Annotated in this window: 221 protein-coding genes, 2 tRNA genes and 4 rRNA genes (2 of these 227 cut by a window edge); 143 read left to right on the forward strand and 84 right to left on the reverse strand. The window is 40.2% G+C overall.

Annotation, left to right across the window (positions count from 1 at the left end; translation table 11 throughout):
* The 4 genes in view from RHO15_01250 to fucO are tightly spaced (at most 60 nt apart) and all read left to right on the forward strand, a layout consistent with a single transcriptional unit that may run on beyond the window.
* Window positions 1-261, forward strand: partial view of an MFS transporter gene (locus tag RHO15_01250; GenBank protein ID WVD64169.1) — the final stretch only. 1,041 nt of this gene lie to the left of the window's left edge; only the last 261 of its 1,302 coding nucleotides appear in the window; its start codon lies beyond the left edge, outside the window; it ends in the stop codon at window positions 259-261.
* Between the two features lie 60 nt (window positions 262-321).
* On the forward strand, window positions 322-1,923 hold the full coding sequence (locus RHO15_01255; protein WVD64170.1) for a UxaA family hydrolase: 1,602 nt from the start codon (window positions 322-324) through the stop codon (window positions 1,921-1,923).
* A 14-nt stretch (window positions 1,924-1,937) separates the two neighbouring features.
* Window positions 1,938-2,849 carry a dihydrodipicolinate synthase family protein gene (locus tag RHO15_01260; GenBank protein ID WVD64171.1) on the forward strand — a complete coding sequence of 304 codons (912 nt, stop codon included), beginning with the start codon at window positions 1,938-1,940 and terminating at the stop codon, window positions 2,847-2,849.
* A gap of 23 nt (window positions 2,850-2,872) precedes the next feature.
* The gene (gene fucO / locus RHO15_01265) at window positions 2,873-4,024 is read left to right on the forward strand and encodes a lactaldehyde reductase (GenBank protein ID WVD64172.1); all 1,152 of its coding nucleotides are present in this window, start codon (window positions 2,873-2,875) and stop codon (window positions 4,022-4,024) included.
* A 59-nt stretch (window positions 4,025-4,083) separates the two neighbouring features.
* On the opposite strand, the gene metA is transcribed toward fucO, so the two are convergent.
* From metA to RHO15_01280, 3 genes are all read right to left on the reverse strand, one after another.
* The gene (gene metA / locus RHO15_01270; protein ID WVD64173.1) at window positions 4,084-5,016 is read right to left on the reverse strand and encodes a homoserine O-succinyltransferase; all 933 of its coding nucleotides are present in this window, start codon (window positions 5,014-5,016) and stop codon (window positions 4,084-4,086) included.
* A gap of 327 nt (window positions 5,017-5,343) precedes the next feature.
* On the reverse strand, window positions 5,344-5,841 hold the full coding sequence (locus RHO15_01275) for an ankyrin repeat domain-containing protein (GenBank protein WVD64174.1): 498 nt from the start codon (window positions 5,839-5,841) through the stop codon (window positions 5,344-5,346).
* 24 nt (window positions 5,842-5,865) lie between these two features.
* Complete coding sequence (locus tag RHO15_01280) at window positions 5,866-6,087, reverse strand: hypothetical protein (protein WVD64175.1); 222 nt, start codon at window positions 6,085-6,087, stop codon at window positions 5,866-5,868.
* A gap of 689 nt (window positions 6,088-6,776) precedes the next feature.
* Between RHO15_01280 and RHO15_01285 the strand changes: the two genes are divergently transcribed.
* From RHO15_01285 to RHO15_01315, 7 genes are all read left to right on the forward strand, one after another.
* Window positions 6,777-8,314: ribosomal RNA gene (locus RHO15_01285) — 16S ribosomal RNA — on the forward strand.
* A gap of 58 nt (window positions 8,315-8,372) precedes the next feature.
* Window positions 8,373-8,448 (forward strand) — tRNA-Glu (locus RHO15_01290).
* A gap of 173 nt (window positions 8,449-8,621) precedes the next feature.
* Window positions 8,622-11,511, forward strand: a 23S ribosomal RNA gene (locus tag RHO15_01295).
* A gap of 79 nt (window positions 11,512-11,590) precedes the next feature.
* Window positions 11,591-11,706, forward strand: a 5S ribosomal RNA gene (rrf, locus tag RHO15_01300).
* 141 nt (window positions 11,707-11,847) lie between these two features.
* Window positions 11,848-11,963 (forward strand): 5S ribosomal RNA (rrf, locus tag RHO15_01305).
* Together the 16S, 23S and 5S rRNA genes with 1 tRNA gene alongside form the textbook arrangement of a ribosomal RNA operon.
* Before the next feature lie 626 nt (window positions 11,964-12,589).
* A complete protein-coding gene (locus tag RHO15_01310; GenBank protein ID WVD64176.1) occupies window positions 12,590-13,276 on the forward strand; it encodes a response regulator transcription factor in 687 nt (228 codons plus the stop codon).
* A gap of 44 nt (window positions 13,277-13,320) precedes the next feature.
* Window positions 13,321-14,613 (forward strand): ATP-binding protein, encoded by a 1,293-nt coding sequence (locus RHO15_01315; GenBank protein WVD64177.1) that lies wholly within the window; start codon window positions 13,321-13,323, stop codon window positions 14,611-14,613.
* 93 nt (window positions 14,614-14,706) lie between these two features.
* Here the strand turns inward: RHO15_01315 and RHO15_01320 are convergent, their stop codons facing one another.
* Window positions 14,707-15,402 (reverse strand): M15 family metallopeptidase, encoded by a 696-nt coding sequence (locus RHO15_01320; GenBank protein WVD64178.1) that lies wholly within the window; start codon window positions 15,400-15,402, stop codon window positions 14,707-14,709.
* Window positions 15,403-15,627: 225 nt separating this feature from the next.
* On the opposite strand from RHO15_01320, the gene RHO15_01325 reads away from it, so the two are divergent.
* The 3 genes from RHO15_01325 (at window position 15,628) to RHO15_01335 (ending at window position 18,055) form a co-directional block, all read left to right on the forward strand.
* Window positions 15,628-16,800 (forward strand): bifunctional tRNA (adenosine(37)-C2)-methyltransferase TrmG/ribosomal RNA large subunit methyltransferase RlmN, encoded by a 1,173-nt coding sequence (locus tag RHO15_01325; protein WVD64179.1) that lies wholly within the window; start codon window positions 15,628-15,630, stop codon window positions 16,798-16,800.
* A gap of 173 nt (window positions 16,801-16,973) precedes the next feature.
* The gene (locus RHO15_01330; GenBank protein ID WVD64180.1) at window positions 16,974-17,450 is read left to right on the forward strand and encodes a hypothetical protein; all 477 of its coding nucleotides are present in this window, start codon (window positions 16,974-16,976) and stop codon (window positions 17,448-17,450) included.
* 35 nt (window positions 17,451-17,485) lie between these two features.
* Window positions 17,486-18,055 carry a manganese efflux pump MntP family protein gene (locus RHO15_01335; GenBank protein WVD64181.1) on the forward strand — a complete coding sequence of 190 codons (570 nt, stop codon included), beginning with the start codon at window positions 17,486-17,488 and terminating at the stop codon, window positions 18,053-18,055.
* Between the two features lie 243 nt (window positions 18,056-18,298).
* Here RHO15_01335 and RHO15_01340 read toward each other — a convergent pair whose 3' ends face one another.
* Together RHO15_01340 and dprA are read right to left on the reverse strand one after the other, a co-directional pair.
* Window positions 18,299-18,859 (reverse strand): Sua5/YciO/YrdC/YwlC family protein, encoded by a 561-nt coding sequence (locus RHO15_01340; protein WVD64182.1) that lies wholly within the window; start codon window positions 18,857-18,859, stop codon window positions 18,299-18,301.
* A 43-nt stretch (window positions 18,860-18,902) separates the two neighbouring features.
* Window positions 18,903-20,027, reverse strand: coding sequence for a DNA-processing protein DprA (gene dprA / locus RHO15_01345; protein ID WVD64183.1), 1,125 nt, complete (start codon window positions 20,025-20,027; stop codon window positions 18,903-18,905).
* A 111-nt stretch (window positions 20,028-20,138) separates the two neighbouring features.
* Here dprA and def point away from each other — a divergent pair, with 111 nt between their 5' ends.
* The 7 genes from def (at window position 20,139) to ispC (ending at window position 26,847) form a co-directional block, all read left to right on the forward strand.
* Window positions 20,139-20,648 carry a peptide deformylase gene (def, locus tag RHO15_01350; protein ID WVD64184.1) on the forward strand — a complete coding sequence of 170 codons (510 nt, stop codon included), beginning with the start codon at window positions 20,139-20,141 and terminating at the stop codon, window positions 20,646-20,648.
* A gap of 231 nt (window positions 20,649-20,879) precedes the next feature.
* On the forward strand, window positions 20,880-21,971 hold the full coding sequence (locus RHO15_01355; protein ID WVD64185.1) for an NADH:flavin oxidoreductase/NADH oxidase: 1,092 nt from the start codon (window positions 20,880-20,882) through the stop codon (window positions 21,969-21,971).
* Between the two features lie 307 nt (window positions 21,972-22,278).
* Window positions 22,279-23,010 carry a 30S ribosomal protein S2 gene (gene rpsB, locus RHO15_01360; protein ID WVD64186.1) on the forward strand — a complete coding sequence of 244 codons (732 nt, stop codon included), beginning with the start codon at window positions 22,279-22,281 and terminating at the stop codon, window positions 23,008-23,010.
* 103 nt (window positions 23,011-23,113) lie between these two features.
* Window positions 23,114-23,971 carry a translation elongation factor Ts gene (gene tsf / locus RHO15_01365; protein WVD64187.1) on the forward strand — a complete coding sequence of 286 codons (858 nt, stop codon included), beginning with the start codon at window positions 23,114-23,116 and terminating at the stop codon, window positions 23,969-23,971.
* Between the two features lie 191 nt (window positions 23,972-24,162).
* Window positions 24,163-24,903: a UMP kinase gene (pyrH, locus tag RHO15_01370; protein ID WVD64188.1), complete on the forward strand. Its 741-nt coding sequence runs from the start codon at window positions 24,163-24,165 to the stop codon at window positions 24,901-24,903.
* A 17-nt stretch (window positions 24,904-24,920) separates the two neighbouring features.
* Complete coding sequence (gene frr, locus RHO15_01375) at window positions 24,921-25,478, forward strand: ribosome recycling factor (GenBank protein ID WVD64189.1); 558 nt, start codon at window positions 24,921-24,923, stop codon at window positions 25,476-25,478.
* Between the two features lie 172 nt (window positions 25,479-25,650).
* A complete protein-coding gene (gene ispC / locus RHO15_01380) occupies window positions 25,651-26,847 on the forward strand; it encodes a 1-deoxy-D-xylulose-5-phosphate reductoisomerase (GenBank protein ID WVD64190.1) in 1,197 nt (398 codons plus the stop codon).
* Between the two features lie 230 nt (window positions 26,848-27,077).
* On the opposite strand, the gene carB is transcribed toward ispC, so the two are convergent.
* Window positions 27,078-30,314 carry a carbamoyl-phosphate synthase large subunit gene (gene carB, locus RHO15_01385; protein WVD64191.1) on the reverse strand — a complete coding sequence of 1,079 codons (3,237 nt, stop codon included), beginning with the start codon at window positions 30,312-30,314 and terminating at the stop codon, window positions 27,078-27,080.
* A complete protein-coding gene (gene carA / locus RHO15_01390; GenBank protein ID WVD64192.1) occupies window positions 30,314-31,495 on the reverse strand; it encodes a glutamine-hydrolyzing carbamoyl-phosphate synthase small subunit in 1,182 nt (393 codons plus the stop codon). Before carA ends, carB begins: the two co-directional genes overlap by 1 nt.
* Before the next feature lie 251 nt (window positions 31,496-31,746).
* On the opposite strand from carA, the gene argF reads away from it, so the two are divergent.
* Window positions 31,747-32,754, forward strand: coding sequence for an ornithine carbamoyltransferase (argF, locus tag RHO15_01395; GenBank protein ID WVD64193.1), 1,008 nt, complete (start codon window positions 31,747-31,749; stop codon window positions 32,752-32,754).
* A 77-nt stretch (window positions 32,755-32,831) separates the two neighbouring features.
* Here argF and groL read toward each other — a convergent pair whose 3' ends face one another.
* From groL to RHO15_01410, 3 genes are all read right to left on the reverse strand, one after another.
* The gene (groL, locus tag RHO15_01400; GenBank protein WVD64194.1) at window positions 32,832-34,472 is read right to left on the reverse strand and encodes a chaperonin GroEL; all 1,641 of its coding nucleotides are present in this window, start codon (window positions 34,470-34,472) and stop codon (window positions 32,832-32,834) included.
* Between the two features lie 44 nt (window positions 34,473-34,516).
* Complete coding sequence (locus RHO15_01405) at window positions 34,517-34,810, reverse strand: co-chaperone GroES (protein ID WVD64195.1); 294 nt, start codon at window positions 34,808-34,810, stop codon at window positions 34,517-34,519.
* 159 nt (window positions 34,811-34,969) lie between these two features.
* Entirely contained in the window at window positions 34,970-35,419 is a 450-nt protein-coding gene (locus RHO15_01410; protein ID WVD64196.1) for an FxsA family protein, read from the reverse strand.
* Between the two features lie 333 nt (window positions 35,420-35,752).
* Between RHO15_01410 and RHO15_01415 the strand changes: the two genes are divergently transcribed.
* A tRNA-Phe gene (locus RHO15_01415) sits at window positions 35,753-35,828 on the forward strand.
* Window positions 35,829-36,204: 376 nt separating this feature from the next.
* A complete protein-coding gene (locus RHO15_01420; protein WVD64197.1) occupies window positions 36,205-36,909 on the forward strand; it encodes a hypothetical protein in 705 nt (234 codons plus the stop codon).
* A 259-nt stretch (window positions 36,910-37,168) separates the two neighbouring features.
* Here RHO15_01420 and RHO15_01425 read toward each other — a convergent pair whose 3' ends face one another.
* Complete coding sequence (locus RHO15_01425; protein ID WVD64955.1) at window positions 37,169-37,981, reverse strand: GH32 C-terminal domain-containing protein; 813 nt, start codon at window positions 37,979-37,981, stop codon at window positions 37,169-37,171.
* Window positions 37,982-38,216: 235 nt separating this feature from the next.
* On the opposite strand from RHO15_01425, the gene RHO15_01430 reads away from it, so the two are divergent.
* Genes RHO15_01430 through rfbD form a run of 5 tightly spaced genes read left to right on the forward strand, consistent with a single transcriptional unit; the run spans window position 38,217 to window position 42,634 of the window.
* Window positions 38,217-39,251, forward strand: coding sequence for a glycosyltransferase family 4 protein (locus tag RHO15_01430; GenBank protein WVD64198.1), 1,035 nt, complete (start codon window positions 38,217-38,219; stop codon window positions 39,249-39,251).
* Window positions 39,252-39,275: 24 nt separating this feature from the next.
* Window positions 39,276-40,340, forward strand: coding sequence for a dTDP-glucose 4,6-dehydratase (rfbB, locus tag RHO15_01435; protein WVD64199.1), 1,065 nt, complete (start codon window positions 39,276-39,278; stop codon window positions 40,338-40,340).
* Between the two features lie 19 nt (window positions 40,341-40,359).
* Window positions 40,360-41,229 (forward strand): glucose-1-phosphate thymidylyltransferase RfbA, encoded by an 870-nt coding sequence (rfbA, locus tag RHO15_01440; GenBank protein ID WVD64200.1) that lies wholly within the window; start codon window positions 40,360-40,362, stop codon window positions 41,227-41,229.
* A gap of 10 nt (window positions 41,230-41,239) precedes the next feature.
* Window positions 41,240-41,773, forward strand: coding sequence for a dTDP-4-dehydrorhamnose 3,5-epimerase (rfbC, locus tag RHO15_01445; protein ID WVD64201.1), 534 nt, complete (start codon window positions 41,240-41,242; stop codon window positions 41,771-41,773).
* Complete coding sequence (gene rfbD / locus RHO15_01450) at window positions 41,774-42,634, forward strand: dTDP-4-dehydrorhamnose reductase (GenBank protein ID WVD64202.1); 861 nt, start codon at window positions 41,774-41,776, stop codon at window positions 42,632-42,634.
* 82 nt (window positions 42,635-42,716) lie between these two features.
* On the opposite strand, the gene RHO15_01455 is transcribed toward rfbD, so the two are convergent.
* On the reverse strand, window positions 42,717-43,709 hold the full coding sequence (locus RHO15_01455; protein ID WVD64203.1) for a hypothetical protein: 993 nt from the start codon (window positions 43,707-43,709) through the stop codon (window positions 42,717-42,719).
* Window positions 43,710-44,012: 303 nt separating this feature from the next.
* Here RHO15_01455 and RHO15_01460 point away from each other — a divergent pair, with 303 nt between their 5' ends.
* From RHO15_01460 to RHO15_01480, 5 genes are all read left to right on the forward strand, one after another.
* On the forward strand, window positions 44,013-45,020 hold the full coding sequence (locus tag RHO15_01460) for a glycosyltransferase (GenBank protein WVD64204.1): 1,008 nt from the start codon (window positions 44,013-44,015) through the stop codon (window positions 45,018-45,020).
* Window positions 45,021-45,087: 67 nt separating this feature from the next.
* Window positions 45,088-46,170 (forward strand): DegT/DnrJ/EryC1/StrS family aminotransferase, encoded by a 1,083-nt coding sequence (locus RHO15_01465; protein ID WVD64205.1) that lies wholly within the window; start codon window positions 45,088-45,090, stop codon window positions 46,168-46,170.
* A gap of 41 nt (window positions 46,171-46,211) precedes the next feature.
* Window positions 46,212-47,219, forward strand: coding sequence for a glycosyltransferase (locus RHO15_01470; protein WVD64206.1), 1,008 nt, complete (start codon window positions 46,212-46,214; stop codon window positions 47,217-47,219).
* 32 nt (window positions 47,220-47,251) lie between these two features.
* Window positions 47,252-47,944 carry a WbqC family protein gene (locus RHO15_01475; protein WVD64207.1) on the forward strand — a complete coding sequence of 231 codons (693 nt, stop codon included), beginning with the start codon at window positions 47,252-47,254 and terminating at the stop codon, window positions 47,942-47,944.
* A complete protein-coding gene (locus RHO15_01480; GenBank protein WVD64208.1) occupies window positions 47,934-48,887 on the forward strand; it encodes an NAD(P)-dependent oxidoreductase in 954 nt (317 codons plus the stop codon). Before RHO15_01475 ends, RHO15_01480 begins: the two co-directional genes overlap by 11 nt.
* 307 nt (window positions 48,888-49,194) lie before the next feature.
* On the opposite strand, the gene RHO15_01485 is transcribed toward RHO15_01480, so the two are convergent.
* Window positions 49,195-49,830, reverse strand: a complete 636-nt coding sequence (locus RHO15_01485) for an NAD(P)-dependent oxidoreductase (GenBank protein WVD64209.1) — start codon at window positions 49,828-49,830, stop codon at window positions 49,195-49,197.
* A gap of 146 nt (window positions 49,831-49,976) precedes the next feature.
* Here RHO15_01485 and RHO15_01490 point away from each other — a divergent pair, with 146 nt between their 5' ends.
* The 4 genes from RHO15_01490 (at window position 49,977) to gss (ending at window position 55,741) form a co-directional block, all read left to right on the forward strand.
* Complete coding sequence (locus RHO15_01490; GenBank protein WVD64210.1) at window positions 49,977-50,309, forward strand: helix-turn-helix domain-containing protein; 333 nt, start codon at window positions 49,977-49,979, stop codon at window positions 50,307-50,309.
* 371 nt (window positions 50,310-50,680) lie between these two features.
* Entirely contained in the window at window positions 50,681-51,358 is a 678-nt protein-coding gene (locus RHO15_01495; protein ID WVD64211.1) for a porin family protein, read from the forward strand.
* Between the two features lie 570 nt (window positions 51,359-51,928).
* Complete coding sequence (gene gltS / locus RHO15_01500; GenBank protein WVD64212.1) at window positions 51,929-53,146, forward strand: sodium/glutamate symporter; 1,218 nt, start codon at window positions 51,929-51,931, stop codon at window positions 53,144-53,146.
* A 714-nt stretch (window positions 53,147-53,860) separates the two neighbouring features.
* Window positions 53,861-55,741, forward strand: coding sequence for a bifunctional glutathionylspermidine amidase/synthase (gss, locus tag RHO15_01505; GenBank protein WVD64213.1), 1,881 nt, complete (start codon window positions 53,861-53,863; stop codon window positions 55,739-55,741).
* A 73-nt stretch (window positions 55,742-55,814) separates the two neighbouring features.
* On the opposite strand, the gene cobB is transcribed toward gss, so the two are convergent.
* Together cobB and RHO15_01515 are read right to left on the reverse strand one after the other, a co-directional pair.
* Window positions 55,815-56,519, reverse strand: coding sequence for an NAD-dependent protein deacylase (cobB, locus tag RHO15_01510; protein ID WVD64214.1), 705 nt, complete (start codon window positions 56,517-56,519; stop codon window positions 55,815-55,817).
* A gap of 189 nt (window positions 56,520-56,708) precedes the next feature.
* Complete coding sequence (locus RHO15_01515) at window positions 56,709-57,623, reverse strand: LysR family transcriptional regulator ArgP (protein WVD64215.1); 915 nt, start codon at window positions 57,621-57,623, stop codon at window positions 56,709-56,711.
* Window positions 57,624-57,796: 173 nt separating this feature from the next.
* Between RHO15_01515 and rpiA the strand changes: the two genes are divergently transcribed.
* A complete protein-coding gene (gene rpiA / locus RHO15_01520) occupies window positions 57,797-58,459 on the forward strand; it encodes a ribose-5-phosphate isomerase RpiA (GenBank protein WVD64216.1) in 663 nt (220 codons plus the stop codon).
* A gap of 42 nt (window positions 58,460-58,501) precedes the next feature.
* On the forward strand, window positions 58,502-59,743 hold the full coding sequence (serA, locus tag RHO15_01525; GenBank protein ID WVD64217.1) for a phosphoglycerate dehydrogenase: 1,242 nt from the start codon (window positions 58,502-58,504) through the stop codon (window positions 59,741-59,743).
* A gap of 86 nt (window positions 59,744-59,829) precedes the next feature.
* Here the strand turns inward: serA and typA are convergent, their stop codons facing one another.
* The 3 genes from typA to satP all read right to left on the reverse strand — a co-directional run bounded on the left by typA (window position 59,830) and on the right by satP (window position 63,913).
* Window positions 59,830-61,656: a translational GTPase TypA gene (gene typA / locus RHO15_01530; GenBank protein WVD64218.1), complete on the reverse strand. Its 1,827-nt coding sequence runs from the start codon at window positions 61,654-61,656 to the stop codon at window positions 59,830-59,832.
* Between the two features lie 391 nt (window positions 61,657-62,047).
* Complete coding sequence (locus RHO15_01535; GenBank protein WVD64219.1) at window positions 62,048-63,097, reverse strand: asparaginase; 1,050 nt, start codon at window positions 63,095-63,097, stop codon at window positions 62,048-62,050.
* 237 nt (window positions 63,098-63,334) lie between these two features.
* Window positions 63,335-63,913: an acetate uptake transporter gene (satP, locus tag RHO15_01540; protein ID WVD64220.1), complete on the reverse strand. Its 579-nt coding sequence runs from the start codon at window positions 63,911-63,913 to the stop codon at window positions 63,335-63,337.
* 299 nt (window positions 63,914-64,212) lie between these two features.
* Here satP and dnaK point away from each other — a divergent pair, with 299 nt between their 5' ends.
* Window positions 64,213-66,123: a molecular chaperone DnaK gene (dnaK, locus tag RHO15_01545; protein ID WVD64221.1), complete on the forward strand. Its 1,911-nt coding sequence runs from the start codon at window positions 64,213-64,215 to the stop codon at window positions 66,121-66,123.
* 311 nt (window positions 66,124-66,434) lie between these two features.
* On the forward strand, window positions 66,435-67,559 hold the full coding sequence (gene dnaJ, locus RHO15_01550; protein ID WVD64222.1) for a molecular chaperone DnaJ: 1,125 nt from the start codon (window positions 66,435-66,437) through the stop codon (window positions 67,557-67,559).
* Window positions 67,560-67,803: 244 nt separating this feature from the next.
* Here the strand turns inward: dnaJ and grcA are convergent, their stop codons facing one another.
* Window positions 67,804-68,187 carry an autonomous glycyl radical cofactor GrcA gene (gene grcA, locus RHO15_01555; protein WVD64223.1) on the reverse strand — a complete coding sequence of 128 codons (384 nt, stop codon included), beginning with the start codon at window positions 68,185-68,187 and terminating at the stop codon, window positions 67,804-67,806.
* Between the two features lie 331 nt (window positions 68,188-68,518).
* On the opposite strand from grcA, the gene ung reads away from it, so the two are divergent.
* A complete protein-coding gene (gene ung, locus RHO15_01560; GenBank protein ID WVD64224.1) occupies window positions 68,519-69,196 on the forward strand; it encodes a uracil-DNA glycosylase in 678 nt (225 codons plus the stop codon).
* Between the two features lie 80 nt (window positions 69,197-69,276).
* Here ung and tusB read toward each other — a convergent pair whose 3' ends face one another.
* Complete coding sequence (tusB, locus tag RHO15_01565; protein ID WVD64225.1) at window positions 69,277-69,564, reverse strand: sulfurtransferase complex subunit TusB; 288 nt, start codon at window positions 69,562-69,564, stop codon at window positions 69,277-69,279.
* 307 nt (window positions 69,565-69,871) lie between these two features.
* Here tusB and tsaE point away from each other — a divergent pair, with 307 nt between their 5' ends.
* From tsaE to RHO15_01610, 9 genes are all read left to right on the forward strand, one after another.
* Window positions 69,872-70,354, forward strand: coding sequence for a tRNA (adenosine(37)-N6)-threonylcarbamoyltransferase complex ATPase subunit type 1 TsaE (gene tsaE, locus RHO15_01570; GenBank protein WVD64226.1), 483 nt, complete (start codon window positions 69,872-69,874; stop codon window positions 70,352-70,354).
* 24 nt (window positions 70,355-70,378) lie between these two features.
* Complete coding sequence (locus RHO15_01575) at window positions 70,379-71,173, forward strand: N-acetylmuramoyl-L-alanine amidase (GenBank protein WVD64227.1); 795 nt, start codon at window positions 70,379-70,381, stop codon at window positions 71,171-71,173.
* Window positions 71,173-73,104: a DNA mismatch repair endonuclease MutL gene (gene mutL, locus RHO15_01580; protein ID WVD64228.1), complete on the forward strand. Its 1,932-nt coding sequence runs from the start codon at window positions 71,173-71,175 to the stop codon at window positions 73,102-73,104. Before RHO15_01575 ends, mutL begins: the two co-directional genes overlap by 1 nt.
* Before the next feature lie 5 nt (window positions 73,105-73,109).
* Window positions 73,110-74,039 (forward strand): tRNA (adenosine(37)-N6)-dimethylallyltransferase MiaA, encoded by a 930-nt coding sequence (gene miaA, locus RHO15_01585; protein WVD64229.1) that lies wholly within the window; start codon window positions 73,110-73,112, stop codon window positions 74,037-74,039.
* A gap of 248 nt (window positions 74,040-74,287) precedes the next feature.
* A complete protein-coding gene (gene hfq, locus RHO15_01590) occupies window positions 74,288-74,563 on the forward strand; it encodes an RNA chaperone Hfq (protein WVD64230.1) in 276 nt (91 codons plus the stop codon).
* A 34-nt stretch (window positions 74,564-74,597) separates the two neighbouring features.
* Window positions 74,598-75,893 carry a ribosome rescue GTPase HflX gene (gene hflX / locus RHO15_01595; protein ID WVD64231.1) on the forward strand — a complete coding sequence of 432 codons (1,296 nt, stop codon included), beginning with the start codon at window positions 74,598-74,600 and terminating at the stop codon, window positions 75,891-75,893.
* Window positions 75,894-75,917: 24 nt separating this feature from the next.
* The gene (gene hflK / locus RHO15_01600) at window positions 75,918-77,120 is read left to right on the forward strand and encodes an FtsH protease activity modulator HflK (protein WVD64232.1); all 1,203 of its coding nucleotides are present in this window, start codon (window positions 75,918-75,920) and stop codon (window positions 77,118-77,120) included.
* A gap of 14 nt (window positions 77,121-77,134) precedes the next feature.
* Window positions 77,135-78,079 carry a protease modulator HflC gene (gene hflC / locus RHO15_01605; GenBank protein WVD64233.1) on the forward strand — a complete coding sequence of 315 codons (945 nt, stop codon included), beginning with the start codon at window positions 77,135-77,137 and terminating at the stop codon, window positions 78,077-78,079.
* Window positions 78,080-78,107: 28 nt separating this feature from the next.
* The gene (locus RHO15_01610; protein ID WVD64234.1) at window positions 78,108-79,406 is read left to right on the forward strand and encodes an adenylosuccinate synthase; all 1,299 of its coding nucleotides are present in this window, start codon (window positions 78,108-78,110) and stop codon (window positions 79,404-79,406) included.
* 86 nt (window positions 79,407-79,492) lie between these two features.
* On the opposite strand, the gene RHO15_01615 is transcribed toward RHO15_01610, so the two are convergent.
* Window positions 79,493-79,717, reverse strand: coding sequence for a YccJ family protein (locus RHO15_01615; protein ID WVD64235.1), 225 nt, complete (start codon window positions 79,715-79,717; stop codon window positions 79,493-79,495).
* Window positions 79,718-79,970: 253 nt separating this feature from the next.
* On the opposite strand from RHO15_01615, the gene RHO15_01620 reads away from it, so the two are divergent.
* Window positions 79,971-80,471, forward strand: coding sequence for an autoinducer binding domain-containing protein (locus RHO15_01620; protein ID WVD64236.1), 501 nt, complete (start codon window positions 79,971-79,973; stop codon window positions 80,469-80,471).
* 18 nt (window positions 80,472-80,489) lie between these two features.
* Here the strand turns inward: RHO15_01620 and RHO15_01625 are convergent, their stop codons facing one another.
* From RHO15_01625 to fabZ, 7 genes are all read right to left on the reverse strand, one after another.
* Window positions 80,490-81,206 (reverse strand): LuxR family transcriptional regulator, encoded by a 717-nt coding sequence (locus tag RHO15_01625; protein WVD64237.1) that lies wholly within the window; start codon window positions 81,204-81,206, stop codon window positions 80,490-80,492.
* Window positions 81,207-81,405: 199 nt separating this feature from the next.
* Window positions 81,406-82,026 (reverse strand): acyl-homoserine-lactone synthase, encoded by a 621-nt coding sequence (locus RHO15_01630; protein ID WVD64238.1) that lies wholly within the window; start codon window positions 82,024-82,026, stop codon window positions 81,406-81,408.
* Window positions 82,027-82,535: 509 nt separating this feature from the next.
* Window positions 82,536-82,802 carry an HPr family phosphocarrier protein gene (locus tag RHO15_01635; protein WVD64239.1) on the reverse strand — a complete coding sequence of 89 codons (267 nt, stop codon included), beginning with the start codon at window positions 82,800-82,802 and terminating at the stop codon, window positions 82,536-82,538.
* A 355-nt stretch (window positions 82,803-83,157) separates the two neighbouring features.
* A complete protein-coding gene (rnhB, locus tag RHO15_01640) occupies window positions 83,158-83,766 on the reverse strand; it encodes a ribonuclease HII (protein WVD64240.1) in 609 nt (202 codons plus the stop codon).
* A gap of 9 nt (window positions 83,767-83,775) precedes the next feature.
* On the reverse strand, window positions 83,776-84,924 hold the full coding sequence (gene lpxB, locus RHO15_01645; protein WVD64241.1) for a lipid-A-disaccharide synthase: 1,149 nt from the start codon (window positions 84,922-84,924) through the stop codon (window positions 83,776-83,778).
* A 12-nt stretch (window positions 84,925-84,936) separates the two neighbouring features.
* Window positions 84,937-85,728, reverse strand: a complete 792-nt coding sequence (lpxA, locus tag RHO15_01650; protein WVD64242.1) for an acyl-ACP--UDP-N-acetylglucosamine O-acyltransferase — start codon at window positions 85,726-85,728, stop codon at window positions 84,937-84,939.
* A 29-nt stretch (window positions 85,729-85,757) separates the two neighbouring features.
* Window positions 85,758-86,204 (reverse strand): 3-hydroxyacyl-ACP dehydratase FabZ, encoded by a 447-nt coding sequence (gene fabZ, locus RHO15_01655; protein ID WVD64243.1) that lies wholly within the window; start codon window positions 86,202-86,204, stop codon window positions 85,758-85,760.
* 327 nt (window positions 86,205-86,531) lie between these two features.
* Between fabZ and fkpA the strand changes: the two genes are divergently transcribed.
* Genes fkpA through tusC form a run of 3 tightly spaced genes read left to right on the forward strand, consistent with a single transcriptional unit; the run spans window position 86,532 to window position 88,114 of the window.
* Window positions 86,532-87,341: an FKBP-type peptidyl-prolyl cis-trans isomerase gene (fkpA, locus tag RHO15_01660; protein ID WVD64244.1), complete on the forward strand. Its 810-nt coding sequence runs from the start codon at window positions 86,532-86,534 to the stop codon at window positions 87,339-87,341.
* A 34-nt stretch (window positions 87,342-87,375) separates the two neighbouring features.
* Window positions 87,376-87,759 (forward strand): sulfurtransferase complex subunit TusD, encoded by a 384-nt coding sequence (gene tusD, locus RHO15_01665; protein ID WVD64245.1) that lies wholly within the window; start codon window positions 87,376-87,378, stop codon window positions 87,757-87,759.
* A gap of 4 nt (window positions 87,760-87,763) precedes the next feature.
* Window positions 87,764-88,114, forward strand: coding sequence for a sulfurtransferase complex subunit TusC (gene tusC / locus RHO15_01670; protein ID WVD64246.1), 351 nt, complete (start codon window positions 87,764-87,766; stop codon window positions 88,112-88,114).
* 305 nt (window positions 88,115-88,419) lie between these two features.
* On the opposite strand, the gene fdx is transcribed toward tusC, so the two are convergent.
* The 12 genes from fdx to RHO15_01730 form a co-directional block, all read right to left on the reverse strand.
* Window positions 88,420-88,752: an ISC system 2Fe-2S type ferredoxin gene (gene fdx, locus RHO15_01675; GenBank protein WVD64247.1), complete on the reverse strand. Its 333-nt coding sequence runs from the start codon at window positions 88,750-88,752 to the stop codon at window positions 88,420-88,422.
* A 28-nt stretch (window positions 88,753-88,780) separates the two neighbouring features.
* On the reverse strand, window positions 88,781-90,649 hold the full coding sequence (hscA, locus tag RHO15_01680) for a Fe-S protein assembly chaperone HscA (GenBank protein ID WVD64248.1): 1,869 nt from the start codon (window positions 90,647-90,649) through the stop codon (window positions 88,781-88,783).
* Window positions 90,650-90,688: 39 nt separating this feature from the next.
* The gene (hscB, locus tag RHO15_01685; protein WVD64249.1) at window positions 90,689-91,231 is read right to left on the reverse strand and encodes a Fe-S protein assembly co-chaperone HscB; all 543 of its coding nucleotides are present in this window, start codon (window positions 91,229-91,231) and stop codon (window positions 90,689-90,691) included.
* Window positions 91,232-91,283: 52 nt separating this feature from the next.
* Entirely contained in the window at window positions 91,284-91,607 is a 324-nt protein-coding gene (gene iscA / locus RHO15_01690) for an iron-sulfur cluster assembly protein IscA (protein ID WVD64250.1), read from the reverse strand.
* Window positions 91,608-91,624: 17 nt separating this feature from the next.
* A complete protein-coding gene (gene iscU, locus RHO15_01695; protein WVD64251.1) occupies window positions 91,625-92,011 on the reverse strand; it encodes a Fe-S cluster assembly scaffold IscU in 387 nt (128 codons plus the stop codon).
* A gap of 27 nt (window positions 92,012-92,038) precedes the next feature.
* A complete protein-coding gene (locus tag RHO15_01700) occupies window positions 92,039-93,253 on the reverse strand; it encodes an IscS subfamily cysteine desulfurase (GenBank protein WVD64252.1) in 1,215 nt (404 codons plus the stop codon).
* Between the two features lie 78 nt (window positions 93,254-93,331).
* Window positions 93,332-93,793, reverse strand: coding sequence for a Fe-S cluster assembly transcriptional regulator IscR (iscR, locus tag RHO15_01705; protein WVD64253.1), 462 nt, complete (start codon window positions 93,791-93,793; stop codon window positions 93,332-93,334).
* Window positions 93,794-94,153: 360 nt separating this feature from the next.
* A complete protein-coding gene (narI, locus tag RHO15_01710; protein WVD64254.1) occupies window positions 94,154-94,831 on the reverse strand; it encodes a respiratory nitrate reductase subunit gamma in 678 nt (225 codons plus the stop codon).
* Window positions 94,832-94,833: 2 nt separating this feature from the next.
* Entirely contained in the window at window positions 94,834-95,538 is a 705-nt protein-coding gene (narJ, locus tag RHO15_01715) for a nitrate reductase molybdenum cofactor assembly chaperone (GenBank protein ID WVD64255.1), read from the reverse strand.
* Window positions 95,535-97,073 (reverse strand): nitrate reductase subunit beta, encoded by a 1,539-nt coding sequence (gene narH / locus RHO15_01720; GenBank protein WVD64256.1) that lies wholly within the window; start codon window positions 97,071-97,073, stop codon window positions 95,535-95,537. Before narH ends, narJ begins: the two co-directional genes overlap by 4 nt.
* Complete coding sequence (locus RHO15_01725) at window positions 97,073-100,813, reverse strand: nitrate reductase subunit alpha (GenBank protein ID WVD64257.1); 3,741 nt, start codon at window positions 100,811-100,813, stop codon at window positions 97,073-97,075. Before RHO15_01725 ends, narH begins: the two co-directional genes overlap by 1 nt.
* A 59-nt stretch (window positions 100,814-100,872) precedes the next feature.
* Window positions 100,873-102,240: a NarK family nitrate/nitrite MFS transporter gene (locus RHO15_01730; protein ID WVD64258.1), complete on the reverse strand. Its 1,368-nt coding sequence runs from the start codon at window positions 102,238-102,240 to the stop codon at window positions 100,873-100,875.
* A gap of 584 nt (window positions 102,241-102,824) precedes the next feature.
* On the opposite strand from RHO15_01730, the gene RHO15_01735 reads away from it, so the two are divergent.
* From RHO15_01735 to rpoH, 5 genes are all read left to right on the forward strand, one after another.
* On the forward strand, window positions 102,825-103,394 hold the full coding sequence (locus RHO15_01735; GenBank protein WVD64259.1) for a pseudouridine synthase: 570 nt from the start codon (window positions 102,825-102,827) through the stop codon (window positions 103,392-103,394).
* Between the two features lie 110 nt (window positions 103,395-103,504).
* On the forward strand, window positions 103,505-104,458 hold the full coding sequence (ftsY, locus tag RHO15_01740; GenBank protein ID WVD64260.1) for a signal recognition particle-docking protein FtsY: 954 nt from the start codon (window positions 103,505-103,507) through the stop codon (window positions 104,456-104,458).
* A complete protein-coding gene (gene ftsE / locus RHO15_01745) occupies window positions 104,455-105,126 on the forward strand; it encodes a cell division ATP-binding protein FtsE (GenBank protein WVD64261.1) in 672 nt (223 codons plus the stop codon). The genes ftsY and ftsE overlap by 4 nt, the downstream gene beginning before the upstream one ends.
* The gene (gene ftsX, locus RHO15_01750) at window positions 105,116-106,063 is read left to right on the forward strand and encodes a permease-like cell division protein FtsX (protein WVD64262.1); all 948 of its coding nucleotides are present in this window, start codon (window positions 105,116-105,118) and stop codon (window positions 106,061-106,063) included. The genes ftsE and ftsX overlap by 11 nt, the downstream gene beginning before the upstream one ends.
* 151 nt (window positions 106,064-106,214) lie before the next feature.
* Window positions 106,215-107,075 (forward strand): RNA polymerase sigma factor RpoH, encoded by an 861-nt coding sequence (gene rpoH / locus RHO15_01755; protein WVD64263.1) that lies wholly within the window; start codon window positions 106,215-106,217, stop codon window positions 107,073-107,075.
* A gap of 56 nt (window positions 107,076-107,131) precedes the next feature.
* On the opposite strand, the gene RHO15_01760 is transcribed toward rpoH, so the two are convergent.
* The 3 genes from RHO15_01760 to metC all read right to left on the reverse strand — a co-directional run bounded on the left by RHO15_01760 (window position 107,132) and on the right by metC (window position 110,729).
* Window positions 107,132-107,953 (reverse strand): sugar phosphate isomerase/epimerase, encoded by an 822-nt coding sequence (locus RHO15_01760; GenBank protein WVD64264.1) that lies wholly within the window; start codon window positions 107,951-107,953, stop codon window positions 107,132-107,134.
* Between the two features lie 235 nt (window positions 107,954-108,188).
* Window positions 108,189-109,517 carry a tRNA lysidine(34) synthetase TilS gene (gene tilS / locus RHO15_01765; protein ID WVD64265.1) on the reverse strand — a complete coding sequence of 443 codons (1,329 nt, stop codon included), beginning with the start codon at window positions 109,515-109,517 and terminating at the stop codon, window positions 108,189-108,191.
* Window positions 109,518-109,541: 24 nt separating this feature from the next.
* Window positions 109,542-110,729, reverse strand: a complete 1,188-nt coding sequence (metC, locus tag RHO15_01770; protein ID WVD64266.1) for a cystathionine beta-lyase — start codon at window positions 110,727-110,729, stop codon at window positions 109,542-109,544.
* A gap of 309 nt (window positions 110,730-111,038) precedes the next feature.
* On the opposite strand from metC, the gene RHO15_01775 reads away from it, so the two are divergent.
* Complete coding sequence (locus tag RHO15_01775; protein ID WVD64267.1) at window positions 111,039-111,698, forward strand: 4'-phosphopantetheinyl transferase superfamily protein; 660 nt, start codon at window positions 111,039-111,041, stop codon at window positions 111,696-111,698.
* 8 nt (window positions 111,699-111,706) lie between these two features.
* On the opposite strand, the gene RHO15_01780 is transcribed toward RHO15_01775, so the two are convergent.
* Window positions 111,707-112,474: a tyrosine-protein phosphatase gene (locus tag RHO15_01780; protein ID WVD64268.1), complete on the reverse strand. Its 768-nt coding sequence runs from the start codon at window positions 112,472-112,474 to the stop codon at window positions 111,707-111,709.
* Between the two features lie 448 nt (window positions 112,475-112,922).
* Here RHO15_01780 and RHO15_01785 point away from each other — a divergent pair, with 448 nt between their 5' ends.
* The 24 genes from RHO15_01785 (at window position 112,923) to rlmB (ending at window position 140,870) form a co-directional block, all read left to right on the forward strand.
* Window positions 112,923-113,147, forward strand: a complete 225-nt coding sequence (locus RHO15_01785; protein ID WVD64269.1) for a YheU family protein — start codon at window positions 112,923-112,925, stop codon at window positions 113,145-113,147.
* Between the two features lie 74 nt (window positions 113,148-113,221).
* On the forward strand, window positions 113,222-113,854 hold the full coding sequence (crp, locus tag RHO15_01790) for a cAMP-activated global transcriptional regulator CRP (GenBank protein ID WVD64270.1): 633 nt from the start codon (window positions 113,222-113,224) through the stop codon (window positions 113,852-113,854).
* Between the two features lie 163 nt (window positions 113,855-114,017).
* Window positions 114,018-114,743, forward strand: a complete 726-nt coding sequence (uppS, locus tag RHO15_01795; protein ID WVD64271.1) for a polyprenyl diphosphate synthase — start codon at window positions 114,018-114,020, stop codon at window positions 114,741-114,743.
* Window positions 114,744-114,758: 15 nt separating this feature from the next.
* Window positions 114,759-115,595 carry a phosphatidate cytidylyltransferase gene (locus RHO15_01800; GenBank protein ID WVD64272.1) on the forward strand — a complete coding sequence of 279 codons (837 nt, stop codon included), beginning with the start codon at window positions 114,759-114,761 and terminating at the stop codon, window positions 115,593-115,595.
* Window positions 115,596-115,623: 28 nt separating this feature from the next.
* Entirely contained in the window at window positions 115,624-116,958 is a 1,335-nt protein-coding gene (gene rseP, locus RHO15_01805; protein WVD64273.1) for a sigma E protease regulator RseP, read from the forward strand.
* A gap of 43 nt (window positions 116,959-117,001) precedes the next feature.
* Window positions 117,002-119,413, forward strand: a complete 2,412-nt coding sequence (gene bamA / locus RHO15_01810) for an outer membrane protein assembly factor BamA (GenBank protein ID WVD64274.1) — start codon at window positions 117,002-117,004, stop codon at window positions 119,411-119,413.
* A 34-nt stretch (window positions 119,414-119,447) separates the two neighbouring features.
* On the forward strand, window positions 119,448-119,936 hold the full coding sequence (locus tag RHO15_01815; protein ID WVD64275.1) for an OmpH family outer membrane protein: 489 nt from the start codon (window positions 119,448-119,450) through the stop codon (window positions 119,934-119,936).
* Window positions 119,936-120,964: a UDP-3-O-(3-hydroxymyristoyl)glucosamine N-acyltransferase gene (lpxD, locus tag RHO15_01820; GenBank protein WVD64276.1), complete on the forward strand. Its 1,029-nt coding sequence runs from the start codon at window positions 119,936-119,938 to the stop codon at window positions 120,962-120,964. Before RHO15_01815 ends, lpxD begins: the two co-directional genes overlap by 1 nt.
* 132 nt (window positions 120,965-121,096) lie before the next feature.
* The gene (tig, locus tag RHO15_01825; protein WVD64277.1) at window positions 121,097-122,401 is read left to right on the forward strand and encodes a trigger factor; all 1,305 of its coding nucleotides are present in this window, start codon (window positions 121,097-121,099) and stop codon (window positions 122,399-122,401) included.
* Between the two features lie 83 nt (window positions 122,402-122,484).
* Window positions 122,485-123,102: an ATP-dependent Clp endopeptidase proteolytic subunit ClpP gene (clpP, locus tag RHO15_01830; GenBank protein WVD64278.1), complete on the forward strand. Its 618-nt coding sequence runs from the start codon at window positions 122,485-122,487 to the stop codon at window positions 123,100-123,102.
* Between the two features lie 141 nt (window positions 123,103-123,243).
* Window positions 123,244-124,629 carry an ATP-dependent protease ATP-binding subunit ClpX gene (gene clpX, locus RHO15_01835; protein WVD64279.1) on the forward strand — a complete coding sequence of 462 codons (1,386 nt, stop codon included), beginning with the start codon at window positions 123,244-123,246 and terminating at the stop codon, window positions 124,627-124,629.
* A gap of 237 nt (window positions 124,630-124,866) precedes the next feature.
* Window positions 124,867-127,296: an endopeptidase La gene (gene lon / locus RHO15_01840; protein WVD64280.1), complete on the forward strand. Its 2,430-nt coding sequence runs from the start codon at window positions 124,867-124,869 to the stop codon at window positions 127,294-127,296.
* A gap of 130 nt (window positions 127,297-127,426) precedes the next feature.
* Window positions 127,427-129,283, forward strand: a complete 1,857-nt coding sequence (locus RHO15_01845) for a SurA N-terminal domain-containing protein (GenBank protein ID WVD64281.1) — start codon at window positions 127,427-127,429, stop codon at window positions 129,281-129,283.
* Window positions 129,284-129,430: 147 nt separating this feature from the next.
* The gene (locus RHO15_01850; GenBank protein WVD64282.1) at window positions 129,431-129,739 is read left to right on the forward strand and encodes a ComEA family DNA-binding protein; all 309 of its coding nucleotides are present in this window, start codon (window positions 129,431-129,433) and stop codon (window positions 129,737-129,739) included.
* A 361-nt stretch (window positions 129,740-130,100) separates the two neighbouring features.
* Window positions 130,101-131,102, forward strand: a complete 1,002-nt coding sequence (locus tag RHO15_01855) for an aspartate-semialdehyde dehydrogenase (GenBank protein WVD64283.1) — start codon at window positions 130,101-130,103, stop codon at window positions 131,100-131,102.
* Window positions 131,103-131,104: 2 nt separating this feature from the next.
* Window positions 131,105-131,887 carry a tRNA pseudouridine(38-40) synthase TruA gene (truA, locus tag RHO15_01860; GenBank protein WVD64284.1) on the forward strand — a complete coding sequence of 261 codons (783 nt, stop codon included), beginning with the start codon at window positions 131,105-131,107 and terminating at the stop codon, window positions 131,885-131,887.
* A gap of 123 nt (window positions 131,888-132,010) precedes the next feature.
* On the forward strand, window positions 132,011-132,922 hold the full coding sequence (gene accD, locus RHO15_01865; GenBank protein WVD64285.1) for an acetyl-CoA carboxylase, carboxyltransferase subunit beta: 912 nt from the start codon (window positions 132,011-132,013) through the stop codon (window positions 132,920-132,922).
* A 5-nt stretch (window positions 132,923-132,927) separates the two neighbouring features.
* Complete coding sequence (folC, locus tag RHO15_01870; protein ID WVD64286.1) at window positions 132,928-134,211, forward strand: bifunctional tetrahydrofolate synthase/dihydrofolate synthase; 1,284 nt, start codon at window positions 132,928-132,930, stop codon at window positions 134,209-134,211.
* Window positions 134,204-134,773, forward strand: coding sequence for an SPOR domain-containing protein (locus RHO15_01875; protein ID WVD64287.1), 570 nt, complete (start codon window positions 134,204-134,206; stop codon window positions 134,771-134,773). The genes folC and RHO15_01875 overlap by 8 nt, the downstream gene beginning before the upstream one ends.
* A 21-nt stretch (window positions 134,774-134,794) precedes the next feature.
* The gene (locus RHO15_01880) at window positions 134,795-135,280 is read left to right on the forward strand and encodes a CvpA family protein (protein WVD64288.1); all 486 of its coding nucleotides are present in this window, start codon (window positions 134,795-134,797) and stop codon (window positions 135,278-135,280) included.
* Between the two features lie 47 nt (window positions 135,281-135,327).
* Window positions 135,328-136,848, forward strand: coding sequence for an amidophosphoribosyltransferase (purF, locus tag RHO15_01885; GenBank protein WVD64289.1), 1,521 nt, complete (start codon window positions 135,328-135,330; stop codon window positions 136,846-136,848).
* Between the two features lie 39 nt (window positions 136,849-136,887).
* Complete coding sequence (locus tag RHO15_01890; protein ID WVD64290.1) at window positions 136,888-137,460, forward strand: UbiX family flavin prenyltransferase; 573 nt, start codon at window positions 136,888-136,890, stop codon at window positions 137,458-137,460.
* Between the two features lie 317 nt (window positions 137,461-137,777).
* Complete coding sequence (rnr, locus tag RHO15_01895; protein ID WVD64291.1) at window positions 137,778-140,123, forward strand: ribonuclease R; 2,346 nt, start codon at window positions 137,778-137,780, stop codon at window positions 140,121-140,123.
* 12 nt (window positions 140,124-140,135) lie between these two features.
* The gene (gene rlmB, locus RHO15_01900; protein ID WVD64292.1) at window positions 140,136-140,870 is read left to right on the forward strand and encodes a 23S rRNA (guanosine(2251)-2'-O)-methyltransferase RlmB; all 735 of its coding nucleotides are present in this window, start codon (window positions 140,136-140,138) and stop codon (window positions 140,868-140,870) included.
* 143 nt (window positions 140,871-141,013) lie between these two features.
* Here the strand turns inward: rlmB and metF are convergent, their stop codons facing one another.
* Together metF and metB are read right to left on the reverse strand one after the other, a co-directional pair.
* A complete protein-coding gene (metF, locus tag RHO15_01905) occupies window positions 141,014-141,901 on the reverse strand; it encodes a methylenetetrahydrofolate reductase (GenBank protein ID WVD64293.1) in 888 nt (295 codons plus the stop codon).
* A gap of 21 nt (window positions 141,902-141,922) precedes the next feature.
* Entirely contained in the window at window positions 141,923-143,074 is a 1,152-nt protein-coding gene (gene metB, locus RHO15_01910; GenBank protein ID WVD64294.1) for a cystathionine gamma-synthase, read from the reverse strand.
* Window positions 143,075-143,255: 181 nt separating this feature from the next.
* On the opposite strand from metB, the gene metJ reads away from it, so the two are divergent.
* Window positions 143,256-143,573: a met regulon transcriptional regulator MetJ gene (gene metJ / locus RHO15_01915; GenBank protein WVD64295.1), complete on the forward strand. Its 318-nt coding sequence runs from the start codon at window positions 143,256-143,258 to the stop codon at window positions 143,571-143,573.
* A gap of 80 nt (window positions 143,574-143,653) precedes the next feature.
* On the opposite strand, the gene rpmE is transcribed toward metJ, so the two are convergent.
* The 5 genes from rpmE to RHO15_01940 all read right to left on the reverse strand — a co-directional run bounded on the left by rpmE (window position 143,654) and on the right by RHO15_01940 (window position 147,804).
* Window positions 143,654-143,869: a 50S ribosomal protein L31 gene (rpmE, locus tag RHO15_01920; protein WVD64296.1), complete on the reverse strand. Its 216-nt coding sequence runs from the start codon at window positions 143,867-143,869 to the stop codon at window positions 143,654-143,656.
* Between the two features lie 131 nt (window positions 143,870-144,000).
* Entirely contained in the window at window positions 144,001-145,050 is a 1,050-nt protein-coding gene (gene degS, locus RHO15_01925; GenBank protein ID WVD64297.1) for an outer membrane-stress sensor serine endopeptidase DegS, read from the reverse strand.
* 124 nt (window positions 145,051-145,174) lie between these two features.
* Window positions 145,175-146,557 (reverse strand): Do family serine endopeptidase, encoded by a 1,383-nt coding sequence (locus tag RHO15_01930; GenBank protein ID WVD64298.1) that lies wholly within the window; start codon window positions 146,555-146,557, stop codon window positions 145,175-145,177.
* Window positions 146,558-146,671: 114 nt separating this feature from the next.
* A complete protein-coding gene (locus RHO15_01935; GenBank protein WVD64299.1) occupies window positions 146,672-147,091 on the reverse strand; it encodes a DUF1043 family protein in 420 nt (139 codons plus the stop codon).
* Window positions 147,092-147,315: 224 nt separating this feature from the next.
* The gene (locus tag RHO15_01940; protein ID WVD64300.1) at window positions 147,316-147,804 is read right to left on the reverse strand and encodes a DciA family protein; all 489 of its coding nucleotides are present in this window, start codon (window positions 147,802-147,804) and stop codon (window positions 147,316-147,318) included.
* A 121-nt stretch (window positions 147,805-147,925) separates the two neighbouring features.
* Between RHO15_01940 and RHO15_01945 the strand changes: the two genes are divergently transcribed.
* The 3 genes from RHO15_01945 to mutT all read left to right on the forward strand — a co-directional run bounded on the left by RHO15_01945 (window position 147,926) and on the right by mutT (window position 151,583).
* A complete protein-coding gene (locus tag RHO15_01945) occupies window positions 147,926-148,276 on the forward strand; it encodes a hypothetical protein (GenBank protein WVD64301.1) in 351 nt (116 codons plus the stop codon).
* Window positions 148,277-148,411: 135 nt separating this feature from the next.
* Window positions 148,412-151,117 (forward strand): preprotein translocase subunit SecA, encoded by a 2,706-nt coding sequence (secA, locus tag RHO15_01950; GenBank protein WVD64302.1) that lies wholly within the window; start codon window positions 148,412-148,414, stop codon window positions 151,115-151,117.
* A gap of 55 nt (window positions 151,118-151,172) precedes the next feature.
* Complete coding sequence (gene mutT / locus RHO15_01955) at window positions 151,173-151,583, forward strand: 8-oxo-dGTP diphosphatase MutT (protein ID WVD64303.1); 411 nt, start codon at window positions 151,173-151,175, stop codon at window positions 151,581-151,583.
* Between the two features lie 80 nt (window positions 151,584-151,663).
* On the opposite strand, the gene RHO15_01960 is transcribed toward mutT, so the two are convergent.
* From RHO15_01960 to RHO15_01970, 3 genes are read right to left on the reverse strand one after another with little or no spacing between them, the layout of a single operon-like run.
* Window positions 151,664-153,022 carry an NCS2 family permease gene (locus tag RHO15_01960; protein ID WVD64304.1) on the reverse strand — a complete coding sequence of 453 codons (1,359 nt, stop codon included), beginning with the start codon at window positions 153,020-153,022 and terminating at the stop codon, window positions 151,664-151,666.
* Window positions 153,023-153,054: 32 nt separating this feature from the next.
* Window positions 153,055-153,546: a type 3 dihydrofolate reductase gene (gene folA / locus RHO15_01965; protein WVD64956.1), complete on the reverse strand. Its 492-nt coding sequence runs from the start codon at window positions 153,544-153,546 to the stop codon at window positions 153,055-153,057.
* Window positions 153,547-153,600: 54 nt separating this feature from the next.
* Entirely contained in the window at window positions 153,601-154,665 is a 1,065-nt protein-coding gene (locus tag RHO15_01970) for a glycosyltransferase family protein (GenBank protein ID WVD64305.1), read from the reverse strand.
* Window positions 154,666-155,061: 396 nt separating this feature from the next.
* Here RHO15_01970 and RHO15_01975 point away from each other — a divergent pair, with 396 nt between their 5' ends.
* Window positions 155,062-156,519 carry a sulfatase-like hydrolase/transferase gene (locus tag RHO15_01975; GenBank protein WVD64306.1) on the forward strand — a complete coding sequence of 486 codons (1,458 nt, stop codon included), beginning with the start codon at window positions 155,062-155,064 and terminating at the stop codon, window positions 156,517-156,519.
* Between the two features lie 22 nt (window positions 156,520-156,541).
* Window positions 156,542-157,174 carry a LysE family transporter gene (locus RHO15_01980; GenBank protein ID WVD64307.1) on the forward strand — a complete coding sequence of 211 codons (633 nt, stop codon included), beginning with the start codon at window positions 156,542-156,544 and terminating at the stop codon, window positions 157,172-157,174.
* A gap of 131 nt (window positions 157,175-157,305) precedes the next feature.
* Here RHO15_01980 and dacB read toward each other — a convergent pair whose 3' ends face one another.
* From dacB to RHO15_02005, 5 genes are all read right to left on the reverse strand, one after another.
* The gene (gene dacB, locus RHO15_01985) at window positions 157,306-158,787 is read right to left on the reverse strand and encodes a serine-type D-Ala-D-Ala carboxypeptidase (GenBank protein WVD64308.1); all 1,482 of its coding nucleotides are present in this window, start codon (window positions 158,785-158,787) and stop codon (window positions 157,306-157,308) included.
* A 330-nt stretch (window positions 158,788-159,117) separates the two neighbouring features.
* A complete protein-coding gene (locus RHO15_01990) occupies window positions 159,118-160,425 on the reverse strand; it encodes a Na+/H+ antiporter NhaC family protein (GenBank protein WVD64309.1) in 1,308 nt (435 codons plus the stop codon).
* Between the two features lie 66 nt (window positions 160,426-160,491).
* Window positions 160,492-161,769, reverse strand: coding sequence for a 16S rRNA (cytosine(967)-C(5))-methyltransferase RsmB (gene rsmB / locus RHO15_01995; GenBank protein ID WVD64310.1), 1,278 nt, complete (start codon window positions 161,767-161,769; stop codon window positions 160,492-160,494).
* A 19-nt stretch (window positions 161,770-161,788) separates the two neighbouring features.
* Window positions 161,789-162,751: a methionyl-tRNA formyltransferase gene (fmt, locus tag RHO15_02000; GenBank protein ID WVD64311.1), complete on the reverse strand. Its 963-nt coding sequence runs from the start codon at window positions 162,749-162,751 to the stop codon at window positions 161,789-161,791.
* Window positions 162,752-163,038: 287 nt separating this feature from the next.
* Window positions 163,039-164,949: an SLC13 family permease gene (locus RHO15_02005; protein ID WVD64312.1), complete on the reverse strand. Its 1,911-nt coding sequence runs from the start codon at window positions 164,947-164,949 to the stop codon at window positions 163,039-163,041.
* A 419-nt stretch (window positions 164,950-165,368) separates the two neighbouring features.
* On the opposite strand from RHO15_02005, the gene rpsJ reads away from it, so the two are divergent.
* From rpsJ to rplQ, 28 genes are all read left to right on the forward strand, one after another.
* Window positions 165,369-165,680, forward strand: a complete 312-nt coding sequence (gene rpsJ / locus RHO15_02010; protein ID WVD64313.1) for a 30S ribosomal protein S10 — start codon at window positions 165,369-165,371, stop codon at window positions 165,678-165,680.
* A gap of 32 nt (window positions 165,681-165,712) precedes the next feature.
* On the forward strand, window positions 165,713-166,339 hold the full coding sequence (gene rplC / locus RHO15_02015) for a 50S ribosomal protein L3 (GenBank protein ID WVD64314.1): 627 nt from the start codon (window positions 165,713-165,715) through the stop codon (window positions 166,337-166,339).
* A 16-nt stretch (window positions 166,340-166,355) separates the two neighbouring features.
* Window positions 166,356-166,958, forward strand: coding sequence for a 50S ribosomal protein L4 (rplD, locus tag RHO15_02020; protein ID WVD64315.1), 603 nt, complete (start codon window positions 166,356-166,358; stop codon window positions 166,956-166,958).
* The gene (rplW, locus tag RHO15_02025; protein ID WVD64316.1) at window positions 166,955-167,257 is read left to right on the forward strand and encodes a 50S ribosomal protein L23; all 303 of its coding nucleotides are present in this window, start codon (window positions 166,955-166,957) and stop codon (window positions 167,255-167,257) included. Before rplD ends, rplW begins: the two co-directional genes overlap by 4 nt.
* A 20-nt stretch (window positions 167,258-167,277) precedes the next feature.
* On the forward strand, window positions 167,278-168,102 hold the full coding sequence (gene rplB / locus RHO15_02030; GenBank protein ID WVD64317.1) for a 50S ribosomal protein L2: 825 nt from the start codon (window positions 167,278-167,280) through the stop codon (window positions 168,100-168,102).
* A gap of 17 nt (window positions 168,103-168,119) precedes the next feature.
* The gene (gene rpsS / locus RHO15_02035) at window positions 168,120-168,398 is read left to right on the forward strand and encodes a 30S ribosomal protein S19 (protein WVD64318.1); all 279 of its coding nucleotides are present in this window, start codon (window positions 168,120-168,122) and stop codon (window positions 168,396-168,398) included.
* Window positions 168,399-168,411: 13 nt separating this feature from the next.
* Window positions 168,412-168,744: a 50S ribosomal protein L22 gene (gene rplV, locus RHO15_02040; GenBank protein ID WVD64319.1), complete on the forward strand. Its 333-nt coding sequence runs from the start codon at window positions 168,412-168,414 to the stop codon at window positions 168,742-168,744.
* Between the two features lie 17 nt (window positions 168,745-168,761).
* Window positions 168,762-169,460 carry a 30S ribosomal protein S3 gene (gene rpsC / locus RHO15_02045; protein WVD64320.1) on the forward strand — a complete coding sequence of 233 codons (699 nt, stop codon included), beginning with the start codon at window positions 168,762-168,764 and terminating at the stop codon, window positions 169,458-169,460.
* 15 nt (window positions 169,461-169,475) lie between these two features.
* Window positions 169,476-169,886 carry a 50S ribosomal protein L16 gene (rplP, locus tag RHO15_02050; protein ID WVD64321.1) on the forward strand — a complete coding sequence of 137 codons (411 nt, stop codon included), beginning with the start codon at window positions 169,476-169,478 and terminating at the stop codon, window positions 169,884-169,886.
* Window positions 169,886-170,077, forward strand: a complete 192-nt coding sequence (gene rpmC, locus RHO15_02055; protein WVD64322.1) for a 50S ribosomal protein L29 — start codon at window positions 169,886-169,888, stop codon at window positions 170,075-170,077. The genes rplP and rpmC overlap by 1 nt, the downstream gene beginning before the upstream one ends.
* Window positions 170,077-170,331, forward strand: coding sequence for a 30S ribosomal protein S17 (rpsQ, locus tag RHO15_02060; protein ID WVD64323.1), 255 nt, complete (start codon window positions 170,077-170,079; stop codon window positions 170,329-170,331). Before rpmC ends, rpsQ begins: the two co-directional genes overlap by 1 nt.
* A 196-nt stretch (window positions 170,332-170,527) precedes the next feature.
* On the forward strand, window positions 170,528-170,899 hold the full coding sequence (gene rplN, locus RHO15_02065) for a 50S ribosomal protein L14 (protein WVD64324.1): 372 nt from the start codon (window positions 170,528-170,530) through the stop codon (window positions 170,897-170,899).
* 10 nt (window positions 170,900-170,909) lie between these two features.
* Window positions 170,910-171,221 (forward strand): 50S ribosomal protein L24, encoded by a 312-nt coding sequence (rplX, locus tag RHO15_02070; protein ID WVD64325.1) that lies wholly within the window; start codon window positions 170,910-170,912, stop codon window positions 171,219-171,221.
* Between the two features lie 17 nt (window positions 171,222-171,238).
* Complete coding sequence (rplE, locus tag RHO15_02075; protein WVD64326.1) at window positions 171,239-171,778, forward strand: 50S ribosomal protein L5; 540 nt, start codon at window positions 171,239-171,241, stop codon at window positions 171,776-171,778.
* A 9-nt stretch (window positions 171,779-171,787) separates the two neighbouring features.
* Window positions 171,788-172,093, forward strand: a complete 306-nt coding sequence (rpsN, locus tag RHO15_02080) for a 30S ribosomal protein S14 (GenBank protein WVD64327.1) — start codon at window positions 171,788-171,790, stop codon at window positions 172,091-172,093.
* An 18-nt stretch (window positions 172,094-172,111) separates the two neighbouring features.
* Window positions 172,112-172,504 carry a 30S ribosomal protein S8 gene (gene rpsH / locus RHO15_02085; protein WVD64328.1) on the forward strand — a complete coding sequence of 131 codons (393 nt, stop codon included), beginning with the start codon at window positions 172,112-172,114 and terminating at the stop codon, window positions 172,502-172,504.
* A gap of 11 nt (window positions 172,505-172,515) precedes the next feature.
* Window positions 172,516-173,049 (forward strand): 50S ribosomal protein L6, encoded by a 534-nt coding sequence (rplF, locus tag RHO15_02090; GenBank protein WVD64329.1) that lies wholly within the window; start codon window positions 172,516-172,518, stop codon window positions 173,047-173,049.
* 9 nt (window positions 173,050-173,058) lie between these two features.
* Entirely contained in the window at window positions 173,059-173,412 is a 354-nt protein-coding gene (gene rplR, locus RHO15_02095; GenBank protein ID WVD64330.1) for a 50S ribosomal protein L18, read from the forward strand.
* 14 nt (window positions 173,413-173,426) lie between these two features.
* Window positions 173,427-173,927, forward strand: coding sequence for a 30S ribosomal protein S5 (rpsE, locus tag RHO15_02100; GenBank protein ID WVD64331.1), 501 nt, complete (start codon window positions 173,427-173,429; stop codon window positions 173,925-173,927).
* A gap of 6 nt (window positions 173,928-173,933) precedes the next feature.
* Window positions 173,934-174,113, forward strand: coding sequence for a 50S ribosomal protein L30 (gene rpmD / locus RHO15_02105; protein WVD64332.1), 180 nt, complete (start codon window positions 173,934-173,936; stop codon window positions 174,111-174,113).
* A 4-nt stretch (window positions 174,114-174,117) separates the two neighbouring features.
* Window positions 174,118-174,552, forward strand: a complete 435-nt coding sequence (rplO, locus tag RHO15_02110; protein ID WVD64333.1) for a 50S ribosomal protein L15 — start codon at window positions 174,118-174,120, stop codon at window positions 174,550-174,552.
* A gap of 8 nt (window positions 174,553-174,560) precedes the next feature.
* On the forward strand, window positions 174,561-175,904 hold the full coding sequence (gene secY / locus RHO15_02115) for a preprotein translocase subunit SecY (GenBank protein ID WVD64334.1): 1,344 nt from the start codon (window positions 174,561-174,563) through the stop codon (window positions 175,902-175,904).
* Window positions 175,905-175,932: 28 nt separating this feature from the next.
* Window positions 175,933-176,046 carry a 50S ribosomal protein L36 gene (gene rpmJ / locus RHO15_02120; protein WVD64335.1) on the forward strand — a complete coding sequence of 38 codons (114 nt, stop codon included), beginning with the start codon at window positions 175,933-175,935 and terminating at the stop codon, window positions 176,044-176,046.
* A gap of 173 nt (window positions 176,047-176,219) precedes the next feature.
* Window positions 176,220-176,576, forward strand: coding sequence for a 30S ribosomal protein S13 (gene rpsM, locus RHO15_02125; GenBank protein ID WVD64336.1), 357 nt, complete (start codon window positions 176,220-176,222; stop codon window positions 176,574-176,576).
* A 15-nt stretch (window positions 176,577-176,591) separates the two neighbouring features.
* Window positions 176,592-176,984 carry a 30S ribosomal protein S11 gene (gene rpsK / locus RHO15_02130; protein ID WVD64337.1) on the forward strand — a complete coding sequence of 131 codons (393 nt, stop codon included), beginning with the start codon at window positions 176,592-176,594 and terminating at the stop codon, window positions 176,982-176,984.
* Window positions 176,985-177,015: 31 nt separating this feature from the next.
* The gene (rpsD, locus tag RHO15_02135; protein ID WVD64338.1) at window positions 177,016-177,636 is read left to right on the forward strand and encodes a 30S ribosomal protein S4; all 621 of its coding nucleotides are present in this window, start codon (window positions 177,016-177,018) and stop codon (window positions 177,634-177,636) included.
* A 25-nt stretch (window positions 177,637-177,661) separates the two neighbouring features.
* Entirely contained in the window at window positions 177,662-178,651 is a 990-nt protein-coding gene (rpoA, locus tag RHO15_02140) for a DNA-directed RNA polymerase subunit alpha (GenBank protein ID WVD64339.1), read from the forward strand.
* Window positions 178,652-178,682: 31 nt separating this feature from the next.
* Window positions 178,683-179,078, forward strand: a complete 396-nt coding sequence (rplQ, locus tag RHO15_02145) for a 50S ribosomal protein L17 (protein WVD64340.1) — start codon at window positions 178,683-178,685, stop codon at window positions 179,076-179,078.
* A gap of 324 nt (window positions 179,079-179,402) precedes the next feature.
* Here rplQ and speB read toward each other — a convergent pair whose 3' ends face one another.
* The 4 genes from speB to radC all read right to left on the reverse strand — a co-directional run bounded on the left by speB (window position 179,403) and on the right by radC (window position 183,410).
* Window positions 179,403-180,317: an agmatinase gene (speB, locus tag RHO15_02150; protein ID WVD64341.1), complete on the reverse strand. Its 915-nt coding sequence runs from the start codon at window positions 180,315-180,317 to the stop codon at window positions 179,403-179,405.
* 27 nt (window positions 180,318-180,344) lie between these two features.
* Window positions 180,345-182,246 carry a biosynthetic arginine decarboxylase gene (gene speA, locus RHO15_02155; GenBank protein ID WVD64342.1) on the reverse strand — a complete coding sequence of 634 codons (1,902 nt, stop codon included), beginning with the start codon at window positions 182,244-182,246 and terminating at the stop codon, window positions 180,345-180,347.
* Window positions 182,247-182,462: 216 nt separating this feature from the next.
* Window positions 182,463-182,687 (reverse strand): SlyX family protein, encoded by a 225-nt coding sequence (locus RHO15_02160; protein ID WVD64343.1) that lies wholly within the window; start codon window positions 182,685-182,687, stop codon window positions 182,463-182,465.
* A 51-nt stretch (window positions 182,688-182,738) separates the two neighbouring features.
* The gene (gene radC, locus RHO15_02165) at window positions 182,739-183,410 is read right to left on the reverse strand and encodes a DNA repair protein RadC (protein WVD64344.1); all 672 of its coding nucleotides are present in this window, start codon (window positions 183,408-183,410) and stop codon (window positions 182,739-182,741) included.
* A gap of 210 nt (window positions 183,411-183,620) precedes the next feature.
* Between radC and coaBC the strand changes: the two genes are divergently transcribed.
* From coaBC to RHO15_02185, 4 genes are read left to right on the forward strand one after another with little or no spacing between them, the layout of a single operon-like run.
* Window positions 183,621-184,838 carry a bifunctional phosphopantothenoylcysteine decarboxylase/phosphopantothenate--cysteine ligase CoaBC gene (coaBC, locus tag RHO15_02170; GenBank protein ID WVD64345.1) on the forward strand — a complete coding sequence of 406 codons (1,218 nt, stop codon included), beginning with the start codon at window positions 183,621-183,623 and terminating at the stop codon, window positions 184,836-184,838.
* Window positions 184,822-185,280, forward strand: coding sequence for a dUTP diphosphatase (gene dut, locus RHO15_02175; GenBank protein WVD64346.1), 459 nt, complete (start codon window positions 184,822-184,824; stop codon window positions 185,278-185,280). Before coaBC ends, dut begins: the two co-directional genes overlap by 17 nt.
* An 18-nt stretch (window positions 185,281-185,298) precedes the next feature.
* On the forward strand, window positions 185,299-185,892 hold the full coding sequence (gene slmA, locus RHO15_02180) for a nucleoid occlusion factor SlmA (GenBank protein ID WVD64347.1): 594 nt from the start codon (window positions 185,299-185,301) through the stop codon (window positions 185,890-185,892).
* Window positions 185,893-185,908: 16 nt separating this feature from the next.
* On the forward strand, window positions 185,909-186,784 hold the full coding sequence (locus RHO15_02185; GenBank protein WVD64348.1) for a mechanosensitive ion channel: 876 nt from the start codon (window positions 185,909-185,911) through the stop codon (window positions 186,782-186,784).
* Between the two features lie 129 nt (window positions 186,785-186,913).
* Here the strand turns inward: RHO15_02185 and cysE are convergent, their stop codons facing one another.
* From cysE to RHO15_02205, 4 genes are all read right to left on the reverse strand, one after another.
* The gene (gene cysE, locus RHO15_02190; protein ID WVD64349.1) at window positions 186,914-187,708 is read right to left on the reverse strand and encodes a serine O-acetyltransferase; all 795 of its coding nucleotides are present in this window, start codon (window positions 187,706-187,708) and stop codon (window positions 186,914-186,916) included.
* A 98-nt stretch (window positions 187,709-187,806) separates the two neighbouring features.
* Window positions 187,807-188,832, reverse strand: a complete 1,026-nt coding sequence (gene gpsA / locus RHO15_02195; GenBank protein ID WVD64350.1) for an NAD(P)H-dependent glycerol-3-phosphate dehydrogenase — start codon at window positions 188,830-188,832, stop codon at window positions 187,807-187,809.
* A gap of 1 nt (window position 188,833) precedes the next feature.
* Window positions 188,834-189,313, reverse strand: coding sequence for a protein-export chaperone SecB (gene secB, locus RHO15_02200; GenBank protein ID WVD64351.1), 480 nt, complete (start codon window positions 189,311-189,313; stop codon window positions 188,834-188,836).
* 19 nt (window positions 189,314-189,332) lie between these two features.
* The gene (locus RHO15_02205) at window positions 189,333-189,770 is read right to left on the reverse strand and encodes a rhodanese-like domain-containing protein (protein ID WVD64352.1); all 438 of its coding nucleotides are present in this window, start codon (window positions 189,768-189,770) and stop codon (window positions 189,333-189,335) included.
* 526 nt (window positions 189,771-190,296) lie between these two features.
* On the opposite strand from RHO15_02205, the gene glnA reads away from it, so the two are divergent.
* The 5 genes from glnA (at window position 190,297) to RHO15_02230 (ending at window position 195,799) form a co-directional block, all read left to right on the forward strand.
* On the forward strand, window positions 190,297-191,706 hold the full coding sequence (glnA, locus tag RHO15_02210) for a glutamate--ammonia ligase (GenBank protein WVD64353.1): 1,410 nt from the start codon (window positions 190,297-190,299) through the stop codon (window positions 191,704-191,706).
* A 69-nt stretch (window positions 191,707-191,775) separates the two neighbouring features.
* The gene (gene glnL, locus RHO15_02215) at window positions 191,776-192,828 is read left to right on the forward strand and encodes a nitrogen regulation protein NR(II) (protein WVD64354.1); all 1,053 of its coding nucleotides are present in this window, start codon (window positions 191,776-191,778) and stop codon (window positions 192,826-192,828) included.
* Between the two features lie 7 nt (window positions 192,829-192,835).
* On the forward strand, window positions 192,836-194,362 hold the full coding sequence (gene glnG, locus RHO15_02220) for a nitrogen regulation protein NR(I) (protein WVD64355.1): 1,527 nt from the start codon (window positions 192,836-192,838) through the stop codon (window positions 194,360-194,362).
* A gap of 238 nt (window positions 194,363-194,600) precedes the next feature.
* The gene (locus RHO15_02225) at window positions 194,601-195,170 is read left to right on the forward strand and encodes a DNA starvation/stationary phase protection protein (protein WVD64356.1); all 570 of its coding nucleotides are present in this window, start codon (window positions 194,601-194,603) and stop codon (window positions 195,168-195,170) included.
* 80 nt (window positions 195,171-195,250) lie between these two features.
* On the forward strand, window positions 195,251-195,799 hold the full coding sequence (locus RHO15_02230) for an NAD(P)H-dependent oxidoreductase (protein ID WVD64357.1): 549 nt from the start codon (window positions 195,251-195,253) through the stop codon (window positions 195,797-195,799).
* Between the two features lie 215 nt (window positions 195,800-196,014).
* Here the strand turns inward: RHO15_02230 and RHO15_02235 are convergent, their stop codons facing one another.
* Window positions 196,015-196,800 (reverse strand): TerC family protein, encoded by a 786-nt coding sequence (locus tag RHO15_02235; protein WVD64358.1) that lies wholly within the window; start codon window positions 196,798-196,800, stop codon window positions 196,015-196,017.
* Between the two features lie 119 nt (window positions 196,801-196,919).
* On the opposite strand from RHO15_02235, the gene mutH reads away from it, so the two are divergent.
* Window positions 196,920-197,591, forward strand: coding sequence for a DNA mismatch repair endonuclease MutH (gene mutH / locus RHO15_02240; GenBank protein ID WVD64359.1), 672 nt, complete (start codon window positions 196,920-196,922; stop codon window positions 197,589-197,591).
* Here mutH and argA read toward each other — a convergent pair.
* Window positions 197,588-198,922, reverse strand: a complete 1,335-nt coding sequence (argA, locus tag RHO15_02245; GenBank protein ID WVD64360.1) for an amino-acid N-acetyltransferase — start codon at window positions 198,920-198,922, stop codon at window positions 197,588-197,590. The genes mutH and argA overlap by 4 nt on opposite strands.
* A gap of 776 nt (window positions 198,923-199,698) precedes the next feature.
* Between argA and RHO15_02250 the strand changes: the two genes are divergently transcribed.
* A complete protein-coding gene (locus tag RHO15_02250; protein ID WVD64361.1) occupies window positions 199,699-200,049 on the forward strand; it encodes a hypothetical protein in 351 nt (116 codons plus the stop codon).
* 485 nt (window positions 200,050-200,534) lie between these two features.
* Window positions 200,535-201,632 carry an autotransporter outer membrane beta-barrel domain-containing protein gene (locus tag RHO15_02255; protein ID WVD64957.1) on the forward strand — a complete coding sequence of 366 codons (1,098 nt, stop codon included), beginning with the start codon at window positions 200,535-200,537 and terminating at the stop codon, window positions 201,630-201,632.
* Between the two features lie 335 nt (window positions 201,633-201,967).
* Here RHO15_02255 and glmS read toward each other — a convergent pair whose 3' ends face one another.
* On the reverse strand, window positions 201,968-203,797 hold the full coding sequence (gene glmS, locus RHO15_02260; GenBank protein ID WVD64362.1) for a glutamine--fructose-6-phosphate transaminase (isomerizing): 1,830 nt from the start codon (window positions 203,795-203,797) through the stop codon (window positions 201,968-201,970).
* A gap of 55 nt (window positions 203,798-203,852) precedes the next feature.
* A complete protein-coding gene (gene glmU / locus RHO15_02265; protein ID WVD64363.1) occupies window positions 203,853-205,217 on the reverse strand; it encodes a bifunctional UDP-N-acetylglucosamine diphosphorylase/glucosamine-1-phosphate N-acetyltransferase GlmU in 1,365 nt (454 codons plus the stop codon).
* A gap of 252 nt (window positions 205,218-205,469) precedes the next feature.
* Between glmU and hemE the strand changes: the two genes are divergently transcribed.
* The 3 genes from hemE (at window position 205,470) to RHO15_02280 (ending at window position 207,584) form a co-directional block, all read left to right on the forward strand.
* Window positions 205,470-206,558 (forward strand): uroporphyrinogen decarboxylase, encoded by a 1,089-nt coding sequence (gene hemE / locus RHO15_02270; GenBank protein ID WVD64364.1) that lies wholly within the window; start codon window positions 205,470-205,472, stop codon window positions 206,556-206,558.
* The gene (locus tag RHO15_02275; GenBank protein WVD64365.1) at window positions 206,555-207,154 is read left to right on the forward strand and encodes a DUF416 family protein; all 600 of its coding nucleotides are present in this window, start codon (window positions 206,555-206,557) and stop codon (window positions 207,152-207,154) included. Before hemE ends, RHO15_02275 begins: the two co-directional genes overlap by 4 nt.
* 157 nt (window positions 207,155-207,311) lie before the next feature.
* Window positions 207,312-207,584: an HU family DNA-binding protein gene (locus RHO15_02280; GenBank protein WVD64366.1), complete on the forward strand. Its 273-nt coding sequence runs from the start codon at window positions 207,312-207,314 to the stop codon at window positions 207,582-207,584.
* Between the two features lie 79 nt (window positions 207,585-207,663).
* Here the strand turns inward: RHO15_02280 and RHO15_02285 are convergent, their stop codons facing one another.
* Complete coding sequence (locus RHO15_02285; protein WVD64367.1) at window positions 207,664-208,080, reverse strand: RnfABCDGE type electron transport complex subunit B; 417 nt, start codon at window positions 208,078-208,080, stop codon at window positions 207,664-207,666.
* Window positions 208,080-209,789, reverse strand: a complete 1,710-nt coding sequence (locus tag RHO15_02290) for a formate--tetrahydrofolate ligase (protein ID WVD64368.1) — start codon at window positions 209,787-209,789, stop codon at window positions 208,080-208,082. Before RHO15_02290 ends, RHO15_02285 begins: the two co-directional genes overlap by 1 nt.
* A gap of 162 nt (window positions 209,790-209,951) precedes the next feature.
* Between RHO15_02290 and sohB the strand changes: the two genes are divergently transcribed.
* On the forward strand, window positions 209,952-211,031 hold the full coding sequence (gene sohB / locus RHO15_02295) for a protease SohB (GenBank protein WVD64369.1): 1,080 nt from the start codon (window positions 209,952-209,954) through the stop codon (window positions 211,029-211,031).
* Between the two features lie 30 nt (window positions 211,032-211,061).
* On the opposite strand, the gene trmL is transcribed toward sohB, so the two are convergent.
* On the reverse strand, window positions 211,062-211,565 hold the full coding sequence (trmL, locus tag RHO15_02300; GenBank protein ID WVD64370.1) for a tRNA (uridine(34)/cytosine(34)/5-carboxymethylaminomethyluridine(34)-2'-O)-methyltransferase TrmL: 504 nt from the start codon (window positions 211,563-211,565) through the stop codon (window positions 211,062-211,064).
* A 233-nt stretch (window positions 211,566-211,798) separates the two neighbouring features.
* Between trmL and RHO15_02305 the strand changes: the two genes are divergently transcribed.
* The 7 genes from RHO15_02305 to asnB all read left to right on the forward strand — a co-directional run bounded on the left by RHO15_02305 (window position 211,799) and on the right by asnB (window position 220,180).
* On the forward strand, window positions 211,799-212,734 hold the full coding sequence (locus tag RHO15_02305; GenBank protein ID WVD64371.1) for a cation diffusion facilitator family transporter: 936 nt from the start codon (window positions 211,799-211,801) through the stop codon (window positions 212,732-212,734).
* A 121-nt stretch (window positions 212,735-212,855) separates the two neighbouring features.
* Window positions 212,856-213,818 (forward strand): 6-phosphofructokinase, encoded by a 963-nt coding sequence (gene pfkA, locus RHO15_02310; GenBank protein ID WVD64372.1) that lies wholly within the window; start codon window positions 212,856-212,858, stop codon window positions 213,816-213,818.
* A 294-nt stretch (window positions 213,819-214,112) separates the two neighbouring features.
* Complete coding sequence (locus RHO15_02315) at window positions 214,113-214,397, forward strand: GNAT family N-acetyltransferase (GenBank protein WVD64373.1); 285 nt, start codon at window positions 214,113-214,115, stop codon at window positions 214,395-214,397.
* A 65-nt stretch (window positions 214,398-214,462) separates the two neighbouring features.
* Window positions 214,463-215,047: an aminodeoxychorismate/anthranilate synthase component II gene (locus RHO15_02320; protein WVD64374.1), complete on the forward strand. Its 585-nt coding sequence runs from the start codon at window positions 214,463-214,465 to the stop codon at window positions 215,045-215,047.
* A 7-nt stretch (window positions 215,048-215,054) separates the two neighbouring features.
* Window positions 215,055-216,761 carry an aminodeoxychorismate synthase component I gene (pabB, locus tag RHO15_02325; protein ID WVD64375.1) on the forward strand — a complete coding sequence of 569 codons (1,707 nt, stop codon included), beginning with the start codon at window positions 215,055-215,057 and terminating at the stop codon, window positions 216,759-216,761.
* Between the two features lie 174 nt (window positions 216,762-216,935).
* Window positions 216,936-218,366, forward strand: coding sequence for a glutamate--tRNA ligase (gene gltX / locus RHO15_02330; GenBank protein ID WVD64376.1), 1,431 nt, complete (start codon window positions 216,936-216,938; stop codon window positions 218,364-218,366).
* 137 nt (window positions 218,367-218,503) lie between these two features.
* A complete protein-coding gene (asnB, locus tag RHO15_02335) occupies window positions 218,504-220,180 on the forward strand; it encodes an asparagine synthase B (GenBank protein ID WVD64377.1) in 1,677 nt (558 codons plus the stop codon).
* 95 nt (window positions 220,181-220,275) lie between these two features.
* On the opposite strand, the gene RHO15_02340 is transcribed toward asnB, so the two are convergent.
* The 9 genes from RHO15_02340 to mrdA form a co-directional block, all read right to left on the reverse strand.
* Window positions 220,276-221,037: a histidine phosphatase family protein gene (locus tag RHO15_02340; GenBank protein ID WVD64378.1), complete on the reverse strand. Its 762-nt coding sequence runs from the start codon at window positions 221,035-221,037 to the stop codon at window positions 220,276-220,278.
* Window positions 221,038-221,057: 20 nt separating this feature from the next.
* Window positions 221,058-222,395, reverse strand: a complete 1,338-nt coding sequence (locus tag RHO15_02345; protein ID WVD64379.1) for an OprD family outer membrane porin — start codon at window positions 222,393-222,395, stop codon at window positions 221,058-221,060.
* Between the two features lie 203 nt (window positions 222,396-222,598).
* Entirely contained in the window at window positions 222,599-223,999 is a 1,401-nt protein-coding gene (ascB, locus tag RHO15_02350; GenBank protein ID WVD64380.1) for a 6-phospho-beta-glucosidase, read from the reverse strand.
* 20 nt (window positions 224,000-224,019) lie between these two features.
* A complete protein-coding gene (locus RHO15_02355) occupies window positions 224,020-225,942 on the reverse strand; it encodes a beta-glucoside-specific PTS transporter subunit IIABC (GenBank protein ID WVD64381.1) in 1,923 nt (640 codons plus the stop codon).
* Window positions 225,943-226,107: 165 nt separating this feature from the next.
* The gene (locus tag RHO15_02360) at window positions 226,108-226,953 is read right to left on the reverse strand and encodes a PRD domain-containing protein (protein WVD64382.1); all 846 of its coding nucleotides are present in this window, start codon (window positions 226,951-226,953) and stop codon (window positions 226,108-226,110) included.
* Window positions 226,954-227,306: 353 nt separating this feature from the next.
* On the reverse strand, window positions 227,307-227,570 hold the full coding sequence (gene ybeD, locus RHO15_02365) for a DUF493 family protein YbeD (GenBank protein WVD64383.1): 264 nt from the start codon (window positions 227,568-227,570) through the stop codon (window positions 227,307-227,309).
* A gap of 146 nt (window positions 227,571-227,716) precedes the next feature.
* Window positions 227,717-228,925: a serine hydrolase gene (locus RHO15_02370; protein ID WVD64384.1), complete on the reverse strand. Its 1,209-nt coding sequence runs from the start codon at window positions 228,923-228,925 to the stop codon at window positions 227,717-227,719.
* Between the two features lie 102 nt (window positions 228,926-229,027).
* Window positions 229,028-230,134 carry a peptidoglycan glycosyltransferase MrdB gene (mrdB, locus tag RHO15_02375; GenBank protein ID WVD64385.1) on the reverse strand — a complete coding sequence of 369 codons (1,107 nt, stop codon included), beginning with the start codon at window positions 230,132-230,134 and terminating at the stop codon, window positions 229,028-229,030.
* A gap of 2 nt (window positions 230,135-230,136) precedes the next feature.
* Window positions 230,137-230,686: the final stretch of a penicillin-binding protein 2 gene (gene mrdA, locus RHO15_02380; GenBank protein WVD64386.1), read on the reverse strand. It continues 1,319 nt past the right edge of the window; 550 of the gene's 1,869 nt are visible here — the last part of the coding sequence; the start codon falls outside the window, past its right edge; its stop codon occupies window positions 230,137-230,139.

The following is a 230,686-nucleotide window of genomic DNA, read 5'->3' on the forward strand; positions in this document are numbered from 1 at the left end:
GGTTTTTTGGCGGTGCAGCCTATCTTTTGGACCTTTCCTCCGCAACTATTATCTGGTTGTGGACTTGCTGCGGGTATCGGTTTTATTACCACTATTGGCGCTGTTTGCAGCTTCCTTGCGCCAAATATTCGGGTCTATGCCGATCAGTATTTAGGCCAAGCTATTGATGGTGCTGGTTTGGTTGTTTTATCTCTATTTACGATCATCTGCGCACTGCTGATTGCGATGCTGGGCAAAACATATAATCGATTATCAGAATAAGTATATTTTATCAATATCAGTATAGCGTTAACATTTAACGAGCAATTTTTGAGGCAATGTATGCAAAAAATATTATTAATTGATCAACAAGATAACTTGATGGTTGCACTTAAAGATCTTCATCAAGGTGAAACAGTGACTTATGAAGGGAGTTCCTATACGTTACAAACTGATGTACCGGCTAAGCATAAATTTACGATGTCAGCGATTCATCAAGGTGAGATCTTGTATCTGTATGGATTACCGGTTGCCAAAGCAACTCAATCGATCGCTAAAGGGGAAATTATTACCACGCAGAATGTTAAACATTATGCTGCCGAGGTTAATCTTGATGATCACGAATATGCGTGGACGCCGCCGGATGTATCAAAATGGAAAGATCGGACTTTTCAGGGCATTGTCAGGGAAGATGGTCGGGTTGCGACAGCTAACTATTGGTTAATTATTCCTTTAGTTTTTTGTCAAAACCGTAATGCTTTAAAACTGCAAGAAGCGCTGGCCAAGCCGCTCGGTTATAGCCAAACTAGTTACGATACCATTACACGTAATCTACTTGGCTGTCACTCAACCAACGTGAAAGATGAACAAGTGTCACGACCGTTTCCCCATCTTGATGGTATCCGAGCCTTAACGGTGAATAGTGGCTGTGGCGGCACGGCAAATGATGCTGAGTCATTATGTAAAATTTTGGCCGCTTATGCCGATCATCCTAATGTCGCCGGGATGACGGTATTTGCATTAGGTTGTGAAAAATCACAGGTGAATATTTTTGATGCAGAATTAAAACAACGTAATCCTCATTTTAATAAACCTTATTTATTTTTCCGGCAGCAAGAGTGGCAAAATGAAGAAGAGATGATGACTTTAGCGATTAAACAGACCTTTGAGAAGTTAACGATTGCCAATCAGGTCAAGCGTGAGCCGGTACCTTTATCTAAACTTAAACTCGGCGTTAAATGTGGCGGCTCTGATGGCTTTTCTGGTATTTCTGCTAATCCGACGATGGGGATTGTCTCTGATATTGTGGTCAGTTTAGGTGGCGCATCAGCTTTGGCTGAGTTTCCGGAACTTTGTGGAGCTGAGGGCGACATGGTGATGCGCTGCATTCAACCAAAAGATAAAACTCATTTTATTCAGTTGATGCAGCAATATGAAGCGCAAGCAAAACAATGTAATGCCTCGATTGCCGATAATCCCAGCCCTGGCAATATTAAAGATGGTCTAATCACTGATGCGATTAAATCTATTGGTGCGGCAAAAAAAGGCGGCCATGCACCCATTACGGCTGTTTGTGATTATGGTGAACCTATGGCGGAATCAGGTTTATCGCTAGTCTGTACGCCAGGTAATGATGTGGAAGCGGTGACTGGTCAAGTTGCTGCTGGCGCTAATATTGTTATCTTCTCAACCGGTTTAGGGACGCCAACAGGGAATCCGATTGTGCCGGTATTAAAAATTGCCACAAATACCGTTGTGGCTGAAAAACTCAGTAGCATGATTGATTTTGATTGTGGCGCAGTGATTGAAGGGGCTTCTTTAGCCTCGGTCGCTGATCAGTTATTAGAACAAGTCATTAAAACAGCTAGTCATGAATATATTGTAAAATCAGATAGACTTGAACAATTTGATTTTATTTTCTGGAAACGTGAAGTGTCTTTATAAATTAGGTATGGAATATGATGAAGAAAATGGATGAAAAAAGAACATGGCAAGGCGCGATTTGCCCAGCTATAACCCCTTTTACTAGCGCAAATAAGATCGATTTTAAAGGATTAGAGCAACATTATAAAAGACTGACGGAGGCTAAACTTGATGGCATTTTATTAATGGGTACCATTGGTGAATTTGCTAATTTAAATATTGATGAACGGTTAAGCTTAATCAAGCAAGCTAAGCAAATGACATCATTACCTATGATTGCACATGTCTCAAGTACCGTTGTCAGTGATATTTTAAAGCTGGCTGATCAAGCTTATACCGCTGGTTATGGTGCAGTGATGGTATTACCGCCTTATTACTATGGACAAACACCTGACCAATTAATTAGCTACTTTGAGTATTTAGATAGCCAATTTGCCGGTCAATGGTTTATCTATAATTTTCCAGCTCGAACCGGTTGTGATGTTGATGTGAATATTGTCAAACAGCTAGCCAAAAGTTGTCCAGGTTTCATTGGTATAAAGGATACTGTTGATTGTGCTTCTCATACTCGTCTTATTACGCTTGAAACACAAAAAATGCGTGCTGATTTTAGTGTCTTTGCTGGATTTGATGAGTATTTCGTCAATAACTTGATGAATGGGGGAGCGGGTGTGTTATCTGGTTTGACCAATATTGTCCCTGAGCTTTTTGTTAATATCCAAAAGGCTTTTAAAGCAAATGATTTACGTAAAATCAGTGAACTGCATAAGCAGATTTCGGCACTTTCTGAGATTTATTTAGTGGGTCAAGATTTTGTTTCAACCATTAAAACGGTGGTATCAAAACAGTTTGGTTATATGAAACCCGGCTCGCGTAATTTTAATGGCAAGCTGGATAGTAAACAACTTAAGCAAATAGAAACGATTCTATCATCTTATCGAACTTAATGAAGCTTTGAAGGAGGCACAAAATGAGTTATCGTATGGTATTAAATGAAACTTCCTATTTTGGTGCAGATGCAATAAACCATATTGTGGATGAAGTAAAAAAAAGAGGTTTTAAAAAAGCTCTACTTGTGACTGATAAGGATTTGATTAAATTTAACGTCGCGACCAAGGTGACCGCGTTACTGGATAAAGCGAACCTGAATTATCTAATTTATGATGAAGTCATTCCGAATCCAACAATTGGTATTGTACAAAAAGGCGTTGAACTCTTTAAAAAATCGGCTGCTGATTATTTAATTGCGATTGGTGGGGGATCACCACAAGATACGGCCAAAGCGATTGGGATTATTATCAATAATCCAGAGTTTGCTGATGTGCGTAGTTTAGAAGGGTTTGCCGCAACGAAAAAACCGTCGGTTCCAACGATTGCCATTCCAACAACAGCAGGTACCGCAGCTGAAGTGACAATTAACTATGTGATAACCGATGAGGAAAAACGACGTAAATTTGTCTGTATTGATCCGCATGATATTCCCGCTATTGCGATTATTGATCCTAATATGATGGCCAGCATGCCAGCTAGTTTAAAAGCCGCCACCGGTGTCGATGCGTTGACGCATGCGATTGAAGGTTATATTACCAAAGGGGCTTGGGAACTGAGTGATACCTTGCATTTAAAAGCGATTGAAATTATTGCCCGATCTTTGCGCAGCTCAGTTAAAGGTGATGCGACTGGCGGGGCTGATATGGCATTAGGTCAATATATTGCCGGTATGGGGTTTTCCAATGTCGGGCTTGGGCTGGTACATGGTATGGCACATCCTTTAGGGGCATTTTACAGTACCCCACACGGCGTAGCGAATGCCGTGTTATTACCACACGTAATGGCCTATAATGCCGACTATACCGGTGAAAAATATCGTGATATTGCCAAAGCAATGGGCGTGAAAGAGAGTGAAAAAATGAATCTTGAACAGGCTCGTCAGGCGGCGATTAATGCGGTAATGGCCTTAAATAAAGATGTTAATATTCCTGCTCGATTACGGGATATTGGTGTGATTGAATCTGATATTCCGGCATTAGCACAAGCGGCATTAGATGATGTGTGCACCAGTTGCAATCCTCGAGAAGCATCGCTACAGGATATTGAGGCGCTTTATCGCGCTATTTATTAATTGCCGATAGAATTAAAAAGGTAAGTATTAAGAGACTTACCTTTTTCTATCCATAAAGTTTAATCATCTACCGTGAGGTCACGTGTATTTAGATCAAAAGGTGTGAGTTGATAAACATAATAGTTCAGCCAGTTACTAAATAGAAGATAAGCGTGGCTTCGCCAAGTTGAACTCGCCGTTTTAGTTGAATCATTGGCTGGGAAATAGTTTTCAGGCATCTCTGTCTCAATTCCAGCATGAATATCCCGAAAATACTCATTCGCTAAGGTAAAGGAGTCATACTCTGGATGGCCGGTAACAAAAGCCATACGTCGGTCTGGCGTTGCCATTAAATAAGCACCAGTTGTTTGTGAACCGGCTAAAATAAGCAGATCGGTTTGCTGCTCAATAATGTCAATTGGAAAGTCAGCGTAACGTGAATGGGGCGCTAAAAACGTATCATCAAAACCACGGGTTAACAGTGCATTAGGATTATATCTATCATGTTGATAAACACCGGAAAGTTTTTTTCGCCGGGTTAATTTAGGTATATTATATAGAATATTGAGTGCCGCTTGTACCGCCCAGCAGACAAATAATGTTGACGTCACATGTTCTTTTGCCCACTCTATAACTTGTTTTAGCTCGGGCCAGTACAGCACATCTTCAAATGAAACCTTACCTAACGGTGCACCAGTAATAATTAAACCATCGAAGTTTTCCTGCTTAATCTCATTAAAATCACGATAAAAACTATTAAGGTGCTCTGTTGGGGTATTTTTTGATTCGCGTTGGTCAATACGTAATAGCTGAATATCAACCTGTAAGGGAGAATTAGATAATAGACGTAAAAATTGATTTTCTGTCTCTATTTTTTTCGGCATTAAGTTAAGTAGTAAGACTTTTAGCGGTCTTATTTCCTGTCGACTTGCTCGGCTGTTTGGCATAATGAAAATATTTTCATCACGCAGTACATTAGCTGCCGGTAGCGCATCAGGAATACGAATAGGCATAGTCAACTCCTTTATAATATTATTATAGGTATTTAGACGTCTAGATTTCTAAAATATAGCGAGTTTTATAGACGATGTCGAGCTTTTTTATCAAAGTAGATTGATGATTTAAATGTAGTTTCAGCGAACTGAATGTAATACCGATATAAAAGATCATAAAAACGCTAGACATAATAAAGCGGTTACCAGTAGAAAATGGGCGTTGATTTGCGTGTTAATCTTAATCGCCGACATCGTTTGAGTTTTGAATGATGGCCACGAAGATAAAGATTATCTTAATGGCCTTAAAAATCGAGAGAGGTTTATCAATCTCGATTATAGATATTGTTAATCACAAGCAGCCAAGCCTGTTCGATGATTTACTGCGCCATGATGAATAAGTAATTGTGCCATGTCAGTGAGATGACGTGAACAAGCAAAGGTTAAAGCATCTTGATCATAAGCGGGATTGCTTTTATCTTGCTCCGTCGTCACTAAATTTGGATTGGCACCTGATTGTAATAAATATTCGACAATATCACGGCGATCATTACTTGCTGCGACAATCATCAGTGTTTCTCCTTGTGTATCTGCTGTTTGATCATCCAGATTAACCTGATCTTTCATTAGTGAGTAGATTTTTTTAAAAACAGCGAGATTTTTACCAAGCGCGGCTGACTTTAAAACACTGGGCACATCAGCTCTGTCCGTTGCCCATAGATTTGCATGTTGCGATAGTAAGTAATCGACAATATCTTCATAACCGATAAAGGCTGCCCATCCTAAAGCCGTTTGGCCTAGACTATTTTGGTCTTTAGCTTCGATATCTTGTCCATTCGCTACCATTTCTTTAATGGTTTCTATATCTCCTTATTTCACAGCATCAAACCATTTAGCATCTGGACCCACTGAGAGAGCGTTATAAAAGATGCGATGGCTCAATCTATTTGGATTCGCAATTTCAATCATTTCCGCATAATCCATGCGAAAATCTTGATAATTTTTCGGATTATCTGGATTCAATATTTTTCCATAAGAGAATAGCGGTAATAAAAGACATAAGCTCAAGCTGAACAATCTAAATTTAAGCATAATAAAATCTTCCTTATTTTATATAAATGCGAATAAAAAGCGTAATGCATGATGTTTAATTATATATAAAAATCAATTTTACAAAGTAACTTATTGTTTTTAATGTTTATTTTGATGTGAGTATATCTGTTATGCTAAATAATGTATAGCAATACGAAAAGGTAGGCGGATGATCCATTTATATAAGAATATTATAAAATTTATCTTTATAATCGTTATTGTTGCGATTTAATTGCAATATTTTCAAATAAATTTATTTATAAGCATTCATTTAAACAGAGGTAAATTGCTTGTTTGGTAATCTTGTTTAGTTGTAATTCTACCGTTTTGTTTAAATAAAAAGCAAACCAACGGAATATTGAAAATAGTCCTTGCGAAAGAATTTAAAGGCCCTATAATGCGCATCCATTGAGAGACAACGAGACGCAAGTTAAGAAGTCTGGAAAAAAAGAAGTGAAGAAATTTGAAAAAAAGTTCTTGACTTTAAAAAAGGAAAGCGTAGAATACGCAGCCCTTGAGACAGTAAAACGAAACGCTGTCAGCTCTTTAAAAATTAGAACAGACAATCTGTGTGGGCACTTACAGGACGAAAGAAATTAAGTCGACAGACTTTAAAAAATTAAGTCTTGATAAGTGACACTGAAGATTCATTTGAATATGTCAGAAATCATTATTGAGCATCAAACTTTAAATTGAAGAGTTTGATCATGGCTCAGATTGAACGCTGGCGGCAGGCTTAACACATGCAAGTCGAACGGTAACAGGAGAGCTTGCTCTTGCTGACGAGTGGCGGACGGGTGAGTAATGTATGGGGATCTGCCGAATGGAAGGGGACAACAGTTGGAAACGACTGCTAATACCGTATAATGTCGTAAGACCAAAGCATGGGACCTTCGGGCCATGCGCCATTTGATGAACCCATATGGGATTAGCTAGTAGGTGGGGTAATGGCTCACCTAGGCGACGATCTCTAGCTGGTCTGAGAGGATGACCAGCCACACTGGAACTGAGACACGGTCCAGACTCCTACGGGAGGCAGCAGTGGGGAATATTGCACAATGGGGGAAACCCTGATGCAGCCATGCCGCGTGTATGAAGAAGGCCTTAGGGTTGTAAAGTACTTTCGGTAATGAGGAAGGGGTAATATCTAATAGGTATTACCATTGACGTTAATTACAGAAGAAGCACCGGCTAACTCCGTGCCAGCAGCCGCGGTAATACGGAGGGTGCGAGCGTTAATCGGAATGACTGGGCGTAAAGGGCATGTAGGCGGATGATTAAGTTAGGTGTGAAAGCCCCGGGCTCAACCTGGGAATTGCACTTAAAACTGGTCATCTAGAGTATTGTAGAGGAAGGTAGAATTCCACGTGTAGCGGTGAAATGCGTAGAGATGTGGAGGAATACCGGTGGCGAAGGCGGCCTTCTGGACAAATACTGACGCTGAGATGCGAAAGCGTGGGGAGCAAACAGGATTAGATACCCTGGTAGTCCACGCTGTAAACGATGTCGATTTGGAGTTTGGGGGCATGACCCCTGGGCTCCGGAGCTAACGCGTTAAATCGACCGCCTGGGGAGTACGGCCGCAAGGTTAAAACTCAAATGAATTGACGGGGGCCCGCACAAGCGGTGGAGCATGTGGTTTAATTCGATGCAACGCGAAGAACCTTACCTGGTCTTGACATCCATAGAATCCTGCAGAGATGCGGGAGTGCCTTCGGGAGCTATGAGACAGGTGCTGCATGGCTGTCGTCAGCTCGTGTTGTGAAATGTTGGGTTAAGTCCCGCAACGAGCGCAACCCTTATCCTTTGTTGCCAGCGGTTAGGCCGGGAACTCAAAGGAGACTGCCATTGATAAAGTGGAGGAAGGCAGGGACGACGTCAAGTCATCATGGCCCTTACGACCAGGGCTACACACGTGCTACAATGGCGTATACAAAGAGAAGCGAACTTGCGAGAGTAAGCGGACCTCATAAAGTACGTCTAAGTCCGGATTGGAGTCTGCAACTCGACTCCATGAAGTCGGAATCGCTAGTAATCGTAGATCAGAATGCTACGGTGAATACGTTCCCGGGCCTTGTACACACCGCCCGTCACACCATGGGAGTGGGTTGCACCAGAAGTAGATAGCTTAACCTTAGGGAGGGCGTTTACCACGGTGTGATTCATGACTGGGGTGAAGTCGTAACAAGGTAACCGTAGGGGAACCTGCGGTTGGATCACCTCCTTACTACGAAGAGCCTGTAAGTGTTCACATAGATTGTTTGTTTGAAAATAGAAATAGTTTAGTCCCCTTCGTCTAGAGGCCTAGGACATCGCCCTTTCACGGCGGTAACAGGGGTTCGAATCCCCTAGGGGACGCCATGACTAAACTATGAAAAAATATTGATAAGTGCATTAAGGTGTACTGATGAATATAGCTCTTTAAAAATTAGGAACAAGCTGAAAGAAACGAGTTCTCGGATCTGCGGCATGCTGTATGGCATAGCTAAGGGTTTGAGGAAAGCGAAAAAAACTGAGACAACTAAGAGTTGTAAGGTTAAGAAATTAAGCGTACACGGTGGATGCCTAGGCAATCAGAGGCGATGAAGGACGTGTTAATCTGCGAAAAGCGACGGTGAGCCGATAAAAGGCGTAATAGCCGTTGATGTCCGAATGGGGAAACCCAGTGCACTTGTGCACTATCATTAACTGAATAAATAGGTTAATGAGGCAAACCGGGAGAACTGAAACATCTAAGTACCCCGAGGAAAAGAAATCAACCGAGATTCCCAAAGTAGCGGCGAGCGAAATGGGAGGAGCCCAAAGCGGGTAGCGTAATGAGTTAGTGGAACGGTCTGGAAGGTCCGATCATAGAGGGTGATAATCCCGTACACGAAAGCCATTGCGTGGAAGCTTGAAGAGTAGGGCGGGACACGTGGTATCCTGTCTGAATATGGGGGGACCATCCTCCAAGGCTAAATACTCCTGATTGACCGATAGTGAACTAGTACCGTGAGGGAAAGGCGAAAAGAACCCCGGCGAGGGGAGTGAAATAGAACCTGAAACCGTGTACGTACAAGCAGTGGGAGCATGTACTAGTATGTGTGACTGCGTACCTTTTGTATAATGGGTCAGCGACTTATATTCTGTAGCAAGGTTAACCGAATAGGGGAGCCGAAGGGAAACCGAGTCTTAACTGGGCGTTAAGTTGCAGGGTATAGACCCGAAACCCGGTGATCTAGCCATGGGCAGGTTGAAGGTTGGGTAACACTAACTGGAGGACCGAACCGACTAATGTTGAAAAATTAGCGGATGACTTGTGGCTGGGGGTGAAAGGCCAATCAAACCGGGAGATAGCTGGTTCTCCCCGAAAGCTATTTAGGTAGCGCCTCACGTATTACCATTGGGGGTAGAGCACTGTTTCGGCTAGGGGGTCATCCCGACTTACCAACCCGATGCAAACTCCGAATACCGATGAGTAGAGCGTGGGAGACACACGGCGGGTGCTAACGTCCGTCGTGAAGAGGGAAACAACCCAGACCGCCAGCTAAGGTCCCAAAGTCATAGTTAAGTGGGAAACGAAGTGGGAAGGCTTAGACAGCTAGGATGTTGGCTTAGAAGCAGCCATCATTTAAAGAAAGCGTAATAGCTCACTAGTCGAGTCGGCCTGCGCGGAAGATGTAACGGGGCTAAACTATGCACCGAAGCTGCGGCAATGTGTGAATAACATATTGGGTAGGGGAGCGTTCTGTAAGCCGTAGAAGGTGGATTGAGAAGTCTGCTGGAGGTATCAGAAGTGCGAATGCTGACATAAGTAACGATAATGCGGGTGAAAAACCCGCACGCCGGAAGACCAAGGGTTCCTGTCCAACGTTAATCGGGGCAGGGTGAGTCGACCCCTAAGGCGAGGCCGAAAGGCGTAGTCGATGGGAAACGGGTTAATATTCCCGTACTATGTGTGACTGCGATGGGGGGACGGAGAAGGCTAGGTTTACCATCTATTGGATGATGGGTTAAGCATGTAGGCGTGTGATTAGGCAAATCCGGTCACTAAGACGCTGAGGTGTGATGACGAGCAACTAAGGTTGTGAAGTAACTGATGCCCTGCTTCCAGGAAAAGCCTCTAAGCTTCAGGTCATATGTAATCGTACCCCAAACCGACACAGGTGGTCAGGTAGAGAATACTCAGGCGCTTGAGAGAACTCGGGTGAAGGAACTAGGCAAAATGGTGCCGTAACTTCGGGAGAAGGCACGCTGATGGTAATTGAAATCCCACGCGGACGTAGGTGAAGTCAGTCGAAGATACCAGCTGGCTGCAACTGTTTAATAAAAACACAGCACTCTGCAAACACGAAAGTGGACGTATAGGGTGTGACGCCTGCCCGGTGCTGGAAGGTTAATTGATGGGGTTAGCGTAAGCGAAGCTCTTGATCGAAGCCCCAGTAAACGGCGGCCGTAACTATAACGGTCCTAAGGTAGCGAAATTCCTTGTCGGGTAAGTTCCGACCTGCACGAATGGCGTAATGATGGCCAGGCTGTCTCCACCCGAGACTCAGTGAAATTGAAATCGCCGTGAAGATGCGGTGTACCCGTGGCAAGACGGAAAGACCCCGTGAACCTTTACTATAGCTTGACAGTGAACATTGAGCCTTAATGTGTAGGATAGGTGGGAGGCAATGAAGCGTGGACGCCAGTTCGCGTGGAGCCGACCTTGAAATACCACCCTTTAATGTTTGATGTTCTAACGTAGGTCCCTAATCGGGATTGCGGACACTGTCTGGTGGGTAGTTTGACTGGGGCGGTCTCCTCCCAAAGAGTAACGGAGGAGCACGAAGGTTAGCTAATCCTGGTCGGACATCAGGAGGTTAGTGCAATGGCATAAGCTAGCTTGACTGCGAGAGCGACGGTTCGAGCAGGTACGAAAGTAGGTCATAGTGATCCGGTGGTTCTGAATGGAAGGGCCATCGCTCAACGGATAAAAGGTACTCCGGGGATAACAGGCTGATACCGCCCAAGAGTTCATATCGACGGCGGTGTTTGGCACCTCGATGTCGGCTCATCACATCCTGGGGCTGAAGTAGGTCCCAAGGGTACGGCTGTTCGCCGTTTAAAGTGGTACGCGAGCTGGGTTTAGAACGTCGTGAGACAGTTCGGTCCCTATCTGCCATGGGCGCAGGAGAATTGACGGGGTTTGCTTCTAGTACGAGAGGACCGAAGTGAACGCACCGCTGGTGTTCGGGTTGTCATGCCAATGGCATTGCCCGGTAGCTACGTGCGGAATAGATAAGCGCTGAAAGCATCTAAGTGCGAAACTAGCCCGGAGATGAGTTCTCCCATGATGAGAATCAGTAAGGTCCGTTCGAGACTAGGACGTAGATAGGTTGGGTGTGTAAGTGCAGTGATGCATTGAGCTAACCAATACTAATGAACCGAGGTCTTAACCTTACAACTCTGAGTTGTTTTATGATTCGTGAAAGTTTTGAAGTAAGCTTGTTTTTAATGATTGAAGAGCAAACAGAATATGTCTGGCGGTAATAGCGCGGTGGTCCCACCTGACCCCATGCCGAACTCAGAAGTGAAACGCCGTAGCGCCGATGGTAGTGTGGGGTTCCCCCATGTGAGAGTAGGACACCGCCAGACTTTAATTAAAGTGATAAAGCCCAGTGAGATACTGGGCTTTGTTATATGCAGAGAAAAGATAAGATTAAACCCAGTCCAAAATGGGTTATGCGCAAGTGCTAATGATATAGCGAATAGTTGACGCAGTGATGACAGAATATGTCTGGCGACAATAGCGCGGTGGTCCCACCTGATCCCATGCCGAACTCAGCAGTGAAACGCCGTAGCGCCGATGGTAGTGTGGGGTCCCCCCATGTGAGAGTAGGACACCGCCAGACTGATAAATATCCAAACAGAGCCCAGTAAGATACTGGGCTTTGTTGTATGTGGATAAAATAAAGTGGCAGGGCTGTATGGGGAGAGGTTTACTGCATCGATATATATAACCTGTTGATTTATAGAGTTTTACTGCGGTTATAAAATCTTCATCTAACTTAATCTTTTATTGATATTGTCGTATTTAGGATATATTAGATTAACTAAGATTTGGTATATTAGAACAATAAGTAAAGTAAACGGCTTTATTTTGTCATTTTTGTTGATATTAAATGTTAATACTATAGTATATTGAGGGAAAACCTGTTTTACAGCCTTAAATCAGTATTAATTTTAACCAAAATTGCTTAAATATATTTAGCCATTTGCGGACTATTTTTACGATATTTGCGCTGAATTAATTATATATTACAGTTGAATCACGATAAATAATTGGGGATTTTGTTTTAATTATTATTATTTAATAATATTAATTACTTACATTAAATTATAAAGATTTAGTATCAAAAGATTTTTGGAAATCATTCTCATTGCTTAGTCTTATGTAATATTTTGGTAAATAAAACTGACATCGGTTTATTTATTGAGAATAATGTTTAAAACTCTCTAACTAACAAAGTAGATAATTATGGTAAATATTCTTTTAATTGATGATGATATAGAACTAGCCCAAATGTTGAGTGAGTATCTAATTAATGAAAACTTTAACATTAAAGTTGTACATACAGGTACAGAAGGTGTAAAAGAAGCATTATCTGGAAAGTATAAAGCAGCCATTTTGGATGTTATGTTACCCGATCTTAACGGTATTGATGTATTAAAACAAATTCGTCAGTCAAGTCATTTGCCTATTATAATGTTAACGGCAAAAGGTGATAATATTGACCGAGTGCTTGGTTTAGAATTGGGCGCTGATGATTATATGCCAAAGCCTTGTTATCCAAGAGAATTATTAGCAAGATTGCGTGCAGTGCTTAGACGTTTAGACGAGAGCCAGCCTACAATTATAACCGATACTAAAAAGTTCACATACAATGGCTTAACGCTTGATGTACCACAACGCATCTGTTTGTGGGATGACAAGACGATTGATCTTACCTCTACCGAATTTAATCTGTTACTTTTATTGATTAAACATAATGATCGCGTTGTCACAAAAGAAGAGCTATCAGAAGAAGGTTTAGGGCGTCCAAGAGAACTTTATGATCGAAGTGTTGACGTTCATATAAGTAATATACGTCAGAAACTTTATGTAACAACTGATGATTCTATTTCTATTGAAACAATTAGAGCTGTTGGCTATCGTATACGATAGCCTTACAGTTCATAATATTTAAAAATTAATTTATGAATAGACGGTTGTTTTGGAAAATCCTGATTATTTTCTGGATTATCTTTGTTATTGCATTTCAGACAACTTGGATCGCTTTTTCGTTTTATGTCGAAAATAACCGGTCTGAGTTTTCTTTCGTTCATATTCCAACCAAAGTGAATATGATCGCACAACTATTACATGTTTTCGGTAAAGATGATGCTGAGAAATTTGTTCAAAGCTTACCTGAAGTAGAGCAATCTTTTTTCCAAATTGTTTCGTTGGATGAATTTGAATCTCTACTAGATGGTACTGATCAAATGGTTGAGGTTTCTGATAGCGACAATGTGGTGACTTATCGAGAAATAGCTGTCGGTCCAGATGGTGTCTCTTACTTAGTTTCATTCACTAATTTTGAACAACCAACCGAAAATACCTCGTTATTCCATATGCCTATTCCATTAGTGTTAATGGGACTATTTGGCGGGTTATTATTCAGTTTATTTTTAGCCTGGAACTTAACCAGACCAATGAAGTTATTACAGAAAGGATTCTTTAGAGTTTCTCAGGGTGATCTTTCTGTACGACTGTTTTCTAAATTGAAACGTCGTCATGATGAATTGAGTGATTTGGCACGTGATTTTGATGCGATGGTTGAAAAACTTAATATTTTGATTACGGGCCGTCAGCAATTGCTTCATGATGTCTCGCATGAATTAAGAACCCCTTTAGCACGTTTACAATTAGCGATTGGTCTGGCGCAACAGAATAAGAAAAATATTGACGATTCTTTACAGCGCATTGAATTAGAATCACAGCGTTTAGATCGCTTAATTGGTGAGATTTTATCTTTTTCTCGTACTGAAGGTAGTAATGCTTTAGATGAGTATTTTGATTTGAAAGATTTAATCAAAGTTGTTATCGATGATGCTAATTATGAAGCAGAGCCGATGGGGATTGTGGTTAAAGCGGTGCTTTCACCAGTATCGAATTCAATCATTAAAGGGAATGCTGAGCAGATCAGGCGGGCAATTGAAAATATTATTCGCAATTCAATTCGTTTTTCCAAACCTGGTCAAGAAGTTGAAGTCTCTTTGCGCGAACTTGATAAGTACTTACAAATCAGCGTGAAGGATCAAGGTCCAGGTGTTGAAGAACATAAGTTATCGAGTATTTTTGAACCTTTTGTTCGTATCCAATCACCTCAATTAGGTAAAGGATATGGCTTAGGATTAGCGATTGTTCGTAAAATTATCCATGCCCATAATGGTACAATTAATGCCTCAAATATTGAGAATGGCGGCTTAAATGTCACCATTAAACTCCCTTTCTGGAAATAAATAAGCATGAATATGCTCTAATTTGACAGCTAGAGCATATTCATTTTTTTATACTTCTCTCTTCTAAAAATATCTATAGCCCGAATAGAGTGACTAGTAACAGTCTTGATTAACCACAAAAACATATTGTGAAATCAGTGTTTTTAATGGGATCTTCTCATGACCAATAAAGTTCAGCTTATCCATAACTAACTCCGGTTGTTTATCCATATATTGTTTATATTCGGCAATATATTGTTTAGCGATGGGTTGATAGGACCAATGCCACTCTTCAGGTTGATATCCACCCTGACGCCCGATGTTAAAAGACTGACAAAATCCATACTTAGGCATATTTTCTAATAGCCATGCGTAGAGAATTTTACCTTTTGGATTTTGATGGAAATAGCTTGATTCTACGCTGGTAATATCGACATCTGTTCCCCAATGGTGCCGCGATGTGCCTGGCATTGATGAATAGCGTAAGATCTCATTAGCGGTCTTGCTACTATCTTTCAACTTCGGATACAGCGTTTGCCACTTGCGTTGCCAAATACTACTCTGATAATCATAGTTACGGGTTGCACTGACAATCAAAAAAGGAATATCTGGATGTTCACTTTTAAAGGCTTGATAGGCTTGAATCAATTTTGCGACGACTTCTTTTTGTAGATACATACCCGGTTTATTGACAGGCAATACTGTCGAATCTAAGCGGATGTAATTGGGATGTTGTTTTTCATTGAACTGGCCGATTAACTCATTTAAAGGAATATGAGACGGCGCAGCGCAGGCGTAATTAGTTATCATAAAGGTTATCGCAATAAAAAGGTAAGATAAGGCTCTCATCGATCTGTATCCATAACAGGTTGGTGATTTTATTATAGCGAAAAAGTTAATCTTGAGTGAAATTTTCGTCATCGCTCGAAAATCATGACATACCTTATTTAATAAGATTGGCTAGTATTTATAAAAGCAGTATAATCAGCGCTCTTTATTAATGGCGCTGCCGCAATGTGTAATAACGAGGCTTTCATGACACAAGATATGCAAATTATTCAGCCTAAAGAGGCTGAAACTAATACCTTAGAAAAGATTAATTTATTGAACTTTACGCGTCCAGCCATGCGTGAGTTTTTTGCGACTTTAGGCGAAAAGCCTTTTCGCGCAGATCAAATCATGAAATGGATTTATCATTTTGGTTGTGATAATTTCGATGAAATGACGGACATCAATAAAAAATTACGTGAACGTCTAAAAGAGATTGTCGAAATTAAAGCGCCAGAAATCTCTGTTGAGCAGCGTTCTAAAGATGGCACCATCAAATGGGCATTTACAGTTGATGGTAATCAACAAATCGAATCGGTTTATATTCCTGAACGTGATAGAGCAACCTTATGCGTCTCTTCTCAGGTCGGTTGTGCGTTAGCCTGTCGTTTTTGTTCTACTGCACAACAAGGCTTTAATCGAAATTTACGTGTTTCAGAGATTATCGGTCAAATTTGGCGCGCAGCTAAGGTTTTAGGTAATACTGGTGTAACCGGGCAAAGACCGATTACTAACGTTGTTATGATGGGGATGGGCGAGCCCTTATTAAATGTTTCTAATGTCGTGCCTGCGATGGAGATCATGCTGGATGATTTTGGTTATGGATTATCAAAACGCCGGGTTACTTTATCTACTTCTGGTGTTGTCCCTGCGCTCGATAAGCTGACAGGAATGATTGATGTGGCATTGGCTATCTCTTTACATGCACCAAACGATCAAATTCGTAATCAGATTATGCCGATTAATGAAAAATATAATATTAAGATGCTGCTTGATTCGGTTAATCGTTATTTGGCTACCTCGAATGCGAACCATGGTAAGGTAACCATCGAGTATGTCTTACTTAATCAAGTTAATGATGGTGTAGAGCAGGCTAAAGAGCTTGCCCAGTTATTAAAAAATACACCGTGCAAAATTAATTTAATTCCTTGGAATCCCTTCCCGGGCGCACCTTATGATCGTAGTTCAAATACCCGTATCGATCGTTTCATGAAAACGTTGATGGAATATGGTTATACAGTTATTGTACGTAAAACACGTGGTGATGATATTGATGCGGCTTGTGGTCAACTGGCTGGCGATGTGCTCGATCGTACCAAACGTACTCAGGTTAAATCTGTATTCTCATTAGACCATAATATTGCGGTGCAAAATATCTGAGCATTATCGACGGTTTTAAAAAGTTAAAAGGAAGTGATATGCGCTATGAAAAATGCTTATTTCTTTTAATTTGCGCTGTTTTTCTATACGGATGCACTTCCTCTGAGGAAAGCTTCAATAAAAACCGTGCTGCTCAGGCAAGATTAAAGTTAGGACTTGCTTACCTGAATCAAATGTCCGCTAACCCTCAGTACCGTTCGTTAGCTTATCAAAATTTATCTTTAGCCCAGCAATACTCATCCCATGATCCTGAGGTATTATTAGGGATGGCGCTATTCCATCAACAGGTTGGTGAATATACGCAAGCCAAGACGTTTTATGATGTGTTAATGGGCCAAAACAAGATATTAGGTTCGACATTAATCTATTATGGGCGTTTTTTATGTGATATCGGTCAATATCAAGATGCACAAGATTATTTTCACCAAGCCGCTAATTTGCATCAGTATCAATGGAAAATAGAGGCGATTGAGCAGAGTGCTTATTGTGCATTGAATCAAGGTGAGCAAGTACTCGCAATGCAGCAGTTTTCCTTACTGTTTTCGCTGGTACCGACAAAACGGTATAGTGCAGATAAGATGCGACAGTACTATCAAAGTCAAAATCAGGTAGAACAAGTCAGATTATTAAATACAATATTAACAGAATAAATAGTCTTAAAAATAAAAAAATCAGGAAGTGAGCAATGGAAGTCTTATCTATTATATTAATTGCCTTCGCGATGTCGACGGATGCATTTGCTGTGTCGATTTGTAAAGGTGTTTCCATGAAAAATCCGACGCTTTATGATGCGATAAAAGTGGGATTACTATTTGGTATTATTGAAGCCATTACCCCGGTATTAGGGTGGGCGATTGGTTATATTGCTGTCGATTATATTGCACAATGGGATCATTGGATTATTTTACTTATTATGCTCTTCCTGGGTTCCCGAATGATTCGTAACGGCTTGAAAAATGAAGCGTGTTGTGAGCATGTCGAGTTTGTCAAAAAAGACTCTCTTTTTATCCTCATACTGACGGCGATCTCAACTAGTATCGATGCTTTTGCGGTCGGCATCAGTTTGGCATTAGCTAATGTGAATATTATTTTTGCCGCTATTTTGATTGGTTCGGTAACCTGTATGATGGTTATTTTAGGGATCTTTTTAGGCAAGAGAATCGGTGGTTTTATTGGTAAGCGCGCTGAAATTATGGGGGGTATAGTTTTAATACTCATTGGCGTATGGACAGTCATCAACCATGTGGTTGTTTAATCGTTAACGATATGCTGTTATTAAACTTGGCTATGTTAGTGAGCAAGTAGTGACATCGTCGGTTGAGCGTGGCCTGTTTATCACCAAGATAGATTGATTGTGATGCATCGAGATATTTGTGAATCTCTGATGAGGGTTAATTGCCGAATGATAAAATAGACGATTGATTCACAATTCTAAGTAAGTAATTACTCACAAAATAAAGCGCTGTCATGCGATGCACTCTTTTGTGGAGCGCTGTTTTTAGCTACGAATAATATGACCGGTGCGACTATCTCTAATTTGTGATGGTTGGCTGCCGCCGCCAAGATTACCGTGTAATATTGGGAAATTATGACCGAACTGTTGCCAGATTTCGGCTTCGGTTTTACAAGGCTCATATCCCGATAAATTAGCGCTGGTTGAGACAATTGGTTTACCATACTGGTAACAGAGCGATTTTACTAAAGGATGGGCGGTGACACGAACTGCAATTGAATGAAACTGACCAGTTAAAAAATAGGGCGTTTGCTGATTCTTTGGCATAATCCAGGTCACAGGCCCTGGCCATGAAGCAAAAATTTGCTCTTTTTGCTTGCAATCTAATTGGCTATCATCGATATAAGGTAGTAGTTGCTCATAATGGTCGGCAATTAAAATCAATCCTTTTTCGACAGATCGCTGTTTAATCTTTAATAATGCAGTCACTGCCTGTTCACTATCGGGATCGCAGCCCAAACCAAAAATAGATTCTGTTGGATAAGCAATCACCTGTTCATCTTTCAGACAATCGATAGTATCTTCAATTGATAATAGTCCGATCATAGTCATTTTTTGTTAGTTCTTATATGAGTTTAATTTGATTCAATCAGAGTGCTGTGGTACAACGGATATACCCACCCCTTACCGATTTTATCGCGCCAGCTAATTCTAAATCTAGTAACTTTATTGTCACGTCGGTGACCGATAATGAGAGTGATTGAGCAATAACATCTATCGGCATCGGTTTTTGTTGAATCATAGCGAATATCTCTGGATGGGGATAGTTTTTTTTATTTTCTTTTACGCTTAATATGTCTGTATTATTTGTCTGCGATAAGCCAGATTGTTTATTGATTAATCGATATAAACTAGAGTGATGTAGATGTACCAGGATATCCTCTGGGGTGGTAACCAAGTAAGCACCTTGCTGAATAAGTTGATGTGCACCGTGATAGTTTTCATCGCTGATATCGCCAGGTAAAGCAAAAACATCTCGATTCTGTTCAAGGGCGTATTTGGCGGTAATCAGTGAACCACTTTTTATCGAGGCTTCAACCACAAAGGTGGCTAAACTCAAGCCGCTAATAATTCGATTGCGACGTGGAAAGTGCATGGGCTTGGCTACTTCATCCGGTAAAAACTCAGAAATAATGGCGCCATGGTGATAAAGAATATCTTGTGCCAAACCAAAATGTGTTCTGGGAATAATATGATTCAGGCCACTACCCAATACCGCAATCGTCTTGCCTTTTACATCTAAAGCCCCCAAATGACAAAGTGCATCAATCCCTAAAGCGAGTCCGCTGGTTATTGTTAGTCCTTGTGTCGCTAATTGACCAGCAAAATAACGGGACCATTGTGCGCCGTAGTGGCTACAGTGGCGGCTACCGACCATGGCAATTTGTGGATAAGTGAGTAATGTTTGATTTCCTTTCACAAAGAGTAATAGTGGCGCACTATTAATTTGTTTAAGTAAAGGTGGATATCGTTTATCAAGATAGGTAATCAGATGATGATCAGATTTATCTAGCCAGTGAAGTGCGGACTTGATTTTTTGTCGATCTGCCTGCCAGAAAGCATCCTGCTGCTGTTGACTAAAACCTAATTCATGCAGCATCTCTTTAACATTAGTCTCTGTTTGGTCGCAAGCGTTAGGTATTAACTGTTTTATTTTTGATAGTTTTCGACCATTAATCATTGAAAATCGAATAAATAATTCATATATATTCATAACATCACTACTATTCTTATAATAGTTTATTTGCGCTGTTCATCAGAATAATAAGTGTCTACAATATATCAAAATATAAGATTTTATTTTTAGAGGTAGTTTAAAAAAATTATGGCTATTTTACCTGTATTACGATTACCGGACGAGCGATTAAGGACTAAAGCAAAATTAGTCACGCAAATTACACCTGAAATTCAGCAAGTGATTGATGATATGATAGAGACGATGTATGCCGAAGAAGGGATTGGATTAGCGGCGACACAAGTCGATTTTCATCACCGTGTTGTGGTTATTGATGTATCCGAAACTCGTGATCAGGCTTTGGTTATTATCAATCCTGAAGTTATTGAAAAATCCGGTGAAACGGGTATTGATGAAGGATGCCTCTCCATACCTGATACCAGTGCATTTGTACCCCGTGCAGAAAAAATCAAAATTAAAGCACTTGATCGTGACGGTCAATCTTATGAGATTGATGCGGATGGCTTACTGGCAATTTGTATTCAACATGAGATGGATCATTTAGACGGTAAATTATTTATCGATTATCTCTCACCGCTTAAACGCCAGCGTATTATGCAAAAACTAGAGAAACAGGCTCGTCTGGAGACCAGACAATAGATTTAAGTGATCACTGCTGATGATTTATTTTACATATGTACGTGTAAGATTAGCATCAGCGGTTTTTCCTGTCCTGTCTATCCTTGGCCAAAATAGACATCTTCTAAATAAAGTGTAGTGATTATCATCGGTATAACCATTATGCTTATCTAAGTTCTAAAGAAAAAATGACTCTTTTTAGATAAATTGATATATTTAATTCTGTATCCAGAAAATCATTGAGGAGCATATATGAGTCAGCTTTTTACACCGATTAAAATTGGTCGTCAGAGTTTAGACAATCGTCTAGTGATTCCACCGATGTGTCAGTATTCAGCGAAAGATGGATTGCCGACTGACTGGCATCTTATGCATTATGGTTCGTTGTCTCATTCGGGCGCGGGTTTAATGATTATGGAGGCCACCGCCATTTGTCCAGCAGGTCGTTTATCACCCTTTGATTTAGGTTTATGGAGTGATGATCATCAACTAGCGATGAAAAAATTACTCGATTCAATCCGGCAATATTCGCCGATGCCGATTGCGGTGCAGTTGGTACATGCCGGTCGCAAAGCCTCAATGAGTCAACCGTGGCAGAATTTTCACTATGTAAAACCGGCTGATGGAGGCTGGCAAACTGTTGCGCCTTCGGCTATTCCGGTAAATGATAATTATGGTACGCCTGTCGCGTTATCTAAAAACGAAATCCAAGCGATCATTACTCAATTTGCGCAGTCTGCTATTTATGCCGATAAAGCGGGTTTTGATATGATTGAAATTCACGCTGCACATGGCTATTTACTTCATCAATTTTTATCGCCAATAGCGAATCAGCGTACTGATGAGTATGGGGATAGTTTAGAGAATCGAATACGTATTGTTATTGAAGTTTATCAGGCGATTAGAGCCGTATTGCCAACGCATAAAGCGGTAGGTATTCGTATTTCAGCGACAGATTGGATTGAGCATGGTTGGGATTTATCCCAATCTTTGGTGTTATGTCAAAAGTTGGCTGCACTCGGATGCAGCTATATTCACGTTTCCTCTGGTGGATTATCAGATGCGCAGCAGATACCGGTTGGTCCAAATTATCAAGTTAATTTTGCCCAAGCGATTAAATCTCATATTGATATTCCGGTGATAGCGGTCGGATTAATCACTGAAGCCATTCAGGCTGAAGCCATAGTGAGCACAGGTCAGGCTGATATGGTCGCGGTTGGACGAGGTATGCTTTATAATCCACATTGGGGCTGGCAAGCTGCCGAAACATTACAGGCACAAGTGATTGCCCCGCCACAATATCTGTGCAGTACTCCCCATGGCGTAAAAAACTTATTTAAATAAGGTTCTATTCAGCTTACGCCATCATAGCGTAAGCTTGTTTTGCATATTATGGGGTATGCGATCGCTTACTGTTTTTTATAACAACTATTTTCGTGATTAACGACTGGTAATTGATATCAATTTGTGGTATAAATGCGCACTGCTTATAGCTGCAAGTTTTGATTTGTACTATCGGCAATTTTATTTTTAATAAACAACGTTATAACACACACATACTATCACTCTTTGCCGGGGTGCCTTTTGTTTACAAATAGGTCGGTTGAAGCGAGTATGTGGAGGCATAACCCCAATTTTAAATGAGGAAATCATGAGTATTACTGTATCTATGCGCGATATGCTGCAAGCTGGTGTTCACTTCGGTCACCAAACTCGTTACTGGAACCCAAAAATGAAACCGTTTATTTTCGGTGCTCGTAACAAGGTTCATATCATCAACTTGGAAAAAACAGTGCCAATGTTTAATGATGCATTAGCTGAATTAAATAAAATTGCAGCACGCCGTGGCAAAATTCTTTTCGTTGGTACTAAACGTGCAGCAAGCGAAAATATCAAACAAGCAGCTGAAAGCTGTGATCAGTTTTATGTTAATCACCGTTGGTTAGGTGGTATGTTGACTAACTGGAAAACAGTTCGTCAATCAATCAAGCGTTTGAAAGATTTAGAAAATCAAACTCAAGATGGTACTTTTGAAAAACTGACCAAAAAAGAAGTTTTGATGCGTACGCGTGAAATGGCTAAATTAGAAAATAGCCTTGGCGGTATCAAAAATATGGGCGGTTTACCTGACGCTATTTTTGTTATTGGCGCTGATCACGAGCATATCGCTATCAAAGAAGCAAATAACCTAGGTATTCCTGTATTTGCAATCGTTGATACAAACTCTAGTCCAGATGGTATCGATTACGTCATTCCTGGTAATGATGATGCGATTCGTGCAATTCAATTATATGCAACTGCAGTAGCACAAGCTATTCGTGCAGGACGCGAGCAAAATACAGCACCAGTTTCTGAAGAAACTTTCGTAGAATCTGCTGAATAATATCGATTAAAGGGTCAGTTTTCTGACCCTTCCTGAACAGAATAATTCTTTACAGTTTGTATAATGGGGTAATTCGTATACCCCCTCTACAGAGGATGATAAAATGGCTGAAGTAACTGCTGCAATGGTGAAAGAACTGCGCGAAAGAACTGGCGCAGGTATGATGGAATGTAAAAAAGCATTAGTTGAAGCGAATGGCGATATAGAGCTAGCTATCGATAATATGCGTAAATCAGGTCAAGCGAAAGCGGCTAAAAAAGCGGGCCGTGTTGCGGCTGAAGGTGTGATTGTCACTAAAATTGCAGATGGTAACAAATTTGGTGTTATTTTAGAAATCAACTGTGAAACTGACTTTGTTGCTAAAGACGAAAGTTTTCTTGCTTTCAGTAACGAAGTTGCTCAAGCTGCGTTAGATGATCGCATTACTGATGTGACTGTATTACAAGCACGTTTTGAAGAAAAACGCGCTCAGTTAGTCGCTAAAATCGGTGAAAATATTGGTATTCGTCGTGTTGCTGAAGTGTCTGGCGATATGGTTGGCGCATATCAACACGGTGCACGTATCGGTGTATTAGTTGCCGCTTCTGGTGCTGATGCAGACACAATTAAGCATGTTGCAATGCACATTGCAGCAAGCAAACCAGAATTCGTTAACCCTGAAGATGTATCTGCTGATGTTGTTGCGCACGAGCGTGAAATTCAGATCGATATTGCGATTCAGTCAGGTAAACCACGTGAAATCGCAGAGAAGATGATCGAAGGTCGTATGCGTAAATTTACTGGTGAGATCTCGCTTACTGGTCAAGCTTTTGTTATGGATCCAAGTAAAACTGTTGGTGATATATTAAAAGAGCGCAAAGCAACTGTCGCAACCTTTATCCGTTATGAAGTGGGTGAAGGCGTTGAGAAAGTTGAAGTAGATTTTGCTGCCGAAGTCGCGGCGATGTCTAAACAATCTTAATCCTAAGATTAAAAACCGCCGCTTAGGCGGTTTTGTTTATGTAAGGTTAGCTTTTATTCTTTCCGCATGATGTTTTTAGTCTATATCGCCGCGGAGCTATATAGATACTAGGAATATCACTCATATCGCGTAATAATGAAAGCTAATATCATCAAATGATAATTGATAGAATTGCAAGCTAGGACTCTATTATGATTACAAATTCTAAACCAATATATAAGCGCATTTTACTCAAGCTCAGCGGTGAAGCTTTGCAGGGTGATGAAGGCTTTGGTATTGATGCTACAGTCCTTGATCGTATGGCGCTTGAGATTAAAGAACTCATCGAGATGGGTATTCAGGTTGGTGTTGTAATCGGCGGTGGTAATTTATTCCGCGGTGCCGGACTTGCAAAAGCAGGGATGAATCGTGTTGTGGGCGACCATATGGGGATGCTGGCAACAGTGATGAATGGTCTTGCGATGCGCGATGCATTACATCGTGCTTATGTGAATGCGCGATTAATGTCAGCCATTCCATTAAATGGTGTTTGTGATGATTATAGTTGGACTGAGGCGATCAGTTTACTGCGTCACGGTAAAGTGGTGATTTTCTCTGCTGGTACCGGTAATCCATTCTTTACAACGGATTCAGCGGCTTGCTTGCGTGGTATTGAAATTGAAGCTGATATTGTGCTGAAAGCGACAAAAGTGGAAGGCGTGTATACTGCAGATCCAGAGAAAGATCCAAATGCCACTCGTTATGAAACTTTAACTTATGATAAAGTGCTCGATGATGAATTAAAGGTGATGGATTTAGCTGCTTTCACCTTAGCCAGAGACCATAATTTGCCTATTTGCGTGTTCAACATGAATAAGCCAGGGGCGTTACGCCGGGTAATTATGGGTGAAAAAGAAGGGACATTGATTAATCGTCACGTGTCGGTTAGTTAACATTTAAAGGTTGATATATGATTAATGAAATTCAAAAAGATGCTGAAACGCGCATGGAAAAAAGTTTGGAAGCTTTTCAGCAGCATATTTCAAAGATTCGTACCGGTCGTGCGTCTCCTAGCTTATTAGACGGCCTTCAGGTTCAATATTATGGCAGTGCAACCCCATTACGCCAAGTGGCTAATGTGGTCGTTGAAGACTCAAGAACACTGGCGATCAGTGTATTTGATAAATCACTGATCCAAGCGGTTGAAAAAGCAATTTTAACTTCAGATTTAGGCTTAAATCCGTCTTCAGCGGGAACCATCATTCGCGTACCGCTTCCACCATTAACGGAAGAGCGTCGTCGTGATTTAACTAAAATTGTTAGAAATGAAGCGGAACAGGGTCGTGTTTCAATTCGAAATATCCGTCGTGATGCGAATGATCAGATAAAAGCTTTATTGAAAGATAAAGAAATTTCAGAAGATGATGAGCGTAAAGCGCAAGATGTTACGCAAAAACTGACTGATAATATGATTAAAAAATTAGATATTGCATTAGCTGATAAAGAAAAAGAGCTAATGGCATTCTAAGATAAATAAAAAATCCGGTTTATACCGGATTTTTTTATGACTATTCACTTCTCCTTTTATCTCCACCACCAAAATCAACTTCATTTTTTACCAGTTTATCTTGAATCCTGTTTACATTGCTGTTTAGCTTAGCGTAATATTTGCGGGTCAATTAAGATGAGTGAACAATATAATGGAAAAAATCGCAATTTTAGGCTCTACTGGCTCGATAGGTTGTAGTACGTTATCGGTGATTCGACATAATCCTACCCGTTTTCAAGCTTATGTGCTGGTGGGTGGTTATAATTATAAAAAAATGTTTGAGCAGTGTGTTGAGTTTAAACCCACTTATGTTGCGATGGCAGATGCCGCTTCAGCTAATCAGTTAAAAGCGCTACTAGATGCGCATCACTTAAAAATCAACGTTACCAGCGGCCAGCAAGCCAGTTGTGATTTAGTCAGTTTACCGGAAGTCTCTCAGGTGATGGCGGCGATTGTCGGTGCAGCAGGGCTCATCCCAACTTTAGCGGCAATCAAACAAGGTAAACGTATTTTATTGGCGAATAAAGAGGCGTTAGTCACCTGTGGTCATCTATTTATGCAAGCGGTCAAAACCTATAATGCACAACTATTACCGGTTGATAGTGAGCATAATGCCATTTATCAAAGTTTACCGATTGCTGCTCAGCAAGATTTAGGTTTCGCAAATTTAGCTGAACAAGGTATTACCAAAATTATTCTGACTGGTTCGGGAGGTCCTTTTCGCGATAAGCCGATCAGCGAGCTGGGTGATGTATCGCCGCAGCAGGCGATTGCACATCCTAATTGGTCAATGGGGCGTAAAATTTCTGTTGATTCGGCAACAATGATGAATAAAGGTCTTGAGTATATTGAAGCGAGATGGTTATTTAATGCCTGTGCCGCTGAAATGGAGATTATCATTCATCCCCAATCGATTATTCACTCCATGGTGCGCTATGAAGATGGTTCAGTTATTGCTCAATTGGGCAATCCGGACATGTGTACGCCGATAGCTTATGCGATGGCTTATCCGGCTCGAATTGTATCCGGTGTTGCCCCATTAGATTTTTATCAGTTATCCGGTTTGACATTTAAACAGCCAGATTTTGCACGTTATCCTTGCTTAAAACTAGCTATTGCGGCTTCTCAAGCAGGACAAAGTGCGACAACCATTTTAAATGCCGCGAATGAGATAGCGGTGGAGGCATTTCTTAATGGACAAGTTGGTTTTATGGATATTGCTGAAATCGTAGAAAATGCACTGAATAGTCTAAGTCCTTCAGCGCCTCGTTGTGTGGAAGAGGTATTAGATATTGATGCAGCTGCTCGTGAAAAAACAGTAGATATAATAAAAAAATCCTATTTTTAATATATCTAAAAGAACAAACCTATCAGTGCCGATAGGTTTATCGACATCCCTGTCAATAAATTCTTATTAATCACATTAAATTGTGATTTTCTATTTATTTTATTTCCTTTGACAGTATTTTAACACATTTTCACGTAAAAATACCAGTTTATTTTTAATAAAATAATAATATTTATCTAAATTTTGTAACATTTTGTTTTTTATTGATAAATAAAACCGTTTTTTTTTGGTTAACCTTTTTTTAAAGATAACTTTTTGTAAATTTTTTGTAACGATATTACGCTATCTGTTGGATTGCAGCCTATTGCAGCCATTGTTGCGTAACCGGCATTCATAGTCGTATCATAATGAACTTTGTACTGTATAGCGCTTCGACGAAGCGTTTTGGACGACTCAATTGCCGCTCTGCCTGATGTGGTATTGAGAATATAACTATATTCTTTATTTTTGATATGATCATGAATATTAGGTCGACCTTCGGTCTCTTTTTTGACAACCTGACAAGGTAAACCGGCTGAGATTAAAGCCGCTGCTGTGCCAACAGTTGCATCAATACTAAAGCCATATTCGAGTAATTGTTTAGCGACCGCGATGATCCCTTTTTTATCTTGTTCTCTGACTGATAGCAAGGCTTTTCCTTGCTTTTTCATGTTGGATAAGCTGCCAAGCTGGGCCTTGGCAAAAGCTTCAGCAAAGGTTCGCCCAATACCCATCACTTCCCCGGTTGAACGCATTTCAGGCCCTAGGATTGGATCAACACCACTGAATTTATTGAAGGGCAGCACCACTTCTTTAACTGAGTAATAGGGCGGAATAATTTCGTTGAAAATACCCTGTTTATTGAGTGATTGACCGGCCATGATACGTGCGCCAATTTTCGCTAAGGGTAAGCTGGTGGCTTTTGAGACAAAAGGTACTGTTCGAGCTGCTCTGGGATTAACTTCAATTAAATAAATCTCACTATTTTTTATCGCAAACTGTGCATTCATCAAACCTTTTACATTAAGCTCTAAAGCTAATTGTTTGGCTTGCTCACGTAATTTATCCTGAATTGCTTGACTGAGAGAATAAGCGGGCAACGAACAGGCTGAGTCGCCGGAATGAACACCCGCTTGCTCAATATGTTCCATAATGCCACCAATCACCACCGTATGGCCGTCACTCATCACATCAATATCGACTTCTGTTGCATCGTCAAGAAAATGGTCGAGCAGCACCGGGGCATTGTTGGATTCGCTGATCGCAGTTTTAAAATAGCGTCTGAGATCCTGTTCATCATACACAATTTCCATGGCTCGACCACCCAGGACATAGGAAGGCCGCACAACTAGCGGATAACCAATTTTTTCTGCAGTGATTATTGCTTGCGCCAAATCGGTTACCGTGCCATTGACTGGTTGTAGTAGATTCAGTTTATCGACCACTGCCTGAAAACGCTGTCTATCCTCAGCTCGATCAATCGCATCGGGCGACGTGCCGATAATCGGGACGCCGGCTTGCGCTAATGCTCTGGCGAGTTTTAGTGGTGTTTGTCCACCATACTGCACAATGACGCCGGTGGGTTTTTCTATTCGCACAATCTCTAAGACATCTTCAAAGGTGACCGGTTCGAAGTAGAGGCGATCTGAGGTATCGTAATCCGTCGATACCGTTTCCGGATTACAGTTGACCATAATCGTTTCAAATCCGTCTTCGCGTAGCGCTAGTGCGGCATGAACACAACAATAGTCAAACTCAATACCTTGGCCTATTCGATTGGGTCCACCCCCTAAAATCATAATCTTATTTTTAGCAAATTGTGGATCAGCTTCACACTCCTCTTCATAGGTTGAATAGAGGTAAGCGGTATGGGTAGCAAACTCGGCTGCACAAGTATCTACCCGCTTATACACTGGATATAGATTAAATCGCTGACGTTTCTGGCGAATATCCGCTTCTTGGACGTGAAGTAATTTGGCCAATCTGGCATCAGAGAAACCTTTACGTTTAAGCTGCCTGAGTAACGTAATATCGATTTTTTCTATAGATGTTTGGCTCACGCTGAGCTCAAATTTGATCAGTTGCTGAATTTGAATTAAGAACCAGCGATCAATATGGGTTAACTGGAAAACTTCATCGAGTGTAAATCCAGCCCGAAATGCATCGGCGATATACCAAATACGTTCGCTGCCCGCTTCCTGAAGTTCGCGACGAAGGATAGATAGTACCGCTGCATCGGTATAATTATCAATTTTAGGGTCAAACCCCGTCACACCAACTTCAAGCCCGCGTAGTGCCTTTTGTAATGACTCTTGAAATGTTCGACCAATAGCCATCACTTCGCCAACTGATTTCATCTGTGTGGTTAAACGATCACTGCAACCAGCAAACTTTTCAAAATTAAAACGGGGAATCTTAGTGACGACGTAGTCTAATGCCGGTTCAAAAGAGGCTGGGGTTTTATTGCCGGTAATCTCATTGGCGAGTTCATCTAGCGTATAACCAATCGCCAGTTTAGCGGCAATTTTCGCGATCGGAAAACCGGTTGCTTTCGAGGCCAGCGCGGAGGAGCGCGAGACCCGCGGATTCATCTCAATCACAATCAGATAACCATTTGCCGGATTGACGGCGAATTGAACATTTGCACCACCTGTTTCGACACCAATTTCACGTAAAACGGCCACAGACGCATTTCGCATCATCTGATACTCTTTATCAGTTAAGGTTTGAGCGGGCGCGACGGTGATAGAGTCACCAGTATGAATACCCATCGCATCAAAATTTTCGATAGAACAGACAATGATGCAATTATCTTTTTTATCGCGTACCACCTCCATTTCGTACTCTTTCCAGCCAATCAGCGATTCGTCGATTAATAATTCATTGGTCGGCGATAAATCTAAACCATGGGTACAGATTGACTCGAACTCTTCTTGATTGTAGGCAATGCCACCGCCACTACCACCCATGGTAAAAGAGGGACGAATAATACACGGAAAGCCGACCTGCGCTAATACCTGATAAGCTTCGGTTAAGGTATGGGCAATGCCTGAGCGGGCAGTATTCAGGCCAATTGCCTTCATGGCCTTATCAAAGCGTGCTCTATCTTCCGCTTTATCGATAGCGTCTGCAGTCGCGCCAATCATTTCAACATTAAATTGGGCTAATATACCCTGTTTTTCTAGTTCTAAAGCACAGTTAAGCGCGGTTTGGCCTCCCATTGTGGGTAAAAGCGCATCAGGTCTCTCAACCTCGATAATCTTCGCCACCGTTGTCCAGTGAATCGGCTCAATATAAGTTGCATCAGCCATATCCGGATCGGTCATGATAGTCGCGGGATTGGAGTTCACCAGTATTACCCGATAGCCCTCTTCGCGTAGTGCTTTACAAGCTTGCGCACCGGAGTAATCAAATTCACACGCTTGACCTATCACAATCGGACCGGCACCAATAATCAGGATACTTTGAATATCAGTTCTTTTTGTCATTAGTGTGTACTCCCATAATCCATATTTTGCTTATTGATTTGCATCAGTTCGATAAAGTGGTCAAAGAGGATAGAGGCATCATGTGGGCCAGGGCTGGCTTCTGGATGACCCTGAAAACTGAATGCGGGTTTATGATTATGGTGTATACCTTGTAATGAACCATCAAACAGGGATTGATGAGTTACTCGCAAATCAGCGGGTAACGAGTCTTGGTCAACCGCAAAACCATGATTTTGCGCTGTAATCATGACACGATTATTGGCAATATCTTTAACCGGATGATTACCACCGTGATGACCAAATTTCATTTTAATCGTTTGTGCACCACATGCTAAGGCCAATAGTTGATGGCCTAAACAGATACCAAATAGCGGAATGGCTTTTTTGAGAAAGGTCTCAATCGCTTTAATCGCGTATGTGCATGGGGCTGGATCGCCAGGTCCATTCGAGAGAAAAATCCCATCTGGATTTAATGCTAAGACGGTTTCTGCGGTTGTTGTCGCGGGAACGACGGTGATTTTACAGCCTCGGTCACTCAGCATACGTAAAATATTTTTTTTGATACCAAAGTCATAAGCGACAATATGAAAAGGTAGTTCGCTATCGGGTTTTGGTGCGGGTTTTTCATTACAGATTGTCCAGCTACCGGTACGCCAAATATAGCTATCGGCACAGGTGACGACTTGGGCTAGATCTACGCCATTTAAGCCTGAAAATGCAGCCGCTTTTCGCTGTACTTGAGTGATTTGATATCGAAGTTCATCTTGTGTCTCACCGGTGATGATGCAGCCATGCTGCGCCCCTTTTTCTCTTAAAATACGCGTTAATTTTCGGGTATCAATATCGGCTATGGCAATAATATCATGCTGTTTTAAATAATCACTGAGGGATTTTTCACTGCGATAATTACTGGCGATTAAAGGCAGATCACGAATAATCAGACCTGCAGCGTATACATTATCTGACTCTTCGTCGCTGGAATTGGTACCAACATTACCGATATGTGGATAAGTTAATGTGACCATTTGCTGAGAATAAGAGGGATCTGTCAGAATCTCTTGATAGCCGGTCATCGAGGTATTAAAAACCACTTCTCCAACCGTTTGGCCATTTGCACCAATCGATTGTCCTAAAAAAGATGTACCATCTTCTAATACTAGTAGCGCGTATGCGTGAGACATAAATAATATAACCTCGACCATTCATCAATATTGCATTTAATGAATATTAATTCATTTTAGTTGAATTATTATAGTTATTGTTCCTGTTTTTTGTCACGTTGTTTTTAGTAAATTTATTATTTTTTGTCTAATTTTTTAGATTATATGTTGAAGATAGTATTTTGTTAGAGATAGATGAAAGGATGGCTTGTTTTTGCATATTTATTCAAATAAAATGATTCAATCACGATTCATTCTCCGGGGTATTTATTATGTATGGTTTCTATCAACGTCATTTTTTGCGCTTACTAGATTTCACACCACAAGAGATTCGCCAGCTACTCACGTTATCGCTTGATTTGAAAAAAGCGAAACAGCAACAAATTGAAAAACCGCAACTCAAAGGTAAAAATATTGTGCTGATTTTTGAGAAAGATTCTACACGAACTCGCTGTGCTTTTGAGGTCGCTGCCTTTGATCAGGGGGCGCATGTCACCTATTTAGGGCCAAATGGAAGCCAGATTGGTCATAAAGAGTCTATCGCGGATACCGCTCGGGTATTAGGGCGTATGTATGATGGCATTGAGTATCGTGGTTATGGTCAAACAATTGTCGAGACGTTGGCTAAGCATGCAGGTGTGCCGGTTTGGAATGGTCTCACTGACGAAGCGCATCCGACACAAATCTTAGCGGATTTTATGACAATGCAAGAACATATCGGCGATCGTCCACTACATTCTGTTAAATTTGCTTATCTGGGTGATGCACGAAATAATATGGGTAACTCTTTGATGGAAGGGGCTGCCATGATGGGGATGGATATTCGTTTAGTGGCACCCAAGTCTTGCTGGCCAGCGCCAGATTTAGTTCGGCAGTGTCAACAAATAGCAGCAAAAACCGGTGGCGTCATCACCTTGACTGAAGATATTGCGACAGGCGTGAATGCGGTTGATTTTCTTTATACTGATGTTTGGGTTTCGATGGGAGAACCTAAAGCGGTGTGGGATGAGCGGGTTAAACTGCTTAAGCCTTACCAAGTTAATCAGCAGGTAATTGAGCTGACTCATAATCCTCAGGTTAAGTTCATGCACTGTTTACCGGCATTTCATGATATGAATACGGTGGTAGGTAAACAGCTGGCTGAGCAGTATGGCTTAACACAGGGAATTGAAGTGACCAATGACGTTTTTGAATCGACACAGAGTATTGTTTTCGGTGAAGCCGAAAATCGACTGCACACCATTAAAGCTGTGATGGTGGCGACATTAGTAAAGGATTAAATACATACTTTACCTGAAATAAAAAAAGCGCAGATTGACTGCGCTTTGTCTAAAAAGTGATACGGATATGGAATGAATTACATCATGCCGCCCATACCACCCATGCCGCCCATACCGGCACCTAAATCTGCCTTTTCTTCTTTTGGTAGTTCGGTAATCATACATTCAGTTGTGATCATTAAGCCAGCCACTGATGATGCGAACTGTAATGCGCTTCGCGTAACTTTAGTTGGATCTAAGATACCCATCGCGATCATATCGCCATACTCTTCAGTTGAGGCATTGTAACCATAGTTACCTTGACCTAATTTAACTGAGTTAGCTACAACAGAGGCCTCTTCACCACAGTTGCTCACGATTTGACGTAATGGTGCTTCCATCGCGCGAAGCGCCACTTTGATACCGACGTTTTGATCTTCGTTATCACCTTTTAATTGACTAATGACGCTAGCAACACGAACGAGTGCCACACCACCACCGGCAACCACGCCTTCTTCAACTGCTGCACGCGTTGCATGTAATGCATCATCGACACGCGCTTTTTTCTCTTTCATTTCAACTTCAGTAGCCGCACCAACTTTTATAACAGCAACACCACCGGCCAGTTTTGCAACACGCTCTTGCAGTTTTTCTTTATCGTAATCAGAAGAAGACTCTTCGATTTGTTTACGAATTTGTAAAACACGTGCTTCGATAAGCGCTTGTTCACCGATACCATCGATGATCGTTGTATTATCTTTATTGATAACGATACGTTTGGCCTGACCTAAGTCTTCAAGGGTTACTTTTTCAAGTTCAAGACCGATCTCTTCAGAGATAACAGTACCAGCAGTTAAGATAGCAATATCTTGTAACATCGCTTTGCGGCGATCACCAAAACCAGGCGCTTTAACAGCAGCCACTTTCACAATACCACGCATGGTATTGACGACTAACGTTGCTAATGCTTCACCTTCAACATCTTCAGCGATGATTAACAGTGATTTTCCTGATTTAGCAACGGCTTCAAGTACAGTTAATAACTCACGAATGTTAGAAATCTTTTTATCAACTAATAAAATAAATGGATTTTCTAATTCGACGGTCGCTGTTTCTGGTTTATTAATAAAGTAAGGTGATAGGTAACCACGGTCAAACTGCATACCCTCAACCACATCTAGCTCATCTTCAAGGCCAGTGCCGTCTTCAACAGTGATAACACCTTCTTTACCCACTTTTTCCATCGCTTCTGCGATCAATTTACCGACAGTTTCATCAGAGTTCGCTGAAATTGTACCTACTTGCGCTATGGCTTTAGAATCTTTACAAGGTACCGATAATTTTTTCAGCTCTTCAACTGCGGCAATAACGGCTTTATCGATACCGCGCTTTAAGTCCATTGGGTTCATGCCGGCAGCAACGGCTTTTAAGCCTTCATTAATAATAGCCTGAGCCAGAACAGTTGCCGTTGTTGTACCATCACCTGCCGCATCGTTTGCTTTAGAGGCGACTTCTTTCACCATCTGAGCACCCATATTTTCGAATTTATCTTCTAATTCGATTTCACGTGCAACAGAAACACCATCTTTAGTGATAGTCGGTGCGCCAAAAGATTTATCTAAAACGACATTACGACCTTTTGGTCCTAAGGTGACTTTTACTGCATCAGCAAGAATATTGACACCACGTAGCATTTTTGTACGCGCGTCATTACCAAATTTAACGTCTTTAGCTGCCATTTGTTACTTCTCCTAAAATTTGTATTCTTTCATTGTTCAGTTAATTAAGCTTGCACGATCGCTAAAATATCATTTTCAGACAGAATTAAAACTTCTTCGTTATCAATTTTTTCTGTTTTAACACCATAACCTTCATTAAAGATAACGATATCACCGACTTTAACGTCAAGTGCTTGAACTTGACCATTTTCTAAAATACGGCCATTACCCACGGCAAGGACTTCACCTCGGGTTGATTTACCTGCAGCGGTGCCGGTTAACACTATCCCGCCAGCTGATTTTGATTCAACTTCTTTACGTTTGATGATCACTCGATCATGCAGTGGACGAATTTTCATTAGCCATACTCCTATACTGAATTTTGTATTAAATGGGTTGTTTAAGATGCGACTAAAAATGACATTTGATGTATCATTTTTAGTTCTATTGCTGCATAACTTTGGGATCTATTTAATGATTTTCAAGTGCAATGTAAAAAAATATTTTTATTTGCTTATTTATTCGTCATTTTTTCGTGAGAAACTTCCCTCAATAATATCGTCATCTGGTTTATTAACTGTTTTACGGTTTGTTGTTGACCAAAATTGGGTTTTTACCTTTATTTTCGGCAAGACAAATCGCGCGACTAATTGCTGCACGGGCGGTAGTAGTAAGCAGGCGCCGATAACATCGGTAATAAAACCGGGAATCAGTAGTAAGAAACCACCCGCCAATAACGTGACACTGCTTTGCACTTCACGATTGGCATTCTCACCTAATTGCATTTTTTGTTGCATGGTGCGAATATTTTTTAGGCCTTGTGATTTCACAATTGAAACACCGACTATCGAGGTGGCAATTAAAGCTAATAGTGCCAGTAATACACCGATATGGTTTGCCGCCATAATAAAGACACTGACTTCAAGGTAGACGTAGAGAAAGAGCAGGAAAAGCGGTAATAATCGCATATTATAGATACCTGTTTGCGGGCTAATGATAATCTATACTCTATTTTGTGATGAATATGTCGCTTTTCAAGTAATCTTACATTTTTATTGATTTTTTTTACCGCCAAAGCATAAAAATGCGCCAATCAAACTTATCTGATACCCATAATGGGTATGCTCGAGTTTGACCTTATTACGCATACTGGATAGCCGGAATCAGGTTTACATCGTTATAATCGATTAATCTATCACCGAATAATCTACTTTTCGAACAAACAAATAAATAATTACCAAATAACTGAAAAAAGGGATTGACGGAAAGGCGATGATCATGTTTAATACGCATCTGTTGTTGCCCGGATAGCTCAGTCGGTAGAGCAGGGGATTGAAAATCCCCGTGTCCGTGGTTCGATTCCGCGTCCGGGCACCAATTCAAAATAAAGAACACCAGCGAAAGCTGGTTTTTTTATGTCTTTTTTCCTTAGTGAGCGTTGTTTAACCGACTTTTTACTAGCAATGCGATTACTACCCTAAAAATATCTTTACTATCACTCATTTGTATTATCTGATTTTATCATGCTTACTGGTTTTTTTTACGCTATTGCCAGCATTTTTATTTTATACGTAAACTGAACGATTTTCATCTCTCTCTAACTAATAACCCGTCAGGATGATACTGATATTACTTGATTTGCAGTATCAAATGAATCATAAATCTTGATAATCTGCTATATTAAAAGGCCAGTGATGCTTCACTTATTTTCGTGGGGTGATAACATCAATGCAAGGTCATAATAGGAGATAAAATGGGCTTTCGTAGTTGGTTTTTTGATAAAACAGGTTTCGATTTAAAGTCATTGAGGTATACCCCTAAATTGGATTTAAGTCGTTTCGAGAGTTTAGGAGATAACTGTGAATTTGGCTGTTTTCTTGTCAAATCAGGTAATCATCATAGCTCATTTTTTAGATTTGTCAGGGTAATGGACTTATCAACAATGAGTCAGTTGATTTTAAATCATTTTCATGACGTATTTTTGTTCGATAATCTCGCTTCTTGGGGTGAAAATATGGTTTTTGATCAACAGTATAAAATAGCCTTTCACTCAGCAATTCATAGTCATAACGAAAATGGTAATATGATTTTTAATGTTCAAGGTGAGCAATTGGTTGAAATTTACCAAAATGAATTAGCCAAAATCACTTATCTTTCTAGCAAGTTTTTATCTGAATTAAAAACACACAATAAAATTTATGTAATAAAGACCAATCAACAGCAGTGTTTGAATCAAATTGATGAAATACATAATACATTAAGATCAATCGGACAATGCAAAATCTTGAATGTCAGAGAAACTGATGACAAAAAAAAGTTATATACCATAGAAAAACAGTCTGATAATTTCTATATTGGCTATCTTGATCAATTTGCGGATTATAATAATGTGCCTGATTTGAACTTTTATGCTTGGTATAAACTGATGGCAAATGCAAATAAAATAATGACAGTGTAATAAATAGTTTTTTCTAAGTCTGTGATACGCTGAATAGTAATAGTTATTGATTAAGTAATGCACGATATTTTCTGTCTTTTATGTTTTTTTTAGCCGCTGTTTATACTGCATACAAATTGATAGCATTTAGGATAATAAACACACAGAGAGACCTTCTCAATCAGGATATATCAAAGGATATATATAGCAAGGGAAAATAGGTCCTCACTATCTTGATATGAGGCCTATATAAAGTAAATGGGAAAATTTTGGAATGTTGCTAATATTGCCACAGTTTTAAAACTAAGTTACACCAACCGTCATGCGAAAACAGTTGTAACCGATCACTATTTTGTGCTGGAAATATTCGGCTGGTAAGCACAAACTCACCCTCATTAACAAAAATTTCAACCGATGACGTATCTAAAAATATTTGTAATGTGATACTCGTTTTTTGATACGGTATTTTACGTTGTTCGCCATACGCTTGGGCAACGGATTGTCCGGTTTGAGAACGATCTAAAATTATCAGCTGTTTTTGCCAATCGACTTGTATTGTAGTCCGTTCTTGTTCACCAACACAAAAATGCAGTCCTGATACGGCCGCATTTTGATTATTCAGTGTTAAGCACATTTCGCCCTTCCGGCAATTAAAGTCAGCTAAATCGACGATACCGTTGATCGCTAAATTAATTGTCTTTAGGGTGTGACGTTTCTTCGCTAATTCATGTACCGGTTTTTGGATAATCAAGCCATCTTGTAGCGATAATTGGCGAATAATTGTTAAACAGTTTGCCCAATTATCTTTATCTGATGGATAGGCGATATCAGGTAGTCCCATCCATCCCACTAAAAGCCGCCGCTGATCTGATGCGCAAGTTGTTTGTGGTGCATAAAAATCGAATCCATTATCGAGTTCCTGCACGGTTTCTACTGTAAATTGTCGTGAGCGAATATCCAGCTCACCAATTAATCCGACTGAGTGGTAACGGTTATGGTATTGGTATCCATTCGGTTTTAAACCTTGTGGTGATAATAGCAGAATATATTTGTTGTCTAATTTGAATAAATCATACAGTTGATCTAATGAAATAGATCGATTACATACTCGTCTTAATTAAATTATCGCTTTATACTCAAAATTTTTGGCACGCTACTGATATTTATCATCGTAATAAAATTAATACTTAAAAAGTATATTGTAATCAGACTAACTTGAATGGCGCTACACCTTATGAGATACTTGGACTTTGTTTTTATCAAAAAGCGCAAACAATCCGGTTAACTCTGACTGCTATGGTGATATAGTGCTAATATGAGGTTCATCTGTGAAAGTTGCTATTTCTTGTAGTAAGTTTGGTGTTAGTGGTGGCATGGAACGTTATGCATATGAATTAATTTATGGTCTATACAATTTGGGTATCTCTCCTACAGTGATTACTCGAAAAGTTGAGAAAAATTTAGCTCATATTGATGCATTTAATATCATTAAAATCAATGTCAGATTCATTCCGGGGAAATTACGCGATCTCTATTTTTCGTGGCGTGTAAATCAATACTGTAAAACTCATCAAATTGATTTATTAATTGGCTGTAGCCGTATACGTTCGCCAGATATTATGATCTGCGGTGGAACACATATCGGTTTTCTTCATGCAATGAATAAAACAGCTAAAATTTCCGATAAACTGCACATTAAATTGGAAAGAGCGCAGTGTAACAATGCCAAATATATCGTCGCTCATTCTCAATTAATGTGTGATGAATTAGTGACATATTATCAAGTTAAATCCGATAAGATTAAGTTGATATATCCACCAGCTGATAATATTAAATTTAAAACGATTAGCCACCAAGAACGTCATAAACTACGCGAAGAGTTTGGTTTTAAAAATGATAAATTTTACTTTTTATTCCCTTCAGGCAGTCATCTAAGAAAAGGCTTACCGTTTTTACAGAAATTCTTTGCTGAAACTGATCTGCCCATTGAATTGGTTATTTTGGGTAAACCGGTGACAGGCCATAATATTAAAACATTACCTTGGACAAATGAGATAGAAAAACTTTACCAAGCGGCAGATGCGACAATACTGGCATCAGAATATGAACCTTTTGGACTTGTCGGCATTGAATCGGTATTATGCGGCACGCCTATTGTATTTGCAGAGAATATTGGTGCGTGTGAGGTTATTAGCGCACCTGCAAAACAGAGTTTTATATTAAACGATGATAAAAGTTTACAAAACGCCATTGAAAATATAATACATTTTGATAGAAAAGCATTTCCTGATTTAAGCCAATCTATCAGTTACGATGTGAGTGTAAAACATCACATTCAACAGATTATGAATTTAGTTAGTTAAGCCAGTTTTATTTATGGAATATTTATGAAGATAATTGTTACAGGTGGTGCTGGATTTATTGGCTCTGCTGTTGTTAGATATATCATCAATCATACCAATGATGAAGTTTTAGTGCTTGATAAATTAACGTATGCAGGAAATCTTGATTCTCTCGAATCGGTATCTGATGACGCGCGTTACCAATTTGCCAAAATAGATATTTGTGATCGTAAAGCTTTAGATTATCTTTTAGCCACTTATCAACCCGATGCGATCATGCATTTAGCTGCAGAAAGTCATGTTGATCGATCTATCGATGGTCCATCAACCTTTATTGAAACCAATATTATGGGTACTTATCAATTACTAGAATCAGCAAAGCAATATTGGATACAGCTATCTGCTGATAAACAAAGTCAATTTAGATTTCACCATATTTCAACGGATGAAGTTTATGGTGATCTGGCTAATACCAGCGATCTGTTTACTGAAAAGACCGCTTATTCCCCGAGTAGTCCTTATTCTGCGACTAAGGCTGCCAGTGACCATTTGGTTCGTGCATGGCATAGAACCTATGGCTTACCAACCATTGTCACAAATTGTTCAAATAATTATGGCCCTTATCATTTTCCTGAGAAGTTAATACCGCTGATTATCCTCAATGCGATAGAGGGAAAACCATTGCCTGTTTATGGTAATGGTCATCAAATCAGAGATTGGCTTTATGTTGAAGATCATGCAAACGCTTTGTACCAGGTTGTGACTGAAGGTAAGATTGGTGAAACCTATAATATCGGTGGTCACAATGAACGCAGAAATATCGACGTAGTCAAGACAATCTGTGATCTCTTAGATGAATTAGTTGCAGATAAACCAAATGGTATTCAATCCTTTGCCGACCTGATTACCTATGTTGAAGATCGTCCCGGACATGATAAACGCTATGCGATAGATGCATCCAAGATGGCTAAGACGCTTGGCTGGAAACCGCAAGAAACATTTGAAAGTGGAATTCGTAAGACAGTAGAATGGTACTTAGCTAATTTACAGTGGTGTAATAATATCAAAGATGGTTCTTATGCCAGAGCACGAATCGGGTTACATCAATAATATTTAAAAGGATTTGCTAATGAAAGGCATTGTACTGGCTGGAGGTTCGGGAACGAGACTTTATCCTATTACTCAGGGTGTCTCAAAGCAGTTGCTCCCTATTTATGATAAACCAATGATCTATTATCCACTGTCAGTATTAATGCTAGCTGGCATCCAAGACATCTTAATTATTACTACGCCTGACGATCATGCGGCTTTTAAACGGCTGCTTGGCGATGGTAGTCAATTTGGTATTAACTTAACATTTACAATTCAAAATCAACCTAATGGTATTGCTGAAGCATTTATTATTGGCGAAGATTTTATTGGTACTGATTCATGTTGCCTTGTTTTGGGCGATAATATTTATTTTGGTCAAAGTTTTGGTCAACAGCTCATCAGGGCAGCTGCACAATCAGATGATTGTGCCACGATATTTTGTTATCAAGTTATCGATCCTGAGCGATTTGGTGTTGTCGAGTTTGATGAAAATTATCGTGCTTTATCGATTGAAGAGAAGCCACAAAAACCAAAATCTAATTGGGCAGTAACAGGGCTCTATTTTTATGATAATCAAGTTATTAGCTTTGCAAAAACACTTAAGCCTTCGGCTCGGGGCGAATTAGAAATCAGTGATTTGAATGATTGTTATCTTCAATCTGGTAAATTGAAAGTAGAGATTTTGGGCCGTGGATTTGCCTGGCTAGATACGGGAACACATGACAGCTTAATAGAAGCATCACAATTTGTTCATACTGTGGAAAATAGGCAAGGCATGAAAGTCGCATGCTTAGAAGAGATTGCCTACAATAAAGGCTGGTTATCTAAAGAACAAGTTTTAGCGCAAGTGAAACTGTTGTCAAAAACAGGTTATGGACAATATTTATCCAGATTGGTTAAGGAATAGGTCATACTAAATGAAAATTATTGATACCGCCATTCATGATGTAAAAATTATTCAGCCAACTGTTTTTGGCGACCATCGAGGATTTTTTTTAGAGACTTTTGAGAAGCAACGCTATCAAAAGTTATTAAATATTGATTGCGATTTTGTACAGGATAACCATTCACGCTCGAGTAAACATGTGTTAAGAGGACTACATTTTCAAACCGAAAATCCTCAAGGTAAACTGGTGAGAGTTGTGCGCGGCGAAGTATTTGATGTTGCTGTTGATATTCGTAAAAACTCGCCAACATTTGGTTTATGGGCAGGGGTAATTTTATCTGAAGAGAACAAAACGCAGATGTGGATACCGCCAGGCTTGGCGCATGGATTTGTCGTATTATCGGATATCGCCGATTTTGAATATAAATGTACCGATTATTATAATCCACAAAAAGAAGCTTGTTTAATCTGGAATGATCCTGATATTGCAATAGATTGGCCAGTCTCGGAGCCTGTTTTATCTGCAAAAGATCAGAATGGTAAATTTTTAAAGGAACTGTTTTAAATGAGAGTTTTGCTCACCGGTGCGAATGGACAGCTTGGTCTTTGTCTACAAGATCAGTTACCTGCATCATGGTCATTAAAAGCGGCAACGCATGCAGAGTTAGATATTACGGATCGATCATTATTGGTTGATTTAATTGATCGTTATCATCCTGATGTGATTATTAATGCTGCAGCCTATACTGCTGTTGATAAAGCTGAGCAAGATCCAGTACGCGCAAATTTAGTCAATCATATTGGACCAAAGTTATTGGCTGAAATTGCTGAGAAAAAAGCGATTCGTTTGATTCATATCTCGACTGATTATGTATTTGATGGCCAAAAGCAAACACCTTATTTAGAAACAGATAAAACAGATCCTATCAATGTTTATGGCCAAACAAAACGACTCGGTGAAAAAACTATCTTAGAAAATAATCCATCAGCAGTGATTTTGAGAACGTCATGGGTATTTAGTGAATATGGTAATAATTTTGTTAAAACCATGCTTAGATTAGCTCGAGATCGGCATGAATTATCTATTGTGGCTGATCAATTTGGTAATCCAACCTATGCGGGTGATTTAGCAAAAGCAATTATAACGGTTATAACAGAAAATAATTTCGCTGGTGGCGTATATCATTATAGTGGTGATCGTACGGTAAGCTGGTATGAATTTGCTCATGAAATATTTGATCAGGCTGCAAAATTAGATAAGTTATTACATCCGATTATTGTCCATCCACTGACGACTGCACAATATCCAACATTAGCGAAGAGACCGAAATATTCAGCACTAGATTGTAACAAAATAACAAGCAATGGGATTAAGTGTAGTAATTGGTTTGTAGCACTACAGCAAGTTATTCGTCAATTAGATTAGACTAAGGTGAGATTAATTTTTCTCAATCTCACCTTAGTCACGCCAATTAGTCCTTTAGCGGTATTATTTTTAGTAACGATCACTACTTATTAATAATCGTTTCCAGCATACCATCTGCGGTGTATTTATTTAATTTTTCTATTGGAATGGCTGCAAATTTAGCGGTTAAGAACGCGGCTATTTCATCATAGTTATTCTCTAAAATAAAAATTTGATGAGGATTATAAAATTGATAGTTCTTGATCGCTTTATTTGTCGTTATCAGTTTTTTATTCAGAACGATGGCTTCAATTGTTCGTAGTGAGACACCGCTTTGTCCTTGATGATTTATTTCTAAAATAATATCTGCTGCCATCGATTTTTTAATATTTTCTTGATAACTCAGCGGTGTTTGTTGGTAATGTTTGTGTTCACTAGAATAAGCATTTTGCTGGTCATCATAATGAACTAAGTAAAAATCAGTTTGGCAGCCATTATTATGTAATATAGGGGCTAGATGGTTTATAATTTTCTCTCTATCTGTCCAATATTCGCCGACGAAAAAACAGGTTAAAGAGGATGAGTTCTTCTGTTCAGATTTTTCTCGAATCTCATGGGTACCACTATCAGTAAAAGGTAGAAATTGTTCTAAATAGTTAAAATTATATTTTTTGCAATCCTCTGAATCAAAACTAAATACAGTATCAAAATAAGGGATAATTTCATCAACATAGGATCGATTCTTATTGAGCCAATGTTTTTTATTTTTCATACTGTCTTCTAAAACATCAATCGTATCTCTAATCACTAATATTTTTCTACAATTTAGGTCTTTGATTAAATCAATAAAACCACAAATACTAAATCCATTACAAATGAGAATATCATCCGGATTAATTTTTCTTAATTTAAAAAATTGATGAATACGAATAAACCATTTATTACTGATCTTATTCTGTTTAAGCTTTAAATTGTAACGTCTAAAATGTTTCATTACTTTATCTAAAACCGTAATATCGTACTTTTTTTCCAATTGTAATAGCTTAAACATCAATTTTTCGTATTCAGCATTCCACTCGGCAAAATAAATTTTCATAACCTATCCAATAACATTAAATTAGCTAGAATTATACACAATATAATACTATATTGTTTAGGGTGGATTCATTTCTCGAAGTATTATAGTATAAAATCCACTCATTCCCTCGTTTAGTTTAATCATCTTAATCGTTTTCTTACTTGAAGATTTGATAGAGAAAGGCTACAAAGTAAACATCTTTATTGTATTGGTTAATATGTTGATATTATAAGGATTTTTTGATTATCAAACGTGTTATACTTACGTGTTAAATTTATGGGTTATAAAATAATGGGTGATTTTTAGGCATGGAATTATGTAATGTTTTTTGAGAGGCAGCTGGTCATAAAAGAGACTTACCATATCGGCAATAAAGGGACAAATGGCGCTTTTAATGTTGCTTATGGTGTGGACAAAAATTTTCTGTTGGGCTCAATGATCTCTATGGCATCATTATTGATGAATAATTCGAGCACTCATTTCTCTTTTCATCTTTTTACTGATTATTTTAATGAGGATTATCAAGCTAAGTTAAAACAATTATCAGCCCAATATCATTGTGATATTTCGGTATATTTAGTTGATTGTGACGAGCTAAAAAAATTACCGAGTACCAAAAATTGGTCATATGCAATGTATTTTCGCTTTCTTGCGCTTGATTTTATTCATATCGATGAAGATCGTGTGCTTTATTTAGATGCAGATGTTGTTTGTAAAAACAGTGTGCAAAAGCTTGTTGATCTCGTTTTGGATAACTATACAGCGGCAGTTGTAAAAGATGGCGATTCGAATTTTTGGTTTGAGCGATCCAAAACTTTTGAAGTTCCCGAAATATCCAATGGATATTTCAATTCTGGTGTGATGTTAGTCAATTTAAAAAATTGGCTAAAAAGTCATATTACAGAACGCGCGATGAAAATGCTGTCAAATCCAGAAACTCAAGCAAAGCTTGTTTTTCCAGATCAAGATGTGTTAAATATTTTATTATGTAAAGATATTCTCTTTTTAGATAATCACTACAATACACAAACCAGTATTAATTTTGAATTACAATGCAAAAATAATCAAAAATATCCTCATCCGATTATCGATGAAACCGTTTTTATTCATTATATTGGACCCACAAAACCCTGGCACATATGGGCAAAATACCCTGTCTCAGATTATTTTTATTTGGCGAAAAAGCATTCACCATGGCAAGATAGTCCACTCATCGGGGCTCTTTCAACAAGTTCTTTACGTTATCAGGCAAAACACCAGATTCATCAAGGAAAATATCTGCATGGAATATGGCGCTATTTAAAATATTTTTGTGCTAAGCTAAGGTAAAAATTATTGTAGTTATTCTTTCTTTGCGATTAAGAGCAGAGTGCGTTAAATATTAAGAGAATATATTATGGATAAAATATTTGTAACTAAGAGTTTTTTACCTCCTCAAAATGAATATTTAAAGTATATTGACAAAATTTGGCAAAATGGGCAATTAACCAATCAAGGTATTCTTTTGCAGGAGTTAGAACAAAAGTTAAAAATTTTCTTACAAGTAGAAAATTTGCATTATGTAACTAATGGTACTATTGCAATACAGTTAGCTTTTAAAGCCCTCGGTATTGAAAGTGGTGAAATTATAACAACACCATTTTCTTATGTAGCAACAACATCCTCTATATTATGGGAACGTTGTACGCCTATTTTTGTTGATATTGAACCGAATAATTATTGTATTGATCCTGAGAAAATTGAAAAATTAATCACTAAAGATACCAAAGCAATACTGGCTGTTCATGTTTTTGGTTATTCATGTAATATCAAGCGAATAGAACAAATAGCCCAAAAATATAATTTAAAAGTGATTTATGATGCAGCACATGCATTTGGTTCGATATATTGCGATAAATCTTTATTAGATTATGGTGATATTTCTACGGTTTCGTTTCATGCAACAAAGCTTTTTCATACTGTTGAAGGGGGCGCTTGTATCGTAAATGATAAAGGTGTCAGTGATAATCTCGATTTGATTAAAAGATTTGGGCATAAATTTGACGACCATTTTCTGTTAGGAATCAATGGTAAGCAATCTGAATTTCATGCTGCGATGGGACTTGCTAATTTTAATTATATTGAAGAAATTATTGATAAAAGAAGAACACTTTCTCAACTTTATGATCGATTACTCGGCACGAGTATTGGTCGACCCAAAGAGCAAGACAATCTCAAGTATAATTATGCCTATTATCCAGTATTATTTAATTCGGAAGAACAACTGTTAGACGTTATGGATAAATTATCAGAAAACAGTATTTATATTCGAAGATATTTCTATCCTAGTTTAAATAAATTGCCTTATGTTGATAAACAGTCTTGCCCTATATCTGAAGATATATCCTCACGTATAGCTTGCTTACCTTTGTATTTTGAATTAGAGGAAGCCGATGTTCAAAGAGTTTGTGATATAATTCTCAAAGCGCTAATATCATAATATTTCTCCATCATGTTATCGAAATTATAATAGTGAAGCAAATGTCAAAAATAAAATTATCAATTTTATGTATTACTTATAACCATGAAAAATTTATACGAGATACATTAGATGGATTTATTGCTCAGAAAACAGATTTTGAATATGAAGTATTAATTCATGACGATGCATCAACAGATAATACAGCAAATATTATCCGAGAATACCAAGAAAAATATCCAAATTTAATTAAACCCATATTCCAAACTGAAAATCAATTCTCAAAAGGTGAATCAATAAGTAAAAAATTTAACTTTCCTCGGATCGCCGGGGAGTATGTGGCTATGTGTGAAGGTGATGACTATTGGATAGATACACTCAAACTTCAGAAACAAGTAAATTTTCTTGATGCTAATCAGGATGTTTATCTCTGTTTTCATCCAGTTAAAGAAATATATGAAGATCATTCAGTGGAACCTAACGTTTTTCCATCGGATTATAAAGTGCTTAACCGTCAAACTCTAGGATTAGCTGAATTATTAAAATATAATTTTATTTCAACAAGTTCTGTGATGTATCGTTGGATTTTGAAAGATAACGAATCATTATTTCCAAGTGGTATTATACCTGGTGACTGGTTTTTACATTTACTTCATGCCCAAAAAGGAAGAATCCATTGCCATTTAGATATAATGTCAGTCTATCGAAGACATCAAGGCGGTATCTGGTGGGAAAGGGATAAATCGAACAAATTTTATATTGATCACGGTATTAGATTAATTGCTTTTTATCAAGCTGTTGAAAAACAGTTTAATTGTGATAAGCAAAAAGAAATTATACTTTTTACTTATGAAACGCTTATCGCTTTTTTACAGCATTGTCGCTTTGAAAAAATCGAAGAGTTCAGTCAACGTTATCCTATTTTATATGAAAGATTTATCGCTAGTGGGTATGATAAATCTAAAATAAAAGCGCTCCAATATAAGAAAAAATATAATAAGTATAAAAAATTAGTTATATTATCTTGTGTTATTTATATATTCACATTTATTTTGTTGTTTTTAAGATAGTAGTTAATCAAACATTCATAAAAGGTATTCTGATGACTCTGGCGGTTATGCAACCCTATCTTTTCCCTTATTTGGGTTATTATCAACTTGCATATTGTAGTGATATGTTTTTATTTTATGATGATGTTAATTATATTAAAAATGGCTATATAAATAGAAATTACATTTTAACAAAAAATGGAATACAACGTTTTTCTTTACCTATAAATAGTGCGTCCAGTTTTTCTAAAATAAATAGCTTAATCTTTAATGATAATGATAAAAAAATTTTAATTGCAATCAAGCAATCTTATTCAAAGTCTCCCTATTTTTCAGATGTGTACCCCATGATTGAAGATGTATTTAAGTCAGACAACAGAAATGTTGCTCACTTAGCATCTCAGTCAATTATAAAAGTTTTTGAATATTTGAATATTGAATTTAAATATGATTATACTTCTAATCTTAATTATAATAGATCGTTATCAGCAAAAGAAAAATTATATCATTTTTGTAAAATATACAATTCAAAAATTTATGTTAATACTATTGGTGGTGAACATTTATATGATAAAAATGAATTCCATGAATATGGCATTTCACTGAAATTTATTATGCCTCCATCAATTGAATATCAGCAATTTAATAGTGATTTATTTATCCCTAATTTATCAATGATTGATTTATTGATGAATCTATCCTGTAAAGAAATAATCAAGCTATTAGGAAAGTATAATGTCAAATAAAAAAATTTTAATGATCGGCGCATCAGGTAGTCTTGGTGAAGGTATTTGTAATGAAATTTATTCTCAATATGAAATAACGGGAACTTATTTAAATAGTCAAAAAAGCTTGAAAAATATAAGTTTTTTAAAATTAGATATAACAAATCAAGCTGATTTCAGCTCACTAGAAGTTGACTTTGATTGTGTCATATTAATCGCTGGTGCTATGCCAGCAACTATGAAAGGTTATGATCCTAAAAAATATATAGATGTAAATGTTAATGGTACTTTGAATGTCTTGGAATATTGTCGCAAGAATAAAATAAAAAAATTAATTTATATTATGACTTTTTCTGATAGATACGACCATTTTTATAGTGGTGTTCCAATAAAAGCGAACGGTCCTGCATCTCTTAATTATACTGGTGATCACTCAATTTATTCTATTTCTAAGGTTGCAGCTTGTGAGTTACTTGAGCATTATCATCAAGAATATAATTTACAAACTATAATTTTTAGAATACCAACAGTCTATTGTTATGATGATAAATTTGACTACTATGTTAATGGGGAAATAAAAACAAAAGCATATATTAGAATGATAAAAAATGTGATGACAAAAAATGAAATTGAGGTATGGGGCGATATAAATAATGCGAAAGATATGCCTTATATAAAAGATTTTGCCCGTTTGATTTCTCTTGCAATTGAGCACGATTCAGCTCAGGGCATTTTTAATGCTGGCACCGGTAATCCGATAAGTTTAGATAATTTGGTCGATACAATAATTGAAGTCTTTTCGACAAAAAATAATTGTAGAAAAATATTTTTAGAAGAAAAACCTTCTCAACCCAATTTTACTTTTGATATGACTGAAACAAAAAAAGTGTTTGGTTATGAACCAAAATATAATTTAAGAAATATGCTGATTGATATTAAAAAGAATTTAAAATTTATTAAATAATATATAGATGATTAGTTATATCATTTATACCCTCAATAAATCACGTCGATAGAAGAATATTTAATTTAACTAAATTGCATATAAAAATAAAAATATTGACGATTTTGTTGGAGAGTATTTTGCTTATTGTTATGTTAAAAAATATACTATTAATGATATTACTATCAAAGTACACTTTGACACATTATTGATTTCCCCAAAAATATTGACTGATTTACCTTCAAGATTAATTCTATCTCATCGCTGACTGGCAGAATAGTGTATATCCTGCCTTGGCAAAAGATAGATTTAATCCCTTCTAACGATATTACTCTGCCACCACCGTAAAACGTTGACGAATATGCTGGGCATTTTCGGCTTCATCGATCATCGCAATCGCATAATCAGCATAGCTAATTTGGCTTTCACCTTTGTGATTGGTTAATAGCTCGTCATGGCCTATCATATAATGACCCGTTCGTTGACCATCTGCGACAAAGTTAGCGGCCGGGCTTAGATATGTCCAGTTGACATCATTACGTTTTTTTAATGCATCAAACGCCTTGCCCATACTCGATGCTAATGGTTTAAATGCATCAGGAAAATCGGGTGAATCGGCCAGACGCAGTGTATGTGCCTGATTTACATATAAACTGCCCGCTCCTCCGACGACGAGTAATCGATTGGGTTGCTCGCTTAAGAGATCAGCTAAATATTTTAAGCTGGTTTGATGTAAGGGGAGTGAATCAGGCGACCAGGTACCAAAGGCATCAATAATCACATCCTGATTTTTTAAATCATCATAAGTTAAATCAAATAGATCTTTGATGAGTGAATGTGCTTTTTTATCTATCGGCTGGGTCGCTTTACGCATCACAGCAGTGACTTCGTGTCCTCTGGCAAGTGCCTCTTTCATGATTAATTGGCCAGCTTTACCACTCGCACCAATAACGGCAATTTTCATTTGATATCTCCTCGCTATGCTCAGTTGATTTGTTTTTATCTTGGTCTATACTCAGCTTAGTACCTGCAGTTTCTATTGTAAAGTAGGTACCTAATAGTGGTATAGTTTCTATTAGGAAACTAATGGTAAATTAAAAGAGGATATCGATGTCTATATTGAATGAAAATCTTCCTGCTTGTCCGGTTGAAATGACGTTAATGCTGATGGGTGATAAATGGAAAGTGTTAATTATACGAGAGCTGCTTACCGGCACTAAGCGTTTTGGTGAACTTAAAAAATCACTCAATGGGATTTCCCAGAAGGTGTTGACACAGCATTTGCGGATGATGGAAGAGAATGGTTTGCTCAATCGTCAGGTTTATGCGCAAGTACCACCAAAGGTGGAGTATTCATTAACTGACGTTGGCCACAGCTTAAAACAGGTTCATGATGCGATGTGGCAATGGGGAGAAGCGTACAAGAAGCAGGTTGAAATCTGATCATCAATAAGTATTTTTAGTTTCCTCTTCGCTTGTTTTAAAAATAGTACCTAACATCGATAATTGATTGGTTCCTACTTACAATCGATATCAATGCTATTTATCATCTATCAAGATCATCTTGTAAAAATATAGCATAGACGTATATTGAATTGCCACAAGCGTGATATTTTCCGGTGTTAATTTACTTATTTTGGGTTGTTTTTTTTACATGCTTGCAAGATAATAATTTGGACTTTAATTGGATTTTTTTAAGTCTATAGCGGTTTTGATTGTTTTATCTGTCGTACTTTGACGAGCACAAGATAAGTCATTTATAACCGATATGACCAATTTAAAGTAAATATAATTTTAATGATAAGGAAAATAAAATGAAATTAACTTCTTTAGCAACCGTGGTAGCACTAGCCGCAGTTTCAGCTTCAGCATTTGCTGCTGATACTGGTTTTTATGTCGGCGGTAAACTGGGGGCAAGTTTGATGGAATCAAGAGCGGCACATGTTGATTCTTCATTTGCAGTAGGTGAGCCTGAAAATCTTTCCATAAAAAATAAAACCAAAACAACGTTCAATGTTGGTGCCAGTGTTGGTTATGATTTTAACGTTTTATATCAAGTACCGGTAAGAAGTGAGTTGGATTATACCTACCGCTCTGATGCCAAAATTAAAACCGCATTTTTAGACTCTGAAGATGGGGCTTATGATAGCCATTTTAAAATTAAAAACTCAACTTTAATGGTGAATAACTATTACGATTTCTATAATAGTTCTGATTTTACCCCTTATGTCGGTATTGGCTTGGGTATGAGTTTTAATAAGTATAAATTTAATGAAGCGGACGATTCATTCTCTAAAAATAAATTTGCCTGGGCTGGTATGGCGGGTGTGAGTTACAAAATTGACGATAACCTAACTGCGAATGTTGAATATCGTTATTTGGATAGTGGTAAAATTAAATATACCGAGAGTGATGGTAAAAATTATACAGATAATTTCTCGGCTAAATTACGTAGTCATGATTTAAGTGTGGGTCTTCGTTACACATTCTAATACTGCGTGATATCACGTTGAGTGCAATTTAATTTGTATCTCTCAATGCTGAGCATGTCATTAATGAAAGTAAATATTAGAGAATTGTTGAAAATTTTCTGAAGATAAGACCAATAACAAACCAGCGCAAGCTGGTTTTTTTATGGTTAAATATCACTATCCAACCGTTTTTACTATTCAACTCAGCTGTCTCCATATTGGATGCTATCGATACGGATTTTTTACGCGATGATTTTTCATTAAATTTAATTTCGATGTTATTTTCATCGATTGAATGGATATCTGCTGTGATTTTCAGCAAAAAATAGGTATTCATACCAATAGTGCGCTTTTAATTGACAACCTAATGACCATTTATTACATTACAGGCGGGTTTTTTAAGGCACTTTACTGGATTTGCTTGGCATTATTGGCGCTTTGACGTTGGCTAAAAATGTCAGCGACGATTTTTATGACTTGCTCAGCCAACTCATTGCGTTATCAGTCAAATAACATACATCATTATCATCATCTAACCACCCATCGAATAACCCGCGTGCCACGACAACAGCCATAGGTATAAAAAAATATATGACACAAATTATCGACATTGATATCTACAACACTTTAGTCTGTACCTGTTTGGTGCTCTTATTTGGACGCGTGCTGGTTAATCGTATTAGTCTGTTTCAACAATTTACTTTACCTGCACCGGTGGTCGGCGGCATTTTAGTTGCGGTTATCTTGCTCTTTGTGAAGCTCTATCTGAATATACAGATTAATTTTAATGGCGATATGACTTCACCGCTTATGCTGATGTTCTTTGCGAGTATCGGTCTGAATGCCAATGTTCGGCAATTAATGCTTGGTGGCCGCATGATAGTGCTATTTTTAATCGTGGTCATCGGCTTACTGTTTCTACAAAATATTTTAGGCATTGGACTGGCGACCCTGCTTGGCGAAGATCCGCTGCTTGGGTTACTCGTTGGTTCAATTACGTTATCTGGTGGGCATGGCACTGGCGCTGCCTGGGGCGAAATCTTTGCTAATCAATATCATTATGCGTCAGCACTTGAGGTTGCGATGGCTTGTGCAACACTGAGCTTAATTTTAGGCGGCTTAATTGGTGGACCGATTGCGCGTTTTTTAGTGGAGCGCCGTCAGCCATCAACCGAATCTGATCCATTAGCCAGCGCTGATAATTTAACCGCCTTTGAAGAGCCGAAAGTGAGACGAGCTATCAGTGCTTATGCGGTAATCGAAACCATCGCTATGCTCTCTATCTGCTTGAGCTTAGGTAATTATATCGCTGGATTCTTGAAAGGATCGATATTTGAGTTACCCTCCTTTGTGTGTGTCCTGTTTGTTGGCGTGGTACTCAATAACGTGATCGCCTTTATTCCCGGTTATAATCTCTTTGAGCGGGCGGTATCGGTGGTGGGTAATGTCTGCTTATCGCTATTTTTAACCATCGCTTTAATGAGTTTAAAATTATGGGAGCTGACCAACTTAGCTTTACCGATGGTAGTGATTTTAACTGTGCAAACAGTCGTGATGGCGCTTTATGCGATTTTTGTCACTTATCGTGTGATGGGCCGTGATTACAATGCCGCGGTATTAGTCGCTGGCCATTGTGGTTTTGGACTGGGTGCAACGCCGACGGCTATTGCGAATATGCAGGCGGTGACCGACCGTTATGGACCGGCGCCGGTTGCCTTTATTGTTGTGCCAATGGTTGGAGCCTTCTTTATTGATCTGGTCAATGCCGTTGTGATTAAAGGTTTTTTATGGCTGCCGATTTTTAACTAACTCATTATTTAGCTACAAAAAACGCGTTTTTAAGCAATTTTTGTTATTTGAGATAACGATGGATGATTTTAATCGTGGTGACTGGGTGTTGCCTATTGATTGTGATTTTGCCAGCAGACTATGCTGTTTTTCGAGAATAGTCTTTATGACTTGAATGAGTATCAGTGAACAACGGTTTGATATTACTTTAGTATCATTGTTGTGCTAATTGGATACTTTAGTTGGCTTAATATTATCATGATGCAGTCAATTAATTCGCTTATGATGATACTAAATTACTTTTTTCCTTGAAATAACGGCTTTTAAACAAAAAAACTGTACTTTAGTGATGGTGTGGCGCTATCTTCTGCATGCGTCCCACTAAAAGTAAGATATGCTAGATTAAATAGAGCTTACTGTTATTTCGCACATTTAGCTAGGCCGTTTTTAGTAGACCATCTGGTTATCAGCAATAAATTGATCTATGATTAAAGATTAAATAAATAGCCTAAAGTACTTGATCCTTTTTCTCTGGAAATAAAACTAAGCGGCGCTTAGATCGTGATCGATTGATATGTTGACTTATTTCTCTGGCAAAATCGTTATGTATGGGTACGTTTATTTGATAACCAGTGTGATAAGGGTATACTAAATACAGCTTGGTAGCGCTTTACGCCATGAATTTCCTTCTCTATCATCCAGTATTCATTGATTTAATCATAAAAAGGCTTTGTTATGTCCGTTGATACAACCAATACACATGAACCTTTCGGTACGCTACTCGGTTATGCGCCTGGTGGTGTGGCCATTTATTCCTCTGACTATGCATCGGCATGTGCAGACGATTATCCGGATGATGCTTCATTTCGTAGTTATGTGGGTCATGAGTATATGGGGTATAAGTGGCAATGCGTTGAATTTGCCAGACGTTTCTTGTATCTCAACTATGGTATGGTTTTTACCGATGTCGGTATGGCTCACGAAATTTTTTCACTACGTTTTTTACGTCAAATTGCGAATGAAGTATTATTACCGCTACAAGCCTATAATAATGGTAGTAAAAAAATGCCTTCTGCTGGCGCGTTACTTATTTGGCAGGACGGGGGTTTCTTTAAACGAACGGGCCATGTAGCCATTATCACCGAAGTTTTAGATGACCGGGTACGTATTGCTGAGCAAAATGTCATTCATCGCCGTTTGCCGGTGGGTCAACAATGGAGCCGTGAGTTGCCGATGCGGGTTGCCGATGATGGCTATTATCTACAAGATACTTTTGATGATACGACTATTTTGGGGTGGATGATTCAGACCGAAGACACGACTTACAGCTTACCTCAGCCGGTAACACCGCCTGAATATATGACGATTGAGAGCCGATGCGTCCCCGATCATGGTCAGCTTGCCGATACTTGGCTTAATGAACAAAATCCGATTGAGCTGGCTTATATTAATGCGAACGGACATGCACTTAATCATGATGATCCCTATCGTTATTTCACGATCGCTGACAGTGCTGAACAAGAACTTATACGGGCCACCAATGAGTTGCATTTAATGTATTTACATGCGACGAATAAGGTCTTACAGGATGATAATCTCTTACGGAAATTCAATATTCCAGAGATTCTTTGGCCGCGGATGAGATTATCTTGGCGTTCTCGTCGTTATCAAACGATTACTGGCCGCTTAGATTTTTGTATGGACGAGCGAGGTTTAAAAGCGTATGAATATAATGCCGATTCCGCCTCATGTCACACCGAAACCGGCATCATTATCGAAAAGTGGGCGCAGCAAGTCGGGATAATCGAAGGGGTAAATGCAGGTAAAATGCTGCTTAATGCACTGATTGATACCTGGAAACATAGCGATGCGAAGCCTTTTGTGCATATCATGCAAGATAATGATGCGGAAGAGAATTACCATGCACTGTTTATGCAGAAAGCATTGAATCAAGCTGGTTTTGAGACGAAAATTTTACATGGACTCGATGATCTATACTGGGATAAACAGGGCCAGTTAGTTGATGCTGATCACCGTTTAGTCAATTGTGTCTGGAAAACCTGGGCGTGGGAGACAGTACTAGAACAGCTGCGTGAAGAGAGTGAAGCACGTATTTCAGCGCCGCCAATTCGAACTGGGCATCCTGAAAATAAAGTGCGTTTAATCGATGTTTTACTGCGCCCAGAAATTAATGTGTTTGAACCGTTATGGACAGTGATTCCAAGCAATAAGGCGATTTTACCCGTATTATGGTCACTATTTCCGAATCATCGCTATTTATTAGAGGCTAGTTTCGAGCTCAATCCTGAGTTAGTCAGTCATGGCTATGCGGTTAAACCGATTGCCGGTCGCCGTGGCCTCAATATTGAACTGGTCAGTAATAACGAGCAAGTACTGGACAAAACGGTTGGCCAATTTGATCGACAGGAAAATATTTATCAGCAGTTATGGTGTTTACCGAAGGTTGCCGATCGTTATGTACAGCTATGTACGTTTACGGTGGGGGGGCATTATGGCGGGACTTGCTTACGCTCAGACCGAAATTTAGTGATTAAGGGCGAAAGCGATATGCAGCCGCTCTTTGTACTAGATGATCAAGCCTTTATTCAGCAGTAAATGGATGGCCCTGCGGTAACGATTACCGCAGGGAGAAATTGAGGCGGTATTAAAATCGTGTCTATTTTGAGATTTAATCGGCGCTAGGATACTGTTCGATTAGCTGTGTGATAAAGTCTGGTACGACCTGGGTCGCCGGGCCATAGATTTTGGTTTCAAACAGATTTTGCCCTAAGCTGGGGGCTAAATTCAATTCAATGGTTTGACTGTCATGTTCTCGGGCAGTTTGTACAAAGCCGGCTGCCGGATAAACATGGCCGGAAGTCCCTATCGAAATAAAGTAATCGGTTTTTGCCAAAGCCTGATAGATCCGCGCCATTTCTAACGGTATTTCACCAAACCAGACAATATGTGGGCGCAGATTTGGGGTTAGGATCGGATCAATATCTTCATAGCAGGCGATCACTTCATCAGTTTGTTCATCACGCGCCTTGAGTAATTCACCATGCATATGAATAATATTTTGTGAACCCGCTCTTTCATGTAAGTTATCCACATTTTGTGTGACGAGTAAGACATTATCTGAGCCAAAATAGCGTTCTAATCGGGCTAATGCTTGATGAGCAAGATTGGGCTTGATTTGATCGGTTTGTAATTGGCGTCTTAAGCGATTGTAGAATTGTTGCACGAATACCGGGTTTCGCTGATAGCCCTCATAGGTTGCTACATCATTAACATCCTGACCTTCCCACAGCCCATCTTCAGCACGAAAAGTGGCCAAACCTGATTCCGCAGAAATACCAGCACCGGTGAGGATAACGATTTTGGGTAAAAGCATATCAGACTCCTGAATGGGGCTGTTTAGGGTTCTATTTAGGGTTGATGGAGATCATAAATTAAGCGAGTCTGAGTATCCATTTAAGCTAAATACGGATTGCTATCCACTCAGCACACCAAATTCGCGTTTATCACATCACACAAACAAATAGGCTGTGATAGCGTAGTTTAATGATATCAAATTCTTACGCTATTCGGCATCATTATCAATATCAGGTTGCCATAGCATATTTTGCGTATAGTTAATTAAGGCTTGTGAAATGGCGACCATCATGCTGCTTTCTGGGGCAAAACGATGCCAATACAGCATACGTCGTTGATAAAGGCCGACCGTTAACTCAATCAGCTCACCGGCGTTAAGCTCTTTTTCTACTTGTAAACGCGGAATCATACAACAAGCAGAGCCCTGTTTAGCCAACTGCACAAAGGCTTCAGATGAGTTAATGATATGACAAGTTACACTGCCCGGCGCTAAATTAAAGTTTTCTTGTAAGAAAGCCTGATGCATATCATCAAGATGATCGAAGGCTACTGCGGGTGCTTTGAGTAAAGCCGAACGCGTGACACCGTTAGGGAAGTATTGCTGTGCAAAACTAGGCGAAGCAACAAAAATATAATCTAATGCACCTAAACGGTTGGATAAACAGCCCGGTAATGGCTGTGGCTGAATACTAATTGCACCTACAACTGTACCTAAACGTAACATATCTAAGGTATGCTCTTCGTCTTTTACCTGCATTTCAAAGCGTAGCGTATTTTTATCCATCACTGGTTTTAAAGCGGGTAGTAACCAAGTGGCTAACGAGTCAGCATTGGTTGCAATCGATAATGAAAGGGGGGTTGAGGTATTACTGCCATCACCTAACCACTGCTGCTCAAGCAGTTCAACTTGATGCAGTAATCCTAGTAGATGTTCACCTTGCTTAGTTGCTTTGGGCGGAATTGTTCTGACTAAGAGCTGCTGCCCAAAAAAACCTTCAAGTTGTTTGATACGTTGTGAAACAGCCGGTTGCGTGATACACAACTTTTCAGCGGCACGTTCAAAGCCCCGTTCTTTAATCACGGCATCTAATGCCTGTAAGGCTCGATAATCTGGACGTTTCATGGGTACACCTTAATTGAGACCTGTTTGCTACATTGCGAATAATGTGGTTATGAGTGAAAAATTTTATTGGCTAATCTTTTCACTTAGGATCATGTTATTTTTATTGCTCAATTTGTTACTATGCCATATCTTTAAAGATATTGCTTTTAATATTTTAGTCAATGGGGAAAACGATGACACAAGATGAATTGAAAAAGGCCGTTGGTTGGTCGGCATTGAAGTTTGTTGAGCCTGGTACTATTGTGGGGGTAGGAACCGGTTCAACCGCGTCGCATTTTATTGATGCGTTAGCTTCGATTAAAGATCAGATTGTGGGTGCAGTCTCCAGTTCGAAAGCCTCAACAGAAAAATTAACCAGTTATGGCATTGAAGTTTTTGATTGTAACGAAGTCGATAGTTTAAGTGTGTATGTTGATGGTGCTGATGAAATTAATTATCACATGCAGATGATTAAAGGCGGCGGCGCAGCGTTAACCCGTGAAAAAATTGTTTCGGCGATTGCCAAAAAATTTGTCTGTATTGTTGATGAATCAAAAGTCGTTGATGTATTAGGTCAGTTCCCGCTACCAATTGAAGTGATTCCGATGGCGCGCTCTTATGTCGCCAGAGAGCTGTTTAAAATGGGGGCCCGGCCTATTTATCGTCAAGGTGTCGTGACTGATAATGGTAATGTTATTCTTGATGTACATGATTTAATCATCAGTGAACCGATTGCGTTAGAAAATAAAATTAATTCAATTGCGGGCGTTGTCACCGTCGGACTATTTGCCAATCGAAAAGCGGATGTCGCTTTAGTTGGTTATGCTGATGGTGTCAAAGAGTTGCATGCTCGTTAATGATAGGATGGCTGTAAAACCGGAATAAATGAGGCTACCAAGATGACCGTACAATCACTTACAAAAGACGAAAATAAATTTTTATTACTGGAAGGTATTCACCCCAGTGCTGTCGATGTTTTAAAGCAAGCGGGTTATCATAATATAGAATACCATAAAGGGGCATTAAGTTCGGATGAGCTTAAAGCAGCGGTGAAAGATGCACGTTTTATCGGTATTCGTTCGCGGACTAAATTAACCGAAGATATTCTTGCGGCCGCACCGAAGCTTGCTGCGATTGGTTGTTTTTGTATTGGGACTAATCAGGTCGATTTAACGGCCGCGGCAAAACGCGGCATACCCGTGTTTAATGCGCCTTTTTCCAATACACGTTCGGTGGCTGAATTGGTGATTGGTGAGCTGATACTGTTATTACGTCGGGTACCAGAAGCGAATGCGAAAGCACATCGTGGGCAATGGAACAAAATTGCGCAGGGCGCTTATGAAGCACGTGGAAAAAATTTAGGTATCATTGGTTATGGTCATATTGGTAGTCAGGTTAGTGTGATGGCCGAAGCCTTAGGGATTCACGTCTATTTCTATGATATTGAAACGAAACTATCATTAGGTAATGCCCGACAGCTCAATTCACTTGATGAGTTACTCGCCATTAGTGATGTGGTTTCCATGCATGTCCCTGAAAATGCCTCGACAAAAGGCATGATAGGGGCAACGCAGCTAGCTAAAATGAAGAAAGGCGCTATCTTGATTAATGCGGCAAGAGGTAAAGTGGTTGATATTGAGGCATTGGTACAGGCACTGTGTGATCAGTCAATTGGCGGCGCGGCGATTGATGTTTTCCCGAGCGAGCCCGCAACCAACAGTGAGCCTTTTGATTGCCCGTTAAATCCACTCGATAATGTCATTTTAACCCCACATATTGGCGGATCAACCGAAGAGGCGCAAGAGAATATCGGTGTGGAAGTTGCCAGTAAGCTGAGTAAATACTCTGATACCGGTTCAACGCTTTCGGCAGTGAATTTTCCAGAAGCTTCGTTGCCGATTCCAAGTAAAGGGGTGTCTCGTTTCCTCAACATTCATAAAAATCAGCCGGGTATTCTGACTTCAATCAACTTGCTGTTTGCTGAGCAAGGATTAAATATTTCTGCCCAGTATCTACAAACTGATATTGAAATTGGCTATGTGGTGATCGACGTGGATAATATTCAATTATCACAAGCTGAGCAGATGTTAATTCAACTCAAAAATGTACCGGGGACGATTCGCGCACGTTTATTATTTTAATCGCACATCGATATTGTCCTGACAATGAGGCAATAAAAAACCGCAATCGTTTGCACGTATTGCGGTTTTTTTCAATCAGATTGCGATTAGTCTTTACTACCACCGCGATAAGCACGCTTACGATCATTTTCAGTTAAATGACGTTTACGTAAACGAATCGAGAGTGGGGTAATTTCAACTAATTCATCATCATCAATAAACTCTAACGATTGTTCAAGCGTCATTTTGATTGGTGGTGATAAAGCGGTTGATTCATCAGAGCCTGATGCACGCATATTGGTCAGTTTTTTACCGGTTAAACAGTTAACGGTTAAGTCGTTTGAACGCGTATGAATACCGATAATTTGACCTTCATAGACTTCCACACCATGGCCGATAAATAGACGTCCACGCTCTTGTAAACTGTGCAGTGCATATTCTAAGGCTTTACCCGTACCATTTGAGATCAGTACGCCGTTGATACGTTGGCCAATTTCACCTGGACGGATATCATCATAATGACTGAATGTTGAATAAAGTAAGCCCGTTCCTGAGGTCATTGTCATAAATTCAGTTCTGAAACCAATTAAGCCGCGGCTTGGGATCTCATAGTCTAAACGGACACGACCTTTACCATCTGGTTGCATATTGGTTAAGTTACCTTTACGGATACCGAGTGCTTCCATCACTGGACCTTGATGCTGCTCTTCAACATCGATAGTCACTTGTTCAAATGGTTCTTGTTTACGGCCATCAATCTCTTTATAAATCACTTTTGGACGTGATACGGCAAGTTCATAACCTTCACGACGCATATTTTCGATTAATACCGAAAGATGAAGCTCGCCACGACCAGAAACGCGGAATGCATCTGGATCAGGTGTCTCTTCAACACGTAATGCGACGTTATGGACGAGTTCTTTGTTAAGACGCTCTAAAATCTGACGTGAAGTCACATATTTACCCTCTTTACCGGCAAAAGGTGAGCTATTCACATTAAAGAACATGGTGACTGTTGGTTCATCAACACTGAGTGCTGGTAGCGCTTCAACCACGTTTGGATCGCAGATTGTATCAGAGATATTGAGCTCACCTAAACCGGTTAAAGCAATGATGTCGCCCGCTTCAGCTTCTTGAGCTTCGAAACGTTGTAAACCTAAGTGACCCAGTACCTGGCCCACTTTCGCATTCCGTTTTTTGCCTTCAGCATCAATAATGGTCACGGGCTGGTTTGGTTTAATGCGACCACGTTTAATACGACCAATCCCGATAACACCAACATAATTGTTATAATCGAGCTGAGAGATCTGCATCTGGAAGGCACCATCAAGATCAACTTTAGGTGGCTCTACATGTTTCACGATAGCTTCAAATAATGGGGTCATATCTTCCGCCATTTCTTGATGCTCATTACCAGCAATACCCATTAATGCTGATGCATAGATAATTGGGAAGTCAAGCTGTTCATCTGTTGCACCTAAGTTAACGAATAGATCGAACACTTGGTCAACAACCCAGTCTGGACGCGCGCCAGGACGGTCAACTTTATTAATAACGACAATGGGTTTTAAACCGTGAGCAAACGCTTTTTGCGTTACAAAACGTGTTTGTGGCATTGGACCATCCATTGCATCAACTAAGAGCAATACAGAGTCAACCATTGACATCACACGTTCTACTTCACCACCAAAGTCCGCATGGCCTGGGGTATCAACGATATTAATTCGGTAATCATTCCACTTAATCGCGGTATTTTTAGCTAAGATAGTAATGCCGCGTTCTTTTTCTAGCGCATTTGAGTCCATGACGCGTTCATTTTCATCGCCACGCTGTTCGCCGAGAGTCCCTGATTGTTGTAATAATTTATCAACCAGTGTTGTTTTACCATGGTCGACGTGTGCGATAATGGCAATGTTTCTTAAATTTTCAATCACAATATTTGTTCCAAGAATAGAATAAGCGCGTTATTGTACACTGATTTTGAGTAAATGTTGATGACGATCACAAAATAATCGTCATTTATCTTATCTTTTACGTTCATTTTTAAAATTATAGCCGCATAACGGCCATTTCCGGTCTGTCTATTTTTTGAAAATAAATCGTTTATTCATACATCACTTAACGTTGTTATTTTTATTCAGCTGTCGATTTTACCTGATCAAGTCAGAAAATGAGCAAAATTGAGTATAAATAGGATTCGCGAATACTATCTTGATAAATAATATTCACCTATGTTGTGAGGGGATAGGTGTAACGTATTGACTTTCATGATAATGACAAAACTATTTCAAATAATATTGAAATAGTTTTGTGGTGGATTGAACACTATCGCTGATGATCGAAATAGGTCTCAATCTGGGTTAAATTAGCCCCAGTTGCGATGGCCAGTTGTAATAAAATACGTGATTTTTGTGCATTCAAAAATCCGCTACTGATGCCTTGCTTTTTATTTGAGACATAACCCGCGCCAGTGCGAGAGGTAATCACAATCGGGATATTTTTCGTCAAGGCCTTTGCAACCGCCTCTTCCAGCGCTTTAGGCATATTTCCGTTACCTGTTGCATCAATAACGATACCTTTCGCACCCGCTGAGATGGCCGCGTTTAAGAGGGTGGCATCTTGTCCTTGATGGACATAGATAATATCGACTCTGGGCAGATTGGTTAACTGACTGACATCAAAATAGACTTGGTCAATAGGCGCGGCTGGCGTATAGAAAAATTTTGGTTGGCCATTAATAAATAGTCCCAAATAACCTTGTTCGATAGCTTTAAAGGTATCATTGCTAACTGCGTTAGTTTTTGTCACATAAAATGCCGATGCAATGCGATCATTGAGTACGACCATGGTGCCACGTTGCTGAGCTTGCGGTGATGCCGCGAGTGTGACCGCCTCAAGTAAATTCATCGGACCATCTGCGCTGATTGCGGTGGCAGGGCGCATCGCGCCGACAAAGACAGTAGGTTTCGATTGTTTAACTGTCAGACTGAGAAAAAAAGCGCTCTCTTCAAGGGTATCGGTGCCGTGAGTGATGACAACCCCTTGTTGATTCTGACTTAAAAGTTGATTTACTTTTTTGCTTAGCGTCAACAGGATATGATTATCGATATCGTTACTATCGACGTTGGCAATCTGTTCCCCGGTAATATGGGCGATATGATTTAATTCAGGGACTGCGTCGATAAGAGTCTGTATGCCGAGTGAACCTGCCTGATAGTCGGTAGTGTCGGTTTTGCTTGCAGAGCTACCGGCAATCGTGCCGCCGGTGGCTAAGATAGTAATATTCGGTTTGCCCGTGTCTGCTTGTGCTGCGACGGTGGTATGAATAAAAATAAATATCATTAATGTGATGATAATTGAAAAATGGTGTTTCATTCTTTTGTCCCTTTATATAAGTCAATAAGATAACCTGCCGATCCATATTATGGGATAAATGAGATATCGATAAATAAAATTTTACATTGATTATAACTAAAATGTGTTCAGGAACAGGCGTGATAATAAATAAGAAGAGAGTTGCGCGGATAGTATGGCTGATTAAGGCGATAAAAAAAGCAAAAACCAATAGCAGTTTTTGCTTTTATCCCCTAAAAAGGGTGCGTCTAAAATAAATTAGTGGCTGCTGTTTTTTGGTGCGCCGATAGGTAATACGTTGCGACCTAATTGCTCATTCACAACTTCAGCCATGGCTAAATAGAATGCGCTTGCGCCACAAATAATACCTTCAAAGCCCGCAATGGTAATCACAGCTTTATTACCGGTAATGTTACCAATCGCGAGTAAGGCAAACAGGACAGTTAAGCTGGCAAAGACAAATTGTAAACAGCGGTTTGCTTTTAATGTGCCAAAGAACATAAAGAAAGTAAAGATGCCCCACAGTGCTAAAAAGATACCTAAAAAGGTGTGATCAGTTTCAGCTGTTGCTGCTGCAGTTGGAATATACCAAATACCGACTAATACGATCCAGAAGAAACCGTATGAGGTGAATGCTGTTACACCAAAAGTATTGCCTTTACGGAATTCTAAAATACCCGCGATAACTTGTGCTAAACCGCCATAAAAAATACCCATTGAGACAATGGCTGTCATCGCAGGAAAAAATCCGGCGTTGTGGATATTTAATAGGATTGTTGTCATCCCAAAACCCATTAGGCCTAAAGGACCTGGATTTGCTAATTTTGTTGTTTCCATGATTAAACCTTCGTTATTAAATTTAAGTTGGTGTTTATTGATAATCTAAATTATAAGATTAAGTGCGCGCATCATAAATGGCAATAGTAAAGCAATCAATAGCTGAATGAAAAAAAATTTTAATTTACCCCCTTGAGTTATGCAATCTATAGCCTCATATTAAATCCAACAGCGTATTTTCCTTTATTAAGCATAAAAAGTGAGTTGAAATTAATTTTTTTTACCACTTGAAAACATAAAAAACCATGCTTATATAAAGGATATAATTGAATCACAGTTTTTTAGGAGAGAATTTTATTATGGGTAAAATTATTGGTATTGACTTAGGTACAACGAATTCATGTGTTGCCGTGATGGATGGTGGTCAGGCAAAAGTATTAGAAAATGCTGAGGGCGATCGCACAACTCCATCGATTATCGCTTATACACAAGATGGCGAAATTCTTGTTGGTCAGCCGGCTAAACGTCAGGCGGTCACCAATCCACAAAATACTTTATTTGCGATTAAACGTTTAATAGGTCGTCGTTTTGAAGATGCTGAAGTTCAGCGTGATGTTTCAATCATGCCATATAAAATTGTTAAAGCAGATAATGGCGATGCATGGGTTGAAGTGAAAGGTCAGCGTATTGCGCCACCACAGATTTCAGCTGAAGTGCTTAAAAAAATGAAAAAAACCGCTGAAGACTATTTAGGTGAAGCAGTCACTGAAGCTGTTATTACCGTACCTGCTTATTTTAATGATGCGCAGCGTCAGGCAACCAAAGATGCAGGTCGTATTGCCGGTCTTGATGTTAAACGTATTATCAATGAACCAACAGCCGCAGCATTAGCCTATGGTTTAGATAAAAATGTCGGTAACCGCACCATTGCAGTGTATGACCTAGGTGGTGGTACATTCGATATTTCTATTATCGAAATTGATGAAGTTGATGGTGAAAAAACATTTGAAGTGTTAGCAACCAATGGTGATACGCATCTTGGTGGTGAAGACTTTGACTCACGTTTAATTAATTACTTAGTTGAAGAGTTTAAACGCGAACAAGGTTTTGATCTTCGTAATGACCCATTAGCAATGCAGCGTTTGAAAGAAGCAGCTGAAAAAGCGAAGATCGAACTTTCATCTGCTCAGCAAACGGATATTAACTTACCGTATATCACTGCAGATGCAACAGGTCCAAAACATTTAAATATTAAAGTTACACGTGCAAAATTAGAGTCTTTAGTCGAAGATTTAGTTAAACGCTCAATTGAACCAGTGAAAACTGCGTTAAAAGATGCTGGTCTGTCTGTTTCTGACGTTCAGGATGTGATTTTAGTGGGTGGTCAGACACGTATGCCGATGGTACAAAAAGCGGTATCTGATTTCTTTGGTAAAGAGCCACGTAAAGATGTGAATCCAGACGAAGCAGTTGCAGTGGGTGCCGCGGTTCAAGGTGGTGTATTAGGTGGTGATGTTAAAGATGTATTATTACTTGACGTAACACCATTATCACTTGGTATTGAAACCATGGGTAGTGTGATGACCCCATTAATTGAGAAAAACACGACGATTCCAACTAAGCATAGTCAGGTATTCTCAACAGCAGAAGATAATCAGTCTGCGGTAACGATTCATGTTTTACAAGGTGAGCGTAAACGTGCCTCTGATAATAAATCTTTAGGTCAATTTAATTTAGATGGTATTCAAGCTGCAGCGCGCGGTATGCCACAAATCGAAGTAACATTCGATATCGATGCTGATGGTATCTTACATGTATCAGCTAAAGATAAAAATACTGGCCGTGAGCAAAACATCACCATTAAAGCCTCTTCTGGTTTAAGTGAAGAAGAGATCCAGAAAATGGTTAATGATGCGGAAGCGAATGCCGAATCAGATCGTAAGTTTGCTGAATTAGCGCAAGTGCGAAACGAAGCTGATCATTTAGTGCATAGCACACGTAAACAAGTGACTGAAGCGGGTGATAAACTCTCTGCTGATGATAAAAAAGCTATCGAAGACGCGGTCAGTGCATTAGAAGTTGCTGTTCGTGGTGAAGATAAAGCTGAAATTGAAGCTAAAGTTCAGGCATTAGTGGAAGCGTCTAAAAAGTTACTTGAAATTGCCCAGCAACAGGCGCAAGGTCAGCAAGCTGATGCTGGACAGTCTCAGCCAGCACAAGATGATGTTGTTGATGCTGACTTTAAAGAAGTTGATGAAGATAAAAAATAATTAATGTTACTGATTAAGCTTTTCTTTATCAGCTTGAGATAAAGCGATAATAACAAACGGGCGCGAGGTAACTCAAGCCCGTTTATATGTATATAGATTTATCATATTTGTTATCAATATCATGTTTAAGTTGCAAGGTTGTGAATATGAAGTTTTTGATTATGATGGCGTCATAATCACTTAGTCGTTAAAATTAGTCTAGGTGTCAATCTATGATAAGATAGCTGACACACAATATTCACAATTAAATACAAATATCAGTCACATAGGTAGAGATCAGTAATAGTCTCAATTTATGAGTTAGGTGAGAGATGGCAAAGAAAGATTATTATGAAATATTAGGTGTTGGCCGTGATGCCGATGAGCGCGAGATAAAAAAAGCTTATAAGCGTCTTGCAATGAAATTTCATCCAGATAAAAATCAGGATGATAAAGCCAATGCTGAAGAAAAATTTAAAGAAATTAAAGAGGCCTATGAAGTCTTAACGGATGCGCAAAAGCGCGCGAGCTATGATCAATACGGTCATGCTGCCTTTGAACAAGGTGCTGGCGGCGGTGGCGGCGGCGGTTTTGGTGGCTTTGGCGGCGCTGATTTCGGTGATATCTTTAATGAGTTTTTTGGTGGCGGCGGCAGAGGTCAGCAACAGACGGCTTCACGCGGTAATGACTTACAAGTTACCATCACGTTAACCTTAGATGAAGCGGCAAAAGGAATTAGTAAAGAGATTAAAGTACCAACACTGGTTGAATGCGATGTTTGTCATGGTGTAGGTACGGAAAAGCCTTCTGATGTCTCTACATGTCCTACCTGTCATGGTGCGGGTGTGGTGCAGATGCGTCAGGGATTTTTCGCTGTTCAGCAAGAGTGTCCGACTTGTCACGGGCGTGGTAAAGTGGTTAAAAATCCATGTAAGAAATGTCATGGTGATGGCCGCGTCGAAAAAACGAAGACCTTATCGGTATCAATACCGGCAGGCGTGGATACCGGTAATCGAATCCGTCTAAGTGGTGAAGGTGAAGCGGGGCAAAATGGTGCACCAGCCGGTGATCTCTATGTTCAAGTCCAGGTTAAGCAACATGCTATTTTTGAACGAGATGGTAACAATTTACACTGCGAAGTCCCGATTAATATTGTGATGGCATCGCTGGGTGGCGAAGTACAAGTACCGACGCTTGATGGTAAGGTCAGCTTAAAAATTCCAGCTGAAACACAAACCGGTAAAGTATTACGCTTGCGTGAGAAAGGCATTAGATCCTTGAGAGGCAGTGCAATTGGTGATTTATACTGTCATATTATCTTGGAAACACCGGTAAATCTGACGGCTCGTCAGAAAGAGCTCTTAACCGAACTGGGTGAAACCTTGAATAGTGATAAAGGCTCAAAGCATAACCCAAAAGCAAAAAGCTTTTTCGATAAAGTGAAGAAGTTTTTTTAAAACGGTTATTTGATGAAATTTAAGGCTTGATAGTGATATCAGGCCTTTTTTTATCGTGTTAGTTATCAAACTGATAGTAAGGCGATTAGCTGGCGCTTAGGCGTTATGACAAAGAACTGAGGTTAAGATCTTTTGTCCGGATGTCATCTGGTAAGCATAGGGATTGACCTAAAATGAGGCTAATAAAAAAGCTCGAATCCATTCGACATTCGAGCTTTATTTTCTGTTAGGTGTACAGTACTAATTAGATAGTTGTTGTAAATGTACGTGCAATAACGTCGCGTTGTTGTTCTGGCGTTAGTGAGTTAAAACGCACAGCATAACCAGATACACGGATAGTTAATTGTGGGTAAAGTTCCGGATGTTTTACCGCATCTTCTAATGTTTCACGACGTAAAACGTTAACGTTTAAGTGTTGACCACCCTCAACTTTAACAGTTGGTGCAACATCAATTGGCACTTCGCGATATTCGATTTGACCAAGTTGGTTAACTGGTACAATTTGATCTTCTTTATAGACGCTTTTTGCAGCAACACAACGAGCTTCGTTAGTTTCGCTGTCTAGTAACCAGAAAGAGTTTAAAAGTGCTTCGTTGCTGGTTTTAGTAATTTGGATACCTGTAATCATAATTATATCTCCTTTGAGCTAATATGCCCTACATTTGTATATTGGCTAATATAGCACTTTTGTTTTTTGATTAAAATCAAAAAAACCTATTATTTTAATAATTATCACCTTACATTTTTATATTTTGCGATTATCGGTTATTATCCTTACATTATTACTTGCACAGTTAAAGCGATTGGCATGCATATCCGTATGTGCAAACCTTTGTCAGTTGGTTATCTTGCTATAAACGGGTGGTATGTAGCGTCTCATCACTGAGCGCAGATATCGTCATTACATATTAATATTGTGCGTAATATTATCAATGATAATCAGTATTTAAGGTATGAAAATGACAAATCAAATAACATGGCATGATGTGATTGGCCAAGAAAAAGAGCGTGATTATTTTAAACAGATAATGACCTTTGTGGCAAACGAGCGCAATGCTGGTAAAACGATTTATCCTCCGCAAAAAGATATTTTCAATGCATTTCGATTTACCGAGTTTGCTGATATAAAGGTGGTCATTTTAGGTCAAGATCCTTATCACGGCGCGGGACAAGCCCATGGGCTCTCTTTCTCGGTGTTACCCGGTATTGCGCCGCCGCCCTCTTTAGTCAATATTTATAAAGAGCTACAGCAGGATATTGATGGATTTACCTACCCCAATCATGGCTACCTTGGATACTGGGCACAGCAAGGTGTTTTATTGCTTAATACGGTGCTTACGGTTGAAGCAGGTAAAGCTCACTCCCATGCAAAAATTGGCTGGGAAACCTTTACCGATCATGTGATTGAGGCGATTAATCATCATTTGCAAAATGAGGTGTTTCTATTATGGGGTGCACATGCGCAAAAGAAAGGACAATTTATTGATCGTAATAAACATCACGTATTAACTTCTGTACACCCTTCTCCTTTATCTGCGCATCGTGGTTTTTTAGGCTGTAAGCATTTTTCTCAAGCTAACCAAATTATCGCTAAGCAGGGTGGTGTACCGATTGATTGGCAGCCGCGTTTACCTTAAGCGGCTGATGATAGTCATCAACTAAAACAGTCATCGATTAAGGATGTTTGTCATATTCATCCTGATCGCTAATGATTAGCTTACCAAGCCAATTGAGGATAGTGTTGTGCGGTTAGTGCAATACACGCTTCCATATCAATAAGTATCACGTTGTCGTCAAGCAGAGGCAGTAAACCTCTGGCACTAATATCTTGCTTAAGCGCATAAACTTGGATTGATTGCTTGAACATGTCTTGTAGTAAATCATTGCCTTTGACGGCGATAGTGACACCATCTTGCCACAATACAATGATATCTTGTTGATTGATGAGCGATAATAAAAGCGCGCTATCGGTTTGACTGCTAGTATGAGAAAGCGTATGTAACATAATTTAGCCATGATCAGTGAACAACTACCCATCATTTTAAAGTATCTGATGATTTTTTTCTAACAAACATTGCATTGAATAAAAATCGAGGGTTTTAATCACGCTTATTTTTCAATAGAATGAATGAAACGCTGATCACCTATCACGATTAATGATGATGTTCGATTCATTTAAGGGCTGATTGGGCTAATTTTATTCATGAAGTTTCTATTTTTATCGCTTTTTAGCGGTAATTGAGTTGTGCAATTTGCCGGCTAACTGGTTATAATAAATCTATTACTTTATATCAGATACGTGAGTGGTCAGATTGCGTAAATTTATATTAGACAATGAACAAGCAACCCTCGCGCTGGGTGAGCAGCTAGCTTTAGCTTGTGTCGCTGCCTTAAAGCGATTGCCGAATAAAGCCATTATGATCCATCTTTTAGGTGATTTGGGCGCAGGGAAAACCACATTAAGCCGAGGTTTTATACAGGGATTAGGTTATTTAGGGACAGTTAAAAGCCCAACTTATACCTTGGTTGAGCCTTATCAGTTAGACAATTTAGCGGTTTATCATTTTGATTTATATCGCCTGTCTGACCCTGAGGAGCTTGAGTTTATGGGCATAAGAGATTATTTTGATTCTCGTTGTATTTGCCTAATTGAATGGCCTCAGCGTGCTGAAGGTTTTTTACCTCTCGCTGATTTAATCGTTTGTTTAGATTATTTATCAATGCAGCGCACAGTTACCCTTTGGGATAACACTGAAATGGGTCAGGATATTTTGGCTGGAGCAGGAATGGATTAAGTACCAATAAGGATAATAAAGAGCATGAAGTGTGGCTGCAAATTGATTTTAACAATAGTAATGATACTGTTTGTGGTTTCACCGGTCGCCTATGCGGCGGTTAGAACAAAAGTGGTGGTCGCCATTGACGCCGGACATGGTGGTAAAGACTCTGGTGCGGTCGGGCCCAATAAACTCTACGAAAAAAATGTGACACTGGCCGTGGCTAAAAAGTTATCCGCATTAATGGCAAAAGATGCCCTATTTAAACCGGTATTAACACGCTCGATGGATAAATATATTTCTGTACCAGAACGTTCAGAGATAGCCCGTAAATATAAAGCTGATTTACTCATTTCCATTCATGCTGATGCGGCGCCTAGTCGAGCTGCGAGTGGTGCCTCGATTTGGGTATTATCTACCAAACGAGCGGACACAGAGCTTGGCCGCTGGATTGAACAGCATGAAAAGCAGTCGCAGTTACTGGGCGGAGCCGGCGATGCTTTGGCGGGTGAAGACAGCAATCCTTATTTAAGTCAGGCTATTTTAGATCTGCAATTTTCGAATTCTCAGCGGGTTGGATATAGTCTGGCCCAAGCTATCTTGCAAGAGATGAAAGCGGTCACTAAATTGCATAAATCAACGCCCGAACATGCCAGCTTGGGGGTACTTCGTTCTCCAGATATTCCCTCGGTACTGATTGAGGTCGGTTTTATCTCCAATGTCGGTGAAGAGAAATTACTACGGAGTAATGCGCATCAAGATAAAATTGCGCGAGCCATTTATCTAGGCGTCAAAGATTACGTGAAAAAAAATCCGAATATTGGAGAGAAACATTAATGGTGATTCGGGTTTTATCGCCGCAACTGGCCAACCAAATCGCGGCTGGTGAGGTTGTTGAACGTCCTGCTTCAGTGATAAAAGAGCTGATCGAAAATAGTATTGATGCTGACGCTACACGTATCGATATTGATATTGAGCAGGGCGGCTGCAAACTGATCCGGGTACGAGATAATGGTTGTGGTATTAGTAAAGATGAATTACCTTTAGCCTTAGCCAGACATGCCACCAGTAAGATTCGAGATCTCGATGATCTGGCCGCCATTATGAGTCTGGGATTTAGAGGTGAAGCCCTCGCCAGTATTAGCTCTGTTTCTCGTTTAACCTTGACTTCACGCACTGAGGACCAAACAGAGGCTTGGCAAGTCTACGCTGAAGGTCGAGATATGCAAACGACGCTTAAGCCTGCGGCTCATCCGGTTGGTTCAACAATAGAAGTTTTAGATCTGTTTTATAATACACCGGCTAGAAAGCGTTTTTTAAAAACAGATAAAACCGAGTTTACCCATATCGATGAAACGCTTCGTCGTATCGCCTTGGCTTGTCCGACCATCTCGATTAATTTGCAGCATAATGGTAAATTGATTCGTCAATATCGTGCCGTTAAAGATATGGCACAGCTTGCCCAGCGCGTCGCAACGATTTGTGGCACGACATTTATGCAGCAAGCCATAGAACTGGATTGGGCGCATGATGATCTTAAAATCAAGGGCTGGGTGAGTGATCAGGTAGATTGTGATTATCAGTATTTTTATGTGAATCAGCGTGTGGTAAAGGATAAACTGCTCAATCATGCATTACGTCAGGCCTATCTCAAGCAAGCGCAGAGTGACAAGATTGCTTATGTGATCTATCTGCAAGTCAATCCAAATCAGGTTGATGTTAATGTTCATCCTGCTAAACATGAAGTGCGTTTTCACGAGGCAAGACTGGTACATGATTTTGTTTATCAGGCGATCAGCATGGCCTTAGAGATACCGCATGCACACACGCATGATCACTTATGCCATGATACTGTCTCAGCGTCTGATAAACTACCACCCAACCGTACTGCAGCGGGTAAAAGCATTTTTACTACTTCGTTGGAAAAGGGCGCTGCTCATCAGACGTATCGACTGCATGAACCCAATCCGGGTCATTACACTTCTGGCCAGCGTGAAAAAGCACTGTATCAACACTATGTGAATGCGTTTAATCAGACCAGGCAACCGACTGAGCCATCAACTAATTACACCGAATTGGCGATTGGGTTACCGCCGGTTCAGTCGTTGTCGGTGGGTAAAACGTTATTTCCTGAGCGCACCGCACCGCTGGTATTAGATGCTCATCCTGTTCGCCTTGCCGTTGCCGATGAGATGCTTAAATTTGGTCAAGTGCTGACGATTTATCATCAACAGTATGCGGTTTTAATGCAAGAGGGTGAGCTGCAGTTATTATCACTGAAATTAGCGCAGATGGGTTTATACCAAGCCAAATTATTAGCACAAACCGATCAGCCGGCGGAAAAATTACTGGTACCGTTAATGTTATCTATCAATCAGCAAGAGAAACAATTATGGCTGCAATATGCGCCGTTACTGACTTCGCTCAATGTTATTTTTACGTTTCAGTCACACAAGTTAGTGTTAAACGAAGTCCCCCTGCTGCTACGTAATATGAATTGGCAGCAACTGTTATCTCAATTATTAAATTATTTGCAAAGCGTTTTTGCTAATCATCAATCAGTTGATAGACTGGCGTTAGCAGCTTGGTTTGCTGAGCAATATGCTCAATTTAATGCATCTAATAAAAATCATCTTATTTGGACGCAAGCTCAGGCGATCAGCTTATTGAATGAGTTTGAGCAAATTCGATCTCCACAAATTGATGTTAGCAGCTTCTTGCAACAGATTGATTTGCATCAATTACGCGTATGTTTTGACACTAAATAGACTTTATGACTTCACCGAAACCCAAAATTATCTCCTTAATGGGGCCGACAGCCGCAGGTAAAACTGCATTGGCCATGGCACTATACGATCAGTATCCGATTGATATTATCAGTGTTGATTCAGCTTTAATTTATCGTGGTATGGATATTGGTACGGCTAAACCAACGCCCGCTGAATTAGCGGCCTATCCGCATAAACTGATTGATATTCTTGATCCCGCACAGAGTTACTCGGTCGCTAATTTTCGCCATAATGCGTTACATGAAATAGTACAGAGTATTGCGCGCGGCAGGACACCGCTCTTGGTGGGCGGCACGATGCTCTATTTTAAAGCCCTGCTGGAAGGGCTATCGCCATTACCAACGGCGGATTATACTATCCGTCAACAAATTGAATCTGATGCCGGACAACATGGGTGGCAAACAATACATGCGCGATTAGCACAGGTGGATCCTGTTTCAGCGGCACGGATACATCCTAATGATCCTCAGCGTTTGAGCCGGGCTTTAGAAGTTTATTTAATTACCGGTCAATCACTCACTGAACTGACGCAAATACAGGGTGAGAAGTTGCCTTATGATATGGTGCAATTCGCTATTGCACCGCAGACCCGTGAACAGTTACATGCGCGTATCGAATTACGCTTTAAATTGATGCTTGAGCAGGGATTTGAAGCTGAAGTGGCACAGCTCATCGCTCGTGGTGATTTAGATGCGAATATGCCCTCTATCCGCTGTGTTGGATATCGGCAGATGTGGGCGTATTTAAGCGGCGATATTTCTTATGATGAGATGGTTTTTAAAGGAATTTGCGCGACTCGTCAGTTAGCTAAACGTCAAATGACCTGGTTACGCGGTTGGCCTGAGGTTACTTGGCTAAATAGTGATACTTTTAACGATAGTTTAACGATTGTTTCTGGGCAGTTTAAAGAGTAAGTCACTGTTGAGAATTAATTTATACGAAAAAATAAAAATAAATGTCAGCAATATCCTCCTTATTGGACTTGAATTGGCAGGATTCTTCTCAATTATACTAAGGCCTATCGCATCAAATATCTTATTTTATGCAATAATTTTATTTAGCCTGTTTGATATTGGAAAAAATTATGTTAATTTGTGGTTGAGTTGATGTTCATGCGTTATTATGACGGCGTAGTGATTACTAATTTAAAGGAAGAACAATAATGTCAAAAGGGCAATCTTTACAAGATCCATATTTAAATGTATTACGTCGTGAGCATATTCCAGTTTCTATTTATTTAGTTAATGGTATTAAATTACAGGGACAGATCGAATCTTTCGATCAATTTGTGATTCTTTTGAAAAATACTGTCAGCCAAATGGTTTACAAACATGCGATTTCGACGGTTGTTCCATCACGCCCTGTTTCAATATCAAACGCTTCAAATCAAGTATCAGAACAAACTGAATCTGCTGATAGTGATATTCAAAATCAATAACTATTCACCTATTTGTATCAATTGGGGGATGTAATTGTTTGATCGTTACGAAGGTGGAGAAAAAGCGTTACTTGTCCATGTTTTTTTCCCCCAAGAGAGTGATATAGAGGATTTAAAAGAATTCGAGGTGTTAGTCACCTCGGCTCAGATTGAAATTCTCGGGACTATCACAACCAGTAGAAATGCGCCTCAGGTTAAATACTTTGTCGGTCAGGGTAAGGCGCAAGAGATTGCTGATGCTGTAAAAGAGCATGACGCTTCTGTTATTTTAGTCAATCATTCCCTCACACCTGCACAAGAACGTAATTTAGAAAGACTGTGTGAATGCCGTGTTGTTGATCGTACCGGCCTTATTCTCGATATCTTTGCGCAAAGAGCGCGTACCCATGAAGGTAAACTTCAAGTTGAGTTAGCGCAGCTACGCCATCTCTCAACTCGTTTAGTTAGGGGCTGGACGCATCTGGAAAGACAAAAAGGCGGTATCGGTTTACGTGGCCCGGGCGAAACCCAGTTAGAAACCGATCGCCGATTATTACGCAATCGAATCCAGCTCATTCTTTCTCGTTTAACGAAAGTCGAAAAACAGCGCGAACAAGGTCGTCAGTCTCGTTTTAAAGCCGATATTCCAACTGTCTCTTTAGTCGGTTACACCAATGCCGGTAAATCCACACTCTTTAATGCCATCACCGGTGCCAATGTTTACGCAGCGGATCAGCTGTTTGCCACGTTAGATCCAACGTTACGTCGAATCAATGTTGATGATGTTGGCGAGACAGTTTTGGCTGATACGGTCGGTTTTATTCGTCATTTACCTCACGATTTAGTGGCCGCTTTTAAAGCCACGTTACAAGAAACCAAAGAAGCCTCACTGTTATTACATGTTATTGATGCCGCAGATCCCCATCTATTAGATAATATTGCCGCGGTTGATGAAGTGTTAACCGAAATTGAAGCAGATGAAATTCCGGTTTTAATGGTGATGAATAAAATTGATTTACTGGATGATTTTAAACCTCGAATTGATCGTGATGATCGTGGTAAACCGATTCGGGTTTGGCTATCTGCCCAAAAAAATCAAGGCCTTGAGCTACTATTTAGTGCTTTGACAGAATTACTTGCTAGACAAATAAAGCGCTGTCAATTAAGCTTACCGCCTCATATGGCAAAACTACGTAGTCGTTTGTATCAGTTAAATGCGGTCGAAGCTGAAACGATTAATGATACAGGTAGTTTTCAGTTACAGATCCGTATTCCACTGATTGAGTGGAATCGACTCTGTAAACAAGATCATAATTTGATAGATTTTATTCAAAAAGACACAGTCAACTAATTTGTTAACCTAGTGGAGTGATATATGGCGTGGAATCAGCCCGGTAATAACGGACAAGATAATGATCCATGGGGAAGTAATAAACGAAAAAATACACAATCAAGTGCAAGCATTGTTGATAAGCTAAATAATCTATTTAAAAAAAGCAATGGCGGCCACGCTAATGGTGGTCGCTCAATTAATTTTTCTTTTATTATCATCGGCGTTTTGGTGGTTATTGCGGTCATTTGGGCTGCAAGTGGTTTTTATACGATTAGTCAAAGTCAGCATGGCGTGGTGACACGTTTGGGTAAAGTACAAACGCAGTTAGTTGATCCTGGTTTAAACTGGTCACCAACCTTTATTGATAAAGTTTATCGTGTTGATACGCAAGGTACCAGAAGTCTTAATGTCAAAGGTTTTATGATCACTGCGGGTGAAAATTTAATGTTTGTTGAGATGAATGTGCAGTATCGTGTTTCTAATCCGATTAAGTATCTATTCAATGTTACTAATGTTGATGATAGCTTAAGTCAAGCTGCCGATAGTGCCTTGCGAACTGAGATTGGTATGTCAAAAATGGACGATATTATTACTAAAGGTCGTACGCTGCTTGAATTTAAAACCAAAGAAAGTTTAATCGATATTATCAAAAATTATGATATGGGGATTAGTATCGTTGATTTGAACTTCCAGTCAGTACGTCCGCCGAAAAATGTTCAAGATGCTTTTAATGATGCGATTCAAGCACGCGAAGATCGTGAACGTCTGGTCAATGAAGCGCGAGCTGAGCGTGCCCAGCGTGAACCGCAAGCAGAAGGTCAAGCATTACGTATTGTGGCTGATGCCAACGCTTATAAACTCAAAGTTGAACTAGAAGCGCAAGGTGAGGTGGCTCGCTTTGAACTGTTATTACCCGAATATCGCCTTGCACCAGAACTGACTCGTGAACGTCTTTATATTAATATGATGGAACACGTATTATCTAATACCAATAAAGTCTTGATTAGCGATAAAAATAACAATTTAATGGTGTTCCCGCTTGAGCAGATGCTAAAAAATCGTGCTACCAATAATAATGAAAAAGCGAACAATACGACAGAGACGCAATCGATGACAGATTTAATCAAAACGAAGCCCTCATCTGATACAGTCATAACCAGCAAACCTGAAACAACTCATTATCAGAGTCCTGCTGAGTTAGCAACCGGTCGAACTGCTTCTGGCCGATTATCTGCAGCGCGATAGGAGAAAGATAGAAAATGCGTAAATTATTAATTCCGATTTTGGTTATACTAATTGGTCTATTTTTCTCTTCGGCTTATGTTGTACAAGAGGGTACACGTGGTATTGTGCTGCGTTTTAATAAAATTATTGCCTTGTCTAATCCTGGATTACATTTTAAGATCCCAGGTATGGATCGGGTTAAAATTGTTAATGCCAAGATTCAAACAACGGATAGCTCAAATAATCAAGGTAGTACGGATCAACGTTTTTTCACCAATCAGCAGAAAGAGTTGATTGTTGACTATTATGTCCAGTGGAAAATTACTAACTTTGATCTCTATTATAAAGCGATTGAAGGGGGCTATAGTATTGAGAATTTATTACTCGCCCGTTTAAATGGTCGCTTACGTGCTGAAATTGGTAAGCTCGATATAAAAGATATTATTAATGAGTCGGCAGACAATGTTAATTCTCGTAACTCGTTAATGATTGAAGTTAAGAATGCGCTCAATGGCAATATTAATGATAAGTCAGATACGACAACGGCCAATGATGATATTGACGAGAAGGCTACGATGGCGGCTTTTGGTGTTGAAGTGGTCGATGTGCGCATTAAACAGATTAACTTCCCTGAAGAAGTGTCTGAATCGATTTATAAAAGAATGCGTACTGAACGCGAAATTATTGCCAGAGAGCAGCGTTATGGCGGCGTAAAAGATGCTGATGAGATTCGCGCTAAAGTGGACTTGCGTGTAGCCGAAATCTTAGCAGAAGCAGAAAAACAAGCACGTACCATTCGTGGTGAGGGTGATGCTTCTGTGGCAAAATTATATGCTGATGCCTTTAATAAAGATCAAGAGTTTTTTAGTTTTATGCGAAGTTTAAAAGCGTATGAAAGAAGTTTCTCGGGTCATGATGTCATGGTAATTAGTCCGGATAGTGAATTTTTCCGTTATATGAAACTTGATAGAAATAAGTAACACATCGAAGAGACGAGTGAATTAGATTATGAATAATAATGTAGTAGTGTTGGGCACTCAATGGGGTGACGAAGGTAAAGGTAAAGTTGTTGATCTATTAACAGAGAAAGCCAAATATGTAGTTCGTTATCAAGGCGGACATAATGCAGGTCACACGCTGGTGATCGATGGTGAAAAAACGGTTTTACATTTGATCCCATCAGGTATTCTTAGAAAAAATGTGATGAGCATTATTGCCAACGGTGTAGTGTTATCACCAGATGCACTTATGAAAGAGATGACTGAACTTGAGCAAAAAGGCATTCCAGTTCGTGAGCGTTTATTGATTTCTGAGGCTTGTCCTTTGATTCTGCCTTATCATATTGCTTTAGATAATGCGCGTGAAAAAGCGCGTGGTAGTAAAGCGATTGGTACAACGGGTCGCGGTATTGGTCCTGCTTATGAAGATAAAGTTGCGCGACGCGGTTTACGTTTAGGTGATTTACTTGACCGTGATACTTTTGCCCAGAAACTGCAAGAAGTGATGGAATATCATAACTATCAGTTAGTTAACTACTATAAAGTTGATGCAGTTGATTACCAGACTGTGTTAGATGATGTTTTACGTATTGCTGATGTCTTGATTAGCATGATTGCTGATGTCCCAACGTTGCTAGAAAAAGCACGCAGAGCCGGTGAGCATATTATGTTTGAAGGAGCGCAGGGTACTTTACTCGATATTGATCACGGTACTTATCCGTATGTGACTTCATCCAATACCACTGCGGGCGGTGTTGCGGTAGGTTCAGGATTTGGTCCACGTTATGTCGGTTATGTACTGGGTATTGTTAAAGCTTATTCGACCCGTGTTGGTGCCGGACCTTTCCCAACCGAGTTATTTGATGAAACTGGCGAATACTTGTGTAAGCAGGGTAATGAATTTGGTGCAACAACAGGACGTCGTCGTCGTACTGGTTGGCTGGACGTCGTTGCGGTCCGTAAAGCAGTATTACTTAATTCAGTCTCTGGTTTTTGTTTAACCAAGCTCGATGTGCTTGACGGCTTGAAAGAGGTTAAAATCTGTGTTGGTTATCGTTTACCGAATGGCGATATAACAGAGATAGCGCCTTCTTCAGCGGAAGAGTGGAGTTTAGTTGAGCCGGTATATGAATCGATGCCTGGTTGGAGTGAGACGACTTTTGGTGTTAAAGACTACGATGCCTTACCTGCAGCCGCTAAAGCTTATATTAAGCGTATTGAAGCGTTGACAGAGACACCGATTGATATTATCTCAACCGGCCCAGATCGTAATGAGACGATGATTTTACGTGACCCTTACGAAGCATAATCCTATGAATATAAAAAACCGCCTTAAGGCGGTTTTTTTATGATTAAAATCGGATTATTTAAATGATCCTTGGCGCACCGTCTTTGTTATGCACCACAATCACGCTGAGCAATTTCACCATTCCAGATAAGCTCGTCTTTATCTGTTTGCGCAAAGGCTTTGGCTAAAACGTGATCATCGCCATTTTCCCAAATTTGCTGCGCCAGAGCTTCATCATTATTGGCTGCTTCAAAAATAACTTCAGCAATTTCAAGCGAAGTATCTCGAATTTTTGCCCATTCTTTAACATTTCTAATTTGATGCTTGTCCATAATTATTTCCTTAATTAAGCCATTCGTTTCATTTCTTAATTTAATACAAAAATGGATAAAGGTGAATTAAATTATAAATGAATTATTGTATTTTAATACAAAATAAATATTCAATATTATTTGTTAAGTTTTTATTAATTTTAGTGGATAATGTTGAGTGTTAATTTTATTTTTAAATATTTATTTTTCGATTAATATTAGAATAAAAAAATAATAATATTATTTAATTTAATAATTAGAATGGAGTTAAATAATGACAGAGCTAAATTCGTCCTTTTCTGAAAAAAAGGAAGCTAGTAGTTTAGATAAGTTGAAGCAATATATCTATCAAAAAATGATCGATCATGATATTTGTGAATATGGCTATTTATTTGTAGATAAATTTGAAATTCTTAATCCGATAATTGTAACCAATTTTCCTGAAAATTGGATGAAGTTATATCATCGTTTTAAATTACATATGGTCGATCCGATTGTTAACTTTGGTTTTGACTCACCGAAACCTTTTTTTTGGCCGGATTCTTTAGGAAAAATGACTACACGTGATAAAAAGTTTTTATCTCATGCCGATAAACATTCTGTTAGTGAAGGTTATTCGTTTACGGTCCATGATGCTAAAGGCAATTTTTCTATATTGAGCATCACAAAGATGTCAGGAGAGCATGATTTCGATAACTTATTAGGTGTTTATCGTGCAGAGATGCAGATGATGTTAATGGATATACATAAATCTTGTATCGGAACTGATTATTAGAACTAGAAAAATTTTAAATTAAATAAGATTTAATTCATGAGCCTTAAATATGGCATGTTTGGCATTACATACATTGAGCTTTTTCACTAAATTTGCCATATGGAATTTAACTGTTCGTTCAGTTATGCCTATAATTATGCTAATTTCATTATAAGTTTTTCCTTTACTACACCAAATTAGAATTTCTTTTTCTCTTTTGGTTATTTGTTTATCTTTTAGAATATTTTGAGTGATGAGATTAAAATAATTAGATAAATAATCATGATGTATTTCAATTAGTAACATTTGAAGATTAGGTTTTTGGGCATTAATTAGATGACTAAACTTTTCGCTATTACGAGGATTGCCGATGCTCAATGCAGCAAAGTTGCCATTAGCATCATGTAATGTAAACGAATATCCATCATTCAAATAATATTTTTCAGCCTGATTTAAAAAGTACTTTTCTTTAGCTGATATATTAAGTATTGCGTCAGACCAAGAAAAAGGAATAATTGAATTAAACGCAAAATTAATAATAGGATCTTGCATATGTAAGTTACGTTCTTTATATACTTTTAACCATTTTTTAGGGTAGTTTGAAAATATTTGAGGTTCATTAATTGCGCGTTTATTCGCAACAAAATAAGCAAATTGTTCAATATCATGAGCATTCATAATTTGCTGAATATAATCTTGAAAACTAGCATGCATAGAAACGTTAGAATTTAAAGTCAGTATATCTTCATTACTCATCTCTATCGCCTCCATCTCATCCAAGTAAAAATAATTATATTTATAAATTTTTACGGAGTTATATACCGTAGCGGCTATTATAGCATCAATATTTGTCTTTTCCTCCAAAAACTAGTACTTTAGTTCAATATTTTAAGCGAAAATAGTTTGCTTATTGATCGAATTAATTCTATTTTTTTGATCATTTTTGTGTAAAAAGCTAGGGTAAACTAAAGGTGTAATCTATAGTAAGCTTATGTTTTACGTGAGAGAATATATTTTCGTAGTTGCTTGAATTAACAGGCATATCTATAAAAAAAATAGTTTCGTTGGGATTAACATCTCCACTATCTAAAAATTGATAATTCCAGCCATTATTTTTTACTATTCTGGTCATTGGTTTACTGACAATAGTTACAATTGAAGAGAAATTAAATGTTTTTGCATATTCATGCATAAATAAAAGTAATAATGCGGTAAGTGGCTGATGCTGGAGTTTTAGTTCAATAACTCGAGATTTATCAATGAAAAATCTACTGGACTCCACAAGATCATGAGAGCAAGGAAAAGGTTTATTGAAAAATTTCTCAAAAGGTCCTTGTGCCATATAAGGATAGATAGTGGAAATAAATCGTGCGCCAGCAATTAGTATATTGTTATAAAATCCTAAAAGATATGTCGCATTATCATTATCATAAGTATCGATTTCATGTCCTTTTTTTATTTCTACTTGCCAATCTAATCGATCTTTAAATACTTCTTTGCGGAGTTTATATAGTTCATTTTTGATTGATTGAGGTATGTCAGTATATTTATAGTATTTAAATTTTATTTTAGACATAAAGATAGATTGCCTTTTTTATTTATCATTCTTATAAATATAAATCCTTAATTAACAATTAATTAACAATTAATTAAAAATTTATATCTTAGAATTTATTTTTTATGCTTTAAGTTAATCTCTAAATCTAATTGATATCATTCAATTTATTAACTGTACTTTGGTGTAGTTTTAGTTTTTATATAGAGTTTAATGAAAAATAAATTTGATAATCTTTTACTAAAAGATGAATCAATTTGAATTGTTATGATTTTATTGTTCTAATAGGTTTATTTTATAATAAATAATAGAAAATTTTAGTACGATGGATTGAAATAAAACGTAATACTGCCTAATTTTGAGTATTAGCATATGTTGAAATAGAATATCTAAAAAGAAATTTAAAATCTATAATATATTAAGAAAAGAAATTAATCAGAAACAATTAATAGTTTTAGCCTATACAGCAAGACCTTAATTATAAGGCTTTGCCGTATATTTTGATTGTAGTATTTTTTAGTTAAGCAAAATTATTCTTCACCAAAACCGCTTTCAAATAAGCCTTTTAATTCAGCCATTGCTTCTTTTTCATCGGCACCATCACAAATGATTTCAATTTCTGAACCGCCTTTGATACCTGCGCCAAGAAGACCCATGATGCCTTTAGCTTTTAGTGTTTTGCCATTGTAAACTAATTCGATAGTAGACTGATATTTACCCGCTGTTTTGACGATGACGCCAGCTGGACGTGCATGGATACCGGTTTTATTTTTGACAGTAACGGTTTCTTTAATCATCTTAGATACCTTTTAAATTAAAAATTGTGAGTTTGCGTTGTGTGTCATTGTTTGTGAACTGAGTATAACCTTCAATAATCAATTTGGCAACGAAAGCACTTGCATCTATTAATGTTATTAGTCTGTTCCGCACATATCGTGTCAGGCTTACCGAGAAGATAGCGTGTTTTTGTCTATTTTACTGCCACTTTAAGACAGTTAGTTCTACGCCTGATTGGCTTATTTTCGGGCTACTGTGTGGTGACTATAGATTAATGCTTATCTGTGATGGTAGTTTTACGACACGCCCATGAGTGCCAGAACAAGCGATATATTTCATTATTGATTTTCTGACAATAAATGAATATCGCCAAGATTATTTCATATTCAGCATCGCTTTCACCGGACCAAAACTTTGCCGATAGTGCTCATTAATGCCATACTGTTTAATTGCGGCCAGATGATCTTTAGTTGGATAACCTTTATGCTTGGCTAGACCGTATTGAGGGTAACACTTATCGAGTGTGGCCATCTCCCGGTCGCGGGTGACTTTAGCCAGAATTGAAGCTGCACTGATCTCAGGTACTAAGCTATCCCCTTTAACCACTGCCAAAGAGGGCACTGAAAAGCCTGGACTTCGATTTCCATCAACCAGTACAAAATCGGCTTTTATGGTGAGACCATTGACGGCTCTTTGCATGGCTAGCATCGTCGCATGCAAAATATTTAACTGATCGATTTCAGCAACACTGGCACGGCCGATGCTCCAGCTGAGCGCATTTTCTTGAATAATATCAAATAAGTAATCGCGCTTTTTTTCGGTCAGTTTTTTGGAATCCATTAAGCCCGCAATCGGTTTTGTTGGATCGAGAATTACTGCCGCGGTGACGACATCACCACATAACGGTCCGCGACCCACTTCATCAACACCAGCAATGAAATTCGCATGTGGATATATAAAAGGCGTTAAAATAGGTTCTTTCATTGTGTTGTCTTATCGGTTCAAAAGCGTGAGTACGGCCTCAGCAGCCAGCTGATCAGCTTGACAGCGAATCTGCTTATGCAACGCTAGAAAGGTGGTTTTTAAGTGCTCATTATGGCTTTCAAGGAAGGGTTGTAAGTGCTTGACGATATTGTCAGGATTACACTCATCTTGTAAAAGTTCCGGCACAATCTGCTGCCCCGCTAAAATATTGGGTAACGAAACATATGGTGTTTTGACTAACTTCTTGGCTAACCAAAAAGTAAAGGGTTTCATTTTATACGCCACCACCATCGGACATTTAGCGAGCATACACTCTAGCGCGACGGTACCTGAGGCGAGTAGTGCTGCATCGCTGGCGATCATCGCTTCACGGGCTTGTCCATCGAGCAACTGCAAAGATAATGTTGGTGCAACTCGTTGTTTTATCGCTTCGAATTCACTGCGACGTTTTGGATTCGCGAGTGGCACGATAAGGTGTAGATCGGGAAATAATTGTTTGAGCTTCTCAGCCGCCAGAAGAAAGGGTTCACTCAGCAAGGCGACTTCTGCATGCCGGCTACCTGGTAATAGGGCTAAACACAAATCTTGTTGGCTAATCCCTAAAGCTTCACGTGCACTGCATTTATCGGGATGAAGTGGAATATCGTCAGCCATTTTATGACCAATAAACCGACAAGGTACGGCATATTTATCATAAAAAGTTTTTTCAAAAGGTAAGAAAGCGAGGATTAAATCGGTATTTCGCTTGATTTTAAACACTCTTTTTTGTTTCCAGGCCCAAACTGATGGACTGACATAGTGGACAGTTTTAATACCAGCTTGTTTCAATTTACCTTCCAGCGATAAATTAAAATCAGGAGCATCAATACCAATAAAAATATCGGGCTTGAGCGAAATCAGTTTTTGAGTAATGGCTTTACGGATTGCTAAGATGCGGCGTAATTTTCCCAGCACCTCAACAATCCCCATTACTGATAGCTCTTCCATATCATACCATGCTTCACAGCCTTCAGCTTGCATTCGTGGGCCGGCGATGCCGACAAAACGAATATGCGGATAACGCTGTTTAAGTGCTTGCATCAACCCCGCACCTAAAATATCGCCGGAGGTTTCTCCGGCAACCAGTGCGATGGTGATTAATGGTATCGCTTGTGCCATTTTTTTCGACCCTTAACGGATAATCCCGCGCGTCGAGTTTGCGAAGAAACTGACAAAAAGCTCAACCTCTGGATGCGTTTTAGCGATTTCGGTTATTTCAATTTTTGCATCATCAAGCGTTAAGTTATTTCGGTACAGTAGTTTATAACAGTGACGAATCGCATGCATGGCTTCTTTGCTAAAGCCGCGACGTTTTAAACCTTCAATATTAATGCCAAATGGTGTGGCATGATTACCCTGAGCAATCACATAGGGCGGTACATCTTGTGCAACACCTGAGCAACCACCCACCATCACATGAGCACCAATGGTACAGAATTGATGTACAGCTGTCATACCGCCAATAATCGCAAAATCATTGATGGAGACATGTCCGCCGAGCGTAGCGTTATTGGCTAGAATACAACGGCTTCCGATATGACAATCATGGGCAATATGGGTGTTGACCATGAATAGATTATCATCTCCGATTTTGGTGAGATTACCACCTTGAACGGTACCACGATGAATGGTCACACTTTCGCGGATACGATTGCGATCGCCAATTTCAGTACGTGTTGGCTCACCGGCATATTTAAGATCCTGATTGACTTCACCAATGCTAGCAAACTGAAAAATTTGGTTCTCTTGGCCAATTTTAGTGACACCATTGACCACGACATGTGAATGCAGAACCGTATTTTCACCAATTTCCACATCGGCACCAATGTAACAAAATGGACCTATTTTAACATTTGCATGAATGATGGCGCCGTCTTCAATGACTGAACTTGGATGAATGATCGCCGTTTTATCAATTGACATCTCTTTTCCTTTTATCCTGATAGATTGGCTTATTTTCGTGCACACATCATATCGGCTTCACAAACCAATTTACCATCGACTGTTGCGACACCATGGAATAGTGCAATGCCTCGGCGTTCTTTAATATAATCAACATCTAAGACGATTTGATCTCCTGGAACGACTGGGCGTTTAAAGCGAGCATTATCAATGGATGCGAAATAGTAGAGCTGACCTGGTGTCAATTCTTCAATACTTTTAAATGCCAAAATGCCTGTCGCTTGTGCCATTGCTTCTAAGATAAGTACGCCAGGGAAGATCGGTTTGTTTGGAAAGTGGCCTTGGAAAAAAGGTTCGTTAACCGAAACGTTTTTAATGGCGCGTAGTGATTTTCCTTTCTCATAACTTAATACACGATCAACCATCAAAAATGGGTAGCGATGCGGCAATAAGCGAATGATTTCTTCAATGTCTAGCGAGTTAAGTTCTGTTGTCAAAATAATCATCCTTATAGTATTTGTGTAGGCTGCATTATAGCTCATGTTTCGAGGTGAAGAAATATGTAAATATCCTTCTGGTTACAAATGATAATAAATTGATCTTATGCAATATTCTTCTCTATTTTGTTTAAAAATGAAATTATATAATTAAATTTATTTCGAATTATCTCTTGAAAGCTTATTTTTACGTGGTATTTTAAGAGGACTATCGTGTAATTATTTATTCATTGTATAGCGTGAAATAAATAATTTTGTTTAAGAGAACAAGCAAGATTAGTACTAAATAGATTCGGGGTTCTTCGGCATGATTATGGAGCATAAAATATGAAATCATTGATGAAAATGACATTGATCGGCAGTGTCGTTGTGTTGGCTTTAACAGGATGTAATGAAAAAAACGCAGTAACTGAACCAGCGGCAATTTCTACGCCGGCACAGAAAGAAGCTTATGCTATGGGTTCTTCTTTCTCAACTTATCTCAAACGTAGTCTTGAGTCTCAAAAAATTCAAGTTGATAATGACTATCTGATCAAAGGTTTTACTGAAACATATTTAGGTAAAGGCCAAATGACGACAGAAGAGATCGACAAAACCTTGAATGATTTAGGTAAACGTATTCAGGACGAAAACAAAGCGCGTATCGAAAAAGAAGCCGCAGATAGTATTGCTGCCGGCGATAAATTCCGTGCTGATTTCGCTGCACAAGACGGTGTGAAGAAAACTAAATCAGGTCTTTTATACAAAGTAATCACCCCAGGTAACGATACGCATCCTACTTCAGATGATATCGTGGTTGTTGATTATAGCGGTAAATTAGTTGATGGCCGTGAATTTGATAGCTCATACAGTCGTAATGAACCGGCTACTTTCCCGGTTTCTTATGTGATTAAAGGTTGGAGCGAAGGTATTCAATTAATCGGCGAAGGCGGTGAAATTCAATTAGTTGTGCCACCTGAACTTGCTTATGGTGAACAGAGCTTAACTTCATCGGAAGAAGGTAAAGCTTCAGTTCCTTCACAAGCTACCTTAGTCTTTGATGTGAAGCTATTAAGTGTTGAAAAAACACCAGCAGCCGACGAAGACAAAGACAGTGCAGCACCTGCACAAGCGGTTAAACCTGCTGCTAAAAAATAATCTCATCTCGGATGAAGATTATCATGAATAATTGATGAGTCACTGTTTTTCGTTAAACTATACTATCATTATTATGGGTCCCATATATGGGACCCAACAAGCTTATCTCGCTTATCAATTTGCCGAGGCATTACTCAAAACTTCACACCATCTTAAACACATCTTTTTTTATGCTGAAGGTGTTTATAATGCCAATCAGTATTCTGCACCAGCCAATGATGAGTTTAACTTGCGAGAAGCATGGGGAACATTAGCCAGCCAGTATGATATCAGTTTAGATGTGTGTGTATCGGCAGGATTGCGTCGAGGGATCATTCGTGAGGATGAGTTAAATACGATAGATAGCCACTTTAACGCGAGCGGTTTAACATCACTTGCTGAAGCTATCGCCAACAGTGATAGAGTGATCCAGTTTTAGTTTTATGATGAAAAAGATTGCGATTATTATTTCTCAGCCCCCTCATGGGAGTGCCTCCGGTCGTGAAGCGCTCGATGCCGCTTTAGCCTTATCGGTATATCATCAAATATCGCTATTTTTTATCGGTGATGGTGTATTTCATCTGTTAAAAAATCAGATGCCTAATGATATTTTGATGCGCAATTATATTGGCAGTTTTAAGTTGCTCGAACTTTATGATATTGAGCACTGTTATGCTTTAGCCACAGATTTGTCGCAGCGCCAGATTACTGATCCCATCATTGATATTGAAATATTAACGGCCGTGCAGGGTCAGGTTCTACTGCAGCAGCAAGAGAGTATCATTCGCTTCTAGGTTTTTCTCGAGAGCATTATTCTTATCCCAACTGACTGTATCACCAATGAGTTTTCATCTATTTTTCATGCTTCGCATCATATTAATTATCGATGGCATAGGGATCGGGTGACTATTTTTGCTCGGTTTTGGTAGAGAAAGGATGAATTGATTTTATTTTATTCTATTCTATTCTATTCTATTCTAGAACAGGGATAACCCAGTTGATAAAGTCAATTTTGAGCGTGAGCAGGCATTATCTATTTAATTATAAAGACGCGCTAATTCACTGTGATTCACGCGTCTCCATTGATTCGGTTTAAATCTTACTCTTTAGCATGATTAAGTGTATAGCGCGGCACTTCAACTACTAAATCGGTTTTATTCACACGCGCCTGGCAGCTAAGGCGGCTTTGCGGTTCAACACCCCATGCTTTATCCAGCATATCATCCTCTTGTTCATCACTTGGCGTTAATGAATCAAAACCCTCACGAACCACACAGTGACAAGTCGAACAGGCGCATGACATTTCACAAGCATGATCAATATCAATATCGTTGCGTAATGCAACCTCAAGAATGGATTCACCTTCCTCTGCATCGACTGTACTACCTTGTGGACAAAGCTCTGGGTGAGGTAAAAATGTAATTTTTGGCATATATTTTTCCTATTTTATCAGCACTTGATCAGGTGTTATCTATCTCTGACAGACGATGTCCGGTTAAGGCATGTTTAACACTATGGTCCATGCGTCTGGCGGCAAATGATTGTGTGACCTGATCTAAATGTTTTATCTGCTGCGTAATCACATCAGCATTATCCTGCAGCACAGCCTGCGCTAAAGCATGCTGAGCGGATTCGATCTGGGTGAATTCAGCATCGGTCAGTAAGTGTTGGTCTTTGGCCAGCGCACTAGTCAAACTCTCCAGTACTCGCGAGGCTTCAACACGCTGTTCGGCAAGTTTACGGATTTGCTTATCTTGCTGGGCGTTATTGAGTGAGGCAGTAATCATATCGGCAATTTCTATCTCGGTCAGACCATAGGATGGTTTGACTTGGATAGCGGCTTGCGTCCCTGTCGATTTTTCCATGGCGGTGACACTCAATAATCCATCAGCATCAACCTGAAAAGTGACGCGAATATGGGCGCCCCCAGCCGGCATGGCCGGCATACCTTTTAAGGTAAACTTAGCTAATGAGCGACAGTCAGCCACAGTTTCGCGTTCGCCTTGTAACACATGAATCATCATTGCCGTTTGACCATCTTTAAACGTCGTAAACTCTTGCGCTTTAGCGCAAGGAATGGTGCTGTTTCGAGGAATGATTTTTTCAATCAACCCCCCCATCGTCTCAATCCCTAACGAGAGCGGGATCACATCTAAAAGTAGCATATCGCTATCAGGTTTATTACCGACTAAGACATCCGCTTGAATCGCGGCGCCAATCGCTACCACACGATCAGGATCGATAGACGTGAGCGGCGGTCTGGCAAAAAAATCACCTACTTTCTGCTGTATAAAAGGTACCCGTGTTGAACCACCAACCATGACGACTTCAATAATATCAGCAGACTCAACTTGTGCATCTTTCAGAGCACGACGACAGACTTGTATCGTTCGTTTAACTAACGGTTCGATTAACTGATTAAAGGTTTCCCGCGTAATATCTTGCTGCCATTGATCAAGTGTTAGTGTTACTTTCTCGGTTGTTGATAACGCTATTTTAGTTTGTGTCGCTAGGGTTAAAATTTGCTGGTGCAGAAAGGGATCTTGGTTTCCACTGAGCCCTGCTTGTTCTACAATCCAGCCGGCTAAAAGATGATCAAAATCATCCCCTCCTAATGCTGAATCTCCCCCAGTTGCTAATACTTGAAAAATCCCTTTACTCAATTTTAAGATTGACAGGTCAAACGTCCCGCCACCTAGATCATAAACCGCAATAATGCCTTCTTGAGCCGAATCTAAGCCGTAGGCGATAGCCGCAGCTGTTGGTTCGTTGAGTAAGCGTAATACTTGTAATCCGGCTAGTTTGGCAGCATCTTTGGTTGCCTGACGTTGGGCATCATCAAAATAAGCAGGTACGGTGATCACAACCCCATCTAGCTCGCCGCCCAGTGTTTCAGTTGCTCGGCTTGCGAGAGTTTTTAAAATACTTGCAGAGACTTGAATGGGATTCACTCGCTGGTTGGGTAGCTCAAGAATCGGTACACTGTTTTCTGAAGCAGAAAGATGATAGGGCAAGTTTTCAGTTTTAATATCACTGAGTGAGCGGCCCATTAAACGTTTGACTGAGCTAACGGTATTAAAAGGATCTTTTGCGGCTAGTTGACGAGCGGCATAGCCTACCGTCACGAGCAGCTGTTCGTCATGATCCCAGCCATAATGCACGACAGAGGGGAGCAGATGTCGGCCTTCAAGATCCGGTAATGTTTCAGCCTGGCCACTGCGGACTGATGCAATCAATGAATTGGTGGTACCGAGATCAATGCCAGCTGCTAAACGATGTTGATGAGGTGCCTGAAACTGCCCGGGCTCACTGATTTGTAGTAATGCCATATCGTTAAATGTTCTCTTATCTGAGCAGATTTCAAACCTTTAGAAATCAAATAACTTTTCTTCTAATATGTCGATATCTTGCTGTAGTTTTTCTAAAAAACGTAATGTATTTATTTGTGATGTCGCTAAGGACCAATCCGAACGTGCGATGGCCGAAAGTAATAGCGTGTAACTTTCTTGCCAGATATTTTTGATTGTGCTGGTAAACTCGGTTAATTGTTGCTCTTTTTCTGGCAGATCACGTAGATTCGCGATGATATCTAACTGTTCTCGTAATTCAAATTGCTGTATCAGAAATGCATGATCGTTAATGATATTTTTTTCTGGATCGATATCAATACCATTTAAGGCAAGCAAATATTGTGCGCTACTTAATGGATTGTCTAAGATTTGATAGGCCTGATTGATATCGGCTGAGTATTGCAACATCGCAAGCCGCGCCGACTCTTCCGAGGTGGCAAAATTATCTGGATGATATTGACGTTGCAATTGTTGATAGCATAAAGCGAGTTTATCGCGATCAAGCGGTAGCTTAATCGGCAGTTCAAATAAATCAAAATAGTTTTTTTGCAGATTATTCACGATAAACTCAATTTATGTCATCTTATGATTAAAACGATAGCAATTTGCCTCATTACACATTAAAACTTTCACCACATCCACATTCGTTACTGATATTAGGATTATTGAATTTAAATCCTTCATTTAATCCCTCTTTGACAAAATCCAATTCGGTGCCATCGATATAGACTAAACTTTTTGCATCAACAATAATTTTAACTTGTTTATCTTCAAATACGCTATCTTCAGTATTAACTTGATCAGCAAACTCTAAAACATAAGCCATGCCTGAACAACCAGAGGTTTTTACGCCCAACCGCAATCCGACGCCTTTACCTCGGTTGGTTAGAAAAGCATTCACATGTTTTGCTGCGCTCTCTGTTAGTGTAATCGCCATCGTATTTTCTCCGATATCTATGCTTTACTATTCTTACTTTTATAATCTGCAATCGCTGCTTTTATCGCATCTTCTGCTAAGATAGAGCAGTGGATTTTTACTGGCGGCAGAGCAAGTTCTTCGGCAATTTCTGTATTCTTAATCGCTTGCGCTTGCTCAAGCGTTTTACCTTTAACCCACTCGGTGACGAGTGAACTTGAAGCAATCGCTGAACCACAGCCATAAGTTTTAAATTTTGCATCTTCAATCACGCCGTCTTCATTGACTTTGATCTGTAAACGCATTACATCACCACAAGCTGGTGCACCGACCATTCCACTACCAACGCTGGTGTCTTTTGCATCGAATGAACCTACATTACGCGGATTTTCATAATGATCGATAACTTTATCATTATATGCCATTTTTATCTCCTTATCTGTCAGTGCAGATTAATGATTGGTCCATTGAATTTTACTCAGATCCACACCGTCTTTAAACATTTCCCAAAGTGGTGATAGCTCTCGTAGTCTACCAATTGAATCATGTACTAATTTAATTACGTAATCTATCTCTTGCTCGGTAGTGAAACGACCAATAGAGAAGCGAATTGAGCTATGTGCTAATTCATCATTTAAACCTAAAGCGCGCAAAACATAAGACGGTTCCAGACTAGCTGAAGTACAAGCTGATCCTGAAGATACGGCAAGATCTTTTAGCGCCATCATTAACGACTCACCTTCAACATAAGCAAAACTAACATTTAAGATATTGGGCGCACTATGTGCTAAAGATCCGTTTAAATAGACCTCTTCAATATCTTTTAGGCCATCCCAGAGACGCATTCTCATGGCTTGTAGTCGCGGCATTTCAGTCGACATATTCTCTTTGGCAATGCGATAGGCTTCACCCATGCCGACAATTTGATGGACTGGCAATGTACCGGAACGCATACCTCTTTCATGACCACCGCCGTGTATTTGTGCTTCAATACGAATACGCGGTTTACGGCGAACATATAAACCACCAATACCTTTCGGTCCGTAAAGTTTGTGGCCTGAAAATGACATCAAATCAACATTTAACTTACTGACATCAATCGGTAATTTACCGACACTTTGTGTGGCATCTACATGAAAGATAATTCCTTTGCTACGACAGATATCACCGATTTTTTCAATATCCTGAATCACTCCGATTTCATTATTCACATGCATGATGGAAACGAGAATCGTATCATCACGCAGTGCTGCTTGAAAGTCATTAAGATCAATCAAGCCATCTGCTTTCGGCGCCAGATAGGTGACATCAAAACCTTCTCTTTCTAGCTGTCGACAGGTATCGAGTACGGCTTTATGCTCAGTTTTACAGGTAATGATATGCTTACCTTTAGTTTGATAGAAATGCGCGGCGCCTTTAATGGCTAAATTATCCGCTTCGGTCGCGCCAGAGGTAAAAACAATCTCACGTGAATCTGCGCCAATCAGATCGGCTATTTGATTACGGGCTATATCCACCGCTTCCTCAGCTTGCCAACCAAAACGATGTGAACGTGAAGCGGGATTACCGAAGGAACCATCCATCGTCAGATGTTGCATCATTTTTTCTGCAACTTTTGGATCAACGGGAGTCGTTGCCGCGTAGTCCATATAAATTGGTAATTTCATTTTTTGCTCCAATATATTATAACCGTAAGCTGTACTGCTATACTCAATGCTCATGACTGATGGATGAGCATAAGTCTATTAATGCATATTAATTCTGGTTAAATTTGCCTGTTGACGATCGGCAACTGCTTGCACTTCTTTGTTGGTAACCAGCTCATTTAAGGTAATGCCAGTTAAAAAACTATCAATTCGTTGACTTAGATCATTCCACAGCGAATGGGTTAAACAGCGTACTCCACCCTGACAACATCCTTCACCACCATTACATTTAGTGGCATCGACCGATTCATCAACCGCTTTTATAATTGAACTGATGGCGATGTTATCCATACTTTTATTTAATACATATCCGCCACCTGGGCCCCGAACACTCGCGACTAATCCATGTTTGCGTAAACGGGCAAACAGCTGTTCTAAGTAAGAGAGTGATATTTCTTGTCGTTCGGATATTTCAGCTAAAGAAACCGGACCTGTTTTGGAATTAAGCGCAACATCAAGCATTGCTGTAACGGCATAACGTCCTTTTGATGTTAATTTCATCCACTTCATCCTCTTTTTCGATTTGTTACTATTGTATATAACCATAAGATTTAGTCAAGTATTTAGTTGACTAATTTAGTAGGTTATTAAATATAAAAGTATTGAGGGAAAGTGGAGCAATAGGCCATTTTTCAGTACTTTGCTTCATTCAAAGAGTGGATAATTATAACAGCTGTTTTTATTTTTCGATAATATTTCTTAATGAAACTGGCACGAACCTGATGCATGCTTATCACGTAAAGCACAGATAATCATGGTTGCTGATATCGGAACGCAAGTACGCAAAGATTACCATTTGTACGCTTTTATGAAAACGGGCAGCAAAGGCTACCCTTTTTCATAATGAAACGACTAATATAATTAACGACGCGTTTTAACGATTTGATAACGTCGCGTCAAGTACTCTATTGGCACGCTCCAGATGTGTACGAGTCTGGTGAATGGGAAGATTAAGAATATTGTGAGTCCCAACGTAATATGCAATTTAAAGATAAATGGTACATCACGCAGGTGCTCAGCAGCACCAAAACGGAAGGTGACAATATCTTGTGCCCATTGCGATAATCTCAGCATGACACGGCCATCGAGATGATGAACGGAGGATAGAATCGTAAATAATCCCAAACAGACCTGAACGACCAAAATAACAATAACTAAAATATCGGCCGTTGATGAGGTTGCTCTCACGCGAGGATTAGTCAGACGACGAAAGCATAAAAAACCACCGCCGATCAGCACCATAATGCCACAGATACCGCCGACACTCATCGCTAAAATCTGCTTATGTTGCGCCGAAATAAACGGTTCATAGACCCAGTGCGGTGTTAACAGACCGACTAAATGACCTAAAAAGATACCGATGATACCGATATGAAACAGATTAGAGGCCCAGCGCATGCCTTTTTTCGACAGCAGCTGAGTTGAACCGGCACGCCAACTGTATTGGCCATAATCGTAGCGAACAAGACAGCCAACGAAAAAAATAGTTAGTGCCAGATAAGGATAGATATCAAAAAAGAATGAGTTAAAATAATGCATATTCAGATCCTTTTATCTTCACCGACATTAACATAATATGTCGATGTTTTTGATTGGGTTTGCAAAGGCTGAGCAACCGATGAATCACAGGCTGAGCCAGCGTTAAATAACACTTGTTCTTCTTGCCAAATAGTATCTAACGCTTGCGGCGTATTGTCTGCTTGCTCATTCATAATTTTATTTTGTAATGAGACCTCATCGGCTTGTTCACCGCTGAGTTCAAATAACAGATTAAATAAAATTTCATACTCACTTTCTCGTTTTGCTAAACGCAGTGCGAGTAAACGAATAATCACGGCGATCTGCTTTAACCAATGAATCGCCTCCTCTGTGGGTAAGTGCGCGGCATATTCCAAAAATAGCGGTAGATAATCAGGTAGTTGATTTTCTGTTATCGTCAGACCACTTTGTTCATATTGCACAAGTAAGTCAACCATGGCTTGACCACGTTCACGGGAGTCCCCGTGAATATGTTCAAACAGGAGTAATGAGGTTGAACTGCCCACATCAAAAGTAGCATGATATTGCTCTTGCGCATCAAGTAAATCCATCGCTAGATAAGTCTCAATAAACTTAACCAGTGACTGTTTTTGCGCTGAAGTAAAATCAGCGCTCTTCTCAATGGCTTCAATCAATGGTGCGCTCATATCCCATAATGTCTGATCAGGATAATCGATTAAGTACGATAGAATCGTTAGGCTTCTCATAATTTATCTTGCTCATCAGAAATATCACGAATATTAATACGATCAGTTCGTTTAGCATTAAATAAATTAAACTGAGAATCACTTCCCTGACAGCCGTCACCGAAACTAAAACCACAACCACCTTGTTCAGCAAAAACCGGGTTCGACAGTTCAGCGTGATGCGTTGGGATAACAAAACGATCTTCGTAATTGGCTATTGCCATATAACGATACATCTCCTGAACCTGTTTTTCGGTTAACCCCACCTCTTTTAACACATCCAGGTCAATTTTATTATCGACGGTTTCGCTACGTTTAAACTGACGCATTGCCATCATCCGTTTAAGCGCTAATGAGACCGGTTTGACATCACCAGCAGTAAGCATATTAGCTAAGTACTGTAATGGAATTCGCAGTTCATCAATCGCCGGTAAGAAATTAACATTTTTATCGCTGTCGCCAAGTGCTGATTGAATCGGTGATAGCGGTGGCACGTACCAAACCATCGGTAAGGTGCGATATTCCGGATGTAATGGCAGGGCAACTTGCCAATCAATCGCCATTTTATACACCGGTGATTGCTGTGCGGCATCGATGACACTTTGTGGTACGCCATCAGCCAGTGCTTGTTTGATGATCTCCGGATCATTTGGATCTAAAAATACCGATAGCTGCTGTTGATAAAGATCTTTATCATCAGTAGTTGAAGCGGCTTCTTTAATCTTATCGGCATCATAAAGTACCACGCCAAGATAACGAATACGGCCGACACAGGTTTCTGAGCAAACGGTTGGTTGGCCAGCTTCAATACGCGGATAACAGAAAATACATTTTTCTGATTTACCACTTTTCCAGTTAAAGTAGATTTTCTTGTATGGACAGCCTGAAATACACATTCTCCAGCCACGGCATTTATCTTGATCGATAAGCACAATACCATCTTCTTCACGCTTGTAAATCGCTCCACTTGGACAAGATGCCACACAAGCAGGATTCAAGCAGTGTTCACAAAGACGCGGTAAATAGGCTAAGAAGGTATTTTCAAATTGACCGTAAACCTGTTTCTCTATATTGGCAAAATTGTAATCTTTGCCACGAACGCTAAATTCACCGCCTAAATCGTCTTCCCAGTTTGGCCCAGCAAGGATTTTTTCAATCTTTAAGCCAGTGATTGCCGAATAGGGACGCGCAATCGGTTGTGCTTTACTTTCTGGCGCAGATTTTAAATGCTCATAATTATAATTAAACGGTTCATAATAATCATCGATTTCCGGCAGATCCGGATTGGCAAAAATGCGCGAAAGTAACCCGACTTTATTGCCTGCACGAAGGGTAAGCTGGTTTTTCTTATTCAGTGTCCAGCCACCATGCCAGCGTGATTGATTCTCCCATTCAACGGGAAAACCAACACCTGGTTTACTCTCAACGTTATTAAACCATGCATATTCGATACCTTCACGATTGGTCCAGACGTTTTTACAGGTTACCGAACAGGTATGACAGCCGATACATTTATCTAGGTTTAGTACCATACCGATTTGTGAGCGGATTTTCATTATTTCTTCTCCTGTAATTGACTCTCTGATTCTTCTAACCAGTCAACTTTTGCCATTTTTCTTATAATCACAAATTCATCCCGATTAGAACCTACTGTGCCATAGTAGTTAAATCCATAAGCTAATTGTACATACCCACCAATCATATGGGTTGGTTTTGGATACACACGAGTCACGGAGTTATGAATACCGCCACGCTGACCGGTAATTTCAGAACCTGGAATATTGACGATACGTTCCTGGGCATGGTACATCATGGTCATACCATCAGGGATACGCTGACTGACGATAGCGCGGGCGACTAAAGCACCATTGGCATTAAATCCTTCGATCCAGTCATTATCGACAATGTTGAGTTTTTTCGCATCGTTTTCACTGATCCAGACTACCGGACCACCACGTGAAAGCGTCAACATACGAATATTTTCACTATAAGTTGAATGAATACCCCATTTTTGATGTGGTGTAATAAAGTTTAGCGCCAGTTCTGGATTACCATTCGATTTTTTGCCGAGCATTGGATCAACCGATTTAGTATCAACCGGTGGTCGATAGACGAGTAAGCTTTCACCAAAATCTCGCATCCATGGATGATCTTGATAGAGCTGCTGGCGACCACTGATCGTTCGCCATGGAATGAGCTCATGCACATTGGTGTAACCGGCATTATAAGAGACATGCTCATCTTCAAGGCCTGACCAGGTCGGGCTTGAGATAATCTTACGCGGTTGCGCTTGAATATCACGGAAACGAATTTTTTCGTCTTCTTTGTTCAGGGCTAAGTGAGTATGATCACGACCGGTTATTTTACCTAAGGCTTCCCATGCTTTGACCGCAACCTGCCCATTGGTCTCTGGCGCCAATGTCAAAATTACTTCAGCTGCATCTATTGCGCTGTCGATTTTTGGTCTATTGGCATCAGCACTCTCTTGTAATCCATTGAGTTTTCGTAAGAAATCAACTTCAATTTCAGTATTCCAACTAATCCCTTTACCACCATTACCCTGCTTTTCAAGTAGTGGTCCTAAAGAGGTGAAACGGTGATAAGTTTCTGGATAATTACGCACCACTTTAATGAATTGTGGTGCGGTTTTACCTGGAATGAGATCACATTCGCCTTTTTTCCAATCTTTGATTTCAAAAGGTTGACCTAACTCATTCGGTGAATCATGCTGAATCGGCAATGTGACGATATCCGTCTCTTCGCCAAGATGACTAGGGCAGAGATCAGAAAAGGTTTTAGCTAAATCTTTATAGATATTCCAGTCACTTTTCGCTTCCCAGGTCGGTTCAACCGCGGCAGATAAAGGATGAATAAACGGATGCATATCCGATGTATTCATATCATCTTTTTCATACCAAGTTGCGGTAGGTAGAACGATATCCGAGAATAAACAGGTACTCGACATACGGAAATCAAGGGTGACGACTAAATCAAGTTTACCCGTGGTGGCATTATCCTGCCAATCCACTTCTTGCGGTTTATTGCGACCTTGTACGCCTAAGTCTTTATTTTGAATGCCGTTTTCAGTACCCAATAGGTAATGTAATAGATATTCGTGACCTTTACCTGAAGAGCCTAATAAATTAGACCGCCAAATAAATAGCTGACGAGGATAATTATTGGCACTATCCGGCGCTTCAGAGGCAAAGCGCATTTGTCCATTTTTGAGTGATTCAATCGTGTACTCAATCGCATCTTTATTTTCTGCCGCAGCTGCTTTGGTAATACTCAAGGGATTAACACTTAACTGTGGCGATGAAGGTAACCAACCTAAACGTTCGGCTTTTACATTAAAATCAATCAGACTATCTGAATAATTCTCTTTATTCGCTAGTGGTGAGAGTAAATTTTGTGCCGAAACCGTTTCATGACGCCATTGGCTTGAGTGGTTATAAAAATAAGAGGTACTGTTCATATGTCGGGCTGGTTTTTGCCAGTCAAGTGCAAAGGCTAAAGGCTGCCAGCCAGTTTGTGGACGTAATTTTTCTTGGCCAACATAATGTGCCCAACCGCCGCCACTTTGACCCACACAACCACAAAACACCAACATATTAATTAAACCACGGTAATTTGAATCCATATGATACCAGTGGTTAAGACCTGCACCGACGATAATCATCGAACGACCATGGGTCTTATCGGCATTTTCGGCAAACTCGCGAGCAATTTTTACGATGCGATTTTGTGCAACACCGGTAATTTTTTCTGCCCAGGCTGGGGTATAGGCTTTGATTTCGTCATAACTTTCAGCGGCATTGCTATCTTTAAGACCACGCTCAACGCCATAGTTAGCCATCATTAAATCGTACACGGCAGTCACATAAGCTTGCGAGCCATCAGCTAAGGTTAACGATTTTACTGGTAATTTATGATAGAGGATATCGTCCATGGCTACATGATTAAAGTGTGCCAGCTCTTCGCCACCAAAATAAGGGAAACCGACATCAAGTACATCATCATGATTATCGAGTAAAGAGAGCTGTAATTTAACCTCTTTTTGATTTAGCCCCTCTTTTGTTTCAAGATTCCATTTACCTTGATCTCCCCAACGGAAGCCCGCTGAGCCTTGTGGTGCGACTAATTCACCACTTAGTTCATCAATTGCAATGGTTTTCCATTCCGGATTATTTTCCTGACCAAGATGATTGATTAAATCCGAAGCGCGCAGCAGGCGTCCTGGTGCAAATTTACCATCTGGACGTTTTTCAAGCAGGACCAGCATCGGTAAATCTGAATAACGACGCAGATAATCACTAAAATAGCTCGATGGATTTTGGTAATGGAACTCTTTTAAAATAACATGTCCCATCGCCAAGGCTAAGGCGCTGTCAGTCCCTTGTTTTGGACTTAACCATTCATCGCTGAACTTAGAGACTTCAGCATAGTCAGGTGTGATAGCAACGGTCTTCGTCCCTTTATAACGAACTTCACTAAAGAAGTGCGCATCAGGCGTACGCGTTTGTGGGATATTTGAACCCCAAGCAATAATATAGGATGAGTTATACCAGTCAGCTGACTCTGGTACGTCAGTCTGCTCACCCCAAGTCATCGGTGATGCTGGTGGTAAGTCACAGTACCAGTCATAAAAACTTAAGCATGATCCGCCGATCAGCGAGAGGTAACGCGCACCCGCTGCATAAGAGATCATTGACATCGCTGGAATAGGTGAGAATCCCGCGATACGATCGGGACCAAATGTTTTGATGGTATAGATATTTGAAGCGGCAATCAGTTCATTCACCTCTTGCCAATCAGCACGAACGAAACCGCCACGTCCACGCTTTTGCTTATAACTTTGTGATTTATGACTATCTTGTACGATAGCGCCCCAGGCATCGACTGGATCTGGATGCTGTGTTTTTGCTTCACGCCAAAGTTTTAGTAACTGTTTACGAATTAATGGGTACTTAACACGGTTTGCACTGTACATATACCAAGAGTAACTTGCGCCACGTGGGCAGCCTCTTGGCTCATGATTCGGTAAGTCTGGTCTAGTACGCGGATAGTCAGTTTGCTGCGTTTCCCAAGTGACTAAACCGTTTTTGACATAGATTTTCCAGCTACAAGAGCCGGTACAGTTAACACCGTGGGTTGAACGGACGATTTTGTCATGCTGCCAACGTTGACGATAACTGTTTTCCCAATCACGATTGGTCGACAATGTTTCACCATGGCCATCGGCAAACGTCCCTTTTATTTGTTTAAAATAACGGAATCGATCAATAAATTTGCTCATTTACATTGCTCCAGCAATTGTTCAAATTATGATAATTTTGAAATTATCTATTAATATTTTTACTTACGACCATAAACAAATTTAGTCACTAACGCACAGAAAATATAAAACACTAAAAAGATATAAAACGCAGAGCTGACAGAGCCCATATGCGAAAGTGATAAACTGAATACTTGTGGAATAAAGTATCCGCCAATTGCGCCGATAGCTGAGATAAAACCTAATGCAGCAGCGGTTTCTGTCGCTGCTCTTCTTTGTGCCGGTTCATTTTTCATACCAGCAGCGGTTAATTTATTTAAGGTAATTTGTCTAAAAATAATTGAGATCATTTGGAAGGTTGAACCACTACCAAAGCCCGCGGTAAAGAATAAACAAAGAAAGCAGAGATAGAAACCAATAAATGAACCGCTGCCGGCGGCTTCTCCTGGTAAGGTGGTAAAGAGGATAATCACGAATAAGATCATTAGCAGATAGTTAATAAATGTGGCTCTGATGCCGCCAAACTTATCTGATATCATACCGCCTAAAGGACGGCCAATCGCGCCAACAAGTGGACCTGAGAACGCAAACATTAAAATATTCACTTCAGGGAACTGCGTTTTCGCTAACATCGCGAAAGCGGCAGAGAAACCAATAAAAGAACCAAATGTGGCTAAATATAATAAGCTGAGTAACCACATATGTTTGTCTTTTAATACGACAGACTGCTCTTTGAATGAGGCTTTACTGCTTAACAGGTCATTCATACCAAAGAACGCCATAATGGCAAAAATAATTAAAAATGGTACCCAAATAAGCGCTGCATTTTGTAACCAGAGAGAGCCTTCTGTGATGGTGATCGATTGTTGACCACTCCATAACGGAATAAAAATAATGAGTGAGGCAACCAGTTGAATGACACTCACTCCCATATTACCTAAACCGCCATTAAGCCCTAATGCACTACCTTGTTTCGCCTTAGGGAAAAAGAAGCTGATATTGGCCATACTGGAGGCAAAGTTAGCCCCACCTAAACCACAAAGTAACGCAATAATGATAAAAATAATGTAGGGCGTTTGTGGATTTTGGATAGCAAAACCTAACCAGATACAAGGCGCAATCAGAATAATGGTACTAAAAGCTGTCCAACGACGTCCGCCAAAGATAGGAATCACAAATGAGTACGGAATTCGAAATAGTGCACCTGAAATAGAAGGGATGGCGGTTAACAGAAATAATTGGTTGGTTGAAAAGTTAAATCCGACACGATTTAGATAAACCGCCACAATACTAAATAACATCCAGACACAGAACCCTAAGGTTAAGCAAGGAATTGATATCCATAAGTTTTTTCGTGCGATTGATTTACCTGTTTGTTCCCAGAATGTACTCTCTTCTGGACGCCAATCCGTAATGACACCTTTGGGTACAGTTTTATTTTGGGGCATATTTTATTCCTTGTTTTATGAACAGCGATATCTGATTAAAAGTCATTAAAAAATAGACTAATAGAGTATATTAAATATTAAATCATTACAATTTTAGGGGATATTGTAATTTAAATTACGAAAAAGATAATTATTCTAAGTGATTACTACCAAAGAGGTAGGTGTGGATTATTTCTTAAAATGTCAATTAAATACAATGAGTTGTTATGATTTATTTTTTGTTTGGATCATAATTTATCGCTGTTAATAGCGTGGTTTGTCTGTGAGTTATGCTGAGCTATAATACATTGATAGTGGTAAAAGCGCTTGGCTGGTACCGGTAATCTAGCTATGAATTGGCGAGCAGATAGATTTTATTTGCTGATTATCAAGATGTTTAATACACTGCATAGCATACCGATAACGAGATATTGATTTTCATTATATCTTGTTTGTTTCAGTTTTCTGGTGAAGTACAATAAATCATCATAAAGTATGATTTGTCTGGGTTTTACGAAATACGTAATAAGATGTATATGTGATGTATAATTGCATATCATTGATAATCAGGAAATATTTAAGCTAATCAATAAAATAGATTATTTATGACAACAAATAGATTAATTGCCTTTAATAAACCTTATGGGGTAGTTAGCCAGTTCTCATCACACGAGAAACATGATTCATTAAAACAGTACATTACTGAATCTGGATTTTATCCAGCTGGTCGGTTGGATACCGATAGCGAAGGTTTGTTATTGTTAACCAATGATGGACATTTACAGGCAAAAATTGCTGAGCCAAAGTTTAAACTTGAAAAAACCTATTGGGCCCAAGTGGAGGGGCTTATCTCTTTACCTACGCTTGAAAGGTTAGCTCAGGGAGTTGAACTGAAAGAGTTCACTACCGCGCCAGCCAAAGTAGCTATGCTTGATGAACCAACTTGCCTTTGGTTACGCGATCCACCGATTCGTGAACGGAAAAGTATTCCGACCTCATGGCTCAGTATCACTATCAAAGAGGGTAAAAATCGTCAGGTTAGGCGAATGTGTGCGGCGGTTGGTTTTCCTTGCTTGCGTTTAGTCAGAGTGCAGATTGGTGATTTTAATTTATTTGATCATGGACCGGCTTTAGGTGAGTGGAATTTCATTGCGGTGAATCAGTTATTTAAATAGTATCAGCTTTAATGGCATAGATTTGAGAAAAATTTTATTTTAGTGAATAATAAGAACTATTCTATCGATAGATGACTATCGTTATCTAGACAATCAAGGTTAATTCGTTAATGAGTGAAGAGAAAAAAGTGGGTTTTTTTGTCCGCTTAAAACAAGGCTTATTTAAGACCAAGAAAAATATTGGTTCAGGTTTTTTAAATCTTTTTCGTGGCAAAAAAATAGATGATGATCTGTTTGAAATGCTTGAAGAGCAGTTATTAATCGCTGATGTGGGTATCGGAACCACACAAAAGCTGATTAAATCTCTGACTGAGCATGCCTCTCGCAAAGAATTGAAAGACGCTGATGCTCTGCATGATTTACTCAAGCAGGAGATGACGGAAATATTAAATCAGGTCGATGGTAAACTCGATACTTCGGCACATCGTCCGTTTGTTATTCTAATGGTTGGCGTCAATGGTGTGGGGAAAACAACGACCATTGGTAAATTAGCCCGCCAGTTCCAGGCGGAAGGAAAATCGGTCATGCTAGCGGCCGGTGATACCTTCCGGGCGGCGGCAGTTGAGCAGTTACAAGAGTGGGGAAATCGTAATCATATCCCTGTGATTGCCCAGCATACTAATGCCGACTCAGCTTCGGTTATTTTTGATGCGATGCAGGCAGCAAAAGCTAAAAATATTGATGTATTGATAGCCGATACCGCCGGCCGTTTACAAAATAAAGCGCACCTGATGGATGAGTTGAAGAAAATTGTGCGCGTCATGAAAAAGCAAGACGAGAGTGCGCCACATGAAATTATGCTGACGATTGATGCGGGTACTGGACAAAATGCGATCAGTCAGACCCAATTATTTGATGATGCGGTCGGTTTAACCGGAATAACCTTAACGAAGCTAGATGGAACGGCCAAAGGTGGCATCATCTTTAGCCTTGCCGATCAGTTTTCGATTCCTATTCGCTATATCGGTGTCGGTGAAAAAATTGAAGATCTGAGACCTTTTGTCGCAACTGATTTTATTGATGCGCTGTTTTCACAAGAAGAGCGTGAGGATGCATCATCATGATTCGCTTCGAGTCGGTGAGTAAAGTTTACTCTGGTAGCCGGCCAGCACTTCAAAATATTAGTTTTGCGATGAAACCGGGAGAGATGGCATTTTTAACCGGTCACTCCGGTGCAGGAAAGAGTACGTTATTAAGACTAATTTGTGGTTTAGATCGGGCTAATGATGGTCGAGTGCTACTCAATGATCATGAGATCAATCGGTTGAGAAAACAAGATTTACCTTTTTTGCGTCGACATATTGGTATGATTTTTCAGGATCATCAATTACTGATGGATCACACGGTTTATGATAATGTCGCGATACCGCTGATTATTCTTGGTAAACCGATGGAGGAGATTCGTCGGCGCGTATCGGCCGCTTTAGATAAAGTTGGGTTGATTGATAAATTAAAGTGTTATCCAATCCAGTTATCAGGTGGTGAGCAGCAGCGTGTCGGCATTGCCCGAGCGATAGTTAACAAACCTATGATTCTACTGGCTGATGAGCCAACCGGTAATTTAGATGATAAATTATCAAAAGATATTTTAAAGTTGTTCGAAGAATTTAATCAGACCGGCGTGACTGTTTTGATGGCCACCCATAATATGGCTTTAATTCGTCGTAAGCATTACCGAATACTGAATTTAAGCCAAGGTCGATTAGCAGGAGATTCACAACATGGCGATTAAGAAACAGAGTGAAAAGCATGTTTTTTTCCATCGCTGGTGCCGTCAAATTAATTATGCCTGGCGAAATGTGTTTAATGATATTCGCCAGCATTTACTCGCTTCGATTTTAACGATTATCGTGATTGCGATTTCGATTACTTTGCCAACCATCTGTTATTTATTGTGGAAAAATGTTAATCAGGCTGCGCACCAGTGGTATCCAACGCCCAATTTAACGGCTTACTTAAATAAAGATATCTCACCAGAACAAACGGCTATTTTGCGAGCAAAAATCACCGCTTTTCCTGAGGTTGAAAAACTCACTTATCTTTCCCGCGATGAAACACTGGAAGAGTTTCAGTCATGGTCTGGTTTTAGTGATGCCATTGAACTATTAGCTCAAAATCCGCTACCCGCAGTGATGATTGTGATACCAACAGATGATGCAAAACAAACTATTATTTTGCATGATTTACAAAAAAAGATAGCGGCTCTAGCTAATGTTGATGATGTGCGTTTAGATGATAGTTGGTTTACACGTCTGACAGCCTTAACCGGCATGGTGGGCACCATTGCCTGGACATTATCTATTTTAATGATTATAGCGGTCTCTTTGGTGATAGGTAATAGTATCCGGTTAATGATTTTTGCCAGACGGCAAACTATTACCGTCATGCAGCTGATTGGCGCGACGGAAGGATTTATCCTGCGGCCATTTTTATATAGTGGTATGTTTCATGGTTTGGTTAGTGCTATTTTGGCGCTGGTTCTATCGGAAATATTTATTTTTAGAATAGATTCAATTATATTGAATGTCTCGTCTATTTTTGGAACAATATTCACCATGAGTGGTTTATCCTGGGACGAAAGTTTATTTATCATACTGCTTTCAACGATTCTGGGATGGTTTTCCGCCTGGGTTGCCACCAAAAAATATTTGCGAATTACCAATAAGTGATGGTAGTTTAATAGTCTTAAGCTAAGAAGTTGTGAACTAAATCACAATATTATGGTCTAACTTTATATATAGACATAAGCAACGGTTGGTTTTTATTTTAATTAAGATGAATCAAGTTGCTTTTATCGAATGACAATATAAGGGGTATTATATGAGTGCTGAAATGAAGTTGTCTGCAGTTACTTTAATCCCACAAGGTAGTATTGAAGCTTATGTCAGAATGGTTAACTCTTATCCGATGTTAACAGCAGAAGAGGAAAAAGAGTTAGGTGAGCGTCTTTATTACAATGATGATTTAGAAGCTGCAAAATTAATGGTGCTATCGCACCTACGATTTGTTGCGCATATTGCGCGTAATTATTCTGGTTATGGATTACCACAAGCCGATCTTATTCAGGAAGGTAATATTGGCTTGATGAAAGCGGTTCGTCGTTTTAACCCAGAGATGGGTGTGCGATTAGTCTCTTTTGCGGTGCACTGGATTAAAGCTGAAATTCACGAATATGTGCTAAAAAACTGGCGTATTGTCAAAGTTGCGACAACCAAAGCGCAGCGTAAATTATTTTTTAATCTAAGAAAGTCCAAACAGCGTTTGGGCTGGTTTAATAGCGAAGAAGTGAAGGTTGTTGCTGATGAGTTAGGTGTGACGACTAAAGATGTACTTGAGATGGAGTCACGTATGGCGGCTCAGGATATGTCTTTTGATATGGATAATGATGATGACGAGAATTCCATTGTTGCACCTGCACTTTATTTAGAGGATGCGGGGTCTAATTTCTCTCAGTCGATTGAAGATGATAACTGGGAAGATGATGCAACTGATAAACTTAATCATGCATTAGCATCGCTTGATGAACGTAGTCAGGATATTATTCGTGCTCGTTGGCTTGATGCCGATGACAGTAAGTCAACATTACAGCAGCTTGCTGATAAGTATCAGGTTTCTGCTGAGCGTATTCGTCAGTTAGAAAAAAACGCGATGAAAAAAATGCGCGTAGCGATTGACGTTTAATCCTCTCATTGATGTATAAAAGCCGAATTAAGTTAATTCGGCTTTTTTATTTTTCGCTATGCTGATTCGGCCACGCGTCTGATGAGTGCTCTGGCATCCTCGATATACATCTTTGCTCTTTCGATAGGTGATTTATGCAGTGCTAACACATCGTTACAGCACTCAATTGAGATCGGCATTTCGGGTAAGGCGCAGAGTAAAGAGATTAAATCGATACCGCCACGGCCCGGCGATAAACGATAGTTTCGTGCTTGGTAGAGTAAACCCTCGGTATCTTGTGGCTTCTCTTTAGTGCCGTCACACAATTGCATATAACGCCAACAATCTTTAGGGACTAATTTCAGATCATCTAAGGTATTTGCACCACGATCAAAATGTAATGGATCAATAATCAAACCCTGATTGTTTTGATTTGATTGCGTTAGTAACTCAACGGCAGATTTCACATTGGGTACATTGGTCCATGGCATCGGTTCTATATTTATCGCAATGCCCAATGGTGCGGCAATATCACAGAGTTGAGCAAAATTATCTGCAAGGCGACTGGGTTCGGGATCGTTACCAGCCAGTAACACCTGGTTCGCACCTAAGCGAGCACCCGTTTCAAGTACCGGTAAGAAATTAATCACGCGGGTATCTGGTTTAAGACGGAAAATTTCAATATCCAGTACTTTAATACCGGTCTCTTTTAGCCGCTGTTCTACTTCCCGAATTAAAGGTGTATTACCGACTGTGGCATAGACTGGCTCAGTTGGGGTTGCCGGAATCAAACGCAAACCAACATGTGTGTAGCCCGCTTCTGCAGCAACAATCACTTGATTGGCAGGGGACACATCTAAAACAGTGAGGGCAGCAAGCCCGATAGGACGTTCAGCCATTTTTTATAACCTCCAAAATAGTAATATATAAAAACTGGCTGAGTGAGTTAATGATAGGCAGAGCCACATTGCATATTTTATGATTAATTTTAGGTATATTGGTGGCTGCGTTTAACGGTATTAATATAATCTATCTATTTAATTTTAAATGATTAACTCAGCTTTTAGAGGATCATTCTATACTGATTTAGGCGGTTAATCACTTACTTTATTGAAGGATAAAAATAAGGATGAGTCATGTACTTATTTTACAGCTGATGTAATGATTATGCGAAATCTCGATTTGGTTTCCTTGCCCTTCCTGCGTGACAAAAACGCCGACTGCCGTAATAATCTGCTCATTATAATAGATAATTGGAATACGCTGGCGCATCCAAGGTGCAATACCTAATTCCTGCCAAATTTTTTTAATTGGCCTGGAGCCTTGACGTCCGACGATATTAAGACGGCCCTGCGCTTGAAAGCGCACAGTGACTTTTTCATTTTTGTTCGGTAATCGTAAATTACCACGGGATATTTTATCGATAGTTAACCGGCCTAGATGATCAGGGAGTAGTAAAGGGGTGGCTAAATCCCATTCTATGGTTTCGTTGATTAATTGCATGTGTTGCGGTACCAAGTAGAGTTGCGCCTGATATCGCCTAATCGTATAGTCATTTATCACAAACTGTGGATTGGCATCTTCTTTGGCTAACGCGACGGTATGCCAGATTAGGTTGAGTTGTTGTCTGGCAGGCATTTCAACATGATGATGCTTAAACCAAGCGCGCAATATAGCGTTACGCTTGATATCTGACATCGTCAAGAGTGGTGCGATATTGAGATTATGATGGTGGTCGATACAGTTGGCTATCTCATCATGGAGCAATTCGGCGATTAGCGCCGTTTCTTCAGCGCAGATTGCCGCACAGCGCGATACCATTTGATGAAAATAAGGCCAGCGCTGTTTGAATTTAGGAATAATTTGTAACCGTAAAAAATTGCGGTCATAACGATCATCTTGATTACTCTCATCCTCTATCCAGATTAGGCCAAAATGATTGGCGTAGTCTTCAATTTGACTACGTGAGATAGTTAATAACGGCCGAATTAAGGACGTTGTAGCAAAATTGCTTATATCGGGCATCGCCGATAATCCGGTTGGACCACTACCGCGTTTTAATGCCAGTAAAAAAGTTTCCGATTGGTCATCTTGATGCTGAGCTGCCATCACCACTTCATTTACCAGCAGCGCCTGCTTAATCGCCTGATATCTAGCTTGTCTGGCTTGTGCTTCAATATTACCGTTTTGCTGAATATTGACCTTGGTAATGTGTAAAGGTACATCCCACTGTTTACAGACGGTTTCACAGTGTGCTGCCCACTTATCAGCATGTATACTTAAACCGTGATGAATATAGATAGCACGCAGCTTGAGCCCATATTGTGTCCGTAAAGTGACTAAGGCATGTAACAATACTGTAGAATCGATACCCCCGCTAAAGGCAACCAAAATTGCTGGTGCCTGATTTAAATAGGGCTTTATTGCCTTAAAAATAGACTGTGGATTATCTGAATCTGTCATCGTGCTTCTATCTATTCTCTTCAATTAGGCGATACGCGCAAATGCAGCTTGAAGATCCGCAATCAAATCATCGTAGTCCTCTAAACCGATATGGACACGAAACAGTGTCCCTGAAAAATTAACGCCAGATAAGGGCCTGATTTGGGCGATCTCTTCAGGTTGGTTGGCGAGAATCAGTGATTCAAATCCACCCCAAGAATAAGCCATGGCAAAGTGTGAAAAATGGTCTAAAAAGTCAGCCAGTTGCTTATCGGTTAATTTTTGTTTGAGTACAAAAGAGAACAATCCGCTACAACCAGAGAAGTCCCGACTGAAATATTGATGACCTGCGCAGCTTGGCAGGGCGGGATGATTGACGGTTGCCACTTGTGGATGCGCCGCCAGCCAATGCGCTATTTTCAGACTGTTTTCTTGGTGAATCTTTAATCGTGCAGCAAGTGTTCTTAAGCCTCTTGAGCCAAGATAGGCCGTATCAGCATCACAGGTTTGTCCCATCAGATAAGACTGCTCCCTTAAGCGATCAAAACAGCGACTATTGGCCACCGCAGTACCCAACATCGCATCCGAATGGCCGATGATATATTTTGTCGCCGCCTGAATGGAGATATCTGCACCATGAGCAAGGGGTTTAAAGAGTACGCCGGCAGCCCAGGTATTATCAACGATAATAATTAAATCTGGATTGGCTGCGTGCGCCGCTTGAATAATCGCTGGAATATCTTGTACTTCCATAGTAATCGAGCCTGGTGACTCAAGAAAAAGCACTTTCGTATTAGGCTTAATATAATCTGTAATCTCCGCGCCGACTTGTGCGGGAATATAATCAGTTTGAATATTCAGACGCCTTAGGACGCCATGACAAAAATCTTGGGTTGGCTCATAAGCGGTTTCTGTTACCAGTACATGATCACCGGCTGAAACAAAGGCGAGAATGGCATTGGCTATGGCGGCTGCACCACAAGAATAAAGATAACAGCCAGCCCCGCCTTCAATTTCGGTCATCGCATCTTGTAAGGCAAAATGGGTTAGCGTGCCACGTCGGCCATAATATAAGGCGCCGTGATTACGCTCTTTTGCGGCTTGTTTTTTAGCGGCGACCGAATCAAATATTAATGAAGAGGCTTTTTGAATAACAGGATTAACCGAACCTTGTGTATAACGCTGTTTGCGGCCAGCACTCACTAGCGTAGTTTGCATTTTTGTCTGCTTCATTGCCATCTTATCCAATCATAATAGAGTGATGTTTAGCATAGCAGGATTAGCCTGTTTTTCAAATCCTAACCTAATTACTTTATCAAAAGCAGCGAATAAAGACGGATTGATGGCATAAATATAGCAGCGACTAAAGCCTGATACTGAGTTATCACATAGGGTAGCGAATCAGCTACAGGCTTATCTCGTGATGACTATAGGATTTGTAATAGGGTTAAGATATACTGAGTATCTGAAAATAGTTGAGCCAAGATATTTTATCCTCACTGGCAAGATGGGATCTTTGCAGTGATAAATACCGAGACATTCATGCCTAATAGTCATCCCCAAAATAGTGATATTATCGTTTATTTAGCGCATTTAGACGACTTTAATGAAGCATCATTGATGGCTGACGAGCGAATTCCGAATTGGGTTAAACGGCAGGCACAAACATTAGCGGATAAGCGTAAAATACAGTTTCTAGCCTGCCGATTACTATTAAGTCATATTCTGCGAGATCATTATCAGTTTGATGGTTTACCGAATATCGAAATAAGCGCGAATGGACGCCCTCAATTTATGGATAAACAAGCCCCTGATTTTAATATTAGTCATAGCCAATCAGCGATTGCTGTTGCGGTATGTCGGTATGGCAGAATTGGTTTAGATATAGAGTGGCACCGCCAGCGCAAAAATATTGATAAGGTTACGGATAACTTTTTCTCGCCATCAGAGTCTTTATGGCTTCATCAGCAGTCTGATCAATTAACGGCTTTTTGGTTATTATGGACGGTTCGCGAGTCAGCTTTAAAACTCTATGCAAAGGGCGTCTGGCAAATGCGTCAGTTAACAGTGATACCTGAGCCATTATCGGTATCTGCAGATTTTGCGCCACAGATTTATACTATTTATCGTCGATTTGATGATATTCATTTATCGATATCATCAAATCTAAAGATCGCTCAGGTTAAGGTTATTCGCTTTTAATATCTTACTTAAAAAAGATATTTTCTTTCTAACTGCTCTCGCTGCGGTTTGTTTAGGCCATATTCCTGTGCTAACCACTTATCTACTGATGAGTACTGCTTCTTTATCGCCTTTAGCGCGGCGTGTAAATAATCGGTTTTAGCCGCAAAAATATCCTGTTGAAACTGGGTATCTTCAAACGCCTTATGTTGTTTGAGCTGTGACAATATTTTAGCTCGAAAAGGCGCAAGGGTTTGTTCGGTTAATAGATAATCTGCCATCACCGTATCTTCATCAACACCTAAAGCAAACAGGGTTAAAGCACTACCAACACCAGTTCTATCTTTACCTATAGCACAGTGTTGCACCATCGGTTTCAGGGTTGATTCTTTTAATAAATCGACGAGCTGGAAATAACCTGCATTATGAAAAGGGAGTCGCTCATACAGGGTAATCATAAATTGATGACCGGTGCCTTGATGGGATTTATTGTATTGTACCTCTTGCATAAGATTTGCCGTGATATCATCATCAATCGGGTTAGCGGGTACGCTAAAGTATTGGGCGCCAGGCCATAACGTATCCGGATTTTGATCTATTTCACTCTTATCGCGGTAGTCTAATACTGAGGTTAGTTGAATATCATGGGTCAATATATTGAGATCCTGCTTCGAGAGATCCGACAGGGCACCGGAACGGAATAATACACCGTGCTTAATCACTGCGTTATCTTGGGTTTTTATGCCACCGAGTTCTCTAAAGTTAATCGCATGGGTAAGTGATAGGTTTTGCATCATTGTTTTTCCTTTTTATTATGCTAAAAACAGAGATATCAATAAGCTTAACAGCTCTTTCTTATTGACAATAGCAGGTGCTATTTGCATAGTTATACTATCAGCGACAAGCGAATGGCGGAATAAAAATATCACATTATTGAGGTCAGAAGGCTTAAATAGCGTTACGCTATATTGATTTATATGCTTATTGGCGATATATCTGTTATCATTCAAAAATGATATGGATCATATTGAGAACCGTGTTGAAATTTGATTATCAGTCTATTTCCTTCTGACAGGATGACGAGATAAGCAGATATCTGTTTCTTTTGTTGACTGATTGAAAGTTTATACATCAATACTCATATTTCAATTCAATATTTTTTACCCATCATGTTGTATAATCGCATTTATTTTATTATCTTATTTGCATATAAACTCATTATCTCGTTAGGATGTTTGTAACATAATGATTATTCCTTGGCAGCAGCTAGAACAAGCGACATTAAATAATGTAATTGAATATTTTGTATTGCGTGAAGGTACTGATTATGGTGCTAAAGAAAAGTCATTAGCACAAAAAGTCGCCGATATTAAAAGACAATTAATCGAGGGTAAGCTTGTTTTGGTCTGGTCTGAACTGCATGAATCGATTGATGTGAAAGTGATAGATGCTAGTCTGATTCAAACATAAATGAGATAATAAGGTTATTAAGAAATAATATCTCTATTATATTTATAATATTTTGTTGATATAAGGGGCTTTAAATGATTATTGGTAAACAGCAGTCGGATACCACACTAGAATGGTTTTTATCTCATTGTCATATACATAAATATCCAGCAAAAAGTACTCTTATACATCAAGGTGAAAAAGCTGAAACGTTGTACTACATTATCAAGGGTTCTGTAGCGGTTTTAATTAAAGATGATGAAGGCAAAGAGATGATTTTGTCTTATCTAAGCCAGGGTGATTTTATTGGCGAGATTGGTTTATTTGAAGAGGGCACTGAGCGTAGTGCTTGGGTGAAAGCTAAAACCAGTTGTGAAGTTGCGGAAATTTCCTATAAAAAATTTAAGCAATTAGTTCAGGTGAATCCCGATATTCTCATGCGTTTAGCTGGCCAGATGGCACTTCGTTTACAGGTAACCTCAGAAAAAGTGAGTAATTTAGCATTTTTAGATGTTGCCGGTCGTATCGCGCAAACCTTATTAAATTTAGCTAAACAATCTGATGCGATGACCCATCCAGATGGTATGCAAATAAAAATCACGCGCCAAGAGATTGGTCAAATTGTAGGGTGTTCACGAGAAACGGTGGGCAGAATCTTAAAAATGCTTGAAGAACAACATCTTATCTCTGCGCACGGTAAGACGATTGTGGTATACGGTACCCGATAATAGTTGATGATGATCAAAATCGTGCAATTTCAGCGAATAATTTTATTTTTCGTTGGCGATTCCTTTCTGAAAATATTTTATCCCTATCAGTGGTTATGTTAACATAGCTGCACTTTTACTTGTCACTGACTCGATTTAGTAAGCTCAATACTAAAGGATTAATATGCCTGGACTGAATATAGGGATTCCCAAACACGTTGCGATTATCATGGATGGTAATGGACGATGGGCGAATCAACGTGGTCAATCACGTGCAATCGGGCATCGAGCAGGTTTGAAAGTAGTCAGAAAAATTGTTCGGGCGGCTTCGGAAAAAGGTATTTTGGCATTAACCTTATATGCCTTTAGTAGTGAAAACTGGAATCGGCCGGAAACTGAAGTATCGGCGCTGATGGCGCTATTTATCTACGCTTTAAATCGTGAAGTAAAGCGTCTACACCAAAACAATATAAAATTACGTATTATTGGTGACATCTCACGCTTCAATCAGCAGCTACAAAAAATGATTTATCAAGCGCAATCATTAACTGAAAATAATACCGGATTAGTGTTAAATATTGCGGCTAATTATGGCGGCCACTGGGATATTCTTCAGGCAACCAAAAAATTGATCGCGCAAATTGAAGATAATCAATTATCACTAGCGCAATTAGATGAGGCAGTTTTTCAAAAACAGCTCTGTCTTGCCGATCTTCCGGATGTTGATTTAGTGATTCGTACTGGTGGTGAATGCCGCATCAGTAATTTTTTAGTTTGGCAGATTGCTTATGCTGAACTCTACTTTATAGAGACATTATGGCCTGATTTTGATGAATCTGCGTTTATGCAGGCCATTGAAGTTTTCCAATCTCGCGAACGCCGCTTTGGCAATATCAAAGAACAATCCTAGAGGTTTACCATGTTGATGCAACGTTTAATTACCGCGTTAGTTTTAATTCCCTGTGTCGTTATGGCGCTATTCTTTTTACCCCTGCCTTATTTCTCCGCTGTGATTATCTTAGTTTGTGGGCTGGCAATGTGGGAATGGACGCAATTTTTAGGCATAAAAAGACCTAATATGCGTGGACTTTGTGCCTTAATAGGGATGATTGTTTTAGCCGTGATGACCTATTTTATTCCATTTTCTTGGTTTAATAATCTGATTGTCTACTCGCTGGAACTCGCCTTAGTCTGGTGGCTAGTCGCATTGATATTAGTGATTACCTACCCTAAAACAGCGCGTATTTGGCAAAATTCGGTATTATTGAAAAGCGTATTTGGATTTTGTACTATTTTTCCTTTTTTCACCAGTCTGCTGGCGCTGCGCTCATTACTCTATATCTTTAATCCCTATATCGGTGCATTTTGGGTCTTGTACGTATTAGTTTTAGTCTGGGCGACCGATTCAGGCGCCTATTTTGCGGGTCGATTTTTTGGTAAACATAAACTCGCCCCACACGTGTCTCCGGGTAAAACAGTTGAAGGATTCATTGGTGGCGTGTTAACCTCTGTTATCATTGCGACAATTGTGATGCTTATTTGGGGTTCAGCTGGTTCGTTTCGCAGTATTATGGTCGCCTCGATTGTTGCAATTCTCGCCTCGGTATTAGGGGATTTAACAGAAAGTATGTTTAAGCGTGCGGCTGGTATCAAAGACAGTGGACATCTTATCCCTGGTCATGGCGGTGTTTTAGACCGAATTGACAGTATTACTGCTGCTATGCCTGTCTTTGTCGGTTTACTGTTTGCGGTATTAGTTTAACAAGTTAACTGAGTAAGGTGACCGTATCGTGCTTTGGACTATATTAATTTTTATCATTACTATCAGTGTATTAGTTACTATTCACGAATTGGGTCACTTTTTGATTGCACGCCTATGTGGTGTACGTGTTGAATGTTTTTCGATTGGTTTTGGACCCAGTTTAGTCTCTTTCAGGCATAAGTCTGGCACCAAATTTATGATTTCAGCGATTCCATTAGGTGGATACGTCAAAATGCTTGATGGTCGGGTGGATAGTTTAACGGCTGAAAACCGGCGTTTTGCTTTTGATCAGCAATCTATTGCCAAGCGCGCAGCGATTATTAGTGCGGGCCCGATAGCTAATTTTATTTTGGCTTTTGTCACCTACTGGATTATTTTTCAAGCCGGGGTTGCCTCTTTCCCCGTTAAAGTTGCACAAATATCACCCAATTCAATCGCTTCTTATACAAATATTCCGCCTGGTGCGGAACTAAAATCAATAAATAGTATCAAAATAGATGATTGGCAAGATGTGCGTTTGGCTTTAGTGAGCGCTGTGGGGCAACAGAATATTCAAATTGACTATATACCAGTAATCCAATCAAGTCTCAAAACAGTCAATGCGGATATTCAAGGTTGGCAAGTGGATTTGGAAAAAGAAGATCCCATTTCGGCCTTCGGTTTCATACCGCAAAATCCACAGGTTATCCCCGTACTCACTCAGGTGGTTAGCGCTTCTGCGGCGGAACGGGCAGGCTTGATGGTTGGTGACCGAATTATGCGGATTGATGGTGTGCAACTTGATAATTGGAATAACTTAGTCACGCAAATTAAACAAGGTCATCCCATCGATTTGGAAATCTTGAGAGCGGGACGAACCCAATATTTAAATCTTGTTCCCGATTTGCGTATAATTGAAAATGAGTATGGCGAAAAGGAACAAGAGGGCTTTGCTGGTATTGTACCAAGTAGTGATGTGGTGATTAAAAAATATAATGCTGTATCAGCATTAAGTAAATCATTAGCGCAAACGGGTATGATGATGAAAGTAACCGTGCGTTCATTTTATCAACTTGTGACGGGGTCGTTGAGTTTAAAGAATCTATCTGGTCCGGTGACGATAGCAAAAAGTGCAGAGCAATCGGCAAGTTATGGTATAGTGGCATACTTATATTTTTTAGGTTTTATTAGTATTAGTTTAGGTATTGTGAATTTGATTCCTTTGCCCGTTCTTGATGGTGGTCATTTACTGTTTTTATTCATCGAAAAAATAAAAGGTGCGCCTTTATCTGAAAAAAAACAGGCACTATTTTATCGAATTAGCTTTATGTTATTAATGATAGTTATGGGATTTACGTTGTATAATGATTTTTCACGATTATAGTTTGATTACTATAAAACTATAGAAATATGGATGAACAGTTATAATGAATATAAATAAGCTATTTACGATACCGCTCATTTTAGGTGGTATAGCAACTTATAGCAGTGCGGCCTATGCTGAAGATTTTGTCGTCCAAGACATTCAATTTTCAGGCCTACAACGTGTTGCACTGGGTGCCGCTTTACTCGAAATGCCTGTTCAGGTTGGGGATACCATCAATGATGATGATCTTGGCCGGATTGTAAAGTCGCTGTTTTCGAGTGGTAACTATGAAGATATTCAGGTTTATCGTGATGGTAATAAATTAATCGTTCAAGTGAAAGAGCGACCAACAATTGCCAATATCGTTCTTTCTGGTAATAAATCAGTTAAAAGTGATGCCTTGATGGCGAACCTTGATAGTTCAGGGATTCGTGTAGGTGACTCATTAGATCGAACTAAATTATCGATAATCGAAAAAAGCTTAGAAGAGTTCTACTATAGTATTGGTAAATATAATGCACAGGTTAAAGCGGTTATTACACCACTTGATCGTAATCGTGTTGATCTGAATTTAACGATTGCTGAGGGAACTTCAGCTTTAATCGAACAAATCAATATCGTGGGTGCGAAAGCATACTCGTCAGAAGAGCTCATTTCTCGCTTCGCTTTACGTGATGAAGTGCCTTGGTGGAATATGGTCGGTGATCGCAAATATCAGAAGCAGAAATTATCTGCAGATTTGGATGAGTTGCAGAGTTTCTATCTGGACCGTGGTTATGCGCGTTTTACCATTGACTCCACTCATGTCAGCTTAACGCCGGATAAAAAAGGTATCTACGTCACTATCAATATTGCCGAAGGCGATCAATATCGTCTGTCGGGTTATGATTTAAAAGGTAATTTTTCTGATTATGAAAAGCAGATTAATCAAATTGTTGCTGAGCGTGTTGTGGATGGGCAACTTTATAACGGTAAGCGCGTGACGGCACTAGAAGATAGTATTAAAGTTATGCTGGCCAATTATGGTTACGCGTTTCCTAAAGTTGTTGTTCAACCGGATATTAATGATAAAGATAAAACGGTTAAATTGATGGTTTATGTCGACGCAGGTAATCGTTATTATGTTAGGAAAATCAATATCGTCGGTAATGATATCACTAGTGATGAGGTCATTCGTCGCGAGTTACGTCAGATGGAAGGTGCTTGGCTAGGTAGTAGCTTGGTTGAAAAAGGACGCGAACGTCTTAATCGTCTGGGTTACTTTGAAACGGTTCAGGTAGATACACAAAGAGTACCAGGAACCACCGATCAAGTTGATGTTATTTATCACGTTGCCGAAAGAAACACCGGTAGTATTAAGCTTGGTGTCGGTATTGGTACTGAAAGTGGTTTAAGTTTCAATGCAGGTATCCAACAAACTAACTGGTTAGGGACTGGTAATAGCGTCTCTTTTGATGTAAATACCACCAATTCAGATAAAACGGCTTCAATCTCAATGACTGACCCGTACTTTACGGTTGATGGTGTGAGTTTAGGTGGGCAGGTTTTCTATAATACCTATAACGCTGATAAAGATGGTGATTTATCCGAATATTCAAGTCGAACTTATGGGACTAACGTCAGCTTAGGCTTCCCGGTCAGTGAAAATAACTTTATTCGTTTGGGATTAGATTACTCTAATCACCACCTATCGGATATGCAGCCACAATACACGATGTGGCGCTATTTCCGTTCTGTGGGAGAAAAACTCTCTAATACCGATCAAAACTTTAAATTCGATACTAATGATTTACTGTTAAGTACCTATTGGGGATATAACTCATTAGACCGTGGTTATTTCCCAACGGAAGGGGTTAAAACCAGTATTAATGCGAAAATTTCATTACCGGTTTTTGATAACCGTTATTATAAAGTGACATGGGATGGTTCATACTACTATCCAGTGGATAATGACCATAATTGGGTATTATTAACCAAAGGTCGTTTTGGGATAGGTAATGGTTTTGGTTCGCGTGATTTACCATTCTACGATAACTTCTATGCGGGTGGTTCTTATATGTTACGTGGCTTTAAATCCAATACGGTAGGCCCAAAAGCGATTTATTATAAGAACTGTAATAGTGACTTTACCTACTGTTCTCCATCTTCTGACTCGGTGGGTGGGAATGTGTTAGGCTTTGCAAGCCTTGAGTTAATCGTACCAACACCGTTTATTAGTGAGAAGTATTCAAATAGCGTTAGAACGTCAGTTTTTGTTGATGCAGGTACGGTATTCGATTCACACTGGGATTTAAAAAATATGCCAGGTGTACCTGATTATAGCAATCCATATGATATTCGTTATTCGGCGGGTGTCGCATTGCAATGGATGTCACCGTTAGGTCCGTTAGTCTTTTCTTATGCACAACCGATCAAGAAGTATACGGGGGATTCGGCCCAACAGTTCCAGTTTAATATTGGTACAACTTGGTAATTATTTATTTTATTTTAAATTAATAGGTGAAAATGTGAAAAAGATTCTTTGTATTTTAAGTTTAACGGCTTTATTACTATCAGGCTTTGCCTACGCTGATGGACAGAAAATTGCGGTCATTGATGTAATTTATATTTTACAAAATATGCCAGAGCGTGAAGCAATATCAAAAGCACTTGATTCAGAGTTTGAAGCAAGAGCCAAAGTACTGCAAACGGAAGAACAAAAAACCAACGAAGCTGCTTCTCGTTTGCAAAAAGAAGGTTTAACCCTATCTGCTGCACAAAAGAAGAAACTAGCCGATCAAATTAATGCGTTTGAGACAAAAGCTAAAGCTTTTTCTCAGGATTATCGTAAACGTGAAGGCGAAGAGGCGAACAAATTACTCGTACGTATTAAAGATGTGGTTACACAGATAGTGAAAAAAGACAATTATAGCCTAGTGTTAAAAGCTGAAGCGGCTTTTTATGCAGATAATTCAACAGATATTACTGCACAAGTTTTAGAACAGGTTAAGAAATAATGTTTTCATACCGTTTGAATGAATTAGCCAATCATTTAGATGCAACTGTTTATGGTGATGGGGATATCCTCATCACTGGTTTGGCATCGATGAAAAATGCCAAAGCTGGGCAGATTACTTTTTTGGCTGATCAGAAATATCAACATCAATTATCCAGTTGTCAGGCGAGTGCCGTGGTATTAGCCCAAGATAGTCAATCTTCTTGGTCTGGTGCGGCATTAGTGGTCAAAAATCCTTATCTGGCTTATGCCAAACTCGCTCAGTTACTCGATACAACCCCTAAGCCTGCTGCAGATATTGCCCCTTCGGCCGTGATTGCTAGTGATGTCATATTAGGTCGAGGCGTTGCTATCGGTGCCAATGCAGTGATTGAATCCGGTGTTATTTTAGGCAATGACGTGATTATTGGGCCGGGCTGTTTTATCGGTAAAAATGTGACGATTGGTTCCGGTACAAAATTATGGGCTAACGTATCGATTTATCATCATGTTGTTATCGGCGAGCACTGTTTAATTCAATCAAGTACCGTGATTGGTGCCGATGGTTTTGGTTACGCCAATGAGCGCGGCAATTGGATAAAAATCCCGCAATTAGGTTCAGTCGTGATTGGTAACTATGTTGAAATTGGTGCCTGTACGACAATTGATCGCGGTGCACTTGATGATACCATTATTGGTAATGGTGTGATTATTGATAATCAGTGTCAGATTGCACACAATGATATTATTGGTGATCATACTGCCGTTGCTGGCGGCGTCATCATGGCGGGTAGTTTAAAAATCGGCCGTTATTGTATGATTGGTGGGGCTAGTGTCATTAACGGTCATATGGAGATTTGTGATAAAGTCACGGTGACGGGTATGGGGATGGTGATGAGACCCATCACTGAACCGGGTGTTTACTCCTCAGGTATTCCTTTACAACCGAATAAAGTTTGGCGTAAGACGGCTTCTTTAGTCTTACATATTGATGAAATGAGCAAGCGCTTAAAAGCATTAGAGAAGCAGTTTAAGCTCGCTAGTGAATAAAAGCAGCTCGACGAGATAGCTAACGATCGGTATAATGTACGCCTATTTTGTCAATTTTTTACGCGTTCCGTCCGAATGATAAAAAAAATCGGATCTCGTTGGACGTATTTTTATGATTTTTGAGGTAGAAAAATGCAAGTTTCTGTTGAAACAACTCAAGGTTTAGGTCGCCGTTTAACAATCACTGTTAGCGCCGAAGATATCAAAAAAGCTGTACATGCAGAGCTTGTAAATACAGCCAAAAAAGTGCGTATTGATGGCTTTCGTAAAGGAAAAGTACCACTAAATGTTGTTGAACAACGTTATGGTGCGTCTATTTTACAAGATGCATTAGGTGACTTAATGCAAAAAAACTTTATTGAGGCAATCGTTAAAGAGAAACTCAATCCAGTTGGGGCGCCAAAATATGCACCAAAACAGTATAAAGATAACGAAGACTTTACTTATGATGTTGAGTTTGAAGTTTATCCAGAAGTTGAAGTAAAAGGTATTGAGCAAATCGAAATCGAAAAGCCTGTTGCGCAAATTACTGACGCTGACATCGACGTGATGATTGAAACCCTGCGTAAACAACAAGGCACTTGGGAAGAAGTGGCGCGTGAAGCGAAAGAACAAGATCGCGTTGTTTTTGACTTTACGGGTACCGTTGATGGTGCTGAGTTTGAAGGCGGAAAAGCGACAGATTTTGCCCTTGTGTTAGGTCAGGGCCGCATGATTCCTGGTTTTGAAGATGCGATTATGGGTCATAAAGCCGGTGATAGTTTTGATATCAATGTGACCTTCCCAGCAGATTACCATGCTGAAAACTTGAAGGGTAAACCAGCTAAATTTGCTTCTGTATTGAAAAAAGTTGAAGCATTAGTGTTACCTGAATTGACAGAAAAAGTGATTAAACGTTTTGGTATTGCTGCGGGCACTTTAGAAGCACTAAAATCAGAAGTTAGCCGTAATATGCAACGTGAATTAACGGCTGCGATTCGTAGTCGTGTTAAAAATCAAGTTATTGAAGCTTTAGTGAAAGCGAATGAAATTGATGTGCCTGTTGCGATGATTGAGCGTGAAGTCGACGTTTTACGTCAACAAGCGATGCAGCGCTTTGGTGGTAATATGCAAAAACCTGTTGAATTACCAAAAGAACTTTTTGAAGCGGAAGCGAAAAAACGTGTAATTATCGGTCTACTATTTGGCGAGCTTATTGAATCGCATAAAATGGTTGCTGATGAAGCGAAAGTTAAATCACTGATTGATGAGATTGCCTCTGCTTATGAAGATCCGAAAGATGTGATTGCTTATTATCAAAAAGATAATAAAGCGATGGAAAACATCCGAGCCGTTGCATTAGAAGATCAGATTGTTGATTTATTACTTGAGAAAGCAAAAGTCACCGATAAATCTTACTCTTTCTCTGAGATTATGAATCAAGCACCTGCTGCATAATTTCAATATTGTTATTTATATCATTGCCATAGCCCAAAAAAGAGTTGCTCTTCTTTGGGCTGTTTTGTTTATCAGGAGGATACATGTCTCATTTTAATCAATCTTCAGCGCCAACAATGGGCGTTATTCCTATGGTCGTTGAACAGAGTGCCCGTGGCGAACGCGCCTATGATATCTATTCTCGTCTTTTAAAAGAGCGTGTTATTTTTTTGACAGGCCAAGTAGAAGATAACATGGCAAATCTGATCGTCGCTCAAATGTTATTTCTTGAGGCAGAAAATCCAGAAAAAGATATCTATCTCTACATCAACTCTCCGGGTGGCGTGATTACGTCTGGTATGTCAATTTATGATACGATGCAGTTTATTAAACCTGATGTGAGTACGATTTGTTTAGGTCAAGCTTGTTCAATGGGCGCATTTTTACTGTCGGCCGGCGCCAAAGGAAAACGTTTTTGTTTACCCAATGCCAGAGTGATGATTCATCAACCGCTTGGTGGCTATCAAGGACAGGCAACTGACATTCAAATTCATGCTGAAGAGATGTTAAAAGTTAAACGTAGAATGAATGAACTGATGGCTTCTCATACGGGTAAATCAATCAAAACGATTGAGAAAGATACCGATCGTGATAATTTTATGTCAGCTCAAGAAGCGATGGATTATGGTTTAGTGGATAATATTTTCACCAAACGTATTTAGGCTAAAGAGTTGAATTTTTGATTAATCATCTTATATAGTAGGTATGTTGAATCATCTTTTGGATATATCTGATGGTATATAAAAAATAGATTATTCAGGTAAGTTTGTAACTAAAACCGACAATAGAGGTAGGTGGTTTAAGTGAATAAAGAAAATGCAGATAAAACGCTATATTGCACATTCTGTGGTAAAAGCCAGCAAGAGGTTAAACTGATTGCCGGACCTTCATCAATTTATATTTGTGATGAATGTATTAACGTCTGTAGCGATATTCTCAAAGAAGATAATGATCACTTTCCTGAGAAAGACGAGTTTGATAAGCAAAGTTTGCCGACACCTCATCAAATTAGAGCCCATTTAGATGAATATGTTATTGGTCAGGTGCGCGCTAAAAAAGTTCTCGCAGTTGCAGTATATAACCACTATAAGCGTTTATATAGTAATAAAAATACAGCTGGTGTTGAATTAGGTAAAAGTAATATCTTACTGATAGGACCGACGGGGAGTGGTAAAACATTGCTTGCGGAAACATTAGCGCGTTTTCTGGATGTGCCTTTTGCGATGGCTGATGCAACGACGCTGACTGAAGCAGGTTATGTGGGCGAAGATGTTGAGAATATCGTTCAAAAATTACTACAAAACTGTGATTATGATGTCGAAAAAGCGCAGCGCGGCATTATTTATATCGATGAAATCGATAAGATATCTAAAAAATCGGATAACCCATCAATAACTCGCGACGTTTCGGGTGAAGGGGTGCAGCAAGCCTTACTTAAAATGATTGAAGGAACGGTTTCAGCGGTGCCACCTAAAGGTGGACGTAAACATCCTCAACAAGAGTTTTTACAGGTAGATACCTCTAAGATACTATTTATTTGTGGCGGTGCGTTTGCAGGTTTAGATAAAGTGATTAACCAACGCGTTGTCACCAACACCGGTATTGGTTTTGGTGCTGAAGTAAAATCTGAAAAACATAAACTCAATGAAACGGAACTACTAGCCCAAATTGAGCCAGAAGATTTAGTTAAATTTGGTTTAATTCCTGAATTTATTGGTCGTTTACCGGTGATAGCAACCCTATCAGAGTTAGATGAAGCGGCTTTAATTGAAATTCTCACTGAGCCTAAAAATGCCTTAACCAAACAGTATCAAGCATTATTTAAACTTGAGAATGTCGGTTTAGATTTTTCGCATGATGCTTTAGTCGCCATTGCCCAAAAAGCAACCAAAAGAAAAACCGGTGCGCGTGGTCTGCGTTCGATTGTTGAGAATATTTTACTCGATACGATGTATGATCTGCCGTCATTGGATAATATTAACAAAGTGGTTGTTACCGCCGATTCAGTTAAACATAATTCAGCCCCTGAATTGATTTATAATGAAGCCGGGGAAGCAGACCATAATAAACGCAAATCTTCAGCAAAAAAACAGGTTAATCAGGCGCGAGATTCTGCATTGATGGTCGCAAATAATCTGAAAAAAGCTCAAAAAAGTAATCCAAAGCAAACCAAACCTAGCATCAAATAATCATCTTTTCTATCATCAGCACCAAATAAACGATTATTTGGTGCTGATACGACGAATGCAAATTATCGAATCTGTTCATTCATCATCACTATCCACTGTAAAATTATTGTTGTACTTAAGAAATAGGTATCGATGTAATAGGTAAATAAAAAATGAACTTGGGTCGTATAACTTGAATAATGAATATTCACCCCTATATATCTTATTTGAAGCGACTTACTATTTTGAGAGAGTATTATGAATAAAAAAAATTCCAAACAGATAAGCATGCCAATATTACCTTTGCGTGACGTTGTTGTTTTTCCGCATATGGCGATTCCTCTGTTTGTTGGAAGAAATAAATCTATTCGTTGCCTCGAAAGCGCAATGGAAATGGATAAACAAGTCTTTCTTGTGACGCAGAAGGATGCGGCCAAAGATGAACCAGAGTTTGATGATCTCTATTCTGTCGGTACAGTTGCCAATATCTTACAACTACTAAAACTGCCTGATGGTACGATCAAAGTATTAGTTGAAGGGGTTAGACGTGCGCAGTTAATTGATATTACGCCACATAGTTCTGGTGATTTTGATATGGCGGCTATCACGTTTTATCAGGAAGAAGAGAATCCGGCTTTCAATGAAGCGCTGGTTAGAGTTGTACTTTCCAACTTTGAAGATTATGCCAAGTTAAATAAAAAAATTACGCAGGAAATTATTGATTCGGTATTAGCGATCAAAAATCCTTCCCAGTTAGCCGATATTATTGCTGCGAATCTGTTTTTAAAAGTAGAACAAAAACAAGAAATTATAGCTGCACCTAGCCTGGAAAAAAGATTTGAATTGCTTATCTCGATGATGGAAAGCGAGATTGATTTGCTGCAAGTAGAGAAAAATATTCGTCAGCGCGTGAAGCAGCAAATGGAAAAAGCGCAAAAAGAGTACTATCTTAATGAACAAATTAAAGCGATTCACAAAGAGTTAGGCGATGTTGACAATAAAGCCGATGAGTTCGATGAACTGCTCGACAAAATAACTCGGGCTAAGATGCCAAAAGGGGCGAAAGATAAGACGCTAGCAGAGCTTAATAAGCTGAAAATGATGCCGCCGATGTCGGCAGAAGCAACCGTTGTCCGAGGTTATATTGACTGGATGTTACAGGTGCCATGGTTTAAGCGCAGTAAAGTGAAAAAAGATTTGCTGGCGGCTGAGAAAATCTTAGATGCTGACCATTATGGTCTTGATCGTGTTAAAGAACGAATTCTGGAATATTTAGCGGTACAAAGTCGTCTGAATAAGATCAAAGGTCCTATTTTATGTCTTGTTGGACCGCCAGGTGTGGGTAAGACTTCGCTAGGTCAATCGATTGCCAAAGCCACTGGTCGTAAGTACGTCCGTATGGCACTTGGTGGCGTACGCGATGAAGCTGAGATCCGTGGACATCGTCGCACCTATATCGGTTCTATGCCGGGGAAATTGATTCAGCGGATGGCGAAAATTGGTGTGAAAAATCCGCTCTTTTTGCTCGATGAGATTGATAAAATGGCTTCTGATATGCGCGGTGATCCGGCATCGGCGCTGCTTGAGGTGTTAGATCCGGAGCAAAACAGTGCATTTAACGATCACTATCTGGAAGTGGATTACGATTTATCTGATGTGATGTTCATTGCCACCGCTAACTCGATGAATATCCCAGGTCCACTACTTGATCGTATGGAAGTGATTCGTTTGGCGGGTTACACCGAAGATGAAAAACTCAATATAGCTAAACAGCATTTGGTTGCTAAGCAGATCAAAGATAATGGTTTAAAAGCAGCGGAGATAACGATCGAAGATAGTGCAGTGATGGGCATTATTCGTTATTATACGCGTGAAGCCGGTGTGCGTAGTTTGGAGCGTGAAATTGCCAAGATCTGTCGTAAGGCAGTGAAAAAATTAGCGTTCAATAAACGTTTGAAGAAATTGGTGGTCAATCAGGATAATCTTAAAGAGTATCTTGGCGTACCTCGTTTTGACTATGGTAAAACAGATAATCAAAACCGCATTGGTCAGGTAAATGGTTTAGCCTGGACTGAAGTGGGCGGTGATCTGTTAACGATTGAAGCGGTTAGCGTGGTCGGTAAAGGAAAATTGAACTATACCGGTTCGTTAGGTGATGTCATGAAAGAGTCGATCCAAACTGCGATGACTGTAGTACGTTCACGTGCGGATAAGTTAGGGATTAATCCTGACTTTTATGAAAAGCGTGATATTCATGTGCACGTACCTGATGGTGCAACGCCCAAAGATGGTCCGAGTGCCGGTATTGGTATGTGTACCACGCTCATCTCTGCACTGACAGGTAATCCAGTCAAAGCTGATGTGGCAATGACTGGCGAAATTACGCTACGCGGCGAAGTGCTACCTATCGGTGGCTTAAAAGAGAAATTACTAGCGGCGCATCGTGGTGGTATTAAAACGGTCATTATTCCGATTGATAATAAGAAGGATTTGGAAGAGATTCCAGCTAATGTCAAAGCTGAGCTAAGTATCCATCCGGTTAAATGGATTGATGAGGTTTTAGTGATTGCATTACAAAATAATCCTTTTGGTATTGAATCAATTAAACTGGATAAACCAAAAACCAGTGTGAAACGATCAGTCAAGAAGAGTAAAAGTTCATCCTCCGTCACTGATTCGATTAATTAAAATCTAATTGTTAATACATTTTGTTGATAGCACATCTGCCCAGATGTGCTATACTTTTATGCTTTACTTAATACCATAATAAATGATTCATTAATCATGAAAATTTATTCCACATGGAGAGTAACCGCATATGATGGAAAAAATTCGTAGTGCAGCGAATAATATTGTTGTAAAAGTTATTTTTGGTTTAATTATGTTATCCTTTATTTTTGCTGGTGCCGGTGGGCTATTTTCAGCAGGAAATAATGATCCAGAATTTATTGTTAAAGTTGATGGTAAAGGATTAAATCGTATTCAATATGAGAATGCGGTTCGTGATGAACTACAGAAAAATAATTTGAGTTCTGAAAATCCGGGTTCACCCATCGTTACTGCGGTTCGCCAAAATGTACTGAATCAACAAATTGATGGTTATCTTCGTGATAAGTTTATCGATGATTTGCATATTACGATCTCTAACGATCAGATCAAAAATATTATTCGTCAACATCCTATGTTTGCCGAGAACGGCCGTTTTAGTAGCCAGCGTTATGCTGAGTTTTTGCAGCAACAAGGCATCACTTCGGATATGTATGCCGAATATATTCGTAATCTATTGAAACAGCAGCAGGCTTTTGGTGGATTATTATATTCTGACTTTGTCTTACCTGCTGAAACCGATATCATGAATCTTAAAGATCAGACGCGGACCTTTTCCGCTGCACCGGTTTCTTTTAAAGATTTGGGGATTGAAAATAAAACATTTAGTGATGATGAAGCTTATGCTTATTATCAGCTACACCCAGAATTATTTACCGCTAATGTTGATTTAGTCAAACTCAACGTGTTACGTCTGCCGACTTCGACACTACTCTCCAGTATTAATCCCTCTAATACGGAGATTAAAGCCTATTACGAAAAACATCAGCAAACTTATGCTCAGCCAGCCCAATTCGCTTATAGTTCAATTGAAACTGACAGTCTTGAGCAAGCCAATACTATTTATCAAAGTTTGATTGATGGCGCCAATTTTGCACAATTAGCTTCGGAAAAGGGTTTATATCCATTACAACGTCAAAATAAAGGGACTATTGGCTGGTTTAGTGCCGATGAAGTGCCTGTCCTGATCAAACAGGCTAATCTGATTAAAGTCGGACAGTTCTCAAAACCGATTGCGCAAACCAATGGACATTATGTGATCGTCAGATTAGATGATATTCGCCCAGAAAAAATTCCGGCGTTAGATTCCATCGTGGCACAAGTTAAGGCTGATATGATTCAGAGTTTAGCCGATGAGCGTTTACATCACGCAGAAGATCAGTTAACACAATATATTAGCGAAGGATTGTCTTTGAGTGACATTGCCCAGAAGATGAATTTATCATCTGAACAGACTAACTGGGTGAGTAATAATATGGCGCCTTTAACGTTTTCAGCGGTGGGTGAAGCCGTCATGCAGCAGTTGGAGCAGGGCAGTAATAATCTCGATACGATTATGGGCCCGATCTATGTTGATGATAATGCGAGTTTGTATGTGATACAAATTACCGATCATCGACCTGCAGGACTGGCTTCATTTGATTCGGTGAAAGGTGATATTTTGGTTTCTTTACAAAATCAGGATCGTCAGCAACGTTTTCAAAATGCTGTGAATATGTTGGTCACCCAACTCAATAGCGGCGATGCAGCGGCAAAAGCAAAAGTTCATTTTGCGGCACCACAGACGATAACACGCAATGATCAAGCGATTCAAGCTGAAGTGGTTAGTAGTGTGTTTAACTTAATTCCGTCATTGGATAATAAGCCAGTTTATGGCATTGCCTACTTGCCTGATAATACAGCTGAGATTATCTCTTTAAATGGTATCGGTAGCCAGTCAGTTCAGTCATCAGCTGATGAAAACAGACAAGTGTTATTGTCACAATTACTTTCAACATCATCACAAGGTATGATGGGTACCCTAAAAGATGCTGCTAAGATTGAAGTGATGTCAAATAGCGGTTTGTGATTTAGTTCGTAATAATTCATCCCAAGATGTAATGATAAAAAGCCACGCGAGTGGCTTTTCTCATATTAAAAAGACAATCTGATGTTCCTCTGTATTCACTGGCATTTTGATTAAGCTAATTCAGCATTTAATCAAGGAGCTTGTAATATGAAATATTTTAAGATCGCTCAGTTATTTATTATCATTACATACTGCAGTATTGTCACTTTACCTATTTCCATGGCGGCAACCAAACCGACTGAGCAGATTCAGCAACACGTCGCACAAGTTAATATTAATAGCGCTTCTGCACAGGAACTGGCTGATAAGCTACAGGGAATTGGTTTAAATAAGGCGCAGCGCATTGTCGAATATCGTGAACAATATGGGCCGTTTGTCTCAATTGAACAACTGAAAGAAGTGAAAGGTATTGGCCAATCAATTTTAGATAAAAATCTTGATATTATTACCTTTTAAGCGGTGAATATAACGCTTGGCCAATAACGTTGTTTTATGTTATTTGGCTCACGCTGATTGGATAGCTTGTGCGTGAATAAGGTTTTCAATCGGTGAGTTGACACCTTTGACGGCAAGCTATCTCCTTTGTCTGTGATTATGCAGTATTACTGCTGATAATATCGTCTCAGTTGGCCTGCTGATTGTCTTTTCAGTCTCTTGATATTGGGATCTATTTTTTATCCTAATTTATGCATAAGAAGGTCTATTTTTAGTTGATTAGATAGTTTGAAATTCAATCGTTGCCGATATAAATTGGCTCAATTATTTTGCTATCTCATGTTATAATTGAGCCTAAATTTTTCTAAAAGGTATCTTATCTATGTCGGCATGGAATATTGCTGTTATTGGTGCAACTGGCGCTGTCGGCTCTGCTATTATTGATTTACTTGAAGAGCGTCAGTTTCCTGTAGCGGAACTGACGGTGTTTGCCAGCGATAACAATCTAGGTGAAACAGTTCGTTTCCAGGGCAAAACAGCGATAGTTAAATCACTTGATGAATCAGACTTTGATTGGTCAGCTGTCAATATTGCATTTTTTGCTGCTAGTGCTGCGGTGACGAAGCAGTATGCGGTTACAATAGCCGATATGGGCTGCGTGGTGATTGATCTAAGCGGTTTTTTTGCTAACCGACCAGAAGTGCCGGTTATTGTGCCGGGTATTAATAACCATGAATTGGCCGATTATCGTAATAGTAATATTATCACTGTAGCCAATGGTGTGACTTGTCAGCTGTTAAAGTCAGTATTAGCGATAACTGCTATCGACAACATTACACAGCTACATGTTAGTACATACTTACCCGCTTCATTTTATGGTAAATCCGCGCTTGATGGATTGGCCGGACAAAGTGTCCGTTTGCTCAATGGATTGAGTATTGATGAAACTCAGCTCGCTTTCAATCTTCAGCCGGTGATTCGCGCAACCAATGCATTATTACCAGAGGCAGAACTTGCTTTACAGTGTCGCCGTGTACTGGGTTGTGAGCAGTTACCCATATCCTTTGATTTTATCGATGTGCCGGTATTTTATGGTTTATCACAAGCCGTGAATCTGTCGATGCAATATCCTGTTGAATTAGAACAACTATCCGATAAGATTAATCAGTCTGCTGATATTGAACTATTACCAAATCAACAATTACCGACGCCGGTTTCTCAGCAAGAAGCGAACAATTGTCTTCGAATGGGACATCTACGCTATGCTTATACCGTACCTGAATTACTCCAGTTTTGGTCAGTTTCTGATAATGTTCGTTACTTAGGTGCTTACATGGCGGTAAATATTGCGGAATCGTTGATTGAAGAGTTTATAGGTTATTAGTGGTGAAGATAGCATTAGGTATTGAGTATAATGGATGTGCCTATTATGGTTGGCAGCGTCAAGAGACGGTGCCTTCTGTTCAGGCATCACTTGAACAGGCACTGAGTAAGATTGCCAATCAATCGATCTCGGTATTTTGCGCCGGCAGAACGGATGCTGGTGTACATGCTACTGGGCAAGTAGTACATTTTGAAACTGATGTTCATCGCGATAAAGTAGCCTGGACATTGGGGGTTAATGCTAATTTACCAAAGGATATCGCTGTTCGTTGGGCAACTGATGTACCGGATGATTTTCATGCACGTTTTAGCGCCTTAGCCAGACGATATCGCTATATTATTTATAACCATCCATTTCGTCCAGCTATCTTAGGTGCAGGCTTGTCACATTACCATCAACCTTTAGATGCTGATAGAATGCATCGTGCCGCACAATCTCTTTTAGGTGAGAATGATTTTAGTGCTTTTCGTGCCGCACAGTGTCAATCGAAATCACCATGGCGTAATGTGCATCATGTTACTGTTTCTCGTTGCAATCACTATATTATGATTGATATTAAAGCGAACGCATTTGTGCATCATATGGTCAGAAATATTGTCGGGAGCTTATTAGAAGTGGGTTATGGTAATCAATCAGAAAATTGGCTGGCTGAATTACTGGCCAGTAAAAACCGAACATTAGCAGCGGCAACGGCCAAAGCAGAAGGTCTTTATTTAGTCGAGGTTGATTATCCGGCTGATTATCAATTACCGCACGTGGATGTCGGTCCTTTATTTATGCGCTAAATTTTGATTGTCATCCTTGATTGTGATAAAAATTTCTTTAAGTAAAAGAAATAAAACTATTATTAAGTATTGTTGGAAAATGAGATACAATACAAAAAGTCAACATAATGAGAAAAGGTCAATATGAGTTGGATTGAAAAGATTTTAAATAAGAACACGATTTCTTCAGATCATAAAGCGAATATTCCCGGTGGAGTATGGACTAAATGTGATAGCTGTGCACAAGTTATTTATCAAGCTGAACTAGAGCGAAATCTAGATGTTTGTCCTAAATGCGATCACCATATGCGAATTTCCGCGCGTGTTCGTTTACGTCGTTTTCTTGATGAAGGTTCAGAAACTGAATTAGGCACAGATTTAGTGCCAAAAGATATTTTAAAATTTAAAGATTCTAAAAAATATAAAGATCGCTTGAGTGCTGCGCAAAAAGAGACGCATGAACGTGAAGCGATGGTGGTTATGCAAGGTACTTTGTATAGCATGCCGGTTGTCGCGGCCTCTTTTGAATTTTCTTTCATGGCCGGATCAATGGGTTCTGTGGTCGGTGCACTATTTGCCCGTGCGGCAGAGCAAGCGCTTGAAAATCGTTGTCCTTTAATCTGTTTTTCTGCTAGTGGTGGTGCGCGTATGCAAGAAGCATTATTCTCTTTAATGCAGATGGCCAAAACCAGTGCCGTGCTTGCCAAGCTTCAAGAAGCTGGCCTACCCTATATTTCCGTGATGACGGACCCAACAATGGGGGGGGTATCAGCGAGTTTTGCGATGTTAGGTGATTTGAATATTGCTGAGCCAAAAGCTTTAATTGGTTTTGCTGGCCCGCGTGTTATCGAACAGACTGTCCGTGAAAAATTACCGGAAGGCTTCCAACGCAGTGAGTTTTTACTTGAGAAAGGGGCACTGGATATGATTGTGCATCGTAAAGATCTCCGCCTTAAAATTGCTGGTGTACTGGCTAAGTTGATGAAAAAACCTAATCCCGTGGCACCAATGGTACACGAAGTCGATGTCATCATTAAACAAAATGGTCGTTATTAAATCGAATGGATAATAAATTAGAAGGTCAACCCAATGCCATGTCGACATTATCAACATGGCTTTGTTATTTGGAGCAACTGCATCATCGTCCGATAGAATTAGGATTAGCCCGTATTGAACAGGTCGCCTATACCTTAGAGGTATTAAAGCCAGCGCCTTATGTGATTACGGTTGCTGGCACAAATGGCAAAGGGACTACTTGTCGAATGCTAGAAATGATCCTCATTAATGCCGGATATCAGGTTGGTGTGTATAGTTCACCTCATTTAATCCACTATCGTGAACGTGTGCGTATCAATAATGCCTATCTTAGTGATGAGATGCACGTAAAGGCTTTCGAACTCATTGAGCAGGCGCGCAATGATATTTCGTTAACCTACTTTGAATATAGCACTTTGGCCGCCTTATTGTTATTTAAGCAAGCTCAATTAGATGTCATCATTTTAGAGGTTGGCCTTGGCGGTAGATTAGATGCAACCAATATCGTTGAATCTGATCTGTCGGTGATAACCTCGATTGCTTTAGATCACACCGATTGGCTTGGGGATAACCGTGAAAGTATCGGCCGTGAAAAAGCCGGGATTTTTCGTTTTAATCATCCTGCGATTGTCGGTGAGCCCGATATGCCAAAATCGATTGTTGACTACGCAAAGCTGCTCGATTCAACTCTATATACCTGTGAACCGAATCCAGGCGCTTCATGGTCTTATACGATCGCTGATGATAGCTGGTCTTTTGATGCTGATCGTCGTCATTATCGCAATTTACCTCTGCCGCATATTCCGATTGCGAATGCCGCTACGGCCATTGCCACTTTACTCTATTCCGCGCTCTCTTTTGATGAACGTTCACTTAGAGCGGCTTTAGAGTCAACGACTTTGCAAGGGCGAATGCAGATTATTGCCCATGATCCATTAGTGATTTTAGATGTGGCGCATAATCCACATGCCTCGAATTATCTTAATGAGCAGCTACAACGTTTGCGTAAAAAACAGCATTCCGATGGTGTGTTGCGTATGGTGGTGGGTATGCTGAAAGATAAAGATATTGAATCAACATTAAGTAAACTCAATGCGGATTACTGGTATTGTGGTTCACTACAGGGTCAAAGAGGCGCCCCTGCTGAAAAATTGGCGCAGTATTTACCAACAGAGAAAACCAAACAATTTAGTTGTGTTGTTGATGCTTGGCAATGTGCGCAATCCGAGGCTAGTAAGAACGACATTATTGTTATCTGTGGTTCTTTTCATACCGTTGCGCAAGTCATGGAATATTTAGGTTATGAATAATAGTACACGAAACCGTCTGATCGGTATCATTACGATTCTATTGATTATTACCATTTTTTTTCCTTATGTGTTGCGGCGTAAATCGTTCGACGATAGCGCCGCCATATCGTTGACTGTGCCGACAGCAAATCAACAACAAAATATTGTCAATAATACTGATCTGGATAATGACAGCGATACCGTTTCCGATCTGGATATGACGGATATCCCCACGGTAATTGCCACGCCGTCAACCCCTTCAGCATCAAGTCCTGCTGTGATTGACGCTGAGAATGACGCACATGCTGTTGCCCCCATAACACTGCCGACAACCTCTGCTGTTGTGGCCGATAAAAATTACAGCATTCAGCTGGTCGCCTTAAAGAATAAACAAAAAATAGAAGAGTTAGTGGCATTATTACGTCTGCACAACTATGACGTTTATACTGACCCGAAAGATCCAGCAGAAAACCAGATTATCCGATTATTTATTGGTCCTTATTCGTCAAAAGAACAGACTGAATTGGTGATTCTGGATTTAAAAAATTTAACTAAACTACAAGGTATTATTGTAGCGCGATAGAAAGGACAGGTTAGTCGCTTTATGCTTAATTGGATTGATTATACCATTATTGGAATTATTGTTTTCTCTGCAATTGTCAGTGTTATCAGAGGATTTGTGCGAGAAGCATTGTCGTTGGTTGGATGGATCTGTGCATTTTTTGTTGCCAGCCAGTTTTACTTTTATATCGCTGATTATTTCACCTACTTTCATGACACATTTATTCGTAATGCAGTGGCGATAGCCATTTTATTCATTGCCACACTGCTGGTCTGTTCTGTGATTAGTTATATCATTTGTACCATTGTGGATAAAACTGGATTGACTGGAACCGACCGTGTTTTAGGGATCTTTTTTGGGGTTGTAAGAGGGATCTTAATTGTATCAGCGATTCTGTTTTTTATTGATACCTTTACCGCGTTTTCTCAAAATCAGGATTGGCAGGATTCTCAGTTAATTCCGCATTTTAGCTATATTATTCACTGGTTTTTTGAGTATTTACAGAATAAATCAACTTTTTTAACGTGATGTGATTGATGACTTAATTATGGTAGTTTAAACCTTGAGGTGATTTCATGTGTGGCATCGTTGGTATTATTGGTTTTAGTCCGGTTAATCAGTCTATTTATGATGCTTTATCTGTCTTGCAGCACCGTGGGCAAGATGCGGCAGGAATTGTCACTATTGATGCCAATAACTGCTTTAAGTTACGCAAAGCAAACGGTTTAGTCAATGATGTGTTTCAGGCTCATCATATGCAGCGTTTGCAAGGTAATGTGGGTATTGGCCATGTCAGATATCCGACTGCCGGCAGTGCCAGTGTCTCCGAGGCTCAACCTTTTTATGTCAACTCTCCCTATGGTATTTCACTAGCCCATAATGGCAATTTAACTAATGCCACAGCGTTGCGTCAGCAAATCTTTGAGCAAGGTAAGCGGCATGTAAATACGAGCTCCGACTCTGAAGTGCTGCTGAATATTTTGGCGATTGAGTTAGATAAATTTCCAACTTATCCACTTAGCGCAGACAATATCTTCAACGCGATTAAACAAGTTCATCAGACTATTCGGGGTGCTTATGCCTGTGTTGCGATGGTCATTGGTCATGGCCTGATTGCCTTTCGTGATCCCAATGGTATTCGGCCGTTAGTGCTAGGTAAACGCGTTTTATTCGATAATAAAATCGAATATATGGTTGCATCTGAAAGCATGGCGATTGACGTACTTGATTTTGAATATATTCGCGATGTTGAGCCGGGAGAGGCGATTTATATTACCGAACAAGGTGAGCTGCTTTCACAGCAATGTGCCCAGAATCCTCGACATTGCCCTTGTATTTTTGAGTATGTTTATTTTGCCCGACCAGACTCGCTGATGAATGGTATCTCTGTCTATCAATCGCGTATCCATATGGGGCAAATGTTGGGCCAAAAAATCGCGCGTGAATGGGCTGATTTAGAGATTGATGTCGTCATTCCAATACCAGAAACCTCCTGTGATGCAGCATTAGAAATTGCCCGAATTCTAAATAAACCTTATCGTCAGGGATTTGTTAAAAACCGTTATGTTGGACGAACCTTTATTATGCCCGGTCAGACAATTCGTCGCCGCTCGGTCAGGCGGAAACTGAATGCTAATCGCACTGAGTTCGAAGGAAAAAATGTCTTATTGGTGGATGATTCGATTGTCCGTGGGACCACCTCTCAACAAATTTTAGAGATGGTTCGTTCAGTCGGTGCGAACAAAGTTTATCTGGCGTCTGCGGCGCCGGAAATTCGTTATCCCAATGTCTATGGTATCGATATGCCAACAGTACATGAACTGATTGCACATGAACGAACTGTGGATGAAATAGCGCGGCTTATTGGCGCTGATGCACTGATATTTCAGGATTTATCCGATCTAATTGAGGCGGTAAAAAGGGGTAATCCAGCTATTGAGCAGTTCGAGTGTTCGGTCTTTGATGGCCAGTATGTAACGAATGATGTTGATGAGCTTTATCTGAGTTCGCTTGATCGTCAGCGTAATGATATGTATAAAGAGACACTGTTACAGAAAGAAGCTGAAAATTTAGAAATATATAATGAAGGTCAGTAAACCGAGATTATATTTGATCGGTCAAACAAGGAGTTGATTTTGCGAAAACGTGTTGTTGTAGGCGTATCTGGGGCTAGCGGTGGAATTTATGCGATTCGATTGCTCAAGCTGTTAAAACAGATCGCCAGTATTGAAACGCACTTAATTATGACTGATTCTGCACAACGTTCGATGTCACTTGAAATGTCCGATGTAAAGTACGCATTAGCTGACATGGCGGACATTATTTATGACATTAATGATATCGCCGCAGCCATCGCATCTGGTTCTTATGAAACCGCCGGTATGATTGTTGTGCCTTGTTCGATTAAAACCTTATCCGGCATTGCGCATAGCTATAGTGACAATCTGCTGATTCGTGCTGCCGATGTCACCTTAAAAGAGAGACGGCCATTAGTCTTGAGTGTCCGGGAAACGCCGCTTCATTTAGGTCATTTGCGTTTAATGACCACGGCTTGCGAGCAAGGTGCCATTATTATGCCACCTTTGAATGCTTTTTATCATCAACCTAAAACGATTGACGATCTGATTGATAATTCAGTTAGAAGAATGCTGCAGCAACTCAAATTAGATATTGAGATTCCTAATTATCAGTCTTGGTCCGGTGGTTAGGCGCATCAGTCTTAATTTATTTATGAAAGACCAGTCGTATGGGCATTCACTCTTCCTAGATTGAATGTTAGGTCTGGTTGTCATTTCACTCTCTCATGCTATATTCCTTAGCATGGGAGCTCCCTTTAGTCCTTTCTCCTACATTTTGATTACCAGATAACAATCATTGTTATATTGACGATTTATCGGTTCTGATAAGTGGTTTTTATGCTTGATTGATGGCGTTTTTTTTCGTAGATTTTTCGTCATGAACAACCTATATCGAATTAACTTGTGGTATTCTTGAAGCAATTTTTATTAAAAGGAAAATAATTGTGATGAAAGATCCCTTTTTTGAACGTGAGTCAGAGAAATATGACTCACCGATAGCAAGCCGGGAACTCATTCTCTCTTATTTAAAAGAGATCGGTGCGCCCGCTAGCTTAGATAACATCGCCAAGGCGATGAGTCTAGATGGCGAAGAGCAAAAGGTTGCACTTCATCGTCGATTAAGAGCGATGGAACGTGATGGTCAGTTAGTTTTTACGCGTCGCAAATGTTATGCCCTACCTGAAAAATTTGCCATGATAAAAGGCTCGGTGATCGGTCATCGAGATGGTTTTGGTTTCTTAAGAGTCGAGGGTGTAAAGGAAGACTACTATTTACCACCAGATCAGATGAGATTAGTGCTGCATGGTGATGTTGTTTTGGCTCAGCCATTAATCAATAAATATAAAGGTAAGCAAGAGGCGCGTATTGTGCGTATTCTTGAGCCGAGAAATAATTTGATTGTTGGGCGCTATTTTATAGAACAAGAGATTGGTTTTGTTGTACCTGATGATGGCCGTCTAAACTTTGATATTTTGGTTGCAGAAAAACCAGATAAAACTGTCCGTATGGGAGCGGTTGTTGTGGTTGAACTCATCAAACGTCCTGAGCGTCGTCAAAAAGCCATGGGTAAAATTAAAGAAATTTTAGGTGAGAATATGGAGACCGATTTGGCGATTGAAATCGCTGTGCGTAACCATGATATTCCTCATCAGTTGCCTGATGCCGTGCTTGAACAAGTCGCTCATTTCAGCGAAGAAGTTCCGCAAACTGCCAAAAATGGTCGTGTCGATCTACGTGATTTACCTTTAGTTACGATAGATGGCGAAGATGCGCGTGATTTTGACGATGCGGTTTATTGTCAGAAAAAACGGGGTGGTGGTTGGCGACTATGGGTTGCGATAGCCGATGTCAGTTATTATGTTCGGCCACAAACACCGCTAGATAAAGATGCTTGCTCAAGGGGAACCTCGGTTTATTTCCCTTCTCGGGTTATTCCGATGTTACCGGAAGTGTTATCAAATGGGCTATGTTCTTTGAATCCCCAGGTTGATCGTTTATGTATGGTCTGTGAGATGAGCATTTCAGCTAAAGGTAAATTAACCGCCGCTAAGTTTTATGAAGCAGTAATGAATTCTCATGCGCGTTTAACCTATACCAAAGTTGCTAAGATGCTGAAGGGGGATGCTGAGCTCAGAGAGCAGTATGCTGCTTTAGTCCCTGATTTAGAAAATCTTTATGCGTTATTTAAAGTCCTCGATCAGACTCGTCAGGAGCGCGGTGCGATTGGTTTTGAATCACCAGAACCGAAATTTATTTTTAATGCCGATAAACGTATTGAACGGGTTGAAGTGGCAGAGCGTAATGATGCACATAAAATTATTGAAGAGTGTATGATTCTGGCCAATGTGGCGGCAGCAAAATTTGTTGATAAAGCAAAAGTCCCCGCTTTGTATCGTATTCATGATATTCCTGATAGTGAACGTGTCGCTAATTTACGCACGGTATTAAGTGAATTAGGTTCAACATTGACCGGCAGCGAAAAACCATCACCAAAAGATATTGCTCAGTTACTAGATAAGACTGCTGATCGGCCTGATCACGAGATGATCCAGACACTGGTTTTGCGCTCGATGAAGCAGGCTGTTTATGATCCGGAAAATCGTGGCCATTTCGGGTTAGCACTTGATTCTTATGCCCATTTTACTTCTCCTATTCGTCGTTATCCTGATCTGTTATTGCATCGTGCCATTAAATGGTTGCTTGCGCATCAAGCTGAGCAAGAGAGTCAAACCGGTGGGTATCTGTATAGTATGGAAGAGATGCTCTATTTGGGCCAGCAATGTTCAATGGCTGAACGTCGTGCAGATGAAGCAGTTCGTGATGTGGTGGATTGGCTGAAATGTGACTTTATGCAAGACCATGTCGGTGAGGTTTATGCGGGTATTATTGCCAGCTTGACTAATTTTGGCTTTTTTGTTCGTTTAGATGATCTTTATATTGATGGACTTGTTCATGTTTCATCATTAGAAAATGATTACTACTCTTATGATGCATCGCGACATCGATTGATCGGTGAAGCTTCTGGTTATGTTTACCGATTAGGCGATAGGGTGAAAGTAAAAGTTGAATCAGTCAATCTTGACGATCACAAAATTGATTTAGTGTTAATTGATAGTGAGAAGAAGCCAAAACGTTTAGGTAAGACGGCTAAACAACGTGAAAAAGCGAGTGATAAGCCGGTTGTTCGTCGCGCTAAAAGTAATAAAATAGAGCGAAGTTCTAAAATAGACAAAAAGCGTAAAGATTCTCGTTCAACGTCTAAAAGCGCAACTAAAAAGCGTGTTAAAAAGTAGAAGATAATATTTATGAGTGAAATAATTTATGGTATCCATGCCATTGAAGCATTGCTAAACCGAGCACCTGAGCGTTTTATTGAGGTTTGTTTACTTAAAGGCCGAGAGGATCAACGTCTACAATCATTAATCGAACAAATAGAGCAGTTAGGGCTGGTTGTCAAAGTCACTAACAGGCAATATTTAGATGAACAAACTGATGGCGGTGTTCATCAAGGTATTATGGCCAAGATTAAACCGGGTAAAACTTATCAGGAAAATGATCTGGCTGATTTACTGGATGCACATTCAGCGCCGTTTGTGTTAATTTTAGATGGTGTCACGGATCCACATAATTTAGGTGCTTGTCTGCGAACCGCCGATGCGGCAGGCGTCGATCTCGTGATTATTCCGAAAGATCGCAGCGCACCGCTTAATGCAACGGCCAAAAAAGTGGCTTGCGGCGCAGCGGAAAGTTTGCCGGTTATTCGTGTGACTAATCTAGCCAGAACGATGCGTTTACTTCAGGAACGTAATATCTGGATTGTTGGTACTGCGGGTGAGGCTGAACGTACGCTTTATGAGAGCTGTTTTCAGGGGGCCTTAGCTCTTGTGATGGGCGCTGAAGGGGAAGGAATGCGTCGATTAACGCGCGAACATTGTGATGCACTTGTCAAAATTCCAATGAATGGAACCGTATCTTCCCTGAATGTTTCAGTTGCTACCGGCATCTGTCTGTTTGAAATTGTCCGTCAAAAAAGCCTATAGCTGACAGTCGTCTTTTTATGTGTCACTGTTAGTATTCATCAAATAGATTTTACCTGGTTTGATGGCATACACTGATATAATCCTCTTAATGATATTAAGAGGATTTTTTGTTAGCGCTAACGCCGATAGTATTTAAACTTAATTTACGGCTTAACACCCAGTGTATGACATAATGCAAAGCTCATTTCGGCTCGATTAAGCGTATAGAAGTGAAAATCTCTAACCCCTTCTCTTGAAAGCACTTTCACCATATCCATGGCGACAGAGGCACCCACAAATTTACGCGTTTCAATATCGTCATCAATACCGGTGAACATTTTCGTTAACCAGTTTGGCACATGAACATTTGTCATTGTGGCAAAACGTTCAAGCTGGGATAGATTTGAGACCGGCAGAATACCTGGAATAATTTCAGCATGAATACCATTAGCGACACATTTATCACGAAAACGTAAAAATTTTTCGATATCAAAAAAGAACTGGGTGATTGCCCGGTTTGCGCCAGCATCAATCTTCCGTTTAAGATTATCCAAATCAGCTTGGGCACTTTTCGCTTCAGGATGAACTTCCGGATAGGCGGCAACACTGATATCAAAATCAGCCACCTCTTTTAATAATGTGACCAGATCGGCGGCATAAATTTGTGGATTGGGTTGGCCTGCTGGAATATCGCCTCTTAATGCGACAATATGTTTGATACCATTTGACCAGTAATCTTTGGCAATATCAGCCAGCTGGGCTTTGGTTGCATCAATACAAGTTAAATGAGGGGCTGCAATCAACCCCGTTTTTTGCTTAATTGCTTTAATAATATCATGTGTTCTGTCCCGTGCCCCTGAATTTGCGCCGTAAGTGACCGAAACAAATTTCGGATTCAAGGTAGAGAGGCGAAAAATAGATTGCCATAAAGTCTCTTCCATCTCGGCGCTTTTCGGTGGAAAAAACTCGAAAGAGACATTGATACCTTCAGCTAAACCTGAAATATATTGATTTAGCGAATGATGGTGTTGAGCATGAGTAAATGTATTCATCGTCTTCATCTATTCCCGATATTAAATATGTGCTAAGGCATGATTAAGATCAGCGATTTGATCGTGCTTATCTTCTAAACCTACCGAGATTCTCAGTAACAGATCAGAGACGCCCGCAGTTTTACGCGCCTGCGCACTCATCCCTGAATGTGTCATGGTGGCAGGATGACAAATTAAGCTTTCTACGCCACCTAAAGATTGTGCTAAGGTGAAAATGCGTAACTGATCGATAAAATCAGGGAGTTTCTGCTCATTATCTTTCAATTCAAAGCTGAGCATGGCACCAAATCCAGTTTGCTGCTTACAAGCAATTTCATGACCCTGATTAGTCGGTAAGGAGGGATGATAAACACGCCCGACTTTAGGGTGTTTAAGTAAAAAATCAACGATATATTGAGTATTTTCTTGCTGGAATGTGATGCGTGCCCCCAGTGTTCGTAGTCCGCGTAAGAGTAGATAGCTATCAAAAGCAGAGTTTAATGTACCAATATTATTGGCCCACCAAAGGATATCGTTAGCCAGTTCTTGTGATTTAAAGACTAAAATGCCAGCAAGAAGATCTGAATGACCATTGAGATATTTGGTACAGGAGTGAATCACAATATCAGCACCCAAAGTGATAGGTTGCTGTAAAATCGGACTCATAAAGGTATTATCTACAGCGACTAGCGCTCCATGTTGATGAGATTGTTGTGCAATTAACGCAATATCAACCACGCGCAATAGCGGATTACTGGGTGTTTCGATCAAAACTAATTTGGGTTTATGACTTAACGCTTGTGCTAAAGCGACAGGATCAGATTGATCAACGAAGATAACTTTAAATAATCCTCGTTGACTTAAACTATTAAACAATCGGTAACTACCACCATAGCAGTCATGAGGAGCAACAATCGTATCTGTTGGTGTTAATAGCGAAATACAAAGAAGATGAATGGCTGACATACCACAGTTAGTTAAAATCGCATCGGTACCTTGTTCAAGTTCAGCAATGGTTTGTTCAACTAAACGACGACTAGGATTACTTCGCCGACCATAATCATATTCTCTTGGTTTTGAAAATCCTAACCAGCTATAACTGGTTGATGGCGTAATTGGGGGAACAACACTTCCATATTGGGAATCCGTGTTTAATCCGCCGCGAACAGCAATGGTATTTGGTTTTTGTGCCATTTTATTTTGCCCTCTTCGATTCGGTCATATTATTATCAGCATAGCATAAAAAAATGAGACGTCAACACATCTAGATGTCTAAATATCTTGATGTGTAGATTGCGAAATTATCTAAAAATCGTTAGAATAGAATAAATTACTTAAGCATATGTAGTCGAGTTGACAATAGGTAGAGCGGATTATGGCAGAATGGAACGGGGAATATATCAGTCCCTATGCTGAACATGGTAAAAAGAGTGAACAGGTTAAGAAAATAACGGTTTCGATTCCACTGAAAGTATTAAAAATACTGACAGATGAACGAACACGCCGACAGGTGAATAATTTACGTCATGCGACAAATAGTGAATTACTTTGTGAAGCTTTTTTACATGCTTTTACTGGTCAGCCTTTACCGAGTGATATCGACTTATTAAAAGATCGTAATGATGAAATTCCTGAGCAGGCGAAAGAGATTATGCGCCAGTTAGGTCTGGATCCTGATACTGCAGAGTACTAATTTAATATGTTTTAATGATGATCATTTAGTGATAAAAAAAGCGCCTTAGGGCGCTTTTTTTATCTGTAACTAGGGGTAAATTATTTTTTACCGCCAACCATGCTGAAACGTTGGTTAAATTTGTCAACACGACCACCCGTTGCAACATCACGTTGTTTACCTGTATAGAATGGGTGACATTCACCACATACGTCAAGATTTAGATCATGACCAACAGTTGAGTGGGTTTTGATTTTATTACCACAAGAACAAGTCGCAGTAATTTCTGTATATTTTGGATGAATACCTTGTTTCATAGAAACCTCATAGTTTTAAGTCGTATCGCTATACAACCATCTTTGATGTCGTACACCATACGAGTATGTAAATAAAAAATACATGTAGAATAAGGTAGCGTATTCTACACCGATTTTTCATGTTGTCAATCCTAGATAGGATATTTAGCGACTGTTAATTGTAGATCCAGTTTCTCACCATTGCGAAGTATAGTCACGGGGATAGTCGTGTTTGGCTTTATCTCTGCAATTTGATCCATGGTTTCCATAATCGAGGTAACCGATTTATTATTGACGGAGATTAAAATATCATTTGGCCTGATATCGGCCTGTTCAGCAGGCCCTTCCGCTTTGGTGACTAAGATACCTATTACATGCGGTGGAATATTTTGACTTTGTAATGGTGTAAACTCCAGGCCATCAACGCCGATATAACCCCGAATAATTTGTCCATCCTGAATCAGCTTTTGCATAATTTTGGTTGCTAATGAAGTCGGAATCGCAAAGCCCAATCCTTCTGGGACTTCAGTACTGGTATTTTTAGCGATGGAAAGGGTATTGATACCGACCAACTCACCTAAAGTATTGACTAAAGCACCACCTGAATTACCATGATTAATGGAAGCATCGGTTTGAATAAAATTCTGACGTCGATATGGGCTTAAACCGTCTCGTCCAGTCGCGCTGATAATACCTTGCGTGATTGTTTGGCCGATATTATAAGGGTTACCAATAGCCAGAACAATATCACCAATGTTGGGTTCTCGCTCAAGATTAATTGGAATACTGGGCAGATTATCTGCATCTATCTTGAGCACTGCTAAGTCGACTAATTTGTCGGAACCGACTAATATTCCTTCATAAATTTTACCCGAAAGCGTTGTGATAATGATTTGCTGTGCGCCTTCAATAACATGATAGTTAGTAATAATATACCCATCTTTATTCATGATCACGCCAGAACCTAAAGGGGTGATATTACTGTTTGGTGATTGGCCACTATTATTAATCGTTCTACTATAAATGTTTACCACCGCCGGCGCTGCTTTTTGCACTGCTTCTTTGTAGCTCAAAGGACTATTAGTAAACAGATTTTCAGGCAGAAAAGAGTTATCATTCTTCCTTAGCGAGGGAAACAGAATTAACAGTAAGATGGCGAGAACCGAGCCGATTAAAATAGGCCAAAGAATTTTTTTTATCATGATGCTCTGCTAAATAGGCAATATTTTTCTTAATAATATCATACAAATGTGAATAATAGATATTGAGACGGTTAAAAAAACGCGCCAGATTGGCGCGTTAAATAAAGAGGTTTAGCCTGCAATACTAATTAAGAATGAGATAGACTTGATTATTACCTCGCGTGATATTTAAAGCGATCGCTGAGGGTTTACTGTCGATGATCCTGCGTAAATCGGCAATATTCTTGACCGCTTCACGGTTGACGCCAGTAATAATGTCACCAGTTTGTAAATTTAATTTAGAGGCTGGTGAGTTCTTTGCGATACTTTGAATTAAGATACCGATTTTATCTTTATCTTGACTATTAATCAGTACGGCACCATCAAGTGCTGGATATAATGATTTAGCGTCAGTGATCGCATCATCACTATTTTTCAGTTTAGCTTTTAACGTGAGTGGTTTACTGTTACGAATAATACCTAATTCAACTTCGTGTCCTGCGCCCATGGTGGCAATATTGGCACGTAATTCAGCAAAACTTTCGATCGTACGGCCATTGAGCGACACAATCACATCACCCGCTTTAATACCAGCCTCTGAAGCAGCTGAGTTATCTAATACCTCACTGATAAAGGCGCCTTTTTGCACATCAAGCGCAAAGGCTTTAGCGATATCTGAAGTGAGTTCATTGCCTTTAATGCCGAGCACGCCACGTTTAACTTCGCCAAACTCGATAAGCTGAGTTGCTAAGTTTTTAACCATATTGCTTGGAATAGCAAAACCGATGCCTACATTACCACCGCCCGGCGCAATAATCGCCGTATTGATACCGATGAGCTCACCATTAAGATTGATTAAAGCACCACCAGAGTTGCCGCGGTTAATCGAAGCGTCAGTTTGAATGAAATTCTCGAATCCATTCATATTTAATCCTGTACGCGCGAGCGCAGAAATAATACCAGAGGTCACAGTTTGGCCGATACCAAATGGATTACCTATTGCGACAGCAAAATCGCCAACTTTGAGGGTGTCTGAGTTAGCTAATTTGATCGCAGTTAATTTTTTAGCATCGCTAATTTTAACGAGCGCAATATCTGACTGTGGATCGCGGCCAATTAATTTACCCTCAAATTCTCGTCCATCATTCAGTATAATTTTGATAGTTTCAGCATTATCAATAACATGGTTATTGGTAATGATATAACCATTGTCTGCATCGATAATGACGCCTGAACCCTGACTAATAAAAGATTTTTCTTGGCTACCGTTATTACCAAAGAATTGTCTAAACTCCTCAGGTACATTTAAATTTGGTTGTACTTGTGTCTTACCTTTAGCTTGAATACTCACCACTGATGGTGTTACGTTTTCCAGCATCGGTGCTAAACTTGGTAAAGTTTGTGTACCACTTGGGCTACTAATTGCTGGCGGAAAAACGGCATAAGCTGATGAGATTGTGGCTAAGGATAGACCTAAGCCTAACACAATCGCACTCAACGTCTTTTGTTTTAATAGACTCTTTCTCATTCAATTCACTCTCATTAATAAAAAAACCGAATAATATTATATGTTTGCCATGACAATATTCGATTTATTTGGGCATTAATGTAAATAATATGCTTGAAAATAGAAAAAACCAAGTTAATTTTTATTTTTACTCTCTGTTTTTAATAGTCCAGATGGACTACCAGAATAGTCTTTAGGCGGCTCTTCTGCTATTGATGCGGTGACTGTAGGTGTTTTTTCTTTGATAATTTTTAAAGGTGAATATTCGGGACTATTTGGATCGATATCTGCCAGTAATGCATTTGAGTTTTCAGCCATATGCTGATATAACGTACGGAATTCTTTCGCCATATTATCCAGTAATTCGGCACTATGAGAAAAATGTTTCACAATCATCTGTTTTTGAGAGATAAGCTCTTGTTTAGTCGCATCCAATTCTCTTTTTACTTGATTATAGCGACGAGCTCTCGGGCTGAGTATACTGGCAATAATCACGCCTAAGATAGCACCGACAATAGCACCAATAGCAAGATATAACATTAATTCTTCGTTCATTTTACCGCGCTCCTTTTCTTAAGGAAAAATAAATAGCTATTTCAATATTATTACATCAGTCGATTAAATGCCAATGTAATCACGCATAGAGTTAAGTGAGTGAATAACCACTTAGCTATATTCTACATCAAGTACTAAACTTAGATCATGTAATAAACTTAGATAGCGAAAAAGTAGCGAGGAGACTTAGGTTAAGTGTTGCATATCCGCTCCAGATTCCAAGACTATTTTTTAGCGGGTTGTGGTTTTGCGTGCTGGGCTAATTTCATCAGTTGCTGTTTCAGATTATCGGGACAATTCTCAGCCAGCACTTCAAGCATTTGTGCACTATTTTGGCTTAATTGCCGTTTTGGTTGATATGAGGTAGGGGGCTGTGGATCATCACTGCGAGCCATCAACGTGGCGGTATTTAAATTTGGATTAATGATAAAATCAATTGCCGCTAACCCAGGCAGAATACTTTGACGAAATGCTAGTAGTAATTTCTCTTGTTCATAACGCAGACGTGTTAGCCAACTGGCACTGCTCACTTCAACAATTAAACGATGTTGACGATAGTTAGCCGCTCGGCACTGTTTCTGTAATGAAAGTGGTAGGAGTGATTTTAAGGTTTGATTGAGTTTAGTTAAAGCGATAGCCCGCTCCTGTACTTTTTTCAATGAAGAGACGTCATCGAGTAAGGAATCAAATGTTTGGGGGGCACTTTTACGCATTAAACAACATCCATAATTAGGTGATGATGAGGTCTACTTATTCACTGATTTTGATAGCGCGCTAGTATTATCAAAATATCAACTGTGCAAATTTATTAAAATAAGATAACATATAAATATTATGAAAATCATTAATTATTGGCAGCAACTGAGTAAACACTTCATTTTCTCGCACTTATTATTAGGTGTAATTGCGGCTGGTTTTGGTTTTTCAACAAATGTTCTCGCTTTACCTTCAACAAATCCAGCGCAATCGCCTAATGCGATGATCGCGGTGATTGTTAAAGCGAATCTACAAGACACGTCATATGCGACTGTCACACATCATCATTATCAATTTTTATCGGCCCCTCGCTCGTCGATTGAGCCTTTTAATGTCTCACCGCTTATTGCCAGTTTTATATTATTACAAACTAAAGGCTATTCTCTTGCCAACCCAATTCGGGCAGGTCCTCAGGTTACTATCAGCTAATACTCCATAAATGATTCGTATGATGTATTTAAAATATATTATTGTACGATGATCTAAGATAGACATAATCATTCTCTTATAAATAGAACTAATGAATCATGTTTCTGAACATGACAAAAATAAAATGGAACAACTATGTTATTAAAATTATTAACGAAAGTATTTGGTAGCCGTAATGAGCGTGTTCTACGTAGTATGCGTAAACGCGTTGAAAAAATTAATCAATTAGAACCTGCGATGGAAGCGTTATCAGATGATGAACTAAAAGCCAAAACGCAAGAGTTTAAAGCGCAACTCGCTGCAGGTAAAAAGACTGACGATATTTTAGAAGAGGCGTTTGCTGTAGTTCGTGAAGCCAGTAAACGTGTGTTTGGGATGCGTCATTTTGATGTGCAGTTAATTGGTGGTATGGTGCTTAACAACCGTTGTATTGCTGAGATGCGTACCGGTGAGGGTAAAACATTAACCGCCACATTGCCAGCCTATTTGAATGCATTAACCGGCCATGGTGTGCATGTTGTGACGGTGAATGATTATTTGGCTGAACGTGATGCCGAAAACAATCGTCCTTTATTTGAGTTTTTGGGTCTTAGTATCGGTATCAATTTACCGAACACGCCACCAGAAGTGAAGCGCATTGCTTATAATGCTGATATTACCTATGGTACGAATAATGAGTATGGTTTTGACTATTTGCGCGACAACATGGTCTTTTCAAAGGAGAGCCGTGTACAACGTGCGTTACATTATGCCTTAGTCGATGAGGTTGACTCTATTTTAATTGATGAAGCCAGAACGCCATTAATTATTTCTGGGCCGGCGGATGATAGCTCTGAACTCTATGTGCGTATCAATAAAATTATCCCACATCTGACTCGCCAGGATAAAGAAGATTCCGATGATTATCAGGGGGACGGTGATTTTTCTGTTGATGAAAAGTCTAAACAGGTGAATTTAACTGAACGTGGTTTAGTGAAAGTTGAAGAGTTATTAGCCAAAGCGGGCGTAATGAACGGTGAAGATTCGCTGTATTCACCTGCCAATATCGTTTTGATGCATCATGTTAATGCCGCATTACGTGCTCATCACCTATTCTTTCGGGATGTAGATTATATTGTTAAAGAGGGTGAAATTATCATCGTTGATGAGCATACCGGGCGTACGATGGATGGGCGTCGTTGGTCTGATGGCTTACATCAGGCTGTTGAAGCGAAAGAAGGGGTGAAAATTCAAAATGAGAATCAAACTCTGGCTTCGATTACTTTCCAGAACTATTTCCGTCTTTACGAGAAATTAGCCGGTATGACCGGGACGGCTGATACCGAAGCATTTGAATTTAATCAAATTTATCATTTAGATACTATTGTTATTCCCACTAACCGTGGTATGCAGCGTCGCGATTTACCTGATTTAATTTTTATGACTGAACATGAGAAATTGAAGGCGATTATCGCGGATATTAAAGATTGTATTGCGCGTGGACAGCCGGTACTGGTTGGTACGGCTTCGATTGAAAAATCTGAAATGGTTTCACATGCATTAGACAAAGCGGGCATAAAACATAGTGTTTTAAATGCTAAGTTCCACGCTAAAGAAGCGGATATTATTGCTGACGCCGGTCGTAAAGGAGCGGTAACCATCGCAACTAACATGGCGGGTCGTGGTACCGATATTATGCTGGGTGGTAACTTGCAAATGGACATCGCTAAACTTGAAGATCCGACAGCGGAGCAAATCCAAGAGTTGAAGAAAGTGTGGCAAGTTCGTCATGAAGAGGTGATTGCATTAGGCGGTTTACATATTTTAGGTACTGAGCGTCATGAGTCTCGACGTATTGATAATCAGCTTCGTGGTCGTGCTGGTCGTCAAGGGGATCCAGGATCATCTCGTTTCTATCTTTCACTTGAAGATCCATTAATGCGTATTTTTGCTTCAGATCGTATCTCTGGTATGATGCGTAAGTTTGGTATGAAGGAAGATGAAGCGATTGAGCATCCATGGGTGACCAAAGCGATTTCTAATGCTCAACGTAAAGTTGAAAGCCGTAACTTTGATATTCGTAAACAACTACTTGAATATGATGATGTTGCCAATGATCAGCGTCGTGCAATATATAGTCAACGTAATGATATTTTGGATAATCATGATATCAAAGAGACGATTGACTCTATTCGTAACGATGTGTTCGATTCGGTTATTGCGCGATATATTCCGCCACAATCGATTGAAGAGATGTGGGATATTCCTGGTCTTGAACATGCCTTAAAAAATGACTTTGACCTCGATATGCCAATCGCGCAGTGGTTAGATGAAGAACCAAATTTACACGAAGAGACACTGAAAGAGCGTATTAAGCATCTTGCTGTTGAACGTTACCAAGAAAAAGAGGTCTCTGTTGGTGCTGAAGCATTCCGTAATTTTGAAAAAAATGTGATGTTACAAACATTAGATACTTTATGGAAAGAGCATCTTGCTGCAGTTGATCATCTTCGTCAAGGTATTCATTTACGTGGCTATGCTCAGAAAGATCCGAAACAAGAGTTTAAGCGTGAGTCATTTAATCTATTTGCCAATATGCTCGATGCACTTAAATATGACGTGATTGGTACGTTGAGTCGTGTTCAGATTCGTTCTCAAGAAGATGTTGAAGAAGCAGAGCGTCGTCGTGAAGAGGAGATGGCGCGTTTAGCTCAAAAACAGCAATTAAGCCATCACCATGAAGATGCTTTAGAAAATAGTGGACAACCGGTTGTTCGTCAAGGTGCTAAAGTTGGCCGTAATGAATCATGTCCCTGTGGATCAGGTAAAAAATATAAACAATGTCATGGCAGCGTGCAGTAATTTTCGATAAGATAAGTGAGCATTTTCTGTATATACTGATGGGTAGAAATTACTGATGAAAATACTTAAACATGTTGAAATTGCTGTTGGTATCATTCTTTCACAAGACTGTCAGATATTTATCACGCAGCGAGGTGAGCACTCTCATCTCGCGGGTTTTTGGGAATTTCCTGGCGGCAAAGTGGAGGTCAATGAGTCGATAGCCCAGACGCTGGCAAGAGAGCTGCTCGAAGAAGTTGATATTCATATCCGTGATGCGCAATTCTTAAAGACAGTTGAATACTGTTATAGTGATAGATGTATCACTATACATGCTTATTTGGTTGAACATTGGGATGGAGAGCCTTTTGCCAAAGAGGGGCAAGTCAGTCGTTGGACTGATATTGCTGATCTCAATGCGGATGAGTTTCCAGATGCGAATCGGTCGATTATTGAAATGCTCAAGAATATGGATAAGTGTTTATAAATAGTCTGCAATAAAATTAATCGACTTCAGCGGATTAATTTTATTGCATGATGTTATTGTGTGATTTTATGGAAAGTCTATTAAGCTAAGTTAGCCCAGCCACTGGCATAGAAGATAATCAGAGCAGCGGCAATAATTACTGTCCCCAGATTAAGTTTTCGCCAATCACCCGCAAAGATTCGACCTATTACCAACGATGCATAACCTAACATAATACCGGTAACGATATTACAGGTAAATACAATAAAGACCGCACAAATCAGTCCAGCCATCGCGCCGACAAAATCATCGAAATCTAATTTCTTCACATTAGACAACATTAATAGACCGACATACATCAATGCAGGAGCAGTTGCATAGGCTGGTACAAGGTAAGAGAGTGGTGAGAAGAAGATAATCAGTAAAAATAGTGCACCGACAATTACAGCCGTTAACCCCGTTCTTCCACCGGCTGCGGTACCCGTCGCTGATTCGATATAGACTGCCGCGGGAGATGCACCGACTAAGCCGGCAAAAATACTACTGACAGAATCGGCCGTAAGTGCTTTTCCACCATCAATAATTTGACCCTCTTTATCAATAAGATTTGCTTGTCCGGCGACAGCACGAATAGTACCCGTTGCATCAAATATAGCCGTCATCACTAACGCGAGTATCGTCGGTAATAAAGAGACTTTGAGAATGACTGACAAATCTAAACTAAATAGTAGTGAATGACCTTCATTATCGGTTAAGGATGGTAAAGCAAAAAAGCCTTTATATTGCACGTTAGGATCAAATATGAGACCAATAATTGAAATGGCAATAACAACTAATAGTATCGAGCCGGGTATTTTACGTTTCTCTAAACCGATAATTGCGGCTAACCCGATCAAGGTACATAGTACCGAAAATGAGGTGAAATCACCAAATGCGACTGGGATATCCGAAGCCGTATTTTTAACAATTAAACCTACCTGGCTGTTGGTGATAGCGATAATTAATAAAAACAGACCAATACCAATACCGGTGCCATGCGCAATACCAATTGGAATATTGCGTAATATCCAACTACGCAGACCGGTAATTGAGATAATACTGAAGATGACGCCCATAAAGAAAATAGCCCCTAAAGCTTCGGAGATCGTAATCGTCTTGCCGATACCTAAGCTATAGGCGGTAAAGGCACCTAATGAAATTGCACAGCCAATTGCCATAGGAAGATTGGCCCAAAACCCCATTAAAATGGAACCGAATCCGGCAATTAGGCATGTTGCAATAAATACCGCATCGGTTGGAAAGCCTGCATCATGTAACATGTTTGGAATAACAATCACTGAGTAGACCATCGCAAGGAAGGTAGTTAAACCCGCGATCATCTCTTTTTTAACGGTGGTTCCGCGTGATGTGAGATGAAATAGTCGTTCTGTTAGGGGAACTGAGATAGGTTTTTTTGACATAATAGATAAGACCTAGTGGTATTAAGTGAGATTTATTTACGATTTAAAATTTCAAATTGATAATGATAAGGGTTTTTATCATCCGCAATATGTTCTTCAACAAAGGTTTGCTGCCAAGGGTAAAGATGATAATCAGGAAAATGGGTATCACCATCCAGATTAGCCTGAATATGGGTTAGATACAATCGATTAGCTAATGGAAGTGCTTGCTGATAAATATTACCGCCACCAATGATCATCACCTCTGAGGCCGGCTTAGCGGCTTTGATGGCTTGTTCAAGTGAGTTTACCCAGCTTACCATCGATTGCGGTAAGGTGGCGTCAATCGGCTGACGAGTGATAATAATATTGTGGCGATTAGGTAGTGGACGACCAATAGATTCAAAGGTTTTTCTGCCCATGATAATCGGTTTATTGACGGTATTTTGCTTAAACCAAGCCAAGTCAGCGGGTAAATGCCAAGGCATTTGATTATTTTTACCAATGACGCGATGATTAGCCATCGCTGCAATTAAACTGATTATCATGTGTTATCCTAAATAAAACTCTCATTGAGTAAAATAAATCTATTTATCCTATTAAAGCTCGAAACCAAGTGCTTTAATTTTTTGCTCAACATGAGCGGGATACTTCACTTGCGACCATAAACGTCGACTGAGTTCGGAAAAATCCTCTTTTTGATTATTCACAATCCAGCTGACTAACTCTTTAGCCACATTCGGATAGATAACGGGATCTGGAGAGGGAAGCGTGAGCCACTGTCTGAGTTTATCTTGTTCGAGTGTTTGCATCACTTGCGCCAGATCTAATTTTGCCAGACACTCGGCATTATAAATTTGTTCAAATTGCCCTGAAACTGGTTTGGTGAGAATTTTTTTACCTAAGACTAATGCTTCGGAAATCAGTGCAAATCCGGTATTAGTGATAATGCCTGCTGATTCAGCCACCGAACGAGTGAAAACTTCACGACAGAGTGGATGTAGTGAGATATGTCCGTCTTGCTGGCTCGTTTTGATACTAGGATGAAAACAGTAAAATTGTTGATCTTGGAAAGGCGCGAGCAGTGACTTGATATCAGCGATTGATTCAAACGGTAAATAGACGACGATATGGTCTTTTTGTGAGGTTGGCTCTAATTTATCTACAATCGGTGGAATAAGCGGATGACCAAAATGAAACCAGTGCAGGGCAACCGGTCTGCTCACGGGCGCATAAAATTTCATAATGGTGCGCGCAATTAAACCATATTCTTTGGGTTGAATATATTGCGTGACCGCCTGATTACTAATTCCAATACAGTCAAGTTGCTGATGTTTAGCCGCCCAAGCACTGACGGGTTCAAAATCGCTAATAATACAATCATAGTCGGAAAGATCTAATTCTTTGACATCTTTGATGAGTCGAAAAGCATGTATCCGTTTAATGGTCTTACGCAAGTTGATTTTGCCATTAGTGGTTTCAAAACTCATACCTGAAAATGTGCGATATTGATTAAATGCCTGCATATCAAAGTAGTCGCCAGGATCCCGACCACTAAATATATAATCGACGTCTACACCGGCTTCTTTGAATGCTAATGCTAATGTTCGACAACGGGTAATATGCCCATTTCCCGTGCCTTGAACACCAAAAAGTATTTTCATATATTATATCTAATCCTTTCCTATCCTTATGGCTATTATCATATCAGAGCATTTCTTGAATGATAACCTCTTTATACGATAATAAACGGACTATTTACACTCAGCTTTTGTGAGATGATGATATCGGCCTGATTATGCTCGTGCTGGGGGGATTATTTTATCAATAGAATGGTTCACACCGACCATTGTAATAAGATGATAGAACCAGAGACAAATAGGCAGTTTGATGGGCTAGCGAATAAAGTGAGCATAGAAAGCATCATAAAAGGCAACATTCCGATGACGACGCCTGATGTTATTAAAATCCAAATCCGTTGTGATGAAAAACCTGCTCATTTAAGGTGTGATTGATATATACTAAATATCTTAATGAAATTAACCGTTGAAATAATAAAAATGTTTTTTTCTCAAATACCCACTGCGGTAATTAGTATTTTACCCCTGCTTATTATTGCGCCTATTTTGGCGTCCTTTATTAAATATACCAAATGGCAGTTTGTTTTGATTGTCATTATGACCTTATTTATTGTCACTGAACTGGTATCGATTTATTTCAGTGGTGGTTTTATTGATTATCAGTTTTTTGTCAATCTTAATCTGAGGGATATTATTGCTGGACTAGCCATTTTTAAATTACAAGCCGCTTTAGCGATTCTCTGTTTTTTAGTGATTGTTTTTGTGCTGATGTTAATCAGCAAGTTTCTCCGATGTTATGGGTGGTATTGGCTACGATTAAGTCTCTTGGTGATAGGTATTATTTGCTTAGTCCAAAAAGAGGGGCCATTTAGTCGATTATATGAAATATACCAAGTGACGATGGCACAACAAAAGGTCTTTAATCAAGCGATTGAGTCACTTAATATGCAGGGGTATGTGACTAAACCGGCGCTTGAAGCGCAAAAAGGTAAGAATATTATTGTGATCTCTTTGGAGTCGTTTGAACGGGGCTTTATGGATATGCCTGGAATTACCCCTAACTTATCCCGGTTATCACAGCAATATACTTATTTTCCTGATATGAAAATGGGACCGGGTAGCTCTTGGACAACCGCGTCAATGTATACTTATATGACTGGTACGCCTTTTCTCATTGGTGAGCTTAATACGTCACCGCTTGCTAATACTGCGAAAATCCAGTTAGTCAGTTTAGGTGATATTCTGAATAAAGCGGGTTATCAAACGGAATATGTCATGGGTAGTCCTAATTTTGCAGGTATGGGGCATATCATTTCTCTGTTTGGTATTGAGGTGATTTCTGAAGCCAATTATCCTGGTAAATACCCCGCAGCACCGTTCGGACTTTATGATCATGATATTTTTGAGGTGGCAAAAACGCAGCTGACTAAGTTCAGAGAAAATGATAAACCTTTTGCGCTATTTATTTCTACTGTCTCGACCCATGCCCCTAATGGCTTTGAAGATGAGCGAATGCGCTCGTTGATTTCACCTAAAGCCGATAATATGTCATTTGTTGCAGCTTCACTTGACTATAATTTAGGACGTTTCATTCAGTATTTATCCGATAACCATATTCTAGATAATACGGTTTTTTATATTTTCCCTGATCATTTAATGATGGGGGCTGGAACGCCGATTATTGCAACATTGTCAGCACACGAACGTAGTTTGTATTTCATGAGTAATGCATCGACACAAGCGTTAAAGAAAGAGACCCAAGCGACGCTTTATCAGATTGATTTGCCACGTTTAATTCTTAATGGTGCGCAGGTTAAGACGAACGCAACATTTTTAACTGATTATATTCCCGCCGATATAGATAAACTTGAGTATATCAAAACGCATAAAGCGGCCATTGCTCAGCTCAATCATTCCGCAGAAGTGGTTGTAAAATAGATCGTAAAATAGGTAGAGAAATATGCAGATATCATTTGTAGAAATGAGTTTTTTTGTTTTTACCATTAGTTTTTTGGCCATGGTATCGCCCGGACCTGATTTTTTTCTGGTCCTGAAAAATAGTTTGCGTTATAACCGTGGCGCCGCATTGATGTCGGGTGCTGGCGTCGTTGTCGGCGTACTCACGCATATGATTTACTGTGTCGCGGGTGTGGCTATTTTGATAAAAAGTACTCCTTGGCTATTCACGTTACTGCGCTATGCCGGTGCCGCTTATTTGGTTTGGATTGGCTGTAAAGCGTTAATGACTAAATATTCGTCCTCAGTTGATTATTCAGTCAATAAAACAGCGACTAATATTTCACTGAAAACCGCGTTTTTACAGGGCTATTTTTGTAATCTATTAAATCCGAAAGCAACTCTATTCTTTCTATCGGTATTTACCCAGGTACTTAATGCGGACTCATCTTTATTTGATAAGTTTTGGATTGCGTCGATTATTGTTATTGAAGCGGTATGTTGGTGGCCTTGTGTTGTTTTTTTATTTCAGACACCTTGGGTACAAAGACGTTTTTTCAAAATTCAGTGGTTTGTTGATAAGCTGTTAGGCATCATCTTAATTTTACTAGGTATTAAGGTCGCTATTGGTTTTTAAGTATGACTGCTTTGATTTCGGTTATACATTCGCAGTCCTAAAAATACAGGGAGCTTTGCTCCCTGATTGATGCTTACAACAATGATATTGTGTAAAAGCAGATTCTCATTTTCGGCCTAAGCATATCTGCTTTAGTTAGCAGCGGTACTGTTTAAGCACTGCGCATAGAATGTCTCTTCAAACTTCATGATCGCGGTTTTTTCTGGTTTTGATGAATCATCTGAACGATATCCAGTTAAAAACTGTACGAAGGCAATATAGCGATTATCATGTGTTTTAATAAAACCAGCCAGATTATAGGAGCCTTCTAAATAGCCTGTTTTAGCAAAAACGGTTTGTTTAAACGGCATATGGCGAAGACTATTACGATATTGTAACGTACCATCAACGCCGGCAATCGGTAACATATTAATCATGTTAAGCTCACTATCATGATCAGCCACATATTCTAGAATTTCTAACATCGTTTTAGCATTGAGTAGATTCAAACGAGATAAACCTGAACCATCAATAATGACATTATTTTTTAAATCAATATTAGCTTTCTCTTTCAGAATCTCTCTAACCGCATCACTGCCGTTGCGCCAGGTCCCTGATTGATGAAAATAATGTGCACCAATTGTTCTAAATACAGTATCTGCAATAAGATTATTTGAACGTTTAAGCATATTGGTCAATAAAACCGGCAACGCTTCTGACTGGTTACTGGCTAATATTTTCATTTTACTATTACCGAGAGATTGCTTGGATTCAGTAATATTACCTTTGAAAATGATGCCCTGTTTGGATAGCATCTCGCGTAAAATTTGGGCAATATAGTGGCCGCCATCACTGACAGCAAATTGAAAATAGCGCTTTTTATCGGTAACCCGAACACAGCCACTAAATTGATAGTTGTTGTTGTCTTTAGCGGTAATATCTAATTCACAATATTGATTATCGCTATCTTTTGACGTCGTGATGATATCACTGCTTAATGTGACCGGATAAATAGAAGAGGCCGATACTGAGGCAATTTGTCCTACTTTCGCTGCGGGTGAAACTGAGGCATAAAAACAGTTACCATCGATAATACTGGCGGCCGGTGAAGTGTTATAACAATAGGTGAGATTATTCCATGACCAGCCGGCGGCTTTATCATGACCGGCAAAAATACTACTATCAATAATAATATTACCGGTAATTTGCTCGATACCTTGCTGTTTTAAACTATTAACCATGTTCGATAGTTGCTGCCGGGTAAAGGTGGGATCAGCCGACATTTTTAGGATTAAGTTACCATTCAAGGTGTTTTTATTTAGGCTGGCATCACTTTCGAAGGTGGTGATAAAATGAAAATCATGGCCTAGTTCAAGTAGTGCGGCTAATGCGGTGACTATTTTCTGGGTACTGGCAGGGATGCGCAGTTGCTGGCTTTGATGTGAGAAAAGCTGCTCGTGATCACCATCGGTATATTGCGCGATCAGTGAAATGTTGGTACCGGGGGGTAAAAGACTGAAATCAGCCGTAATTTGCTGTGCTTGGCTGAGAGTTGGAACACATAATGCAAGCATAAGGGTTGTGATAATAGTGACGACTTTTTTTACAACCATCAATCGTTGATTCTGATACATAGCTTGATTTCCAAAAGATTAAATTTCCTAAACTGAGACAAATGGACGTTAATTTTTATTATCTGATGCTTTTTCTTTGTCCATGATCATTATAGCCATATTCAAAATATTTTTACTATGTATAAACAAAAATATTTCTGTCACTTTGATTCAGATAATCTGTATGTAAAATAGGGATAATCCAAATATGTTAACGCAATAGATAAACAGGCATAACACTCAATTTTGAATGAGATTTTATCGACTGTGGTTGCGATGGTGGGCGTATAACTTACGAGAGTGATGAATAAAATTAGCACCATCATCGCATGATGATGCTAACTGTTTTAGTTAAAGTACTAATGAACCAATCCATCCAGCAAATAAGAGTGGTATATTAAAATGGATAAAGGTTGGAATCACGCTATCGCGAATATGATCGTGCTGGCCATCCATATTCAGACCTGCGGTGGTGGCCAATATGGTATCAGAAGGCGGAGCGCCTGCATCACCGATGGCACCTGACGCACCAATAAGACACACGGTTGCCAAAGGAGAAAAGCCCAGTTGAACACATAATGGCACAAAAATAACAGCAATAATCGGGACGGTTGAGAATGATGAACCAATACCAAGGGTAATAATTAAGCCAATCACCATTAACGTAAAAGAAGCCATGACTTTATTACCACCAAAAATTTCTGCGCTATGCATCACTAATGTACTGATCTCATTGGTCTGCTTCAATACTTCAGCAAAACCTTGGGCCGAAATCATCACGAAGCCGATCATCGCCATCATTTTCAAACCATCATTGAATGCATTATCTGCCTCATCCCACTTAACAATACCGGTAGCGAGAAAACAGATAAATCCAATCAAAGCGCCCAAAATCATTGAGCCAGTATAAAGCTGAATCACAAAAGATAAAATGATTGTGGCAATAGAGATGAAAAGAGAACGTTTGGTCATCTCAGGCGCATGTTTAACTTCAATCATTTTTTCCTGATATTTACGGGGTTTACGGTAACTAAAAAAAATCGCAATAAGTAAACCAATGAACATCCCTAAAGCGGGAATCGCCATCGCTTCCATGACGTTAATATGTTCTACATTCAGGCCCGCATTGGAAATATTTTTGAGTAAGATTTGCTCAAGAAAGATATTACCGAAGCCGATAGGTAAAAACATATAAGGTGTAATCAAACCAAAGGCCATCACACAAGCAATCATCCGACGGTCTAAACTTAATTTAGACATCACATATAGCAGTGGCGGAATGAGTAGGGGAATAAAGGCAATATGAATTGGAATGACATTTTGAGATGAAATGCTCACCAAACCGATAATAATAATGAGTAACCATTTGATTTTATTCTTTTTAGAGGGGGTTTTGAGCTGTTTTATAGCAATGTCAGCAAGTGCTTGGGGTAATCCTGATCGAGAAATGGCAACCGCAAATGCACCTAATAGTGCATAAGATAGGGCGATTGATGCACCATTACTAATACCGGTGTTAAAAGCATCAATCGTTTCTTTGAGAGTCAAATCACTACACAGTCCGCCCACGAAAGAGCCAATGATCAAACTAATCACGACGTGGACTCGCATGACCGAGAGAATAAGCATACATAAAACAGCAAGGAGAACAGCATTCATAATGGTGAATTAATTCCTGAGGTTAATATTTATGTGAATAGCATAAGCATAAGCAAAATCCCGTTACTATAGCAGTTTTTTGCGTAGAACAGTATAAAAGAAGCCGTCACCGCCTTGATTGGTTGGGACATGTTGTATCATTTGATCAAGAACCACGGCATCCTGAACTTGTGTTAAAAATCGTGCTATTTGTAGTTGATTCTCTTCTGGCAAGATGGAGCAGGTCGCGTAGACTAAAACACCCTCAGGCTTAAGATAGGGCCAAATTGCCTGAAGAATTTCACTTTGCAAGGTTGATAACTCATCAATATCATTATCGTGGCGTAACCACTTAATGTCAGGGTGACGCCGAATAACACCAGTTGCTGAGCAGGGGGCATCAAGTAGAATCCGATCGAATAACAGACCTTGACAAAACTGTTCTGGATAACGGCCATCGCCAACTTTGATGTCAGCAGATTGATTAAGTCGTGCTAAATTTTCAGCGACTTTTTTCAAGCGATATTGATCAATATCGACAGCCATGACGCGCGCTTGCGGCGCAATCTCTAAGATGTGTGTCGTTTTACCACCTGGCGCGGCGCAGACATCGAGAATCAGTTCGTGATTTTTAGGTGCTAACAGTTTTCCGGCTTGCTGTGCCGAAAGATCTTGCACAGTCACCCAACCTTCGGCAAATCCAGGTAATCTGGTGACAGCAATCGGTGAGGCTAATTGAATTGCACCATCAAGCTGTTCACTTTTCTTCGCTTCAATATCTTCTGCGCTAAGTAGCTGTAAATACCCATCGGTAGTATGGTGCTGTTGGTTGACTCTTAACCACATCGGGGGTTTTTGGTTATTGGCTTCAATAATATGAGACCAATTATCAGGATAAGCTTGTTGTATGCGTTTGAGTAGCCAGGTCGGATGCAGACTTTGATTACCCTTCTGTTCGAAAAGCGTCGTTAATTCGTTTTGTTGCCGCTGGAATTGACGCAGTACCCCATTAACTAAGCCTTTAAATGCCATTTTTTTCAAAGAAACTGCGGCATTGACCGTTTCAGCGATTGCTGCATGAGGTGGTACTCGAGTTTGGGTAAGCTGGTAGATACCTACCATTAACAGATAATGTAAAATGCGGTTTTTACCCGTTAACACTTTATCCATCAACTGCTGAATGATAAATTCTTGTTTGGGTAATGTACGCAAAATGCCAAAACAAATTTCAGCGACTAGCGCACTATCTTTGTCATCTAAAGGTTTTTGTAATGGCGGCAGGGCAACACTTAATGATTGCCCTTTTTCCATCACTTGATAAAGGGTGTTTGCCGCGACTGCACGTAAATTTATGGTTTTTTTCATATTTGACTTAATTATAAAATTATTTAATCAGCGTACCCGGCGTAAACCACTCTTTGCGAGAGTTCAGCAAATCTTGTGCTGACATCGGTTTTTTGCCGGCGGGCTGCAGCATTGTCATAACTAAAATGCCATCGGTTGTGGCCACCGCAATACCCTGTTTATCTGCAGAAATAATGGTGCCCGGTGGCTGGGTTGTTGGCTGAGAAATCACATGGCTTTGCCATACTTTAATTGATTGCGCTTCAATATCGAAATAACTCACAGGCCATGGATTAAAGGCCCGAATGCAGCGTTCTAGCTGCACGGCAGAAAGCTGCCAGTCTAACTTGGCTTCTTCTTTGGATAGCTTACGAGCGTAGGTTGCCTGCTCATCATTTTGCGATTCTGGTTTTATTTGATTTTGACGCATTAATGTCAGTGTCGTTAGCAGTGCCTCAGGTCCAAGTTCAGCTAATTTATTATAGAGTGAAGCACTGGTGTCATCTGCCAAAATAGGGCAGCTTGCCTTATATAACATCGCACCCGTATCTAAGCCTTCATCCATCTGCATAATCGTAACACCAGTCTCCTTATCACCGGCCCAACATGCTCGTTGAATTGGCGCAGCGCCACGCCAACGCGGCAGCAATGAACCATGAACATTTAAACATCCCTGTTTGGGTAAATCAAGCACCACTTTCGGTAAGATTAATCCATAAGCAACCACTATCATAATGTCGGCATCTAATGCGGCAATGAGCTGCTGATTTTCTGGGGTTTTTAATGTTGATGGCTGAAAAACAGGTAATCGATACTGCTCAGCCACTATCTTTACTGGGCTTGCTGTCAATTTATTGCCGCGCCCTGCTGGTCTGTCTGGCTGTGTGAATACAGCCACAATATCGTATTCTGAAGCAATTAATGCTTGCAAGTGTTTGGCAGCAAAATCCGGCGTCCCGGCAAAGATGATTCGGTATTTATGTTTTGATACAGAGTTAGACATTATATGACCTTTAAATGCACGATATCGATAAAACGAAATCATACTGTATATCGCCCTAATGTTATAGACTATTTTTAGATTAAACACGACAACTGGGTGATTTTAATGATCGCTTACGCAATTAATCATCACCAACAAATACGACCTGACAAATCAAGATGCTATTTTTATCATTCACTTTCTGACAACTTATACTCGTTTATATCAAAAAATAATCGCTCATCTCTCGGCATTAGTGATCATTTTCCCGTAGGTAATTGACTCTCGATTGATAAGATTAATTCGCTTTAGTTAAATGGAAAGAATAGTGGAACGAGTAAAATATCAGCGATTAATACTAAGATGGTGAGAGGAACACCAATTTTTACAAAATCACTAAAACTATAACCACCTGGTGCGACAATCATGGTTTTCACCGGTGATGAAACTGGTGTAATGAAAGATGCTGAAGTAGCTATGGCGACGGTCATCGCAAATGGATAAGGTGAATAGCCAAAATCAAGTGCAATATTAATAGCAACCGGAGCGACCAGAATTGCGGTTGCCGTATTTGATATAAATAAGCCAATAGTCGAACACAGCAAAAAAACAAAAGTTAATACGATATGTGGACCAAAGCTGTATAGATGCGTTTTTAACCATTCAGAAGCTAAACCAATACCACCTGTTTTATTCAATGCTACGGCGAAAGGCATCATACCAATAATAAGAATAAGGCTGGGCCAATGGATTGAACGATAGGCACTTTGCATATCAATACAGCGTGTGGCACCCATTAACAAACAGGCTATCAATGCTGCCACAACATTAGGTACAATGCCACTTACCATTAGACCAATCATGATAGCTAAACTCAATAAAGCAGGGATAGCCTGGGTGCTTGCTGGTGCTACCTCATCAATTTCAGCTGGAAAATTAAGTAAAACAAAATCATTGGTTTTAGTTTGCAATTTTTGAATGGAGCGCCAATCGCCACAAACTAATAAGGTATCTCCCATCGTCAATTTTTCATCGAACAGATCAGTCTCAAGTACCTCGTGATTACGGCGAATACCAATCACAGTCAGGAAATACTTAGAACGAAACTCTACTTCTTTTAATGTTTTACCTAATAGTGTTGAGTCAGGTAGTAGAACAACTTCAGCCATGCCTACTTCTTTAGCTTGTTCTGAGAAATATTCACCGCGGAGGATTTTCGGTTCTAATCCATTTACGTCTAAAAATTGATGAATATTAATTTCAGCATGAGAAAAGTCGATGAGAAGAACATCATTTTCTCTGAACTCGGTTGTCCCATTCACTGGGATCATAACTTTACGAAAACGTCGCCAACGCTCTATTCCTATGACATTAACCCCATGTTGACTGCGTAAATGTAAACTATCAATAGTTCGGCCAATAAAGGCTGAGTTCGGTTTAATCGCTGCGCGATGTGCTCGACCAGCCAGTTTATATTCTCGAATTAAATCCGTCATTTTGCGACGATGCTGTATCCTATTATCCCTCTCAACTTGCGAGGTGCTCACTAACCAGTTTCTAGAGACAATACAGTAAATGATCCCAATAATTAAGATACTGATTCCAATTGGTGTAATATCAAAAAAACTAAAGCCAGAAGGTTGTATTTTTTCAAGCTCGCTGTTAACGACTAAATTAGGTGCTGTTGCGACTAATGTCATCATACCGCTGATTAAACCAGCGATACACAATGGCATCATTAACCGTTTAACATGAATGCCAGAGCGAGCTACAATACTCATGACAACTGGAATAAATATCGCGACTACACCCGTTGAGCTCATCACTGAACCAAGTAAAGCGACCCCTAGCATAATCAAAATGATGATCCTAATTTCGTTATTACCAGCTACACGCAGAATATATTCACTTATCTGATAAGATATACCGGTTCGAACCAAACCTTCTCCGATAATAAATAGTAGCGCAATGAGTACAATATTGGGATCGCTAAAACCAGATAACGCTTCTGCTGGCGTTAATATGCCAGTCATCATAATTGCAGTAATGATCAGGACAGCAATAATATCCATACGCAGTTTGCTAAATGAAAAAAGCAGAATGGCAATAAATAGGAGTAAGCAAACAATAATAAGCTGACTATGTGTGGTAAAGGTTTCTGGCAGGATAGTGATGAATTTATTCAAAAGGCCAGTTGTTGATTCGGATGTCTGTTCCATTTCTTTGATGATTAAAAGGAAAGTCGTGTGCTGAATCTTAGCATATTTATTGACGGAAGTAGAATATAGTCCTTAGATTAATTTGTTCCTTAATCTGGTTAAGTTGAAAGTAGAGCTGAATACTCGTTAATCAGATGTTGAGCGTCATAAGCTGATGATTGCCTTAAATAGTTATGTTTAGTGATGAGAATAAATTTTTCTCGATAATAACTTGCATGATGAGATTATTTAGCTATAATAACCAACACTCTGCCCGATATAGGCACGAGATTAGTAATGTCAGATATCAGTGACATTAAACAATACTCCCGATATGGGGGTTATGATGATAAAGAACGGATTACCCTCTCCTGTCAATCGAAACAGAGAAAGAGGAGTGGTCTTTTGTTATAACTTTTTTATAGTGGAGCTCTGGTCTCATGCAGAACCAAAGAATCCGTATCCGTCTAAAAGCGTTTGATCATCGTTTAATCGATCAGTCAACTGCCGAAATCGTAGAAACTGCGAAGCGCACTGGTGCGCAAGTTCGTGGTCCTATTCCATTACCGACTCGCAAAGAGCGTTTCACCATATTGATTTCGCCGCACGTAAATAAAGATGCGCGTGATCAGTATGAGATTCGTACTCATAAACGTCTGGTCGACATCGTTGAGCCAACTGAAAAAACAGTTGATGCTTTGATGCGTCTAGATCTTGCTGCCGGTGTTGACGTGCAGATCAGCTTAGGTTAATTCCTAAGTTGAATGATTGAGAGGTCGAAATAATGATTGGTTTAGTCGGTCGTAAAGTAGGAATGACACGAATCTTCACTGAAGAGGGTGTTTCTATTCCTGTAACCGTAATTGAAATTCAAGACAACCGCGTGACTCAAGTTAAAACACTTGAAAACGATGGTTATCAAGCCATTCAGGTTACTACTGGTAGCAAAAAAGCGAGCCATGTAAACAAACCTGAAGCAGGTCATTTTGCTAAGGCTAGCGTTGAAGCTGGCCGTGGTTTATGGGAATTCCGTTTTGAAGAAGGCGAATTTGCTGTAGGTCAAAGCATTAACGTTGATTTATTTGCTGACGTTAAAAAAGTAGATGTTACTGGTACATCAAAAGGTAAAGGATTTGCTGGCGTTGTTAAACGTTGGAACTTCCGTACACAAGATGCTACTCATGGTAACTCTTTGGCACACCGTGGACATGGTTCAATTGGTCAGAACCAAACTCCAGGTAAAGTGTTCAAAGGTAAAAAAATGGCGGGTCACTTAGGTAATGAGCGCGTAACAGTGCAAAGCCTAGAAGTTGTACGTGTTGATGCAGAGCGCAAACTTTTATTAGTTAAAGGTGCTGTACCAGGTGCAACGAATAGTGATTTAATTGTTAAACCAGCTGTTAAGGCTTAACGTCGAGGAGATAGCAATGGAATTAGTAGTAAAAGACGCGCAAGCGCTGTCTGTTTCCGAAACTACCTTCGGACGTGAGTTTAATGAAGCATTAGTTCACCAAGTTGTTGTAGCTTATCAAGCTGCAGCTCGTCAAGGAACACGCGCTCAGAAAACTCGTGCTGAAGTTGCTGGTTCAGGTAAAAAGCCATGGCGTCAAAAAGGTACGGGCCGTGCTCGTGCTGGTACTGTGAAGAGCCCAATTTGGCGTAGTGGTGGTACAACATTCGCTGCAAAACCACAAGATCACAGCCAAAAAGTTAACCGTAAGATGTATCGTGGTGCATTAAAAAGTATTCTTTCTGAATTAGTGCGTCAAGATCGTTTAATTATCGTTGAAAAATTCACTGTCGAAGCGCCAAAAACTAAGTTACTTACCCAGAAATTAAAAGATATGAATCTTGAAGATGTGTTTATTATTACATCTGATATCGATGAAAATCTTTATTTAGCTGCGCGTAACTTATATAAGATCGATGTGAGTGATGTTGCAGGTATTAATCCAGTGAGCTTGATTGCATTTGACAAAGTTGTTATGACTGTTGATGCAGTGAAGCAAGTAGAGGAGATGTTAGCATGATCCGTGAAGAACGTCTGCTGAGAGTCCTGCGTGCACCACATGTTTCTGAGAAAGCTTCAATCGCAATGGAAAAAACTAACACGTTAGTTTTAAAAGTTGCAAAAGATGCGACAAAGAAAGAGATCAAGGCCGCAGTTGAACAACTATTTGAAGTGAAAGTTAACGATGTAAATACCCTTGTTGTTAAAGGCAAAGTTAAACGTCGTGGCAAACAAATTGGTCGTCGTAGCGACTGGAAAAAAGCTTATGTAACTTTAGCAGAAGGTCAAAATTTAGACCTAGCTGGCGTCGCTGAGTAATTCGGAGAGGAGTAAGAACAATGGCAGTTGTTAAGTGTAAACCTACATCTCCGGGTCGTCGCCACGTTGTTAAAGTGGTTAACCCTGAGTTACACAAAGGCAAACCTTTTGCGCCTTTAATTGATACTAAAAGTAAAACGGGTGGTCGCAATAATAATGGTCGTATTACGACTCGTCACATTGGTGGCGGTCATAAGCAACATTATCGTATTGTTGATTTCAAACGTAATAAAGACGGTATTCCAGCAGTAGTAGAACGTTTAGAGTATGATCCAAATCGTTCTGCAAATATCGCTTTAGTTTTATATAAAGACGGTGAACGTCGTTATATTTTAGCTCCAAAAGGCTTAAAAGCCGGAGATCAAATCCAGTCTGGTGTTGATGCTGCAATCAAAACAGGTAACTGTTTACCAATGCGTAACATCCCAGTTGGTTCTACTGTGCACAATGTAGAAATGAAACCAGGTAAAGGCGGTCAATTAGCTCGCTCTGCTGGTGGATATGTTCAAATCGTTGCACGTGAAGGTTCTTATGTTACCCTACGTCTTCGCTCTGGCGAAATGCGTAAAGTATTAGCTGATTGCCGCGCCACCATTGGTGAAGTAGGTAATTCAGAGCATATGCTTCGCGTATTAGGTAAAGCTGGTGCAAGCCGCTGGCGTGGTATTCGCCCAACCGTTCGCGGTACGGCAATGAACCCAGTAGACCATCCACATGGTGGTGGTGAAGGTCGAAACTTTGGTAAACATCCTGTGTCTCCATGGGGTCAAAAAGCCAAAGGATTGAAAACGCGTAGCAACAAACGTACTGATAAGTACATTGTTCGCCGTCGCAATAAGAAATAACAAATAGAGGATAAGCTATGCCACGTTCTCTCAAGAAGGGTCCTTTTGTTGACCTACACTTGCTGAAGAAGGTAGAGAAAGCGGTGGAAAGCGGTGACAAGAAGCCTATTCGCACTTGGTCCCGTCGTTCAACGATCTTTCCTAACATGATCGGATTGACCATCGCTGTCCATAATGGTCGTCAGCACGTTCCTGTTTATGTTTCCGACGAAATGGTTGGTCATAAATTGGGTGAATTCGCGCCGACTCGTACTTATCGCGGCCATGCGGCTGATAAGAAAGCTAAAAAGAAATAAGTAGGAGATAGAGATGGAAACTGTAGCAAAATATCGCCACGCTCGTTCTTCTGCACAAAAAGTTCGCTTAGTAGCTGATCTTATTCGCGGTAAGAATGTGTCTCAGGCTTTAGATATTTTAACGTACACCAATAAAAAAGCGGCTGTACTTGTTAAGAAGGTGCTTGAGTCTGCCATTGCTAATGCAGAACACAACGACGGTGCTGATATTGATGATCTGAAAGTTACGAAAATTTTCGTAGACGAAGGCCCTAGTATGAAGCGAATTATGCCTCGTGCTAAAGGTCGTGCAGATCGAATCTTGAAGCGTACAAGCCACATCACTGTGATTGTGTCTGATCGCTAAGGCTCTGGAGAATAGCAATGGGTCAAAAAGTAAATCCAAATGGTATCCGACTAGGTATTGTCAAACCTTGGACATCTACCTGGTATGCAGATACAAAAGAATTCGCATCTAACTTAGATGGCGATTTTAAAGTTCGTCAATTCTTAATTAAAGAATTAGCGCAAGCTTCGGTTTCTAAAATCGTGATCGAACGTCCGGCAAAAAGCATTCGTGTAACTATTTACACTGCACGTCCGGGTATCGTTATCGGTAAGAAAGGCGAAGATGTAGAAAAATTACGTAATGCCGTAGCTAATATTGCTGGTGTGCCTGCGCAAATTAACATTGCTGAAGTTCGTAAACCTGAACTTGACGCTAAGTTAGTTGCTGATAGCATCACTGCACAATTAGAACGCCGTGTTATGTTCCGTCGCGCTATGAAGCGTGCGGTACAAAACGCAATGAAAGCTGGTGCTAAAGGTATTAAAGTTGAAGTTAGTGGTCGTTTAGGTGGTGCTGAAATCGCTCGTTCAGAGTGGTATCGTGAAGGTCGTGTACCTTTGCACACACTACGTGCTGATATTGATTATAATACATCTGAAGCACACACTACTTACGGTGTGATTGGTGTTAAAGTGTGGATCTTCAAAGGGGAGATCCTTGGTGGTATGGCTGCCGTTGAACAACCGGAAAAACCGGCTGCTCAACCTAAAAAGCAGCGTAAAGGCCGGAAATAATAAGGAGCGTCGCTGATGTTACAACCAAAGCGTACAAAATTCCGTAAAATGCATAAAGGCCGCAACCGTGGTCTAGCTGCAGGCGCTGACGTTAGCTTCGGTACTTTCGGTCTGAAAGCTGTTGGTCGCGGTCGTTTGACTGCGCGCCAAATCGAAGCGGCACGTCGTGCCATGTCGCGTGCAGTTAAGCGTCAAGGTAAAATCTGGATTCGAGTTTTTCCTGATAAACCGATAACAGAAAAACCACTTGAAGTGCGTATGGGTAAAGGTAAGGGTAACGTAGAGTACTGGGTTGCACTTATCCAACCAGGCAAAGTCCTTTATGAGATGGACGGTGTACCTGAAGAAGTTGCCCGTGAAGCATTTGCATTGGCAGCAGCAAAACTGCCGATCAAGACCACCTTTGTAACTAAGACGGTGATGTAATGAAAGCAAAAGAGCTGCGTGAAAAAAGCGTTGAAGAGCTGAATACTGAACTTCTTAATTTGTTACGTGAGCAATTTAACTTACGTATGCAATTAGCTGGAGGTCAGTTACAACAGCCCCATCTGTTAAAACAAGTGCGTCGTGATATTGCACGAGTTAAAACTTTATTAACTGAAAAGGCGGGTGCGTAATGACTACTAATGTTCGTACTCAGCAAGGTCGTGTTATTAGTGACAAAATGGATAAATCTATTACTGTTGCTATTGAGCGTAAAGTGAAACATCCACTATATGGTAAATTCATTAAACGTACGACTAAATTGCATGTACATGATGAGAATAATGAGTGTGGTATTGGTGATACTGTTGAAATTAAAGAGTGTCGTCCATTATCTAAGACTAAGTCTTGGACTCTTGTTCGAGTTATAGAAAAGGCAGTTATTTAATCTGTTTGATTAATAATTGTACATAATATGATAAACGGCTAGCAATAGCCGTTTATTTTATACTATCCATTTTATTTGAGTGGTGTTATACTATGCGCCCTCACATAGGTGGGATTTTGGTTGTCTATTCTTATCCATGGTAGTTGAAGTGGATGAAGGTAGATTAGACAATAATTTATTGATATGGAGCATTAAAATGATCCAAGAACAGACTAGGCTTGATGTTGCTGATAACTCTGGTGCGCGTAGTGTAATGTGTATCAAGGTTCTTGGTGGATCACACCGACGTTATGCTGCAGTAGGTGATATCATTAAAGTTACCATAAAAGAAGCAATTCCTCGTGGTAAAGTTAAAAAAGGTGATGTACTTAAAGCTGTAGTGGTGCGCACTAGAAAAGGGGTTCGTCGCCCTGATGGATCTGTCATTCGTTTCGATCGTAATGCGTGTGTTATTTTAAATAATAACAGCGAACAACCGATTGGTACGCGTATTTTTGGACCGGTCACTCGTGAACTTCGTTCTGAGAAGTTTATGAAGATCATTTCATTAGCACCAGAAGTACTGTAAGGAGCGGGTAATGGCAGCGAAAATCCGTCGAGAAGATGAAGTTATCGTGTTAACTGGTAAAGATAAAGGTAAACGCGGTAAAGTTAAAAGTGTTTTGTCTACTGGTAAAGTGATTGTTGAAGGTATTAATTTGGTGAAAAAACATCAAAAACCTCAACCTGCATTAAATCAGGAAGGCGGTATTGTTGAGAAAGAAGCAGCAATGAATATTTCAAATGTTGCAATTTACAACAGTGCTACTGGCAAGGCAGATCGTGTAGGCTTTAAAATTGAAGATGGCAAAAAAGTTCGCTTCTTCAAGTCTACGAATGAAACTATTTAAGTAATTTGGAGTATACGATGGCGAAACTGCATGATTACTACAATGCACAGGTAGTAAATAAACTGAAAGAACAGTTTAGCTACAAATCTGTCATGCAAGTCCCTCGGATCGAAAAGATCACCTTGAATATGGGTGTGGGTGAAGCGATTACTGATAAGAAATTATTAGATAACGCAGTTGCAGATCTTACTGCAATCAGTGGTCAAAAACCGCTTGTCACTAAAGCACGCAAATCAGTTGCTGGTTTTAAAATCCGTCAAGGGTATCCTATTGGTTGTAAAGTCACTCTACGTGGCGAACGTATGTGGGAATTCTTCGAACGTCTAGTTTATATTGCTCTTCCTCGTACTCGAGATTTCCGTGGTTTAAGCGCGAAATCATTCGATGGTCGTGGTAACTATAGTATGGGTGTTCGTGAACAAATCATTTTCCCTGAAATTGATTATGACAAAGTAGATCGTGTTCGTGGTTTGGATATTACTATCACAACAACAGCGCAATCTGATGAAGAAGGCCGAGCATTGCTTTCAGCCTTTAACTTCCCATTTCGCAAGTAGGGGTATGTAATGGCTAAACAATCAATGATCGAACGCGATAAAAAACGCGTTAAATTAGCAGATAAGTATTTTGCTAAGCGTCAAGAATTAAAAGCGATTATTTCTGATGTTAACGCATCAGATGAAGACCGTTGGAATGCAGTGCTGAAACTTCAGACACTTCCTCGTGATTCAAGCCCATCACGTCAACGTAATCGTTGTCGTCAAACTGGTCGTCCTCATGGCGTCCTTCGTAAGTTTGGTTTAAGCCGTATTAAGGTTCGTGAAACTGCCATGCGTGGTGAGATTCCGGGTCTTAAGAAAGCAAGTTGGTAAATCCGGGGAGTATTATAGATGAGCATGCAAGATCCAATCGCAGATATGTTGACCCGAATTCGCAACGGTCAAGCTGCGAATAAAGTTGCGGTCACCATGCCTTCCTCTAAGCTAAAAGCGGCAATTGCCAATGTGCTGAAGGAAGAAGGCTATATCGAACATTATAAAGTGGTAGGTGACACTAAGCCTGAATTGGAAATCACTTTAAAATATTTCCAAGGTAAAGCTGTTGTAGAAAGTATCCAACGCGTAAGCCGTCCTGGTCTTCGTATTTACAAACGTAAAGATGAGTTACCAAAGGTAATGGCCGGGTTAGGTATTGCAGTTATTTCTACTTCAAAAGGTGTTATGACTGATCGTGCAGCACGCCAAGCTGGTCTTGGTGGTGAAATTATCTGCTACGTAGCTTAAGGGAGAATAAAATGTCTCGTGTTGCAAAAGCACCTGTCGTTATTCCTGCTGGCGTAGAGGTAAAACTCAATGGTCAGGTAATTTCGATTAAAGGTAAAAATAGCGAGTTATCTCGCGCGATTAATGATGCAGTTGTTATCAAGCAAGAAGAAGGTAATATTACTTTCGCACCTCGTGAAGGTTTTGCTAACGCTTGGGCTCAAGCCGGTACAGCGCGCGCATTAGTTAATTCAATGGTTATTGGTGTTACAACTGGTTTCGTTAAGAAATTACAGTTGGTTGGTGTCGGTTATCGTGCCCAAATGAAAGGCAATGCAATTGGTCTTTCTTTAGGTTTCTCACATCCAATTGAACATCAGTTACCGGCAGGCGTTACCGCTGAATGTCCATCACAAACTGAAATCGTACTCAAAAGTGCTGATAAACAGTTGATTGGACAAGTTGCAGCAGATATTCGCGCTTATCGTCGTCCTGAACCTTATAAAGGTAAAGGTGTCCGTTACGCAGACGAAGTCGTGCGTACTAAAGAAGCTAAGAAGAAGTAAGGTAACACTATGGATAAGAAATCAGCTCGTATCCGTCGTGCAACCAAAGCGCGTCGCAAAATTCAAGAATTACGTGCAACTCGCTTGGTGGTTCACCGTACTCCGCGCCATATTTATGCGCAGATTATCGCACCGAACGGATCAGAGGTACTGGCAGCTGCTTCAACATTAGAAAAAGCTATCAGTGAAAATTTAAAATTTACTGGAAACAAAGATGCCGCTGTTGCGATTGGTAAAGCAATTGCAGAACGCGCACTAGCAAAAGATATTAAAGTCGTTGCTTTTGATCGCTCAGGTTTCCAATATCATGGTCGAGTCCAGGCGCTAGCAGATGCTGCTCGCGAGGCTGGCCTTCAGTTCTAAGGTAGGGGTTAAAGATGTCAAACATCGAAAAACAAGCTGGCGAACTGCAGGAAAAATTAATCGCAGTTAACCGTGTTTCTAAAACTGTTAAAGGTGGTCGTATTTTTAGCTTTTCCGCATTAACTGTGGTTGGTGATGGTAACGGTCGCGTTGGTTTTGGTTACGGTAAAGCTCGCGAAGTTCCAGCAGCAATCCAAAAAGCGATGGAAAAAGCACGCCGCAACATGATTCATGTTGCATTAAATAACGATACGCTACAGCATCCTGTTAAAGGTGTTCATACGGGCTCTCGTGTATTTATGCAACCAGCTTCTGAAGGTACCGGTATTATTGCCGGCGGTGCGATGCGTGCCGTTTTAGAAGTTGCTGGTGTACATAACGTATTATCTAAAGCTTATGGTTCAACAAACCCAATTAATGTGGTTCGTGCAACTATTGATGCATTAGAAAATATGAAATCACCAGAAATGATTGCTGCTAAGCGTGGTAAAACCGTCGAAGATATTTTGGGGTAATAAGCCATGGCAAAGACTATTAAAATTACACAAACTCGTAGTTCTATTGGTCGCATTCCGAAGCATAAAGCTACGTTACGCGGTTTAGGATTACGTCGTATTGGCCACACTGTCGAACTTGAAGATACACCTTCTATTCGTGGTATGGTTAACCAAGTTTCATACATGGTTAAAGTAGAGGAGTAAGTAAATGCATTTTAATACTTTATCTCCTGCAGCAGGTTCAAAACATGCACCTAAACGTTTAGGGCGTGGTATCGGTTCGGGCTTAGGTAAAACAGGTGCTCGCGGTGTTAAAGGTCAGAGTTCTCGTTCAGGTGGCGGCGTTCGTCGTGGCTTTGAAGGTGGTCAGATGCCTTTATATCGTCGTTTACCAAAATTTGGTTTTACGTCACGTAAAGCAATGGTTACTGCCCAAGTTCGTCTTTCTGATATCATTCGTGTTGAAGGTGACGTAGTTGATCTCAATAGCTTAAAAGCAGCAAAACTTGTTGGTACTCAAATTGAGTTTGCGAAAATTATGCTTGCAGGTGAAATATCTAAACCTGTTACTGTGCGTGGTATTCGTGTGACTAAGGGTGCTAAAGCTGCGATTGAAGCTGCTGGTGGAAAAATCGAGGAATAATAAGAAAGATGGCAAAGCAACCAGGATTAGATTTTCAAAGTGCAAGAGGCGGAATTAGTGAACTGAAAAGACGTTTGTTATTCGTCCTTCTGGCATTAATTGTTTTTCGTATTGGATCTTTTATTCCAGTTCCTGGTATTAATGCTGTCGAGCTTTCTGAATTGCTTAAAAGAGCTGCAAGCGATAATGGCATCATCAGCATGTTTAACATGTTTTCTGGTGGTGCTCTAAGCCGAGCTTCAATTTTTGCCTTGGGGATTATGCCTTATATTTCTGCATCGATTATCGTGCAGTTATTAACCGCAGTTAATCCAACCTTGGCTGAATTGAAAAAGGAAGGTGAGTCAGGTCGACGTAAAATTAGTCAATATACCCGTTATGGTGCATTTGCTTTAGCGATTATCCAAGCAATTGGTATTGCGACTGGTTTGCCAAACATTCCTAATTTTGGACATGTTGTTGTTAATCCTGGTTTCTCATTTTATTTTATTGCGACAGTTAGCTTAGTTACTGGAACCATGTTCCTTATGTGGCTAGGTGAGCAAATAACAGAAAGAGGTGTTGGTAACGGCATCTCTCTCATCATTTTCGCTGGTATCGTTGCAGGTTTACCTGTCGCGATCGGTGAAACTATCGAGCAAGCTCGTTCCGGTGCTTTACACCCAATTCTGTTATTAGTTGTAGCTGCATTAATTATCGGTATTACTTACTTTGTGGTATTTGTTGAACGTGGTCAGCGACGTATTGTAGTTAACTATGCACAACGTCAACAAGGTCGCCGTATTTATGCAGCACAAAGTACACATTTACCGTTGAAAATAAATATGGCGGGTGTTATCCCAGCTATTTTTGCTTCAACGATAATTATGCTACCAGCGGTGCTTGCATCATGGTTGCAGGGAGACGGCCAAGGTTGGAGATACGCGTTTGTTCTACTTAAACAGTATTTATCACCGCAGCAGCCTCTATATCTTGTACTTTATGCAGCAGCGATTATATTCTTCTGTTTCTTCTATACTGCATTGGTTTTCAATCCAAGAGAAACAGCAGATCAGCTTAAGAAATCTGGTGCATTTATACCTGGGATTCGTCCAGGGGAACAAACAGCTAAATATATTGATAAGGTCACAACACGTTTAACGTTAGTTGGTGCTTTATATATTACATTTGTCTGCTTAGTCCCAATGTTTATGACTTCAGCAATGAAAGTATCATTCTATTTCGGTGGAACCTCTTTACTGATTGTTGTTGTTGTTATAATGGACTTTATGGCTCAAATCCAGACTCTAATGATGCCAAATCGTTATGAGTCGGTTTTAAAGAAAGCAAATCTTAAAGGCTATGGCCGTTAAGGTTTATTAGGAAGTTACGGAGGCAAAAATGAAAGTTCGTGCTTCAGTCAAGAGATTATGTCGTAACTGCAAAATTATTAAGCGCAACGGTGTTGTTCGAGTAATTTGTGTAGAAGCAAAACATAAACAACGCCAAGGTTAATTGATAAAATTAATAAAAGTTGTTTAAGTTTTTGCATATTTCTCTTGCAAAAGTGAGGTATTGCTGGCTAGAATAGCCAGCCTATTATTTTTTTATTCGATAACCTCTGTATGAGTATCCTGAAAACGGGCTTTTCAGTATAGGGGTTATCCTTTTACATCTAGGAGTGCATAGTGGCCCGTATAGCAGGCATTAACATTCCTGATCAACAGCATACTGTAATTGCTTTGCAAGCAATTTACGGTATCGGTGATACTCGCGCAAAAGCTATCTGTAAAGCAGCGGGAATTGCTGAGCATGTTAAGATCAGAGAACTATCTGAAGATCAGATTGAAACTTTACGTGAACAAGTTGCTAAGTTTACTGTAGAAGGTGACTTACGTCGTGAAGTGACTATGAGTATCAAGCGTTTAATGGACCTTGGTTGTTATCGTGGTATACGTCATCGCCGTGGACTACCAGTCCGTGGACAACGTACAAAGACTAACGCACGTACCCGCAAGGGACCGCGTAAGCCTATCAAGAAATAATCGGGGTAATTAAGAATGGCAAAGACACCTGTTCGTAGTACACGTAAACGTGTAAAAAAACAAGTTTCTGATGGTATAGCTCATGTTCACGCTTCTTTTAATAATACAATCGTAACTATTACTGATCGTCAAGGTAATGCGTTAGGTTGGGCAACTGCTGGTGGTTCTGGTTTCCGCGGATCGCGTAAATCGACTCCGTTTGCAGCACAGGTTGCAGCAGAACGTTGTGCTGAAGCCGTGAAAGATTACGGAATTAAGAATCTGGAAGTTATGGTTAAAGGACCTGGTCCTGGTCGTGAGTCAACAATTCGTGCATTAAATGCAGCGGGATTCCGCATTACGAATATTACTGATGTGACTCCGATTCCTCATAACGGTTGTCGTCCACCGAAGAAACGTCGCATTTAATTAGGCGTTTTGGGATTATTGGAGAAAGAAAATGGCAAGATATTTGGGGCCTAAGCTTAAGCTTAGCCGTCGTGAAGGTACCGATTTATTTCTTAAATCAGGTGTTAGAGCGATCGATACCAAGTGTAAATTAGAACAAGCTCCTGGTCAGCACGGTGCGCGTAAGCCACGTTTATCTGACTATGGCGTTCAGTTACGTGAAAAACAAAAAGTTCGTCGTATTTATGGAATTTTAGAACGTCAGTTCCGTAATTACTATAAAGAAGCAGCTCGTTTAAAAGGTAATACTGGTGAAAACTTACTTACTCTTTTAGAAAGCCGCTTAGACAATGTGGTTTACCGTATGGGATTTGGCGCAACTCGCGCAGAAGCTCGTCAGTTAGTAAGCCATAAAGCAGTATTAGTTAATGGCCGTGTTGTTAACGTTGCTTCTTTCCAGGTTTCTCCTGAAGATGTAATTAGTGTTCGTGAAAAATCGAAGAAACAAGCTCGTGTTAAAGCTGCTTTAGAATTAGCAGAACAACGTGAAAAACCATTATGGTTAGACGTTGATGCTAGCAAGATGGAAGGTGTTTTCAAACGCTTACCTGAACGTTCAGATTTATCCGCTGACATCAATGAACATTTGATTGTCGAACTTTACTCTAAGTAAAGTTTAGTACTTAAGAGAGGACACAATGCAGGGTTCTGTAACAGAGTTTTTAAAACCTCACCTAGTTGATATTGAACAATATAGTTCTACTCATGCAAAAGTGACCCTTGAGCCACTTGAGCGTGGTTTTGGTCATACACTAGGTAATGCACTGCGCCGTATTTTATTGTCATCAATGCCGGGATGTGCTGTAACTGAAGTTGAAATTGATGGTGTTCTGCATGAGTATAGTACTAAAGAAGGTACTCAAGAAGATGTGCTTGATATTTTACTTAACTTGAAAAAGTTAGCAGTTAAAGTACATGGTAAAGATGATGTCATGTTAACGCTAAATAAGTCAGGCGTTGGCGCTGTGACAGCTGCTGATATTGTTCATGATGCGGATATTGAAATTTTCAATCCAGATCATGTCATCTGCCATCTTACTGATGCTAATGCTTCGATTAGTATGCGTATTCGTGTACAGCGTGGTCGTGGTTATGTCCCTGCTTCTGCTCGCGTTCAGTCAGAAGACGACGAGCGTCCAATCGGTCGCTTGTTAGTTGATGCGTGTTTCAGCCCAGTTGAGCGAATTGCTTATACTGTTGAAGCCGCACGTGTTGAGCAGCGTACAGACTTAGATAAATTAGTTATTGATATGGAAACCAACGGTACCATTGATCCTGAAGAATCAATTCGCCGTGCGTCTACCATTTTGGCTGAACAGCTTGAGGCTTTTGTTGACTTACGTGATGTTCGTCAACCTGAAGTGAAAGAAGACAAACCAGAATTTGATCCAATTCTATTACGTCCAGTTGATGATTTAGAATTGACAGTTCGGTCAGCAAATTGCTTAAAAGCAGAAGCAGTTCATTATATTGGTGATTTAGTGCAACGTACTGAAGTTGAGTTATTAAAAACGCCGAATCTTGGTAAGAAATCTCTTACTGAAATAAAAGACGTGCTCGCTTCTCGTGGTTTATCTTTGGGCATGCGCCTAGAGAATTGGCCACCGGCAAGTATTGTTGAAGACTAATAACTTGCAAGTTTTATAGAAGGATAAAGTTATGCGCCATCGTAAAAGTGGTCGTCAACTGAACCGAAATAGCAGTCATCGTCAAGCTATGTTTCGTAATATGGCTAGTTCGCTTGTAGAGCATGAAATTATTAAGACGACTCTACCTAAAGCGAAAGAATTGCGTCGTGTGGTTGAACCATTAATTACTTTAGCCAAAAACGATAGCGTAGCTAATCGTCGTTTGGCTTTTGCTCGTACTCGTGATAACGATACAGTCAAAAAATTATTTACAGACCTAGGTCCTCGTTTCGCTAATCGTGCTGGTGGTTACACTCGCATTATGAAATGTGGTTTCCGTGCAGGTGATAATGCGCCTATGGCGTATATCGAGTTACTGGATCGTCCAGTAGCTGCTGAGCAAAAAGCGGAAGCTGTTGCTGAATAATTAGTTTTGCTTTTCTAAAGCATATAATAAAACCGGTCTTATGACCGGTTTTTTCTTGTCTATTTTGTTTTCACTTTTATCCCTATTTTGTTTTCACTTTTATCCCTATTTGCCTTTCAACGGATTACATCTATATACTAAGCCAATTAGTATGGGTTAACAATGGCGTAAATATCTCTCAAAAATATGCTGTCTATGATCTGTCGATTTTAAAAGCGTGTGCGATAAACGAAGTGATAGATTTTGATTGGATAAATGGCTGGCATTCAATCATCGGATTTGCCGCCAGCGATTTAGCGCAGTAAATAGCTGATTTTTGTTGTGCTATTTTTTACTGCCTTGTAAATAGAGCATATCTAATGCCACAGTTGCACCGGCTAAGGCAGTAATTTCTCCATGGTCATAAGCCGGGGCGACTTCAACCACATCCATGCCGACGATATTTAAATCTTTAAGCGAGCGTAGAATACGTAATGCTTTATCTGTGGTCAGACCACCACAAACAGGTGTACCTGTACCTGGTGCAAAAGCCGGATCGAGGCAATCAATATCAAAGGTCAAATAGATCGGTAAATCTTTGACTTGATTTTTAATGTATTGATAGATCTGCTCTACCGATAGATCATTGGCGGCAAGCGCATTGATTACCGTAAAACCAGTATCAGGATTATAATCAGTCCGTATGCCAACTTGTATCGAACAATGTGGATCAATTAAACCCTCTTGAGGGGCGTGATAAAACATGGTGCCATGATCAAACTTGCCACCATTATCATAAGTATCGGTATGTGCATCAAAATGAATGAGCGCCATTTTACCGAAATGTTTGGCATGCGCTCTGAGTAGCGGTAATGTGATAAAATGATCACCACCTAAAGTTAGGCAGCGTTTACCTGATTGCAGTAACTCACTAATATGTAATTCAAGTTTTTCGCTCATATCTGCCGCGTCACCAAAGCTATACACCAGATCACCACAATCAATAACATTAAGCTTTTCCTGCAAATTGAAATGCCATGGCCAGCGTGATTCCTCCCAGGCAAGATTAACCGATGCTTGACGAATGGCATTCGGCCCAAATCGACTACCAGAGCGGCCTGAGGTTGCCAGATCAAAGGGGACACCAGTGATTACCCAATCGGCGTCACTTTGATAAGGCTGAAAATTTAAGGGTAAACGCAGGAAACCAAAAATATTGGAAACGAGTGAGTTGTCTATTTGATTTTTTAATGTATTCATCTCTACCTACTATTTATTCAATTATAATTATACATCTTCCAGATAAGTATAACCCTGTAAGCTACTTTCTAGTTCAGCCATAAATTGTTGTTGTGTCTGTTCATCTAGCCCTGATTTCATGATCTGCTGTTGGTAATTTTCCATAAAGATGGCCGGATCGAGATTCACATAGCGCAGCATATCGGCTACGGTATTGCCTTTTTCATAGGCATCAATTTCGACGTTACCATCTTCAAAGACAAATACATCGATCGCTGAAGTATCGCCAAATAGATTATGCATGTTGCCCAGAATTTCTTGATAAGCACCGATCAAAAAGAAACCGAACAGGGGCGGATTATTCGGATCATAATCCGGCATCGGCATGGTTTTGGTGATATCGTCGCCATCAATATATTTTTCAATCATACCATCTGAGTCACAGGTAATATCGAGTAACACAACGCGGCGATTAATGGGTTTATCTAAGCCACTTAGCGGTAACACGGGAAACAGCTGCTCAATACCCCAGGCATCAGGCATAGATTGAAATAGTGAAAAATTCAGATAAAGCTTATCCGCCATACGCTCTTCGAGTTCATCAATTAAGGCTCGATGTGTTCGATTGTTCAGATCCAGATGATGTTCAATATAATGACAGATTTGCAAATAAATTTGCTCAGCCCAAGCTCTTTCCGTCAGATTAACGGTGCCAAGCATATATTGCAGATGAACTTCATGGACATCTAACTGACTATCGTGTAACTGTTCCCGTAGTGCTCGCTTGGATTCTGGTGTATGGATTTCTAACCAGGTAGACCATAAGCTCTGTAATGCTCTGGGCGAGCTAGGATCTGGCTCTTTAGGCTGCTCATTAAAAATATTTTGTTCGATACCAATCACGTTAGTGACGAGTACTGAGTGGTGAGCCGTAACGGCTCGGCCAGATTCGGTAATCACGGTCGGATGCGGTAAACCGTGTTCATTACAAGCGTCACCAATGCCCCAAATGATATTATTGGCATACTCGTTTAACCCATAATTAACTGAACAATCTGATTTTGAGCGCGTGCCTTCATAATCGATACCTAAACCTCCACCCACATCAAAACATTTGATATTCACGCCCAGTTTATGCAGCTCGACATAAAATCTAGCTGACTCTTTTACGCCGTTAGCAATATCACGAATATTAGCGAGTTGTGAACCAAGGTGGAAATGCAGCAGTTGCAGACTTGGTAGATAGTTTTTTTGTTTTAAAATATCAATCAGATTTAAAATTTGATTGGCTGATAAGCCAAATTTTGATTTTTCACCGCCACTGGATTGCCATTTTCCGGCACCTTCTGAAGCCAGTCTGGCGCGAACCCCTAGCCTTGGTGTCACATTCAATTTTTTAGCTTCTTCTAGAACCAAATCAATCTCGGTCATTTTTTCTAATACAAGATAGACTTTATGGCCTAATTTTTCACCCATCAAGGCCAGTTGAATATATTCACGGTCTTTATAGCCATTACAGACAATAACTGTGCGGGTTAAGGCTGCGTGATTTAAGACAGCCATCAGTTCGGCTTTTGAACCCGCTTCCAATCCAAGCGGTTCACCAGCGTGCGTCAGTGCATCAATGACACGGCGATGTTGATTTACTTTGATTGGATAGACCAGGAAATAATCCCCCTGATAACCAAACGACGCTCTGGCTGTTTTAAAGGCGGCATTGATTGAACGTAGTCTGTGTTGGATAATCTGCGGAAAATTAATTAGAACCGGTAACCTTTGCGACTGTTTTTCGAGTTGTTGTGCGATGGCCGTTAAGCTGATTTTAGCCTCTGGAAAATCAGGATCAGGGCAGACGTTAACACAGCCTTTTTCATCGATAGAGAAGTAGTGATTGCCCCAATGATTAATGTTGTAAGTATTTACTAACTTATTTATGGCTGTTTGTGACATAGATGTCCTCCATAACCAGCGCTTTTATTTGTTAATACAAACGATGAATACGTTATAGAATTATTCTATCAAAAAAGCAAGTAAATCGATTTTCTGGTTGAGTATAAGAAGCAATTAGCTTATTGGGGTTAACGCGATCATTGCCGACTAGCTGGACATCAATAGAATCCTCTTTAATCTCAAATTGAGATATCTATCTACTGGGAAGAGCAGATATCAGTAATGGGGCGGTGGCGTCTCTTCTGACTGGCTGGCAATATACGAAATTTGCGCTGACTGTAGCTTCTCGGTGAGTAAACGCATTTGCTCGGCATATTGTAAAGACTCTTTTTGCAGCAGGATGATCATCTGATTAAGCTCTTCTATCGTCATTTCCTGAAAAGCAACTTTCGTTTCTAATATTTCAATTCTTTGGTTTAGGGAAAAAAGATGTTCTGTCATAATTACTCGACATAATAAGTGGTTAAATGATGTGGCCAAGACTAAATAGTATCAAATCCAGCCTCGTTCAGCAAAGGAAACATATTCTCCTTTTCCTATTACAATATGATCAACAATGCGAATATCCACTAAATCACAAACCTGTTCTATGTACTGCGTGATCTGTTTATCGGCCTCACTGGGTTCGGCAATTCCGGAAGGATGATTATGGGCCAAAATTAATGCGGCAGCATTGTATTTTAATGCTTGACGAACAATCTCGCGCGGATGTACTTCAACGCAGTTATAAGTACCTACAAACATTTCATCAACACTAATCACCTGATTCTGATTATCTAAAAATAGCACTAAAAAAATCTCACGCTCTTTATGAGCTAGACGAGTGGCCAGATAGTGACGAGTTTGAGAAGGGCTGGCTAGTATGTTCTCTTGTGTGACTTTTTCTTTTAGGTAACGCTGGGTCAGCTCGACAATCGCTTGTAACTGACAATATTTCACCACACCTAATCCATGATGCTTGCAGCATTCCGTTTGACTCGCACTGATTAATTGGCTAAAAGAGCCAAACTCAGTAAACAGTTGATAAGCGAGCTCTAACACATTGTAGTTCTTGGTGCCGGTACGTAAAAAAATAGCGAGTAATTCGACATCGGTTAATGTGTGAACACCAAAGCGCAGGAGCTTCTCTCGGGGTAGTTGCTGTTTATTTTTAGATAAAGTCATCGTCATTACGGCTCAAAAATAAAGTATCTTAATGAGTCAGGCTGCGCTGAGGTGAGACAGAAATAGAATCTATAGATCGCATTAGCATAGTTGAGAATGTGTTATCACTATTTTACAAGTAAGTGCAAACTCACCTCCTCATATAATGGTATTTTCGGTCTCCTTTTCTATGTTATCATGAGCGCAAATTATCTGTTTAGAAGTGAGATGATGATGCAATTATTGGGAAAAAAGATCCTGTTAGGCATTGCCGGTGGTATTGCTGCTTATAAGTGTCCTGAATTGGTTCGATTATTCAAAAAACAAGGCGCTGAAGTTCGTGTCGTCATGACTGATTCTGCCACACATTTTGTGACGCCTTTAGTATTACAAGCCGTATCCGGGCATTCTGTTAGTCAGGCACTGTTTGATCCCGCTGCTGAATTGTCGATGAGTCATATTGAATTAGCTAAATGGGCTGATATAGTGTTAATCGCACCAGCAACGGCTAATCTTATAGCCAAATTAGCCAACGGTATTGCTGATGATTTGCTGTCGACATTATGTATAGCGACTGCGGCGCCTATTGTGATTGCACCTGCTATGAATCAACAGATGTATCAGGCGCAAGTGACACAGGAGAATTTACAGCGTCTGTCAGCCCGCAATACCATTGAGATTTGGGGACCTGACCAAGGTTTTCAAGCTTGTGGCGATGTTGGCCCTGGGCGTATGTTAGAGCCTGTTCAGATAGTCGAGAAGATGATTCATTTTTATGCGCAATCAGCGTCATTGTTTGAGGCTCCTCTACATATCGTCATTACAGCGGGGCCCACACGTGAAGCTATTGATCCTGTGCGTTATATAAGTAATCACAGTTCAGGCAAAATGGGTTTTGCTTTAGCTCAAGCTGCCGCTAAGTTGGGTGCAAAAGTGACTTTAATTAGTGGGCCCGTGAATCTCGCAACGCCTGATAATATTGACAGAATCAATATCGTCAGTGCATTAGAGATGCAACATGCGGTCATGTCACAAGTTGAGCAAGCCGATATCTTTATTGCCTGCGCGGCGGTTGCTGATTATCGGGCTGCACATATCGAACCACAAAAAATTAAAAAGCAGGCTGATGAAAGCCAATTGTTATTGGTGAAAAATCCTGATATTGTTGCCACCGTTGCTCATTTAGCTGAAAATCGTCCTTTTGTGGTAGGATTTGCTGCCGAAACACAAGATATCGAAAATTACGCTTTGCAAAAATTACGGACAAAAAACTTAGACCTCATTTGTGCAAATGATGTGTCAAAACCGCAGCAAGGATTTAATGCCGATCAAAATGCGATTACGATTTATGGCAACGCCTTTAAAAAGACATTACCGTTAATGGAAAAAACCGCTTTAGCTGAACAACTAATACAAGAGATAGTAAAACGTTATGAAGAAAACAATTGATATTAAAATTCTCGATACCCGTCTGGGTCATGCATTCCCTTTACCAACCTATGCCACGTCAGGATCGGCCGGCATTGATTTAAGAGCGATGTTTGAAACGACAACTGTTGTTGAACCTGGACAAACGGTTTTAACGCCAACTGGTTTGGCGATGCATATTGCTGATCCTGGTTTAGCCGCTTTAGTTCTACCTCGTTCAGGCCTTGGTTCAAAATATGGTATTGTGCTCGGTAATCTAGTTGGTTTAATCGATTCTGATTATCAGGGCCAACTTTTTGTGCCATTATGGAATCGCAGTGAGAGCGCTTTTACGGTTGAGCCGGGTGATCGAATTGCACAATTAATTATTGTGCCGGTCGTACAAGCGGATTTTAATATTGTCGATGATTTTATTGAATCAGAGCGTGGTGCCGGTGGTTTTGGTCACTCTGGTCATAAGTAATAATAGTCTGTAGAAGGTTTGGCTGTGACAAATAAGAAAAAGAATAGGAAGGAAGACATCCTGCAAGCGTTGGCAACGATGCTTGAGTCACATGAGGGCTCACAGCGGATCACGACAGCTAAGCTTGCTGCGACAGTTGGTGTGTCGGAAGCTGCGCTTTATCGTCATTTTCCGAGTAAAACCCATATGTTCGATAGCTTGATCTCATATATGGAAGATATTTTACTGAGTCGCATTAATTTGATTTTGCAAGATGAGAAGGAGACATTTGCACGTGTTCGCTTGATTCTCGCCCTTATTTTAGGCTTTAGTGAGAAAAATCCGGGTTTGACGCGAATTATGACCGGACACGCGTTAATGTTTGAAAATGATTTACTACAAGATCGGGTGAGTCAGTTATTTGAAAGGATAGAGACACAAATACGCCAGGTATTACGTGAGAAGAAAATCAGAGAAGGAAGTGCCTTTGCACATGATGAACGACTGTTATCAAGCCAGTTACTGGCTTTTTGCGAAGGCATGATGTCTCGATATGTGCGTTCTGGATTCAAGTATTTACCAACAGCAGATTTTGAGGTTCGCTGGTCATTGTTAGAAAAGCAGCTGTATTAAACGATGAGGATCATCTATGTGGGCGCGGTTTACTGAACTATTTTTGAAGTATGATGGTGTCGTTTTGGGTTATTTGATCAATATATTATTAGCGTTAGTTATTTTTCTGGTGGGGAACTATTTATCCACATTCCTTTCTCGCTTGCTAAAAAGATTACTGTTAAGAAAAGAGGTGGATCCGACGTTAATTGGCTTCTCCTCATCATTGTTAAAATATACTGTGCTGACATTAACTATCATTACTGTATTAGGTCGTTTAGGACTTGAAACCGCCTCTTTCGTGGCAATTCTAGGTGCTGCTGGTTTAGCGATTGGCTTAGCGCTGCAAAGTTCATTATCCAATTTCGCTGCGGGTATTTTATTACTTATCTTTAGGCCCTTTAAAGAGGGCGATCTTATCGATGTCGGGATGCTTGGCACGGTTGAATCGATACAAATTTTTTCAACCACGTTAACTCTCAGTGATGGTCGTATCGTTGTTATTCCTAATAGTAAAATATCCGCTAATAATATTATTAACTATACGCGGGATCCTAATCGTCGGATTGATTTAACTATCGCCGTCGAATATGGTGCTGACATCCTCAAAGTCAAACAGACTTTAATGGCTGCCATTAAGCAAACCGCAAATGTTTTAGCCGATCGCTCGGTGAGTATTCGACTTGATGCGCTGGCCGATTCTTCATTAAATTTTTCGGTTCAGGTTTGGGTGACGAACAGCGATTACAGTGATGTAAGAGCAAATTTATTAGAAAATATTAAGAATGCGCTTGATAATAACCAAATTAAGATTCCTTATCCAACGATTGATCTGAATCTGAATAAACCGATTGATAATAAAGAGAGTGATAATCAACAGACTAGTAACCAACCGGTAGATCTGGCAAAGTAAGATTGATCAGCTCGTATCGAGATTGATATGCGTGCTGATTGCTTCCACCGTGATAATATTGTCAAGGTGAGATGACGGTATGTTTATACTGTTGTTTGTTAGATTTATAGGTTATCTTGATAGTCAGGATTAGAGATCCTGGTCCATATTTAAAGCCGGTTTATCGCAGCCAGGACAGCCAACAATCTTTGCGGGTACGCCTGCAACGGTGGTATGTGCGGGAACCGATTCAAGTACGACAGAGCCAGCACCAATTTTAGCCCCTTTACCAATCTCGATATTACCCAGAATTGTTGCGTTAGCACCAATCATGACACCTTCACGAATCTTTGGATGTCGATCGCCGGTCTCTTTACCGGTGCCGCCGAGTGTGACCGATTGTAAAATCGATACATCATTTTCAATCACTGCCGTCTCGCCAATAACAATGCCGGTGGCGTGATCAAACATCACACCTGAGCCTATTTTGGCTGCCGGATGAATATCGACACCAAACACAATCGCAATTTGGCTTTGCAGAAAAATCGCTAAGGATTGCCGTTTTTGTTGCCAGAGCCAGTGACCAATACGATAGGCCTGTAAGGCTAAATATCCCTTCAGGTATAGCATCGGTGTTGAATAGTGTTGTACCGCAGGATCGCGTATATAAACTGCCACGATATCTTTCATGGCGGATTGGATAATCTGCGGATCGGCTTGATAAGTTTTTTGAATAATTTCTCGAATATCAATGGCCGGCATCACCGCATTGGCCAGTTTATTGGCCAGAATATGGCTCAGCGCACTACCGATATTATCGTGATTCAGGAGTGTTGAGTGAAAGTAACTGGCCAACATCGGTTCACTTTGAACTAATTCGAGCGCTTCTTGTTTTATTGACTGCCAAAGATAATCAGGGTCGATTGAAGCTTGCTGTAAATTCATTAAGTCAACTCTCCACTTTGGTTCGATAGTCATATAAGAGACCAGATGTCTCGTCATGATATTATTGTTATTGATGACAGATTATTGATGCTAAGAATTTAGACTTTATCGCTCGTTAACTCTTTTTTCTTATCACGGCCTAACAGATCCATCGCGGCCTGATTGGCATTTTTGTGACAGTATAAAATTTGATAAATTTGCTCAACAATTGGCATATCAACCTGATACTTATGCGCTAATAACCAGACTTCTTTGGTATTGTAGAAACCTTCAACGACTTGTTGAATGATCGCCTGCGCTTGTTCAATCGTTTTATTTTCCCCAAGCAAAATACCAAATCGGCGGTTACGGGATTGGTTATCGGTACAGGTTAACACTAAGTCACCTAGCCCAGCCATTCCCATAAATGTGGCTGGATCTGCTCCTAATGCGGTACCTAAACGCATCATTTCGGCCAGTCCACGCGTAATTAAAGCCGTACGTGAATTAGCACCAAAACCGAGTCCATCAGACAAACCGGCACCAATCGCAATGATATTTTTGACGGCACCACCAAGCTGAACACCAATTAAATCGGTACTGCTGTAAACACGAAAGCTTTTGCTGCAATGGAATAGCGTTTGTAACTGTTTTAAGAACTCAGGATCTGTTGAGGCAACGGTGACCGCTGTCGGTGAACCTGCGGCCACCTCTTTAGCGAAGGTTGGACCAGATATCACGGCTAGCGGGACTGCATCAGTTAAAATATCTTTTGCAACATCGGATAATAGACGACCAGTATTATGTTCTAGTCCTTTTGTGGCCCAGACTATTTTGATCTCTTTAGATAAGTAAGGTTTTATTTGCGTGAGCACATCACCAAAAACATGGCTTGGGACGACAATCAACAGAATCGTAGAGGCTTTTACCGCTTTTTCCAGATCATTCTCCAGTTTTAATGTTTCAGGAAAAGTGATATCAGGTAAAAAATGCGTGTTGGTTCTTGCTTGTTGGTACTGTGCGATTTTATCCTTATTATGTCCCCAAAGCGTGACTTGATGACCATTACGTGAGAGTAAAATCGCTAAAGCTGTTCCATAAGAACCCGCCCCTAATACCGTTACTGTTGATTGCTGTATATTCATTTTATTGAATTGTCGGCTCGTTATCAGCTTGCTCATGTTGCGCTTTTTGTTGCATGTAGTTGGCAAAAGCAGCATCAAAATTAATAGGTTCTAAGTTAATGACTGGGAAAGTCCCTTTATTCACTAAACCAGAAACCGTTTCACGGACAAATGGGAATAGCAGATTTGGACAATAAGCACCTAAGCAGTGAGCCAATTGACCTTCATCTAATCCATTGATAGTGAAAATACCTGCTTGGGTGACTTCGCAGATATAAGCAATTTCATCATTTGATTTGGTTGTGACTGTTACGCGTAAGATAACTTCAAACACATTTTCTGCTAATTGATTTGAAGAGGAATTCATTTCCAGATTCACTTCAGGTTTCCACTCTTTTGAAAAAATGATCGGTGAATTTGGCGTTTCAAATGAAATATCTTTTGCAAAGATACGTTGAATTGCAAAATTTGATTCTGGTTGTTGATTTGTTTGTTCAGTCATATTTTTCGCCTATTTATATTTACTTTTTAACTAAGGGTAAGTTATCACCATTCCAACCGGCAATACCGTCTTTTAACGCATAAACTTTAGAAAAACCTTGTTGAACTAATAGCTCTCCTGATGCGCCTGACGTCATGCCATTATCACAAACGACAATGATAGGATGGTCTTTAAATTTCTCAATCGATTTAATACTGGCGTTTTTGATGTCAACCGGCAAAATATTGTGAGATTCAGTAATATGTCCACGTTTAAAACTATCATTATTACGAATATCAACCACGACCGCATTTTCTTTATTGATTAGATTAACGGCTTCATTATTGGTTAATATCGCGACTTTTGACATTGTTGATTTAACGGTTAAATAAATAATCGCACCAAAAATAATTAACCACGCTAAGCTTAAGATAGGGTGATTTTTGGCAAAAGGAAGTATTTCACTCATAAAGTTCATAGAATTTGCTTACCTAAATATAAAATATTATCAATTAATGGTGTTAATTATAACGATATTACTGGTTGAAATACAGCTTTGATTCCAGAATCGTGCTGAGAATCTCATTTTATCAAGCAGGGGTAACCATCATATCGTCCTGGATTTCATGTTTGCAAATCTATTGTAATGTCAGATAGTCTTTGATAACAGTATAATCGCAATATTACATCATCACATCGTATGTAAAACCGAGTTGGAATTCGCTATCTTTATATGCATGGCGATAGACGAATAATAGCACAAATTAATAGTAGGCGCTGTTGCACTAAAATGGTGCTTTTGTGTATCATTGGTGCATTGAATCGCCCATCACGGATACGTTTTCATGATAAATATTTATCTGAGAATAAGGCTATCTTAAGCGTTTGATAAATAAGTATGATTTTGATTGTAAAAAGTGGCATCTTTTTTGCAGCATAGAGAATACATAAGAGCAGTATGTTCAATTTTGAATTTCTTTTTAGTCTTATTTTGGAGAAAACCTATGTCCGTACAAAAAGTTTTAGCAATGATAAAAGAGAATGAAGTTAAATTTGTGGATTTACGTTTTACTGATACGAAAGGCAAAGAGCATCATATTACTATTCCTGTCAGTCAGGTTGACGAAGACTTCTTTGAAGATGGTAAAATGTTTGATGGTTCTTCGATTGGTGGCTGGAAAGGAATCAATGAATCTGACATGGTATTGATGCCTGATCTGGCGACAGCGGTGATTGATCCTTTCTACGAAGAGTCAACACTCAATCTTCGCTGTGATGTACTCGAGCCTGCAACATTACAAGGTTATGAGCGTGATCCGCGCTCGATTGCGCAGCGCGCTGAAGAGTATTTACGTTCAACAGGGATTGCAGATACCGTTATTTTTGGACCAGAACCAGAGTTTTTCCTGTTTGACGATGTTCGTTTTGGTACGCCAATGTCAGGTAGTTATGTCCATATCGATGATATTGAAGCGGCCTGGAACTCTGGGACTAAATATGATGGCGGTAATAAAGCTCATCGCCCATGTGTTAAAGGCGGCTATTTCCCAGTTCCGCCAGTGGATTCATCACAAGATATTCGCTCAACCATGTGTTTAATTATGGAGCAGCTGGGCTTGGTTGTCGAAGCGCACCATCATGAAGTGGCGACGGCCGGCCAAAATGAGATTGCTTGTCGTTTTAATACTTTAACCGCCAAAGCCGATGAGGTACAAATTTATAAATATGTAGTACAAAATGTTGCCCATGCTTATGGTAAAACTGCGACCTTTATGCCGAAACCGATGTTTGGTGATAACGGTTCTGGTATGCATTGTCATCAATCACTCGCCAAAGATGGCGTCAATTTATTTGCTGGCGATAAGTATGCCGGTTTATCTGAAATGGCGATATTTTATATCGGCGGCATTATTAAACATGCAAAAGCCATTAATGCATTTACCAATCCTGCGACCAACTCTTATAAACGCTTAGTTCCGGGTTATGAAGCACCAGTCATGTTGGCTTACTCTGCACGAAATCGTTCAGCGTCGATTCGTATTCCAGTGGTGACTAATCCAAAAGCGCGTCGTATTGAAGTGCGTTTCCCAGATCCAGTTTGTAATCCTTATTTAGGATTTGCCGCTCAGCTGATGGCAGGTCTGGATGGGATTATGAATAAGATTCATCCGGGAGATGCAATGGATAAAAATCTTTACGATTTACCGCCGGAAGAGTCTAAATTAATTCCAACTGTGGCCGGTTCATTAGAAGAAGCCATGGCGGCTTTAGATGCGGATCGCGAATTTTTAACCCGCGGTAACGTGTTCACTGACGATATGATCGATGCCTATATGGAATTAAAACGTGAGGATATTGATCGTGTTCGAATGACGCCGCATCCGGTCGAGTTTGAGATGTATTATAGCTGCTAATCTATGTCATGAGATTCGCTGTAGTTTTCAGTGCAGCGAATCTAGCTAATTTAATTAAGGGAGAGATGCATGCCGGTACGTTGTATATCTAATGCTGAAACAATCCTTAATTCCATGTTAACCAATCTTATCCTGCTTGATGAAGATTTACATATCTTATATGCCAATTTAGCGGCGGAGCAGTTACTCTCCTTAAGTCATCGTAAATGTCAGGGCAGTTATTTTCCCGATCTGTTTAGTTACTTATCCTTAGATCTGAGCTTAATGCGTAGTGCGCTAGCGCAAGAACAGGGTTTTACTGATAATGAAGTAAATTTAGTTATCAATGAACAGCTGTTTATTTTATCGCTCACCGCACAACGTTTTGAGCAAAATAGGGTTTTGATTGAAATTACGCCGCTGAATAATCAAAAAAAGATTAGTCAGGAGCAGTTACAGCAAGCGCAGCAGATGGCCGCCCGGGATCTGGTCAGGGGACTGGCGCATGAGATCAAAAATCCGTTGGGGGGATTGCGAGGTGCTGCTCAACTTCTATCGCGCGAGTTACCGCAAAATGAGTTACAAGAGTATACCCAAATTATCATTGAACAAGCTGATCGTTTGCGCAATCTGGTCGATCGATTATTAGGACCTCAAAGGCCTATCAATCAAAAAGTACAGAATATTCATCAAGCCATTGAAGATGTTTATAAGTTGCTCAAACTCGAAAAACAGCGCGATGATATTGACATTATTCGTGATTATGATCCGAGTTTGCCTGAGTTTGAACATGATTCTGAACAGATTCAACAAGTAGTGCTCAATATTTGTCGCAATGCATTACAAGCGCTGGACTATCAGGCTGGCATCATTATACTGAGAACGCGCACTGAGTTTCAGGTCACGTTACACGGAAAACGATATCGATTGTGTGCCAGAATCGATATTGAAGATAATGGCCCCGGTGTGCCTGTTCATCTGCGTGATACGCTATTTTATCCGATGGTCAGTGGCAACCAAGCGGGATCGGGGCTTGGATTATCGATAGCGCGCAATTTAGTTGATCAACATAGTGGTAAGATTGATTTTAGTAGCTGGCCTGGCCATACGATATTTTCAATCTATTTGCCAATTCGACAATGAGGTGTTTATGATTGACCACATTATCGCTGAGACTGCAATCACATCATCGCGGGTAACGCAAGATACTTTGCATCAAGACTATATCTGGATCGTTGATGATGATAGTTCAATACGCTGGGTACTGGAACGTGCTTTGCAGCAGGCTGGATTTACCTGTTTAAGTTTTAGTAGCGGGCTTGAGATGCTCGATGCATTGAGATTTAGTCCGCATAAACCCGCCGTACTGATTTCTGATATTCGCATGCCGGGGATTGATGGATTGACTTTACTCAATCAACTTAAAGAACAACTGCCGGCATTGCCAGTCATCATTATGACGGCGCATTCTGATTTAGATGCGGCAGTCAGTGCGTATCAAAAAGGGGCTTTTGATTATATTCCAAAACCATTTGATGTTGATGATATGGTTAATTTAGTCAAAAAAGCCCTCTTATATAATCAGCAGCAGCAAGCGGAACATATGAGTAAAGCACCGGCGACCTCCAGTATTATCGGTGAAGCACCAGCCATGCAAGAGGTCTTTAGAACCATTGGTCGTTTATCTAAATCATCGATTAGCGTTTTGATTAATGGTGAGTCTGGTTCTGGAAAAGAGCTGGTGGCTCAAGCTCTGCATTTACATAGTCCGCGCGCTAAAATGCCTTTTATCGCCTTGAATATGGCGGCGATCCCGAAAGATTTGATTGAGTCGGAACTATTTGGCCATGAAAAAGGGGCTTTTACAGGTGCCAATCAGATAAGACAAGGGCGTTTTGAACAGGCGAATGGCGGTACACTGTTTTTAGATGAAATTGGCGATATGCCGCTTGATGTACAAACACGTTTGCTGCGAGTGTTGGCTGAAGGGCAATTCTATCGAATTGGCGGTTATTCGCCGATTAAAGTTGATGTGCGTATCATTGCCGCCACCCATCAAGATTTACAGCTTCGGGTTAAAGAGGGGCTGTTTCGTGAAGACCTGTTTCATCGTTTAAATGTGATCCGTATTCTATTACCGCCACTACGTGAAAGAGCCGAAGATATTCCGCTTTTAGCACATCATTTTTTACAAACGACCGCAAAAGAGCTCTCTGTTGAACCGAAAATGTTGAGTCAAGATGCACTGGCGTTATTGATGCGTTTTGCCTGGCCGGGTAATGTCCGCCAGCTAGAAAATATTTGTCGTTATGCGACGGTTATGTCGTCTGGAAAAGAGATTCAAGTCCTTGACCTGCCGCCTGAGCTGCAAACCGCCAGTTCAGTACCTGATGTTAGTGTCGTCACTGATTTGGCCGACATAAGGACAGCAAGTCAACCTGCGCAACCAATTACTAACACCAGCGCCTGGCAAGCCTTATTAAAGCAGTGGGCCGATCAAGCGTTGGCTTCGGGCAATGAGCAGATTCTCCCCGCGGTGGTTTCAGATGTTGAGCGTATTTTATTGCACTGTGCGCTCAATTTTACCCGCGGTCATAAGCAAGAAGCGGCTCATTTACTCGGTTGGGGACGAAATACGCTGACGCGTAAGCTGAAAGAGTTAGATAAACCAGATTAATCACCCAATTTATCACCAGTCAATCAAAGCCGTACTTTAGTACGGCCCTATCTTCTACGTAAGACAGAGCAAGGCATTGTCGATACTTATAGTTTGTAAAAATAATATTAATAGATAAAATTTTTGTTATATTTCTAGACATTGATGTCAAATAGTTACATGATAAATTAATCATAACGTTAGCATTATTTATCAAAATGTTTAAACAATGAACTATAGCGTTTTTAAGGAGACGACAATGGCCAAAGCAACAACAGCGAAAACGACGACGAAAAGCACCACGACGACTAAAGCGAAAACTTTACAAAAGGCTGCCTTAACATTACCAACAGATTTAGGCGCGCAAGCTTCTCAAGATATCTCGGGCGCAATGAATGCGGTCTTAGCAGACGTTTTTGCGTTATTTTTGAAAACGAAAAACTTCCATTGGCATGTCAGTGGACCACATTTTAGAGATTATCATTTACTGTTTGATGAGCAAGCGGGTGAAATTTTCGCCATGGTGGATGAGATCGCTGAACGTGTGCGTAAATTAGGTGGTACCACGATTCGTTCTATTGGTCATATCTCGCGTTTACAACGTCTAAGCGATAATGACGCCGCTTATGTTGAACCATCAGATATGCTTGCCGAACTCTGTCAGGATAATATCTCATTGACCGAAAAATTACGTGCTGCGCACGATGTTTGCGGTGATTACAATGATACCGCTTCAGCGAGTTTAATTGAAGAGTGGATTAACCAATCAGAACGCCGTTCATGGTTCTTGTTCGAAGCTGGCCGTAAATCAGATTCATCTGGACGTTAGTTGCTTCGCTAAATAATATATTATCGAAAAGGTAGCCGCGCGCTACCTTTTTCTTACAATAATAAAAAAGGAGATAAACGATGAGTAAATCTATTGCCGTTATTGTTGGTAGTCTTAGAAAAGATTCATATAATCGTAAGCTGGCCAAAGTTTTGCAGGAAATTGCCCCTGCTTCATTAAGTTTAAAGATTATCGAAATTGGTGATTTACCGCTTTATAATGAAGATATTGATGGTGATAATCCGCCGGCAGCCTATACCCGTTTTCGTCAGGAAATGGCCGCTTGTCAGGGGGCTATTTTTGTGTCACCTGAATACAATCGCTCTGTTCCAGCAGCATTAAAAAATGCTTTAGATGTCGGTTCACGTCCTTATGGTAAAAGTATCTGGTCGAAAAAACCGGCTGTCGTGATTACCGCATCACCAGGTGCGATTGGCGGTTTTGGTGCTAATCATCACATCAGACAGTCATTAGTATTTCTGGATATGATCACGTTACAACAACCAGAAGCCTATTTTGGCGGTGTAGCCAATGCCTTTGATGAAAACGGTAACATTGTGCCGAAAAGCAAAGAGTTCTTACAGTTAATTATTAATGCTTATGCAGATCTGGTGAATAAACTGGCTTAGCGCTTTACGTAATCAGACCAGTTGATAAGTCCGAATAATGAATATTATTCGGATTTTTTTATGCTTAAATGTGTCCAATTGATTACTTGATGATGACGATAAGATAATCGGTGAATTTGCTAGTTTATTTAAGCCTCTCTCTTCAATCCTGTCTGCTTGATGATAGACATAAAAAAGCCATCAAATGGCGTTGATGGCAAGATAAATAATGCATATTAATCTGATGACTGTTTGAGCTTTTTATCCCGTAGCAGATTAAGTATTTCCACGCCCAATGAAAAGAACATCGCGAAATAGATATATCCTTTCGGAACATGGACATGCAGGCTCTCGATAATGAGTATCGCGCCCACTAAGATAAGGAAAGCCAAGGCGAGCATTTTAACGGATGGATAAGCTTCAACAAATTCGCCTATGGGTTTGGCAGCAAACATCATAATCATCACAGCAAAGATCACCGCAGCTATCATGATAAATAGATGATCTGAAAGTCCGACAGCGGTAATGACCGAGTCCAGACTAAAGACGATATCGAGCACCATGATCTGGACAATCGCTTTTGCCAGCGTCATCGATACCGATGAAAACTTTTCATGTTCTGGTTGATGAAACATCTCTTTAACTTCTAAAATACCTTTCCAGACTAAGAACAGACCACCGAACAGTAGCACCAGATCACGTACGGAAATGGCAATAAGTAAGCTTGAAAAATCATTGCTGGCGGCTAAATTAGCCGGTGAGAGCAAACTGATTTTATATTGATAAATATAAAATAGTGGCTCTTTGAGCTTGGCAATCCAAGCCAGTGAAGCTAGTAAACCAATGCGCATGATCATCGCGGCCGCTAAGCCTAATCGACGCGCAAAATTCTGTTGATGTTTGGGTAGTTTTGCAACGACCAGCGATAGAAATATGATATTATCGATCCCGAGAATAATTTCGAGGATAGTTAATGTCGCTAAAGCGAGCCAGGCATTAGGGTCAGAGAGCCATTCGAACATAGTGATTATCGTCATCCATTTGGGTAACAAAAGAGATCATTATACGCACAATTTTAGATTTAAAAATGAGATAATTAAATTATTTATTACCGCAAATTGATTAAATAGAAGATAGTCCCATGATGATGTTACCGCCGACCTCCGAGCTAGAATTACTGAAACGAGCAGCACATATTGCTGGTTATACGATGGGCGAAATTGCCGATTGTTTAAATCTGCCGATCCCGGAGAATTTAAAACGTGATAAGGGCTGGGTTGGTCAGTTACTCGAGACCTATTTAGGCGCTCAAGCCGGCAGCAAGCCTGAACAAGATTTTGCTGATTTGGGCATTGAGTTAAAAACCATTCCGGTGGATAAAACAGGCCAGCCACTTGAAACCACCTTTGTCTGTGTTGCACCCTTAATGGCCAATTATGGTATAACCTGGCAGACCAGCCATGTACGCTATAAGTTACAAAAAGTGTTATGGATTCCCGTCGAAGGTAGCCGAGATATACCGCTGGCCCAGCGTCGTATCGGTTCACCGATTTTATGGACGCCAAATGCTGATGAAGAGCAGGCCTTGCAGGCCGATTGGCAGGAGTTGATGGATATGATTGTGCTCGGTCAGATTAACCAAGTCACGGCTCGCCAAGGTAAATATCTACAGTTACGGCCTAAGGCGGCCAATGGCCGGATACTGACTGAAGCGATAGGCGAAGAAGGCCAGATCATCTATACCCGGCCGCGCGGATTTTATCTTAAAAAAGCGTTTACCGGTAACATCCTTGCGCGTTATCTGCAAGGCTAGTCAGTATCAATGGTCAGGATCAGAATTTTCGAATTACGCTGATAGTTATAGAGCGCTTTCTTCTTTATCGGTAAATCATCGACGCAGGCTGGTTTAAAGCCTCGCTCCTGAAACCAGTGGATACTGTGCGTGGTTAACACAAACAGTTTGTTTAAGCTGAGCTGTTTGGCTCGTTCGATAATTTTTTCTAACAGCACATCACCGCGCGATGATTTACGATAATCTGGATGAATCGCCACACATGCCATTTCGCCCATCTGCTCTTCATAAAAGGGATAGAGCGCGGCACAGCCAATCTTAATATTATCTCGTTCAATAATCATAAACTGATCGATCTCCATCTCTAGCTGTTCACGGGAACGACGGACTAAGATTCCTTGCTCCTCCATCGGCCGAATCAGATCTAAAATGCCGCCAATATCATGGATATTAGCCAATCTAATTTGTTCTGAATGTGCCATTGCCACTTGCGTGCCAATACCATCAAGGGAAAATAGCTCTTGTAATAGTGAGCCATCAATCTGGTAGCTGACCAGATGGCTGCGCCGAACACCGTTTTTACAGGCTTTTGCGGCAGCGGTTAAGAATCGGGCTTCACTGGAGAGTGGTAGACCCAGCGCCGCTTTTCTTTGGACATACGCGTCGGCATCGACTGGATAGAGATCGCTGATCACCTGCCCATGTTCATCGAGTACGCCTTGCTCAGCACAAAAGCTGATCAGTTTTTCTGCGCGCAGTTTTATGGCTACTTCTGCGGCAATCTCCTCCGAAGTGAGATTAAAATTCTCGCCGGTCACCGATACGCCAATCGGGCCGATTAACACAATGGTGCGATTTTGTAGCTGTTTATGGATGGCCTCACTATTAATCCGGCGTATTTTACCGGTATGCTGATAATCCACTCCGTCATCAACCCCAAGTGGCTGAGCAATCACAAAATTGCCACTCACGACATTCAGATGTGCGCCTTGTAACGGCGTATTGTTCAGACTCATGGAGAGCTTGGCGGTTATATCGAGCTGTAATAAACCGGCGACTTGTTTGGTGATATCCAGTGTGCGCTGATCAGTAATACGGGTATATTTATGAAAAATTGGCTGAATCTGCTGATAGCGCAGCGCGCTATCAATTTGGTTTCTGGCGCCATACACAATTACCATATTAATGCCTAAGCTATGCAGCAGACCAATGTCATTAATAATATTTGCATAATTATTACTTTTTATCGCCGCACCAGTGAAGAGTATAACAAAGGTTTTTTCTCGGTGAGAATTGATATAAGGTGATGAATGTCTTAAGCTTTCTATCAGTTGAATTGATCTTGCTTTCATAGCTCCCTCGAAGAATAATCATTCTGTATTTATGTATTTTTATTCATTTATTATCGCTGTGCAAGTGATTTTTTTAAGTAGTCGTGTTGTTGTACTGACTACTGATAGCGCTATTATTCAGCAATAGTGGCTATTGATAATTAAGCGTAATCATTCAGCGCATAGCAAGACTAATGCGCAGATTGTGTCTCTATTAAGCTAGGCTGCTGAGTTGATAGGTAACCAGATAGGGCAATTTATCGATTTGCAAAGATCATCTAAAACTTATCATGATTTACACCGATAGTGCTTGCGGTGTTTATAGCAGATCAATAAGTCAGCCGTGACGATAAACAGCAGAATAGGGAAAGGGGGCTGGCTTACGCGTACTAAGCCTTAGCACTTTTAGTTATCTTTTGACTCATCTACCCATCGCAGTGCTTTTGTTTGTAAACTGATGCACTGCGATGATGGTCTGAAACTATCAACTCTCCATTATCATAACGGTGCTAAACATCAATGATTTCGCTATTTTATCATCATCTGGTTTATACCTGAAAGATCTTTGAACCATGAAAAAGCGATAGTGGCAAAGTATATCAAGCAAAAAAATTAATAATTGCGCATTTAAACTAGTTCATTTTATCCTTAACCCCCTTAAATTGATTGAATAATTAATCTAGCATCTGATCATATAGCTTCATAATTATAAAATAAAATATTATTTATTTGTGCTATTTTGTTATGCTTTAATCCACTATAAAACTAAGCTTATTCATAATAACAATGGGGAAAACATGAAAAAAATAATAAAACCGACTCGGATCACGACTGCGTTACATGTAGCAATCGTGCTGATGGCAACCACCTCGGCTGCCACAGTTTATGCTGTGGATAATAGCGTCAGTATCATTGGGCAAACATCTGGTTCAATCAGTGTCAATAATCGCAAGCCGATCATTACTGAAAATTCAGGTATTAATCTTGCCGGTAATCGCGTTGTTAATATTAATGTGATGAATCGTTTGGCCATAACCAGTGACAAAGCCGGCATTAATTTATCCGCTAACAAGGTTGATGGTGATATCACGAATATTAACAATGGCGCAATTACCAGCGGCACTGATGGTATTTCGATTGATTACTAGAATTCCGCAGGCAATATCAATGTGATTAATAGTGGTAACATTGATGCGATTGGTGCAGGTATTTCTATACAAACGATGTACAGTGATACCGCTGATATCTATATTCAAAATAACGCGGATATCAGCAGCTCGTCCCGTCTAATTGATGTGTGGGCTAAAGATGGTACTAATGTGACAATGGATTCCAGTGGTGCGGAATATCATTGTTCTGGCAACTGCTATGGTGGCATCAGTGTTATCACAGCCTCTAATGCATCTCCTAGCCTCCTGCCAACACTCTACGAAATCAACTCAACTGATCACTTTTTTTATGAACGGAGCTGGATTTGTTACAAGCGCTATAGGAATGAGTGGCTATCATCTTAACAATACCAGCAATATTAATCTTGATGGTACCAATATTTTTTTAGGTGACGGTTATTTTTCTGGAATTAGCAATACTATATTTAGTCAGCAGGGCGGAGCAAAAAATATCTCGTTAGTGAATTCCAACATTTGAGAATGACGAGCAAAATGGTTACTACTTAACCAACGACGCTAATGCAAATGCAACCGCTAAAAACAGCCGTATGCTGCCAGTGAGCGCGATGGCGCCGATGGCTTTTGATTTAGCTGATGATAGGGCAGGCGCAGCGCCAGCACTTGATACAGATGATCAAAGCGTGAAGATGATTAATCCCGATATTGGGGCGGTTCTAGGGGCACAGCAGCTGGCTAGTCAAATTTTTAAAAATAATCCAGTCGATGATTTCCAACAGACTGGCGGTGAGTGTCAGGCCGTTTGGGGTAAAATCAATGCCAACTACCAGCACTATGATATCTTTGGTGGCCGGTTACATAACCGCACCTCTGCACAGTCAATGACTATCGGCACGGACTTATACCGCTCAGTTGATTTAGGCGCGATTGCCGGTGGCTTTGCCAGCCTTGGTCAGGATCAGGTACGCTCAAAATCGGCCTTTACCGATAGCCGTGCTGAGTTAGATGTGAAAGGGGTGTCATTTGGCGGTTATTTATTGTTAAATTCACAAGCAGTCGAAGGAGCTTATCTGAACAGCTGGATTACTTATGCTCATCTAAACAACCAGCTCAAAAATGCCTTAATGGGCTCAGTGAAATACAATGCGAATCAATATATGGCGATGGCTGAAACCGGTTATAAACTACTACTGGCTAATACTGACCAAAACAGTGCCTGGTACTTAAAACCCAATGGCTCAGTCAGCTACGGTTACTATAAAGCCAATGATATGATTGATCATACTGGCACAGCGTATACGAGCAATAAGATGGCTGGTTTTAAGAGCTGCTTAGGTGTGCGTCTGTTTCACCAAAATCTGGATGGACAAGGCTTAATGCCATTTATGGAAGTCAATGGTATCTACAATGGTGAGAAAAACAAACTCAATGTCAACTTAGATAGTGCTGACCAGACCATCGGTCAAAAACGTGTGGAAGTGAAACTGGGTGTTACTGGTAATCACAGCAAAAACTTAAGTGCTTATGGTTTTGTCTCTGGCCAGAAAGGTAGCCATGACAATAAACAACTGGATATGGAAGTGGGGATCTCTTACGCGTTCTAAGCATCATTCAATATAAGATAACCATTAAAATAAACAGCGCTTTAGTTTAACACTAAAGCGCTGCTATTGTGGTTTATCAACCGCAACATAATCACCAACAATCTTACCTGCCGATGTTATTGACGCTCTTACCTCACTGTGATCAGCGTGCAGTCACCATTTCACAGACGATATCATGACTGAAGGTGATTTTATTATCTGCTCAGTCATCAATAGCGACGATGTATGCTATTACAAAACACGCAATGATTTATCTATCATGAACAGTAAACAAACATTATCTCAGCTTAGCACGCTCAATCAAAGCGTTGCTAAGCCAGATAAACCTCAAGCGGCTACTCGACCGTTACTGATTTGGCTAAGTTACGCGGCTGATCCACATCAGTGCCTTTGATTAAAGCCACGTGATAGGAGAGCAGCTGCGTTGGCACGGTATAGTAAATCGGCGCGGTAATCTCTTCGACATGGGGTAGGGCAATAATTTTCATGGTGCTGTCACTTTCGAAACCGGCATCTTGTTCAGCGAATACGTACAGTAGTCCACCACGCGCTCTCACTTCTTCAATATTTGATTTCAGTTTTTCTAATAACTCATTGGTTGGCGCCATCACAATCACCGGCATATCCGCATCAATCAAGGCTAAAGGACCATGTTTAAGTTCACCTGCCGCATAAGCTTCAGCGTGAATATAAGAGATCTCTTTCAGTTTGAGTGCCGCTTCCATCGCTATCGGGTATTGATCGCCACGGCCAAGGAATAGGGCATGGTGCTTATCGGAAAACTGCTCCGCTAACGCCTCGATCATGTTGTCAAAAGTCAGCACCTGTTCAATGCGGCTTGGTAGAGCTTGTAATGCATGGGTAATCGCCTGTTCAGTCGCTTCAGACATCTTATTTAAACGACCTAATTTCGCGACCAGCATCAATAATACGGTTAACTGAGTGGTGAAGGCTTTGGTTGAGGCGACGCCAATCTCTACACCGGCTTTGGTTAACAGGACTAAATCGGCTTCACGTACTAAGGTTGAGGCGGCAACATTACAAATCGCCAGTGAACCGATATAGCCAATCTCCTTGGATAATCGTAGCGCAGCCAGGGTATCAGCCGTCTCACCGGATTGTGATAACGTGATAAATAGACTATTTTTACGATGAGCTGGTTTGCGATAACGAAACTCTGAGGCGATTTCAACATCACAAGGAATGCCTGCTAAGGCTTCAAACCAATAACGGGCAACCATACCGGCATTGTAAGCGGTACCACAGGCGACAATTTGGATATGCTCAACCTGTTTTAGCATCTCTTGTGCGGCATTATCGAGCTCGTTGAACACCACTTTACCGTGTTGCAGGCGACCTTCCAGCGTATTTTTGATCGCATTGGGTTGCTCAAAGATCTCTTTTTGCATGTAGTGACGATAAGTGCCTTTATCACCGGCATCGTATTGTGCATTGGATTCAATCACCGGGCGCTCGACTAAACGACCGGTTTTATCCCAAATCTCTATCGTGGTTTTGGTGATTTGAGCAATATCACCCTCTTCCAGAAACATGAAGCGACGCGTGACCGGTAACAGGGCCAGCTGATCGGAGGCAACAAAATTTTCACCAATCCCTAAGCCGATGACCAGTGGACTGCCTGAACGGGCGACAACCAACGTATTTGGGTCACGTCTATCCATAAATACCGTGCCGTAAGCACCACGTAAATGTGGAATGATGGCTCTCACTGCATCGATTAAACGGGTACTTTGTGTCATCTGCTTATGGAGTAAATGCGCGACCACTTCGGTATCAGTTTCCGAACTAAATTGGTAACCTTGCGCGATGAGTTTTTCTTTCAGGCCTGCATAATTCTCAATAATACCATTATGGACAACGGCAATATAATCAGAAACATGCGGATGGGCATTACGTTCAGCGGGCTCGCCATGCGTCGCCCAGCGGGTATGCGCGATACCGGTTGATCCTTTAACTGGATTTTGGTTGACGGCATCTCGCAGTGCCTGCACTTTACCCACGCAGCGCACGCGTTGTAATTCACCTGAAGATGAGATAACAGCCAGTCCAGCAGAGTCATAGCCTCGATACTCCAGACGTTTTAATCCTTCTAATAAAATTTCGGCAATATCTCGCTGTGCCACTGCACCTACTATTCCACACATATCTCTATCCCTAAATCTAAATGAACTGGTTACGCTACAATCATGCTGTAGACATCTATTTTTGTTTGGTTGGACGCTGCCAACCCTGAATATGCTGTTGTTTAATGCGGCTAATGACTAACTCATTTTCACCGATATCTTCTGTCACGGTGGTGCCGGCGCCGATAGTTGCACCTTTAGCCACGGTTACCGGCGCAATTAATTGGGTATCAGAGCCGATAAACACATTATCACCAATGATGGTTTTAAATTTGTTGGCACCATCATAATTACAGGTGATCGTTCCGGCACCTATATTGACCTGCGCACCGATTTCGCTATCGCCAAGATAGCTCAGATGGCCGGCTTTTGAGTTCTGGCCGAGTTGGGTATTCTTCAGTTCAACAAAGTTGCCGACATGGGCTTTTTCAGCTAGTTGTGTGCCGGGTCTTAAACGGGCAAAGGGCCCAACGGTACACGCATTAGCTAGCACTGAATCTTCAATGACTGAATAAGGACTAATCTGACAATCATCACCAATTTGGCAGTTTTTCAGCACGCAGCCACTACCAATATACACCCGATCGCCCAGTTCAACATGACCTTCAATAATGACGTTGGTATCGATGACTACATCTTTACCATGGATTAATGTGCCTCGTAAATCAAAGCGGTCTGGGTCGTAAAGGGTTACGCCGGCTAAGAGTAACTGCTGCGCTTGCTCGGTTTGATAAATTCGTTCTAGTTCAGCCAGCTGCAAACGATCATTCACACCTTGCGCTTCAAAGGCATTTTGCGGATGTGTCGCTTGAATTTGGTAACCGTCATGATAGGCTAATTTAATCACATCGGTGAGATAATACTCCTGCTGTGCATTGTGATTATTCAAACGTCCCAGCCAGTTTTTTAAGGCTTTGCCTGGTGCCAGCATAATACCAGTATTCACTTCATGAATTTGTTTTTGCGCTTCGCTGGCATCTTTTTGCTCAACAATACCGACAATATTGCCCTGTTCACGCACAATACGGCCATAGCCAGTGGGATCGGTTAATTCAACAGTGAGGAGTGAGAGTCCTTTGCTTGGCTTATGCGCAATTAGATCGTTTAACGTGGCAGCGCTAATGAGTGGCGTATCGGCATAAAGAATTAAAACATTATCGTCATCTTGCAGGTAGGGCATCGCCTGCTGAACCGCATGTCCTGTGCCTAACTGCTTCTCCTGCAGGATCAATTCAACGCCTTGTCCAGCCAGTGCCTGTTCTAACTGGTCTTTACCATGACCATAAATCACATACAGGTTATCTGGATTCAATGGTTTAACGCTGTCAATCACATGTTGTACTAACGATTTACCGCCGAGGTGATGGAGCACCTTAGGTCGGTTTGAGTACATACGAGTCCCTTTACCCGCAGCAAGAATAACAACACTTAATTTAGCCATAGCGAAACCTGAATTGAGATGAGATAAAAAACTTCCGTTACTATAATAAAAGATGGCTGATGAAACAATGCGAAAACGGATTTAAATTATGAATTTTTTATATGAAAAAAGTGCCTACGACCAAAGTCGTGATCATTTGCCTGGTAAGACCCGAGACTAACCGGTAAATACTGATTGAGAATACCTTATATCCTCACTATAATTAACCCTAATTTGATTTGCAAAGACTATTATAAATAGGAATATAAAACTATGTCAGTATTAAAAAACGATCGTTATTTGCGGGCACTCCGCTGCCAGCCTGTTGATCGTACGCCGGTATGGATGATGAGACAAGCGGGGCGTTACTTGCCAGAATACCGTGCACTAAGAGCCGAAGCGGGCAGTTTTATGAATCTGTGTAAAAATCCACAGCTCGCTTGTGAGGTTACGCTGCAGCCACTACGCCGTTTTGATCTTGATGCCGCGATTATTTTTTCTGATATTTTGACTATCCCCGATGCGATGGGACTCGGTCTCTACTTTGAAACGGGTGAAGGCCCTCGTTTTGAGAAAAGTTTGCTTTCTGCCGCTGATATTCAGGTTTTACCGATTCCCGATCCCGAGGTTGAACTGCGCTACGTGATGGATGCTATCCGCACCACACGTCATGAATTACAAGGTAAAGTGCCGTTAATTGGCTTTTCCGGTAGTCCCTGGACACTGGCAACTTATATGATTGAAGGTGGCAGTAGTAAGACGTTCTCAAAAATTAAAAAAATGATGTACAGTGAACCTGAATTATTACACGCCCTATTAGCTAAATTGACGCAGAGTGTAATTTTATACTTAAACGCGCAAATTAGGGCGGGCGCACAGTCAGTGATGATCTTTGATTCGTGGGGCGGGGCGCTTAGCCATGAAAGCTATCGCCTGTTTTCATTGAATTACATGCAGCAAATTGTCGAGGGAATCAACCGAGGTGATAGCAGCTCAGCCAATTCTGCCGATTATGTACCAGTCACGCTGTTTACAAAAGGCGGTGGTTTGTGGCTGGACAAATTGATTCAAACCGGAGCAGATGCGTTGGGTGTCGACTGGACGGTCAATTTAGGCCAAGCCCGTGCCTTGGTTCAGCAATCCGGTAAAAACGTAGCACTACAAGGGAATTTAGATCCGGCGGTGCTCTATGCGCCGCAACCTTTTATTGAAACACAAGTCGAATCTGTGCTGAGTGAGTTTGGTGCAGGAACTGGCCATGTCTTTAATTTAGGCCATGGCATTATGCAAGATGCGCCGATTGCGCATGTTGACTATTTAATTAAAGCAGTACATGAAAAGTCTGCAAGGTATCATCGATGATCAAAAATCCCATCCAGTTAAGGCTGGAAAAATTGTCTCAATGGCAACTCAAAACCTTTATGGCTTGTCTGTGTGAGCGTATGTATCCCAATTACGCCTTTTTTTGTGAACAAACCCAATTTGTTTCGCCGAATCGTTTTCGGGTCATTCTCGATTTAGTCTGGGAGTCATTATTAGTTAAAAAAGCTAAAATTAATTTTGAGTCACAACTGGACAAGTTTGAGTTGGTGATTCCAGAAATTGAGCAGTTTGATTGTTATAGTGTATTTCCCGCTGTAGACGCCTGTGAGGCACTTGGCGAACTCTTGCACGCTTATTTAAGTGATAATGTGGTGGAATATGCGGTTAAGATGAGCAATATTTCTCTTAACACGGTCGCAACCTATGAAATGACACAATTAGGTCAGGCATTATCGGAAGATGAACTAAAAACATTACCAGCTATTTTAGATGAGCTCGATATTCAGTGGGAAATATATCGTTTGTTAAAGAATGAAGATGAACTAAATATTGAGCTTATAAAAGGGTTAAAGGAAGACTTAAGAGAAGAGGCAGTCAGTAATATTGGTGTTTTTTTGAGCAAACAAGTTGGTTAATTAGCATTATTTCATAAATTTTTTAAATTTTACTTTAATCTTGCTGGAATATGTTCTACATTTATAGGCCTCTAAGCGGTTTCTAGGATAGTTGAGTAAGTAATATCGCTTAGCTTTCTAGTTTTTAACTTTTAATACTTACTGTAAGGATATATAGATGAATAAGACTGAACTTGTAGATGCAATTGCTAGTAAAGCAGACATTACTAAAGTAGCAGCGAAAACTGCATTAGAAGCTACACTTGCTGCGATCGCTGAATCACTACAAAAAGGTGAACCAGTGCAATTAGTTGGTTTTGGTACTTTCAAAGTTAACAATCGTAAAGCACGTACTGGCCGTAACCCTAAAACCGGTAAAGAGATCAAAATTGCAGCAACTAAAGTGCCTGCATTCGTTTCTGGTAAAGGCTTAAAAGATACTGTTAAGTAATATAAAAAATGTACTTAAGCTAAAACCCTGTCATATCAGGGTTTTTTTATACCTATTGTTCGGCGATAAAAATCTGTCGCTACTTATTCTGCATTAACTGCTTTTTGGCTTTTGCTCTGGCAATCGCATCGGCAACACGCTGTTTGCGCTGCTCAGCCGAGGGTGGTGGCGTGATATTGAGTGTTGGTTGAGGCGTATATAAGCTGATAACCGGACTGGCTAACGGCTGATTGCGGCGTGTTTGCCTGAGCGTCTTTTGTTCAATTAAGCGATGCTCCTCTTCACTGGATATCGGTGTGCCGGGGGTTGCCAGACTGATACAGTTGGTTGGACACACCTCAACACAGCGGCTACAACTAGTACAGAGCTGGGGCATAATGGTATGTAACATTTTCTTTGTGCCCACAATAGCATCAGTTGGGCAAACCCGCAGGCATTTGCTGCAGCCAATACAGTGGTACTCATCGACTAACGCTTTCAATGCTAATTCTGTCATTAACTTAATCCAACGATATTGCCATCTACATCAATATCGATATTGCGATAGGCCGGTAGTGTGCCTAAGCCTGGCATCGTCATCACATTACCCGCATAAACCCGGATAAATCCAGCGCCGGCCGAAACTTGTAATGACGTCACGTCAATATCGAAATTAGTCGGGACATTTTTGAGGTTCGGATCTGCGCTAATTGACATCGGTGTTTTTACCATGCAAAGCGGCAGATGGTCTAGTTTGAGCGCTGCAATTTCTTTGATATTTGTCAGCGCTCGCTCAGAGAGTTTCGCTTGATTCGCACCATATTTTTTGGCCATGATCTGAATTTTATCCAGTAACGGTGTCTCATTGCGATAAGGTAAACTAACCTGACTGGCTTGTTGGCAAGCATTCACGATGTGCCTGGAGAGCTGCGCTGTGCCTTGACCACCATGCGCAAAGGCTTCACTCACTTCACAAGCAAAGGCGCCTTGGGCTAACGCGTACTGTTGCACAAAATTTAACTCTTCTTGATGGTCGTAAGGGAAGCGGTTTATCGCCACAATCACCGGTAATCCATAACTGCGGGCGTTTTGAATATGCCAGCCTAAATTAGCACAACCAATCGATAGCAGGTCGAGATTAGACTCGGTCACGGCAGCGGGGAGTGCCTGACCGGGTTTGATATTAAATTCACCACTATTAGATTTTAAACTGCGGACTGTAGCCACTAACACAATGCAAGAGGGGGCGACTCCGGTTTGGCGGTATTTAATATTAAAGAATTTTTCCATTCCCATATCGGAACCGAAGCCTGCTTCTGTGACGACATAATCAGCCAGCTGCAAAGCCACGATGTCGGCAAGCACAGAGGAGTTACCGTGGGCAATATTGGCAAACGGACCGGCATGAATTAAGACCGGTGTGTGCTCTGCCGTTTGCATCAAATTGGGATGAATAGCATCTTTTAATAGTGCGGTCATGGCGCCAGCCACTTCTAAATGTTCGGCAGTAATGGGCTGACCTTGCGTGTTATAAGCGAGAATAATTTGACCGATTCGTTGGCGCATATCATGTAGATCGGTTGAGAGGGCTAATATCGCCATTAACTCAGAAGCGGCGGATATTTCAAAACTATCTTGACGTTCGACACCATTGAGTTCACCGCCAATACCGACGGTGATACTTCTTAGCGCTCTGTCATTATGATCAATGACTCGTTTCCAGACTATCCGCTGCTGATCGATATTGAGTCGGGCTAATTGCGTTTGTGCGGTAAATTCGTCACCTAAGCGCGCTTCATGGTAGAGGCGTGCATCGAGCGCAGCTGAAGCTAAATCATGGGCAGCGGTAATAGCATGGATATCACCCGTAAGATGCATATTGAGTTTTTCCATCGGCAGTACTTCTGCTTTCCCGCCGCCTGCAGCCCCCCCTTTTACACCAAACACTGGTCCCAAACTGGGCTGACGAATACAGGCAATCGCTTTTTTACCAATATAATTGAGCCCCTGGCTTAATCCGATGGTGGTTACGGTTTTACCTTCACCCAGCGGTGTGGGCGTGATTGCTGAGACTAAGACTAATTGGCCTTTGGATACACCTTGCTTGGTGACGGCAATATCAATTTTTGCTACATATGGGCCATAATTAATGACATATTTATCGTCAATTCCCCATTGCTTTGTTATTTCATTAATAGGTCGTAATTGGCGCTGCTCAACTGACATGATGGATATCCCCGCAATCAAAATAGATGATTAGTATAAAGAAAACCGGATGATGAATAAAGTCATCAATCAAAACTATTCACGATAGCAACAATTACCCCATTCATCTGGTTATCTGTTATGATAGCGACAGTTTAAGTGAAGATGAGAGAAGGTTATATCATGAATTTTATTTTTGAATACGCGCTTTTTTTTGCAAAAAGTATCACGATTGTGGCGGTCATTATTATTTTATTAGTGTTTATTCTCAGTCAACGTAAGAAATCGCCGTCAGGAAGTTTAGAGATTAAAGATTTAAGTGAAAACTATGAACAAATGCAAGAGACGATGTCTGCGTTCGGCATGAGTGATGAGGAAGCAAAACAGTGGCAAAAAGCGGAGCGCAAACAGAAAAAGCTCGCCAGTAAGCAGCGAAAGAAAAAAGCCAAACAAGATAAAAAAATCAAGTCAGCCGCGGATGAACAACAAGCTGCTGTGCAAACTGAGGAATTATTTCAGCAGAGCCGCGCTAAACTGTATGTTTTATCGTTTAATGGCAGCGTTGATGCCCATGAGGTTGAGGATTTACGTCAGGAAGTGACCGCGATACTTTCAGTGATAAAACCGCAAGATAAAGTGGTGATTAAATTAGAGAGTCCTGGCGGCGTAGTACATGGCTATGGTTTAGCCGCCTCTCAATTAATGCGCTTTAGAAAACGGGATATTCCGTTTACTGCTGTGGTTGATAAAGTCGCGGCCAGTGGTGGTTATATGATGGCTTGTACGGCCAATAAAATTATTGCAGCACCATTTGCGATTATTGGTTCAATTGGCGTGGTTGCTCAGATCCCGAATTTTCATCGTCTATTAAAGAAAAATGATATTGATGTAGAACTCCAAACTGCCGGTGAGTATAAACGAACATTAACCATGTTTGGCGAAAACACCCCGGAAGGTCGTGAAAAATTTAAGCAAGAGCTGGAAGAGGTTCATCATCTGTTTAAAGACTTTGTCCAGGAGAACCGACCTAATTTAGCCATTGATGAGGTTGCCACTGGTGAACATTGGTTTGCTACGCAAGCGAAAGAGAAAGGACTGGTTGATGAGATAGGTACCAGTGATGATTTTATCTTAGAGCATCTCGATGCCTATAAAATCTTATCGGTTAAATATCGTCGCCATACCAATTTAACCGACAAAGTGACCAAACGTTTTGTACAAGGTGTCGAACGACTGTTTTTTCGTCGTCAAATGCTTAAATAAATAACGATATTTAAGCCGTTGTCATTATTATCATTTAGGTAACAGGGCGCCAGCATAACCCAGTTGGCGCCAGGCTTCATAAACTACTACCGCAACCGAGTTAGACAGATTCATACTCCGGCTATCGGCCAGCATAGGGATACGGATTTTTTGCGACATCGGCAAGTTATCTAAAATGGTCGCCGGTAGTCCGCGTGTCTCTGGGCCAAAGAGCAGATAATCATTAGTCTGATAATTGACTTCACTATGCGGTAAACGTCCCTTGGTTGTCAGTGCAAATAGCTTGATAGCCTGAGCATCCTCGCTATTGACGAGATTAAGTCTGTTTTGAGTAAGAAAATCGCTGAAATCAGCATAGCGCTTAAGATTGGCAAACTCATGATAATCGAGTCCGGCCCTTCTTAATCTTTTATCATCCAATGAAAAACCCATCGGTTCGATGATATGCAATTGAAAACCAGTATTGGCACATAAGCGAATAATATTACCGGTATTGGGCGGGATTTCAGGTTCAAAAAGTACAATATTTAACACAAGCGATTCGCCTCTCATTTATCTGACTACGTAGGATCTATTCGCGACATAGTATATACGTAAATCATCATAAATTGTATGCGATAAATGGTAATGGATGGCGTGTAATAGCCGGGAATTATTGCTGATGATGGGCAGCGTCCTGTTTATTTAAGCGTATCTATTCATGACATCGTCGTGTAATATACTGCTATGATATCGATTTGCTATTCTTGATGATGATTAACTGAGTGATGAATTACGATAAACTTGTCAGACGCGCCACACACTTTGCCGTGATTTCCGCGTCTATTTTATTATTCACTAAAATGATTGTGTGGTGGTTAACCGGTTCTATTTCTCTGTTAGCCTCCTTATTAGATTCTGGCGTAGATATTTTGGCCTCGGTCATCAATCTATTTTTAGTGCGTTACGCTTTACAACCGGCCGATCGCAACCATACCTTTGGCCATGGTAAGGCTGAATCGCTCTCGGCATTGGCCCAAAGCGGTTTTGTGATGAGCTTTGCGATTATTCTGGCTTTTAATAGCGTGAAGAGCCTATTCAATCCTAAAGCGATTAATTTTCCACTGCTGGGTATTTTGATCTCAGTCATTTCGCTAATTTTTACCGTGGGTTTGGTGGTCTATCAGCATCATGTCGTGAAAAAAACCGGTAGTCAGGCCATCAAAGCGGATATGCTGCACTATCAGTCTGATGTGATGCTCAATATTGCTGTCCTGCTTTCTCTGCTGATCAGTTGGCTCGGTTTTATCTATGCCGATGGCATTTTTGCCTTAGTGATAAGTTTGTATATTTTAGGTAGTGCGATTCATATTGGCATCAATGCAATACAATCATTGCTAGACCGGGCTTTACCGGATGAGGAGATCAGACAAATACTGCAAATTGCTTGTGAATTTCCTCAGGTTAAAGGGGTGCACGATATCCGTACCCGTCAATCAGGTAAGACTAAATTTATTCAGATTCATTTAGAACTGGCTGATGATATGCCACTTATTCAAGCGCATAGTATTGCCGATAAGGTTGAAAAGGCCCTTCAGCAAGTCTTTGTCGATGCTGATATTATTATCCATCAGGATCCGGTTTCGGTCGTTGAACATGAGATTATGGAAAAAAATGAGATAGAAACGCCTCAATTCAATCGTGATGAGATTAAGATCGAATAAATTGTGAATTTTTAGCGTAGAAAAGTTCATTGATATATAGAAAAAAGCGCAGAGTGAACGGTTGTGAGGATAATCGTAAATCTTTATAATAGTGAATGAAAATAATTTTATCGAGGCATCTATGATTAAGAAAATTGCTGTATTAACAAGTGGTGGTGATGCGCCGGGTATGAACGCTGCAATTCGAGGTGTGGTCAGATCTGCAGTAGGTGAAGGTTTGGAAGTTTATGGCGTAAGAGATGGCTATCTTGGCTTATACGAAGATAAGATTGAACGTTTAAATCGTTATAGCGTATCAGATATGATTAACCGCGGCGGTACTTTTCTCGGTTCTGCGCGTTTTCCTCAGTTTAGAGAAGAGTCTTATCGTTTAAAGGCAATTGGTAATTTAAGAAAACATGAAATTGATGCCTTAGTGGTTATCGGTGGGGATGGCTCTTACATGGGGGCTAAACGTCTAACCGAAGAGGGTTTTCCTTGTATTGGTATTCCGGGCACAATCGATAATGATGTGGCGGGCACCGATTATACGATTGGTTTTTTTACAGCATTAAATACGGTTGTTGAAGCGATTGATAGATTGCGTGATACCTCGTCTTCACACCAGCGTATTTCGGTGATTGAAGTGATGGGGCGTCATTGCGGTGATCTTACTCTTGCGGCAGCCATTGCTGGTGGTTGTGAGTTTATTGTGATCCCTGAAATTGAATTCAAACGAGAAGAGTTGATTCATGAAATCAAACAGGGTTTTGCCAAAGGTAAGAAACACGCCATCGTCGCGATTACTGAGCACATCTGTAATGTGAATGAGCTGGCTAAAGAGATTGAAAATGCTGTGCATCACGAAACGCGTGCAACCATTCTAGGTCATATTCAACGTGGCGGTAGTCCGGTACCTTATGACCGTATTTTAGCTTCACGTATGGGTGAGTATGCCGTACAGCTGCTATTACAAGGTTTTGGTGGCCGCTGTGTGGGTGTACAAAATGAGAAGATGGTTCATCATGATATTATTGATGCAATTGAAACCATGAAACGTCCGTTTAATCATGAGCTCTATAATACAGCCAAAAGACTTTATTAATAGGTTAATGATCTGTTTGTTCGATAAACCGGCTTTGTGCCGGTTTTTTATTTTCTCGATGTCAAATGAGCGTGATACATAAGCAGCAGAATGGCCGTTTTATGATGGTCTCTCATCCTAAGTTCACATTGAGAGGCTTTCTCCGTTAAGATTAAAGCCCGCCTCAGACGGTCACCTTTTTGCTGGACTTTATTTTCAAAGATAACAGGTATATAGTTTAAATAGATATTAAGGTATCAATGGCTATCTGATGATAGTGACTGTGGAATGCTTATTTTCAACAAGGAGAAAGAGATGAAATATCTAGAAGGTAACAATCGTTTTTATGTGCCGGGCCCAGATGGTAAGGATGATATTGCTGAGATAACTTACCAGTTGCAGGGGGATAATATTGCCATCATTGATCACACGTTTGTCGATGTTAATTATCGCGGTCAGGGTATTGCCGATCGTCTATTTGAGCTGGTTGTTGAAAAAATGCGCGCAGAAGGACGCAAGATCGTACCATTATGCTCTTTTGCGGTGAAACAGTTTGAACGCAAATCGCATTACCGTGATATGTTAGCCAATACCCAATAATCCACATCATACAATTAGCCCCATAAGGGCTAGTTGTCTGTTTTATATTGACGCTGACTGATTTTATGCTACTACTTATCGATAATCATGACTCTTTTACTTACAATTTAGCTGACTATTTTCGGCAACTGGGTGTGGTTGTTCATATTATCAAAAATGATGCCTTAACCTTGACTGAGATTATTCGTCTACAGCCGAGTGCGATTGTCATCTCTCCTGGACCTGGCAATCCGGATCAGGCAGGGATGACACTCGCGGTGATTGATTATTTTGCGGGTAAAGTGCCGATGTTGGGGATTTGCCTGGGACATCAGGCGATTGCGCAATATTTTGGCGCTAAAGTGATTCCAGCCACGACGCCGGTGCATGGTAAAATTGCCGCTATTAGCCACGATAATCAAACCCTATTTGCAGGGCAACCTAATCCATTAAATGTGGTTCGATACCACTCATTGATTGTCGATAATCAAACCGTACCGGCATGTTTGCAGATTTCAGCACTGACTGATGATCAGATTATTATGGCGCTGCGTCATAAAACGTTGCCGATTGAAAGTCTCCAATTCCATCCCGAAGCCATATTAACCGAAAACGGTTTAGCGTTACTCAAACAGTTTTTGATTTTTTATTCTCTTTTAAGTAATAAGTAATCCATTTATGCTGCGTTTAGATTTTTTAGGTACTGCTTTATTATTTAAACAGCCGATCAAGGTTATCCAAACTAATGATATTGATCAGGTGATAGCCTGTCTGGCTGAAGTAGAACAAGCCGTTGATAACGGTTATTACGCGGTCGGTTATATCGCTTATGAAGCCGCGCCGGCATTTAATCCTGATTATGCGGTGGCTGAGCAAAATGTGATGCCGTTAGTGTGGTTTGGGATTTATAAAGATGTCGATGATATTGATGACAATCAGTCTAATCTTTGCCCTGTCGAGTCGGGAGATTGGCAACCCAGCGTCTCGCAAGCCGCTTATCAAGCGGCAATCGCCGAGATTAAACATCAAATTGCTCAGGGTAATACCTATCAAACGAATTATACTATTCGGCTCAATGGTCGATTAGCTGATGATCCTTATACTTTTTATGCCCATCTAAAACAGGCGCAACAAGCCGATTATTGTGCTTATCTGGATATCGGTGATCAGATTATACTCAGTGCTTCACCAGAGCTTTTTTTTCATTACAAGGCCTGTAAAATCATCACAAAACCGATGAAAGGTACCTCAGCCAGAGGATTACACTTAGCTGACGATGAAGTGCAAAAAGCGCTGCTAAGTAGTGAGAAAAATCATGCCGAAAATATGATGATTGTCGATCTGTTACGCAATGATCTCAATCGTATTGCTAAAACCGGCAGTGTGCATGTCGATAAACTATTTAGCGCTGAAAAGTATCCAACTGTATGGCAAATGACTTCAACTATCTCAGCCGATATCGATCCATCGCTCGGACTATCGGCGATATTATCAGCGCTATTTCCATGTGGTTCGATAACCGGTGCCCCTAAAGAGAGCACCATGCAAATCATTCGCCGGTTAGAAGGGCAGGCGCGCGGCGTCTACTGTGGTACCATTGGCATAATTAAACCCAATAAAGAGATGATTTTTAATGTGGCGATTCGTACTTTAGTGGTTGATAAAAAAACGGCTCAAGCGCAGTATGGCGTCGGGGGCGGCATTACCTGGGATTCGACGACTGAGGATGAATATCAAGAGATCATTCATAAAGCGCAAGTGTTATATGATGTGCCATTACCCGATTGTTTGTTAGAGAGTTTACTGCTCGATGAGGGTAAATATTTTTTACTCGATCGGCATTTACAGCGTTTGGCTGATTCGGCCGCTTATTTTCGTTTTCGTTGTGATATACCAGTAGTTATTCAACAGTTAAACGATTTGGCCAATAAGTATCGGCAAGGGCAGTGGAAAGTACGCTTATTAATGGATCATTGTGGTCATCTTCAGTTAAATGCCGATGTGATAACCAGTATGTCAAACGTGCCGCTTTATGCCACATGGTCAGCTCAGGCGGTCAATAGCCGAAATCGATTTTTATATCATAAAACGACGCGCCGTGAATTTTATCCCGCAGCTTCATTAAACCATGAATATCTGTTATTTAATGAGCGTGATGAAATAACCGAATTTGTAAATGGCAATGTGGCATTGTTCATTGCCGGTCAGTGGTTAACCCCAAGCAGCAGTTGCGGACTTTTAGCTGGTACGATGCGAGCACAGTTAGTTGCGGAGCACAAACTGACCGAGGCGGTATTAACGCGAGCTGATCTGGCAAAAGCTGAGAAAATCGTCTTTATGAATAGCGTCAGAAAATGGCGTGAAGTGATTTGGCAAACAGCCTGATTTTTAGAATTTAACTCGATTAAAATTATCAAGTTAAAAGTGTATATCGAAATAATGATAGCCGGATTCACCATAACTTTTTTTGTGTCAAATTTGCGGATGTTTTTATATTGCTCAATTGGTCTATCGTGCTAGAATATTCGGTTACTGTTTTGAGGTTACTAGGATTATATCATGAAAGTGAAAACTCGTTTTGCACCCAGTCCAACCGGTTATTTGCACGTAGGTGGTGCAAGAACTGCGCTGTATTCATGGCTCTATGCTCGCCATGCGCAAGGAACTTTTGTTTTACGTATTGAAGATACCGATCTTGAGCGTTCAACGCCGGAAGCGATTGAAGCGATTATGGATGGGATGAATTGGTTGCAACTTTCATGGGATGAAGGTCCATTCTTTCAAACTAAACGGTTTGATCGTTATAATCAGGTTATCGATAACATGCTGGAAAAAGGCACTGCTTATCGCTGTTACTGCTCAAAAGAGCGGTTGGAAACGATGCGTGAAGCGCAGATGGCTCGCGGTGAAAAAACCCGTTATGACGGCCATTGTCGTTGTGATGCTGTACAAAAAGCGCATCATGCCGATGAACCGAGTGTTGTGCGGTTCGCTAACCCGCAAGAGGGTTCAGTCATTTTTAAAGATATTATTCGTGGACCCATCGAAATTGCCAATAAAGAGTTAGATGATCTGATTATTCGTCGAACCGATGGATCGCCAACCTATAATTTCTGTGTGGTTGTGGATGATTGGGATATGGAGATAACGCACGTTATTCGTGGCGAAGATCATATTAATAATACACCAAGACAGATCAATATTCTTAAAGCACTTGATGCGCCAGTTCCACAATATGGTCATGTCTCGATGATTCTGGGCGATGATGGCCAGAAATTATCTAAACGTCATGGTGCCGTGAGTGTGATGCAGTATCGTGATGATGGCTACTTGCCAGAGGCACTGTTAAACTATTTAGTCCGTCTGGGCTGGTCGCATGGTGATCAGGAGATTTTCTCGGTAGAGGAGATGATGAACTACTTTAGCCTTGAAGGCGTCAGTAAATCAGCCAGTGCATTTAACACAGAAAAATTATTATGGCTGAACCATCACTATATTAATCATGCCGGCGCCGATTATGTTGCCAGTCATCTGATGTGGCATATGAATCAGCAGGGTTATGATTTGGATAAGGGTCCCGATTTAATCACGATAGTCAAACTGTTTGCTGAGCGCTGCAAAACATTAAAAGAGATGGCTGAGAGCTGCCGTTACTGTTATGAAGATTTTGAGCAGTTTGATGAAGAGGCGGCGAAAAAACACCTACGTCCGGTTGCACGTCAACCATTAGAGCGCGTACGCGACAAGCTTGCCGCGATTGATGCGTTATCATGGAGCACTGAAAATATTCATCATGCGATTCAATCAAGTGCAGATGAACTGGAAATCGGTATGGGAAAAGTCGGTATGCCACTGCGCGTTGCCGTTACGGGTATCGGTCAGTCCCCTTCGGTAGATGCGACGGTCTTTGCCATTGGGCAAGCGCGCAGCTTAAAACGCATTGAGATGGCGCTCTCTTATATTCAAGAAAGAGAGTCAGCGGCTAATTAAGTTTGATTGATAGCGTAAATAATATTGGCTGGTTTTTTGCAGCATAAATAATTATGTTGGAATAAGACAACCAACTGAATAAATAGATAATTACCGATTGGTCGGTAGCAATAAAAGCGATTTTAACGGAGAAACCCATGTGTTCGATTCTTGGTATACTTGATATTAAATCAGATCCAGCAGCACTGCGAACCAGCGCGTTAGAACTATCCAGTTTAATGCGTCATCGTGGTCCTGATTGGTCTGGTATTTTTGCTTCTGATAAAGCAATTCTAGCGCACGAACGTTTATCTATCGTGGATGTGAATACAGGGGCTCAGCCGCTTTATAATAAAGATAAAACATTAGTTTTAGCCGTTAATGGTGAGATCTATAATCATCAAGCCATCCGTGAACAGTATAAAGATAAGTATGAGTTTCAAACTGGCTCTGACTGTGAAGTGATTTTAGCGCTTTATCAGGAAAAAGGGCTTGATTTCCTGGATGAATTACAAGGGATGTTTGCCTTCATTCTTTATGATATCAATAAAAATACTTATTTAGTTGGTCGTGATCATATTGGGATTATTCCACTTTATATGGGGCATGATGCTGAAGGTAACTTCTATGTTGCTTCAGAAATGAAAGCATTAACCCCCGTCTGTAAAACCTTAGCTGCTTTCCCTCCGGGAAGTTATTTGTCGAGTACTGATGGTCAGATTAAAACTTACTATCAACGTGACTGGATGGACTATACGAATGTGAAAGATAATCAATCTGATATCAATACACTACGCACGGCGCTTGAAGAGTCGGTGAAAAGTCATCTGATGTCTGATGTGCCTTATGGGGTATTGTTATCAGGTGGTTTAGACTCTTCAGTTATCTCAGCGATCACTAAAAAGTATGCCGGTCGCCGTGTTGAAGATCAGGAAAAATCAGAAGCCTGGTGGCCACAGCTGCACTCATTTGCCGTGGGCTTAAAAGGGGCGCCGGATTTAGTGGCGGCTCAGCAAGTGGCGAATCATTTAGGTACCGTGCATCATGAGATCAATTTTACCGTTCAGGAAGGGATTGATGCGATTCGTGATGTGATCTATTTTATCGAAACGTATGATGTTACGACGATTCGTGCTTCAACGCCGATGTATTTAATGGCGCGTAAAATTAAAGCCATGGGCATTAAAATGGTGCTTTCAGGTGAAGGGGCTGATGAGGTTTTTGGCGGTTATCTCTATTTCCATAAAGCCCCCAATGCTCAGGAATTTCATGAAGAGACCGTACGTAAGCTTGCCGCTTTACATATGTATGATTGTGCGCGTGCCAATAAAGCGATGTCAGCTTGGGGGGTTGAAGCGCGCGTGCCATTCTTGGACAAAAAATTCCTTGATACGGCGATGCGCTTAAATCCTAAAGATAAGATGTGTGGTTCGAATGGCAAGATTGAAAAACAGATTTTGCGTGAAGCCTTCGAGTCTTATCTGCCCGCCAGTGTAGTATGGCGTCAGAAAGAGCAGTTCTCTGATGGCGTGGGCTATAACTGGATCGATACCTTAAAAGAAATTGCTGCGCAAAAAGTCACTGATCAGCAATTAGAAAATGCCCGTTTCCGTTTCCCGTACAATACGCCAAGTACCAAAGAAGGGTATATGTATCGTGAAATTTTTGAAGAGTTATTCCCTTTACCGAGTGCAGCTGAAAGTGTACCGGGTGGCCCATCGGTTGCCTGTTCAACGGCTAAAGCGATTGAGTGGGATGAGGCCTTTAAAAATCTGAATGATCCGTCAGGTCGTGCCGCGGTAGGTGTGCACAACCAAGCCTATCAGAAGTCTTAATGACGAGTATTAAGATTTGAATAAAAAAAGCCGGTGATGATAACCGGCTTTTTTATTCATTCACTTTTAGACTCAGCGCATCGACTGGGTGCGGTTTATTGCTGTTTACCTTTTTCGACAAAACTCATATCGTCAAATGACTCAATTACAAATTTCCCTGCATCCGTATATCTAATTTTAGTGACGCTGGCATTTTGCAGTCCTTTGTTGGCGGGCTGGTCGAGCATATCATTGACCAGTGCAATAATCGCCATACCATGAGAGACAACTAGCACATTCCCGCCACCTTTGGCTTGCGCATCTTTGGCAATCATGGTCAGACTGTCCAGCATACGTTTTTTGACGGTCGCGTAATCTTCAGATTCACCAGAGGTATCGACGGCTTTCAATGCATTCATCATTTTATCCATACCAATTTTTCTGGCGGCAAAATCTTGCATTAATGCCTCATCGGAAGCATAGCCTAAATGCTGCGCGGCAGGTGTCCACATATTTGGATCAAGATCACCTTCAAACACACCGAAGCAGGTTTCACGTAACCCAGGTAGTTCGATAATATTGATCTGAGTGTCGCCTTTGGCTTCTAATGCCACGCGGGCAGTTTGTCTGGCTCTACCTAAGTCGCTGGCGTAAACCGCGATAAATGGGATACCTTTAAGGCCACGGCCTAGCTGCTCAGCAACGGTGATACCGTCTTTGGTTAATGGCGTATCTGACCATCCTTGTACCCGATGAGTATTATTGAACATCGTTTTACCATGGCGCGTAACATATAAAACAACATCATTAGCCAATGTGGTACTGATTGATGACAGCAGCACGATCAATATCGTCAGTGATTTAAATAATCTTTTCATCGTATTTCTTCCTCGTTATTTTATTTAAGTAGTCCAAATTTGTATTCGATAACAATCTCACCAGACAGACTTGGTGAGCGCTGGGTACGGCCATTATTGTCAAGTGTCGGCGTTTTATTGATGTTTTTATATGACCAACCAGGGCCAAACATCGCAAAGACCGACAGATTTTTTAATCGGGCGTCATTAGGTTTCCATTGGCCAAATAGATTGAGTTCACCATTATGTAATGTATTATTTTTATAATGGAACTGTCCATAGTTTACTTGAATTCCGGCAGTAAAATCATCGGTAAATCGATAATCTGTGACGGTGGTCAAAGCAATTTCACCATCACGGGTATAGTCAGAGCCTGCCGAGGTTAATGAGACAAAGGTCCCACGCATATTACGGGTCATCTCGCGTTTATAGAAACCAATCGCATTATCTTTAGGCGCCTGAGTATAGGCAATACCCAATGTTGAGCTCCATTTCTGCTCTTGCCATTTTGCATCGAAAGCGTAGTGCCAGGCGTGATGATTAAACTCCTTTCTTGACTCTGGCATGGCAAGGTAGTTGGTTAACGCATAGCTGCCGTAGAGCTGGCTGCCTAAGGTGAGTTTTTCAACCGGTTTATAGGCAAGCAGAATAATATGTCGACGCATATAGTTATCCGCTTCTCCATAAGCATATGAAGCCTTTAAATTGGCACTTGTGTACTTGAGTTCACTGGTGAAGATGTGGTCAACGACGCTATTTCTATCGATAGAGGTAAACTGGGTTTTATCGGGCGCATCACGGTTGATAGAACTAGTAACATAGCCCATATTCAAAGTTACATTGCGGTAGTTTAGAATACCGGTATAACCAAGATAACTATTTTGTGTTAAACGGTTTGAGGCAGTTAATACACCAAAATTTTTTAATATTTGCCAGCCCGCTTTGGCATCAAATAATAGATCATCATAGTGCATTTTAATTTTTACATAACGCTGGCTAAATTTATTAAAACCATGTGCATAATCTTTATTCATGCCCGGACCATCATTGTACAACAAACCTCGCGTTGAGAAGTAATCACTGGCACCAAGTTTAATCACGTTGTTATAGGTTGCATCAAAGCCAATAAAATCGGCAAAGTAACCTGATTGATAATTCAGCGTGAAACTTTGTCCCCAGGCTTGATGAACGGCCGTAGGTTGAGCTTCATCTTCTTTTAAATATTTCCAATAGTTACGGGTCGAAAGGTCGAGCTTAGTTTGACTAAAAAAAGAATTTTCAGATATTGCATCGTACCATTGATTATTTTCATTTTCTGCAGCAAAGAGTGTAAACACGGGTAGTACACCCATAAAACAAAGTGTGGTCGTTTTTTTCATTTATATTTCCCCTAAAATAAAAAAACCTAAACATCCAGAACGATCACGCTTTGAGATCTGGATATTTAGGTTTTGCCTGCCAGTCGCAGTAGCAATCCTGTAAAAAGAGGTATAACGATAATCGTTAAGTCATTACCGTCAGATTAATCAATCATTTTGCTCTATTCGTTAATTGGCTAAACTAACTCTCAGTATTGATTGTATTATGATTTTATGACTAATGTTTTACCATTAGACTCAATCACATCTTTATACCAAGAGAAACTTTTCTTCTTGATACGATTTAAACTACCAGAGCCGTCCGGATTTAAATCAACATAGATAAAACCATAACGTTTGACTATTTCTGCCTTTGAGGCGCTAATTAAATCAATCGGTCCCCAACTGGTATAGCCCATCACCGCTACGCCGTCTTCAATAGCTTGCGCAACCTGAACCAGGTGGTCATTGAGATAATTAATACGATAATCATCATTGACGGTACCGTCGGCCTCTAATGTGTCTTTGGCACCCAAGCCATTTTCGACGATAAACAGCGGTTTTTGATAACGTTCATATAACATATTGAGTAGGATACGTAATCCTTTCGGATCGATCTGCCAGCCCCACTCAGAGGCTTCTAAATAAGGATTAGGTACCATATCTAAAATGTTACCTTTCAGTTTTTCCCGATCATCGGCGGTGGCGCAGCAGCTCATGTAGTAGCTAAAAGAGATAAAGTCGACCGTATATTTTAAGGCGTCGGTATCTTCTGGGGTTATCTGTAAATCGATATGATTTTCTTTAAAAAAACGTTTCATATAGCCAGGATACGAACCTCTCACCTGCACATCGCCAAAATAGAGCCATTGTTGATTCTCAGCGATTGCTGCCAGCACATCATCTGGTTTTGGTGTTAACGGATAAGCGATGCCGCCCAGTAACATATTACCTATCTGGCTATCAGGTATAATTTCATGGCAAGCTTTCACGGCTTTCGCACTGGCGACTAACTGATGATGAATAGCCTGATAAATCGCCTGTTTATTGCTGTCACCCGGTAATCCTACTCCGGTAAAGGGTTCATGAAGAGACATATTGATTTCATTAAACGTCAGCCAATATTTCACTTTATCTTTATAACGGGTAAAGACGGTTCGAGCGTAATGTTCAAAAAAATCAATCAACTTACGGTTACCCCAGCCACCATAAGCTTCGATTAAATGATAGGGCATCTCATAATGGGATAGCGTAATGAGCGGCGTAATCTGATATTTTGCCATTTCATCGAATAATTTATCATAAAAGGTCAGACCAGCTTCATTGGGTTGCTTCTCATCGCCATGAGGAAAAATACGGCTCCAGGCAATCGAGGTACGCAGACAGCTAAAACCCATTTCAGCAAATAGGGCAACATCTTCAGGATAGCGATGATAGAAATCAATCGCACGATCTTTCATGGCCGTCATTGTGACAGCTTGTCTATCAACGACATCACCAAAGATACCATAAGGTTTTACATCTGCGCTGGAGAGTCCTTTGCCATCCTCATTGTAAGCGCCTTCAACCTGGTTTGCTGCAATAGCACCACCCCATAGAAAATTTTTAGGAAAGTGTAAATTCATCGATATTCTCCTCAACGAGATTATTGAGTCACAGTTAATAGTGGATCACCTAACTCAACCAATGTGGCATCGGTCGGTATGATGTCAATAAAGTCATCGGTATTGGTGATAATGATAGGGGTACTCACTTCAAAGCCCGCTTGTTTAATAGCCTCCAGATCAAAGCTGATTAGTTTTTGACCGCGTTTAACTTGCTGATCGGGCTCTACATGCGCGGTAAAATATTGGCCATCTAATTTGACGGTATCGATACCAATATGAATCAGTATTTCAATATTATTTTCGGTCAGTAAACCGATGGCATGCTTGGTTTTAAAGAGTGAGATAATTTTAGCATCGGCAGGGGCAACGACTTCTCCTCGCGTCGGTATGATGGCCACACCTTTACCCATTAGCTCACTGGCGAAAGTCATATCGTTCACCGCGGTTAGGGCAACCACATTGCCCTGCATGGGACTTGATAATTGAATCGTTTTTGATATTGTGGCTGGCACTGGCGTTAACGATTTTTGTGATGACAATTCAGATTGACATTGTGACTCGGTGGCTTTCGGTTTAAAGAAGATTAACGTCCCGATAAAACCGATGATTAATGCCACGATAATGCCTAATATTAATCCCCAAATTGTCATATCGAATCCGGTTGGTGGGATTGTTTGGGCAATCGTAAAGATGCTGGCTAATCCCATTGAGTAAACTGCAGTGCCATAAAAACCAACGATAGCGGCGCCAATAGCCCCAGCAATACAACCAATCACAAAAGGTCGCCGATTAGGTAGATTAACACCATAAACAGCCGGCTCAGTGATACCAAATATTCCGGTAAAAACAGATGAGAAACCGATATTACGTTGTATTTTATCTTTTGATTTAATCGCAACCGCTAGGGCGGCACCGATTTGTCCTGCCACCGTTGGAACTAACATAGGGATCATCAAATCTTTCCCTAGCATATGTGGATTAAGGTTATTGATCATCACAGGAATAAAGCTCCAATGCAGACCAAAAATAACCAGGATTTGCCAACCGCCGCCCACAATAATTCCTGCGATTATTGGGTTCATCTGGTATAACCATTGGTAACCTTGCGATAACAGATCAGATAAAAACAGTGTCACTGGACCAATCAACATGAATGTAAGCGGCACAACGATAACCAGGCAGCACATTGGCGTAACAATGTTTCGAAACGAACTATGGAAGATGCGATTAAAAAATCGTTGTAAAATTGCGATCAGCCAACTGGAAAAAATCACCGGAATAACCGAATAAGCATAACTCATAAAGCTAATAGGGATAAATATAAATGTCTCTGTCGCGGGTAATGGCTGCTGGGTGAGCGTGGCGACAGTAATCGCATTAACTTTCTCTTGTATAGAGGGGTAAACAAGCGCTGCAGCAACGGCCATAGTCAGAAAAGGATTGGCATCAAATTTCTTTGCGGCAGTATAGGCTAAAAATATCGGTAAAAAGTAGAAAAAACCATCAGCAGTTGCGTTCAGTATGCGATAGGTGCCTGATGTCATATCGAGAAGATGGAAGGCGACACATAACGCAAGTAGCCCTTTAAGTACACCTGAACCGGCCATTATACCGAGAATAGGGGTAAATATACCTGAAATGATATCAATGAATCGATTAAGCCAATTCGTCTTAGGCGAGGTTTCTCCCTCATTATGATCTTCTGGATGCTGAGTAAATTGGGCTGTTTGCATGATCGTATCAAAAACCTCAGCGACATGATTACCAATGACAACCTGAAATTGACCGCCACTTTCTACAACAGTAATAATTCCGGGTATCTTTTTTAGTTCTTCTGCATTCGCTTTATTGATATCTCGCAATTTAAAGCGTAGCCGCGTAGCACAATGAACCAGTGAGATCACATTTTTTTCACCACCAACATGATGAATAATTTGCTGTGTCAGTTCTGTATATTTCATAAAAATTCCTAAATTTAAAGCAAAAAAAACCTAAGCGACAAGCAACGATGCTTTATGCTTAGGTTTTGCCTGTTTAAAAACAGTAACAATCCAATTTATAGTGTCGAAATTATACGCGTTTTAGCTTAAAACAAAATAGTTAATTGTAAATATGTGATTATTGTCTCATTTTTTATCATTCTGATTCAGGCGTTCAATATGAATGGTGAGAAAAATTTTTTCATCTTCGGTCAATGGATGTTGATAGATTTGTGATAAATGAAGACTTATTTTTTCAGTACACAGATAAGATTGCGGATATTTCGCTTTGAATAAATCACAAAGTGCAGGATCCTCATGTGAAACAAAGCTCTGTGTTAGTACTCGCTGAGCAAAAAATTTAAGATGAGTAACAAAGCGTTGATAAAAGAGATTATCTTCATCAAACTCCATATTAAAAAAATATTTTACAATACTTAAGATTTCACGAATAATTTTAGTTACTCTTTCAATATTCGAGGTCGCGTCATTGAGCTGGGCGGTAATGAGATGAAAAGCAATAAAACCAGCTTCATCTTCTGGCAGCTTAACATTGAGTCTTTGGTTGATAATCTTTAAGGCTTGCAAGCTCACCAGATATTCTTGTGGATACAATTTTTTTATTTCCCAAATAAAACTATTGGGAATAGTGAGTCCCTGTTTGAAGCGTGAAATAGCAAAATTAATATGATCAGTTAAAGAGATATAGAGGCTATTATTTAGCTTACCAGGTAGCTGCTCTTTCGCGTAGGCAATAATTTTCTCTGCTGTTGTGACGACTTCAAGAGGAATTTCCGATAACAGATCTTTCATCACTGACGCATTATCGTCGGCACTGAGTTCGAAGCGTTTTTCTTCTAGCTGCTTATCGAATGGTTCACCGACTCTTTTTTTAAATCCGATACCACGTCCCATAATAATGACTTCTTGATTATATTGATTGAGACAAACAATGACATTATTGTTGAGAATCTTATGAATGATATTTTTCATCTGCGTTTCTTTTTAATTTTAGTTATTCACACGAACTTTGGGCTGTTAATAAACCATCGTTATTTTTCTGCGTCAACTATTTTGTAAGAATAAATCACGGTTTTGCAACCGAGTTGGCATTTTCGAAAAAAAAGATTGCTGATTAGATTAACTTGGTTGAAATGAGGTGAGTTTACAATCATATGTTTATCCCATTTTTAACTAGATTAGTCTCGCTTTAGTCAGGCATTTTTACGATGGATCGCTTTTTAAAAAGATGAGGGAAATGGGTACGTTAGACTATTTTGATCTGCTGAGTGGATAGAAAAAAACCAATCATCAAATGTGATGATTGGTTTTTATCGTGATATTAATTACAGCACCATGCGGACAATATCGATATCGCCAAGCTCTTTATATAGGGTTTCAACTTGATCAATATGGGTTGCATTAATTGTAATTGAGATCGAATGATAATTCCCTTTACTGCTTGGTTTTATCGTTGGGGTATAATCGCCAGGGGCGTGTTTTTGAACTACACCAACCACTTCATCAACCAGTTCAGGTTTTGCTTCACCCATGATTTTATAGGTAAAAGAGCAAGGAAATTCAAGTAATTCATTTAGTTTGGTTTTCATTTGTTTATCCTACCTTAGGCGGCGTATTGCGCAAATATCGCTTTGCATAAAAGAGATCTATTTATTGATCTCGATTGAATATGACAAAGCGATATTGAGTTTTATATAGTGACTATATGGGGGGCGATATCACCTAATTCAACTCATTAGAACCATTGGGTAAATTTAAGTTTAAGATAATCCAACATGCGACTAAAGAAGCCGGTTTCATCCACTTGCTCTAAGGTCAGTAGTGGTTTTTCGGCAATCACTTTATCACCCAGTTTAAATTGCAGTGTCCCCACCTCTGTACCAGCAGCAATCGGTGCTTTAAGATATTGATTAGCCAGTATATAGGTGACTTTAATCTCACCAGCCTGACCGCGCGGTATGGTGAGATACAGATCAACGGGTGAGCCTAATTTGATTTGATTACTATCACCATACCAGATTCGTTCAGACACCACAGGTTCATTGGCTTTGACGGGGGTGGCTGTTTCAAAGAAACGAAATCCCCAGGTCAGTAATTTTTTGCTCTCTTCTTCACGACCTTTAAAGGTTCGTCCACCCAGTACCACGGAAATCAAACGCGTATTGCCTTCTGTCGCTGAGGCGACCAGATTGTAACCTGCGGCATTGGTATGGCCTGTTTTCATTCCATCAACATTAAGTGAGGAGTCCCACAATAGGCCATTACGGTTCGTCTGTTTAATATTATTGAAGGTAAACTCTTTTTGTTTATAAATAACGTACTCATTTGGTAGGTTGTCATATAGCGATTTACCCAGTAATGCCATGTCACGAGCTGATGTGTATTGGCCCGGTGCATCGAGGCCATGAACCGTTTCAAAATGGGTGTTAGTCAACCCTAACTTCGTGACATAATTATTCATCAGGTTGACAAATGAGTCCTGACTTCCGGCTATATATTCAGCCATAGCGATTGAAGCATCATTACCAGATTGAATGATAATACCGCGGTTGAGATCGGCCACACTCACTTGATCACCGGGTTTTAAAAACATTAGTGAAGAACCTTTTAAAACCGGGTTACCGGTAGCCCAGGCCGCTTTACCCACTGTCACAACATCGGTATCTTTAATCCGTCCAGATTTAAGTGCTTCGCCAATCACGTAGCTGGTCATTAGTTTTGTTAGACTGGCTGGATCTCTTCTGACATCAGCATTGTATTCATTCAAGATATCGCCCGATTTTTCATCGATAAGAATATACGCTTCGGCATCCAATTTAGGTGCATCAGGAGTTGGGAACGGTAACTGAGCAAAAACCGAGCTGCTAACGCTGAGAAGTATAAAAGCACAAGAGTAACGTTGTAGAACATGACGAGAAGTCTGTGACGGAGATTTTTTTTTCATTTTTAGTCATCCAAAAACTTGATAAATAGATCATCTATTCATCTAATTAACTTAAAGCCCGTAAACTAAATGATAAATCTCATTTAGCTAATTAAATGTATCTTATATATTCTTAGAAAGCATGCGTTTATGGGTATGAATTGACATAATAATACCGAAACTTGCCATCAACGCAATTAATGATGAACCACCATAACTAATTAACGGTAATGGTACACCAACTACAGGCAATATACCACTGACCATACCGATATTAATAAAGACATAGATAAAAAAGATGAGGGTTAATCCGCCGGCCAGAATTCGGCCAAATGCGGTTTGCGCTTGAGCGGCAATAATTAAACCGCGAGAAATCAGACACAAAAACAGGGTTAACAAGACTATCGCGCCAATAAAACCAAACTCCTCAGCAATCACCGAGAAGATAAAGTCAGTGTGTCGCTCAGGCAAAAACTCTAACTGCGACTGGGTGCCCTCTAGCCAGCCTTTGCCCCAGATCCCCCCGGAACCAATGGCGGTTTTCGACTGGATAATATGGTAACCTTTACCTAGCGGATCAAGCTCAGGGTTGAATAAGGTGTTGACGCGTTCACGTTGATAATCATGCATCAAGAAAAACCACATAATCGGCACAAAGCTAGCCACTAAGATGCACGCTGTTGTAATTAAGCGCCAGCTAATTCCTGCTAAAAAGATAATAAATAGCCCTGAAGCGGCGATAAGAATGGAGGTGCCCAGATCTGGCTGCATAGCCACTAACAGGGTTGGTATCGCAATGATAATCAGGGTCAATAGGGTATTTTTGAATGAAGGTGGGCAGCCATCACGGTTGATAAAACGGGCGACCATCAGTGGTACCGCAATCTTGGCAATTTCAGAGGGCTGAAAGCGAATGAAACCGAGGTTAAGCCAACGTTGAGCCCCTTTACTTGTATGCCCCATCACGTCAACTAGTACGAGCAAGATGAGACAAACAATATATAGATAAGGTGCCCACTGTTCATAAAACCGCGGTGGAAACTGCGCCATTAGCAGCATCACAAATAAACCCAGCATGATTTGGATCGTTTTTCGTTGCATCATCGCCGGATCCTGACCACTGGCACTCCACATGATATAGGCGCTATAGGCGAGTAATATCAGTGTAAAAAGTAGAAATAGCGGGTCGATATGGATCTTTGTCCAAAACGAGACTTTTTTTTCTTTCATCATTAATCACCTTGCCTCATTTTTAAAATAGACTCATCAATCTGTATTGATGCATCACCAAGCTCATAAAAGTCCAGAATACGTCTAGCGACAGCACCACCATTACTACTGCCGCTGCCACCGTTTTCAATCACCACCGAGATAGCGATATTGGGTTTATCATACGGCGCAAAAGCGATAAATAAGGCATGATCGCGTAGATGCTCTGGGATATTCTTCGCATTATAGACTTCATCCATTTTTAAACCATAGACTTGCGCAGTCCCTGATTTTCCGGCTGCCCGGTAAGGCATATTGGCGAAAATTCGACGTGCTGTTCCCTGTGAACCGTAGAGTACTTTAAACATCCCATTTTTCGCGACATCCCAATATTTCTCTTTGACTGATAATAACAGGGGGCTCATCGTTTGTGGTAAGTCGTTTAACGATAATCCTTCACCAAAATGCGTACTGCGGGTATTCATCAGTAAGTGTGGCGTTTTAGTTTGTCCATCATTAATCAGAATGGTTAATGCTTTGGCCATTTGCAGTGGTGTTGCGGTCCAATAACCT

The organism is Orbaceae bacterium lpD01 (assembly GCA_036251705.1).
GTDB classification, from domain to species: Bacteria; Pseudomonadota; Gammaproteobacteria; order Enterobacterales; family Orbaceae; genus Utexia; species Utexia brackfieldae.

Coding starts and splice junctions, on each gene's coding strand:
- RHO15_01255 (WVD64170.1), top strand. CDS start 322: ATGCAAAAAATATTATTAATTGATCAACAAGATAACTTGATGGTTGCA.
- RHO15_01260 (WVD64171.1), top strand. CDS start 1,938: ATGATGAAGAAAATGGATGAAAAAAGAACATGGCAAGGCGCGATTTGC.
- fucO (WVD64172.1), top strand. CDS start 2,873: ATGAGTTATCGTATGGTATTAAATGAAACTTCCTATTTTGGTGCAGAT.
- metA (WVD64173.1), bottom strand. CDS start 5,016: ATGCCTATTCGTATTCCTGATGCGCTACCGGCAGCTAATGTACTGCGT.
- RHO15_01275 (WVD64174.1), bottom strand. CDS start 5,841: ATGGTAGCGAATGGACAAGATATCGAAGCTAAAGACCAAAATAGTCTA.
- RHO15_01280 (WVD64175.1), bottom strand. CDS start 6,087: ATGCTTAAATTTAGATTGTTCAGCTTGAGCTTATGTCTTTTATTACCG.
- RHO15_01310 (WVD64176.1), top strand. CDS start 12,590: ATGGTAAATATTCTTTTAATTGATGATGATATAGAACTAGCCCAAATG.
- RHO15_01320 (WVD64178.1), bottom strand. CDS start 15,402: ATGATAACTAATTACGCCTGCGCTGCGCCGTCTCATATTCCTTTAAAT.
- RHO15_01325 (WVD64179.1), top strand. CDS start 15,628: ATGACACAAGATATGCAAATTATTCAGCCTAAAGAGGCTGAAACTAAT.
- RHO15_01330 (WVD64180.1), top strand. CDS start 16,974: ATGTCCGCTAACCCTCAGTACCGTTCGTTAGCTTATCAAAATTTATCT.
- RHO15_01335 (WVD64181.1), top strand. CDS start 17,486: ATGGAAGTCTTATCTATTATATTAATTGCCTTCGCGATGTCGACGGAT.
- RHO15_01340 (WVD64182.1), bottom strand. CDS start 18,859: ATGATCGGACTATTATCAATTGAAGATACTATCGATTGTCTGAAAGAT.
- dprA (WVD64183.1), bottom strand. CDS start 20,027: ATGAATATATATGAATTATTTATTCGATTTTCAATGATTAATGGTCGA.
- def (WVD64184.1), top strand. CDS start 20,139: ATGGCTATTTTACCTGTATTACGATTACCGGACGAGCGATTAAGGACT.
- RHO15_01355 (WVD64185.1), top strand. CDS start 20,880: ATGAGTCAGCTTTTTACACCGATTAAAATTGGTCGTCAGAGTTTAGAC.
- rpsB (WVD64186.1), top strand. CDS start 22,279: ATGAGTATTACTGTATCTATGCGCGATATGCTGCAAGCTGGTGTTCAC.
- tsf (WVD64187.1), top strand. CDS start 23,114: ATGGCTGAAGTAACTGCTGCAATGGTGAAAGAACTGCGCGAAAGAACT.
- pyrH (WVD64188.1), top strand. CDS start 24,163: ATGATTACAAATTCTAAACCAATATATAAGCGCATTTTACTCAAGCTC.
- frr (WVD64189.1), top strand. CDS start 24,921: ATGATTAATGAAATTCAAAAAGATGCTGAAACGCGCATGGAAAAAAGT.
- ispC (WVD64190.1), top strand. CDS start 25,651: ATGGAAAAAATCGCAATTTTAGGCTCTACTGGCTCGATAGGTTGTAGT.
- carB (WVD64191.1), bottom strand. CDS start 30,314: ATGACAAAAAGAACTGATATTCAAAGTATCCTGATTATTGGTGCCGGT.
- carA (WVD64192.1), bottom strand. CDS start 31,495: ATGTCTCACGCATACGCGCTACTAGTATTAGAAGATGGTACATCTTTT.
- argF (WVD64193.1), top strand. CDS start 31,747: ATGTATGGTTTCTATCAACGTCATTTTTTGCGCTTACTAGATTTCACA.
- groL (WVD64194.1), bottom strand. CDS start 34,472: ATGGCAGCTAAAGACGTTAAATTTGGTAATGACGCGCGTACAAAAATG.
- RHO15_01405 (WVD64195.1), bottom strand. CDS start 34,810: ATGAAAATTCGTCCACTGCATGATCGAGTGATCATCAAACGTAAAGAA.
- RHO15_01410 (WVD64196.1), bottom strand. CDS start 35,419: ATGCGATTATTACCGCTTTTCCTGCTCTTTCTCTACGTCTACCTTGAA.
- RHO15_01420 (WVD64197.1), top strand. CDS start 36,205: ATGGGCTTTCGTAGTTGGTTTTTTGATAAAACAGGTTTCGATTTAAAG.
- rfbB (WVD64199.1), top strand. CDS start 39,276: ATGAAGATAATTGTTACAGGTGGTGCTGGATTTATTGGCTCTGCTGTT.
- rfbA (WVD64200.1), top strand. CDS start 40,360: ATGAAAGGCATTGTACTGGCTGGAGGTTCGGGAACGAGACTTTATCCT.
- rfbC (WVD64201.1), top strand. CDS start 41,240: ATGAAAATTATTGATACCGCCATTCATGATGTAAAAATTATTCAGCCA.
- rfbD (WVD64202.1), top strand. CDS start 41,774: ATGAGAGTTTTGCTCACCGGTGCGAATGGACAGCTTGGTCTTTGTCTA.
- RHO15_01455 (WVD64203.1), bottom strand. CDS start 43,709: ATGAAAATTTATTTTGCCGAGTGGAATGCTGAATACGAAAAATTGATG.
- RHO15_01460 (WVD64204.1), top strand. CDS start 44,013: ATGTTTTTTGAGAGGCAGCTGGTCATAAAAGAGACTTACCATATCGGC.
- RHO15_01465 (WVD64205.1), top strand. CDS start 45,088: ATGGATAAAATATTTGTAACTAAGAGTTTTTTACCTCCTCAAAATGAA.
- RHO15_01470 (WVD64206.1), top strand. CDS start 46,212: ATGTCAAAAATAAAATTATCAATTTTATGTATTACTTATAACCATGAA.
- RHO15_01475 (WVD64207.1), top strand. CDS start 47,252: ATGACTCTGGCGGTTATGCAACCCTATCTTTTCCCTTATTTGGGTTAT.
- RHO15_01480 (WVD64208.1), top strand. CDS start 47,934: ATGTCAAATAAAAAAATTTTAATGATCGGCGCATCAGGTAGTCTTGGT.
- RHO15_01485 (WVD64209.1), bottom strand. CDS start 49,830: ATGAAAATTGCCGTTATTGGTGCGAGTGGTAAAGCTGGCCAATTAATC.
- RHO15_01490 (WVD64210.1), top strand. CDS start 49,977: ATGTCTATATTGAATGAAAATCTTCCTGCTTGTCCGGTTGAAATGACG.
- RHO15_01495 (WVD64211.1), top strand. CDS start 50,681: ATGAAATTAACTTCTTTAGCAACCGTGGTAGCACTAGCCGCAGTTTCA.
- gltS (WVD64212.1), top strand. CDS start 51,929: ATGACACAAATTATCGACATTGATATCTACAACACTTTAGTCTGTACC.
- gss (WVD64213.1), top strand. CDS start 53,861: ATGTCCGTTGATACAACCAATACACATGAACCTTTCGGTACGCTACTC.
- cobB (WVD64214.1), bottom strand. CDS start 56,519: ATGCTTTTACCCAAAATCGTTATCCTCACCGGTGCTGGTATTTCTGCG.
- RHO15_01515 (WVD64215.1), bottom strand. CDS start 57,623: ATGAAACGTCCAGATTATCGAGCCTTACAGGCATTAGATGCCGTGATT.
- rpiA (WVD64216.1), top strand. CDS start 57,797: ATGACACAAGATGAATTGAAAAAGGCCGTTGGTTGGTCGGCATTGAAG.
- serA (WVD64217.1), top strand. CDS start 58,502: ATGACCGTACAATCACTTACAAAAGACGAAAATAAATTTTTATTACTG.
- RHO15_01535 (WVD64219.1), bottom strand. CDS start 63,097: ATGAAACACCATTTTTCAATTATCATCACATTAATGATATTTATTTTT.
- satP (WVD64220.1), bottom strand. CDS start 63,913: ATGGAAACAACAAAATTAGCAAATCCAGGTCCTTTAGGCCTAATGGGT.
- dnaK (WVD64221.1), top strand. CDS start 64,213: ATGGGTAAAATTATTGGTATTGACTTAGGTACAACGAATTCATGTGTT.
- dnaJ (WVD64222.1), top strand. CDS start 66,435: ATGGCAAAGAAAGATTATTATGAAATATTAGGTGTTGGCCGTGATGCC.
- grcA (WVD64223.1), bottom strand. CDS start 68,187: ATGATTACAGGTATCCAAATTACTAAAACCAGCAACGAAGCACTTTTA.
- ung (WVD64224.1), top strand. CDS start 68,519: ATGACAAATCAAATAACATGGCATGATGTGATTGGCCAAGAAAAAGAG.
- tusB (WVD64225.1), bottom strand. CDS start 69,564: ATGTTACATACGCTTTCTCATACTAGCAGTCAAACCGATAGCGCGCTT.
- RHO15_01575 (WVD64227.1), top strand. CDS start 70,379: ATGAAGTGTGGCTGCAAATTGATTTTAACAATAGTAATGATACTGTTT.
- mutL (WVD64228.1), top strand. CDS start 71,173: ATGGTGATTCGGGTTTTATCGCCGCAACTGGCCAACCAAATCGCGGCT.
- miaA (WVD64229.1), top strand. CDS start 73,110: ATGACTTCACCGAAACCCAAAATTATCTCCTTAATGGGGCCGACAGCC.
- hfq (WVD64230.1), top strand. CDS start 74,288: ATGTCAAAAGGGCAATCTTTACAAGATCCATATTTAAATGTATTACGT.
- hflK (WVD64232.1), top strand. CDS start 75,918: ATGGCGTGGAATCAGCCCGGTAATAACGGACAAGATAATGATCCATGG.
- hflC (WVD64233.1), top strand. CDS start 77,135: ATGCGTAAATTATTAATTCCGATTTTGGTTATACTAATTGGTCTATTT.
- RHO15_01610 (WVD64234.1), top strand. CDS start 78,108: ATGAATAATAATGTAGTAGTGTTGGGCACTCAATGGGGTGACGAAGGT.
- RHO15_01615 (WVD64235.1), bottom strand. CDS start 79,717: ATGGACAAGCATCAAATTAGAAATGTTAAAGAATGGGCAAAAATTCGA.
- RHO15_01620 (WVD64236.1), top strand. CDS start 79,971: ATGACAGAGCTAAATTCGTCCTTTTCTGAAAAAAAGGAAGCTAGTAGT.
- RHO15_01625 (WVD64237.1), bottom strand. CDS start 81,206: ATGAGTAATGAAGATATACTGACTTTAAATTCTAACGTTTCTATGCAT.
- RHO15_01630 (WVD64238.1), bottom strand. CDS start 82,026: ATGTCTAAAATAAAATTTAAATACTATAAATATACTGACATACCTCAA.
- RHO15_01635 (WVD64239.1), bottom strand. CDS start 82,802: ATGATTAAAGAAACCGTTACTGTCAAAAATAAAACCGGTATCCATGCA.
- rnhB (WVD64240.1), bottom strand. CDS start 83,766: ATGAAAGAACCTATTTTAACGCCTTTTATATATCCACATGCGAATTTC.
- lpxB (WVD64241.1), bottom strand. CDS start 84,924: ATGGCACAAGCGATACCATTAATCACCATCGCACTGGTTGCCGGAGAA.
- lpxA (WVD64242.1), bottom strand. CDS start 85,728: ATGTCAATTGATAAAACGGCGATCATTCATCCAAGTTCAGTCATTGAA.
- fkpA (WVD64244.1), top strand. CDS start 86,532: ATGAAATCATTGATGAAAATGACATTGATCGGCAGTGTCGTTGTGTTG.
- tusD (WVD64245.1), top strand. CDS start 87,376: ATGAGTCACTGTTTTTCGTTAAACTATACTATCATTATTATGGGTCCC.
- tusC (WVD64246.1), top strand. CDS start 87,764: ATGATGAAAAAGATTGCGATTATTATTTCTCAGCCCCCTCATGGGAGT.
- fdx (WVD64247.1), bottom strand. CDS start 88,752: ATGCCAAAAATTACATTTTTACCTCACCCAGAGCTTTGTCCACAAGGT.
- hscA (WVD64248.1), bottom strand. CDS start 90,649: ATGGCATTACTACAAATCAGTGAGCCCGGGCAGTTTCAGGCACCTCAT.
- iscA (WVD64250.1), bottom strand. CDS start 91,607: ATGGCGATTACACTAACAGAGAGCGCAGCAAAACATGTGAATGCTTTT.
- iscU (WVD64251.1), bottom strand. CDS start 92,011: ATGGCATATAATGATAAAGTTATCGATCATTATGAAAATCCGCGTAAT.
- RHO15_01700 (WVD64252.1), bottom strand. CDS start 93,253: ATGAAATTACCAATTTATATGGACTACGCGGCAACGACTCCCGTTGAT.
- iscR (WVD64253.1), bottom strand. CDS start 93,793: ATGAAATTAACATCAAAAGGACGTTATGCCGTTACAGCAATGCTTGAT.
- narI (WVD64254.1), bottom strand. CDS start 94,831: ATGCATTATTTTAACTCATTCTTTTTTGATATCTATCCTTATCTGGCA.
- narJ (WVD64255.1), bottom strand. CDS start 95,538: ATGAGAAGCCTAACGATTCTATCGTACTTAATCGATTATCCTGATCAG.
- narH (WVD64256.1), bottom strand. CDS start 97,073: ATGAAAATCCGCTCACAAATCGGTATGGTACTAAACCTAGATAAATGT.
- RHO15_01725 (WVD64257.1), bottom strand. CDS start 100,813: ATGAGCAAATTTATTGATCGATTCCGTTATTTTAAACAAATAAAAGGG.
- RHO15_01730 (WVD64258.1), bottom strand. CDS start 102,240: ATGCCCCAAAATAAAACTGTACCCAAAGGTGTCATTACGGATTGGCGT.
- RHO15_01735 (WVD64259.1), top strand. CDS start 102,825: ATGACAACAAATAGATTAATTGCCTTTAATAAACCTTATGGGGTAGTT.
- ftsY (WVD64260.1), top strand. CDS start 103,505: ATGAGTGAAGAGAAAAAAGTGGGTTTTTTTGTCCGCTTAAAACAAGGC.
- ftsE (WVD64261.1), top strand. CDS start 104,455: ATGATTCGCTTCGAGTCGGTGAGTAAAGTTTACTCTGGTAGCCGGCCA.
- ftsX (WVD64262.1), top strand. CDS start 105,116: ATGGCGATTAAGAAACAGAGTGAAAAGCATGTTTTTTTCCATCGCTGG.
- rpoH (WVD64263.1), top strand. CDS start 106,215: ATGAGTGCTGAAATGAAGTTGTCTGCAGTTACTTTAATCCCACAAGGT.
- RHO15_01760 (WVD64264.1), bottom strand. CDS start 107,953: ATGGCTGAACGTCCTATCGGGCTTGCTGCCCTCACTGTTTTAGATGTG.
- tilS (WVD64265.1), bottom strand. CDS start 109,517: ATGACAGATTCAGATAATCCACAGTCTATTTTTAAGGCAATAAAGCCC.
- metC (WVD64266.1), bottom strand. CDS start 110,729: ATGAAGCAGACAAAAATGCAAACTACGCTAGTGAGTGCTGGCCGCAAA.
- RHO15_01775 (WVD64267.1), top strand. CDS start 111,039: ATGCCTAATAGTCATCCCCAAAATAGTGATATTATCGTTTATTTAGCG.
- RHO15_01780 (WVD64268.1), bottom strand. CDS start 112,474: ATGATGCAAAACCTATCACTTACCCATGCGATTAACTTTAGAGAACTC.
- RHO15_01785 (WVD64269.1), top strand. CDS start 112,923: ATGATTATTCCTTGGCAGCAGCTAGAACAAGCGACATTAAATAATGTA.
- crp (WVD64270.1), top strand. CDS start 113,222: ATGATTATTGGTAAACAGCAGTCGGATACCACACTAGAATGGTTTTTA.
- uppS (WVD64271.1), top strand. CDS start 114,018: ATGCCTGGACTGAATATAGGGATTCCCAAACACGTTGCGATTATCATG.
- RHO15_01800 (WVD64272.1), top strand. CDS start 114,759: ATGCAACGTTTAATTACCGCGTTAGTTTTAATTCCCTGTGTCGTTATG.
- bamA (WVD64274.1), top strand. CDS start 117,002: ATGAATATAAATAAGCTATTTACGATACCGCTCATTTTAGGTGGTATA.
- lpxD (WVD64276.1), top strand. CDS start 119,936: ATGTTTTCATACCGTTTGAATGAATTAGCCAATCATTTAGATGCAACT.
- tig (WVD64277.1), top strand. CDS start 121,097: ATGCAAGTTTCTGTTGAAACAACTCAAGGTTTAGGTCGCCGTTTAACA.
- clpP (WVD64278.1), top strand. CDS start 122,485: ATGTCTCATTTTAATCAATCTTCAGCGCCAACAATGGGCGTTATTCCT.
- lon (WVD64280.1), top strand. CDS start 124,867: ATGAATAAAAAAAATTCCAAACAGATAAGCATGCCAATATTACCTTTG.
- RHO15_01845 (WVD64281.1), top strand. CDS start 127,427: ATGATGGAAAAAATTCGTAGTGCAGCGAATAATATTGTTGTAAAAGTT.
- RHO15_01850 (WVD64282.1), top strand. CDS start 129,431: ATGAAATATTTTAAGATCGCTCAGTTATTTATTATCATTACATACTGC.
- RHO15_01855 (WVD64283.1), top strand. CDS start 130,101: ATGTCGGCATGGAATATTGCTGTTATTGGTGCAACTGGCGCTGTCGGC.
- accD (WVD64285.1), top strand. CDS start 132,011: ATGAGTTGGATTGAAAAGATTTTAAATAAGAACACGATTTCTTCAGAT.
- folC (WVD64286.1), top strand. CDS start 132,928: ATGGATAATAAATTAGAAGGTCAACCCAATGCCATGTCGACATTATCA.
- RHO15_01875 (WVD64287.1), top strand. CDS start 134,204: ATGAATAATAGTACACGAAACCGTCTGATCGGTATCATTACGATTCTA.
- RHO15_01880 (WVD64288.1), top strand. CDS start 134,795: ATGCTTAATTGGATTGATTATACCATTATTGGAATTATTGTTTTCTCT.
- purF (WVD64289.1), top strand. CDS start 135,328: ATGTGTGGCATCGTTGGTATTATTGGTTTTAGTCCGGTTAATCAGTCT.
- rnr (WVD64291.1), top strand. CDS start 137,778: ATGAAAGATCCCTTTTTTGAACGTGAGTCAGAGAAATATGACTCACCG.
- rlmB (WVD64292.1), top strand. CDS start 140,136: ATGAGTGAAATAATTTATGGTATCCATGCCATTGAAGCATTGCTAAAC.
- metF (WVD64293.1), bottom strand. CDS start 141,901: ATGAATACATTTACTCATGCTCAACACCATCATTCGCTAAATCAATAT.
- metB (WVD64294.1), bottom strand. CDS start 143,074: ATGGCACAAAAACCAAATACCATTGCTGTTCGCGGCGGATTAAACACG.
- metJ (WVD64295.1), top strand. CDS start 143,256: ATGGCAGAATGGAACGGGGAATATATCAGTCCCTATGCTGAACATGGT.
- rpmE (WVD64296.1), bottom strand. CDS start 143,869: ATGAAACAAGGTATTCATCCAAAATATACAGAAATTACTGCGACTTGT.
- degS (WVD64297.1), bottom strand. CDS start 145,050: ATGATAAAAAAAATTCTTTGGCCTATTTTAATCGGCTCGGTTCTCGCC.
- RHO15_01930 (WVD64298.1), bottom strand. CDS start 146,557: ATGAGAAAGAGTCTATTAAAACAAAAGACGTTGAGTGCGATTGTGTTA.
- RHO15_01935 (WVD64299.1), bottom strand. CDS start 147,091: ATGAACGAAGAATTAATGTTATATCTTGCTATTGGTGCTATTGTCGGT.
- RHO15_01940 (WVD64300.1), bottom strand. CDS start 147,804: ATGCGTAAAAGTGCCCCCCAAACATTTGATTCCTTACTCGATGACGTC.
- RHO15_01945 (WVD64301.1), top strand. CDS start 147,926: ATGAAAATCATTAATTATTGGCAGCAACTGAGTAAACACTTCATTTTC.
- secA (WVD64302.1), top strand. CDS start 148,412: ATGTTATTAAAATTATTAACGAAAGTATTTGGTAGCCGTAATGAGCGT.
- mutT (WVD64303.1), top strand. CDS start 151,173: ATGAAAATACTTAAACATGTTGAAATTGCTGTTGGTATCATTCTTTCA.
- RHO15_01960 (WVD64304.1), bottom strand. CDS start 153,022: ATGTCAAAAAAACCTATCTCAGTTCCCCTAACAGAACGACTATTTCAT.
- RHO15_01970 (WVD64305.1), bottom strand. CDS start 154,665: ATGAAAATACTTTTTGGTGTTCAAGGCACGGGAAATGGGCATATTACC.
- RHO15_01975 (WVD64306.1), top strand. CDS start 155,062: ATGTTTTTTTCTCAAATACCCACTGCGGTAATTAGTATTTTACCCCTG.
- RHO15_01980 (WVD64307.1), top strand. CDS start 156,542: ATGCAGATATCATTTGTAGAAATGAGTTTTTTTGTTTTTACCATTAGT.
- dacB (WVD64308.1), bottom strand. CDS start 158,787: ATGTATCAGAATCAACGATTGATGGTTGTAAAAAAAGTCGTCACTATT.
- RHO15_01990 (WVD64309.1), bottom strand. CDS start 160,425: ATGAATGCTGTTCTCCTTGCTGTTTTATGTATGCTTATTCTCTCGGTC.
- rsmB (WVD64310.1), bottom strand. CDS start 161,769: ATGAAAAAAACCATAAATTTACGTGCAGTCGCGGCAAACACCCTTTAT.
- fmt (WVD64311.1), bottom strand. CDS start 162,751: ATGTCTAACTCTGTATCAAAACATAAATACCGAATCATCTTTGCCGGG.
- RHO15_02005 (WVD64312.1), bottom strand. CDS start 164,949: ATGGAACAGACATCCGAATCAACAACTGGCCTTTTGAATAAATTCATC.
- rpsJ (WVD64313.1), top strand. CDS start 165,369: ATGCAGAACCAAAGAATCCGTATCCGTCTAAAAGCGTTTGATCATCGT.
- rplC (WVD64314.1), top strand. CDS start 165,713: ATGATTGGTTTAGTCGGTCGTAAAGTAGGAATGACACGAATCTTCACT.
- rplD (WVD64315.1), top strand. CDS start 166,356: ATGGAATTAGTAGTAAAAGACGCGCAAGCGCTGTCTGTTTCCGAAACT.
- rplW (WVD64316.1), top strand. CDS start 166,955: ATGATCCGTGAAGAACGTCTGCTGAGAGTCCTGCGTGCACCACATGTT.
- rplB (WVD64317.1), top strand. CDS start 167,278: ATGGCAGTTGTTAAGTGTAAACCTACATCTCCGGGTCGTCGCCACGTT.
- rpsS (WVD64318.1), top strand. CDS start 168,120: ATGCCACGTTCTCTCAAGAAGGGTCCTTTTGTTGACCTACACTTGCTG.
- rplV (WVD64319.1), top strand. CDS start 168,412: ATGGAAACTGTAGCAAAATATCGCCACGCTCGTTCTTCTGCACAAAAA.
- rpsC (WVD64320.1), top strand. CDS start 168,762: ATGGGTCAAAAAGTAAATCCAAATGGTATCCGACTAGGTATTGTCAAA.
- rplP (WVD64321.1), top strand. CDS start 169,476: ATGTTACAACCAAAGCGTACAAAATTCCGTAAAATGCATAAAGGCCGC.
- rpmC (WVD64322.1), top strand. CDS start 169,886: ATGAAAGCAAAAGAGCTGCGTGAAAAAAGCGTTGAAGAGCTGAATACT.
- rpsQ (WVD64323.1), top strand. CDS start 170,077: ATGACTACTAATGTTCGTACTCAGCAAGGTCGTGTTATTAGTGACAAA.
- rplN (WVD64324.1), top strand. CDS start 170,528: ATGATCCAAGAACAGACTAGGCTTGATGTTGCTGATAACTCTGGTGCG.
- rplX (WVD64325.1), top strand. CDS start 170,910: ATGGCAGCGAAAATCCGTCGAGAAGATGAAGTTATCGTGTTAACTGGT.
- rplE (WVD64326.1), top strand. CDS start 171,239: ATGGCGAAACTGCATGATTACTACAATGCACAGGTAGTAAATAAACTG.
- rpsN (WVD64327.1), top strand. CDS start 171,788: ATGGCTAAACAATCAATGATCGAACGCGATAAAAAACGCGTTAAATTA.
- rpsH (WVD64328.1), top strand. CDS start 172,112: ATGAGCATGCAAGATCCAATCGCAGATATGTTGACCCGAATTCGCAAC.
- rplF (WVD64329.1), top strand. CDS start 172,516: ATGTCTCGTGTTGCAAAAGCACCTGTCGTTATTCCTGCTGGCGTAGAG.
- rplR (WVD64330.1), top strand. CDS start 173,059: ATGGATAAGAAATCAGCTCGTATCCGTCGTGCAACCAAAGCGCGTCGC.
- rpsE (WVD64331.1), top strand. CDS start 173,427: ATGTCAAACATCGAAAAACAAGCTGGCGAACTGCAGGAAAAATTAATC.
- rpmD (WVD64332.1), top strand. CDS start 173,934: ATGGCAAAGACTATTAAAATTACACAAACTCGTAGTTCTATTGGTCGC.
- rplO (WVD64333.1), top strand. CDS start 174,118: ATGCATTTTAATACTTTATCTCCTGCAGCAGGTTCAAAACATGCACCT.
- secY (WVD64334.1), top strand. CDS start 174,561: ATGGCAAAGCAACCAGGATTAGATTTTCAAAGTGCAAGAGGCGGAATT.
- rpmJ (WVD64335.1), top strand. CDS start 175,933: ATGAAAGTTCGTGCTTCAGTCAAGAGATTATGTCGTAACTGCAAAATT.
- rpsK (WVD64337.1), top strand. CDS start 176,592: ATGGCAAAGACACCTGTTCGTAGTACACGTAAACGTGTAAAAAAACAA.
- rpsD (WVD64338.1), top strand. CDS start 177,016: ATGGCAAGATATTTGGGGCCTAAGCTTAAGCTTAGCCGTCGTGAAGGT.
- rpoA (WVD64339.1), top strand. CDS start 177,662: ATGCAGGGTTCTGTAACAGAGTTTTTAAAACCTCACCTAGTTGATATT.
- rplQ (WVD64340.1), top strand. CDS start 178,683: ATGCGCCATCGTAAAAGTGGTCGTCAACTGAACCGAAATAGCAGTCAT.
- speB (WVD64341.1), bottom strand. CDS start 180,317: ATGAATACATTAAAAAATCAAATAGACAACTCACTCGTTTCCAATATT.
- speA (WVD64342.1), bottom strand. CDS start 182,246: ATGTCACAAACAGCCATAAATAAGTTAGTAAATACTTACAACATTAAT.
- RHO15_02160 (WVD64343.1), bottom strand. CDS start 182,687: ATGACAGAACATCTTTTTTCCCTAAACCAAAGAATTGAAATATTAGAA.
- radC (WVD64344.1), bottom strand. CDS start 183,410: ATGACTTTATCTAAAAATAAACAGCAACTACCCCGAGAGAAGCTCCTG.
- coaBC (WVD64345.1), top strand. CDS start 183,621: ATGATGCAATTATTGGGAAAAAAGATCCTGTTAGGCATTGCCGGTGGT.
- dut (WVD64346.1), top strand. CDS start 184,822: ATGAAGAAAACAATTGATATTAAAATTCTCGATACCCGTCTGGGTCAT.
- RHO15_02185 (WVD64348.1), top strand. CDS start 185,909: ATGTGGGCGCGGTTTACTGAACTATTTTTGAAGTATGATGGTGTCGTT.
- cysE (WVD64349.1), bottom strand. CDS start 187,708: ATGAATTTACAGCAAGCTTCAATCGACCCTGATTATCTTTGGCAGTCA.
- gpsA (WVD64350.1), bottom strand. CDS start 188,832: ATGAATATACAGCAATCAACAGTAACGGTATTAGGGGCGGGTTCTTAT.
- secB (WVD64351.1), bottom strand. CDS start 189,313: ATGACTGAACAAACAAATCAACAACCAGAATCAAATTTTGCAATTCAA.
- RHO15_02205 (WVD64352.1), bottom strand. CDS start 189,770: ATGAACTTTATGAGTGAAATACTTCCTTTTGCCAAAAATCACCCTATC.
- glnA (WVD64353.1), top strand. CDS start 190,297: ATGTCCGTACAAAAAGTTTTAGCAATGATAAAAGAGAATGAAGTTAAA.
- glnL (WVD64354.1), top strand. CDS start 191,776: ATGCCGGTACGTTGTATATCTAATGCTGAAACAATCCTTAATTCCATG.
- glnG (WVD64355.1), top strand. CDS start 192,836: ATGATTGACCACATTATCGCTGAGACTGCAATCACATCATCGCGGGTA.
- RHO15_02225 (WVD64356.1), top strand. CDS start 194,601: ATGGCCAAAGCAACAACAGCGAAAACGACGACGAAAAGCACCACGACG.
- RHO15_02230 (WVD64357.1), top strand. CDS start 195,251: ATGAGTAAATCTATTGCCGTTATTGTTGGTAGTCTTAGAAAAGATTCA.
- RHO15_02235 (WVD64358.1), bottom strand. CDS start 196,800: ATGTTCGAATGGCTCTCTGACCCTAATGCCTGGCTCGCTTTAGCGACA.
- mutH (WVD64359.1), top strand. CDS start 196,920: ATGATGATGTTACCGCCGACCTCCGAGCTAGAATTACTGAAACGAGCA.
- argA (WVD64360.1), bottom strand. CDS start 198,922: ATGAAAGCAAGATCAATTCAACTGATAGAAAGCTTAAGACATTCATCA.
- RHO15_02250 (WVD64361.1), top strand. CDS start 199,699: ATGAAAAAAATAATAAAACCGACTCGGATCACGACTGCGTTACATGTA.
- glmS (WVD64362.1), bottom strand. CDS start 203,797: ATGTGTGGAATAGTAGGTGCAGTGGCACAGCGAGATATTGCCGAAATT.
- glmU (WVD64363.1), bottom strand. CDS start 205,217: ATGGCTAAATTAAGTGTTGTTATTCTTGCTGCGGGTAAAGGGACTCGT.
- hemE (WVD64364.1), top strand. CDS start 205,470: ATGTCAGTATTAAAAAACGATCGTTATTTGCGGGCACTCCGCTGCCAG.
- RHO15_02275 (WVD64365.1), top strand. CDS start 206,555: ATGATCAAAAATCCCATCCAGTTAAGGCTGGAAAAATTGTCTCAATGG.
- RHO15_02280 (WVD64366.1), top strand. CDS start 207,312: ATGAATAAGACTGAACTTGTAGATGCAATTGCTAGTAAAGCAGACATT.
- RHO15_02285 (WVD64367.1), bottom strand. CDS start 208,080: ATGACAGAATTAGCATTGAAAGCGTTAGTCGATGAGTACCACTGTATT.
- RHO15_02290 (WVD64368.1), bottom strand. CDS start 209,789: ATGTCAGTTGAGCAGCGCCAATTACGACCTATTAATGAAATAACAAAG.
- sohB (WVD64369.1), top strand. CDS start 209,952: ATGAATTTTATTTTTGAATACGCGCTTTTTTTTGCAAAAAGTATCACG.
- RHO15_02305 (WVD64371.1), top strand. CDS start 211,799: ATGAATTACGATAAACTTGTCAGACGCGCCACACACTTTGCCGTGATT.
- pfkA (WVD64372.1), top strand. CDS start 212,856: ATGATTAAGAAAATTGCTGTATTAACAAGTGGTGGTGATGCGCCGGGT.
- RHO15_02315 (WVD64373.1), top strand. CDS start 214,113: ATGAAATATCTAGAAGGTAACAATCGTTTTTATGTGCCGGGCCCAGAT.
- RHO15_02320 (WVD64374.1), top strand. CDS start 214,463: ATGCTACTACTTATCGATAATCATGACTCTTTTACTTACAATTTAGCT.
- pabB (WVD64375.1), top strand. CDS start 215,055: ATGCTGCGTTTAGATTTTTTAGGTACTGCTTTATTATTTAAACAGCCG.
- gltX (WVD64376.1), top strand. CDS start 216,936: ATGAAAGTGAAAACTCGTTTTGCACCCAGTCCAACCGGTTATTTGCAC.
- asnB (WVD64377.1), top strand. CDS start 218,504: ATGTGTTCGATTCTTGGTATACTTGATATTAAATCAGATCCAGCAGCA.
- RHO15_02340 (WVD64378.1), bottom strand. CDS start 221,037: ATGAAAAGATTATTTAAATCACTGACGATATTGATCGTGCTGCTGTCA.
- RHO15_02345 (WVD64379.1), bottom strand. CDS start 222,395: ATGAAAAAAACGACCACACTTTGTTTTATGGGTGTACTACCCGTGTTT.
- ascB (WVD64380.1), bottom strand. CDS start 223,999: ATGAATTTACACTTTCCTAAAAATTTTCTATGGGGTGGTGCTATTGCA.
- RHO15_02355 (WVD64381.1), bottom strand. CDS start 225,942: ATGAAATATACAGAACTGACACAGCAAATTATTCATCATGTTGGTGGT.
- RHO15_02360 (WVD64382.1), bottom strand. CDS start 226,953: ATGAAAAATATCATTCATAAGATTCTCAACAATAATGTCATTGTTTGT.
- ybeD (WVD64383.1), bottom strand. CDS start 227,570: ATGAAAACCAAACTAAATGAATTACTTGAATTTCCTTGCTCTTTTACC.
- RHO15_02370 (WVD64384.1), bottom strand. CDS start 228,925: ATGAAAAAAAAATCTCCGTCACAGACTTCTCGTCATGTTCTACAACGT.
- mrdB (WVD64385.1), bottom strand. CDS start 230,134: ATGAAAGAAAAAAAAGTCTCGTTTTGGACAAAGATCCATATCGACCCG.